Origin of the sequence: Chromobacterium sp. ATCC 53434, assembly GCF_002848345.1 — a bacterium.
Lineage (GTDB): Bacteria > Pseudomonadota > Gammaproteobacteria > Burkholderiales > Chromobacteriaceae > Chromobacterium.
Map to the genome: position 1 here is coordinate 4,009,922 of NZ_CP025429.1, position 230,686 is coordinate 4,240,607.

The window sequence follows — 230,686 nt, forward strand, 5'->3', positions numbered from 1 at the left end:
ACGATGCCCGCCGGGCCCGACAGCACCAGCAGCGGCTGCTGGCCCGCCTGGTCTTTGGCGGTTTTGCCGTCCTTGTCGGTATTCGACCCGGCTTCCCAGGCCTTCAGCGCCTCGACGTGGTGCTGCAGATGGCCGTCGGCCTTGTTGCCGCTCTTGCCGTTGTCCGGGTCTATGCCGTCCGGACCGGTCTCCATCGTGTCGGCCAGCTGGCCCGCCGCCGCCTCGGCCATTGACTGCGCCAGGTTCAGCGCGCTGTCCAGCTGCGACTGGGCGTGCTCTCTGGCCAATTGTTTGCCGGACGCGCCGTTCTGCGCTTCGGTGCTCAACAGCAGGCCGTGGGCGGCGCGGATCGCGCCGTGCTTGTCGGTGCGCAACTCGAAACCGTCGCCGCGCGGCTGCGCCTTGCCGTTGCTGCGCGGGTGGGCGAGGAAGCCCTGGTTCAGCTGGGTCTTGCCTGGCTCGCTGCTGAGCTTGGCCCGCACTTCGCCGGGCGTGTCGTCGAACAGCAGCTCGCTGTAGCCGCCGCCCTGGTGTTCTTTCGATTTGATGCCGGACAGCGTCTTGTTGGCCGGCAGGCTGCCAGCGCCGCTGAACTCCGGCGGCGGGTGGCCACCGTTGTACAGCACGCCGGTGATCACCGGACGGTCGATGTCGCCTTCGATGAAGTCCACCAGCACTTCCTGGCCGAGGCGCGGCAGGAACTGGTGGCCCCAGCCGGCGCCGGCCGACGGCATCGCCACCCGCAGCCAGCACGACGATTTGTCGTCGAGGCCGGCGCCTATCGTCGGGTGCTCGTCCGGCCGCTGCCAGTGGAACTGCACCTTGATCCGGCCCTGTTCGTCGGTGTGCACTTCGGACCCGGCCGGGCCGACCACGGTGGCGGTCTGCACGCCCAGGCTGGTCGGCTTGGCCTGTTCCGTATGGGCGTAGGCCGGCGTCAGCGGAATGCCGCGTCGCTGCGCCTGGATCTGGGTGGTGAACGGGGCGGTCTCGGCGTTGATCCCCCTCTCCCCCTGCCCCTCTCCCGCCAGGGGCGAGGGGAGTATCGAGGCGAGGTCTGTCGGCAAGTTGTTCTGAACCTGGAAGCTCTGGCCGGTGACGACGAATTCGCGCTGTTCGGCGGCGTCGCCTTCGTGCGCCGGGTGATCGTCCAGCCGGAACCACTGGCCGGCGGTCAGGCCGCGGATGCTGCCGGTCCCCTCGAAGGTCTTGGCTGCGGCGTCGTGCGCCTGTTGGCGCAGCCGGGCGTAGTGCGACAGCTGGTCGGCGTCGCCGGCGTAGTACAGGCCCTGTGGATCGTAGTCCTGCAGGCTGGATTGCAGCGACTGACCGGTCTGGCCCTGTTCGATCTGGCTGCTGTCGCCGCTGTGCTGCGTCGATACCGGTTGGTAGTCGAAGCTGGCCAGCGCGACGCTGCCGGGCACGATCTGGCGCGCCGCCTGCCAGTCGGTCAGGCCGTCTTCTTCCTCGGTGGCGTCGCTGCGGTGGAAGCGCACCCGCTCGACTTCGGCCGGCGGCAGGCTGTAGACGTCGTCGAACACCACCAGCTTGACCTGGGGCGAATCTCCGTCGATGTGCTCGAAGCGCCAGGCATAGCCTTCTTCGTGCAGCAGGCGGACGATGAAGTCGTAGTCGCTTTCGCGGTACTGCAGGCAGTAGCTGCGGGGACTGGCCTGGCCGACCTGGATCTCCAGCGTCTGCCCCTGGGCGAAGGCCGGGTTGGCGGCCTGGTGTTCCTGGACGATCTGCTGGACGATGGCCGGCACGCTCAAGTCCTGGAACACGCGCGAGGCGCGGCGGTGGCGCAGCAGCGCGAACGGCGGCTCGATGCTCAGTTCGTAGCGGGAGAAGCCGCCGTCCGAACCGGCGAGTCGGGCCTGGCTGACGACGCCGCAGCGGACGGTTTCGCGGCCCTGGGCGTCGGCGATGCCGAGGCGGGTGCTCTGGCCGAGCAGGGTCTTCAGTTCAAGGTTGGCGTCGGGCGACAGGCAGCTGACGGTGTAGCGGTACGGTCGGGACACGCCCTCCTCGCCGCTCAGGGTCTGCGGCAGCAGTTGCCCGGCGGCGATGTCGCCGTGGCCGAGCGCCAGCGTCAGCAGGCGGTTGTCCTGGGTGAAGGCGGAGGCGAAGCTGGCGAGCAGGGTGCTAAGGTCCATGGCGGTAAAGGTCGTGAGGTCGGGGCGGATCAGCCCTGCACCTTGTAAACGTTGGAGGAGAGTTGCAGGGTGGCGTCGAAGGTCACCGGCGGGCAGTGCGGATGCACCTTCAACACGGCGTCGACGCGGAAGCGCAGGTGGCGCTCCATTTCGCGCGGCGCGTCCAGATGCACGCGCACGCGGGACAGCCGCGGTTCGTGCAGCTCGATCGAGCGGCGCAGCTGCTCGCGCAGCAGTTCGCGGTCGTCCGGGTTCAGCAGGCTGATGCCGGACAGGTCAGGAATGCCATAGCTGAGCAGGCTGTCGCGGGCCTGGGGGAAGGGCTCCAGCGTCTCTTCCATCGGCATCAGCCGGGTATTCAGCAAGGCTTCCAGATCGCGCGCCAGCGCCTGCTTGAACTGCGACAGTTCAAACAGGCTGACCGGCTCGGTGTGGCTCAGATCGGGCGCGTCGTCCAGCAGCCGGTCCAGCACCGACGGCAGGATCTGGGCGTGGCGGTTGCCGCTCATAGCCCGAATACGGATGCCGCCTGGCGCGCCAGCATCCAGCGGAAGGCGACGAAGATGCCGGCGCCGACGACCGCCAGCAGCGCGAAGTACAGCCACAGCGGCAATTCGTGGCGGACGAAGGCCTGGAAGCGCTGCGGCAGCTGCCAGTTCGGCGCGAACTCGGCCTTGCCGCCGCGCACCTGCTGGATTTCCTGGCCCAGCTTGTGCACCAGATAGCCGAGCTTCTCCTGGCCTTCCAGCAGGTATTTGCCCTGGAAGCCCAGCAGCAGGCAGGTGTAGAACACCTCTAGCGCCTCGATGTTTTCTGCCGGATGGTTGCGCAACTGCTCCAGCCGGTTGAAGAAGCCCTCGCCGGCCAGGTGTTCGCCGAACAGCCGCAACTGCAGCGGCATCCGCTCCCACTCGTCGCGCAGCGCGAACTCGGAGGACAGGATGATCTCGTCCATCAGCGCGCAGAAGGCGTACTTGGCGTGGCCGATCGCGTTGCCGTCCTTGCCGAAGTTGCGCGCGTTGCGCTCGAACTGGCCGAGGAATTGATCGACGCGGCGGTTGAACTCCACCGCGCTGCTCGGCGGATTGCCTTCCTTCAGCAGGAACAGCAGGTAGATGCCGTCCTCCAGCATCTCGCGCAGGGAGGGGGCGGCGGGGGCGGAAACGGCTATCGCGCGTTCCGGGGTCTGGGTGCTTGCTTGGTTCATGGCGTTGTCAGCGGAAGACCGCAATCAGTTCTATCGAAATATCGGCCAGGGTTTGCGGCACATAGATGCAGACGCTGCGCGATTGCAGCATGCGGCTGTAGATCTCGCTGTGCGGCTCCAGGGCGAAATAATGGTTGCCAACCCGTACCGGTATCGCGGACGGCGTTTGCGCCGAGTGGGCCAGGCTGACGCCGCGCATCGCCGAGTTCAGGATGCGTTCGACGTCGTCCGGCGCGCCTATCTTCAGCTTCAGCGGCACATTGTCGATGATGTGGCTGGCCGGCTGGTCGCTCTGCACCGACAGGTAGAAGTCCACGTTTTCCAACAAGCGGTCGCTTTCCAGCCGGCCGATGTGGAAGGACGGCCGTGGCGAATGCAGCGGGATCACCTTGTAACGGGCCGACACGACGGTTTCCAGCAATTCGCGGATCTGCAGGTCCAGCGGCGGGAACACTTCGTGCAGGCGGTCGTGGCGGTAGGCCGGAATATCGGACAGCGTGTACAGCGTGGCGAAGGTCTGCAGCTCGCCGCAGAACTCGGCCAGCGCCATGTACAGCTCTTCCGGATGCAAGGGCTGGCACTGCGACAGATGGCGCAGCCGCGCGAAGTTGCGGTTGACGGTGTGCAGCAGCCAGAAGGAACTGATGTCGGCAGAGCCGAACTCCATCACGCTCTTGGCGCGCTCGCGGTGGGCGCCGGCCAGCGCCTGGCTCTTCACCAGCAGGATGTCCAGCAGACGGCGCAGCATCTGCATCAGCTCGGTCGAGCCCTCGATCGCCAGCAGCGGTGGCAGATAGCCGCGGCCGACGGTCCATTGTCCGGTGGCGTCCTTTTCCAGCTGGCACAGCGGAACGGAATCGTAACCGTCGCGGTTCTCCTCCTCCAGCATCAGCTTGACGTCCAGCTGCAGCGTGGTCAGATCGGCGGCCAGCGCCTGGGTGTACAGGTCCGACACTTCGCGGTGGTCGCTGTGGTAGCGGGCCGGCCGGGCGCTGGCTTCGCCGTTGCGGGTGTTGCCGCCGTACGGCTGCAGCTGGGCCAGGCAGGCGTACAGCGTGGTCTTGATGCCGATTTGCGGCACCGCGGCCAGATCGCGGCTCAACGGCAGCGGCGTATGTTCCGGCGCCTGGTACAGAGTACCGTCGCGAAACAGCACGGTCAGGCCGTCGACGCGGACGAGACCGCCCTTCAGCGCGGCCTCGTCCAGCGCCAGGCGCTGTATGCCCCAGGCGTGGCGATGGGTCAGTTGCAGCAGCGTGGCCTGGGTCTGCTCCTGGAACAGCGCCAGCTGCTGGAAATGCTGCGGGCGAAGGAACATGCCTTCGCCCCATAGGATTCTTTGTGCGTGAAGCATTACTGCTTGAACCTCGGCTGGGTGTCTGAGCGGCGCGCCCTTATGGGTTGCGGCCGGCCGGGCAATCGATGTTGCCGTTATTCGGTTGATCGGGCAGCGCTATCGTTTCTGGTTTGATCGCCTGTAAATAGCAGTCGCCGACTTTGAATTTGAGATCCTTGCTACGGACCCTGCCGGCATCATAAAGCAGGCGCCAAAAATGGGAATTTGGCTGGCGGAAGTAAGCAATAACCCCAATGTAATTAGCGTCTTCCTGGATGGTCAGGTCCAACTCCTGCTTACTGCCTGGAACAAATATAAGTTCCTTGCTTGATAATGCCGCGGAGCCAATCACATCTTGAATTGGCTTTCCACTGGCCAAAAGGTCAGGTGTGAGTAATTTGAATGCTTGATCGTTTTTCAGCTGATAGATCTGAACGACGACAGACAACGGTTTTCCATGCCTGTCGCGGTTTATCGTCGGACTGGCTTCGCTGTTAACCATGATATTTTTTGGGCCTGCGCAGCCTGCGAGCAGTGGCAGGATCATCACGGCGATGATCGCGCAAGTTTTTTGCCAGTGCTGAGTTAAATCCATATAATTCACACCCGAAATAAGATGGCGGACAAGCGTGGATTCTAAACAATCCGCTTGCTGCTGCTTGCAAGCGCCGTATCGAATTCGACACGGCCTCTTGACTTCTTTGCAAATCAAATCAAGCATATCGCGTTATTTGCACCTTCATCAATCGTTTGTATAAAAAATCCCGATGATGTTATTGGCGCCACTGATAGTGGCTTGCATCGTATTGCTTTTGTTGTGGCTCGGCTGGCGTTATTTCCTTGGCGGAGCAAGGCTGCAAGTTCAACAGGCGACGATTGGCCCTTCCCCGAATCCGACTGGCGAACCGGTTGAAAACAACCGGCCCGCAGCCGGTTTTTTGCGTCTCGCGAAAGGGGTGTTCGCGCCGTTTTCGCGGCTGAGGCTCCCGTCGCGGCGCGTGATGTTGCCCTTGGTTTCGTTGTTGGTGGTGGGCGCGGTTGTGGCGATTACGCTGCACTTTGCCGGCTATCACCGCGATCCGCAGTTCATGCCCAATGAATATGCGCATGGCATCCAAATCCGGCAGGCCCTGCTGGAGGAAAAGCTGGTTCCGCCGCCGCCGCTGCCGCCCAGCGCCTTTGTCGACGCGGTGGCGGAAAAGCCGCAGCTGGCCCTGGATAAGGCCGACCGCGACTGGAGCAAGATGGATCCGGCCTTCGTGCAGGATGTGCTGCGGGTGATGGGGAGAATGAAGGCGCGCGGTTTCCCGATGGTGCTGTTGGAAGGTTTCCGCAGCGCCGAACGGCAGAACCGCCTGGCCGGCGGCGGCACCAAGGTGACGCAGGCCAAGGGCGGCGAGAGCAAGCATCAATACGGCCTGGCGGCCGATCTGGCGCCGGTGCGCAATGGCAAGGTGGTGATTTCCGAGCGCGACCCCTGGGCGATGCAGGCTTACAACGCGCTGGGCGAGGAGTCCCGCGCGATCGGCCTGACCTGGGGCGGAGTGTGGAGCTTCCGCGATTACGGCCACATCGAGCGAACAGGCTCATTGCGCGCGCTGCTGGCGCGGCGCAATGACAAATGATTGTCTTTTAGCTTCTTAAGGGAAGGTACACGTGTTTAACAAAGGTTGGCTACGCAATGCCAAGGTGGCGTCCGCCATCGGATTCTTGATCCTGATCGCGCTGATCTGGTGGCTGGGCCCATGGCTCGGACTGACGTCGGCGGAGGCGAGGCTGGGCTGGATCGTGGCGGTGATGATCGTATGGGTGCTGGCCCTGCTGATCGGCCAGGCGCTGGCGCGCCGCGCCGGCGGCATGCTGGAGGGGATGCTGCGCCGCCAGGCCGACGACGCGGTGATCAACGCCAGCGCCGACAAGCGGGCGGAAGTGACGCTGCTGCGCCAGCGGCTGCTGGGCGCGATCGACACGCTGAAAAAGTCCAATATCGGCAGCGCCCGCGGCAGCGCCGCGCTGTATGAGTTGCCTTGGTACATGATCATCGGACACCCCGCCGCGGGCAAGAGTTCCGCGATCCTGCAATCCGGCCTGTCCTTCCCGTTCAGCGACAAGAGCGGTATCCAGGGCATAGGCGGCACCCGCAACTGCGACTGGTTCTTCTCCACCGAGGGCGTGTTGCTGGATACCGCCGGCCGCTACGCCACCGAGAGCGAGGACCGCGGCGAGTGGCTGGCCTTCCTGAAGCTGCTGAAGAAGCACCGCGCCAAGGCGCCGGTCAACGGCATCATGGTGGCGATCAGCCTGCCGGAGCTGGCCCAGCACAATAGCGAGGGCTTCGTGCTGTACGCGCGCCAGGTGCGCGAGCGCATCCACGAGGTGTGCAATACCTTCGGCCTGATGGTGCCGATCTACCTGGTCTTCACCAAGCTGGACCTGTTGGGCGGCTTCGCCCAGTTCTTCCAGGATGCCGGCGAAGAGGAGCGTTCCCGGGTGTGGGGCGCGACGCTGTCGGCCGACCAGGGCACCGGTTTCGACGCCGGCGCCGTCGTGTCGCAGCAGTTCGAGCAGCTGTACCGCGGTCTGGTGCAGATGGGCGAAGCGCAATTGGTGAATGCCGGCGGCAACGCCGTCAAATCCGCCCACTTCGCCTTCCCGATCGAATTCCACGGCCTGCAGGAAGCGGTGGTCAAATTCGTGCGGCTGCTGTTCGAGGAGGATCCGTACCACTCGCGTCCGCTGCTGCGCGGCTTCTACTTCACCAGCGCCCTGCAGGAGGGCGTGCCGCGCATCGTCACCGCCGGCCGGGTGCAGGGCCAGTTCGACCTGTCCTCCGCCAGCCTGGACAAACAGCAGGCGCCGGCGTCGTACAGCTACTTCCTGCGCGGCTTGTTCCGCGAAGTGCTGTTCCCCGATCAGCACCTGATCTTCCAGCAGACGCGTCCCAGCGGCAGCCGCTGGCGCCTGGCCGGCATGGTGGCCGGCCTGGTGACGCTGGCGGCCGTGGCCGGCTTGTGGACCTGGTCCTTCATCGGCAACCAGCAGATGATCGCCCAGATCAACGTCGAGCGGGCGCAGGCGCAGAAGCTGGCCGCCTCGGGCCAGCTGTACGACCGCCTGGGCGGCCTGCTGATCCTGCAGCGCAGGCTGGAGGAGTTGCAGAACTACCGCCGTAACGGCGCGCCGTGGCAGGTGGGCCTTGGCCTGTACCAGGGCAAGGAGCTGGAGCGCAATCTGCGCAAGGCCTATTTCGCCGGCCTGAAGGACGTGATGCTGAATCCGGTCCAGCGCAATCTGGAAACCACGTTGGCGGCGTTGAAGCCGGGCGTGGCGCAGCCGGTGGCGGTGACCGAGCCGGCCAAGCCGCCGATGGAGGCCAAGCCCGCGGCTAAGCCGGAAGCCAAACCGCCGGCGGCGCCGGCCAAGCCGCACCGTGCGCGTCCGAAGGGCCACGGCCTGCCCAATATCAATCTGAGCGCGCTGGAATTGCCGCAACGCGCCACCACCGCGAAGCTGGACGCTTCGGCGCCGGCTGCCGATGCGACGGACAAGCCGCAGCAGAAGTCGCCGCAGCTGGACGTGGCCTACAACGCGCTGAAGACCTATCTGATGCTGCATGAGCAGAAGCGGATGGAGGAGGCGCAGCTGGCCGACCAGCTGCCGCGCTACTGGCGTCCGTGGCTGGAAAGCCAGCGCGGCGAATACCCGGTCAACGAGGTGATGGGCCAGGCCGAGAAGCTGGTGGCTTTCTACGTCAGCCAGATCAAGGAAGCCGATCTGCCGCTGATAGACAACGATCCCAAGGTGGTGGCAGACGCCCGCGACGTGCTGCGCGGCTCGTTCAAGCGGCTGTCGGCGCAGGAGCGCGTGTTCAACGAGATCAAGGCGCGAGCCAACACGCGTTTCGCGCCGTTGACCGTGGCGCGCATCCTGGACAACCGCGACATGGACATCATGGCCAGCAGCCAGATGGTGGAGGGCGCCTACACCCGCGAGGCGTGGAACACCTATGTGCGCGGCGCCATCGACGAGGCCAGCCGCGGCGAAATCCGCAGCGATGACTGGGTGCTGGCGTCCAGCAGCCAGGACAATCTCGGCAAGGACGGCGACGCGGAGAAGAATCGCGCCGGGCTGGAGGCGCTGTATCGCGCCCAGTACATCGCCGCCTGGCACAAGTTCCTGGCCGGCGTGGTGGTGCGCGACATCGCCAACCCGGCGCAGTCGGCGTCGGCGATGGCCAGGCTGTCGGACAAGCAGAATTCGCCTATCAAGCTGATCCTGGCGCGCGCGGCGCAGGAAACCGCCTGGGACAATCCGTCCGAATTGAACCGTTCGCTGGAGAGCGCCAAGCGCTCGGTGCTGGATAAGACCACCGCCTTCTTCAAGAGCGGCGACGCGCCGGCCGAGGCCAAGGGCGACAAGCAGTACGGCACGGTCGGCATGCACTTCGCCGGCGTGGCCGCGCTGGTCAAGGGCGACAACGCGCCGATCAACGCCTATCTCGACCAGCTGGGCAAGCTGAAGGCCAAGATGGCGACCATCGCCACCACCGACCAGCCGGGTCCGCAGGCGCGCGCCGCGCTGCAGGCGACGCTGAGCGGCTCCGGCTCCGAATTGGGCGATTCCTTGTCCTATGTCGACAACACGCTGCTGGCCGGCGCCAACGCCGACACCGTGGAAATGGTGCGTCCGATGCTGGTGCGTCCGCTGTCGCAGTCCTATAGCGCGTTGTTGGGACCGGTGGCGCAGGACATCAACCAGGCCTGGATCAACGAGGTGCTGCCGCAGTGGAAGCAGCTGGCCGGCAAGTATCCGTTTAGCGATTCCAGCAACAGCGCCTCGGTCGCCGACATCAACCGCTTCGTCAAGGCCAACGACGGCACGCTGGACAAGTTCGTCAACAAATACCTGTCCGGCCTGGTGCAAAAGAAGGGCGACGAGTTGGTGCCGCGCGCCTGGGGCAACCAGGGCGTGCGTTTCAATCCGGAATTCCTCGTCGGCGCCAGCCGCCTGATGGCGCTGGCCAGCAGCCAGCTGCAGGACGGCGAGAACAGCCGCTTCGAACTGCAGCCGCTGCCGACGCCGGGCCTGTCCGAGATCGTGCTCAGCATAGACGGCCAGGAACTGCGCTACCGCAACGGCCCGCAAGCCTGGCAGCCGTTCAACTGGCCGGGCAGCGGCGGCGGAGACGGCGCGCGCATCCAGGTGGTCAACTACGCCGGCGCCAGCAGCGTGGTCGGCAACCAGCAGGGCCGGATGGGCCTGATGCGTCTGCTGGCCGGGGCCAAGGTCAACCAGGACGGCCCGGACGGTTCCGCTCAGCTGAGCTGGAATCTGCCCAAGGGCAGCGGCGCCGACGGCCAGACGGTGCGCTTCAATTTCCGCATGCTGGGCGGCGTCAACCCGCTGCAGCTGAACCGCCTCTACAAACTGACGTTGCCTGAACGCGTGACGTTGTAAGGAGAAGAACCGGCATGGCGTTCAATTTCAAGCGCACCCAGGAGGTGCCTCCGCAGTTCTGCATTTTCGGCAAGTTGCCGCGGCGCGCCGACTTCGTCCGCGTCAACGCGACCCATCCGGCCGCGATGCAGCTGGACCAGCTGCTGGCGCAGAGCCTGCAGCGGGTCGAGTTCGGACCGGAGGCCACCCGCGATTATCTGGCGATGCCCGCGACCTCCTTCGTGTTGCAAAGCCGCGACCAGAACTGGCTGTCGCTCGGCGTGATCCAGCCCAGCCGCGACGAGGGCGGGCGCAACTACCCGCTGGTGGCGGCCTCGCTGGTGGCGGTCGATCCGTCGCTGCCGTCCACCGCCATTCTGCTCTTGGCCAACGAGCTGTTTTTCTCCGGCCTGAGGGAGCAGCTGGCCAGCGCCATCGAGAACTCGGTGGAAATGCTGGCCTGCAAGCAGTTCCTGGAGGAGCAGCTGCGCTTCGGCGCCTCGTCGGTGGCCGACATCGACCTGGCGCAGCAACTGCTGGAAAAGCACCTGACGGTGACGCCGGTTTCCGAACTGATGCGCAGCCTGAGCGAGACCGGCCGCGGCGATCTGGAATCGGTGCTGCTGGCCTTCATCTTCCATCACCGCCTGCTGAAGAAATTCCGCGACAGCCTGCCGGTGCAAGCCTACTTCCTGCCGCTGCCGGCGGTGGAGGGCGACAATGTGCTGGCCGCCGTTACCTGGCTGGCGCTGTACCACGCCGCCACCGACAACGGCGCGGCGCTGGAGCAGTGCCTGATCCTGCGCCGTCCGGAAGGCCATTTCCTGGCGTTGCTGCCGGCCGGTCTGAACGAGCCCATCGCCGCCCAGTGCTGGGGCGGCCCGCTCGACACCAAGCTGGTGGTGGACATCGAAGACGTCAAGGCGCCGTGGCGCAGCCACCAGGCGTATGCCGAGGCGGCCTATGTGCTGGGGCGCCAATTGAATGATCCGGGCCTGTCTTTAGTACAGCTGCGGACTATTCTATCCAGCCTTGCGCGCAATATCGCGTAGTCATCTTTTCGAACCTTTTGATTCCTTAGAGAAAAACCATGGGTAAAGAGAGCACTCAGAAAAAATTGTCGAGGGTACGCCCGCCGCGCGTGCAGATCACCTATGACGTCGAGATCGGCGACGCGATCGAGACCAAGGAACTGCCTTTCGTGCTGGGCGTGCTGGGCGACTATTCCGGCCACAGCAAGAACCCGCTGCCGAAGATGAAGGAACGCAAGTTCGTCCAGATCGACCGCGACAACTTCGACGAAGTGCTGAAAGGCATGGCGCCGCGGCTGGCGGTGAAGGTCGACAACGCGCTGAAGGACGACGGCACCCAGCTGGGCGTCGAGCTGAACTTCGAAAGCCTGTCCGATTTCGAGCCGCAGAACGTGGTGCGCCAGATCGACCCGCTGAATCAACTGCTGGAGGCGCGCAGCCGCCTGGCCGACCTGCGCAACAAGCTGGCCGGCAACGACAAGCTGGAAGAGTTGCTGGACGAAGTGGTGCGCGACACCGAGAAGCTGCGTCAGATCGGCAGCAAGAAAGAAGGAGGCGAGCAGTGAGCGCGGAATTGCAACAACAGGCGGCGCCGGCCGCGTTCGAGGGTGTCAGCCTGCTCGACAGCATCATCGAGCAGAGCCGCATCGCCACCAATGACAGCGAGAAAAGCCACACCCGCGATCTGATCGGCGAACTGGTCGACCAGGTGCTGCAAGGCAGCGTCACCGTCTCGCGCGACCTGTCCGCCAGCATCGACGCCCGCATCGCCGAGATCGACAAGCTGATCTCCGACCAGCTGAACAATGTGATGCACAACGCCGAGTTCCAGAAGCTCGAAGCGTCCTGGCGCGGCCTGAACTATCTGGTGATGCAGTCCGAGACCAGCACCCAGCTGAAGATCAAGGTGCTGAACGCGTCCAAGAAGGATCTGGTCAAGGATTTCAAGGCGGCGGCCGAGTTCGACCAGAGCGCGCTGTTCAAGAAGATCTACGAGGAAGAGTACGGCACCTTCGGCGGCGCGCCTTACGCCGCCCTGGTCGGCGACTACGAGTTCACCCGCCATCCGGAAGACTTCTACCTGCTGGACGAGCTGTCGCACGTGGCCGCCTCGGCCCACGCGCCGCTGATCTCGTCGGCCGATCCGGGCCTGTTCGGCCTGGAGAGCTTCTCCGACATCGGCAAGCCGCGCGATCTGGCCAAGATTTTCGACACCGTCGAATACGCCAAGTGGAAGTCCTTCCGCGAATCGGAAGACTCGCGCTACGTCGGCCTGGTGCTGCCGCACGTGCTGGGTCGCCTGCCGTACGGCCGTGACAATGTGCCGGTCGAGGCATTCGACTTCGAAGAGAACGTCGACGGCAGCAACCACGACAAGTATCTGTGGACCAACGCCGCCTACGCCTACGCCGCGCGGCTGACCGACGCTTTCGCCCAGTTCGGCTGGTTGGCGGCGATCCGAGGCGTCGAGGGCGGCGGCCTGGTGGAAGGTCTGCCGGCTCACACCTTCAAGACCGACGACGGCGAAGTGGCGCTGAAGTGCCCGACCGAGGTGGCCATCACCGACCGCACCGAAAAACTGCTGTCCGATTTGGGCTTCATCTCGCTGGTGCACTGCAAGAACACCGACTACGCCGCCTTCTTCGGCGGTCAGTCGGCGCAGAAGGCCAAGACCTACAACACCGACTCGGCCAACGCCAACGCGCGCCTGTCGACGCAACTGCCGTACATCTTCGCGGTGTCGCGCGTCGCGCATTACATGAAGTCCATCATGCGCGACAAGATCGGCAGCTTCGCCTCGCGTCAGAACGTGCAGGACTACCTGAACACCTGGTTGGCCCAGTACGTGCTGCTGGACGATTCCGCCAGTCAGGAAGCCAAGGCCAAGTACCCGCTGCGCGAAGCGCGCGTCGATGTGGTGGAAGTGCCGGGCAAGCCCGGCGTCTACCGCGCGGCCGCCTTCCTGCGTCCCCACTTCCAGCTCGACGAGCTGACCATTTCATTGCGTCTGGTAGCAGAGTTGCCGCAACCGGCGGGCTGACGGCTGACGCTTTGATCAAACAGGGGGAGAGCCTTCCCCCGTTTTTCGACCTTTGTAAGGAGACGTAGTAATGGCTTTTGATGCATTCCTGAAAATTGATGGCATTCCTGGTGAAAGCGGCGACGACAAGCACAAAGACTGGATCGAAATCCAATCGTTCAGCCACAAGCTGGAACAACCGGCCCAGGCTTCCGCCAGCACCGCCGGCGGCGCCAGCGCCGAGCGCGTCAACCACGGCGTGTACGAAATCACCCACTTCCTGGACAAGGCCAGCCCGAAGATCTACGAAGCGTGCTGCACCGGCAAGCACATCAAGGAGATCACCATCGAGCTGTGCCGTGCCGGCGGCGACAAGGTGAAGTACATGGAAATCAAGATGGAACAAGTCCTGATCTCCAAGGTTGAGCCGCAAGGTTCCGCCACCGACAGCGGCTTCCCGGGCGAGAAGGTCAGCTTCAGCTACGGCAAGATCAAGTGGACCTACACCCAGCAGAAGCGCGCCGACGGCGCCGGCGGCGGCAATGTCAGCTCCGGCTGGGACCTGACCGCGAACAAAACGATCGCCTGATTCCGGTAGCGGAATGCCGACCCGCCCGGTTCCGGGCGGGTTTTTCAGTCTTTTTCGTCACTGGGGAAGTTTAGCCATGAAACGTTTGTTGATCGCCTCGCTTGTCGCATTGTCCTGCGTCGCCTGCAAGACCATGCCCACTAAAGAAGAGGCCGACAAGGCAGCCGCCGAAGCCGCCGCCAACGATCCCAAAGTTCAGATCGCTAAGCAGGCTGCCGCCAATTACGCCGCCGATTCCACGCTGATTCCGTTTGACAAGATGAGCGCCAAGCTCAGTCCGGTCGGCGAGGCGCAACTCGTGCTGCTGATGCCCGGCCTGAAGACCGCCAAGTCCATCGTCGTGCGCGGCCACTGCTATCGCAACGACATCGGCAATGCCAAGGCCGCCGCCCAGACCCGCGCCGCCAATGTGCGCGAATACCTGGTGGACGCCGGCGTCCCGTCGAGCAAGATCGTTCTGCGCTACGACACCGAGCGCTCGCTGCACGCCGTGCGGCTGGTGGTAGACAACTGATAGCGGGTCAGGCCCGATGCCGCGCTATCGCCCCGTCAGCCCGGCGCGCGATGGCCGCCGCGGCATCCGGGCCATGCCCCAGACAGACACGACATAATCGCCATGGACCTTAGCACCCTGCTCGCCAGCTTCGCCTCCGCCTTCACCCAGGACAACCGCCTGCTGACGCTGGCGCTCGGCCACGGCGACATCGCCGCCGGGCAACTGCTGCCGCAGACCCTGAGCGGCGAGGAGGGCGTGTCCCGACCGTACCGCTACACCGTCAGCTGCCTGTCGCCCGACGCCAACCTTGAACTGAAGACCCTGCTCGGCCAGAGCACCCGCCTCGGCATCGCCGACGCCCAGGGCCGCGAAACCGTCCGCTGCGGCGTCGTCAGCCAGGCCCGACTCGCCGGTTCGGACGGCGGCTTCTCCCGCTACGAACTGAGCATCGAGCCGCCGTTCGCGCTGCTGCGCCACCGCCGCGCCTCGCGCGTGTTCCAGGACTTGAGCGTGCCGGCCATCGTCCAGCAGATCGTCCAGGAACACCAGGCCGCCAACCCGGCCTTCGCCCAGGGGCAGACGCTGGAGATCCAGGTCGGCCAGGCCAGTCCCCGCAGCTACTGCCTGCAGTACCGCGAAAGCGACTACGACTTCATCGTCCGCCTGCTGCACGAAGAAGGCTATGCCTGGCGCTTCGAGCACATCGACGGAGATTCGCCCCAGGTCAAGCTGGTGGTGTTCGACGACGTCTACAGCCTGCCGCCGGCCGAAGTCGAGCGGGTGCGCTTCCACCGCAGCGACGCCACCGAGGAAGAAGACGGCCTGACCGACTGGCAGGCGGCGCGCCAGATCGTGCCCGGCAGCGTCGCGCTGGCCAGCTTCGACTACCAACCGGTATCGACGCAGCACAGCGGCGACAGCAGCCAGATCGAACAGGGCCAGACCGGTCAGTCGCTGCAATCCAGCCTGCAGGACTACGATCCACAGGGCCTGTACTACGCCGGCGACGCCGACCAGCTGTCGCACTACGCCCGGCTGCGCCAACAGGCGCACGACGCCGCAGCCAAGACCTTCGAGGGGACCGGCAGCATCCGCGGCCTGACCGCCGGCCAGTGGTTCCGGCTGGACGATCACCCGGCGCACGAAGGCGACGCCGCCGAACAGCGCGAATTCGTCGTCACCGGCCAGAGCTTCCAGGTTCAGAACAACTTGCCGACAGACCTCGCCTCGATACTCCCCTCGCCCCTGGCGGGAGAGGGGCAGGGGGAGAGGGGGATCAACGCCGAGACCGCCCCGTTCACCACCCAGATCCAGGCGCAGCGACGCGGCATTCCGCTGACGCCGGCCTACGCCCATACGGAACAGGCCAAGCCGACCAGCCTGGGCGTGCAGACCGCCACCGTGGTCGGCCCGGCCGGGTCCGAAGTGCACACCGACGAACAGGGCCGGATCAAGGTGCAGTTCCACTGGCAGCGGCCGGACGAGCACCCGACGATAGGCGCCGGCCTCGACGACAAATCGTCGTGCTGGCTGCGGGTGGCGATGCCGTCGGCCGGCGCCGGCTGGGGCCACCAGTTCCTGCCGCGCCTCGGCCAGGAAGTGCTGGTGGACTTCATCGAAGGCGACATCGACCGTCCGGTGATCACCGGCGTGCTGTACAACGGTGGCCACCCGCCGCCGGAGTTCAGCGGCGCTGGCAGCCTGCCGGCCAACAAGACGCTGTCCGGCATCAAATCGAAAGAACACCAGGGCGGCGGCTACAGCGAGCTGCTGTTCGACGACACGCCCGGCGAAGTGCGGGCCAAGCTCAGCAGCGAGCCAGGCAAGACCCAGCTGAACCAGGGCTTCCTCGCCCACCCGCGCAGCAACGGCAAGGCGCAGCCGCGCGGCGACGGTTTCGAGTTGCGCACCGACAAGCACGGCGCGATCCGCGCCGCCCACGGCCTGCTGTTGAGCACCGAAGCGCAGAACGGCGCGTCCGGCAAACAATTGGCCAGAGAGCACGCCCAGTCGCAGCTGGACAGCGCGCTGAACCTGGCGCAGTCAATGGCCGAGGCGGCGGCGGGCCAGCTGGCCGACACGATGGAGACCGGTCCGGACGGCATAGACCCGGACAACGGCAAGAGCGGCAACAAGGCCGACGGCCATCTGCAGCACCACGTCGAGGCGCTGAAGGCCTGGGAAGCCGGGTCGAATACCGACAAGGACGGCAAAACCGCCAAAGACCAGGCGGGCCAGCAGCCGCTGCTGGTGCTGTCGGGCCCGGCGGGCATCGTCAGCACAAGCGAGCAGAGCCAGACCCTCAGCGCCGGGCAGAACCTAAACCTGGTGGCGCAGCGTGACGCGAACCAGGTGACGGGCCGGCGCTGGATTCACAACGTCGGCCAGCACATCAGCCTGTTCGTGGCGGGAGTGAAGGACAAGGTGGCGCTGAAGCTGATCGCGGCGAAGGGCAAGATTCAGGTGCAGGCGCAGAGCGACGCGATGGAGCTGACGGCCGATCAGGACGTCACCATCACTTCCGTCAAGGACAAGATCATCGTGCACGCCGGCGACGAAATCCTGCTGACCGCCGGCGGCGCCTATATCCGCATCAAGGGCGGCAATATCGAGGTGCACGCGCCGGGCAAGGTGACGGTAAAAGGCGCCAGCCATAGCATGGACGGCCCGGCCAGCATGGACTGGTCGCAACCGCAGTACAAGAAGATCGTCTGCACCGAGCAGATCGACGCCCAGCTGCTGACCGAAGCCCACCCCGAATTCAGCGGCAAGAAATACGTCTACTACTCCGCCGACACCGGCAAGAAGCTCGCGACCGGCGCGCTGGACGGCAGCGGCCTGACCGACCGCATCCACCTGCCCGGCGTCAACAACATCAAGGCCCTGATCGGGTCCGGCGAATGGGAAATCCTGTAATGAATCATCGCTACGCTTTTATCGCCATCGGCGCGCTGGCGCTGTCCGCCGCCCACGCCGGCGCCGCCAACCAGCCCGAAGACGTCTCGGTGGACCTGGGCTGGAACACGCTGCAGCTTCATGCCAGCCAGACGCTGGCCGGCTCGACGCCGGCGCAGTATTCGGCGAAGAACCTGTTCGACGGGAGCCCGGCCAAGGCCTGGGTCTTCCACGGCGAACAAACATCGCGCGACTCCGAGCAGATCGCCAATCCGGCGACGCTGACGCTGACGCTGGCGAAGCCGAGCGCGCTGTTCGCCGTCGCGTTGACGCCGGGCTACGCCAAGTCGGCCGCCACCCAATTCCAGAACGCCTCGCCGAAGAGCGTCGTCATCAGCCTGTACCGGCCGCATGAGGACAAGCCGTTCGAAACGCGCCGCTTCGCCCTCAGCTACCATGCGCGCGAATACTCGCTGCCGCAGTTGCAGCGAGACCTGAAAACGGTGGCCTTCACCAACCAGTCGGACGACAAGATCACCGGCAAATCGGACAATGCGCTGAACTCGGCCGAACGGCTGCTGCTGATCAACGCCGGCGGCGCCGAAATCGCCAAGCTGGAACTGAAGATTTCCGCCATCGAGCCGGGGGCGAAATTCACCGATGTCGCCGTCAGCAAACTCCGCTTGCTGGATCGGCAAGCCGGCCAGAACAGCGCCGAGTTCCGGCTGGCCCGCTTCATCGCGCGCGACCTGGACAAGGCCGCCAGGCAATTGGCCGCCTCCCCGCGCTGTCTGGTCTACACCGAGCAGAACGCCTGGCCGTTGCTGAACGACCGCGCCTGCGCCGGTCCGGCCGCGCAACTGCAACAGGGCCAGGCCGACCAGGGCGTCGACGACGTCATCCTGGCCCGCAAGGACGCGGCCAGCCGGCAGTACCAGATTCCGTTCGCCGTCGCGCTGCGCGACGCGCAAGCCAGCGGCGTCGGCGGCAACCGGCGGCTGCGGCTGTCCGCCGCCGACGTCGCCGGCAATGAGCTGATACTCGGCAAGAACGCCGGCGGCCAGTTGCAGGCGCTGTCCGGCCTGGCGCTGACCCAGGCCTTCCTCGCCAACCGGACCGACGGCTACGGCAAGGCCTATCTGCAGCCGCAGGGCAGTCCCTACTTCTTCTTCGCCTACGCCCGCCCGCAGTTCACGCCGGACAAGGACGGCTACCAGCTGAGCATCTACGGCCCCGCCGGCCGCCAGGAGGCGCAATGGGCAACCAGGTAGAAAAGTACAAGGATTTCGACTTCGGCAAATACACCGAGGAACAGAAGTACGACATCCTGCAGCGGCTGTTCGGGCACCACGCCGCCGCCAACGGCAAGAACAATGTCGACGGCTTCGCCTTCCAAACCGCCAACGGCCGGGTCAATCTGATCGGCGCGCGCGGCTTCGACCACGGCAAGGTCGTCAAGGACAGCAACAAGGTGTTCGACGACACGCTGTTCGTCGTCTACAAAGACGCGTCCGGCCAGAAAAAAGTCGCCGAGTTCGAATTCAACACCGAACCGTACAGCAAGCAGAACGGCCAGCTGGCCGGCCGGGTGCTGATCAACGGCCTGTACCAATACAAGCTGGGCAATCACAAGATATCGTCCTACCACGACCATGCCAGCCTGGCGGACATGCAAAGAACGCACCACTTCGCCCAGCGCCACAACTACCGGGCGCTGAGGATAGTCAAGGGGCTGGCCTTCCGCGCCCAGAACACAGGCAGCGCCAAGACCCCGGAGTACGCGTTCAGCCCGGACCAGCCCAACGCGCCGTCGACAACCTACGAGCACAACATCCACTACGGCGGCGAAGGCCCGAGCAACCGCACCAGCAACTGGAGCGAAGGCTGCCAGACGGTCAAGGGCCTGGACAACTACATCCGCTTGCTGAAAATCCTGGAGCAGGACTACAGCCTCGTCGGCACCATCCACAACGAACTGGTCGCCAAGCCGGCCGTCGACGGCCAGCGCGCCGTGGTCTACGCGCTGCTGGACGGCCACCAGGTCGCCGATGAAACCAAGATCCAGGTCAAGTTCCTCGATCGCATCCTGCAGCCGATGAAAGACGTCTGGTACGAAATCCGCCACGGCGATCTGGTCATCACCGGCAAGACCGATCACGACGGCGACACCGGCGCGCTGTTCGGCCACGATCCCAAGGACAAGATAGACGTCAAGCTGAAGGGGCCGGTCGGCGACGCCAAGAAGCTGCCGCCGCAGCAGGCCGCGGCGGACGTGTTCCACAAATACCTGTGCGTGATCAGCCCCAAGGTGCTGTGCGACGGCCTGTCGCGGCCGGACGCCGACCACAAGGAACCGGAGATCGACAAAACCCAGTCCAAGACCCACAAGCACCACAACAAGGAACGCAAGCCGGTTTCCAAGGTGGAGGTGCCGAAGGATCGCAATCCGCTGGAGACGCCGATTCCGGACGATGAGTTCGAGGACTGCAACGCGCTGAGCCAGGAGCAGATCACCAGCATCCTCAAGGCCAACAACCCGGTGCTGGTCGACACCTACAAGGCCGACGAACTGCTGTACAAGGCGGCGCAGAACTACAAGCTGAACCCCAAGGCGCTGCTGGCGACGATGAAGCAGGAACAGGGCTGGGCCAAGAACGGCCGCTACAACAAGCTGATGGGCGTCGGCCCCGGCGGCCAACCGACCGCGATGGGCGTGGAAACCTCGATCAACAAGTCGGCGCAGATCTATCGCAAGCAGTTCGACGACGGCAAGAAAAAACTCTCGTCGTTCAAGATCAACTATGACCCCAGCGCTCATGAAGTTTCAGCGGTCGGCAGCGGCGGCGCCTCCGTCAGCGAGGACGAGACCAAGGCGATGAAGGAAGGTTATCTGTACACGCCGCGCACCGCCTCCGAATACGCCAAGCTGCACTACACGCCGTGGACCTATTTCCCGCCGCAGCGCAGCCGTCCCTACGATACCTGGGTGAAAACCTTCCGGAGCTTCTGAATGAAAATCCCATTCCTGTTGGGCCTGGGCGCCCTGCTGCTGACGCAGCATGCGCTGGCCGCCTGCGATAAGGACGGCTGGCGACAACTGCTGCGCCATGCCGACGCGCCCGCCGTCGCCACCTATGTCGAAAAGCAGCACTGCGACGTCGACCAATCGCTAGACGACGTCTCCAAGACGCCGCTGGTCTACGCGATAGACGCCCGTAACCGCGCCGCGGTTCAGGCCCTGCTGCAGGCCGGCGCCAATCCCAATGTTGATGGCTACGACGGCAACACGCCGCTGTTCTACGCGGCCAAAAGCAACGATGCCGGCATCGTCTCGGACCTGATCGCCAAGGGCGCCGACGTCAACGCGTCGACCCGCACCAGCGAGATCACCGTGCTGATGAGCGCAGTGCTGGACGCCAGCCCGGCCATCGTCCGCTACCTGGTCGCGCACGGCGCGTCGCTGAGCGACACCGACAAATACAATCAGACCGCCGCCGACTACGTCGGCAAGCTGCCAACTGGCCGCCGGAGCGCGATGCGCGCCGCGCTGAAGAAAAACTGAGTCGCGGGCGCGATCACACAAAAAACGGGGAACCGCGCAAGCGGCTCCCCGTTTCCAATTCCATAGATGCCGACGACCACGCCAGCGATCGGCTGCTACAAGCCAGGCGAACCAAGCACACCGATCAGGTCACGGCCTATCATATTATTGGCATAGTCCGATATATGGTCACCATAGCTGTACAGGAAGCTGCCTTTTCTCTCGATCGGACAAACACCGCGCTTCAGATCGCACAATAGCGGAACCGGGTTATAAATCAGCAGCCCCGGATTGCGCGCATGCAACTCGTCCACCAGCGTCCGATACTCCTGGCTGTCATGCAGGTACTTCTGATAACTCATATTGCAATCAGGATTTCCCTTCTTCTGCTGCAACCAGGCATTGAGCAGCGGCACCTCTGTCCATCGCGGCGCCAGGCACGACTTCGCTTCGGGCAGAGTCGGGTTGTCGACAACAAAAATTACTCGCTTGCCGGCGGACTCCAGCCGCCTCACCGCCTCGGTCAAACCGCTGATCACGGCCTGCCACGAAGACTCTGCCGACGCGTCGGCGACATAGCTGGCATTGAGCAGAATTCGCTGAGCAGTGGCCAATACCACTACCTTGATGTTTGAATTGGACATGATGTCCTGAAACGCCAACTCATTGGACCTGACACACTCTGCCGGATCATAATCCGTCGCGCTGTAAGTGCTGGTCCTGCGCACACCCACCATCGGTGCGCAGCTATACCTCCCCAGCATCAGCCAACCACCGTCCTGCTTGGCTTGCCTCACCAAGCCCCAGTAAAGCGCATCGCCTTTGCTGTCTCCCCAGACCGCGTATCTTTCCCGCACACCCTTGCTCTCATGGCAAAAGCTTACAAATTTCTTTCCATCATCCGAAACACCGCAATTGTCCTCCGCATATCGATCTCGTTCAACGCCAACAACAGCGGTCCGCACATCCAAATTCATCTTGGTAATCGGTCTGAAATCCAGGCCATCGCGTAGGTATGCATTGTAACCGGCATAACCCGCCGCACTCAGCAGTAAACATAAGAATGCCGGTTTCCACCACCCCTTAGCCTCGCTGAAACGTATTGGTCGTTCAATCAAACGATAAGTCAGCCAAGACAGCAACACTGCAATGGCCAGCAACACAACTCTTGTCACCGTACTCGGCATATCGCCTTGCATGATGTACGCAAAAGATAACAGTGGCCAATGCCAAAGATAAAGCGGGTAACTGATCGCCCCAATAAAAAGCATGAAACGGTTGGATAAAATATGCTTATTCACCCAAGCTATCGGGCCAGACAGGATCAACAAGAAAGCCCCCATTACTGGCAACAGGGCCCAAGCGCCGGGGAAAAGACTATCTTTATTGAGTAAGGCAATACTCAGCGCAATCAATGCCAATCCGGCACAAGACAAGACTGTATTCAGTTTTTCAGTCAGGCCATTCAAATCGAATCCAGAGGAAAAACCATGCTGTCGCAAGATAATCGCCATCCCAAACCGAGATGTCTTCTCACGATGAAACATCTGCAAGTAAGCTAGACACCCACCTGAGAGCAACTCCCAAAACCGTCCCTGCGGCAGAAAAAACGCAGCGGTAGGATCCTTTGACAGCAACCAAAGATCCCAGCCGAATGAAGTTGCCAACAGCAGTAGTAGAATAGATAGCAAATTCAAGCCGGATCGCCATGCCAATAGAATCAATAGCGGATACAGCAAATAGAATTGTTCTTCAATCGCCAGCGACCACAAGTGCATCAATGGCTTCAACTCGGATGCGTGGTCAAAATAACCGGCCTCACGCCATAACATCAGGTTCTGTACAAAACCGGCGCCACTGGCAATATGCTTGCCAAGCAGCTTGAACTCGTCAGGCAGCAACACCATCCACGCGAAGCAATAACATGCCATTAAAACGATGATTAGCGCCGGAAAAATTCTCTTTGCCCGATGAACATAGAACTCAACAATGCTGAAATTCTGATTTACCATTCCTTTGAAAATGATGCTGGAAATCAAAAATCCAGAAATGACAAAGAATATGTCAACGCCGGCATAGCCTCCCGGCAAGCGACCAGGAAAAGCATGAAACAGCACAACTGACAAAATGGCGACAGCTCTAAGGCCATCAATATCCGGCCGGTACGACAACGCCCCCGGTTTCTTCCCCGCACTCGGCACAGCTTTCATTCAACCCCTCACTACCCAGCATTCAACCAAAACCCGCTGATTTTACACTGCATTTACAATAAATCTGAACATAGAAAATAAATCAAGTCATTTATGATGAAAATTATGCAAAAATTGAAATATCATGTTTCAAATCTTAAACTTCAACAATATCCCTGCCCTAAAATCAGACACTTCGACAACCCCTGAAGTAAAACACGACGATTATCGACCGGAAAATAGCCCACCCAAACCGCCCAAACATGAAAAACGGGGAGCAGCTTGCGCTGCTCCCCGTTTTCTATCGATGCCGTGATTCGCTTCAGCGATGCATGCCTGCATCCGCCGTCATCACTGCGCGGCCGCGCGGCGGCGTCTGCCCGTCCACCGCCATCATCACGCTCAGCGAGGTGATGGTGATGATGGAGAAGAAGAACACCTGGCGCGCCCAGGCACGATCATCGGTTTCGCGCTTGTAGCCGGACAAGGCCATCTTCAGCCACCACAGGCTGGTGGCTACCGCCACCGCCAGATAGCCGTAGCCGGCGTAACCGCCGAATACCAGCATCACCGTCGCGGCGGCGAAGGCCAGGATGTACAGCACGATCTGCTGCTTGGCGGCGGAAATGCCCTTGACCACCGGCAGCACCGGAATGCCGGCCGCCTCGTAGTCCTTGAAGCGGAAGATGGCGATCGCGTACGAGTGCGGCATCTGCCACAAGCTGAACATCACCAGCAGGATGGCCGCGCCCATGTCGAAGCGGCCAGTGACGGCGCAATAGCCGGCCACCGGCGGCACCGCGCCGGACAGGCTGCCGACCAGGGTGCCGTACACCGAGTTGCGCTTCATGTACAGGCTGTACACGCCGACATAGATCACGAAACCGAACAGCACACAGCCGGTCGCCAGCGGATTGGTGCAGAACCACAGCAGGCCGAAGCCGGCCAGGCCCAGCACCACGCCGTGCGCCAGCGCGGCCTTGGTGCTCATCGCGCCGGTGACCAGCACCCGTTTCTGGGTGCGTGCCATCTTGGCGTCGATGTCCTGATCGATGCAGTTGTTGATGGCGCAGCCGGAGGCCACCACCAGCGACAGGCCGATGACGGTGGCCGCCAGTAGCCACCAGTCCACCGGCCCCTGCGCCGCCAGCAGGAAACCGCCGACGGCCGAGATCAGGTTGCCGAAGATGATGCCCGGCTTGGTGACCTGAAGATAGCGTTTGAGCTTCAAAGCGGTTTCCTCAACACGATCTCAGCGCATCATCAGCGCGTCGGCGGTGTAGATGATCCAGATCGACAGGCCGACCAGCAACACGATCACCATGCCGGTGAACAGGAAGGAGAAGGTGTTCAGCTTGCCTTCCTTGCTGAAGTCCAGATGCAGGAAGTACTTCAGGTGCACGATGATCTGCACCACCGCCAGCGCGAAGATGCCGATCAGCGTCGCCTGCTTGGTGAAGGCGCCGCCCATCACCATCCAGAACGGGATGGCGGTGAGGATCACCGACAGCACGAAGCCGACGATATAGCTTTTCACGCTGCCGTGATTCGCTTGCTCATGCGCGTGACTCATCACATGGCTCCTTTCAGATAGACGACGGTGAACACGCAGATCCACACGATGTCGAGGAAGTGCCAGAACAGCGACAGGCAGTTCAGGCGGGTCATGGCGCGGCCGGTCAGGCCGGTCTTCGCCACTTCCAGCATCATCACGGCCATCCAGATCAGACCGGCGGTCACGTGCAGGCCGTGCAGACCCACCAGGCCGAAGAAGGCCGACAGGAAGGCGCTGGTCTGCGGGCCGTGGCCCTCGGCGATCAGGTGGTGGAACTCATTGATTTCCAGGCCGATAAAGGCGGCGCCGCAGGCGAAGGTCACGGCCAGCCAGCCGAGAACGGCGGACTTGTTGCCCTTGTGGCCGGCAATCATCGCAAAGCCGTAGGTGATGGAGGACAGCAGCAGCGCCGCAGTCTCGACCAGCACATAGGGCAGCTCGAAAATTTCCTTGCCGGACACGCCTTCCGCCACGTTGCGGAACAGAACCGCATAAGCCGCGAACGCCGTCGCGAACAGAATGCAGTCAGTCATCAGGTAGAACCAGAAGCCCAGAACGGTCTGCGAACCGCTGTCGTGGTGCTCGTGGTCCTCATGCGCGCCGTGCGCTTCTTTTACATAAGTCGTCATGTCGGATTCAGCCTGTTACGCGGTCGTGGTCGGACGGGCGGCCTTCTTCGGCTTGGCCTGATCACGCTCGGTGTAGTTGTCGACGTCGATGCCCAGCTTCTCGAAGCGGGCGCGCTCGATCGCTTCCACTTCGTCCACCGGCACGTAGTAGTCCAGGTCGTTGTCGTAGGCGCGAACCAGCATGCAGCCGACGATGCCGACCAGGCCGACGATGGCCAGCCACCAGATGTGCCAGATCAGCGCGAAGCCCAGCGCCGTGGTGAAGCCGCCGATGAAGACGCCCATCGCGGTGTTGCGCGGCATGTGGATAGGCTCGTACGACTTCGGCACCGCGTAGGCCACGCCCTTTTCCTTCATGTCGGTGAAGGCGTCGATGTCATGCACTTGCGGCAACTTGGCGAAGTTGTAGAACGGAGCCGGGGACGACGTGGACCATTCCAGCGTGTGGCCGTTCCACGGGTCGCCGGTTTCGTCGACCAGCTTCTTGCGGTCGCGAATGCTGACGGCGATCTGCAGCAGCTGGCAGGCGATGCCGGCGGCGATCAGCAGCGCGCCGAACAGGGCGATGTACAGCCACGGCTCCCAAGCCGGATTGTCGGTGTGGTTCAGACGACGGGTCATGCCCAGGAAGCCCAGCACGTACAGCGGCATGAAGGCGAACATGAAGCCCAGCTGCCAGAACCAGAACGAAGCCTTGCCCAGCTTTTCGTTCAGCTTGAAGCCGAACACTTTCGGGAACCAGAACGACACGCCGGCCAGATAGCCGAACACGGCGCCGCCGATGATGGTGTTGTGGAAGTGGGCGATCAGGAACAGGCTGTTGTGCAGCACGTAGTCGGCGCCCGGCACGGCCAGCAACACGCCGGTCATGCCACCGATCGAGAAGGTCACCATGAAGCCCAGCGTCCACAGGATCGGGGTTTCAAAGCGCAGGCGGCCCTTGTAGATGGTGAACAGCCAGTTGAACAGCTTCACGCCGGTCGGGATCGAGATGATCATCGTCGCGATGCCGAAGAAGGCGTTCACGTTGGCGCCGGAGCCCATCGTGAAGAAGTGGTGCAGCCATACCATGAAGCCCAGCACGGAGATCGCGCCGCTGGCGTAGATCATCGACTTGTGGCCGAACAGGCGCTTGCCGGAGAAGGTCGATACCACTTCGGAGAAGATGCCGAACGCCGGCAGAACCAGGATGTACACCTCGGGGTGGCCCCAGGCCCAGAACAGGTTCAGATACATCATGGCGTTGCCGCCGGCTTCCGCGGTGAAGAAGTGGAAGCCCAGGTAGCGGTCCAGACTCAGCATCGCCAGCGCGCCGGTCAGGATCGGGAAGGAGGTGGCGATCAGCACGTTGGCCCAGGTGCAGGTCCAGGTGAAGATCGGCATTTCCATCAGCTTCATGCCCGGGGCGCGCATCTTGATCACGGTCACCAGGAAGTTGATCGCGGTCAGCGTCGTCCCTATGCCCGATATCTGCAAGGCCCAGGTGTAATAATCCACCCCGACGTCGGGGCTGAAACCCAGTTCGGCCAGCGGCGGATAGGCCACCCAGCCGGTGCGGGCGAAGTTGCCGACGCCCAGCGACAGGTTGACCAGGATCACGGCCGAAACCAGCAGCCAGAAGCTCAGCGAGTTCAGGAAGGGGAAGGCCACGTCGCGCGCGCCGATCTGCAGCGGCACCACGATGTTCATCAGACCCGTCATGAACGGCATCGCCATGAAGATGATCATGATCACGCCGTGGGCGGTGAAGATCTGGTCATAGTGTTCCGGTGGGAACACGCCATGGGCGCCGCCGGTGGCCATCGCCAGCTGGGTGCGCATCATCAGCGCGTCGGCGAAGCCGCGCAACAGCATGATCATGGCGACGATGATGTACATCACGCCGATTTTCTTGTGATCGACCGAGGTCAGCCACTCGTTCCAGAGATAGCCCCACTTGCCGAACTTGGTGATCAACGCGAACAGCATCAGCCCCATCAGGCCGGCGCCGCCAAGCGCCCCCATGATGATGGGCTCATGGTACGGGATCGCGTCCAGAGTCAGTTTACCTAACCACATCAATCGTTACTCCTTGACAACCGGCGGCGTGATCGCGGCGCACAGTTCTTTGGTCATCTTGGTCAGCTTGATGGCGTCATCGCTATCCGCCAGCGACGGACGACCCGCCATATACTTGTGCACCACGGCCTCGAACAGATACGGCGTGGTCGACGCGTAATAGTTGACCGGGTTGTTCTCGCTGGGCTTCAACAGCTGCAGGTAGGACGGCGCGTCCAACGTCTTGCCGGAGGCCTTCACCTTGGCCACCCAGGCGTCGAACTCGGCCGGAGTCTTGGTGGCGATCGCGTTGAATTTCATGCCGGAGAAACCGGCGCCGCTGTAATTGGACGAGAAACCCTTGTAGGTGCCCGGCTCTTCCGCCATCAGGTGCAACTGAGTCTGCATGCCGGCCATCGCGTAGATCTGACCGCCCAGCTGCGGGATGAAGAAAGCGTTCATCGCCGCGTCGGAGGTGATCTTGAAGCTCACCGGGACATTGCTCGGGAACACCAGCTCATTGACCGAGGCGATCTGCTGCTCCGGATAGATGAACAACCACTTCCAGTTCAGCGCCACCACCTGCACCTGTATCGGCTTGACGGCCGAATCCAGCGGACGATAAGGATCGAGCTTGTGCGTGCTCTTCCAGGTCAGCGTCGCCAGGAAGGCGATGATGATGCAGGGAATCAGCCACACCACGATCTCGATCTTGGTCGAGTGCGACCATTTCGGTTCGTAGGCGGCGTCCGTGTTGCTCGCGCGGTACTTCCAGGCGAAGAACAGCGTCATCACGATCACCGGAATGACCACCAGCAGCATCAGCGCGGTTGCCGTGATGATCAGGGACTTCTGGTCCGCCGCCACCGGGCCCTTGGGGTCAAGGATACCGCCTTGACAACCGGAGAGCAGTGCGACGAGCGGAGAAAGCCCCCACAACAGGCGGGAGGGTCTATGGTTTCTCATCTTACGACTTTACGGGTTAAAAATTCTTCAACGCGCCGATGCGCAACAGGCGTTGCGAGCCATGCTCCAACGCCAGCGAAATGTTCAACAGACGACCCCTCTTCCCGGATTTCGGGAAAAGGCGCCATCAGGCGAAACGACAGACTTTCAGGGCTCGCGGGTTCCGCGAATCGCCGGCGCGCATCCGTTTCCACGGCGGATACGCGCCGGATGGAAGCGACTCCACAATCGCTTCCGGGCGATGACGTGACAGCTGAAGCTCCACTGTCCGAGTGAGGCGCCGGGGCGCGGCGCGGCAAGACAGGAATTCGGCAAACACTAACATCTGCGCCTGCCCCGTACTGCGCTGCGGCAAATCGTCGCAGCACACGTGACAAGCGGGCGTATTAGAAACATTTTTGCCTGATATTTCAAGGGTCTTGACCAGGATCAAAAGCGGTCGGCGGCAAGATATGCGAATTGATTGATGCGCATCAAGATGGGCGTTCGGGAAAATCTATAACCGCAACAACGGTTTAAGACAATGTACTTAACGTGATATCGTCATGCGCGACATTGCAAACTGTTACAAAAAAGTTCGGAACCGAGACAGGGCATCGCCACAAGCGAACAAATCTTGCAGGATAACGCAAGATCTGCCTGCAGGGATTGCTTGGACATCCGCAATCGAGTGGCGATATTTGCGGGTTTGCGCGCAGAAACTGCTGGCCGACTTTGAACAGGCTCCGAGGACCCGGCGCGATGCGCGCAGGATTTGCCCGGCTGAAATGCAAAAAGCCGAATCGTTTCGATTCGGCTTTTCGGGAATACTTGGTTGCGGGGGCAGGATTCGAACCTACGACCTTCGGGTTATGAGCCCGACGAGCTACCAGACTGCTCCACCCCGCGTCAGAGAGGTTGCATATTAAATCGATAGCGCCACCTCGTCAACAACTATTTTCGCCAAGCAATGAAAAAGGGCGGCCAGGCCGCCCCGTCCACTGCTCCGCGCGCTTACTTCTTCTCGGCGCGGGCCTTGGCTATCAGTTCGTTCATCACCTGGATCATCCGCTCCGGCGTGCTGGTCACCACCACGTACTTGCCGTTGACGATCACGGTCGGCGTGCCCTGGATTTGGTAGTCGCGGGTGATCTTGGTCGCGCGCGCCACCTGGGCGTTGATGCCGAAGGAGTTGTAGGTCTGCAGCAGCTTGGCGCTGTCTACGCCCTTCTGTTGCTTGATCCACTTCTGGAACTGGTCGGCGTCGGCCAGGTTCACGCGCTGCTTGATCTGGGCTTCGAAAGCGGCGCGGTGCAGCTTGTCGAAGGTGCCGGTGGCGTTGAACGTGGCGAACATGCGCGCGAAGCCTTCCATCGACTTCTGCCACACGATCTGCTCCTTGCGGAAGCTCACGTCGGCCGGCAGGGTCTTGGACCAGGCGTTGAGGGCCGGATCATCGTCGTAGCAATGGATGCAGTGATAGGAAAAGAACTCGATCACTTCCACCTTCTTGGGATTGGCCACCGGCTGAGGCGTGCTCAGCATCGTGTAGTCCTTGCCCAGTTCGATGGCGGCATTCGCCATGCCGCTCACCGCCAGCAACATCAACAGCAACCATTTCTTCATCTTGTTTTCCCGTATGTTCAAATAAGGACTACTCGGCCTTCACCACATTGGCGTTGATGCCGTCCTGCTTCAATTGCGCGCGCAAGCGGTCCACCTCGTCCTGGCGGCTCAACGGCCCCACCCGCACCCGGTGCACCATCCCCTTGTCCGGCACATTGACCGACTGGATCTTGGCCTCGACGCCCAGCAAGGCCAGCTTGGCCTTCAGGTTGTCGGCGTCGTCCTGGTTCTGGAACGCGCCCAGCTGCAAATAAACCCGTTTGGCAGCGGCCGACGACGAAGGTTCCGACGAACGTCCGCTCTTGGCGTCCGACGTTACCGCGTCGACCTGCCCCGGCAGTATCTTGTAAAAGTCGAAGCGCTGGTCGTTCTTGTCGCTCTTGGCCTGGGCCGCCGGCGCGGCCGGCTTGGGCTTGGACTCGGGCTTGGCCTCGTGCGGCTGGACCGGCGGCGGCAACGGTATGCTGTCGCCGGAATCCAGCGTCGCCTGAGGCTGCGCCTGGGCCGCCGGCTGCGCCGCAGGCGCGGCGGCCGAGGCGGCGTCGGCAATGCGGGTGCCCGGCGCCAGCAACTCGGTCGGCGGCTGCGAGGTCTCGGGCTTGTGAGCGTTCTTGGCCTGGAACGGCGCCGGCGAGCGGTTGAGATACATCGCCAGCCCCACCGCCACCGCGACGCCGACGATCAGGCCGATGATGATGCCGGCCAGCATGCCGCCGCCGCCACGCGACGAGGAAGACGAGTTGCCGCGTCCGCGCGACGGACGAGGGGAGTTTTTCAGATCTCGATTAGCCATTCACCACTACCGCTGTTGTCTGTCCGGGCGGCGACGCGCCGTCCGGGCTGGATTGATCAATTTCTTTGTCAGGCGCCGCCCGGCATCATGCGCCGCAGCTGGATCGCCTGCAGGACATGGCCGCGGCCGATCCGTTCGGCCTGTTCCAAGTCGGCGATGGTGCGCGAAACCCGCAGTATCCGATGATACGCGCGCGCCGACAAGCCAAGCCGCGGCAAGGCCTCGGCCAGCAGGGCCAGCGCCGCTTCATCGCCCTGGCAGTGCCGCTCCAGCTCCGCGCCCTGCAAGGCGGCGTTCAGGCAGCCCTGCCGCTGCTGCTGGCGAAGCCGGGCCTCTTCGACCCGCTGACGGACCACCGCGCTCGACTCCCCGGGCGCAGCCTGCTGCAGTTCGGCGGCGCTCAGCGCCGGCACCTCGATCTGCAAGTCGATGCGATCGAGCAGCGGACCGGAGATTTTACCGCGATATCGCCCCACTTGCTCGGGCGTGCACTGGCAGCGGCCCGACGGATGGCCGTGATAGCCGCAGGGACACGGATTCATCGCCGCCACCAGCTGGAAGCGCGCCGGGAAACTGGCCTGGCGAGCCGCGCGCGAAATGTGGATCACGCCGCTTTCCATCGGCTCGCGCAGCACTTCCAGCACCTTGCGGTCGAATTCCGGCAGCTCGTCGAGAAACAGCACGCCATGATGCGCCAGGCTGATTTCACCGGGCCGGGGATCGCCGCCGCCTGTAATTTCTACAAATAAATGCAAAAATTAGTGAAGTTTCCGACGGAGCATGCAAATGAACCATCTCCAGCGATACACCCCAGTCAGGGACATCGTCTACAACAGCCGTAGTGTAACCGGCATGGTTCCGCTGCTGGGCGACTACGAGTCTACCTTGGAGCGCGATCTCATGGAGATCCTGCGCTTCGACCCCAGTGTCGAATATTTTACCGCACAGCCCGTCACCATCGGGTATTTCGACCAGTTCGGTAAAATGCGTACCTACACACCGGATGGCCTGATCCAGTTCAAGCCGACAGCGTCGTTGACCCCGCAACCCGTATTGTACGAGGTCAAGTATCGTGCCGACTTCCGACAGGACTGGCGAAACCTGCTCCGCAAGTTCCGTGCAGCAAAAGCGTATGCCTTGGACCAAGGGTGGCGCTTCGAAGTTTTCACCGAGCGCGAAATTCGTACCCCCTACCTCGACAACGCCAAATTCCTCTGGCGCTATCTGGAGCAGAGCCCGTCACCGGATACCCGTCGGCAGATTCTCCAGGTGCTCTGGGATCTCGATGAAACGGATCCGGAGATGCTGCTGTTTGCCCTTTGCCGCGATGCCAACAACCGCGCCCGGCTGATCCCCACACTTTGGCATCTGGTGGCGATCGGCGCCATCGGCTGCGACTTGAATGCGCCGCTGACCATGCGTTCCCGCCTCTGGCCAGTGGAGGAGTGCTGATATGAAAACTATCCGCCCAGGCCAAGTGGTCTACTGGCGCGATCAAGCCGCCATCGTGCTGGAGCTGAAAGGCTTCTCCGATGCCATCCTGCGCACCATCGATGGCGCGCAAACCGAAATCGCCGCGGTCAGCGACCTCAGCCTTGCCCCGGCCTCGTCTTCCGATCCTACGGCCCCTCACTTGCTGGCCAAGGACAAGGACTGGAACTTGGCGGTACAGCGCTACGAGTGCATACGCCCCTTGCTGGATCTGCCCGGCCGCAGCACGCAGGACGTGCAGCGAGTGGCCGACGCCACCGGCAAGAGCCTCGTCACCATCTACCGCTGGCTCAACCGCTTCGAAGAAACCGGCCTAGTTTCCTCTCTGCTACGCACACCGCGCTCAGATAAGGGCGGCAGCCGCTTGCCTGAGGAGGTGGAGCAGATCATTTCGCTGCAGATCCAGCATTACTACCTGAAGCAGGAGCGGCCCTCGGTCCTCAAGCTGTACAAGCTGATCAAGCTGGCCTGCCAGGAGGCAGATCTGGATCCGCCCAATCAGAACACGGTTTATGCGCGCGCCTACGCCATCGACCAGCGGGAGATGCTGAGCAAGCGCTACAGCCCCCGGCGGGCACGCGAGAAGTTTGAACCACTCCGCGGCCAGTTTCCCGGCGCCGACTATCCCTACGCAGTGGTGCAAATCGACCACACCAAGGTCGATGTGGTGATCGTGGATGAGGCGCACCGCTTGCCGATCGGCCGACCCTATCTGACCGTGGCCCTGGATGTAGCAACCAAGATGGTCGCCGGTTTCCTGATGACGCTGGATCCGCCGGGCTCGCTGTCGGCCGGCTTGTGCGTGGCCCACGCGGTGATGCGCAAAGAGCATTGGCTGGCGAAACGCGACATCGTCGCGGAGTGGCCGGTCTACGGCAAGATGAGCAAGATCCACGTCGACAATGCCAAAGAGTTCCACGGCAATATGCTCAACCGCGCCTGCGAGCAACACGGGATCATCCTGGAGCACCGCCCGAAGGGACAACCGAACTACGGCCCTCACATCGAGCGTGCCTTCCGCACCTTCATGGGGGAGTGCCAGAGTCTGCCCGGCACGACCTTCTCGAACGTGCAGGCCAAGATGAACTACGACTCGGAAGGCCGCGCCTGCATGACGCTGGCCGAGCTGGAACTGTGGTTCACAGTCTTCGTAGCCTACTGCTACCACCACCGCGCGCACAAGGGCATCAACGAGGTGCCGCCGATCAAGCTGTATCACCAGTTCGTCCACGGCACCGCCGAGCATCCGGGCATCGGTCTGCCGGCACCGATCGAGGATGAGGAGAACTTCCGCCTCGACTTCACCCCCTATGTCGAGCGCACCATCCAGCGCCACGGCGTGGTCATCGATAACATCCACTATTACGCGCCGATCCTGCGTCGCTGGGTCGAGTCCGAAGATCGCGCCACCGGCAAGGGGCGCAAGTTCCTGTTCGCTCGCGACCCGCGCGACATCAGCGTGGTGTATTTCCTGGATCCAGAAACTCGCTGCTATAGCCCGGTGCCCTATCTCAATAACACCCGACCAGCCATCAGCCTGTGGGAGCTGCGCGCGACGCTGCAGCGGCTGAAGCAGGATCCAGTCAGCCACGTCGACGAAGAGATGATCTTCCAGGGCATTCGCCGGATGCGCGAGATCGAGGCCGAGGCTGTCGAAAAAACCCGGCTGGCCAAGCAACAGCGCGCAACGGAAAAGCGCAAACGCCGCATGGCAGAGCGACGTAATGGCTGGACCGGCGTGCATGCGACGGCCATGCCGGCGCCGCAGCCCCCGGTGCTGCCGACTACCAATGACGACGATATCCAACCCTTCAGCGATATCCAGCTCGGTTAGGGAGACCCATCATGAGCGCATACCCTCACCTCCACCCCAGTACGGCCGAGCAGGCCGTACTGGATGTGGCCAGCCGCATCACCTGGCTAAAGCGGCCGCGCTGGATTGGCTATCCGCGGGCTCAGGACATCCTGGCCAAGCTGGAAGACTTGGTGCACCACCCGCGCGAGGCGCGCATGCCCAATATGCTGCTGATCGGCGGCAGCAATAACGGCAAGACTAGGCTGATCCAGCACTTCGCCCAACACCACCCCGCGGAAGAAAACCCCGGCGGCGAATACATGATTGCGCCGGTGATCTACGTCCAGGCACCGCCCACACCCAGTGAGGCCGGCTTCTATTCGGGCATCCTCAATGCGCTATTCGAAAGCGTGCCGACCTCGTCCACCGATGCCAAGCGCGCCCAGGTGATTCGCGTACTACGTGGCATTCAGCTGAAGGTGCTGATCATCGACGAACTGCACAACGTGCTGGCCGGCTCGTCGGTGAAACAACAGCAGTTCCTCAACATGATCAAGTTTTTGGGCAACGAGCTGCAGATTTCGATTGTCGGCTGCGGCACCGGCGACCTGCTGCGCGCGGTCAGCGTCGATCCGCAGATCCAGAACCGCTTCCTGCCGGAGCTGCTGCCGAAGTGGCAGATGGACAAGGCGTTCCGCCAGCTACTGATGTCGTTTGAGCGCGTACTGCCGCTGCAGCAGCCGTCCAACCTGCACGAGGCAATGCTGGCTTCCAAGATCCTCGCCATGTGCGAAGGCACTATCGGCGAGCTGTCGATGCTGCTCAACCAGGCAGCGGTTTATGCTCTGCGCCAGGGTGAGGAGCAACTCACCGCGGAGACGTTGAATGCCTGCGGCTACGTCTCGCCCAGCGACCGTACCCGCCAGGCTGCCCATATCTAAACCATGCTGCCGATACACCCCCAGCCGCGCCCAGGGGAGATACTCTCTTCCTGGATGGTACGGCTGGCATTCACCAACGGCTTCATGCTCCACACCTTTTACGACAAGCTGCTGGGCTACCACACACCAATCTGGAGTCGCGATACAGATCGCGACCCACCGCTCCAGCTTCTGACGCTGTTGGCACGCCATACCGGCCACTCTGTAGCCGAACTGCAGACGTTAACGCTGCTCTCCCACCAAGGCCAGTTATTCGAAAAGCCGGTCACCGGTCATTGGTCCTGGGTGCGCCCGGTCGGGGTCTATCATCGTGAGCGCAAACGTCCTGGCATGCAGTTCTGTCCGCTGTGTCTAGCCCAATCTCCAGTAACTTACTACCACCTCAAATGGCGGCTGGCTCTATACGTCATCTGCGAGCACCATCAATGCATGATGGAGGAATGCTGCCCGTCGTGCCACGCACCCATTGCCTTTCATCGTCATGGGATTGGGCGCCGAAAGATGGTTGACGATGAGTCGCTACGGCTCTGCAGCCATTGCCACTTCGATCTCGCAAGCATGAGTCCGCACCACTACCCTTGGCCAGACAGGCCATCCTGGCAGCGGTTGCGGCACCTAATCGCGGCAATCGAGCACGACTCTTGGGAGTGTGGCCCGCGAACCCCGCCCTGCAGCCTGCCGTTTTTCATCGGTGTACGTGCCTTGATCAGCGTATTGAGCGGCCGAAACGGGTGGCAACTACGCAAGCACCTCGGGGATGCGCTGGGTGTGGAGATCCCGTGGTATCCACCTGGTCAACACGATGAGTTCGAATACCAGCCGCCCACCGCGCGCCTCATCTTGCTGCTCGCCATCGCCTGGTTGCTGGAAGACTGGCCAACTCGCTTCCTCTCCCTCTGTACCCAAGCTCACTTTACCCGCTCCCGGCTGGCTGAACGCGTTGAACAGTTGCCGTTCTGGCTAGCCAGCGTGGCGGACACACACCTGGATCGGCGCCGCTACCTGCCCAATGCTGCAGAGACCCGGAGCGCAGGGCGATACCTGCAGGCGCATGGACTGGAGGTTACGCCACGCGCGCTGGTCAACCTCCTGGGACTCACGCCCGACTGCATGCAGCTGGTATGGAAACACTGGGATAGGCATAACAAAGCCCTGCGTTGACGAAAAAACGCCGATACCCTGCTGAGTATCGGCGCACTCAAAATCTCGACGTAGCAAGCTTACTTCAACGGCAATGCCAGCAGGTTGTCCGTCTTGCGACCATCCGCGACGGTCTGGACGTACTTGATACGCCCGTTGCTGTGGACATGGACCCAGGCACCTCGAAGTTGTGGATTACGGTCCGGACACCACACCGAGGTATTCCCGTTCTTCTCGATGTAGGCGACCATCTGATCCCGAGTAAAGTATCCGCTTTCCAACACTCTCTTGCCGTCTTCTACGCGGTCCCACCAGAGATGACTGATGTGCTCATGACCTGCGCCACCGGCCATACGACGCGCTGTACACTTAAGTGTTATTGCCATGTGAAGCCCCTTTTTGAAATACACTAAAAGCGAAAGTCAGGAGAAGACCCCATGTCACTGCCAGAGCAGATCCCCCCCACCCTCGAATCTACGATTTCTTATGACGAATACGTTCGCCAAGCCGTCCAGGCTGCGCTGGACGATCCGCGCCCTGGCATTCCGGATGAAGAGGCCAAACACTACTTCGCCCTCAAGCGCGCCACGCTACTACAGCGTTCGAAGTCCGACTAAGAGGCGCGGGACTCGCCCTTTAGGCCAGACGCAAGGGTTTGGCGGCCTGCTATCCATCCACCAGCTACAGCCGGCTCTTTCAGTTGAGCAATTCATAGAGCTGAGGCTACCGACGACTTACCAGGCAACTCCGTGCAAAAAGTTGACGAGAGATTGTGACTCCATGCCAGTAAAATGCCTATCGGACAGACCTAATGCAGCTCCTTTCCCATCCACATCATGCTTCTTGATTTCTAATTTTCCCATTTAGCCTTCTCATTAATTACTAAATTATAATGTTCGCTATGCTGGTGATCATTCATTTTTAAACGCCAATGGAGATAGCTTTGATCGCCGGAGATTTTTTCTATATAACTGACTGTGGTTTTCATAGCGCCATGCAAGATTTCGAGCCCATACGGGAAGTTAATTTCATCCGCAAACCGCAATGCATCACTTTCTATTGCCTGGAGACGGAATGCATGAGTAGGATATTGATTTATTTGAGCATCCTCGTTCATCTCCCTGACTAACCCCATACTCCAAAAATATGGCCCTACAACTAAAAGGGAAGTTGCAAAACCACAAACAATAGGGGGCAAGCTATATATATCTTCCGTAGGATCAATTGCCTCCACCCTGCAGATTTTAGTTAATTCACAAAACGCAAAAGTATCTGCGACAATCTCTCTTGCATGCCCTGCAATTCGATTAACGTCACTACGTGATTCCTCACTTTGCAGTACTTCATGAACATTCGGCGCGACATGTTCAATTCCCAAATCATTTGAGCTGGTATTTTTTCGCCGCCAGCCATGCCTGTGATAAGCATGCCCAAGCTCATGAAGAACAATAAATCTAAATAAGTTCTTGAGATAGTAATTAAATATAAGTTTATGGTCGTCATTATGCAGCCACCAATAAGATCCATTTTCCCAATCGAATGGACTTATCTCTAACCAAAAGGTTGAGCTCCCCTTCCACGGAAGAGGAAGACTTTTATTTTCTAAAGATCCAGGCGTGGGTGTAACCGCAGAGAGCATAGAGGAAAGATTAAGCAAATGATCAACCATGCCCCGGTATACTAAAACTACTTCTACATCATGCAAGACTGCTGCTTGCCTTCTTTGGCTATCAATAAAAAGAAAGTCAAACCCAGGTGCATACCGCAGACAAAGACGCACCCCTTCGTCATGCAAATCAGTATAGATATCGTTATCATAAAAATCTGACTCAAGAAACCCTTCCCCTGTTTTATTAAATAGCCTCTCTCTAATGCGAGTCTTTTTTTCATCAATTGTCATTTTTAAATACCACACCATCGACTAGCTAAAATTGGTATTTGCGGCACCAAGCAATTCAGTGCGACAGACCTGAGCTTTTTGCCCTACAAACCAGACATTCATTCTGGCCCCACCTCCTCAACTCCAGCATCCGCCAAAAGTTGGTAAAGATCGGCGACTTTTCGCCTGCCTCCACGGTGCTCACAGAATAGGAAGATTGCGCGCTGCTTTGCACGGGAGAGCGCGACAAAAAAGGTGGCAACTCCATCTGGATTCCCTGGTGTATGGGTCCACCAAGACTGGTCATCCAATCCGATAAAGACCGTCGTATCGTACTCCAGACCTTTACTCTTATGCACTGTCATCAGTGGAATATCATTCGTACCAACGAATCGGTCAATGCACTGTGGCCAAGTAATTACCCCTTCAGCAGAATGCTTAAGATGCCTCAAGAACCCTTCTATCATGATTTCCAGAAGGTCGTTGCGCGCATAGGCAACGTACACTCGCTTTAACGCGGGGATATCCAGGTATTCAAAAATAATTCGCGTGACTTCGTCGACAGACTCTGCTGATGGACCAGACCCGCGCATAACTGTGCCAAGTTGACTGAGAAAGGCCTTTAGATCTTTGTCGGTGCGGTGCCTTAGAACCTCATCGCCCTCGCTGGCCCCTCGAAGCGAGTACACCGCGCTTGACAGTGTGGACCAGGCAGCGGCGTTCCGCGGCCCAGAACCCAGTCGCAAAGCTGCCACGGCGATTGCAATCGCATCATCGGCCAACAGATCTTGAACGGTAGTACGGCCGACAGCACGGCTCTCATTGCGCAAACTCAGGCCAACTGCCTGAAACAACGGTTGAAGTTCCTCCTCGAAATTATTGGGCAGTTGCCGAACCAACAAGACATAGTCACGAGGCTGCTTTCCACGATCGGCCATGTCTTGAACAAGCCATTGAACAAGACGCTGCCCCTCCATCTGGCGCGAGGTGCTCCTCCATACCTGAACGACATCCCTAGCCAAAAGTGCGGGTGCACGCGATTGCATGGGCTGTGCCTGCGGATCCAATGCTCGGGCAACACAATGTTGGACTCGTACCAACTCTGGCGATGAGCGGAAATTGAACAGCAAGTTCTCGGAGTGTGCACAAAAATCCTGATTAAACTGCTGGAAGGCATCATTGCGAGCCCCTGCCCATCCCATGATTCGCTGCTTGTGATCGCCAACTGCGGTCACAATCGTAGAGCTGCCACCAAACACGGACAGCAAGAAGTCATATTGTGCATAAGTCGTATCCTGAAACTCGTCCACAAATACAAATGGATACGTAGTACGAAGAGCTCGCGCGATTTTTGGATTAGCTCTGACAACCAATTCGGCGAGCCGATTTAGACTGACAAAGGTCAACTTTGAATTCGGCTCGGCTGTCAATTGCGCTAACCACCATTGATGTACTGCAAAGCCCCTCGCTGAACGAACATTGGGCTCCCGAGCAGGAAGACGCATGCTACCCACTACTTCTGACTCAAAAGCCCCGGGTAAGAATCGAGCAATGTCGTGCTGCCAGTTAGGTGGGGCCAAGTCGCGGATGCGATTGAGCTCATTTTCGACGGCTTGCCGATTAAGAGTGGCAATATCGTAGGGGCGCGTTGGTCGCCAAGGTGTAGGTATCGTTGCGTGGAAGCGATCCACAAGGCTTTTTGTGAAAGCGTCAAACGTGAGCGAAGTAAACCGTCCAGCTAGTTCAGGCGGACAGCGCTTACGCACACGTGCAGCAAGATTCGCGGCGGCATCTGTTTTAAAGGAGATCGCCAGAATCTGCTGTGGGGCTTGGCAGACTCCGGTCTCTAGCAAATAGACTGCTCGCTGAGCGAGGAACTCCGATTTTCCTGCTCCTGGCCCAGCCACCACGGATGTCGATGTCTCCTGACGGAGTGCGTTCCAAGCATTTGGCTCTAGATCCGGAATACCTATCGGGCGCCAATTTTCCGGTGCAATGGGCCTCCAGGTCATCGCGCTGCCGCCTGTTCGATAATTCGCTGAACCGAAATCAGTAGGCTGTTCAAAGGCTCAGGAATGGTGGCAGCCAACTGATCTGGTTCGATCTTGCTCAGTACTCTAACGTGCGTACTCGGCTTTCCTCGTCCAAGGAACAGATAACGATACCATTTCAGCGGCTCATCGTAGGAAGCGTCATAAAACTCTGGGCACCCGTCAGTACCCAGCACGGAATCTCGGGGCTCGCCACGCGCGGCAGGACCACGCATCCCATCATCCAATTCTTGATACGCTGCACTGTAAGCCTGCAACATTGTGAAATCGAGATCCAACGGGTCGCAGAAGTAAACCTGAAATTGGCTTAGCCATCTGACCCAACTACGGATCCCTTGTATGTCATCTGGGGAATGACCATCAAAGTTTGCGATGTTTTGCTCGGGCCCATTGGGGCTGAGCGTATTTTTAAAGAGCGCTTCCCCTGAGACTCCAGCACTGAGCAGCTGCTCACACGTGGTCTTAATTCGTCCATAACCACCGCCGCTGCGGCCCCAGTCGAGATCGAGCAACGTTGCGTATGGAACCTCTAGGCCCACCAGCAAGCGCCATAGGTGATTGACATGCCGACCTCCCAAGGGGACGACAGCCACGAACGACCGGTCAATAGGGAAGCCTCGTGCCTTTGCCAAGAGAGGCAGAACGACCTCCTCTGTTGCTCCCTCGCCAAGAATCACAAAGCGTGCGAAGTACAATTCCGGGTATGCGCGAACAGCTTCGCGTACAAACTTTGACGCATCCTCATCACCAATCGGGAGAACTATTTGCCGGATCCGTGAGGTACGACTCGCGATATCAAGACGAAAGTGCCTTACCGATGTGGGGGATACTCGGCTCATGATACTCGGAGAATGGCTCGAAATCATGGCTTGGGCATTACTTCTCGCGGCAATTTCCTGGACCTGCTTGATGATGCGTGAAAGGTAAAACGGCGCCAGGTTGTTTTCTGGCTCCTCAACCGCAACAATAGTCAGGACAGGCAACGGCACCCCATTCTCAACGAACCCCCCTGGGGCATCTTCGCTTGCAAGTTGTGCTTCAATGTCGAGAGTTGCTGCGGCCATGGCCAAGTGAAATAACGACCGTTGCCCATCGCTCAAGTCATCAAGCGCCCTATCTTGACCATCCTCTGTGGGGTGAAAGACGACCTCAACTTTTCGTATGAACTCCTGCCACCTGGTATCAACCGGCCGAAAGATCGGTGAAGTATCTGTTCCTGCGGAGTAAAGCTGCTGCCAGCGCTCGGTCACCGCTTGGCCGATGGCAGAGATGGCCACTTCAGTGGAAAAAGCCTCATTAACCTCATTCCCAGCACTTGCTAAAGAGTCCCGAACGGTAGTGGACCAGTTGATTGCTCGCCAGAGTCTCCCACGTACAAATGCTGCGACTTGAGATGCGCCATCCCTAGTTGCGGGAATATAAAACAGTTGGATTCGTGAGCGGTCTGTGCCCCGTAGCTGCTGTATGTCGCCTTCGTCGAAGTCCCCGAAAGTTTGGATTGCGCAATAGGATTCTTCTATGTTGCCATCAAGGGTACCATCGTCTGTCCATGTCGCCTGCAAACGCAACCTACACTTGAGGTTACCCTCGTCGTCGGCGGCCATATGCCGAAAAAACTCGGGGATCGCAGGAGCATCGCCGTCCTCATCGAGCTCGGGAAAGGCAATAATGGCCTCCAGTGTCAGTGTACGAGAGGCGGGACGATCGGCCTCATCGCAGGGGATGTGGAAGTCCTGCTTACGTACGCGACGTTGATCCGCTGTAACGCCGAATAGCCGTTGCAACGCTTGAAACACTGCGGTTTTACCAGTCCCATTGTCTCCTATCAACGCGGTGAGATCCGGGCGCAGGTCAATACTTGTAGTATCTGGTCCAAAACAACGGAAATTAGCTAGCTCTAACCGTTCAATATGCATAACTTCCCTCTTATCTGGCTGCCAAAACTTAAAGCTCGTTAGCCCAACTCTTATCGTTCACTTTCTCTGCAGGGCGAAAGAGACGCAAAGCACTGTGTGGTACTATTAATTCGGCAGTAATAATCCGTACAGATTGTATACTTCCGGCATGGAAAAAATCGATGTGCGCAAGCTTGAACTGGCCGCCCGTGAGCAGCTGAGGCGTACCGCTATCCGGATGTACAAGCGAGGCCGGTCTCAAGCCAGTATTGCCGAAGAACTCGGGCTGCGCCGCCCCACCATTTCCGCCTGGGTGGTGCGTGAGGCAGCACTAGGTGCGCAGGGATTCAAAGAACAGAAGCGCGGTCGCGCCGAAGGCACCGGCCGTCGGCTGACCGAGGCGCAGGAAGCCCGGATCAAGCAGGACATCGTGGATCGCACGCCAGACCAGATGAAGCTGAGGTTTGCCCTGTGGAGTGCTCAGGCGGTCAAGGCTGTAATCAAGCAGATGTTTCTGATCGATCTGCCGATCCGTACTGTCCGTCTGTACTTGGCCCGCTGGGGCTTTACGCCGCAGCGCCCGCTCAAACGCGCTTATGAGCAGCGACCGGCAGCAGTCGAGAAATGGCTCAAGGAGGAATACCCGGCTATCGTCGCGCGTGCCAAAGCGGAAATGGCTGAAATCAGCTGGGGCGACGAATCGGCGGTGTCGAGTGTTGAGCACTTTCCGCGTGGCTACGCCCCAAAAGGCCAAACCCCAGTTCTGGTGTTATCCCAATCGAAAAGAGCGCGCATCAACTTGATTTCGGCCATTACCAACCAAGGCAAGATGCGCTTCATGCTGTACCGGGAGACCTTGACGGCCCGGGTGCTGATCAAGTTTCTGATGCGGCTGATCCGTGATGCTGGCGGCAAGAAGGTGTTCTTGATCCTCGACAACTTGCGCGTGCATCACAGCAAGCTGGTGCAAGCATGGTTGGAGGAGGAAGAGAACAAGAAGGCGATTGAGTTGTTCTTCCTGCCCAGCTACTCACCGGAACTGAACCCGGATGAATACTTGAACGGCGACCTGAAGGCCAGAATGAGCGCAGGTGAGCCGGTTCGATCAGACGGTCAACTTCAAGGGAAAGTGCTGTCCCATTTACGCTCATTGCAGAAGCAGCCGGCCAGAATCCGGTCGTACTTCCGGCATGAAAAAATCCGCTACGCGGCATGAGCTTTCTGTACGGTATTTGACTGCCGGATTAATAACCACGCACCCTCAGGCTCTCTGTCGATCATTGCTAGAGTCCCATGTAATCTTCCAGCTTGGTGATCGTATGAAGCGGCGATGGCACCTTTACCCATATATCACCCCGTGCCTGAGGTACCCCGGCCCGTAGGTGATGCGCGAAAATGCCGAGGAGATCCGGATCATCGTCAGGTTGGCGATGCAAGATCGTAAATTCTGTGCCTTTCGGCGTCTGATGCTGGCCGTACTCCGCCGGAAATTCTGTCGCAGTGCCGTTCTTGGGTAGTAGCCGCGTCCGATAGCAGCTTGCGCCACGTTTGGGATGACCAACTGGTTTGGCGATCGACCAATATGCCGGAACCTCGGCATCCATGACCTGCATCAATCGTTGAACAGAGGTCGGCACGATCAAGAATTCCTGCCCAGGGTTGTCAACCGGGCGCGGATTCAGGTGAACCATAGTTGGGGCGAGATCGCGAACGCGCACAATGCGGAGCGAGCTACAAGCGTCGGAAGCCGTTATGCCGCCTTCGAATTCGATCCTGCCGGACCGGGCGGTACGATCTTTTAGATAGGACCAGTACTTGGCGTGCCGCGTCGAATCGATGAAAACAACGGCATTAGGATCCGATGCCGCAATTTCACCCAACACACTAGCAGTGAAACGCTGGAAGAATCCACGTGCAGCCTTCCCAGTAGCGATTGCGATGCGGGGCCGGTTTGATAGATAACGGAGGCCATCGGAGAATTGCATCCATTCGGAAAACACTTCCTCACTTTCCTGATGGGCAACTCGGAGCAACGCACGACCACTGGATGCCTCTATTCGAACCGCCGCCAGTACTGTACGCGTCTGACCTGGTCCCAACGAGACACTCGCCGAACCAATCGCAGCGACTTCACTAGGCGGTCGGGCCGAGTCGGCGAAACAACGCTTGATCGCCGCCTCAAGACCCATTACATGGCCACCATGGGCAAAAACTAGATCGAGTACAGCCGCCTGTAACCGCATCAGATAGTCTTTGATCTGCCCTTGCTTGGCCGGCAACAAATACTGGACGGTTGCACCCAATTCTGCAGCCAAAGTTCGTCGCGCCGCAGCCTTGTTGATTCGATCATCCTTGCGATACTTACCATCAATCTCGTACCACTCTGGCGCTTGCACCAAAAACATTGGCCGAGAACCAAATGCATATGATCGTGCGAAAGCCTTCCATTCTTCGACACGTGCCAAATATCGCGCTCGCAATTTACCTTCGGCAACGGGCAACTTCTCGATTGGTCCATGCACATCACGCGGCAACTCGATGGCAACAACTCGAATTGTATCTCCAAGCATCAACTCAATGACTGACTTAAGCCAGGCTTTTTCATCGCTCGATTGCATCAACACGTACAGTGTATTTCGATCGTCGTTCCTGACAGGGCCTCCCTCTCGAACAACCATATTCACTACGTCCGCGAGATTCCCGTACCTTGCGTCAAGTGCCGGCCGCTCCTTGCCAAACCAAAAACTCAATGGGCGACGCGTCATCGTCAAGATTCGCTCCTCGACAAGTTCGTCACCTATTTCTTCTTCATCTTCCGAGATTGCATCAGCAAGATGAGCAAGGATAAGAGAAGCTTTCAGCATACTCAGCTTTGGCATACCAGGCGGTTTATGTTTGACTTCCTTGTAGCCCGCGAAGGGCACAAAACCGATTGGAGCTAATAATTCGCAAATCCGGTCAAATGCATCAATTTGATCCGCACCGGGTACACCGGCAAGTAATGCAGATGCATCACCTTCAGTTACCCCTGCCTTTTGCATGACCAATGCGACCTTGTGACCATCCTTGGGGTACATGGTGATCCGCTCATTATCGAAACCCGGCAATAGGTCCAGGTTCGCGACGAGATCATCATAGGCCTGGTCGGTCTCCCAGCGACCATCCCTCGAATAGTTGACATCGAACCGATATGCAATACCTGGGCGAAGCTCCGATGCGATCACGAAGCCACCTATACGTGTGGCGTCATACACTCCATTGCTAAACGAGGTCGCCCAGCGACGCCGGATAAATCTGGTGTAAACCAAAGGCTGCGTTGCACCAGGATACGTTTGCAGCGAAATCTCACAGACCAAACTGAAGAAGCCCCCACCTTCCTCTCGCGGTAGAGTCATTAATTGAGCCTGATTACCGGTAACCGCACCGACCACACGATAAACCGGTCCAAGATCTGGAAAGATTTCGTGCCCCGCAAGGCAAGATGCAATTTCAGATGCAGCAAGCGGAAACGGTTCGTTGAGATCCCCGGCGGATGCTCCCCAAGGATAGAGGCAAATAGACTGCTCTTCAGCCTCAACTAACTTCCCATCGTGGAGCAGCTTGTGTAACCGCTGCATACCAACTTGCGACACGCCAAATTTTTCAGCAAAATGGGCAAATGGCCCCTGCAGCCATCCTGACAATACGTCATGCAGGATTTGTCGATTCAGTTGAGCGCTATGCACGTGGCCAAACGTAACCGCTTTTGCATCCTCGCCGAAGTACGACAAACCGACATCATCGCTTAAAGTTACCCAACCGGCATGGCACACATTGAGTCGCGTGCGCAAGGTAAGGTATGGCAAATTCAGTGACTCCATGTTATAGAGTCGCTTCGCATTCGCGGCACTTTCCCGTCGTATGCCACGCAAAGTTTCGATAGCATCGCGAGACCACCCTACGCGCGCGACCTGAGTAGTAAATGGCGTGACACCACCGTTGAATTGCAATGCCAAGGCAATCGTTCGTGCCTGCGGTTTCATCCTCATCCTCCGTCTAAAACGGCAGTTCCTCGTCCAGCAGCGGGATTTCACCCCAACTGTCTGGTGCTTCGCTGTATTTTTCGGTCGTATTTGCCAGCAGTCCGTCGATCTCCATCAACGGCTCAAGAAATGGAAGATAGAGCTCGCGGTAAAGCAGCGCCTCCCTTGGGTCGGAAGAGTTGACGCCTTTATTGAGCATCTCGCGCAACTGCACCAATATGCTGCTCCTGTTGTCATCTTCTTCCCCACGGCTGGAACGCTCCGCCCAAGAGCGATCGACAAAAAAGCATTGGGCAGGGCAACCATTGCGCATCGCTCGACCAATAGTTTGCAGGAGTGGAACTGCGATGTTCGCGGTAAACGGCTCGAATAATTTCTCATCAAGCGATCGTGCGTAAAGGGGGTGCCGCAACAACCGCCCCACGCGCCCGTAGAGTGCAGAGCGTGCGTCAGAACGCACACGACTGAGGGCCTCGAGCTCAGTGATGTCGTCAAGGTCCCGGGTATTGAAATCCTGTGTTGCTTTGGCTCCAAGGCTTACAAGCAGGCTTAGATCCTCGGGTGATGGATGTGGCCTAGTAAGGAAATAAAGCGTCCCTAAAGTGGCATCCCGACGTCGCGGCCCCTCGCTAAATACAACATTGGTACCGCGTCCGAGCGCACCCATCGGGAAAATCAAAATGTCCCACGACGAGTCATCGCCGAGCGCTTCGACTCGGCCAGGCGTCACATAACCATGGCTACCCGAACTCTCAGGGATCTCCCGCACCACAGCAATGACGCGCCCGCGCCACGCGTCAAACCGATGATCGATGAACTGTTTCAGCCGCTCGCTTTGCTCATAACTATTGACGATGAAAGCGGCTTTTCGAGGTATGCTGTTCCGCAAGTCGAAGTTGCGACAATCATTTGCCACAGTTGATTTAGTTGGACCACCTTCCAATAGGGCGGTAACCATCTTTTGCAAGTTCTGTATGCGCGTCCGCTCTGAACGCTCACCGCTGAACCTCAGCAACTGGCGCTGGGGCGAATCACGATCTTCGATTGGACGGAAAGCATAGAATGACCTTGCGGTTGGCTCCGAGACATCCGGTCGGTGGAGTAAATAGCTGGGGAGTACGTTGATGTGATAGGCGGGGCTAGATGGAAGGTAGCTGGTCGCACTGGTCAAAAGGACCGTTGGTCCATCGCATTTCCCGTTCTCATCCTGACTCCATTCGTGCAGGTGGTACATCAGAGCTCGAGGAGCACCTGAGAAAACAACATACTGTAATTGAATATCCAGGAGCCGGTCCTCACTACCATCACTCTGTTTCGTAGTGAAGAAACGCACTCCCGAGAGGCTACCCAGTAAATTCTCTGGCGTAGCCAGAAGCAAATTGTCCGAGCATCGCTCGTCGACACGGATAGATGGCGCCAATCCCTCCTGAGTCAGCATTTGCAAGCGGAATGCTAATCGGCGATAACACAACACCGTAAATGTCACCGCGATCAGTAACGGCACCAGCATCTGCGTGTCTATGTTGTCACCACCACGCAAGTACGGCACGAGCAGGCGCCCAACCTTTTGCTCGGCATCAAGTCTGGCGCGTATGTTTGTTACGTTCAACCACTCCGACAGGTGTTGCCTTAGCTCCTCCGCATCCTTGACTACATCTGCCAACGGCACTCCGAAAGCGTCTGCGGCACGGCGCCACTCGTCGTTGGCTGCAACTGGAGTTGGTAACGCTGCGCCCCGAGATTGGAAAGCCACAACGGCTGTGCTTTCCCATATATAGCTGAGCGCGTCTTTTGCACGCGCGTTGGTGTCCAGGTACTCAAGCATGCGGTTCAACCCGCTTAACTTGCGGGGCGAGAGCCAATCACCAATGAGACGAAGCGGCGTCAGTAAAAGACCCTCAAAGTCCCGCCGCAATTCATCGCTCAAGCGGTGTATGGCCGTTACTAGAGCAATATTCAGCTTCTCGAACTCGACACACTCGATCATAAATTCGGCGTAATCCAGGTTGCGCAACCGAGCGTTCGAACCAGATGCTAACAACTGCAGGAAATGTTGTTGAATCTGCTGATGGAACGAGGTTTGGTAACCGGATAGCCGCAATTGTGAAATACCACTCATGTCGAGGTCTTGCTGCGCTTTGTCGGCCTCATCAAATATCACGACATCGAACTGACGCGCGATCATTTCGAAATAGCGTTCGTCCGTGGCAGTGGTGTGCGATGGCACCTGAGTGTCTGCAGACCGGATGTGGCCGAGCCACACTGTGGCATCCGGCAGCTCTCGCGCGGCGCGATTGGCTGAACAAACAGACCAAGCCGGGCATAAGTAGTTTCGGTAACGGTCCTCCCCATCACGTCCCTGATATTCCGACTTTTGGAGCACGGACCGGCAGAACCGGCTCTCAATAGTGAAGGCTTGTTCAGGTGCATCGGTAAGTCCGGGCAGCGCGCACGTTCCTTCGAAGAGATTGGCCGCTAACGTCGAACGGCCAAATCCACGCAACTCATCTTCCGTGGCAAGAGCCTCGGCTAGCTTTGTCGCATGCGTGCGCCGAGTGTCGGAGCTTTGACCGACAAGAAGACCAGGCTTAACACCATAGCGATGTAGATCTTCCAAGTATTGGCGGCAGACTTCTATCGAAGGGAAGAACACTGCCGTCTTGATGTTACGACGTGCAAGATGTCGAAGCAGACAAACGAGGAGAGTTGTCTTTCCCGCGCCAGGCAGTCCGATCAGGTGCTTTACACCCTCCAGCGTGATCGTGTCCTGCACATCGAGGGTCCCATTTTCTCGAGGCGAAGTCAGTGTAGTCGCTCTCAGCCGCTGCTCCCAGTTTCCAGGACGTTCAGCGGCATTCGCCGCGTCGACGCGATCCATGTCCTGAGCTTCTTCGATCAACACACTCCAAGGAATCCTGACTTCGCCGACTCGCACGCGCGATTGGCTGTGCCGGGCGGCGGGAGGAAGCGAGAGTGGGATGCCTTTGACCTCATAGCGGCGATATTCGTCGTCATATCGCACACCTATGAACATCGGCTTCTCGGGTGCAACGGGCCGAAGGTCGTGGGAACGCAGTACCGGGGGGCTTTGTAACTCCTCTAGCGCAGTCTTTAAGCGGTCGCTAAGTAAGTCGAACGTAGGCTCGAACGTGAGTGTCCGCTCGTTAATATGGAAGAGAAACGTCGACGAATGTGAGTGTTGAAGTTGTTGATCGTTGTAGCGCCCGGCCGCTGCGCGTATTGCGGCTTGAGTGGCCAATCCCTTGCAACATCGCCGAAGGTTGCGTAAAGCCAAGGTGTGTGCTGCAAGGACAGCGCTTCTTTCAATGCTCCTGAACCCTTGCAATAGCATAGGTGCGTGAGCCAGTGTCCTTTCGCCAAGTGTGTAATAGAGGAACCCGCACAGCAAATCGAGCCGCTCCAGTCCTAGCTGACGTAGGCGATGCGGTGTCATCGTGGTGCCTCCAGTTGATCGAGCAATGAACTGACCAACATGAAACTTACCTGACTCCTGCCGCGATATTCACGTCGCAGCAGGTCTAGATAGCCTGGTACGCGTGCAGCACATTGATCGTTAACCGCAATGATGCGTTCGTCGTAGTACTCTAGGCCGTGAAGGGAGCGTGTAAGTGTCTCAGCCAGCAAGAACGGGCTCGCATTGCTCTTTGCATCAATGCCGGTGCTCCCACCATCCAGCGCGATATCACAGGCATCTCGATCCGGGTAAATAGCTGGATGCAGTCCGCAAGCCTCCGCCTTATGAAAGATTGCTAGCTCATCGATTCCGGGTGCCACCCAATAAGCGAGTATATGAGGCTTGGCGATACGCAAATCGTCATGCACGGGTTTGACCACACCAAAAGGGATTGGGCGGTCAAACTCTCTGCACTGCGGGATTCGGCATGCCACATGCTTTGCAAATCGCGCGCGCGCCATTGGTGTACCACAGCCTGAACAGGTGTGAAGCTGTCCGAACGTGAGATGATGGGGCAAGACTGGTTCGTAGCACGACAGCAGGAAAGAGCGTGCCGGCTGCAAGTCGTTCTCCCGCTCAAAGGCTCGCAGTTCGTCCAATGTCGTGATCGGATGTTCGACCACGTAGCTGCGCAACAGGGAATAGGCCTCAGCCGCACGTGACGCAAACTGGTCGGATGCAGAGCGCAATGCGTCAAAAGCCAACTGCTCACGTAAGTCGAGCTCACTTCGCGTTTGACTGGCTAGTTCAACGCAGTCGAGTGTCGGGAGACGGGCGTCGGGATCGATCAGGCGAAGCGTGTGATATGGGAATTCCGCCGAGCTGAAGGTATCAAGCCCCCAGGCGGAGTCATTTAGCGGCAGAGCGCACCTCGCCAGGAGATCATGAACGGACCCCGCGACGTCCTCTCGACCTTCAAGGAGGTAAAGACTTGCCAAGCCCATCATCGCACGCGCGAGCATTGGATCCAGGGTATTATTCTGGATCACTGGGGCCCCGCGTCTCACGCTTTGGTATTGCCCGACAATTCCAGCAGCGAGCAATCGAACATTTAGACAGGCACGGGAAAGCAGATCGTCGGTCACATACGAGGCAGCGGTCGATGAGGGCACGGCGCGCCCAATCGCCTCCAATAGACTTCGACCATTTTGCCCGTGCATCCAGGCAGCCACTTTGCCACGTTGCCAACCATGCTCCACCAAATGGCGCGCAGCACAAAATTGCACCAAGTGCAGCCACTCGAACGATTTGCCTTTCGCCGGAGAGATTATCTTCTGGCTTCGGTAGCCTATTGCCGTCGATCGAGTCCGCGGTGGCAAATACTTGCCCGTACTCACCGGGAACGACTCGACGAGCAAGTTAGAACGCAGCACGAGATCGTCAAGCGAGCCCGTCCACTCCTGCTCCCCTCCCAATGCATCCCACAGTGTCAGCATGGCCGTGACCCAAATATTCTAACGGAGGCCAGAATATTCTAACGGCACGTTGGAATATTCTGGCCTCCGTTAGAATATTCCTATAGCATTAAAAAGTCTACTCTCCAGTCCCAGGCTGCATCCCTAGCTTCTCTTCAAGCATGGCCCGAACCTGTTTGATACGTTCTTCACAAACACGATGTGCGGCCAAACCCCTTTCAACCAAGGGAACCAGCTGATCAATGTCAGCTTCAGTCATTTCTTGTAGTGCTTCGGCTGTCTGCTCAAGAATGGCGTAGCTTTCAGCAAAGCTTGCCGTATCGGTCATTTTGTTCTCCTTGCGTCAATTACACCGTCCGACATTTCGACTCGAAATGTCTCTTCAACGGCAATCTGTTCTGTCTTTGTGGCAACTGTTCCGTCTAACTTACGGATCAATGCAAATCCGCGTCGCATCGTTGCTGCCGGGCCGATACCTAAAAGAAGTGCCGCGAGTCGCCGTACACTCGCCTCTCCCCGGTTCAGTACCCGAACAGGTAAATGATCATAGTGCAATCGCTGCTGGCTGACTGTGGCCGCTGCCTTATCAAGATGCCGCCATGGCAAGCTACGGATCGCCACGAGATTTCGTGCAATTTGCGACTCAAGCATTGCAAGCTTGCCGCTTGCGAGGCGGCCAAGTCCGACGGTACGTTCACGGAGTTGCCCTGAAATACGTTCGATTGAGTGTTGTGCGTGGTTAGCCACTTGTTCGCGGCGGTACGAAATTGTTGTCACACCCGCATTCAATACCTGGCACGCACGATCTGCCAATTGTTGGCGGTTATTAGCTAACGCGGCTTCCATCAATCTAAGCTCGCTCTCTGCTCGCTGCCTGATTTCGCGCCACTGCCGTTCTGCATAGCGGGCATTGGCAACAATAATCTCCTCAATATGCAGAGCGGCCTTTGAGGGAGTATCGAAGGCGCACTTGGCCACCTCGTCTAGAATCGTACGGTCGCGCTCGTGGCCGATGGCCGTATACACAGGAATAGGCATGTTGCAGATGGCTCGAGCAAGATCGAGATCGTTCAGCCAAGCAAGATCGGCTGCAGACCCACCACCACGGAGAATTACAACTGTATCGACCTGGTGGCCTTTCGCTAGGCCGCCCATCAGACGTTCGAGCAAAGCATGGATTTGATTAGGAGCTTCGGTCCCTTGAAACAATGCGGAGCGCTGATGGAATTTGCACAAACCATAACGCGAAAGTCGCCCTGCGACCTCCATGAAGTCGCCAAGCCCTGCTGCACCATCTGGAGAAATAACACACACGACCGTGTAGTCACTAGGCATGGGTAGTGAACGATTTGCGTCAATTACGCGCTCGCGCGTGAGTGTTTCGCGGATCATCCGAAGCTTCCGCTGCATGTCGCCAAGCGTAAAGTTTGGGTCGACATCCTCTAACACTACTGTAAAGCCGTACTGTTCGTGAAAGACAGGACGCAACAGGCCAAGGATCTTCATGCCCTTGACCAGCTTGCTGCCCGTTGCAGCTTCGAACTTTCCCTCGACAGCCATTCGTTGACCACGCCAAAGTGTCAAGCGACACTTGGCAATCTCGCGGCCGGCCTCATCGTGCTCGACACCCTCCATATAAATATGGCCGCTTGAGGCGTGAACCTGGAGCTGGGCAATCTCAATACGTACCCATTGAGCAGGTACAGCCTTTACAACCTCGCTGACTTGTCGGAGAAAACGGGAAAGGGAAACGCTTGCTTGTTCAATTTCCTCCCCCTCCCCCTCGCGGCGATCGCTCATTATTTGTCTTCGCTCTTCAGTTTTGGACTTCCTGCATACGCCTTCCAATGGATTGCGCCATTGCCTCAATTCCGGCCCCACGTAGGGCTCTGAAGATTAGACAATAACCGCACTTGCCAACTGTCCTAGCCCATCAGAAAAACTCGGTAACAGATCATCGATCCGACTCAGCAGCGATGCGCTCCATATTCTGGGGTGCGACGCGGCCAGGATATCTTCGCTGGATAAGGCCATACCATCAACGCAATCCAGCTTGCGTGGGCGCTTAGCTTTCGAATTGGGATGCTGGACTCGATTGGCTTTGATCTTGCAGAATAAAGCTTGCGCCCTCCGGTAATCGTCGTCCTTCTTCCATTTATTTTCAATATCCGGCCAGCGGCGCCGCAAGACAGTCAGCTGCAGCAACTCATCCAGCACCTCATCATCCATCCACTGGAACCCAGGAGTATGGACCAACAATGTGCACTGCCCCTTGGGCTCGACTGGCCCTAACTCCATTTCCATCAGGTAAAAGAAAGGGCCATCCTGCCCCAACTTGATCTCTGCGCAGATCAATTGCCGCCGGCGCCGTCCAGCATTCGCCTCATCTATCCAATGCCAGCGCGTCCGAGACCCAATCGGATCGGGAAAGAAGGTAATCCAATGCTGACCAGCGCAAATACCCTCATCTCCTCTACGGGTTTCAATCACCCAGCCACGTGCACGGGTTCGGCGTTGCAGGTAGTCCAGCACATCTAGGAATTGTTCGAGATTGCGTCCCACATCCTCCGTATGATTCAGGAAGTCACTGACGCCCAAATTGCCCTTAGCCTCTTCAGTCTGCTGACCTTCGTTCATGGTCAGCGTGCTGACCGGCACATCAATGTTTCCGCCAGGCTCGTTAGCTCTCAACGGAGCCTCCGGTCTGCGGTGATGAAAGGTGAGTTGCTTGAAACCCGCAAACGGACTGCCATGCTGGAGCACAGCCAGTCTTGGGAGGCGGCCATCTGCGGGCACATCGTCCACCAACAGATCCTCTTCCTCATCCTGCAACAACGGGTTGAAATGGGGAGGCCTGACACCCATTGGCGTTCCCCCGGCCATGGCTTCGACCGCCCACGGCTCATCGCTCTCCAGCATCAGGTTGCTCATCTCCAGAGGGTGCTTGCATTCAGCAACGACCATCGCAAACATCGCCCACTCCTTCTGACCATTACGCTGGTACAAGCACATGCGTTTCCCATACACCGTCAAAGTGGTTTCATCTTTAAAGGGAAATCCTGCGCGGATCGCCAATGGGTTTTGCTGCTCCAAGGGACGAAGCTGATTATTGGCATGAACAGACGCTAGGTGCTGATGAACACTAAATAAGGCCTCTCGGGCGGCACTTGACGCGACCGCGCGACCCAAAACAAATGCCTCCGTATGGTTAAGGCGAGTCTTGACCTGCAGCACCGGCCAAGTCTCCTCCATCTTGGAGCGATTCCAGTCCACATACTTGTCTAGGCGACCGGACAGCGTGCCGGTGAGGAAGCGCGAGGAAACCCCAGCATAAAAACGAAGAAGCTCAACCGCTGGCACAACCAACCACTGGACCATCGGATGATCGATAACGGGAACAATCACATATCGGGATGCCGACAAAGCATCGCGATTGTTGATCAAATGGAAATAGCTGTCTGATATTACGGAAGGGGTCGAAACGCCATTCAGATCGACGGTTTCGTTCAAAGCCACATCGTGGGCTTGGCGGACATTGATATGGAAAACTTCAGGCGGATTGATTTGCGGGCGATAAATACATCTGCCTTCATGCCACACCGTACCGACTTTGAATTCTCGAAGTAGCGCGACATGAATCGAGAAGGCTAGTTGGACACCAGGAAGAACGGCGCTCTTTTTATAGGGATCATTCACATGCCCTGGAGCGATACCGGAAAAATGCACCGTCACTCTGGTTCCCAGCTTTGCACTGAGCTTGATCGGTCCAATTCCGTCGACACGCCAAATTCCAGGGTGCTTTTTTGCCAAGCGCTTGAGAGGAAAGATGGCCATGATCCGCAATTCGCATTAACAGATAACGACCAATATTCTCATTGAATATTGCTTATTTGCAAATATTTGTAGAACTTACACCGCCACCGACCAGCGCCACCGCCGACGCGGTATGGTGCGGCGCGCGAAACGGCCGCACCCGCCAGCGCGACGGCTGAAAACCCTGCGAGCCAAGCGACAGCACCGCCGCGCTCTCCAGCGCCTCCGGTTCCGACAATTGCGGCAGCAATCCCGGCAGCCGGGCCGCCAACATGGACTTGCCGGTGCCAGGCGGTCCCATCAGCAACAGACTGTGGCCGCCGGCGGCGGCAATTTCCAGCGCGCCGCGGGCGACGATCTGGCCTTTGACATCGAGAAGGTCCGGGTAGTTCGGCGCCGCAGCCGCTTCCGGCTGCGCCAGCGCCTCCAGCGGCTGCAGGCCGTTCAGGAAGGCGCAGGCCTGCGGCAGCGACCGCACGGCGTAGACTTCCGCCCCCGCCACCACGGCCGCCTCCGCCGCGCTGGCCTCCGGCAGCACGAAAGCGCGGCCGGCCGCATGGCACTGGCAGGCCATCGCCAGCGCGCCTCGCACCGGACGCAAGGCGCCGCTGAGCGCCAGCTCGCCGGCGAACTCGAAACGGGCGATGTCATCGCATTTGACTTGGCCGGAGGCCAGCAGGACGCCGATGGCGATCGGCAGGTCGAAACGGCCGGAATCCTTGGGCAGGTCGGCCGGCGCCAGATTGACGGTGATCTTGCGGGCGGGAAACTCGAAACCCGAGGTGAGAATGGCCGCGCGCACGCGGTCGCGGCTTTCCTTGACCTCGGTCTCGGGCAGGCCGACGATGTTGAACGCCGGCAAGCCGTTGGCCAGGTGGATCTCGACGGCCACCTCCGGGGCGTCAAGCCCGGACAAAGCCCTGCTCGCCACCACCGCCAGCGTCATGGCCGCTCAGGAATGGCCGAGTTCGGACTGCTCTTCCACCCTGGCTGCGGCCTCGTCCGGAAACAGCTGGGCTTCCAGACGGACCAGGCGCGCCTCCAGCGCGGCCAGCTGCTCGCGGGTGCGCGCCAGCACCGCCTGCTGCACATCGAACTCCTCGCGCGTCACCAGATCCATCTTGGTGAAGGTGGAGGCCATCATCGCCCTGACGTTCTTCTCGATATCCTTGGCCGGACTGGCGGCGATGGTTTCGCTGATCTTGGCGCTGATCTCTTCAAACAGTTTCTGGCTCAACATGGTGGCGGCTCCCGTCGGGTGTCTTGACATGTTGCCGAGTGTAGCAAAAAGCGCCGCCGCGCTCCCGTTTTCCTGTACGCATTGACCTGGTCGCGGCCGTCATCGGCAAGGCGGCGGCCGCGCCGACCCGGCCAGCGAATGTTGCAATGCAACCTTGCACCAAAATTGTGCAGCCTAGACAGACACGGTGCACAAGGAAAGTGCCCAAACGGCCAGAGACATCTTTTTTGCACTGCATCACAATTCAGAGAACGTCCTCGGCGGCCTGGCACGATTCCTGCGTAGACCGCCGCAGCAGCAATCGTCAGTCACTCGACCTTCCGAGAAGGAGCCAGCATGAAGCTCGTCACCGCAGTCATCAAGCCGTTCAAGCTTGACGAAGTTCGCGAAGCGCTGTCCGCCATCGGCGTGCAGGGCGTCACCGTTTCCGAGGTCAAGGGCTTTGGCCGCCAGAAAGGCCATACCGAGCTGTACCGCGGCGCCGAATACGTCGTCGACTTCCTGCCGAAGGTGAAACTGGAAATCGCCATCGACGACGCCTTGCTGGATCAGGTGGTGGAGGCGATAGAGAAGTCCGCCCGCACCGGCAAGATCGGCGACGGCAAGATTTTCGTCTACGACCTGGAGCAGGTGATCCGCATCCGCACCGGCGAAACCGGCGCCGACGCCGTCTGATCATCGGGAAACTGGGGAAACATAATGAAAAAGATGCTCGCCGCCATGGCTTCCGGCCTGACCGCCCTCTCTCTGCCGGCGCTGGCCGACGCGCCGGCCGGCCCGGCGGTGGTCGCCGCCAAGGCCATCAACTCTGGCGACACCGCCTGGATGCTGACGTCCACCGCGCTGGTGCTGTTCATGACCATTCCGGGCCTGGCGCTGTTCTACGGCGGCATGGTCCGCAAGAAGAACGTGCTGGCCACGCTGATGCAAAGTTTCGCCATCACCGCGCTGGTCACCGTGCTGTGGACCGTGATCGGCTATAGCCTGGCCTTCACCGTCGGCACGCCCTATATCGGCGATCTGTCGCGCTTCCTGCTCGACGGCATGGTCTACATGAAGGACGCCGGCAAGCTGGCCGTGCATCCGCTGGCCGGCACCATCCCGGAATCGGTGTTCATGACCTTCCAGATGACCTTCGCCATCATCACCCCGGCGCTGATCACCGGCGCCTTCGCCGAGCGGATGAAGTTCTCGGCGATGCTGCTGTTCATGGCCTTGTGGTCGCTGCTGGTCTACGTGCCGGTCGCGCACTGGGTGTGGGCGCCCGGCGGCTGGATGGGCGACAAGGGCGTGCTGGACTTCGCCGGCGGCACCGTGGTGCACATCAACGCCGGCGTGGCCGGCCTGGTGACGGCGCTGGTGCTGGGCAAGCGCGTGGGCTTCGGCAAGGAGGCCATGCCGCCGCACAACCTGATTCTGACGCTGGTCGGCGCCTCGATGCTGTGGGTCGGCTGGTTCGGCTTCAACGCCGGCTCCGCCGGCGCGGCGGACGGCCGCGCCGGCATGGCGATGGTCACCACCCAGGTCGCCACCGCGATGGCCGCGCTGGCCTGGATGTTCGCCGAATGGGCGACCAAACGGAAACCGTCGGTGCTGGGCATCGCCTCCGGCGCCGTGGCCGGCCTGGTGGCCATCACCCCGGCCGCCGGCTTCGTCGACGTCAAGGGCGCGCTGGTCATCGGCCTGGCCGCCGGCGTGGTGTGCTTCTGGGGCGCCACCGGACTGAAGCACATGCTGGGCTATGACGACTCGCTGGACGCCTTCGGCGTGCACGGCGTCGGCGGCATCGTCGGCGCGCTGCTGACCGGCGTGTTCGCGGTCAAGGACATCGGCGGCGCCGAAGGCAGCCTGGCCACCCAGGCGCTGGGCGTCGGCGTCACCATCGTCTACTGCGGCATCGTCACCTTCGCCCTGCTGAAGCTGGTCGACATCGCGCTGGGCCTGCGCGTCGCCGAGGACGAGGAGCGCGAGGGACTGGACGTGGTGCTGCACGGCGAGCGGGTGGAGTAAGCGCCGCAGCCATAACGATTTGTTGTGTAAGGGACTTTCGGGGCGCTCGCGCCCCGTTTTTTTTCGCGTCGCGCGGGCAATAAAAAACCGGCCCGCGGGCCGGTTCGAATCAAAAGGCGAACGTCTACTTGACGATGCGCAGGCTGGGGCGTCCGCTGGGACGGCCGCCCGGTCCCGGATCGTCGCCGTCCGGCTGCTCGTCGCCTTCCGGCGTCGGCCGTTCCGGAACGGCCTCGACCGCCGGCTCCACCTCGAAACCCATGCCCTCGCCGGTTTCGCGCGCGAAAATCGACATCACGTTGCCGACCGGCACCCAGATATCGCGCGAAACGCCGCCGAAACGGGCCGAGAACGAAATCCAGTCGTTTTCGATCTGCAGGTTCTTGGTGGCGCCGTAGGCGATATTGAGCACGATCTCGTTGTTCTTGACGTACTCGAGCGGCACGTCGGCGCGATCGTTGACCCACACCACGATGTACGGGGTATGGCCGTTGTCGCTGCACCACTGGTGCAGCGCGCGGATCATATAGGGCTTGGTGCTGGAGCTCATCGCGTCACCCTTATTTGCGCATCGCCTTTTCGGACGGCGTCAGCGAATCGATGAAGGACTGGCGCTGGAAGATGCGCTCGGCGTACTTCAGGATAGGCGCGGCGCTCTTGCCCAGGTCGATGTTGTAGTGTTCCAGGCGCCACATCAGCGGGGCGATGGCGACGTCTATCATCGAGAAATCATCGCCCAGCATGAATTTCTGCTTGGAGAAGATCGGCGCGATGGTGGTCAGGCCGTCGCGGATCGCTTCGCGCGCCTTGGCCGCTTCCTTGCCGGTGGCACCGGCCTCCAGCGTCTTGACGTGGATGAACAGCTCGTTCTCGAAGCGGTGCAGGAACAGGCGGGCGCGGGCGCGCATCACCGGATCGGCCGGCATCAGCTGCGGATGCGGGAAACGCTCGTCGATGTATTCGTTGATGATGTTGGATTCGTGCAGAATCAGGTCACGCTCCACCAGAACCGGCACTTCGTTGTACGGGTTCATCACAGCCAGGTCTTCCGGCTTGTTATGGATATCCACATCGATGATTTCGAAATCCATTCCCTTTTCGAAGAGCACAATGCGGCAGCGCTGACTGAACGGGCAGGTGATTCCGGAGTAGAGGGTCATCATGGCGGAGTAAATCCTTGACTAACTTAAAAAATGAGTGCAGCGCGCATTCTAGCACCTTCGGCGCACCGAATTCCAGCATTTCAATACAACATCATGATTTTAAAAAGAAAAAAGGCGGAATCCCTTCCGCCTTCCCTTGCCGGCGCGCTCGGCCTCAATGCACGTCGCGCCAGTACTCCTTCTTCAGCAGATAAACCAGCGGGAACAGCAGCAGGCCGAGGAACATCAGCACCACATAGCCGATCTGCTGGCGCTTCACCGCCGCCGGCTCGCCCATGAAGACCAGGAAGTTGGTCAGGTCGGCCATCCGCTTGTCGTACTCGACGGTATTGGCCTTGCCGTTCTCCAGCTTGGTCAGCGTGCCGGCCTTGACCAGCTCCAGCTTGTGCACCTCGTTGCCTTCGGCGTCCTTCGAGGTCTTCAGCGCCTGTTCGCCCTGCCACTCCCAGAAGATGTGCGGCATGCCCACCTTGTCGAACACCAGATTGTTCCAGCCGGTCGGACGCGACGGATCGCTATAGAAGCCGCGCAGATAGCTGTACAGGTAGTCGGCGCCGCGCGAGCGGGCGATCAGCGACAAGTCCGGCGGCGTCGCGCCGAACCAGGCCTTGGCGTCCTTCTTGTCCATCGCGATATTCATCTGGTCGCCGATCTTGGCGCCCTCCGGCAACAGGTTCGCCTTGATCTGCTCGTCGCTCAGGCCGATATCCTCCAGCCGGTTGTAACGCAGCATGCTGGCCGAGTGGCAGGACAGGCAGTAGTTGACGAAGATCTGCGCGCCGCGCTGCAGGCTTTCGGTGTCCTGGATGTCGATCGGCGCCTTGTCGAGCTTGGGACCGCCCTCTTCGGCGAAGGCCGGCGCCGCGAACGGCAGCAGCAGCGCCACGGCGGCGATCAGCTTGCGGATTTTGTTGTTCATTTTCCTTATCTCCCTGCTTACACGTTCATGGCGAACAGCGCGGCCAGGAACACGGTCGCGGCCACCATGATCAGGAACTGGAGCTGTCGGCTGGCATTGGTTTCGGTCACGCGCTCCGGCACCGGAATGCTGCCGTCGGTGTTCTCGACCAGCACCAGGCCGAGCAGGGCCGCCAGATACACCACGGCCAGCACCACGGTCACCGTCGGCACCGCCGCCAGGTTCGCCATCACGACATAGATGCCGGCGGCGCCGAACGCCACCAGCAGCGCCAGCGACATCGCCAGGCCAGGCTTGCGCGGCGCGGTAAAGCCCGGCATGCCGATGAAGAACAGGAAATAGAACAGCGTGAGGAACTGCGACAGCGCGCCGCGCAGCGAGGTCGGCGGCATCGCGCCGAGAATGCCGAGGCCGATGAAGGACGCGATGAACAGCAGCAGCGCCGCCTTGAACTTCAGTCCGCGGTAGCGGATGGATTTGACCGGAGAGCGGTCCAGCCACGGCAGGAAGGCGATCAGCACCACCGCCGCGCCCATCGCCAGCACGCCCCAGACCTGGGTGCCGGCGAACGACGGCACCGCGCGCAGGATCGCGTAGAACGGCGTGAAGTACCATACCGGCGCGATGTGCGGCGGCGTCTTCAGCGGATCGGCCTGATCGAAGTTGGGGTGCTCGAGGAAGTAGCCGCCCATTTCGGGCAGGAAGAACACGATCAGCGAGAACACCACCATGAACACCACCACGCCCAGGATGTCCTTGATCGTGTAGTACGGATGGGAGTAAATGCCGTCCAGGTACAGGCCGGTATTCGGGTCCTTCGGCTGCTTCTTGATCTCGACGCCGTCCGGGTTGTTGGAACCGACTTCATGCAGCGCCATCAAGTGGGCCGCCACCAACGCCAGCAGCACCAGCGGCACGGCGATCACGTGCAGCGCGAAAAAGCGGTTCAGCGTCGCGTCGGACACCACGTAGTCGCCGCGTATCCACACCGACAGGTCGGGGCCGATCACCGGAATGGAGCCGAAAAGGTTGACGATCACCTGGGCGCCCCAGAACGACATCTGCCCCCAGGGCAGCAGATAGCCCATGAAGGCCTCGGCCATCAGGCACAGGAAGATCAGCGTGCCGAACACCCACACCAGCTCGCGCGGCTGCTTGTAGGAGCCGTAGATCAGGCCGCGGAACATGTGCAGATAGACGACGACGAAGAACATCGAGGCGCCGGTGGAGTGCATGTAGCGGATGATCCAGCCGCCGGCGACGTCCCGCATGATGTACTCGACCGAGGCGAAGGCCACCGGCACGCCGGCGGCGTTCAGCGTGCCGTCCGGCTTGTAGTTCATCGTCAGGAAGATGCCGGTGACGATCTGCAGCACCAGCACCAGCATCGCCAGCGAGCCGAAGAAGTACCAGAAGTTGAAATTTTTCGGGGCGACGTATTTGCCCCATTGGCTTTCCCACAAGGCGGTCAGCGGAAAGCGCTCGTCCACCCAGTTCAGCAACTTTTGTGCTTTGCTCATTATTGCGCCCTCTGCTTATTTGTCGTCGCCAATCGTCAGGCGGGTATCGGACAGATACTTGTGCGGGGGGATTTCCAGGTTCTTCGGCGCCGGCACGCCCTTGAATACTCGGGCGGCGAGGTCGAACTTGGAACCGTGGCAGGGGCAATAGAAGCCGCCCAGCCATTCCGGCCCCAGATCGGCGGGCGCCAGATCGGGCCGGAATGTCGGCGAACAGCCCAAATGGGTGCAGATGCCGACCGCCACCAGATACTGGGGCTTGATCGAGCGATGTTCGTTTTTGCAATACGGGGGCTGCTGTTCGACTTCCGAGCTCGGATCGACCAGCTTGGGGTCATTCTTGGGCAGGTTTTTCAATTGCTCCGGCGTCCGGTTCAGAATCCATACCGGCTTGCCGCGCCATTCGACGTTGATCTTCTGCCCCGCTTCAATCTTGCCGATGTCGACTTCAACCGGCGCCCCCGCCGCTTTCGCCCGCTCTGACGGGAAAAAGCTCATGAAAAAGGGCGTGGCCGCGCCAACCACCGCAACACCCCCAACAGCGCTGGAAGCGATCGTCAAAAAACGACGGCGCCCCGTATCGACTTGTTGCTCACTCATACAGTCATCCTCAATCGTGGAAATCGAGCCCTAAACCGCCAGATTTTACCCGATTACTAGTAGGGACTTGAAGCTTCTATGCAAATAAATTGATCAGGACGCCAGCAAGATGCTTATACCGGATTAAAAACGTCAATAAATTCGACACTTATGCCGTTAGATTTAGTTAAATGCTGTCCCAAGGCTCTGATGCCGAAGCGTTCCGTCGCATGATGTCCGGCCGCAATGAATGCGATATCGCTTTCCATCGCCATGTGGTAATTCTGTTCCGATGCCTCGCCGGTGATGAAGGCATCGACGCCGAGAGCGATGGCGTCCGCGAAAAATCCCTGAGCCCCGCCGGTGCACCACGCCACCTTGCGCACCGGTTTGTCTGTCCGTCCCAGCAATTGGGCATCCCTGCCCAGCGCCGCCGACACATGGCCGGTCAAAGCGGCGGCATCTCCGCCTCCGCTCCAGTCGCCATGCCACAACAAGCCCTGCTCCCCCGTCTGCCCCCGGGTCTCCAGACCAAGCGCCTTGCCCAGCTGCGCGTTGTTGCCCAGCTCCGGATGCCCGTCCAGCGGCAGGTGATAGGCCAGCAGGCTGATGTCGTGTTGCAGCAGACTGCGGATGCGCTGCCGCTTCATGCCGCAGATCCGCGCGTCCTCCCCTTTCCAGAAATAACCGTGATGGACCAGGATGGCGTCGGCGCCGCGCGCCGCGGCGGCGTCGATCAACGCCTGAGACGCCGTCACGCCGGTCACGATCTTGCGCACCTCGCCACGTCCTTCTATCTGCAAGCCATTCGGAGCATAGTCCTTGTAACGCCAAGGCTCCAGGCAAACGTCCAGGATATTGAGCAATTCGTTAAGCTGCATTGAGTTCATGTCCTAAATATCGATTACCGGCACCGCTTTGTCATCATGGCGAACGCATTCTGTACCGTCGGCGCCGACGCACAAGTTTTGCCGAATGTTTTCAAAGCCGATAAAATCGGCGGGTCCGTATAGGCATCGCCTATATCGGCGCGGCCCCCGGCCGCGAATCAAACCGCTTGAATCAAGACGCGACGACGCGACACGGAATCAAGGGGTTTGGCAATCACGCTGAATCACACCGGACACGGAATCAGGCGCCGAGCGTCCCGCATCCGGATGCATCTTCCCGCAGGCGGCGCGCGCGTCTACACATTGCGATCAAGACACCGGCTCCGCGGCACGATCCGCCCGGCCCCGAAACCGGCACGAAACGGCGTCGGAACACCAGTCCGCCGGGCATCACCCGAATCATACAGGAAGCTTCAATGACCATTCTCGTCACCGGCGGCGCCGGATTCATCGGCGGCAATTTCGTTCTGGACTGGCTGGCGCGTCACGATGAAAAGCTTGTCAACCTGGATGCGCTGACCTACGCGGGCAATCTGGAAACACTGCAAGCGGTGTCGCGGCACCCGCAACATGTCTTCGTCCGAGGCGATATCGGCGACAAGGACGGCGTCGCCGCGCTGCTGCGCCAGCACCAGCCCAGGGCCATCGTCAATTTCGCGGCGGAAAGCCACGTCGACCGCTCCATCCACGGGCCGGCCGATTTCATCCAGACCAATATCGTCGGCACCTTCAATCTGCTGGAGTGCGTGCGCGAATACTGGAGCGGCCTGGACGACGAGAAGCGCGCGGCCTTCCGCTTCCTGCACGTTTCCACCGACGAGGTCTACGGCACGCTGCAGGCTGGCGACGCGCCGTTCGCCGAGACCCACCGCTACGAGCCGAACAGCCCCTATTCGGCGTCGAAGGCCGCTTCGGACCATCTGGTGCGGGCCTGGCACCACACTTACGGCCTGCCGGTGCTGACCACCAATTGCAGCAATAATTACGGCCCCTACCATTTCCCGGAAAAACTGATTCCGCTGGTCATCCTGAACGCGCTGGCCGGCAAGCCGCTGCCGATCTACGGCGATGGCCAGCAGGTGCGCGACTGGCTGTACGTCAAGGATCACTGCGGCGCGATCCGCCGCGTGCTGGAAGCCGGCGCGCCCGGCGAGACCTACAATGTCGGCGGCTGGAACGAGAAGACCAATCTGGAAGTGGTCGGCGCGATCTGTGCCATCCTGGACCGGACCCGGCCGCGCGCCGACGGACTCAGCTATCGGGAGCAGATTCAGTTCGTCTCCGACCGTCCCGGCCACGACCGCCGCTACGCGATCGACGCCGGCAAGCTGGAACGCGAGCTGGGCTGGCGGCCGGAGGAGACTTTCGACAGCGGCATCGCCAAGACCGTCGAATGGTATCTGGCCAATCCGGAGTGGACAGAACATGTCAGCAGTGGCAGCTACCGCGACTGGCTGAACAAACAATACGGTTGAACACCATGCCCCGCATCCTCATCACCGGCAGCAACGGCCAGGTCGGCCACGAACTGGCGCGCAGCCTGGCCCCGCTGGGCGAACTGATCGTCACCGACCGCCGGCAACTCGATCTCGGCGGCTCGCCGGCCGAAATCGAGCAGGCACTAGAACGGTTCCGGCCCGACATCATCGTCAATCCGGCCGCCTATACCGCGGTGGACCGGGCCGAGAGCGACGAGGCCGCCGCCCAGGCGGTCAATGCCGTCGCGCCCGGCGTCCTGGCCCACTGGGCCGCCAGGCATCGGGCGCTGCTGGTGCACTACTCGACCGATTACGTCTTCGACGGCGGCGGCCAGCGGCCGTGGCGCGAAGACGATGCGACGGCTCCGCAATCGGCCTACGGCCGCAGCAAGCAGGCCGGCGAGGAGGCGGTGCGCCGCGAGACCTCGTCCCACCTGATTCTGCGCACCAGCTGGGTGTTCGGCGCCCATGGCGGCAATTTTCTGAAGACCATGCTGAAGCTGGGGCAGGAAAGGCCTGCGCTGAAAGTCGTAGACGACCAGATAGGCGCGCCGGCCTCGGCCGCCTGGATCGCCGACGTGACCGCCGAGCTGATCCGGCAATACCTGGCCGCGCCGGCCGGATTCGCCTGCGGCACCTACCATCTCGCGCCCGCAGGCGAAACCAGCTGGCGCGGCTATGCCGCCTATCTGCTGAAGCGCGCGGCCGGCCTGGGCCTGCCGCTGGCGCTGGACCCGGAACGCATCGAGGGCATTCCCAGCAGCGAATACCCGCTGCCGGCCAAACGCCCGGCCAATTCCCGGCTGTGCTGCGACAAGCTGAAACAGACGTTCGGCATCGAACAGCCCGCCTGGCAGGCCGGCGTAGACCAGGTCCTGGCCCAGCTGCTGCCGGCCGAAGACAACCACGCTCCGCGCGGATAAAAGGAAAACCATCATGAGACGCAAAGGCATCATTCTGGCGGGCGGCTCCGGAACCCGGCTGTATCCGGCCACCATCGCGGTCAGCAAACAGCTGCTGCCGATCTACGACAAGCCGATGATCTACTACCCGCTGAGCACGCTGATGCTGGCGGGCCTGCAGGACATCCTGATCATCTCCACCCCGCAGGACACGCCCCGCTTCCAGCAGCTGCTCGGCGACGGCAGCCAGTGGGGGATCAATCTGCAATACGCGGTGCAGGCGAGCCCGGACGGCCTGGCCCAGGCCTTCCTGATCGGCGAGTCCTTCCTCGCCGGCAGCCCGTCGGCGCTGGTGCTGGGAGACAATATCTTCTACGGCCATGAATTCTCGACGCTGCTGCAGAGCGCCAACGCCCAGGACGACGGCGCGACGGTGTTCGCCTACCGCGTCAGCGATCCGGAGCGCTACGGCGTGATCGAATTCGACCAGCGGGGCAAGGCGCTGTCGATCGAGGAAAAACCGGCGCAGCCGAAGTCGAACTACGCGGTGACCGGCCTGTACTTCTACGATCCGCAGGTCGTCGAGATCGCCAAGAACATTCAGCCGTCCCCGCGGGGCGAACTGGAGATCACCGACGTCAACAACCACTATCTGCAACAGGAACAGCTGACGGTGCAAACCATGGGACGCGGCTACGCCTGGCTGGACACCGGCACCCACGAGTCGCTGCTGGAGGCGGGCCAGTTCATCGCCACGATAGAAAACCGCCAGGGCCAGAAGGTCGCCTGCCCGGAAGAGATCGCCTTCCGCCAGGGCTGGATAGGCGCGGAGCAGGTCATGCGCCTGGCCCAGCCGCTGCAGAAGACCGGTTATGGCCGCTACCTGCAGGCGATGCTCGCGAACTAAATCCCGGACGGAACACATGAACGTAATCGATACCGACATTCCCGCAGTCAAGATCATCGAGCCCAAGGTATTCGGCGATGAGCGCGGCTTTTTCTTCGAAAGCTTCAATCACCAGCGCTTCGAACAGGCCATCGGCCATGCCGTGACCTTCGTGCAGGACAACCACAGCCGCTCGGGCAATGGCGTGCTGCGCGGCCTGCACTACCAGCTGGACCCGCATCCGCAGGGCAAGCTGGTGCGCGTCGTCGCCGGCGCGGTGTTCGACGTCGCCGTCGACATCCGTCCCGGCTCCGAGACCTTCGGCCGGTGGGCGGGCGTGGAATTGAGCGCCGCCAACAAGCGCCAGTTGTGGATTCCCGCCGGCTTCGCCCACGGCTTCCTGACGCTGAGCGACGACGTGGAATTCCTGTACAAGACGACCGACTACTGGCATCCGGAGCTGGAGCGCAGCATCGCCTGGGACGATCCCGAGCTGGCGATCGCCTGGCCGCTGAGCGGCGCGCCGACGCTGTCGGCCAAGGACCAGGCCGGCGCGCCGTTCGCCTCGCTGAGGGGCTGAGTCGCAGCCCCATAAGCAAACAGCCCCGCAGGCTTGCGCCGCGGGGCTGTTTGTTTTGGCAGGCATGCGAACATGCCCGCCTGCACGGCTCGATTTACATCATGCCGCCCATGCCGCCCATGCCGCCCATGTCCGGCATGCCTGCGGCCGGCTTGTCTTCCGGCAGCTCGGCGATCATGCAGTCGGTGGTCAGCATCAGACCGGCTACGGAAGCCGCGTGTTGCAGCGCGGAGCGGGTCACCTTGGCCGGGTCCAGCACGCCCATTTCCAGCATGTCGCCGTATTCGCCGCTGGCGGCGTTGTAACCGAAGTTGCCCTTGCCTTCCAGCACCTTGTTGACGACAACCGACGGCTCGTCGCCGGCGTTCTTGACGATCTGGCGCAGCGGAGCCTCGATCGCGCGCAGCACGATCTTGACGCCGGCTTCCTGCTCGGCGTTGTCGGTCTTCAAGCTTTCCAGCGTCGCGCGGGCGCGCAGCAGGGCCACGCCGCCGCCAGGCACCACGCCTTCTTCAACGGCTGCGCGGGTCGCGTGCAGCGCGTCTTCGACGCGGGCCTTCTTCTCTTTCATTTCCACTTCGGTGGCGGCGCCAACCTTGATCACGGCAACGCCGCCGGCCAGCTTGGCCACGCGCTCTTGCAGCTTCTCGCGGTCGTAGTCGGAAGTGGCTTCTTCGATCTGCTTGCGGATCTCGCCGACGCGAGCCTGGATGGTGGCGGCTTGACCGGCGCCGTCGATGATGGTGGTGTTTTCCTTGCCCACTTCAACGCGCTTGGCTTGGCCCAGTTGGTCCAGAGTGGCCTTTTCCAGGGTCAGGCCGACTTCTTCGGCGATCACTTCGCCGCCGGTCAGCACGGCGATGTCGTTCAGCATGGCCTTGCGGCGGTCGCCGAAGCCCGGAGCCTTGACGGCGACGACCTTCAGGATGCCGCGGATGGTGTTCACCACCAGCGTGGCCAGCGCCTCGCCTTCGACGTCTTCGGCGATGATCAGCAGCGGACGGCCGGACTTGGCCACCTGCTCCAGCACCGGCAGCAGGTCGCGGATGTTGGAGATCTTCTTGTCGAACAGCAGGATGAACGGATTGTCCAGAGCGGCGATCTGCTTGTCCTGATTGTTGATGAAGTACGGGGACAGGTAGCCGCGGTCGAACTGCATGCCTTCCACCACGTCCAGCTCGTTGTTCAGGCTCTTGCCGTCTTCAACGGTGATCACGCCTTCCTTGCCCACTTTTTCCATCGCATTGGCGATGATTTCGCCGATGTCGGAATCGGAGTTCGCGGAGATGGAACCCACCTGGGCGATTTCCTTGGAGGTCGCGCACGGCTTGGCGATCTTGGCGATTTCGCCGACCAGCGACACCACGGCCTTGTCGATGCCACGCTTCAGGTCCATCGGGTTCATGCCGGCGGCGACGAACTTCATGCCTTCCTGCACGATGGCCTGGGCCAGAACGGTAGCGGTGGTGGTACCGTCGCCGGCCACGTCGGAGGTCTTGGAAGCCACTTCCTTGACCATCTGGGCGCCCATGTTCTCGAACTTGTCCTTCAGTTCGATTTCCTTGGCGACCGACACGCCGTCCTTGGTGATGGTCGGCGCGCCGAAGGAGCGGTCCAGCACCACGTTGCGGCCTTTCGGGCCCAGGGTCACCTTGACCGCGTCGGCCAGGATGTTGACGCCGGCCACCATCTTGGTACGGGCGGATTCACCGAACTTAACGTCTTTAGCTGCCATGCTTAACTCTCCAGAATTCTGTCTTTAAAGTGATCGGATCAGGGTCGGATTACTCGACGATGCCCATGATGTCTTCCTCGCGCATCACGAGGACTTCATTGCCGTCGACCTTGACGGTCTGACCGGAGTACTTGCCAAAAATCACTTTGTCGCCGGTTTTCAATTCCAGCGGACGGCGCTCGCCGTTTTCCAGGATCTTGCCGTTACCAACGGCCAGGACCTCGCCCATGTCCGGCTTCTCGGCCGCGGCGCCCGGCAGAACGATACCGGAAGCGGTCTTTTCTTCAGCCTCGAGGCGCTTGATAACAACACGGTCGTGCAGGGGACGGATTGCCATTGATCTCTCCTAATGCGGTGGCTGTTTGAGAGTTGAAAACCAAAATCTATCTGGGTAGCGGTCAAGCGGATTAGCACTCGACCATCGCGAGTGCTAATAATAGGGACGACGCGGGGGGTTTTCAAGAGGGGCGGCCGCCCCTCCGGAAACAACGGCCTCAGCGGACCGTCGTGGAACGCCGCAACACCAGCCAGCGCGGCGTGCGGAAACGGATGATCATCCGGTAGACGGCCATATAGGCCATCACGAACAGCAGGCAGAAGGCGGCCAGCACCTGGGTGCTCTGCCAGAACAACATCGCCGGCACCACCGAGATGCTGGACAGCGCCCACAGATACGGCGAGGTCAGGCTGTTGCGCAAGGTCAGGTGCATCGCGTCCTTGGAGCCGACCATCCAGCGCACCAGCCGCTTGTACACCAGCATGTGCAGATGCAGGCCGTCGGGCATGCCGGGCGACATGCCGCGCAGAAATTTCTTGCGGTAGATCGAATACAAGGTCTCGAACACCGGGTAGATCACGCACAGCATCGGAAACCACGGCGATACCTGCGGATGGCGCGCCACCAGCAACACCGCCACCTCGGCGATCATGAAGCCCACCAGATAGGCGCCGCCGTCGCCGGCGAAGATCAGTCCGCGCGGGAAGTTCCAGAACAGAAAGCCGGCGATCGCGCCTATCATCGCGAAACAGACGCCCAGCAACAGCGGGTCCTGTACCTTGAACGCGACATAGGCCATCGCCAGGAAGATGAAAATGGCCACCACGCCGGACAGGCCGTTATAGCCGTCGATGATGTTGACCGCGTGCGCGACGCCGCCGACCGCCACCACCGTCAGCAGAAAGGACAGCACGGCGAAATGGCTCAACAGCGAGTCCAGAAACGGAATGTCGAGCCGCGTCAGCCCGGCGCCCAAGGCGAAATAGGCCAATGCCGCCGATACGAAGGTGGCCAACAGCCGCGGCAGCGGACCGATCTTCTTGGTCATGTCCTCGGCCAGGCCGGCGCAGAAAGCCGGCAAAGCCACGGCCAGCAGCAACAGGATGTCCAGATCACGCAACAGCCAGGCCAGCACGCAGCAACCGCCCAGCAAGCCCACCGCCAGCGGCACCCCGCCCACTCTGGGCACCGGCAGCGCATGGAATTTCTGCACCCCGCCCAGGTCGTGATCGGAGGTGAAGCGCTCGTGCAGATGGCTGAAGTGAATCAGGAACATCGCGACGAACAACGATAGAAAAGTCGAAATTATCAGAATTTGTAGCATAAGTTTTCGCCGACAGTTCAGATTGAGAAAGTCCGGGGCCGGCGGCGCGATGGGTCATCCCCCCTGCCACACCAGAACCGCCAATACCTCCACCGGGACCCATACCTGCGTCCAAACAACCGATATGACCATGTCGCAAACAAAAAGCTCCCGCCCAGCCGGCCATGCCGCCAACGCGCAAGCCCATTACCGCAGCAAACCCATGCATACAGACATTCAACCCGATACCGCGCATGCTCAATCTCCCGCATGCGCCGCCGCATTATAAGCTGGCAAACCCGCGCAGCCAAAACAAGCGCGCGCCAATCGCCTCTTGCATCCGATTTCGAAGTCGATTTACCCTATCCTCCTCACGAATGCTGGCGTCTTATCCGAATGAAAGCGGCGCGACAAGCGGGACGGCTCCGGCGCTGACGCGCACCGGTGGCGCATGTCGGGCAAAAACGCCGCGCGACCGCGCGATATTTCGCTGCCGACGCAAGACCGTCGCCCTGGGCGTTTGGTCAGGGGGGGAATGCCACCCGGTTCAGGAAAAATAAGCGACAATCACCGGCTCCGGCTGGAAGCGTGACTCCGCAGGCAAAAATGGCAATCGCATGCGTCGACAATGTCCGGCGCCAACGATTGGCAGGTCAAATCATGCGGAGAGTGCTATAAATCCGATTAGAGTCGGTAAAAACGACCGCGTTCCAAAACGAAGAAAACAATAATCAAGCAGGGAAACAAAAGCGCTGCGTTCATCCCTGAAAAAGCATCTGCCTGACATACGTTTACGCTGCAAATAAAACAAGCTCGTCCCGACAATCCGTCGGAAGACAGCCGAACGATCCAGAACCTGCATTGCCAATTGCACAGGGGGATTTGCAAGCCATGTCGATCAGTCCAGCCGCATTCCACGAGGGCAGCGCTTCCTGCGCCATGCCGCCTCCTCTTCGTCCGAGCGCCGTCTGCCGGCAATCATTTCCCCTGCGACAGACATTCCGTCCGCAGCCACGCGCCAACGACCGCATGCGCGGCCAGTCATAAATTCATACGCGCCTTTACATAGCAACGATACGCAGCCGCCGCATCCTTGAGCGGGCGGGCGCACCCATTTCCGGAATTCCGTCCAGGGAGGAAGTATCGAGATGAAAGCCGTCATTCTTACCGGTGGCCTCGGCACCCGAATCAGCGAGGAAACGATAGCCCGGCCGAAACCGATGGTGGAAATCGGCGGCAAGCCGATACTGTGGCACATCATGAAAATCTACTCCCATTACGGGATCAACGACTTCGTGATCTGCTGCGGCTACAAGGGCTATGTGATCAAGGAATACTTCGCCAACTACTTCCTGCACATGTCCGACGTCACCATCGACATGTCGAACAACCGGATGGAGGTGCATCAGCGCTACGCCGAGCCCTGGCACGTGACGCTGGTCGACACCGGCGAGCACACGATGACCGGCGGCCGCCTGAAACGGGTGCGCAAATATCTGCAGGACGAGGACGCCTTCTGCTTCACCTACGGCGACGGCGTCGCCAACATCCACATCGGCCAGCTGATCGACTTCCACAAGACCCACGGCGCGCGCGCCACGCTGACGGCGGTTTATCCGCCGGCCCGCTTCGGCGTGCTCGACATCCAGGGCCATATGGTCTCCACCTTCCAGGAAAAGCCCAAGGGAGACGGCGGCATGATCAACGGCGGCTTCTTCGTGCTGTCGCCGTCGGTGATAGACCTGATTCCCGACGACAGCTGCGTCTGGGAAAAAGAGCCGCTGGAAACACTGGCGGCACAGGGACAGCTGGCGGCGTTCGGCCATGACGGCTTCTGGCACGCGATGGACACGCTGCGCGACAAGCTGCATCTGGAAGAGTTGTGGAAAACCGGCCGAGCCCCGTGGAAGGTCTGGGAATGAATCCCGACTTCTGGCGCGGCAAGCGGGTTTTCCTGACCGGCCACACCGGCTTCAAGGGCGGCTGGCTGGCCCTATGGCTGCACGCCCTCGGCGCCGAGGTCACCGGCTACGCGCGGGAGGCCCCTCCCGGTCTCAGCCTATACGAGGCCGCCGGCGTCGGCGACGCGATGCAGGCGTCCGTCATCGCCGACATCCGTGATCCCGAGCGGCTGCGCGAGGCCATGGCCCGGGCTCGTCCCGACATCGTGCTCCATCTGGCGGCGCAGGCGCTGGTCCGGCCATCCTACGACAAGCCGGTCGATACCTACGCCGCCAACGTAATGGGCACCGTCTACCTGCTGGAGGCGGTGCGCTCGACGCCGACGGTGCGCGCCGTCGTATGCGTCACCAGCGACAAATGCTATGAAAACCGCGAGTGGCCGTGGGGCTACCGCGAGAACGAGGCCATGGGTGGCTACGACCCGTACAGCAGCAGCAAGGGCTGTGCCGAACTGGTCACCGCGGCCTACCGCAACTCCTTCTTCCATCCGGAACGCTTCGGCGAACACCGGGTCGCCGTCGCCACCGCTCGCGCCGGCAACGTCATCGGCGGCGGCGACTGGGCCCAGGACAGGCTGATCCCCGACTTCATCCGCGCCATCTCGGCCGGCCAGCCGCTGTCCATCCGCAATCCGGCGGCCGTCCGGCCATGGCAGCATGTGCTGGAGCCGCTGGCCGGCTATCTGCTGCTGGCGGAGAAGCTGTACCGGCACGGTCCCGAATTCGCCTCGGCCTGGAACTTCGGCCCCTGCGAAGACGACGCCCGCACCGTGGAATGGATCGCCGCCGAAATGACGCGAATCTGGGGCGAAGGCAGCGGCTACCGGGTTCAACACGACGACGCCGCCGTCCACGAGGCCCATTACCTGAAACTGGACTGTTCCAAGGCGAGACAGCGCCTGGGTTGGCGGCCGCGCTGGGCGCTGCCGGACGCGCTGCGACGGATCTGCGACTGGCACCGCGGCCACCGGGCCGGCGCCGACATGCGCGCGGTCTGTCTCGAACAGATCGCCGATTTCCAGCTCGCGGCCACGGACTGATCCACCACGTTCACGATTTTAAGACGCGCCGGCTTCGGCGCCCGCTTGTACAGATTGGATGCGATATGGAAGAAAAAGCGCAACAGCTGCGCCGACAAATAGCCGAACTGGTGGCAGAGTACGCCGGCATCGCGCTGGCCCCCCGCCCCTTCGTGCCCGGCCAGACGGTGATTCCGCCGTCGGGCAAAGTCATAGACGGCGCCGAGCTGCAACATATGGTGGAGGCGTCGCTGGACGGCTGGCTCACCACCGGCCGCTTCAACACCCGCTTCGAGAAGCAGTTGGCGGAATTCCTCGGCGTCAAGCACCTGCTGACCACCAACTCCGGCTCGTCCGCCAACCTGCTGGCGTTCTCGGCGTTGACCTCGCCGCAACTGGGCGAGCGCGCGATCCGCAAGGGCGACGAGGTGATAGGCGTCGCCGCCGGTTTTCCGACCACCGTCAATCCGATACTCCAGTTCGGCGCGGTGCCGGTGCTGATCGACGTCGACATCCCCACCTACAACATCAAGGCGGAGTTGATCGAATCGGCGATCACGCCGAAGACCAAGGCCATCATGCTGGCCCACACGCTGGGCAATCCGTACAACCTGGCCGCGGTGCGGGACATCTGCGACCGCCATGGCCTGTGGCTGATAGAGGACTGCTGCGACGCGCTCGGCTCCACCTACGACGGCCGGCTGGTCGGCAGCTTCGGCGATATCGGCACGCTGAGTTTCTACCCGGCGCACCACATCACCATGGGCGAAGGCGGCGCGGTGTTCACCAATAGCGAGCAGCTGAGGAAAATCGTCGAATCGTTCCGCGACTGGGGCCGCGACTGCTACTGCGCGCCCGGTTGCGACAATACCTGCGGCAAGCGCTTCGGCTGGCAGCTGGGCAGCCTGCCGCTCGGCTACGACCACAAATACACCTACAGCCACCTCGGCTACAACCTGAAGATCACCGACATGCAGGCCGCCTGTGCGCTGGCGCAGCTGGGCAAGCTGGAACGGTTCATCGACGCGCGACGGGCCAACTTTTCCTATCTGAGCGAGCGCCTGGCCAGCTGCGAGGAGTTCCTGATCCTGCCCCGCGCCACCGAACGCTCGGCGCCGTCGTGGTTCGGCTTCCCGATCACCATCCGCCCGGACAGCGGCATCGAGCGGGTGGAAGTGCTGCGCTATCTGGACGAACACAAGGTGGGCACCCGGTTGCTGTTCGCCGGCAACCTGACCCGTCAACCATATATGCAGGGCCAAAACTACCGCGTCCACGGCGAACTCGCCAACACCGACCTGATCATGAGCCACACCTTCTGGATAGGCGTGCATCCGGGCCTGAGCCGGGACATGCTGGACTACGCGGCGGAAAAGCTCGAAACCATCATAGGCGTGAACTTCTAAGGAGCGGGTAATGGAAAAGACCAGACTCTCTGTCTACAACGCGGCGGTCGCCGCCAACTTTTCTTTCCTGAAACAGGCAGGCGACATCCAGCAGGCCTATCTGCGCGCCGTGCCCATCGATGGCGGCGGCTATCTGCTGCCGGTCTGCCGCATGCATCTGCAGGACGCGGCGCTGATCGCCAGGCTGACCGAGTGGCGCAACCGCAATATGGCGGTCTATCCGACCCAGTTCACCGCCACCGGGGACGGCACGCGGGACTGGATGGAAACGCAGTTGCTGAACGTCGACGACCGCATGCTGTTCCTGGTGGTCACCGCCGCCGGCGAAACGGTCGGCCATATCGGTTTCAATCGCTGCCGCAACTCCGACATGCTGTTCGAAATAGACAATATGGTGCGTGGCGTCGCCGACGTCGAGCCGGGCCTGTTCTCCCGCGCGCTGGCCACGCTGATCAAATGGGCCAGAACCACCATCAACGTCAACGGTTTCTTCCTGCGCGTCATCGACGACAATCCGCACGCGATCGCCTTCTACCGGAAAAACCACTTCACGGCCGAGTCCGACACGCCGCTGGTGGCGGTGCGGGACGGCGACAGCGTCAGCTACCGCGAGGCCCTGCCGTCGGAAACGCCTAGCAAGCACTTCGTGCGCATGGTGTATCAGGCGCCGACGCAGCACGTCGGCGACAGCATGATCCTGACCGCCGGCCCGTCGATCTCGGCGCGCGAAGCCGCCTACTCCTTCGACGCCGCGCTCAACGGCTGGAACGGCAATTGGTCGAAATACCTGAACCGCTTCGAGAAAAGCTTCGCCGAATACATCGGCGTCCGCCATGTGCTGGCCACGTCCAGTTGCACCGGCGCGCTGCAGATCGCGCTGATGGCGCTGGACATCGGCCCCGGCGACGAAGTGATCGTGCCGGACCAGACCTGGGTCGCCACCGCCAACGCCGTCCGCTACACCGGCGCCATCCCGGTATTCGCCGACATCGAGCTCGACACCTGGAACATCGACGCCCGCTCGGTCGAATCGCTGGTCACCAGCAAGACCAAGGCCATCGTCGCCGTCCACATGTACGGCCACCCGGCGCGGATGAACAGGATTCTGGACGTGGCGCGCAAATACAATCTGAAAGTGGTGGAAGACGCCGCGCCGGCGATAGGCGCGGAATGGCAGGGCAAGCGCTGCGGCAGCTTCGGCGACTTCGCCGCCTTCAGCTTCCAGGGCGCCAAGCTGATGGTCACCGGCGAAGGCGGCATGCTGGTCACCGACGACGACGATCTGTACAAAAAGGCGTACAAGATCTGGGACCAGGGGCTCAACCCTTCGCGCACCTTCTGGATCGACGAGGACGGCGTCAAGTTCAAGATGTCCAACATCCAGGCGGCGCTGGGTCTAGGCCAGCTGGAGCGGGTCGACGAATTGATAGAAATGAAGCGCCGCATCTTCGAATGGTATCGCGAGGGCCTGGAAGGCGTGCCGCACATCCGCCTGAACCGCGAAGTGGAAGGCGCGCGCAGCATCTACTGGATGAGCAGCATCCTGCTGGAACCCGAGGCCCGCCTGGGCCGCGATCAACTGATGCAGGAATTGAAGGCCCGCAACGTCGACACGCGTCCGGTCTTCCCGGCGATCAGCCAGTATCCGATCTGGCCGCGCCAGCAACAGCCCCAGCCCAATGCGATGTTCGTCGGCCTGCAGGCGATCAACCTGCCCAGCGGCGTCTGCCTGAGCCGCGACGAAGTGGCCTACGTCTGCCGGCAGATACGCAGTCTGCTGCTGGGATGAGCGCGATGGAGCACGCTATCGCCCTGGCCCGCGAGATACGCGCCACCGCCTTGCGCATGGTCCATGCCGCCCGGGCCTCGCATATCGGCAGCGCGCTGTCGATCGCCGACATTCTGGCGGTGCTGTACGGCGGCCGCCTGCGCTTCGATCCGGCCAAGATCGACGATCCGGCGCGCGACCGCCTGATTCTCAGCAAAGGCCACGCCTGCGTCGCCGTCTATGCGGCGCTGGCCGAAATCGGCGTGCTGAGCCGCGACGAGATCGCCAGCTACGGCCAGGACTTCTCGCCGCTGATGAACCACATCAGCCACAAGGTCCACGGCGTCGAGTTCTCCACCGGCTCGCTGGGCCACGGCCTGCCGTTCGCGGTCGGCAAGGCCATGGCCGCCAGGCTGCGCGGCCAGCATTGGAAATGCTATGTGCTGCTCGGCGACGGCGAGATGGACGAGGGCAGCAACTGGGAGGCGCTGATGTTCGCCGCCCACCATGGACTGGACAATGTCGTCGCCATCATCGACCGCAACAATCTGCAGAGCCTGACCACGGTGGAGGCCACGCTGGCGCTCGAGCCGCTGGACCGGAAGCTGGAGGCCTTCGGCTGCCGCGTGTTCGACGTCGACGGCCACGATCACCGGGCGCTGGACGCGGCCTTCGCCGCGGCCGCCTCGGTGCGCGGCCAGCCGACGGCGCTGATCGCCCGCACCGTCAAGGGCAAGGGCGTCAGTTTCATGGAAAACAGCGTGGACTGGCACTACCGCAGTCCGGACGCGCAGCAATTGCGGCAGGCGCTGGCGGAACTGGGGGTGCAATATGCGTAACGCCTTCATCGACGAGCTGGTCAAGCTGGCCGCCGTTCACGACGACATCGTGCTGATGGTCGGCGATCTCGGCTACGCCGTGGTGGAACCGTTCGCCGAACGTTTTCCCGACCGCTTCATCAATGCCGGCATCGCCGAGCAGAACATGATGGGCATGGCCGCCGGCATGGCCTCGGAGGGCTGCCACGTATTCGTCTACAGCATCGCCAATTTTCCGACCTTCCGCTGCGCGGAACAGATCCGCAACGACGTCGACTACCACAAGCTGCCGGTCACCGTGGTCAGCGTCGGCGGCGGTCTGGCCTACGGCAATCTCGGCTACTCGCACCACGCGGTGCAGGACTACGGCCTGTTGCGGATGATGCCGAACATGCTGATCGCCGCGCCGGGCGACCCGATGGAGGTGCGCGCCTGTCTGCGATATCTGGCGCGCCACCCCGGCCCGTCCTATCTGCGGCTGGGCAAGGCCGGTGAACCCTGCCTGCACCGCGAAGTGCCCGATGTGGCGCCGGGCCGCTGGTTGCCGATTGCCCGGCGCGACGGCACGGCGACCTTGCTGTCCACCGGTGCCGCCGCGTCCAGCGCGCTGGAGTGGCTGGACACGCCTGCCTATGCCGGCCACTCGCTGCACTCGATGCCGCTGTGGAGCATGGGCGCCAAGCCGCAACAGCCGGAACGGCTGTCCGACTGGAGCGAGGTCGTCACCGTCGAAGACCATATATACGACGCCGGCTTCGGCAGCTGGCTGCTGGAAGCCGCGGCCTCGGCCGGCCTGGCCGGCAAGGTGCGCAATCGCGCGCTGTCGACGGACATCTTCGGCCAGGTCGGCAGCCAGAAGACCCTGAACCGGCTGGGCGGACTGTAATGATCCTGGCGCTGAAGAAGACCCTGGGCCTGGACCGCGCCATCGTGTTCGTCCTGCTGAACCGAAGCTGGACGGTGCTGGCTGGCTTCGCCACGCTGTATCTGATCTCGACGCATCTGAACAAGGCCGAGCAGGGCTTTTACTACACGTTTTCCAGCATACTGGCGCTGCAGATCTTCTTCGAGCTCGGCTTCAGCGGCATCATCGCCCAGTTCGCCAGCCACGAGATGGCCCGGTTGCGCTGGCAGGGCGGCGACCTGGCCGGCGACCCGCAAGCGCGCCGGCGCTTGTTGTCGCTGTTTCGGCTGGCGATCAAGTGGTACGGCGTCATCTCGCTGCTGACGGTGCTGCTGCTCAATACCGCCGGCTACGCCTTCTTCTCCAATTCTGCGCCGCAGACCGAGGTATTCTGGCGCGCCCCCTGGGTCCTGCTGACGCTGGGCGCGACGCTGAACCTGTTTCTCAGCCCGCTGCTGGCGCTGCTGGAAGGCAGCGGACTGATCGCCGCCGTCAGCGCGCTGCGCCTGCTGCAATCGATCATCGCCTATGCCGCCGGCTGGATCGTGCTGCTCAACGGCGGCAAGCTCTACGCCGCCGCAGCCATTTCTCTGCTCACCGCCGCGACCGGCTTTCACTGGCTGCTGCGCCACTACGCGCCGCTGCTGCGCTCGCTGCGGGAGGATTTTCGCCACGGACCGCGCGACGACAGCGTTTCCTGGCGCGACGAAATCTGGCCGATGCAATGGCGGATCGCGCTGAGCTGGCTCAGCGGCTATTTCATCTCGCAACTGTTCACGCCGCTGGCCTTCCGCTACCAGGGCTCCGAGGCAGCGGGCCGGCTGGGCATGTCGCTGAGCATCGTCACCACGCTGTCCACTGTCGCCAGCGCCTGGCTGAGCACCAAGCTGCCGCGTTTCGGCATGCTGATCGCCGATGGCCGGCGCGATGAACTGCGAGCGCTGTTCCGCAGCAGTTGCGCGCAGTCGGCCGCAGTCCTGCTGGCGCTGCACTGCCTGTTCTTCGCCCTGCTGTTGGCGATGCGCCAGTTCGACGTCGCCCTCGCCGGCCGGCTGCTCGCGCCGGGCGAACTGCTGCCGCTGCTGTTCGCGGCGCTGGCCAGCCACATCGTCTTCCTGCAGGCCTCGTACATACGCGCCCACAAGATAGAACTGTATCTGAAACACGCCATCATCCTCGCCGTTCTGATCTCCGGCTCCAGCTATTACCTGATCCGTCACGGTTCCATAGGAGAAATGCTAGCCGCCTATGCGCTGATCTGCTGCACCGTGGGCCTGGGGTACTCCAGCTATATTTATATCGGCTTCAACAGAAAAAAAACGATGGAGCGCTGACATGAAACAGGCATTGCTGTCGATCTGCATCCCGACCTTCAACCGGGACAAATATCTGAAACGCCTGCTGGACGCGCTGCTACCCGCCATTGCCCGCCAACAGGGCGCCGTGACGCTATGCGTGATAGACAATGCCTCCAGCGACGGCACCGGACAGCTATGCCGCGACTATCAGCAGGCGGGCCATGCGCTGACTTATATCCGCAATGAAGAAAATATCGGCGCCGACGCCAACGCGATCAAGGCGTTCAAGCAGGTGGACGGCATTTACGGCTGGGTTTTGGGCGACGATGAATACGTCTACGAGCAGACGCTGGATAGCGTGGTCTCCGTTCTGAACAATCGGGAACCGGCCATCGTGTATCTGAAAAGCGAGACCTGCACCGCCGCCGCCATCGCCGACAACCGTCCCAGAAACCAGGCCTTCGACTACCACTCATCCCGGCTCGCCTATGCCCGCAATATCGGCGTCTATTTCACCTTCATTTCGGCGATCATATTCAGGAAAGCCCTGCTGGTCTCGCCTGAAAAGCCGCCGATCAAGATCATATACGGCACGTTCATTCCTCAGTTGGCCTGGGTGTTGCCGCTGCTGGAACAAGGTTCGTTGTTCGCCTGCAGCCAGGAAAATCTGATTGCCGCCGAGCCCAACAACACCGGCGGCTATCGCTTGTTCGAGGTTTTCGGCGCCAATATCAAAACCATGCTGGACAATTTTCTTGCCGATGAGCCCAAACTTAGAAAAGTCATACTGGAATCCGCCATGTGGTTCTTGGCCAGCTTTTTTTATGGCAGTGCCAGCGACTTCAAAAAAGAAAATCCTTTAGTCGCATTTGACTTCGCCTTCAAAGAACTTTTATCTTATCGCCTTATTGTAAGGCCGTTATTGTCATACAAGAATCTGGCATCAAAAATTTTCGTCAAAGCGATTTGTCACATACGAAAAAACACACTGTATCAATCGGGCACCTCGAAAAACCCCGGGGTGCCCTCAGCTGGTAAAATTATACCGTCCAGACTCTTGCCGAGCTTGAGCCCGATGAAACCACGCAACGCCATCAAGAAAGACCTGTTCGCCGCCGACCACCACCGGCAGAAGATCGACCACCTGGGCGACCCTCTGGTCGAGATCGAGAAGCACATCAACTTTGCCGCCTTGGCGGCCGAGGTCGATCGGGTCGCGCCTCGGCCAGTCAGCCAGCAGGGCGGCCGCCCGCCGTTTCCGACCGAAACGATGGTGCGGATTCTGGTCCTCAAGCGGCTGTACAACCTGTCCGATGAACAAATGGAGTATCAACTGCTCGACCGGATGAGTTATCAGCGTTTCTGTGGGCTGGGCCAGGCGGTCAACATCCCTGACCGCACCACGATTTGGACCTTCGAGAATCGGATCGGCGAAACCGGGGCCCGTGCACTGTTCGATGGCGTGTCAGCACAATTGCTCAAGCAAGGCTATATCGCGCGCGGCGGCCAAATCATCGACGCGACGTTGGTGCCAGCGCCGAAGCAGCACAACAGCAGCGACGAGAAGATGCTGCTCGATCAGGGCGCAACGCCGGCCGATTGGAAACCCGCGAAGCGGCGCCAGAAGGACCAGGATGCCAGCTGGACCAAAAAGCACGGCAAATCCTACTTTGGCTACAAACTGTCGGTGAACGTCGACAACAAATACAAGCTGATCCGCAAGTTCAAAACTGATACGGCCAGTACGCATGACAGCCAGCATTTCGACAACGTCTTCGATACCAGCAATACAAGCCGGGATGTTTACGCCGACCGAGGCTATCCGTCCGAGGCCCGTGGAGCGCAGCTTGCCCAAGACAGATTTCGGAATCGGATTCAGCGAAAGGGGCACGCCAACAAGCCGCTGTCCGAGTGCCAGCAGCAGCGCAACCACCGCATCGCCAAGGTTCGTGCCCGTGTCGAACACGTGTTCGCCATGATTGATCAGATGGGAGGCAAGTTGGTCCGCACAATTGGCCAACCGCGCGCGAACTTTGCGCTGACGATGATGGCGACCTGTTACAACCTAAAGCGCTTGGTGTTCCTCCGGAAAGCCGGAATCGTGGCCTTCTGACGCCCGAAATGGGCTGAATCGCTGCGTTGAGCGGTGATCCGTTGCAGAAAACGATCCGAATATGGCCGCAAGCGTCATGCTGTTGTTAGGCTTGCTGAAAAGCTTGGGTTATTCGAGATGCCCAATCATAAGACCGTGATCGGCTCATTACCTGGGGTGTGGTGCTTTCATGAAGATACTCATCATCAAGTTATCTGCGCTAGGAGACGTGCTAGCGAGTAGTCCTATTTTTCATCTAATCAAAGATGAACACCCGGAATACCAATTGCACCATTTGGTAATGAAGCAGTGCTCCGTCGCAACGGAAAATAATCGCTACATCGACAAACAACAAATTATCGAACTGGTCCCTTCCGGGAAAATATTACGAGACTTGATGATTCTTGCCACGCTATGGTGGAAAATGCTGTGGGAACGTTATGATACGGCCATCATACTGCATCGGAACATCCGCTTTCAGCTCTTGTGCAAGGCTGCCGGAGTCAAGCGACTGATTGGTTTCTCCAGACAAGAGTGGAATATTCTGGATTGCTCGATGGAGTTCACCATGGAGGGCAATCGGACCATGCAGGAGGTCGAGCTGCTGCGCAAGGCTGAATTGATACATGGCAACCCTACCTCGCTTGAGTTCTACATAGATACCAAAAAAGTCGATTTGACCAAGTTCGCCGCATTGCCCACCAACTATATCGCAGTCAACCCATGGGGCGGCAATCCGCATGCGCCAGCCGACAACAAAATATGGCCAACAGCCAACTATATCGCTCTGATTAACAGCTTGGACCTCCCGATCATACTTTTGGGAAACGGAGAGCGAGAGAAAGCGATTGCCGACTTGATAGAACAGGCATGTGATACACCAGTCATCAACATGGTCAATAAAATTAATTTTCATGAGGCCGCTCATATTATTCAACGAGCCAAGCTTTACATCGGTAATGATAGCGCCCTACTTTACCTTGCGGCAGCCCTGAAGACCCGCTCCATTGGTCTATATGGCCCAACCGCCGTCAGCTCTTTTTTGCCATTGGGAAATAAGCAGTTTTATATCCATTCCCAAACCTCCTGCTCCCCATGTTATAATTCTCTGGATGGCGTAAAATCCAAAATGTATACCTGCGCCGACAATGTCTGCATGAAGAGCATTTCTCCATCACAGGTCTTGAAAAAAGTTCAGTCGATACTGGAGATAGAGAACCAGGTTTGTAAATGAAACTTAAAACATTGAAATTTTTCGACAAGCTATTAGCAACAATAGTAAATCGACTTCCAACTAAAACCATGCGCCACCATGCGCCCTCCCCATCGCGGATACTAATTATCAAGTTGTCCGCCATGGGTGACGCTTTGTGCATGTTTCCCGCAGCTCGCCGGCTGGCCACCGTTTTCCCAGAAGCCCATATCGATTGGTTGACGACGAAGCGCAGCAATCCGGTCTATTTTTCCGCGCTACCATTTCTCAATAAAACCATCATTCTCTCGACATCGCTACGAGATATTTTCATATCCGGCGTTCGCATTCTTCTGTCGTTGAGAAGATATGATCTCATTATCGATTTTGATCAGTACTACCGTGTATCAGAATTGCTGTCTTATTTCGGTAAAATCAATGCAGGCTTTGATGCCCCGCTGAAGGGCTCGGCCTTCGCAATCAAGATTCCTTACGATCCCGGAATCAATGAAACCGACATGTTTCATCGCCTGATCGACCGTGTGCTGGCCGAGTATTCGGCCCCATCGACAGCGTCCTCCCGCTTCGATCTGCCGGAACTGCTGACCGGCTTCCAGCCATCGGAACGGTTGCGGGCAATCGCCGCCGACATCCGCTCCATCGGCTTGCCGGTGCTGGCCTTCTATCCCGGCTCAAGCCGCAACGCAGCCTTCCGCCGGCTCGATGCGGGAAAATACCTGCAAGTGATTGAAAGCCTGCGCAGCCGTTGCACCGTCGTCATTGCAGGCGGCCCGGACGAGGCCGAGCTGAAACCCGTCTTTCCCGCCTCTTCGGCGCAACTGTTCAACCTGATAGGAGAGTTGAGCTTGCTGGAATGGACTTGGCTATTTCACTCGGCCATCGACGTCTTCGTCGGCAACGACGGCGGGCTGCTGCATGTGGCTGAAAGCCAGTCCGTCCCGGTCGTCGGCATCTTCGGCCCCGCGCTGTACCGGAAATGGGGATCGGCCAATCCGAGGTCGATCGCCGTCGAAACCAGCCTGCCCTGCCGTCCCTGCCTGAAAAACTATCTCGGCATGGTTCCATCCCACTGCCAATTCGAAACCGTCAAATGCCTGGACGCGATAACAACGCAATCCATCGTCGACGCCGTCGACGCCGTTCTCGACAAAACCGCCGTTCCACATCCGTGACCACATCATGCGATTCCTGGCCCAACTGAACGCATTCCTTTTCCGGCGAGCCGGGCCCAGGCTCCGCGGACTGCTGTCCGGGCCGCTCCGTCAGGTCGCCTTTCATCGGCTGGGCCGCCACAACAAGATCTATGGCGGCGAAGCCATCTATGCCGGCCAACGGGTATGCATCGGCGACTTCTGCTGGATCGAGGCGGTCGTCCGCTACGGCGCGCAGTCGTTCCAGCCCGCCATCGTGCTGCGCGACGGCGTGATGATATCGGACATGACCCATATCAGCGCCGTCTCGCGAATCGAGATAGGCCGGAATTGCCTGCTGGGCAGCAAGATCTATATCGGCGATCACTCCCACGGCACGGCGAGGCTGACGGCCGACAGTTGCCGGACGCCTCCCGGCCGGCGGCCGCTGGACGATATCGCCGAGATCGCGATAGGCGATGACTGCTGGATCGGCGACGGGGCCGTCATCCTGGCCGGCAGCCGCATCGCGGCCGGCTCCATCGTCGCCGCCAACGCCGTCGTCAAACTTCAGACCGACAAGCCGGCCCTGATCGCCGGCAACCCGGCCAAGGTTGTTCGTTACTTCGAGTGAGCCGACATGACCACCATTACCGTAGCGGTACCATCGTTTTCCCGCCCGAATGAGTTGCGGGAACTGATCGAGTCGGTGCTGGGCGCCGACGAACTGCCCGACGAGCTGTTGATCTGCGAAGACCGCTCGCCGCTGCGCGACGAGATCGCCGCCGTGGTCGACAGCTACCGCGAGGCCTTCGCCGCCACCGCCTGCCGGCTGAGTTATGTCGAGAACGAGCAGAACCTCGGCTACGACGGCAACATCCGCAATCTGTTTCAGCAGGCGTCCAGCGACTACGTGCTGATCCTGGGCGACGACGACGTCATCTACGCCAACGCCATCGCCGAATCCCGGCGCTTCATCGACGCCCACCCCGGCATCGCCTTCATTTCCCGCACCTACAGCCGCTTTTCCGCATCGCCGCGGGACATCATCAACACGACTTGGCTGCGCGGCGAAGACTGCGTGGTGGACCCGTCGAACTCGACGCCCAATCTGGTGTTCCGGCTGTGCGGCTTCGTCGGCGGGCTGATCGTCAAGCGCGACTGGGCCAATGACAAGGCGACCACGCGCTACGACGGCTCGCTGTACTACCAGTTCTATCTGGCCTGCCTCGCCTACTACGAAACCGGGATAGGCTATATCTTCGCCTCCATCGTCGGCGGCAGGGCCGGCAACCCGCCGCTGTTCGGCTCCGCCGAGCACGAGAAAGACGTCCACATCCCGGGCTCCTACCGTCCCAAGGGGCGCGCCAAGATGTGGGCCGGCCTGCTCCGCATCGCCGCCGACGTCGACGCGCTGGGCCACGCGGGCCTGTACCACAGCATGCGCAATGAAATCGCCGGCCGGCAATCGTTCCATATCTTCGAAATGATGCCGGTCCAGGGCCGCAAGGCGACGCTGGAGCTGTTCTGCGAACTGCGCAGGCTGCGGCTGACCCACAAGCTCCTGCCCTGGCTGCTGACCACCTTCATCTGCGTTTTCGGCAGCTATGCCGGGCTGGGCTTCGCGCTGTTCCGCAAACTTCAGTTTTCGATAGAAGGCGGCATCGGCGTCAAGATGTGACCGCAGGCGACCAGCCAGGCAAACCGACACAAGGCGCGACGGCATGAGAAAACTGACGCTGTTCTACTTTTACTTCATCTGCCTCTACTGGTATCCGGCCACGCTGCTGCAATGGGGGTCCTACGGCAGCGTGGAGGAGGCGATTCCTGCCTGGTTCAAGCTGCTGCGCGCGGTGCTGGTGCTGGTGCTCGCCGCCCAGCTCGCCTCGTCTCCCAACATCAGCCGCAAACTGGTGATGCCGCTGGCCTTCTTCTGCTACTGCGTGCTGCTGTCGCCGCAACTGCCGGCCGTCATCGCGCTGGGCACCTTCGTGCTGTCGATCGCCATCAGCTACAAGATCCGCATCGACAGCATAGACTGGAACCGGCACATCCGGCTGATCAGCTGGATCAGCTATTTCGCCTGCGCGCTGGAGATCGCCGGCGTCGTCGTCTCGCCGCACTCCTACGGCGGCGAACTGCGGGTCGTCGCCACTTTCGGCGGCCCCAACAACGCCGGCATCATCCTGTCCGGCTTCGCGCTGCACCATTACCTTCGCTTCCGCGACGGCAGAAAACTGTCCGACCTGCTGCACTTCATCGCGTGCACGCTGGTGTCCTTGCAGACCGCGTCGCTGAGCGCCACGATGGCGTTCGCGCTATGCCTGGTCGCGCTCAATCCCATCCTCGCCGTGCTGCTGCCGGTCCTGTTGCTGGTCACCGCCTCCGTCAACGACTTTCTGACACTGAAAATCGAACATCTGATGGACACCGTCAACGGCGGCAATTCGATAGGCTCGTTCAACGACCGGATGGACAATATCAACAGCATCATCGGCAACTTCAACGCCTCGCCGCTGAAAGCGCTGTTCGGCAGCCGGCTGGGCTCGGAAAGCGATTATCTGGGCACGCTGGGCCAATACGGTCTGGTCGGCGTGGCGCTGCTGCTGCTGTCGCTGCTGCCGCTGCGCCTGAACGTATTCCTGGCGCTGGGCCTGCTGCAGGGCATTTTCACGCCCTTCCTGTTCTCCTTCCCCAGCTTCGCCATCCTGTTTCTGTTATCGCGGATTCACCTGCAGCAGAAACAAAGCGCGCTCGCCGAATCCGCCCCGGCAGCCCGGCAGCAGGCGGGGACCCCGCCGCCGCTTGCCGAACCATGAAGCCGCATACGATTGCAACACCGCCACAAAGCCATATCGCCAACTGAATCGATGAACCACCACAGGATCATGATCATGAAAAACCAGTTCAAGATAGCCTTGTTCGCCAATCACTATCCCGGCTTGCAGATCGCACGCTACCTGGCGGCCAATCACGCGACGGACACGGTGGCCGCGCTCTACCTCTCCGGCGAGCAGGCCGACAACGACCGCGCGATCGCGGAAGCCATGAACATAGCCAGCGACCGGGTCTTCGTCGGCCGAGGGATCATAAAAGACGCCGAGCACATCCAGTGGTTCCGAGCCCAGGATTTCGACGCCATCATCTGCGTCTACTGGCCCTGGCTGCTGGACAAGGAAGCCTTCACCGCCGCGCCGATCACCGTCAACTTCCATCCGGCGCTACTGCCTATCAACCGCGGCTGGTTCCCGCATGTGCACAGCCTGATCGACGGCAGCAAGACCGGCGTCACGCTGCACAAGATCGAGGACGGCGCCGACACCGGCTCGATCTGGGCACAGAAAGAGGTGCCGATCGCGCCGACCGATACCGCCAAGGACATCTACGACCGGCTGCAGCAGGAAATCATCGCGCTGTTCCAGCAGAAATGGGACGACATCAAGCACGGCCGCATCGCGCCGGCCGTTCAGAACGAGGCCGGGGCGGTCTACCACGGCAAGAAGGAGATCGAGGGACTGGACCGGATCGACCTGGACCGCGACTACAGCGCGCGCGAATTGATCAACCGCATGCGCGCCCGGACCTTCGGCAATCGCGGCTTCGCCTATTACGAGGAGAATGGCGAGAAGATCTACGTGAAGATCTCGCTGTCGCGCAGCAACAAATTCGACTGAGCCGTTCCGCCGTCCAATGCAAAAGCCCCTGTCTGCTGAGCGACAGGGGCTTTTGAACGATGGCGCTCAGATGTCCAGATAGCCGAGAATGCCTTCGGCCGCCTGCCGTCCGTCATACACCGCGCGCACCACCAGGTCGGCGCCGCGCACCATGTCACCGCCGGCGAAGATTTTCGGATGGCTGGTCTGGCATGGATGCTTGCCGCGCGCCGGCGCCAGCGTGCGGCCGTTGGCGGCGGTGGCGATGCCCTGGGCCTCGAACCAGCCGGCCGCCTCGGCCTGGAAGCCGAAGGCGACGATGACATGGTCGCATTCGATGATCTCCTCGCTGCCCGGCACCACCTCGGCGCTGCGACGGCCGTTGGCGTCCGGCTCGCCCAGCCGGGTCTCGGCCAGCTTGACCGCCAGCGTGCCGCCTATCATCGGCTCAATCGCCAGCGGCTGGCGGTTCCACAGGAATTCGACGCCTTCCTCCCTGGCATTGGCCACCTCGCGCTTCGAGCCCGGCATATTGGCCTCGTCGCGGCGGTAGGCGCAGATCACCCTCCTCGCGCCCTGGCGGATCGCCGTGCGGTTGCAGTCCATCGCGGTGTCGCCGCCGCCCAGCACCAGCACGCGCTTGCCGCGCATCGACAGCGCCGCCTCGTCCTTGGGCAGCGTGCCCAGGCTCTGGCGGATATTGTTCACCAGATAGGGCAGCGCCTCCATCACGCCCGGGCTGTCCTCGCCCGGAAAGCCGCCGCGCATGTAGCGATAGGCGCCCATGCCCATGAACACCGCGTCATGCTTCTTCAGCAGCTTGTCGATGGAGATGTCCTTGCCGACCTCGGTCTTCAGCACGAACTCGACGCCCATGCCCTCCAGAACCTCGCGCCGGCGGCGCACCACCGCCTTCTCCAGCTTGAACTCGGGAATGCCGAAGGTCAGCAGGCCGCCGATCTCCTCGTAGCGGTCGTAGACCACCGCCTTGACGCCGTTGCGCGCCAACACGTCGGCGCAGGCGAGGCCGGCCGGGCCGGCGCCGATCACGGCGACGGTCTTGCCGCTGGCGATCACCCGCGACATGTCCGGCCGCCAGCCGGCCTTGAACGCCTCGTCGGCGATATATTTCTCGATGCTGCCGATGGAGACGGCGCCGAAACCGCCCTGGTTCAGCGTACAGGCGCCTTCGCACAGCCTGTCCTGCGGGCAGACGCGGCCGCAGATCTCCGGCAGGCTGTTGGTCTGGTGCGACAACTCCGCCGCCTCGAACAAGCGGCCCTCCTCGACCAGCTTCAGCCAGTTGGGGATGTAGTTGTGCACCGGGCACTCCCACTCGCAATACGGATTGCCGCAGGACAGGCAGCGGCCGGCCTGATCGGCCGCGTCCACCGCGTGCAAGGGCTGGTAGATTTCCTTGAACTCTATCCTGCGCACCGCGGCGTCGACCTTGTCGCCGGGGTTGCGCGACAGCTTCATGAACTGGAATACATCGGACATCGTGTTCTCTCCCGCTGGGGTGGGCGCCGCCTCGGCGACGCCCGATAGGGTTGCAACCGGCGCTCAGTCTTTCAGCAGGCTTTCCAGCTTGGCGGCCTTGGGCTTCACCAGCCAGAAGTAGTCGACGTAATCGTCGAAGTTCTGCAGCATCGCGCGGCCGGTTTCCGAACCGGTCAGCTCCACGTGCTTGGCGATCTTTTCCAGCAGGAAGGCGCGGTACATGCCCATCGCCTCGCCGTTGATCAGATGGATGTCGATCAGCTCGTTGTTGTAGCGGTAGGCGAATTTCTCGTTCGGGTCGTAGACGAAGGCGAAGCCGCCGGTCATCCCGGCGCCGAAGTTGTAGCCGGTCTCGCCCAACACCACGACGGTGCCGCCGGTCATGTATTCGCAGCAGTGGTCGCCGGCGCCCTCTATCACCGCCATGGCGCCGGAGTTGCGCACGCCGAAGCGCTCGCCGGCGATGCCGGCGGCGAACAGCTGGCCGCCGGTGGCGCCGTACAGACAGGTGTTGCCGATGATGATGGACTCGCCGGCCTTGTAGCCGGCATCCTTCGGCGGATAGATGGTGACGCGGCCGCCGGCCATGCCCTTGCCGACGTAATCGTTGGCGTCGCCTTCCAGCTCCAGATGCAGGCCGGGCGCGTTCCACACGCCGAAGCTCTGGCCGGCGCTGCCGGAGAACTTCACCTTCAGGCAGCCGAACGGCAGGCCGGCCGCGCCATGGACGCGGGCGATCTCGCCGGACAGCCGGGCGCCTATCGAGCGGTGGGTGTTTTCTATCGGATATTCCAGCTCCAGCATCTGCCGGTTGTGTATCGCCGGCAGCGCGTCGCGCTGGATCCGCTCGGCCAGCTCGCCCTTGTCGAACGAGGGATTGCTGTCCTCGACGCAGAAGCGCGGCTCGCTGTCCGGCACCGTGCCCAGCGACAGCAGCGGCGCCAGGTCCAGCCGGCCCTGGCGCTCGGTCTCGCCGTCCAGCGCCTCCAGCAGGTCCATGCGGCCGATCAGCTCCTCCATCGAACGCACGCCCAGCTTGGCCATCCACTCGCGGGTCTCGCGGGCGATGAACAGGAAATAGTTGACCACCATCTCCGGCAGGCCGGTGAAGTACTTGGAACGCAGCTTGATCTCCTGCGTCGCGACGCCGGTGGCGCAATTGTTCAAGTGGCAGATGCGCAGATACTTGCAGCCCAGCGCCACCATCGGCCCGGTGCCGAAGCCGAAGCTCTCGGCGCCGAGTATCGCGGCCTTGACCACGTCGAGGCCGGTCTTCAGGCCGCCGTCGGCCTGCACCCGCACCCGGCCGCGCAGGCCGTTTGCGCGCAGCACCTGCTGCGCCTCGGACAGGCCCAGCTCCCACGGCGAGCCGGCGTATTTGACCGAGGTCAGCGGCGAGGCGCCGGTGCCGCCGTCGTAGCCGGAAATGGTGATCAGGTCGGCATAGGCCTTGGCCACGCCGGCGGCGACGGTGCCTACGCCGGGCTCGGCCACCAGCTTGACCGACACCAGCGCGGTCGGATTGACCTGCTTCAGGTCGAAGATCAGCTGCGCCAGGTCCTCGATCGAATAGATGTCGTGGTGCGGCGGCGGCGAGATCAGGCTGACGCCCTCCTTCGCGTGGCGCAGCCGCGCGATCAGACCGGACACCTTGTCGCCGGGCAGCTGGCCGCCCTCGCCCGGCTTGGCGCCCTGCGCCACCTTGATCTGCAGCACCTCGGCGTTGACCAGATAGTGCGGCGTGACGCCGAAACGGCCGGACGCCACCTGCTTGATCTTGGACATCTTCTCGGTGCCGTAGCGCGCCGGGTCCTCGCCCCCCTCGCCGGAGTTGGAGCGGCCGCCCAGGCGGTTCATCGCGATCGCCAGCGCCTCGTGCGCCTCCGGCGACAGGGCGCCCAGCGACATGCCGGCCGAATCGAAGCGCTTGACGATGGCCTCCACCGGCTCCACCTCGTCCAGCGCGACCGGCTCGCCGGCCGGCTTCAGCCGCATCAGGTCGCGCAGCATCGCCACCGGACGGGTATTCACCGTTTCCGCGTATCGCAGGTATACGTCGTAGTCGCCGTTCTGCACCGCCTTCTGCAGCAATTGCACCACGTCCGGGTTGTAGGCGTGGTATTCCTCGCCGTGCACATACTTCAGCAGGCCGCCCTGGTTCAGGCCCCGCATCGGATTGAACGCCAGCTTGGCCAGTTTTTTCTGATCGGCCTCGAAATCGGCGAAATTGGCCCCGGACACGCGCGACACCGTGCCCTTCAGGCACAGTTCGACCACCTCCTCGTGGATGCCGACCGCCTCGAACAGCTGCGCGCCGCGGTAGGAGGCGATGGTCGAGATGCCCATCTTGGACAATACCTTCAGCAGGCCCTTGTTGATGCCCTTGCGATAATGCTGCAGCGCCTCGTTCGGCTTCAGCTTCACCTCGCCGTTGTTCACCAGCTCCAGAATGGCCTGGTAGGCCAGATAGGGATAGACCGCGGTGGCGCCGTAGCCGATCACGCAGGCCATCTGGTGCGCGTCGCGCACGGCGGCCGTCTCGACGACGATATTGGTCTTGCAGCGCAGGCCGGCGTCGATCAGCGCGTGGTGCACGGCGCCGGTGGCGAACAGCGCGTGTATCGGCAGCCGCTCGCCGGTGGCGTGGCGGTCGGACAGCACCACCACCACCGTGCCCTCCTCCACCGCCTCCACCACATGCCGGCTCAAGCCGTCGATCGCCTCGCGCAGCGAGCACTCCTTCGGGTCGTAGCACAGATCGAAATTGGTGGCCTTCAGATAAGGCTCCGGCCGGGTGGTGACGCGGACGAACTTCTCGTGGCTCAGCACCGGGCTGCGCACCTCCAGCCGCTTCGCGTGCTCGGCGCTCTCCTCGAACATATTGCGTTCCGGGCCGAACACGGTGTTCAACGACATCACCACCGCCTCGCGTATCGGGTCGATCGGCGGGTTGGTCACCTGGGCGAACTGCTGGCGCAAGTAGTCGAACGGCGACCTGACCTTCTGACTCAACACCGCCATCGGCGTGTCGTCGCCCATCGATCCGACCGCCTCCTGGCCGTCTTCGGCCAAGACGCGCAGGATCTGGTCGCGCTCCTCGCGACTGAAGTTGAACAGCTTTTGCAGCCGGCTCAGCTCGTCGCCGGACAACGGTTCGACGCCGGCGTCGTCCTCTATCGACAGTTCCAGATACTTGGCGCTGTCCTTGATCCACTGCCGGTACGGCTTGGCGCTCTTCAGCATCGCGTCGATGTATTCCGGCAACAGCAGCTCGCCGCTGGCGAGATCGGCGGCGAACAGCTGGCCCGGCTTGACCCGGCCCTTCTTCACCACGTCCTGGGCGCGGTAGTCCCAGACGCCCACCTCCGACGCTATCGTCAGGATATTGTCGCGGGTCAGCACCCAGCGCGCCGGACGCAGGCCGTTGCGGTCCAGCATGCAGGCGGCGTAGCGGCCGTCGGTCAGCACGATGCCGGCCGGACCGTCCCACGGCTCCATATGCATGGAATTGAATTCGTAGAAAGCGCGCAGGTCCTTGTCGGTGGAGTCGACGTTCTGCCAGGCCGGCGGCACCAGGAGGCGCAGCGCGCGGAACAGCGGAATGCCGCCCATCAGCAGCCCTTCCAGCATATTGTCCAGGCTCATCGAATCGGAGCCGTCGATCTGCACGATGGGGCGGACCGCGTCCATGTCGAGATGCGGCGAGGCCATGATGCGCTCGCGCGCGCGCGCCCAGTTGCGGTTGCCCTGCACCGTGTTGATCTCGCCGTTGTGGGCGAGGAAACGGAACGGTTGCGCCAGCTTCCACTGCGGCCAGGTATTGGTCGAGAAGCGCTGGTGGAACACCGCCAGACTGGATTCGAACCGCGGATCGGCCAGGTCCAGGAAGAAGCGCGGCAGATTGTCCGGCGTCATCAGGCCTTTGTAGGAAATGGTGTGCGGCGACAACGTGGGCAGGTAGAAACAGGAATCGTCGTCGCGGTTGGCCTTCTCCGCCTGGCGGCGGCCCATGTACAGCCGGCGCTGGAAGGCCAGCTCGTCCATGCCGAACGGGCAGTTCACGAAGACCTGGGAAATGGCCGGCAACGACGCCAGCGCGGTCTCGCCGCAGGCCGAGCGGTCGACCGGCACCGTGCGGAAACCGGCCACTTCCAGTTGCTGCGCCTCGAGCTGCTCGCGCAGCCGCGCGAGGCTGCGCTCGCCTGTCGCCCGATCCGGGTGGTGGAACACCAGCCCGGCGGCGTACACTGACTTCAACGCGATGCCGGCCTCCAGCGCCACCTCGCGCAGAAAGCCATCCGGTTTCTTGAACAGCAGCCCGCAACCGTCGCCCGACTTGCCGTCCGCCGCCACCGCGCCTCTATGGGTCAGCTTGGCCAGCGACGAAATGGCGGTGGCCACCAGCCAGTGACTGGGCTTGTCGTCCAGTTGGGTGATCAGGCCGAAGCCGCAGCTGTCTTGTTCGAACTCCGGTTTATACAATGTGCCCTGCAGTCGGCTCTGTCTGTCCATTTCTCTGCCCATTTATACTTTGTAGTGATGGCTTTGATTCTAAGGGCAAGATCGCGACAGCCGCAAGACGCGCCGCTGCGGTGCAACAATTGTTCAAACTCAACCACTTAAAATTCAATTTATTGATTATTAATGTAATTTCCCTACTCGGAATTGACGTATTTATTGATTTTTTGAGACTTTTATTTTCAAAAAAGCGACAGAATCACCCGCACAGAAACTGATACAAAGCAGCATTTTTCTCAATATTTTGTATTTTGTAAGACAAAATCCAAATAACCATGACCCACGAAGACCAGTCATTGCAGACACTGCAGTTCGTCCGCCAGCTGGCGGAACAGGCGCTGTCGCGCTCCGCCGGCGCCCCGCTGATGCCCGGCAACCGGGTAAGCTTGCTGTACGACAGCGCCGACAACTTCCCGGCCTGGGAGGCCGCCATCGCCGGCAGCGACGATTCGGTCTTCATTGAAATGTATATTTTCGCCAATGACCAATTTGGCCTGAAAATTCGCAATCTCTTGATAGAAAAAGCCAAGGCAGGCATCCAAGTTTGTCTGCTATATGACTGGCTGGGCAGCTGGCGCGCGCATCTGGCCGGCTTCTTCAGGCCGCTGATCGAGGCCGGCGGCCAGGTGCGCGCCTACCATCCGCCCAGCCTGGGCGCCGGCCTGAGCCTCTTGGGCCGCAACCACCGCAAGATGATCATCGTCGACCGCCGCCAGTTGTTCGTATCCGGCCTGTGCATCAGCGCCAGCTGGCAAGGCCGGCCGGAACAGAACCTGGCGCCGTGGCGCGACACCGGTCTCGCGCTGGAGGGGCCGTTGCTGGCGCCGGCGCTGGCCGCCTTCGCCGACAGCTGGGCCAGCTGCGGCGAGCCGTTGGACGAGGACTGGCTGCGGCCGATCCGCGTCGAACCCTGCGGCTCCGCCTCGGCGCGGCTGATCGCCACCACGCCGTCCACCGCCCGGATGATGCGGTTGGACCTGCTGGTGGCCAGCTTCGCCCGTCGCACGCTGTGGCTGACCGACGCCTACTTCATGGCCACCAGCCTGTATCTGTCGGCGCTGCAACAGGCGGCGCGCGACGGCGTCGACGTGCGCCTGTTGGTGCCGCGCTCCAGCGACATCCGCTGGATCGCCACCGTGTCGCGCACCCAGTACCGGCCATTGCTGCAGGCCGGGGTCAGGGTGTTCGAATGGAACGGGCCGATGATCCATGCGAAGACCGCGGTGGCCGACGGCCGCTGGGCCCGCATAGGCTCGACCAATCTGAATCTGTCCAGCTGGCTGGTCAACCGCGAGCTGGACGTGGCGCTGGAGGACGAGGCGCTGGCCGGCGAGCTGGCGCAGCGCTTTTTGCAGGACCTCGAACAGTCCACCGAGATCGTGCTGCGCCACGAGCGGCGCCGGCCGGTGCCTCGGCCGGTGCGGCAGGAAAAGCGCCAGCGCGGCACGACCAAGGAGATGGCGATCAGCGGCGCCAGCGCGGCAGCGCGCCAGGCGATGCGCATCGGCGACGCGCTGGGCGCCGTGGTGCGCGGCAGCCGCAGCGTCGAGAGCAGCGAGGCGCCCGCCTTTCTCAGCATAGGCGTCGCGCTGTGCGCGCTGGCGCTGGCGATCGCCTACTTTCCGTGGCTGGCCGCCGCGCCGCTGGTGGCGCTGCTGGCCGGCAGCGGGCTCGCGGTGGCGTTCAAGGCCCTAGGCCTGTACCTGGAGAAACGGAGAAAAAAACAACAGTCGAGACTGGCCGCCGGCGGCGACGACAAGGACAAGACCCCGCCATCCGACTGCCAATGAAAACAGCGCCTTAAGCGGTGCGCCCGCCTGCCGTGTCGACAACAAGGACGATGGCCGGAACCGGGCGACAGTCCGCTCGCGGAATTTTTCGCGGCATCTTCCGCAGCGCACAACAACATGACAGGCAAAAGGTCTACAATGCGCGCTTCTTGGGATGTTCTCCAGGCCGGCTGACGTGATGCAACTGCAGGTTGCTAAGTACGGACCGCGGCGCAAAGCGCCCCGTTTTATTCGCGCCTCAAGGCCAGCCTCCAGGGCGGCGGCGAAGACCCGTTCTTCAGCCCGTGCGTACAGATCTGCGCCCCACGCGCACCGTGCGACATTGCAGCGATGCAGGCCGCCAGGTGACGCCACCCGGCCCCGCCGCAGTGTCCGAGTTACCGCAACTAAGGACTCAGGTATGCGTTTTCACTTCCCCATCGTGATCATCGACGAGGATTTCCGCTCGGAAAACACCAGCGGCTCCGGCATCCGCGAACTGGCCGCCGCCATGGAGGCGGAAGGCATGAGCGTGATCGGCTACACCAGCTACGGCGACCTCACCTCCTTCGCCCAGCAGCAGAGCCGCGCCGCCGGTTTCATCCTGTCGATAGACGACGAGGAGTTCCAGACCGAGGATTCGGCGCAGCAGGCGCTCGGCGGCCTGTACGGCTTCGTCGCCGAGATCCGCCGCCGCAATCCGGACATCCCGGTCTATCTGTACGGCGAGACCCGCACCGCCCGCCACATCCCCAACGACATCCTGCGCGAGCTGCACGGCTTCATCCACATGCACGAGGACACGCCGGAGTTCGTCGCCCGCCACATCATCCGCGAAGCCAAGAGCTATCTGGACAATCTGGCACCGCCGTTCTTCCGCGCGCTGGTCGACTACGCCTACGACGGCTCCTACTCCTGGCACTGCCCCGGCCACTCCGGCGGCGTCGCCTTCCTGAAGAGCCCGGTCGGCCAGATGTTCCACCAGTTCTTCGGCGAGAACATGCTGCGCGCCGACGTCTGCAACGCGGTGGACGAGCTGGGCCAGCTGCTGGATCACACCGGCCCGGTGGCGGCGTCCGAGCGCAACGCCGCCCGCATCTTCAACGCCGACCACCTGTTCTTCGTCACCAACGGCACCTCGACGTCGAACAAGATCGTCTGGCACAGCTGCGTCGCCGCCGGCGACATCGTGCTGGTGGACCGCAACTGCCACAAGTCCAATCTGCACGCCATCATCATGACCGGCGCGATCCCGGTCTTCCTGATGCCGACGCGCAACCACTACGGCATCATCGGTCCGATCCCGAAATCCGAGTTCCATCCGGACAATATCAAGAAGAAGATTCTGGCCAACCCGTTCGCGCGCGAAATGCTGGAGCAACACCCGAACCGCAAGCCGCGCATCCTGACGCTGACCCAGTCCACCTACGACGGCATCCTGTACAACGTCGAGGAGATCAAGGGTCTGCTCGACGGCGAGGTCGACACGCTGCACTTCGACGAAGCCTGGCTGCCGCACGCCAGCTTCCACGACTTCTACCGCGACTTCCACGCCATCGGCGAGGGACGCCCGCGCTGCGAAGACAGCCTGATCTTCTCCACCCAGTCCACCCACAAGCTGCTGGCCGGCATCAGCCAGGCCTCTCAGATCCTGGTGCAGGACCCGCAGAACCGCCAGCTCGACACCGCCTGGTTCAACGAGGCCTATCTGATGCATACCTCGACCAGCCCGCAATACTCGATCATCGCCAGCTGCGACGTCGCCGCCGCGATGATGGAACAGCCGGGCGGCCAGTCCCTGGTGGAGGAATCGCTGGTCGAGGCGATGGAGTTCCGCCGCGCGATGCGCAAGGTGGACGAGGAATACGGCCGCGACTGGTGGTTCAGCGTATGGGGCCCGGACGCGCTGTCCGACGACGGCATCTGCGACCAGCCCGACTGGACGCTGCGCCCGAACGAGCGCTGGCACGGCTTCGCCGGCATCGAGGAAGGCTTCAACATGCTGGACCCGATCAAGGCCACCGTGCTGACGCCGGGTCTGGACGTCGACGGCAGCTTCGAGGAAATGGGCATCCCGGCCGCCATCGTCACCAAGTATCTGACCGAGCACGGCGTGGTCGTCGAAAAGACCGGCCTGTACAGCTTCTTCATCATGTTCACCATCGGCATCACCAAGGGCCGCTGGAACACGCTGATCTCGCTGCTGCAGCAATTCAAGGACGACTTCGACAAGAACCAGCCGCTGTGGCGCGTGATGCCGGAGTTCGTCGCCAAGCACCCGCAATACGAGCGGGTCGGCCTGCAGGACCTGTGCCAGCGCATTCACGGCCTGTACACCAAGCACGACGTGGCGCGGCTGACCACCGACATCTACCTGTCCGACATGGAGCCGGCGATGCGTCCGGCCGACGCCTTCGCCAAGATGGCGCACCGCGAGATCGAGCGCGTGCCGGTGGACCAGCTGGAAGGCCGCGTCACAGCGGTGCTGCTGACCCCGTACCCGCCGGGCATCCCGCTGTTGATCCCGGGCGAGCGCTTCAACAAGACCATCGTCGACTACCTGCGCTTCGCCCAGGCCTTCAACCGCGAACTGCCGGGCTTCGAAACCGACGTCCACGGTCTGGTGGCGGTCGAGGTGCAGGGGCGCAAGGTCTACTGCGTCGATTGCGTCAAGCAGTAAGACCGGCAACGGGAAACGACAAGGCGGGCCTCGGCCCGCCTTTTTCATGTCCGTCCGCCGTATCGCGGCGCTCAGCGCTGGCCAGCAGCCAGCAAGCGCATCGCCAGGCCGCCGAACACCGTCGCCAGCAGGTATTGCGGCCAGCGTCCGCCTCCTCCGCCGGCCAGCATTCGGCCCATGCGGCTGCTGGCGACGATGACCAGCGCATTGACGCAGAAAGCGACCGCGTTCAGCACCGTGGCCAGCAGCATGATCTGCAGCGCCACCGGACCGGCCTTCGGCTCGACGAACTGCGGAAACAGCGCCAGCACGAACAAGGCCATCTTCGGATTGAGCAGATTGGTGGTCAGCCCCTGCAGCGCGATGCGCGCCAGCGGCTGGCCGGGCGCGGCGGGATCGGCCGCGCGCAGCACGCCGTTGCTGCGCAAGGTGGTCCAGGCCAGGTAGAGCAGATAGGCGGCGCCGGCGATGCGCACCGCGTCGTAAGCCATCGGCACCAGCACGAACAGCTGGGCCAGACCCAGCGCCGCCAGCAGCGCATGGCAATAGGTGCCGACCTGGATGCCGAACAGCGTGGCGAAGCCGGCGCGCAATCCCTGGCCGGCGCTGCGGCTGGCGATCAGCAGCATGTCGGGGCCGGGCGTGGCGGCCAGCGCGAGGCAGGCCAGCGAGAACAGCAGCAGGGTGGACAAGGTGGGCATGCGCGGCGCTCCGCAGTCGGTGACGAAGGCATTCATCATACCGATACCGTCCCGACACGAACAAGCGCGCCACGCGGTTTGAAGGCCGCCGGCGTTTACGGTATATCTATTCGTCCTGGCAAGGAGAATGGATGGATTTCCCCACGCTTCACACCGCGCGGCTGACGTTGCGCGAAATCACGCTGGACGACGCGCCGGCGCTGCTGGACATCCTCGGCGACGCCGACGCGATGCGCTGGTACGGCACCGATCCGCTCTCCACGCTGCAACAGGCCCGACAGCTGGTGGACAAGTTCGCCGGCTGGCGCGAGCTGCCGGCGCCCGGCACCCGCTGGGGACTGGCGCTGCGCGAGGGCGGCCCATTGATAGGCAGCATAGGTTTGTTCAAATGGAATCCCGGCTGGCGCAGCTGCGCGCTCGGATATGAGCTGGCGCGCGGCGGCCACGGACAGGGTCTGATGACCGAGGCGCTGCGCGCCGCGCTGGCCTGGGGCTTCGAACAGATGGCGCTGAACCGGATCGAAGCCCAGGTTCATCCCGACAATCTGGCCTCGTTGAAACTGCTGGAGCGGCTGGACTTCAAGATGGAAGGCCGCGCCCGCCAGGCGGGCTACTGGCTGGGCCGCCATCAGGACCTGATCAATCTGTCGCTGCTGCGAGAAGAAAGCCCGCTGGCCGGCGCTGAGCGCTGAGCGCTTACCAGCCGTTCTCCAGCACGATGTGGCCCGGCGCGTTCTGCCGGCTCATCCGGTAACCCATCTTCATCAACTGGCGATGGGTATCCTCCACCATCTTCGGATTGCCGCACAACATGAAGCGGCTGTGCTCAGGCGACATCTCGATGCCTGCCCGCGCCGCCAGCTGGCCGTCGTCCAGCAGGGCCGGCAGGCGTTGGTTCAGCATGCCGGCCGGCGCGTCGCGCGTCACCACCGGCAGGTAGCGCAGCTTATGGCCATGCTCATCCGCCATCGGATGCTCGCGCAAGGCGGCGATCTCGTCCTGGAACGACAACTCGGCCGCCTCCCGCACGCAGTGGACCAAGACGATGCGTTCAAAGCGCTGCCAGACCTCCGGCTGCTTCAGCATCGACAGATACGGCGCGATGCCGGTGCCGGTGGCCAGCATCCACAGATCAGCGCCGTCCGGCAGCCGCTCAGCCTGGAAAAAGCCCATCGCCCGCTTGTCCAGCATCACCTCGCCGCCCGGCTGCAGCCTGGCCAGCCGGGAACTGAACTGGCCGTCCGGCACCACGATGGAGTAGAAATCCAGGAATTCGTCGTATTCGGCCGAACACATCGAATAGGCCCTCCACACCTGGCCGCCGCCTTCCAGCGGCAGGCCCAGCCGGGCGAACTGGCCGGCGGCGAAGCGAAAGCCGGCCGGGCGCGTCAGACGAAAGCCGATCAGCTTGTCGGTCCAGCGCTTGATGTCGGTGATGGTTTCAACGGTGTACTTCTGTTGAATCTCGGCTTCCAGTTCGGCGTTCATCGCGCACCCATTGTTGAGTAATTTACTCAACAATTATGCGCCCGAGCGCGCCGGCTTGCCAAGCCTGCCGGCGCGCCGGCGAACTCAGGGCCGCCCGCGCTGGCGCGCGCCGGCGAAAAGCCTCATGCTGGCGCAATCGGACAGGAAGCCAACAGGAGACCCGCCATGACCATCGCCCTCGCCCTGCACGGCGGCGCCGGCACGCTGCGCCGCAGCGACATGGACCCCGAACTGGAACGCGCCTACCGCGCCGGACTGGAGGCCGCGCTGGAAGCCGGCTACGCGGTGCTGCGCGGCGGCGGCGCGGCGCTGGATGCCGTATGCGCGGCCGTCTGCGCGCTGGAGGACGATCCGCTGTTCAACGCCGGCCGCGGCTCGGTGTTCAATCTGGACGGCAGGCAGGAGATGGAGGCGGCGGTGATGGACGGCGGCCGCCAGGACGCCGGCAGCGTCGCCGGCCTGTCCCGGGTGAAGAATCCGGTGCTGCTGGCGCGGGCGGTGATGGAGCGCAGCCCGCACGTGACGCTGGGCTACGCCGCGGCGGAAGACTTCGCCGCCAGGCTCGGACTGGACACGCGGCCGCCGGAATACTTCCATACCGACAAGCGCTGGCAGGCGCTGCTGGCGGAAAAGGAAAGGCTGGCCAACGGCGGCGCCGACGACGACATTCCCGAGGATCGCAAGCACGGCACTGTCGGCGCGGTGGCGCTGGACGCGCAGGGCCGGCTGGCGGCCGCCACCTCGACCGGCGGCCGCACCGCCAAGTGGCCGGGCCGCATCGGCGACACCCCGGTGATAGGCGCCGGCACCTGGGCCGACGCCTATTGCGCGGTGTCGGCCACCGGCCACGGCGAATACTTCGTCCGCGCCGCCGCCGGCCACGAGATATCGGCCCGCGTCCGCCATCTGGACGAGACGCTGGACCAGGCCTGCCACGCGGTGGTCTACGGCCAACTGCTGCCGATGGGCGGCACCGGCGGCGTCGTCGCCGTCGACCGCCGCGGCCGGGTGGCCTTGCCGTTCAACTGCGAAGGCATGTACCGGGCGGCGGTGGACGGCGACGGACGGCGTCTAATCGCCATCTACGCCGACGATTAACGGTAGGCCGCCTGCCACTCCTCCTGCAATAGCGACACCAGCGCGGCGGCCGGCACTTCGCGCGCGTCCGCCGCGCCCTCTCCCGCCCACAATGACATCAGATCGTCGCGCCCGGCCTGGGCGGCGGCGGCGCGCAACGGACCGCTCAACGCATTCATCACCGGATAGGCCGGCAGCCGATCCTGCCACTGCGCCATCTCCTCGATATAACGATTGTTCAGCCCGCGCGCGTAACGGCCGGAGAAGGCCCGCGTCAGGCAGGTGGCGCCGCTGCCGGCCTTAGCCAGCGCCGACTTCCACGGCGCCGAGATGCCGGACTCCGGACAGCGCAGGAAGGCGGTGCCCAGCTGGCAGGCCTGGGCGCCGTTGCGCATCGCCGCGGCGATGTCCCGGCCATTCATGATGCCGCCGGCGGCGATCACCGGCAGCGGCAGGTTCTGCGCCAACTCGTACACCAGCGACAGCATCGGCCGCAGCGACTGCTGCTGTTCGCCGATGAAGGTGCCGCGATGGCCGCCGGCCTCCCGGCCCTGGGCGCACACCGCGTCGGCGCCCAATTCCGCCCAGGCCAGGCCCTCGGCCAGATTGGTCGCGGTGCCTATCACCGCGATGCCGGCCTCCTTGCACGCCAGCATCTGGTCGGTGGTCAGGATGCCGAAGGTAAAGCTGAGCAGCGCCGGTCGCAGGGCCAGCGCCGTCTGCAACTGTTCGCCGAACGGCTGGCAGAAACCGGCCGGCAGCGCCGGCGGCGCGATGCCCAGCTCCTCGTGCCACGGCCGCAGCAGCCGCAGCGCCAGCTCCAGCCCGGCCTCGTCCGGCGCCGGCATCCCCTGCACGAACAGATTGATGCCGAACGGCCGCTCGGTCAGCGCGCGTATCTTCTCCGTCTGCTCGCGGATTTGCTGCGGCGCCAACATCGCGCCGGCCAGAAATCCAAGGGCGCCGGCGTCGGAAACCGCCGCCACCAGTTGCGGCGTGGTGGCGCCTCCGGCCATCGGCGCCTGAACCAGCGGCAGCTTGAGCCGCCAACGCTGCCAAAATGCTTCCGCCATTTCACTCCTCCCGATAATCGCGAATCGTCACATCTCGGCCGCGGGGCGCCAGGTCAATCGGCCAGCGCCTGCCCCAGATCGGCCAGGATGTCGTCGATGTCCTCGATGCCGATGGACAGCCGCAAGCCGCCCTCGACGATGCCGAGCGCCGCCTTCTGCTCGGCCGGCATGCCGCCGTGCGACATCGTATAGCTATGATTGACCAAAGATTCGACGCCGCCCAGCGATTCCGCCAGCGCGAACAGCTTCAGCCGTTGCGCGACGCGGCTGGCCGCCTCGCGGCTATCGTCGGCAAGCCGTATACTGATGATGCCGCCGAAGCGCCGCATCTGCCGCCGCGCCAGCTCATGCCCCGGATGCTCAGGCAGGCCGGGATAGTAGACCTTGGCCACCTTGGGCTGCCCGGCCAGCCAGGCCGCCACCCGCTCGGCATTGTCGCAGTGTCGCTCCATTCTCAATGCCAGCGTCTTGATGCCGCGCAAGGTCAGAAAGCAATCCTGCGGCCCCGGCACCGCGCCGGCGGCGTTCTGCAGGAAGCGGATGTCGTGGTGCAGCTTGTCGTCGTTGACCGCCACCAGGCCCAGCAACACGTCGGAGTGCCCGCCCAGATACTTGGTCGCGGAGTGGACGACGATGTCGGCGCCCAGCGACAGCGGCCGCTGCAGATAGGGCGTGGCGAAAGTGTTGTCGACCGCCACCACGACGCCGTGCCGGTGGGCGATGGCGGACAAGGCGGCGATATCGACCATGCCCAGCAAGGGATTGGTCGGCGACTCCAGCCACAACAACCGCGTCGCCGGCGTGATCGCCGCCTCCAGCCGCGCCGGATCGGACAGATCGGCAAAGCGCACCTTGACGCCGGCCGGCTCCAGCACCCGGGTCAGCAGGCGGTAGGCGCCGCCGTACAGGTCGGCCACCGCGACCACTTCGTCGCCGGGCTTCAGGCAGGCGCGCAGCACCGCGTCTATCGCCGCCATGCCGCTGGCGAAAGCCATGCCGTGGCGGGCGTCTTCCAGGCTGGCCAGGCAGTCCTGCAAGGCGCTGCGGGTCGGATTGCCGGTGCGGGCGTAGGCATAGCGCAGATCCTCGCCGACATGGTCGAAGGCGAAGGCCGAAGTCTGGTACAACGGCGGCATCACCGAGCGGTTATGATCGGCGCTGTCGTAGCCGACATGGATGGCGCGGGTGGCGAATTTCACAAAAACTCCTCTAAATCATAAGCTTGGGCAAACTGCCCTACAATCAAACCTGAATTCCCGGCAAATGATGCGCTCGCGATGACCTTTTCATCGCGATGCCAAGATTTAAACGCAATTGCGAACAAATACCGGCGATTTGTCCTGATTTTCGCCAAGCGACCGCGGATTTTTACTTTACATCCACCGGCTTTAGGGCTATTTTGCTGCGTTTCGCATTAAAACCATCGTTTGCATGAAGCTAGAACGCGTCTTCGACATCCTGCCCCATCAGCTGGCCCATCATCCGCGCCCGGACTGCCTGGCGGCCAAAACCGGCCAGGGCTGGCGGCAATTGTCGACCGCTGAGGCCATGGACACCGTCCGCGACATCGGCCTGGGCCTGCTCGAACTGGGCATCGGCCGCGGCGACAAGGTGGCCATCGCCGCCGACAACAGCATCGAATGGTTGCTGGTGGACATTGCGCTGCAGCAAATCGGCGCGGTCAGCGTGCCGCTGTATCCGACGATCACGGCCGATGATGCAAGCTATATCCTGATGCATGCCGAGGTCAAGCTGGCCTTCGCCGGCAGTGCTGCGTTGCAGCGAAAGCTGCACGAGGCGCTGGGCAAGCTGTCCTGCCCGATCTACGGCCTCGCCGACATCGACGGCGTGCCGTCCTGGCGCGAGATCGCCGAGCGCGCGCGGCCGGAACGGCTGGCCGAACTCGAGGCGCTACGCGACGCGGTGCGCGCCGACGACATCTACACCATCATCTATACCTCGGGCACCACCGGCCGCTCCAAGGGCGTGATGCTGAGCCACCGCAACGTGCTGAGCACCGTCGTGGCCACCGCCGCCTTCACCGGCCTGCCGCAGGGCCGCTGCCGCGCGCTGAGCTTCCTGCCGCTGTCGCACATCTTCGAGCGCGCCGGCGTGTTCTACTACCTGTACAGCGGCACCGGCATCTATTTCACCAGCGTCGAATGCCTGTCGTCGGCGCTGGCCGACGTCAAGCCGCACACCTTCAGCGCCGTGCCGCGCGTACTGGAGAAAGTGCACGAGAAGCTGGTCGGCAAGGCGCGCGACCTGACCGGCGCCAAGCGCCGCATCTATCGGTGGGCGCTGGCCCGCGCCGAAAGCTTCAACCCCAACCGTCGTCGCTCGCCGCTGGACGCGATCCAGCACGCGCTGGCCGACAAGCTGGTGTACAGCAAGTGGCGCGCGGCGATGGGCGGCGAACTGATATCGATCAATGTCGGCTCCGCCGCGCTGCAGCCGCGGCTGGCGCGGATGTTTTGGGCCGCCGGCATCGCCGTGGCCGAAGGCTACGGCATGACCGAGAGCTCGCCGGTGATCTCCGCCAATCCGTTCACCGCTGGCGGCGTGCGCATCGGCAGCGTCGGCCTGCCGCTGCCCGGCGTCGAAGTCCGCCTGGCCGGCGACGGCGAAATCCTGGTGCGCGGCGACAATGTGATGTCCGGTTACTACAAGGAACCGGAACAGACCGCCGAGGCGCTGCAGGACGGCTGGCTGCACACCGGCGACATCGGCGTGCTGGAAAACGGCTATCTGCGCATCACCGACCGCAAGAAGGAAATGTTCAAGACCAGCAACGGCAAGTACATCGCGCCGCAGGCGCTGGAGAACAAGCTGAAGGAGTCGGCCTTCATCGACCAGATCATGGTGGTCGGCGACGGCCAGAAGTACGCCGCCGCGCTGATCGTGCCGCTGTTCGAGAAGCTGAAGGAGTGGTGCGGCGAACATGGCATCGCCTATACCACCGACGGCGAGATGAGCCGCCACCCCAAGGTGGTGGAGCTGATAGACCGCGAGGTCAAGCGCTTCAACCGCTACTTCGGCAGCTGGGAGCACATCAAGAAGTTCTCGCTGCTGGACAAGCCGTGGTGCGTCGACGCCGGCGAGCTGGCCCCGACGCTGAAGCTGCGCCGCAAGGTGATCAGCGAGCGCTGCCGCGCGCTGATAGACGGCATGTACGGCATGCCGGAGCCGGCATAAAAAAAGCCCCGCGACGCGGGGCTTTTTCTTTCATCGCTGGTGGGCCAGATTGAGCCGGTTCTCCACATGGCGCTGCAAGCGCTCGAACAAGGCGCTCAAAGCCCAGTAGATCGCCGCGGCGGCCAGATACAGCGGCAGCGGCTGGAAGGTCTGGGCGATCACTTCCTTGGTCGCCAGCATCAGCTCGGTGACGGTGATCACCGATACCAGCGAGGTGTCCTTGATCAGCGAGATCAAGCTGTTGGACAGACTGGGCACCGACAGGCGCAGCGCCTGCGGCGCGACGATGTGGCGCATCGTTTGCCACCAGGAAAAACCCAGCGAGAACGCCGCGTCCCACTGCCCCCGGGCCACGCCGGCGATGCCGCCGCGCAGACTCTCGGACAGATAGGCGGCCACGTTCAGCGTCAGCGCCAGCACGCCGGCCGGCACCGGGTCCAGCTCCAGGCCGATGCCGGGCAGGCCATAGTAGATGACGAATATCTGCACCAACAGCGGCGTGCCGCGCATCGCGCTGACGTAGAACGCCGCCAGCTGCGACAAGACCGGCAGCTTCGCCACCCGCACCATCGCCACCGCGAAACCCAGCGCCAGACCCAGCACCATCGCCACCAAGGCGAACAGCAAGGTATGCACCGCGCCGGCCAGCATCACCGGCAGCGCCGCCTCGAACAGCGCCATCCAATCGCTCATGCCCTTCCTTCCCTGAAAAACCGACGCCCCCGCGCTGGCAGGGGCGTACGGCGAAACCATCTTAGCCGAAGTTTACTTCTTGGCGGACGGCGCCTTCGAGACATCGATGCCGAACCACTTGACCGAGATCTTCTTGAAAGTGCCGTCGGCCTTCATGCCGCTCAGCGCCTGGTCTATCGCCGCCTTGAACTGCGGATTGCCCTTGGCGAACGGGATCGCCATCGTCGCCACGTCGCCGACCGGCGCGCCCGCCTTCAACGGCAGCTTGGCCTGCTTGATCGCGAACGGGATCAACAGGCTGTCGTTCAGCGCCGCGTCCAGACGGCCGGTGGCCAGGTCCTGCAGATATTCCGGCGCGCCCGGATAGGTCTTCACCTGCACGCCGGCAGCAGCCTTGGCCATGTCGGCGTAGTTGCTGCCCTGGCCGACGCCGAGCTTCTTGCCTTTCAGATCGGCCAGGCTCTTGAAGTCCCGGCCCTCGTTCTTGCGCACGATCAGCTGAGCGCTGGAATAAGTATACGGCTGGCTGAAATCGAACACCGCCTGGCGTTGGGCGGTCATGCCCACCTGATTGACGACGATGTCGAACTTGCCGCTCTGCAGGCCGGCCAGCAGGCCGCTCCACTCGGCGGTGGTGAACTCCGGCTTCACCTTCATCCGCCGCGCGATCTCGCTGGCGATCTCAACGTCGAAACCGGTCAGCTGCTGCTTGGCGTCCTTGAAGTTGAACGGCGGGTAGGTGCCTTCCAGCGCGATTCGCAGCGCGCCGCGCTGTTTCACCGTATCCAGCAGGTCGGCGGCCAGCGCCTGGCAGCCGGCGCCGGCCAGCAGCAACGCGACAATCCATTTGCGCATATAATTATTCCTAAAAGTTATATATTATTGCATTAATATAAGCAGGAAATAATAACAGCGCCGCACCGGCTTTGCAAAACAAAACCGCCTGCGGAACAGGCGGTTCGGTATCGGTTGCTACGAATGGGCCTGCAACAGCGGCCGCAAACGCAGCCATTGCGTTCTACACGCCGCCAGCCCCGCCGCCAGGCACAGGCCGGCGAAACCGGCCAGCAGCACGATCAGCGCGCGCTTAGGCCCCGACCGGTCCAGCGGCGGCGCGGCCGCCACCACCACCTGGACATCCTGCGACGCCAAGACCTTGGCGATGGTGATTTGCCTTTGCAGCTCGCCGACCAGCGCGCGGTTGAAATACCAGGCGCGCAAGGCCGCCAGTTGGGCCGCCGGCATCCGGTAGAGCTGCGCATTGGCTTTTTCCAACTCGCTGCGCAGCTGCAAAATGGCGGTCTGCAGATTGGACGACGCGGCGACGGCCCTATCGTCCATCAGCGCCATCTGCGCCTCCAGCTCGGCGAAGCTGCCGATGATCTGTTCGGCCTCGCCGTTCAACACGCCGTTCGAGTCCGGCGCCAGTCTGGCCGCCGCGCCCGCCGTCTGCCGCAACTGCTCCTGCGCGACGGCCAGGCGTTGCTGCAAGGCGTAGCCGCGCCGGCTCTGCTCGGTCAAATGGCTGTCCAGCACCTGGCGCCTGGTCCTGTCGACCACGTAGTTGGCCAGGTCCGCCGCCCGCTTCGGGTCGACGTCGGTGACGGCGATCTCCAGCAGGCCGTCCTTGGTCGCCGTGGTCTTCACCATGCTGGATAGCTGCAGCATCGCCGCACGTCGGCTATCCGCCTGGAAGATCCGCTGCAGCTGGAAGCGGTCGACCGCCGGCCCCAACACGCCGCTATCCTGCACAATGCCGGCGCCGCCGCCGGCGCCGACCGGCGCCGGTATCATGATGACGGCTTTCGCCAGGTACTGATTCGGCAGCCAGAAACACACCGCCGCGGCCAAACCCATGCAAACCACCGGGACAATCAACAACTGCCGCCAGTTTTGCCGCACAAACAACACAATATCGATCAAACGCAGCTCATCGGAGTCGGACATCTGTTTCAATTATGCATTCCCCTATGCGGGTAGCCGGATCGCGGATCATTGCTCCGCGGCCAAATTAAGCAATACGCATCATGACACGGCCGCGGCGCGCTTCCAAATCAGACGTTGAACAGGAAGTTCAACACGTCGCCGTCCTGCACCACATAGTCCTTGCCCTCGGCGCGCATCTTGCCCGCCTCCTTGGCCTTGGACTCGCCGCCCAACGTGACGAAGTCCTGGAAGGAGATGGTCTGGGCGCGGATGAAGCCGCGTTCGAAGTCGGTGTGGATCACGCCGGCCGCCTGCGGCGCGGTGTCGCCGACATGGATGGTCCAGGCGCGCACTTCCTTGACGCCCGCGGTGAAGTAGGTTTGCAGGCCCAACAGCTTGTAGCCGGCGCGTATCAGCCTGTCCAGGCCCGGCTCTTCCAGACCCAGCGTCTCCAGGAACTCGGCCTTGTCGGCGTCTTCCAGTTCGGCGATCTCGGACTCGATCGCGGCGCACAGCGCCACCACCGGCGCGCCTTCCTTGGCGGCGTACTCTTCCACCCTGGCCAGCAGCGGATTGTCGCTGAAACCATCCTCGGCCACATTGGCGACGTACATCGCCGGCTTGATGGTCAACAGGCACAGCGGCTTGATCAGCGCCTTCTCCTCGTCGGACAGGCCCAGCGAACGGGCCGGCTGGCCCTCGTTCAGGTGCGGCACCAGTCTTTCCAGGATGGCGATCAGCGCGCGCGCGTCCTTGTCGCCGGCCTTGGCCTTCTTGCCTTCGCGGCTGATGGCCTTCTCGACGGCGGACAGATCGGCCAGCGCCAGCTCGGTCAAGATGGTTTCGATGTCGGCGAGCGGGTCCACCTTGCCGGCGACGTGCACGATGTTCGGATCATCGAAGCAGCGCACCACGTTGACGATGGCGTCGGTCTCGCGGATATTGGCCAGGAACTGGTTGCCCAGGCCCTCGCCCTTGGAGGCGCCGGCCACCAGGCCGGCGATGTCGACGAACTCGACGATGGCCGGCTGGATCTTCTGCGGATTGACGATCTTGGACAGCGCGGCGAGGCGCGGGTCCGGCACCTCGACGATGCCGACATTGGGCTCGATCGTGCAGAACGGGTAATTGGCGGCCTCGATGCCGGCCTTGGTCAGCGCGTTGAACAGGGTGGACTTGCCGACATTGGGCAAGCCGACGATACCGCATTTCAGACTCATGGCTGTCTCTTCCTAACTCTGTATTCAATCCATTATGGCGGCGGTCCGATAGACCGCCAGCCCGCAATCACTTGGCTTCGGTATGCAGCGCCTTCATCGCCTCGGCCATCTTGCCGGCGATGGCGCGCGGCAGCTCGCGCAGCGAGGCCAGAATGGCCTCGTCCAGCGCTTGCTGCTCCTCGGCTCGCGGCTTCTTCAGCACGAAGTTGGCCACTTCCTTCTTGTCGCCTGGGTGGCCGATGCCGAGCCGCAAGCGCCAGAAGGCCGGCGAACCGAGCCGCGCCGCGATGTCCTTCAGGCCGTTGTGCCCGCCATGACCGCCGCCCTGCTTGAAGCGGGCGACGCCGGGCGCCAGATCCAGCTCGTCATGCACCACCAGCATCTCATCCGGCAGTATCTTGTAGAAATGGGCCAGCGCCAGCACGGCCTGGCCGGACAAATTCATATAGGTCATCGGCTTCAGCAGCCAGACGTCCTGTCCATCGATCTGGACCCTGGCGACGTCGCCATGGAATTTGCCTTCCGTGCGCCAGCTGCCCTTGAACTGCCAGCACAGCTCGTCCACCAGCCAGAAGCCGGCGTTGTGACGCGTCTTTTCATATTCGGGGCCCGGGTTGCCCAGGCCGACAATCAGGCGGATGCCGGACATATCGCTCAATTCCAATGGAAAAAGCCCGCTGCCCGCCACCTGGGCGCACAACGGGCTTTTCACCGTCACCGCGAACGGCGACGGCAGCAGGGATTACACACGAGCGAAGTCGATGTGCAGCACTTGCTGTTTGTACGGGTGCATCTGGAACGCGGCAACCTTGACCTGTTCCTTCTGGCCGTCGATCACCAGATCCAGCACCGAAGTGTGGAAGTCGGCGTGCTTGACGGAGTGGTACAGGGTGTTGTGATCCAGTTCCAGGGAAACGGCTTCCTTGCCGGCGCCGTATACCACGGCCGGCACTTTGCCAGCGTGACGCAGGCGGCGGCTCGCACCCGTACCCAGATCAGCACGCTTGGCAGCAATCAGTTCGTAAGACATGTCAAAACTCCAGTTTCAGATTAAAAGCACCCGGCCCACCGCGACCAGCGGGCCAGATGTTCACGGCAGGCAAGCGCCCGTCGCAACCAGTTCCTCATTGAAGAGGTAGGACACCGATTCTTCGTTGTTGATCCTGCGCAGCGTCTCGGCCAGCAGGCCGGCGATCGAGGCCACCCGGATATTCGGGCAGGCCTTGGCCGCGGCGGTCAACGGGATGGTGTCGGTCACCACCACCATATCGATGTCGGAATTCTTGATGCGATCCACCGCCTGACCGGAGAAGATGGCGTGGGTCGCATAGGCCAGCACGCGCTGGGCGCCGCGCTCCTTCAGAGCGCTGGCCGCCTTGCACAGCGTGTTGGCGGTATCGATCATGTCGTCGACGATCAGACAGGTGCGGCCCGACACGTCGCCGATGATGTTCATCACTTCGGCCACATTGGCCTTCGGACGGCGTTTGTCGATGATGGCCAGATCGGTGTTCAACGCCTTGGCCACCGCGCGGGCGCGGACCACGCCGCCGACGTCCGGGCTGACGACGATCAGGTCGTCGAAGCGCTGGGCGCGGATGTCCTTCAGCAGCACCGGCGTCGCGTAAACGTTGTCCACCGGAATGTCGAAGAAACCCTGAATCTGGTCGGCATGCAAATCGACGGTCAGCACCCGGTCGATGCCGGCGCTGGTCAGCATATTGGCGACCAGCTTGGCCGAGATCGGCACGCGGGCCGAACGCGGACGACGGTCCTGGCGGGCATAGCCGAAATACGGAATCGCCGCGGTGATCCGGCCGGCGGAGGCGCGCTTCAGCGCGTCGGCCATGGTCAGGATCTCCATCAGATTGTCGTTGGTCGGGGCACAGGTCGATTGCAGAATGAACACGTCGCGGCCGCGCACGTTTTCCAGCAACTCCACCGCCACCTCGCCGTCGCTGAACTTGCCGACGTCGGCGCGTCCCAACGAGATATCCAAATGCTTGACTACGTTCTGAGCAAGTTCCGGGTTAGCCGTTCCGGTAAACACCATCAAACTGTCGTATGCCGCCATGATTCGCTTTGCCTTAGCTGGATAAAGAAAAAGCGTGTAAGGCATTCTTACACGCTTTTTTCATGCTCTCTCTTATATGGAGAAAGTCCTGGCTGGGGAGGTAGGGATCGAACCTACGAATGCCGGAATCAAAATCCGGTGCCTTACCACTTGGCGACTCCCCAGTAACCTTATTCAGCGCCGTCGAACAGGGGATGGACGTCAAGTCCTTCAGCCACAAACCCCTGATATTTTTCCGACAACACCCGGTAAACTTTATCGGCTTCGTCTTTTGAACCAAATTCCAGAAACACGCAGGCGCCGGAACCGGTCATCAGCGGCGAACCATATTTTTTCAGTTCGCTCAGTACTTCATTCACCGCTGGAAACTTTTCCAAAACAACGTCTTGCAGGTCGTTTCGCCGCTGCTGCGTTGTTTCGAGGATTCGCATTATGCCGGCGCCCCCTACCTCTGTCAACATTGGCCGAGAAAAATTTCGGAATATCGCCGCGGTCGGCACATGGACCTGTGGGTGAATTACCAAATACCAGGCGGGCTTCAATGAAATCGCTTCCAGTATCTCGCCGACCCCGGTAGCCAGCGCGCTGCGGCCGAAGATGAAGACCGGCACGTCGGCGCCCAGTTGCAGACCCAGCGCCTGCAGGCGCTCGCGCGGCCAGGCCAGTCCCCACAGCCGGTTCAGCGCCATCAGCACGGTGGCAGCGTCGGAGCTGCCGCCGCCCAGGCCGCCGCCCATCGGGATGCGCTTCTCCAGCCGGATGTCGGCGCCGAGGCGGCAGCCGCTTTCCCGCTGCAGCAGCCGCGCCGCGCGGACGGTCAGGTCCTGCTCCGGCGGCACGCCGTCGGTCGGCGTCAGCAAGGCGATTTCGCCGTCGTCGCGAACGGCCAGCTGCAGTGTATCGCCGAAGTCGATGAAGCGGAACACGGTTTCCAGCAGATGGTAGCCGTCGGGACGCTTGCCGACCACGTGCAGCAGCAGATTGAGCTTGGCAGGCGCCGGGAAGGAATGATACGGGTGTTGCATGCTTTATCTAATATCGGATGATTGCGGAACGGCGCGGCCGGCTACTGCCAGCTCTGCACCACCACTTTGACGGTCAGGCCCTCGCGCTGCATCTCCACCCGCTTCGGATGGTCGGCCTCGACATCGGCGTCGCGGATGAATCGGATGCGCCAGCCCTGCTGCTCCAGGCTGCCGTCGGCGTCCTGCCGGACCGGCGCGCCGGGCGCCGGCAGGCCGCGTATCCACCACACCAGATTGGACAGCGGCAGCGGCCAGCCCATCACCTGGCGGGTCAGGCTCTCGACGTCGTCGGCCTGCCAGCGCTTGCCGTCGGCCAGCAGGGTGACGCCGTCAGGATCGCGCAGCACCTTGGCCACGGTATTGCCCAGCGGCGAGTTGATCGCCACTTCGTCGCGAGGCGGCTGGTGCCGCCAGTCGAAATTGGCGACATGCCCCTTGCCGTCCAGCGTGGCCGACAGCCGGCCGCTGACGCTGAACGGCGCGTCGGCCGTCGGCTGCGACGATGCGGGACGGAACAGCGCCTCGTTGGCGCAGCCGGCCAGCAGCAACGCCACCGCCAGCAGCGCGACGCGGCGGATCAAGGCTTGGCTCCCAGCCTGCGCATCGTCTCGGTCAGCACCTGATGGTCGGGATGCTGCGCCAACTCCTTGCGCCACAAGGCCTCGGCCTCGTCGCGCCGGCCTTGTTTCCACAACACCTCGCCGAAGTGGGCGGCCACTTCCGGATCGGGCATCGCGCCATAGGCCTTCTCCAGATTGCGGCGCGCGGAATCGAGGCGGCCAAGCTTGTATTGCACCCAGCCCATGCTGTCCAGGATCACCGGATTGTCAGGCTCGGCCTTCAGCGCCTTCTCGATATAGCCGTAGGCCTCCTGATAGCGGCCGGTGCGGTTGGCCAGCGTGTAGCCCAGCGCGTTCAGCGCCTGCACGTCGCCCGGCTTGTCCTTCAGTATCTGCCGCAAGTCGCGCTCGGCGTTGCCGGTATTGCCCAGCATGTCCGACACCAGCGAGCGCTCGTACAGCAGTTCGCCGGATTTCGGCTGGCCGCGCAGGGCCCGCGTCAGCAATTCGTAGGCGCGGTGCGGCTGCTTGGCGTCGCGCGCCAGCTGCGACTGCAGCAGCGCCAGCGACACTTTTTCCTGCTCGGTGCCGCCAAGCTGGCCGAGCCGGCTCAGCGCCTCGTCCAGATGGCCCTCTCCGGCCTCCAGCATCGCCAGTCGCGATTGCGCCGGCAGATATTGCTGGCCGGGACCGACCTGGCGGTACCAGCCCTCGGCGCGCGCCGCGTCATGGTCGTCCTCGGCGATCTGGCCCAGCGTGTAGCGGACGAAATCGCGCTCCGGGTATTGCTGGGCCAGCGCGCGCTGCAGCCTGTCGTCGGCGGTTTGCAGATCGCGCATCTGATAGGCCAGCAGGCCGGTGGCGTACAACAGGTCCGGATGGTCCGGCTGCGCTTTCAGCAAGGCCTCGAACGCGGCGCGCGCCTCGGGGAAGCGCTTGGCGCCGACCAGCAGCCGCGGATAGGCGATCTGCAGATCGATCCCGGCGTCGGGCCGCCGCGCCAGCTCGCGCTGCAGGAACACCGCGGCGGCGTTGACGTCCTTGCGCCGCAGCCGGTCCACCTGCCAGGCCACCGGCAAGTCCCACTTCGGCGCGATCTTCGCCAGCGTGTCCAGCTCGCGGTCGACCACCGCCTGATCGTTGTTGTCGGCGGCGGCGGCCAGTACCGCGAAGCGCGCCTCCGGCAAATCGGGATAACGGCCGGCCAGCTCGGACACCAGCCGGTAGGCCTCGGCCGAGCGGCCGTCCTGGCGCGTGCTCAGCCGAGCCAGTTGGACGAAGATGGCCGGCGCGCGCTTCGGCTCGCGCTGCAACAGGTCCTCGATCAGCGGCTTGCTCTCGGTCAGCTTGCCGCTGCGCATCAGCGCGATGAACAATTGCTCGCGCGCCGGCAGCGAATCCGGATCCAGCGCGATCCACAGCGACAAGGCCTCGGTCGCCTCCTTCAGCTGGCCGGACAACAGGCAGAATTCGGCGGCGCGCTGCGCCATCCGCGGATCGCGGGTCTGGCGCGCCAGATCGAGATAGGTCAGGCCGGCCGAGCCGACCGCGCCACGACGGGCGGCGATCTCGCCGGCCAGCACGCCATAGAAGATTTCCGGGGTCAGCTCTTGCTTGGGCAGCTTGGCGTCGCTGGACGCATCACCGTCATCGGCCGCGTCCTGCGCGGCCGGGACCGGCTGCGCGGCCGCCGGGGGCTTGACGCCGGCGCACGCCGACAACAGCAGCGCCAGCAGCAACGGGAGAGTTCGTTTCAGCGGTTTCATTCGCATGGAGTAAGTTGCCTGCTCAAAGCCTGTTGAACGCGTAGAATAGCATGTCCGGTTTTTCTCTTTATACCATTTACCGAATCGCAGCCCGCCATGCCTGAATTGCCAGAAGTCGAAACCACCCGCCGCGGCGTCGAGCCGCATATCGCCGGCCGCGTCCTGCGCGGCGCCGTGGTGCGCAACCCCAGTCTGCGCTGGCCGGTGCCGCCGGACCTCGCCGAGCGCGTCGCCGGCGAAAAGGTGCTGTCGGTGCGCCGCCGCGCCAAATACCTGCTGCTGGAGTGCGAGAGCGGCACCTTGCTGATCCACCTCGGCATGTCGGGCAGCCTGCGGGTGATGCCGGCCGGCTCGCCGCCGCAGAAGCACGACCATCTGGACCTGCTGCTCGACGATAAGCTGCTGCGCTACCGCGATCCGCGCCGCTTCGGCGCCGTGCTGTGGCACATCGGCCCGATCGAGCATCACCCGCTGTTGCGGGCGCTGGGGCCGGAACCGTTGTCCTTCGCCTTCGACGGCGCCGCGCTGCACGACGCCGTCCGTCGCCGCGGCAGCCCGATCAAGCTGGTCATCATGGACAACCATGTGGTGGTCGGCGTCGGCAACATCTACGCCAACGAATCGCTGTTCCACGCCGGCATCGCGCCGACCCGCTCCGCCTCGGCGCTGTCCCGCGGCGACTGCGACCGGCTGGCCGCCGAAATCAAGGCCGTGCTTGCGCGCGCGATAGACGCCGGCGGCAGCACGCTGCGCGATTTCGTCGACAGCGAGGGCAAGCCCGGCTACTTCCAGCAAAGCTATATGGTGTACAACCGCCAGGAGGAGCCGTGCCGACAATGCGGCACGCCGATCCGGCACATCCGACAGGGTCAGCGCAGCACTTACTATTGCCCGCTGTGCCAGCCATGTTAGAGTGGCGACCTGTAACCCCTCAGACTTGAAACCTTAACCATCTTGAAGTCATCCGCCATCACCCCTGTCTCGACCCGCTGCGGCCGCGTCCTGCGCCTGCTCGGCCACCTCGCCGTCGGCGTGTTCATCGTCGCCACCCGCTACTCGCGCCTGGCCCAGGCCGAGCGCGCGGTCGTGACCCGCCGCTGGGCGCAACAGGCGCTGAAGATACTCGGCGTCAGCATCAAGGTACAGGGCGTCAATCCGGGCTTCTATCCGCCCAATACGCTGCTGGTGGCCAATCACGTGTCCTGGCTGGACATCGCGGCGCTGAACAGCTGTACCGTATCCCGCTTCGTCGCCAAGCGCGAGATTCGCAAATGGCCGCTGATAGGCTGGCTGGCCTATGTGGCCGGCACGCTGTTCATCGACCGCGGCAACCGCCGCGACGCCAGCCGCGTCAACCAGATACTAGCCGACGCGATGAAGAACGGCGGCTGCATGGCGGTGTTCCCGGAAGCCACCACCTCCGACGGCAGCGGCCTGTTACCGTTCAAGGCCTCGCTATTCGAGGCGGCGCTGCTGGCCGGCGGCACGGTGCAGCCGGTGTCGCTGCGCTACCAGCGCCCGGACGGCGCGCTGCTGCTGGAGGCCGCCTATATCGGCGAATTGTCGCTGCTGCAAAGCATAGGGCAGGTGCTGCGGGTACCGCAGATCGAGGTGGAGATCAGCTACGGCCAGCCACTGAAAGCCGGCGAAACCGGGCTGGACAACCGCTTCCTGCTGGCCGACGCGGCGCGGCGCGAAGTGGCGCGCGGCCTCGGCCTGACTTTGGAGGAGGCGCCGCAGCCGGCCATGCCGGCGGCGGAAGAAACGCGGACCTGAACCGGGCGCTCAGCGCGCCAGGCTCTGCATCAAACCGGCGTACAGATCGTCGCCCAGCCGCTGATAGCCCGGCGCGGTGAAGTGGACCATATCGGGACGGCCCAGCTGCTGCCGTTGCCAGGCGCGCATGCTGCACGGCCCGCCCATCGCCTGCTCCCAATCCCAATACAATAGATGATTGTCGCGCGCCAGCTGGCGCTGGACCTGCTGCACCGCGCTCAGCATCGACGGCCGCCTCGGCGCCGGACACTCCTGGCTGACCGCGCCCTGGCGCCGCGCCGAATCCGGCGCGCCGACCAGCAGGATGGCCGCCTGCGGCAGTTGACCGCGCACCAGGCCGATCGCGCCTTGCAGCGTGGCGCGGTACTCGGCCAGGTCCAGCTTGGCGTCGAAAGCCTCGTTGGTGCCATAGGCCAGGATCACCAGATCGGCGTCGCGCGTGCCCAGTTGGCGCCCCCAGTTGCCGCCCCAGCGCCGCCACAGCGCCAGCTCGGCGCCATTGCTGCCTACGCTGTCCAGCAACACGCCGGGCGCCAGCCGCTCCAGCTCGTAACCGCCCAGCTCCGGCGCCGGGAAGGTCGCCGCGCTCAGCGTGAACGGCAGCTTCAGCTTCATCTCCACCCGTTGCCAACCAGCGCCGGCCGCCGCCTGCACGCGGCGGGCGCCGCTGCCGTCGTCCACCGCCAGCGCCTGGCCGTCGCCGCTTTGCCGCAACCAGACCCGCACCCGCCACAGATCGCCGTCGGCGGCGCGCGACTGCACGCGCACCTGCGCGCCGGCGCGCTGGGCGACGCCGATGAAGCCGCCCAACGGATAATCGGCCTCATCGTCTCGGCGACTGTTTCGCAGGCTCCAGCCTTCGCTGCGGACATAGGCCAGCGCGTTGCGCTGTCCCGACACGTTCAGCGGCGGCAGCCAGCCTATTCCGGCATCGCCGAAGCGCGCCTGCAAGCGCGCGCGCAATTCGCCGCTGAAATAGTCGGCGGCGGTGTGCGAATCGCCGAACTGGACGATGCGCACCGGCGGCTGGCCATCGCCCTGCAGGCTGAAGCGCGCCGCCAGACGGGCCAGATTGGGCTCGCCGAAATCCTGCACTGGCGCCGCCTGCGCCGACGCGGCCACGACGGCCGCCATCATCCAGCGCGCTGCGCGCGCCATCCTGTTTACCGTCATTCGAACCTCAATTCCGCCAGTACGCGTCGCGCCAGCAGCAGCTGGCCCTGACGGGTGAAATGCACGCCGTCGGCCGTCCGCACCGCCACCTCGCCCTGGTCGGGCAATGTCATGAACTTGGTGAAGCTGTCGTCCGCGCTGCCCAGCGCCTCGCGGGTCGAGACGAAGCGGCCGCCGGCGGCGCCCACCTCCTCGCGATACAGCCTGTTCAAATAATGGGCGCCGTCGTTCAGCTTGTCCCGCCCCATATTCGGCAGCCCCAGCCACAACACCTGCACCTTGCGCTTGTTCGCGCTCTGCAAGATGCTGCGGATACGCTCGCGGTAGCGCTGCTCCCAGTCCGGCGACGCGAAACGGATGTAATGATTGCCGCCGACCATGTCCCAGGTATCGTTGGCGCCGACGAACATCACCAGCAACTGGACTTTGGGATTGGCTGCTAGCTGGCGCTCTATCGTCGCCGGCCAGTTGAAGAAGTCGGGATAGGTCAGACCGGTGCTCTGCTTGCTGATGTCGAGCGCCTTGACCTGATGCTGGCGGAACAGCGGCGGCAGCAGGTGCAAGGCCACGCCCTGCATCATCGAATCGCCCGCCAGCAGCACCGGCAGGCCCTCCTCCAGCGCCAGACGGGAGTCCACCGCCTTCACGGCGGCGGCAGCCGATGCCTGCGGCTTCGGCGCCGCCGGCCTGGCCGCGGCGATGGCCGGCGCCTGGCTCGTTTTCAGGCAGCAGGCGTTCAGGCTGTCCACCATCAGGCGGTCCCAACTGCCCACCTGCTGCTGCAGCGCCTCGCTATGCCGGCGCAAGCCGCCGCCTAGCGATCCGCCCTCGCGCCACGGCGACAGCTCGTCCAGCTGCTCCAGCAGACTGGGGCTATGGAAAGTCTGCCGCCAATAAGCGTTGACGGCGGCCTGCTCCAGCCAGAACAGCAGCAGCATGCTGCTGAGCAAGATGACGAGTATGCGGCGATGCGGGTAAGCGGCGAACATGGCGTGACGATAGAGATCAGAATTGATAGTAAATGAAAGCCGGGATGCCGGACGGCGCCAGCGAAATCACCGCCAGCGCGATGCCGCTCAGCAACAGCGGCTTGCCCCACCACGGCAGCGCGGCCAAACGGGCGAAACAACGCTCCGGCAACGCCGACAACGTCGGCAACGCCGCCAGCCACAAGGCGAGCAGCAGCAGCAGGCCCGGCGCGTTCAGCGTCAGCTCCTGCCCCGACGGCGCGAACATCGCGCGCAGGAAGTCCATCGCCTCGTCCAGCGACTGCGCGCGGAAAAATACCCAGGCCAGGCACACATAATGGAAGGTGATCAGACGGGCCAGCCATGGCGAGGCGCCGCTGACCGCATCGCGCTTCCACAGCCGGTCGCCGACATTCAAGGCCACCACGCCCAGGCCGTGCATCGCGCCCCATACCAGGTATTTCAGGCTGGCGCCGTGCCATAGCCCGGACAGCAGCATCGCCGCCAACAGATTGATCTGGGCGCGGGCGAAGCCGTTGCGGTTGCCGCCGAGCGGGATATAGATGTAGTCGCGTATCCAGCTGGACAGCGAGATATGCCAGCGCCGCCAGAAATCGCGCAGGTTCAGCGCCATATACGGCGCGTCGAAGTTGCGCGGCAGCTGGATGCCCAGCAGCAGCGCCAGCGCGGTCACCAGATCGGTATAGCCGGAGAAGTCCAGATAGATCTGCAGCGCATAGGCGTAGAACGCCGCCCACACCTCCAGCGTATGAAAGGTGTCCGGCGCGGCGAACACCGGATCGACCCAGGCGCTGGCCAGCCAGCCGGCCAGCCACAGCTTCTTCAGCAGCGCCAGCACGATCAAGCCCAAGGCGCGGTCCAGTTGCGCCACCTGCCGCCGCGCCGGACTGCGCAGCTGCTCCAGCAAACCGGACGCGCGGCAGATCGGCCCGGCCAGCAGCGTCGGAAAGAAGACCAGGAACAGCGCGAACTGCGGCAAGGCCGCCGGCTTGATCTCCCTGCGGTACACCGACACCAGATAACTGACCGACTGGAAGGTATAAAAGGAAATGCCGACCGGCATCAGGATGTCCAACGCCGGCAGCAGCGCCGTGACGCCCAGCGCGTGCAAGCCCGCCTGCGCGCTTTCGCGGAAGAAGTCGAAATACTTGAACAGCGCCAGATTGCCGACGGCCAGCGCCAGCGACGCCCGCAGCCAGCGCGCCGGCCGCACCGACGCTAGCATCCGTCGCGACAGATGGTGCTGGATCAAGGTATAGGCGGCCAGGATGGCGGCGAAGCGCCAATCGAGCTTGATGTAGAACAGATAGCTGGCGACCAGCAACAACAGGTTCTGCAGGCCGGGCACGCGACGGCAGCCCCAGTAGACGGCGAAAAAGCCGACGAAGGCCAGGGCGAATTCAATGGACAGATAGCTCATGCTAAGGTAACAAGCTGGCGGAGGCGGCAATTATGACAACAAGGCCGTCCTCACACCAGCGCCGGTAAAATTTTATTTATTTGCCGGCCGCCAATTCGATGGGCCGGTAGGCATCGCACGGCAGCGAGAACAGCTGTCTGTCGTCCAGCCGCAGGGCCGACAGGCTGCCGCCCCACAGGCAGCCGGAATCGATGGCCAGCACATCCTCGTCCAGATGGACGCCCAGCGCCGACCAGTGGCCGCAGACGATGGGCGTGCCGCCATGGCGGCGGCCCGGCGCCTCGAACCATGGCACCAGACTCGCCGGCGCGCCGTCGATTTCGCCCTTGTAGCTCAGGTCCAGCTCGCCGTCCCGCGTCAGGAAGCGCATTCGCGTCATCGCATTGACGATCAGCCGCAGCCGGTCCGAGCCCTTCAGATCGTCGCTCCAGCGCGTGGGTTTGTTGCCGTACAATCGGCCGAGGAACTCCCGGTGCCGCTGTCCGGACAGGCCGAACTCCACCTCCTCGGCCAGCCTCAGCGCCTTGGATATGGTCCACTCGGGCAACAGGCCGGCGTGGACCATCGCATAGCCCTGCCCCTCCAGCATCAGCGGCTGGCAACGCAACCAGTCCAGCAACACCTTGCCGTCGGCGGCGTTGAGAATGTCGTCTATCGTGTCGTCGCGGTGCAGCTTGCCGAATCCTTCCGACACCGCCAGCAAGTGCAGATCGTGATTGCCCAGCACCATCTCCACCTGGTCCTGGTGCTGGAATACCCAGCGCAGCACCTCCAGCGACTGCGGGCCGCGGTTGACCAGATCGCCGGTCAGCCACAGCGTGTCCTTGCCGGGATTGAAATCGATCAGCCGCAACAGCTGCTGGAACGGGCCGAAACAGCCCTGGATGTCGCCGATTGCATAGATGGCCATATTCTTTTCCTGGGAAGCGGATCGGTGCGAGGGTCAGATTCCATCCGCGATAAGCCATGATACCCCATGCTACAATGCACGGCCTTGATTACCGATTCGCTACGCCCGTCCGGGCCAGACCGCCATGTCCGCTCCCTTGCTCAATCCGCCGCAGCGCGCGGCCATCCACTATCTCGACGGCCCGCTGCTGGTGCTGGCGGGCGCCGGTTCGGGCAAGACCCGGGTGATCACCTACAAGATCGCCCATCTGGTGCGCGAAGGCGGCATTCCGGCGCGCCATATCGCCGCGATCACCTTCACCAACAAGGCGGCGCGCGAGATGCTGGAACGCGTCGGCAAGCTGATGAGCTCGTCCGAGATCCGCGGCATCACCGTGTCCACCTTCCACTCGCTGGGCATGCACATCCTGCGGCAGGAAGCCACCCATCTGGGCTACAAGCCGCAGTTCTCGATCCTGGACTCCTACGACGCCGGCAAGATCATCGCCGACATCCTCAATACCACGTCCAAGGACGAGATTCGCAAGGTGCAGAGCCAGATCTCGCTGTGGAAAAACGACCTGAAGACGCCGGACGACATGCTGCTGTCGGCGCAGGACCAGTGGGAAAGCGTCTGCGCCAGAACCTATATCGCCTATCAGGACACGCTGAGCGCCTACCAGGCGATGGACTTCGACGACCTGATCCGGCTGCCGGTGCAGCTGTTCCGCGAGCATCCCGAGGTGCTGCTGAAATGGCAGGGCAAGCTGCGCTACCTGCTGATAGACGAATACCAGGACACCAACACCTGCCAGTACCAGCTGGTGAAGCTGCTGACCGGCGTGCGCGGCCTGTTCACCGCCGTCGGCGACGACGACCAGTCCATCTACGCCTGGCGCGGCGCCAATATGGAAAACCTGCGCCTGCTGCAGCAGGACTTCCCGGCCTTGAAGGTGATCAAGCTGGAGCAGAACTACCGCTCCACCGCCCGCATCCTGCGCGCCGCCAACAGCGTGATCTCCAATAATCCCAAGCTGTTCGAGAAACAGCTGTGGAGCGAGCTGGGCCTTGGCGAGCCGATACACGTCGTCCAGTGCAAGGACGAAGAGCACGAGGCGGAGACCGTGGTGCAGAAACTGCTGGCTCACAAGTTTGAATGCCGGACCGATTTCAAGGACTACGCCATCCTGTACCGCGGCAACTACCAGGCGCGGATTTTCGAGCAGGCGCTGCGCAACCAGCGCATTCCGTACCAGATGGCCGGCGGTCAGAGCTTCTTCGACAAGCCGGAGATCAAGGACCTGCTGGCCTATATGCGGCTGATCACCAATCCGGACGACGATCCGGCCTTCATTCGCGCGCTGACCACGCCTAAGCGCGGCGTCGGCGCCGGCACGCTGGAAAAGCTCGGCGCCTGGGCCGGCCAGTACGGCAAGAGCCTGTTCGCCGCCGCGCACGACGCCGGCCTGCGCGTCCAGGTTCAGCAGGCGCAATTGGCGCCGCTGGAGCAGTTCTGCGAATTCATCTCCCGGCTGCAATACCGCGCCACCGGCGAGGAAGCCGGCAAGCTCGCGCTGGAACTGCTGCAGACGATAGGCTACGAAGCCTGGCTGTACGACAGCGAGGACAGCCCCAAGATCGCCGAGACCAAGTGGAAGAACCTGCTGGAGATGGTGGCCTGGCTGGCGAAGAAGGGCGAGGCCGACGGCAAGAACTTGATCGAGCTGACCCAGACCATCGCGCTGATCACGATGCTGGAAGGCCGCGACGAGGGCGAGGTCGACGCGGTTAGGATGTCGACGCTGCACGCGTCCAAGGGCCTGGAGTACCCGCACGTGTTCCTGGTCGGCTGCGAGGAAGGCATCCTGCCGCACAGCGAATCGGTGGAGAACGGCATGGTCGAGGAAGAGCGGCGGTTGATGTATGTCGGCATCACCCGCGCCCAGCGCGGCCTGACGCTGAGCTACTGCGTCAAGCGCCGCCGCGCCGGCGAATGGCAGTTCATCGAGCCGTCGCGCTTCATCTCCGAGATAGACGGCGACGATCTGCGCCATTTCGGCAAGCCGGGCGCCGAACCGCTGGTCAGCAAAAGCGAAGGTAAATCGCGTCTGGCCAATCTGACGGCGATGCTGGCAGGCAAGGATAAATCCGGCGAATCGCCGGCTGATTGAAAACGGAAAAAGAAAATGGCGCCTAAAAAGACGCCACAAAGAAGAATGAGGAACATCTCTGGGTGAAGCGAGGCTGGGGAACCTCACCTGACTGATAAGCTTGAACCGCCTACCGGTCAATCAGATGTGCCTATGATGCCGCAAACCTGGCCTCTCGCCACCTGTCCTTTTTAACCGGTCACATTCATTGACATTTCCATGCGGCCCCGCAATGAAAAACACCCCGCTGTCGCGGGGTGTTTTGACTCGATATGCGGCTCACTTGGAATTGTTGACCATATATTCGATCGCGGCGCGGAATTCGGCGTCGCTGCCGGTATAACCGCCCTTCGGCGGCATCGCGTTCAGGCCCTTGGTGGCGATCTTCACCACCTCGTCCATGCCCGGCTTCAGACGCGCTGCCCAGGCCGCCTTGTCGCCGAACTTCGGCGCGCCGGCGACGCCGGCCGCGTGGCAGGCCACGCAGACGCTCTCGTAGATCTTCTTGCCGACCACCGCGGGATCGGCCGCCGCCGCCGCTGCGCCGGCGCCGCCGACCGGCGGCTCGGTGAACTTGCCGCCGCCGGCGTTGCCCATATAAGCGACCGCGCGCTTGAGCTCGTCGTCGCTCAGGTCCGGCGAACCGCCCTTGGCCGGCATCGCGTTGAAGCCGTGCAGCGCATGGTCGACCAGCGTGTCCCAGCCCTTGGCGATGTGCGGCGCCCAGGACGCGGCGTCGCCGAACTTCGGCGAGCCCGCCAGGCCGGTGCCATGACAGGAAATGCAAATCGCCTTGTATACCTGTTCGCCGGTGCGCATGCCCGGCGGCGCGTCGCTGGCCTTGGCCTCGCCGACCGGCTTCAGGCGGGAAGCCACCGCCTCCCTGGTCATCACTTCGGCATCCACATTGAAACCACTGGTGGCGAGCTTGGCCAGCAGCCAAATCGCCACGACAAGAAAGACAACGATGCTGACCAGAACCTTCACGATCTGGCCAGGGGCCATTGCGTTCTCATTACTCATCCCGAGCCTCGCCTGAAAATAATGACAATTAAAACCCGTCGATTATAAGGGATGCATGTTTGCAAGGCAAAAAACCATACCCTGGACTCGGATTAGTTTTTTGCGGTATGATGCGTCCACTTGATTGAAATTTACAGCGCACCCGTAGCTCAGTTGGATAGAGTGTCAGTTTCCGAAGCTGAAGGTCACAGGTTCGATCCCTGTCGGGTGCGCCAACAAAATCAAAGGCTTGATGGCATATTGCCTCAGGCCTTTTGTTTTTTCCGTCACATTTCCCATTGAATTTCCCTTTTCCCGGTAAACCGGAAAACTTCCCGCCAGAACCGCAGGCAAGCGCCACCCCGACGGCCGACGCTCGCCGACAGCGTTTTTTTACGCATCAAATTTGATATAGATCATTCGGGCAGTGCTTTTGGCCTAATTACATGATGCCGTTCTGCCACACCTGGGCCGGCGGCGCCATCGATGTCGCGATGCCGGCGCCCTAATCGGATGATAGGCGATGAACGGCGGCGGCGGAGTCCCTGCCGGCATCCGCGATAAAAAACCCCCGCCGGAGCGGGGGTCGAATGGCTTAGCCCATCAGCGACAGGCCCTCGTTCTCGTCGTCGTCCTCCTCGCCGAGGAAGCCTCCGCTCTGATGCGCCCACAATCTGGCGTACAACCCGCCCTGGGCCAGCAATTGCTGATGGTTGCCCTCTTCCACGATCTGGCCGCGGTCCAGCACGATCAGCCTGTCCATCGCGGCGATCGTCGACAGCCGGTGGGCGATCGCCACCACGGTCTTGCCTTCCATCAGCCGATACAGGCTGCGCTGAATCGCCGCCTCTACCTCGGAGTCCAGCGCGCTGGTGGCTTCGTCCAGCAGCAGTATCGGCGCGTCCTTCAACATCACCCGCGCGATGGCGACGCGCTGGCGCTGGCCGCCCGACAGCTTGACGCCGCGCTCGCCGACATGGGCGTCGTAGCCGGTCCGGCCCTTGGGATCGGTCAGCGTGCCGATGAAGTCGTCGGCCTCGGCTCGACGCGCGGCGGCGACCATGTCCTCGTCGCCGGCATCCGGACGGCCATACAGCAGGTTGTCGCGCACAGAACGGTGCAGCAACGAAGTATCCTGCGTCACCATGCCCACCTTGGCCCGCAGGCTGTCCTGAGTCACGCCGGCGATGTCCTGACCGTCGATCAGGATGCGGCCGCCGTCCAGATCGTAAAAGCGCAACAGCAGGTTGACGATGGTGGACTTGCCGGCGCCGGAACGGCCGACCAGCCCTATCTTCTCGCCCGGACGTATCGTCAGATTCAGGCCGGCGATGACGTTCTTGACGCCGCCATAGGCGAAATCGACGTTGTCGAAGCGGATTTCGCCGCGCGGCACTTCCAGCCTGGCCGCGTCCGGCTTGTCCACCACCGCCACCGTGCGCGACAGCGTGGTGATGCCGTCCTGCACCGTGCCGATGTTCTCGAACAGGCTGGACATCTCCCACATGATCCAGTGCGAGATGCCGTTCAGCCGCAGCGCCATCGCGGTGGACGCCGCCACCGCGCCGATGCCGACCTCGCCGCGGCTCCACAACCACAGCGACGCGCCTGCGGTGACGCCGATCAGCAGCATGCTGCTGAACTGGTTGACGACCTCGAAACCGCTGACCAGCCGCATCTGGCGGTAGGCGGTGGACAGGAACTCCTGCATCGCGCCCTTGGCGAAACGCGCCTCGCGCTGGCCGTGCGAGAACAACTTGACGGTGGCGATATTGGTGTAAGCGTCGGTGATGCGGCCGGTCATCAGGCTGCGCGCGTCGGCCTGTCGCGTGGCGGCCTTGCCCAGCCGCGGCACGAAGAAGCACAGCGTGGCGATGTAGAACGCCAGCCAGCCGAGGAAGGGCAGCAGCAGGAAGCGGTCGAAATGGCCGAGCACCGCGATCATCGTGACGAAATAGATGACGACGAAGACCAGAATGTCGGTGACGATCAGCACGGTGTCGCGCACTGCCAGCGCGGTCTGCATCACCTTGGCGGACACCCGGCCGGCGAACTCGTCCTGATAGAAGCTCAGGCTCTGGCCCAGCAAGTGGCGGTGGAAATTCCAGCGCAGCCGCATCGGAAAGTTGGAGAACAGGCCCTGATACTTGCTCATCGCCTGCAGCGCCACCAGCACGATGCTGCCGAGCAGGATGCCGGCCAGCAACAGCAAGTGACCGCGCTCGCGCTGCCACAGCAGATCGGCCGGGGTCTTGGACAGCCAGTCGACCACCGAACCGAGCATCGAGAACAGCAAGGCCTCGAACGCGCCTATGGTGGCGGTCAGCAGCGTCATGCCGAGTATCAGCCCGCGCATGCCGGCGGTACAGAACCAAATGAAGGAGAAAAAGCCCTGCGGCGGCTGGGCGGCGGGCGCGTCGGGATAGGGGGAAACCCGGCGTTCGAACCAGGAAAACATAAAGATCGCTCCGTTCTCCGAAACCGGGCGGTTTCAGATTAGGGGTTTAGGGGAGCGATGACGGTAGCCTATCCTGCACTTGTTCGCAATGGAAATTTACGCTGTGGTCAGCTTGGTCAGCGAAACGCATGACTGGAGATCGGGTGCCAAACCTCCGCAGGCGGCGCTAGGCCGGTTCGACCCGGATATAGACCTCTTCGAGCTTTTCCGAGGTGCGCGCCTTGACGTCCACCTTGTGCACCTCGGCGCGCAGCCGGCCCTTGTAAACCTGCAGCATCAGCTCCGCCGCCCGCCGCGCCTGCTCCTGCGTCGGATGCAGCGGTCCGCTGTCGTCGATGCCGAAATCCGGAGAAATCAGTTTCAACCGATACATTATTGTTAACTCTAGCTAAAACGGCGTTATTTGGAGTTTTTATACTAAATGCATGTCCTCCATCCGATTCTACATGAGTTTAACTGCGCGCTGCCACCATCATGTTTTTGCAAGCATTCGACTGAATTTTGTCGACAATCGATGAAAAATCCCGGCAATTCAAACAAGGATTGAAAATGTCGGAATCATCTTAAATGCAATAATGAATGAGTAAAAAGCATGCCGACAGCGGCAAAGACAAGAAAAAACCCGCCGGCTTGGGCGGGTTGGCGTCTATGAGGACGGGGGGTTCCGGCGCTCAGGCCGGCTGCGCCGTGTCGGCCGCCAGATCGTGGCGCACCCGCGCCAGCGCGTCGGCCACCTGCCGGTTGCGCGCGCCCCAGTAGCCCAGCCGGCACAGCGCGTCCAGACAGACCAGCGCGGCGTCTATCATGAAGCGCTCGGCCACCAGGAGCCGCTCCACCTCTTCCAGCGGCAGCAACAGGTGCTCGGCCACTTCGCCATCCTGGCAGAGCGGCTGCGCGCCCGGCTCCAGCCATAAATCGTAAACGTACAGCCATTCGCGGTGCAGGCCCCGCGCGACCGGCCGTTGCGCCAACAGCAGCGCGACCGGCCTCAAGTCGTCGACCTGCTCGCGCGAGACGCCGGCCTCTTCCCACGCCTCGCGCTCCAACGCCAGCGCCAGCGTCTCGCCGGCGGCGACGCCGCCGCCGACCAGGTTGTCCATCCGATTGGGATCCACGGCCTTGTGCGGACTGCGCCGGCCCACCCACATCCGGACCTCGCCGTCGGCCATCCGGCACAGGCCGTTGACGTGGACGGCGCGGCTGGTCAAACCCAGCGGCCGGAACGCGGCGCGTTCCAATTCGAAATACCGGGAGCCGTCGTTGCGAAAGGCGGTGAAGTTCTCATTGCGCCAGCCGTTGAGCCAGCCGGCTTGCTGCCAGCGGCGCGCCGCCTGCGCCAACGCATGGCTGATGCTGCGGTAACTGCCGCCCAGCCGGCAGAACAGGCCCTGGAAGTTTTCCTCGAACAGCGCCGCCTCGTGCCGCAGCAGCCGTTCCTTCCACTCCCCATTGACGCACCCCATTCTTTCGCCGCCAATGAACAGCGGCGTGAACGGTCGCGCATCGAAACGGCTGACCTTGTCGAGATAGCCCAGTACTGCGTCCACCAGCATGACCACTCCCCCTGCGTTTTACCGGGAAGGCTGCATATTAGGACGTCTGTCGGCGCTTGACTAATCGTTGCCCGCACAAAGCCGGCAAGTGTTGCATTCTGTCCGCTGCCGGCTCAGCGCAGGCGGTCGGCCAGTCCCGAATCCCGCCGCGGCGCCATTCCCGCCCCGTCCAACCAGACCTCGCCGGCGCCGATGGCGGCGAAGCGCTCGCGCGCCCGTGTGATGGCGGTATACAGCAAGGCCCGGTTCAGCAATCCTCCCGCCTGCGGCGGCAATTGCAACCATACTTCGTCGTACTCCGAACCCTGGCTCTTGTGAACCGTCATCGCGAACACCGTGTCGTGCGCCGGCAGCCGGCCCGGCGCGAATTCGCGCCAGCCCCCGTCCTCGGACGGAAACAGCACCCGCAGTCCGGCCGGCCGCTGCAGGGCGAAACCGATGTCGCCGTTGAACAGTCCCAGGCCGTAATCATTCTCGCCTATCATCACCGGCCGTCCCGGGTACCAGTCCCGCCCCGGCTGCTTGGCGCCCCGCTCTTCCAGCTGGCGCTCGATGCGGCGGTTGCAGTCGGCCACCTGCCGCCGCTCGGCGGCCAGCAGCATGAAGGCGGCGAACGCCCGCTGCACCTCGTCCGGCCCGGCGCCGGCGGCCACCGTCTCCAAATAGTCGGCGCGCATCGCCAGCAGCGCGTCGTCGTCGGCCGCGTCCCGCAGGCCGACGTCGGCCCAGCCCTCGTCCCGCAGCAGCCTCAGCGAAGCCGCGCCATCGCCGCCGTTGACCCGCCTCGCCAGCTCGCCGATGCCGGAGTCGGCGCCGAAACGGTGGCTGCGCGTCAGCAGCGCGACGCAATCGGTCAGCGCGCCGCCGTCGACACCGTCCCGCGGCAGCGCCTCACCCGCCACCCGCGCGAGCCAGTCCAGCGTGTCGTCGCGGTAGCCGATGCGGACGCACAACTCGCCCAGCACCGCGCCGGCCTCCACCGACGACAGCTGGTCGCGGTCGCCCAGCAGCACCAGCCGCGCCTGAGACGGCAGCGCCGCCACTGTGTTCGCCATCATCGCCAGATCTATCATCGACGCCTCGTCCACCACCAGCACGTCCAGCGGCAGCGGATTGCCGTCATGATGGCGCGGCTGCCCGGCGCCGGGTCTCAGGCCGAGCAAGCGGTGCAGCGTTTCGGCCTTCGCCGGCAGCTGGCGCCGCACCGACTCGTCGATGTCCAAGCGCTCGCGCGCCGTCCGCACCGATTCGGACAGACGCGCCGCAGCCTTGCCGGTCGGCGCCGCCATCGCCATCACCAGCGGACGCGGCGACGCGGCCGCCAGCAACGCCAGCAGCCTCACCACGGTGGTGGTCTTGCCGGTGCCGGGACCGCCGGAAATCACCATCAGCCGCTGCCGCGCCGCCAGCGCCGCCGCCAGCTTCTGCCTATCCGGCCCGGCCTCGCCGCCGCCGGGAAAGAGCCGCGCCAGCCAGCCGGCCAGCGCCGCCTCGTCCGGCGGCGGCAGCGGTTCGGCCAGCCGGGCAAGGCCTTTCGCCAGCCTGTCCTCGTCGTGCCAGTGGCGGGCGAAGTACAGGCGGCCGGCCGCGTCCAGGATCAGCGGCGCGTACTCGCCGGGCGCGCCGACCAGGGCGCTGCCGCGCAACGCCCGGCTCTCGGGACGGTGCGCCAGCGGCAGGCAGACGTGGCCGGCCAGATTGGCGCGGCCCAGCTCGCCGACCAGCGCCAGCACCGTGTCGTCGGCATCGGGGGCCAGACGGGCGAACAGCCGGACCAGTTGATCGGGCAATAGCGGGGGAGAGAAACTCATGACGGCATCCGGAAATGGGGAGGGCGGCGCGCTCAATCGCGCCCGGCGAACAGCGGCCTCAGCCGCCCCTGGCCGACCAGCGCCTGGATGGCCTGGTTCAGCCTGGGCAACAGTTCGCGATGCTGAGGATGCAGCCGCAGCATCACCGGCAGGCTGCCGACCGAATCGCCGGGCAGGCAACGGCTGCCCTCGGGGCGCCGGTTCCAGTATTGCGCGCGGCCGCGTTCCAGCACCACCGCCTGCACCTGGCCCCGACGCAGCTTGTCCAACAGTTCTTCCTCGTTGGCCGAGGTGTCGCGCTTCAGCCGCTGCGACTGGAGGGCCGGCGCCAGCAACGGGTATTGCTGGCCGGCCAGCATGCCTATGGTCCAGCCCTTCATGTCGGCCAGCGGCGTCGTCGCGCGGCCACGGCCCGGCGGCAGGCACAGCCGGAACTCGACCTCGCCGACAGGCTGGGTGTAAAAGCCCGCCACCGGCGACAGCGCGCGCCAGCCGGGATTGACGCCGACCTCGACGTCCAGTCGGCCCAGCTGGAACAGCTGCTCCAACCGCTGGGTCGGGTAGTAGTCGAGCTGGAAGCGGATGCCGCTCTGCCGGGCGATCAGCGCCAGCGCGTCGCGATAGGCCTGCAACAGTCCGCCTTCCGCCGCCTGGCGCAACGGTTCGCTGGTATCGTTGGCCACGCCGGCGCGCAGCGTGTCCTGCGCCAGCGCCGGAACGCCCGCCGCCACGCCCAGCAGCAGCAACAGCCCGCACAACAGCCTATTCACCCAGTCTCGCCTCCAGCGCGTCGCAGATCGTGGACAGGACCTTGATGCGCGCAAAATATTTGTTGTTGGCCTCCACCAGCGTCCACGGCACCTTGCTGGTGCTGGTGCGGTCGACCATATCGCTGACCGCCTGGCGGTACAGCTCCCATTTGTCGCGGTTGCGCCAGTCCTCTTCGGTAATCTTGAAGCGTTTGAAGCCGGTTTGCTCGCGCGCCTTGAAGCGCGCCAGCTGCTCATCCTTGCTGATCGCCAGCCAGAACTTCAACACGATGGCGCCGTTCTCGGTCAACTGGTGCTCGAAGTCGTTGATCTCGTAATAGGCGCGCATCCAGTCGGCCTCCGGCGCGAAGCCTTCCACCCGCTCCACCAGCACCCGGCCGTACCAGCTGCGATCGAAGACGGTGGTGCCGCCCTTGCCCGGCACATGGCGCCAGAAACGCCACAGCCAAGGCTTGTCCTTCTCCTCCTCGCTCGGCGCCGCCACCGGCACCACCCGATAGCGGCGGGCATCCAGCGCCTGGGTGATCCGGCGTATGCTGCCGCCCTTGCCGGCGGCGTCGTTGCCCTCGAACACCAGCACCAGCGAGTGGCGGGCAAAGCGCGGATCGCGCGTCAGCGTGTTCAGCCTGCCCTGCAGCTGCTCCAGCTTTTTCCGGTAGTCGTCCTTGTCCAGCTTCTGTTCCAGCTGCAGCGTGTCCAGCACCAGCTTGTTGTCTATCGGCGCCAGCAACGGCGGCGCCTCCACCCTGTCCGTCGGCGGAGCCGGCTGGCCGATGCGGCTGCGTATCGCCTCCAGTATGGTGTTGGCCACCGTCAGGTTGCGGTAGTTGGCGTCCTCGCCGTCTATGACGATCCACGGCGCATGCGAGGTATTGGTCAGCCTCAGCATGTGTTCGCCGTATTTGCGTATCTTGTCGTAGCGCTCGTAGTGCTCCCAGTCGGCCTTGCTGACGCGCCAGCTGGTGGCCGGATCCTGCTCCAGCGTCTTCAACCGCTGCTTCTGCTTGTCGCGGCTCAGGTGGAACCAGAATTTCAGCACCACCGCGCCGTCCAGCGTCAGCATCCGCTCGAAGCGCAGGATGTCGAAAATCTGCCGGTCGAAGGCGTCGCGGTCGCTGCGGTTGAACACCCGGTCGAACAGGGTATCGGAATAATAGGAGCCGAAGAACATGCCGATCCGCCCCTTGGCCGGCAGCTCGCGCCAGTAGCGCCACATCCACGGCCGCGCGCGCGCCTCGTCGTTGGCGTCGGCGAAGGCCACGGTGTGGATCAGCCTCGGGTCCAGCCACTCGTTGATCAGATTCATCGTCTCGCCACGACCGGCGCCGTCGAAACCGTGGATCAGGATCAAGACCGGAAAATCGGCCTTTTCCTTCAAATCGTACTGAACGTCCAGCAATGCCTCGCGCAGCGCCGGCATCATCTTGCGAAAAGTGTCTTTGTCTATGCTGTGCCCGATTTCGGCGGATTCAAACATGTCCACATCCTTATCCACTTGCTTAGCTTAGTTGCAGTCCCCGGTCGCCATCACTGAGTAGAACTACCAGGGCTGCGCTTGGTTCCGCCGCCGTCCAGCAAGGCGTCCAGTGCGTCCAGCAGCGCCGGCGCCGGCTCGTCGGCCCATACGCCGCAGCCGGTCTCGCCGACGCCGCGCAGAAACAGATAGCGCACGCCGCCGAAACGGCCTTGCCAATCGGCGCCGCGCGCGACGAAGTAACGCCGCAGCGCCACCAGATAAATCAGATACTGCAGATAATAATGTTCTCGCGCCACCGCCCGCAGCAGACCTTCCTCGTGATAGTCGCCGTAATCGTCGCCCAGGTGGTTGGACTTGTAGTCGATCAGATAGAAGCGGCCGCCGGCCTCGCAGACCAGGTCGACGAAGCCCTTCAGAAAGCCCCGCACGCTGGCGAAGTCGAGCTCGGCGGCGGCCTGCCGGAACGGCTCGGCCAGGCCGTGCTCCGGCTTTTGCAACACGGCGATCAGCGCCGCCACGTCCAGCTTTTTCACCGGCAGCGTGAATTCCAGCTCGATCAGCCGCTTGCCGTCGGCGACATCGCACAGGCGCGCGCCCGGAGCGATTTCGGCGCGCAATGTCGACACGATCAGCTCGCAGCCGGCGTCCAGCCATTCGGCGCCGAAACCGTGCCGGTCCAGCGCTTCCGCCACCGCCGCGCGGATGGCCTCGTCGCCGGCGCCGAAACTGATCCTCTCGAAAATATCGTGCAGGCAGATGCCGGCCTTGGCCCCGCGCGGGAAGTGGAAACGGTCGCGCAGCGGCTCCGCCTCCGGCTCGGCCTCAACCGTCCTGAGCACGCGATCGTAATCGGGGGCTTCGGCCAGATGGCTGCCGGCGTCGTGGGTCAGCGAGGTGAAGCTGGCGATTTTCCATGGCGTGAACAATTTACGTTCGAACGGCCGCGCGGCGTAGACGCGGCCCGCCTCGCGGCCGCCGGCCAGCGCCTGCCGCCCGTCTCCGTCCAGCCAGCGCGCCGCCGCGCCGCGCGCGTCGAGAAAGGCCCGCAACTGCGCCGCCACCATACCGCCGTCCAGCTCCAGCGCCTCCAACGCCGCCAGGTCGCGCGCGCGCGGCGCGTGCAGCAGCCAGGACAGCGCGGCGGTCTTCAATTCGCGCACCCAGCCCCAGGCGATGTACTGGCGGTATTGGGCGCGGGTCAGCGCCACGTACAGCAGGCGCAGCTTCTCGGCCAGCAGCTCGCTCCTGGCCGCCTGCCGGACGCCGTCGTCCGCGGCCGCCTCCGGCGCCAGCCACGGTTCGTCGCCGTCGTGATAGCTCCAGAAACTGGCGCCGCGCCGCTCCAGCGCGCCGTTCCACAAAAAGGGGCAGAACACCACCGGATACTGCAGGCCCTTGGAAGTGTGGACGGTAACGATCTTGACCAGCGCGGCGTCGCTTTCCAGCCTCAGCACCGCGTTCTCGCCGCGCGGCGGATCGGCGACGCGGGCGGAAAACCACGACAGCAGCGGCGCCATGCCCTGGCGGCCCTCGCTCTCTTGCTGGATCAACTCGGCCAGATGGCCGAGATTGGTCAGCCGCCGCTCGCCGTCCGGCAGCGGCAACAGCCGCTCCGCCGCCCGCTCGCGCGCGAAATAATGCCGCCAGGCGGCCATGAAGCCGCGCTCACGCCAGCGTTGGTGATCGTCGGCGTTCTTCAGCAGCTGCCGCTCCCAGCGCGCCTCGTCCTCCAGCTCCGTCTTGATCTGCGCGGCGTCGAGTCCGGCCAGCTCTGTGGCCAGCGCGCGCCTGAGCCTGCCCTCGTTGGCCGGCTCGGCCCAGGCATGCAGCAGGGCCAGCATGTCGCCGGCCTCGCGGCTGGCGAACACGCTCTCCTGAGTCAGCGCCACGCTGGCCACGCCGCGCGCGCGCAATTCGCTCCTCACGCGGTCGCCCTGGCTGTGGGTGGCCACCAGCACCGCGACGTCGCCGCCGGCCAGCGGCCTCCTCGACTCGCCCCTGACGATGGCGGCGCGGCCCGCGACTGCCAGCGTCAGCAAGCGGGCGATCTCGTCGGCGCAGGCTTCGGCCGCGGCCTGCTCGGCCACCTCCTTGCTCAATTCCTTTTCGCCGGCCGCTATCCACTGCGCATTGAACGGCGCGCGGTCGTCGTCGACCTCCAGCCGGCCGCCGGACGACGGGCTGGCCGCCACCGGCTGGTAGGCGATGCCGTCGAGCAAAAAGGGCAGCTCGCGGCCGAACAGCGCGTTGACGGTGGCGACCAGCGGCTCGTCGGAACGACGGTTGGTGTCCAGCGTGTACTGGCGCTCGGCGTCGTGACGGGCGGCCAGGTAGGCGAAGATGTCGGCGCCGCGAAAACTGTAGATCGCCTGTTTCGGATCGCCGACCAGGAAGACCGGCCGGGCCTCCTCGACGAAGCAGCGGCGGAAGATGCGATATTGCGTCGGATCGGTGTCCTGGAACTCGTCGATCAGCGCCACGGAGAAGCTGCCCGCCACCTGCGCCGCCAGCAGCGGACCGGTTTGCGGATGGTCCAGCGCCGCGCCGAGGTCGGTCAGCAAGTCGTCGAAGCTGCGGCTGCGCTCGACGCCGCGTCGCCGCGCCAACTCCTCGTTGGCCCAGGCGATCAGCTCCAGCTTCAGCCCGGCCAGCGAATTGGCCACCTGGTCCATATAGACGTCCCAGGCCGCGAGCCAGGCCTCCATCCGCTCGAACAACGGATGGACCGGCGCGTCGCCGCCCTTCTTCATGCCCTTGGCCAGCGCCTCCGGCCTCAGCTTGTCCAACAGCTTGCGGCTGTCGCTGTCCAGCTCCGGCAGCGCGTCCGGCAAGGCCAGCCAGCCGCGCAGATTGCCGGCGACGCGTGCCATCGTGTCCGGCCGGTAGATATTGGCCTTGAAACCGGGATGGGCGAGGAACAGCGCCAAGCCCGCCTCGGCCAGCTCGGGATCGCAGGCCAAAGCCTGCCAGCGCTCGAAGACCAGCCGCTGCGCGGTCTCCAGCCGGACGGCGTCAGGCGCCCGCAGCTTCAGATAGGGCTTGGACAGATAGGGGCGGATCTCGGCCAGCCAGGCGTCCGGCGTCTCCCGCCTCTCCACCAGCACCTGGGCCAGCAGCGGCGCGGCGACGATGCGGCGGCGCCAGAAGTCGTCGACGATCTCGGCCAACCTGGCCGCGTCGTCCTCGACCAGCTCGGCCTGGAAGGTCTGGCCGCTCTCGAAGGCGGCGTCGGTCAGCACCCGCTGACAGAAGCCGTGAATGGTGTAGATGGCGGCGGCGTCGAAGCCGTTGACCGCGGCGGTCAGCCGTTGCCGCGCCTGCTCGCGCGCCGCCCCCGGCGGAAAGCGGACGGCCAGCGCCTGCAGGAAGTCGTCGCCGCCGGTCTTGCCTTCCAGCAGGGCCAGCATCTCGCCGAGGCGGCGGCGCAGCCTGTCGCGCAGCTCGGCGGTGGCGGCCTTGGTATAGGTGACCACCAGTATCTGCTCGATGGACGGCGGCGGCGCGCCGTCGCGCGCCTCCAGCAGCAGCCGGGCGAACAGCGCGGCGATGGTCCAGGTCTTGCCGGTGCCGGCCGAAGCCTCGATCAGGTTGACGCCCGACAGCGGGCAGTTCAGCGCGTCCAGCGCCTGCGGCGCGTTCATTCCTCGCCTCCCTGCAGCCGTTCGGCCAACGGCAGCAGCAGTGTCTCCGCCAACTGGCCGAACAGCGGATCGTCCAGCGGCGACTGATGGCGGAAGGCCAGCGCGATCGCCGGCTCGTCCTTCTGCGCGACGCCGTCGCCGAGAATGAAATTGGGCTCCCACTTCTGCCAGGCGGCGGCCAGCGCCTTGTCCTGCTTGTCCGGATTCTTGGCCAGCGCCTCGGCGTAGGCCCAGCTGGTACGGCCGAAGAACGGCAAGGGCTGGGCCTGGCCCTGGCGCCAGCGGACCAGCCACGGCGTCAGCAGGCCGGCGGCGTCGATCTCGTCGTAAAGCAGCGTGCTGCCGGCGTCGTCGTAGCAGGCGCTGTGCGGAACGACGCCGGCCGGCCTCGCCGCGCACAGGATCAGATGGCCCAGCCACAGCGCGACGCGCTGGGCGGCGTTCATCTTGCCGACGATGAAGTCCAGCCGGCCCTCGGGCCGCAGACCGTACAGCTCGCCGACCACGGTGAAGCCGGCGATGTCCAGATGCACCGGCTGCGGCGGCAGCGCCTCCTCGCCTAGCGCGCGCGGCAGCCGGCCGGCCAGCCGGACGCTGGCCCGACCCTCCTCTTGCAGCCAGGCCTGGCCCAGTTCGCCGCAGGGCAGCAGGCCGGCGGCGGCCACCCGCTCCCGCGCCGGCGCCGACGGCCTGCGGTGCAGCATCGCCTCCACCAGCTGGCGGCGCAGCGCCTGGCTGGCGTCGCGCTCCATCGCGAACGGCTCGCGCGCCGGCTGCGCGTCCCCGCCATAGGCGACGCGCAACGCCAGCCGGTCGGCCAGCCAGGCCCGCGCCGGGTTCTGCCAGAAGCGGATGAAATCGTGCAGATTGACCACCGTCGCCGCCGCCTCGTCCGGCAGCGGCGCGACGAACGGCGCCGGCTCGGCCGGCGGCGCGGCCAGCGCGGCGGCGAAGACCGGCTCGAAGCTGGCCAGCCTCGCGTCGCCGCCATCGAAGGCGCTGGGCGAGAACGGCTGCAGCGGATGACGCAGCGTCAATCGCGCCGCCATGTCCTCGCCGCACATCGCCGACAGCGTGTCCAGCAGCTCCGACACCAGCGGCGACGGCGGCAGCGTCTCGCCACTGCGCGCCGACTGGCCGACATAAGACAGATACAGCCACCCACGCGCCGACAGGATGGCCTCCAGGAATAGATAGCGGTCGTCGAAACGGCGCGAACGGTCGCCGCGGCGCGGGTTGCGCGCCACCAGGTCAAAGCTGACCGGCCGCTCGTCGCGCGGATAGGCGCCGTCGTTCATCCCGACCAGGCACAGCGTGCGGAATGGTATCGAGCGCATCGGCACCATCGCGCAGAAGGTCACGCCGCCGGACAGGAAGCCCTGGGCCGACGACAGCGACAGCTTGCGCAGCAGCCAGTCCCGCGCCACGGCCAGGCCAACCGGCCGGTCGAAACCGGCCAGTTCGGCATCCTCGGCCAACTCGGCGAAGGCCTCGCGCAGCAACTCCAGCGCCGCCTCGTCGTCGCCGTCGGCCAGGAACAGCCGCTCGCCGGCCTGATGGAAGCGCCGCGCCCAGTCCTGCGGCGACGCCGGCCGCGCCCACTCGTCGGCCAGCGCGTCCAGCGCGTCGTAGAAAACGGCGAAACGCGCCAGCGTCTCGCCCAGCTGCCCCTGGGCGGCGGTGTGCGGCAGCAGGCCGGCGAACAGGCCGGCGTCGTCCCCGGCCAGGGCCGGCGGCAGCACGGTGCCCAACAGCAGCCGATCCAGCCCCCAGCGCCAGGTGTAGGCGGCCTCGGCCGGCAGGCCCAGCGACGCCTTGTGCGCCGCGCTCCGCCCCCAGCGGATGCCGGCGACGCGCACCCAGTCCTGGACGAAGGCCAGATCGGCGTCCGCCAGATCGAAACGCGCCAGCAGCGCCGGGCAGTCGAGCAGCGCCAGCACCTCGTCGGCGGCGAAGCGGGAATCGGCCAGCTGCAAGACGGCGGCGTAGCTGGCCAGCAGCGGCTGCTCGCGCTCGACGCGCCGGTCGGCGATGCTGTACGGGATATTGGGCGCGTCGTCGCGGCGGCCGAACACCGCGTCGATATACGGCGCGTAGCCGTTGATGTCCGGTGTCAGCACCGCCACGTCGGCCGGACTGAGCTTGGGATCGGCGGCGAACATCGCCAGCAGCCTGTCCTTCAGCGCCTCCAGCTCGCGCATCGGGCCATGGCAGGCGTGCACCTCGACCGAGTCGTCCGCCGGATCGAAGGCGCGCGGCAGCTGCGACGGATCGTTGAGCTGCAGGATGTCCCGCTGCAGTCGGGCGAGCAGGCTGTCGCCGCCAGGCGCCGTGAACAGCGGTCTGGCGTCCAGTTCGGCGTCCTCGGCGATCAGCTCGAAGAAGTCGCGCCCCTGCTTGCCCAACGACGCCAGCAACGGATGGCCCTCGCTGGCGAACAGATCGCCGGCCTGCCTGAGCTTCAACTTGCGGCGCGCGTCGACAATGTCGCCCCAGTACGCCTCGCAGGGGTTCAGCGTGAACAGGCAGACGTCGGTCAGCTCGGCCAGCCGCTTGACCAGCGCCAGATACATCGGCGCCAGCGACGCGATGCCGAATAAGGTCACCCGCGGCGGCAGATGTTCCGGCTTCAGGTCCGCGAAGAACTGATCCAGCATGCGCACGCGGTGGCGGCCCGGATCGCTTTCGGCCAGCCGCCGCCACAATGCCGCCTGCCAGGCCTCGTCGTCGCCCAGGCCCGACAGCTCGCCGGCCTCCCAGGCGCGTATCCAGTCCGGGCGGAACACCAGGTACTGGTCGAAGATGTCGGCGATCTTGCCGGCCAGCTCGAAAGCCGCGGCCTCTCCGCCCTCCAGGTAATGGATCACCGGCTCGAACGGTTCGCCCTCCAGCGTGGGCAGCAGGGCCAGCAGCCGCCAGGCCAGCACCTCGGGCACGAAGGCCGACTTGCGCGGCAGATCCGGCATCACCTTCTGCATCAACCGCCAGGCGAAGGCGGCCGGCAGCGCGAAATCGATGTTGGCGGCCACGCCGGCCTCGCGCGCGACGTCCAGCGTGATCCAGCGCCCCATGCCCCGGCTCTGCACGATCACGGTCTCCGCCGCGAACGGATCGGCCAGCGGCATCGCCCGCGTCATGCCGCAGAACAGCTCGCCCAGTTGCTCGAGACGGTTGGATTGGTAGAGAAACAGCATGGAATGGTGCGCGCGCGCCTGGATGCGGATATGGCCGGATTGTAGCATCGCGCGGCGGCCGGCCGGCGAACCGGCGGCGATTGACGCCCGTCAATGCCGGCTTCGCGCCGATGACATTCAATGCCGCCATGCCATCGACATCACCCATTCCCGCCGCCGGACGCGCGGACGCACTCGCTACAAAACGCCGCCCGCGCCGTGTACCATGGCCGGCATCGGCGCGCCCCGCGCCTCACCGATCGACCCGCCATGTATCCATATTTGATCGTCAAGCACGCCCACATGGGCTTCGCCTATCTGTCCATCCTACTGTTCGCCGCCCGCGGCGCGCTGATGATGGGCGGCCGCGGCCATCTGCTGCAAAACAAGCCGCTGCGCATCCTGCCGCACGTGATAGACACCCTGCTGCTGGCCTGTGCCATCGCGCTGGTGGTGATCGGCGGCTGGCCCGTTCTGCAGAGCCCCTGGCTGCTGGCCAAGATCGCCGGCCTGGTCGCTTACGTGATCCTGGGCACCATCGCGCTGCGCGGTTCCACGCCGCGGCGGCGCGCAACGGCCTTCATCGCCGCCTTGCTCACCGTGATCTACATCGTGCTGGTGGCCAAAACCAAACTGGTCCTGCCTCTGCCCTGATCCGGGGTGCCGGCTTGACTGCGCCGGCCGCGGCTTCTAGGACACAGTAGGGACGCGTGATGCAGCCCCTTATCCCGTTCCCGTCCCCGGAGTCCGCCGCCAGATGATCCGCGCCCTTCCCGCCGTCTTCCGAAACGACGCCGGCTTTTCGCTGCTGGAACTGCTGATCGCGCTGGCCCTGGTCGCCATCGTCGTCGGCATCGCCGTCCCGACCTACCAGGGCTATATGCAACGCGGCCGCCGCAGCGACGCGCTGGACGCGCTGTACCAGCTGCAACAGGCGGAACTGCGCTACCGCGGCTTCCATCCCGGCTACGCCTCGGGCCTGGGCGAATTGAAGACGCCGTTCGCCGGCGGCGCCAGCCGCCAGGGCTATTACCGGCTGGAAACCGGCATCCCCGACGGCGGCCAGCCGGCCTCCAGCTATTTCATCCGCGCCACCGCCATCGCCGGCGGCGCCCAGTCAGGCGACGCCGAGTGCCGGACCATCACGCTGACCCAGCGCCAGCACACTGTGACGCAGGAGCCGCTGCCCTGCTGGGGCAAGCGATGAGGCGCCGCCAGCGCGGACTGACGCTGATCGAGCTGGCCGTGGTGGTCTCGCTGGCGGCCCTGCTGCTGACCCTGGCGCTGCCGGCGCTGGGCAACTGGATCGCGCGCCAGCAGTTGCAGGGGACGCTGGACGACGTCCGCTACGGTCTGGCGCTGGCGCGCAAGGCCGCCACGACTCGCCAAAAACGGATCTGGGTCGAATTCGGCCAGAGCGGCGACGGCTGGCGGATGAAAATATCGGAACAGGAAAACAGCCCGGGCTGCGACCCCGCCCGCGACCTGCGCTGCCTCGGCAGCGATCAGCATGCCGGCATCGCGCTGTCGTCCACCCCGCCGCTGCCGCAAAAGCTGGCCTTCTCGCCGCTTAGAGGCATGCCCCAGGACGCGGCCGGCCGGCCGCTGAAACAGCTGGACCTGCACCTGGCGCGCGCCGGTTGCCGCTCGGCGCAGCTGACGCTGCTGGCCACCGGCCTGTTCGTCACCACCGCGGGCAGCTGCCCATGAGGACGCAGCAAGGCGTCAGCCTGCTGGAACTATTGGTGGGTATGACCATAGGCTTGCTGTTGCTGCTGGCGGTGTCCGGCCTGCTGGTCGGCCTGCTGGAAAGCCAGGCCCGGGAGCGACGGCAGGCGCAACTTGGGGAAATGCTGGACGGCGCGCTGTCGCTGATGGCGATGGAGCTGCGCCGCGCCGGCTACTGGAACGGCGACGGCGATCCGGCCGCCAACCCATACGGCCGCATCCACATCGAACAAGGCGGCCGCTGCCTGCGCTACGGCTACGACACCCCGCCGGACGGCAAGCCCGGCACCCAGCGCCTTTTCGCCTTCCGCCTGCGCCGCGACGGCGCCGGCCGCGGCGAGATCCAGCGGCTGGAAGCGGACCCGGCCGACTGGCGATGCGACGCCGACGACGCGCGCTGGAACAAGCTCAGCCGAGTCGACATCGGCAATGTCGAAACCTTGCGTTTCCGCCGCAACACCGACGGCAGCGCCATCGAGCTTGAAGTGGCCGCGCGGGCGCCGACCAGCGCCGCCGACGAGCGCGTCGACATCCACGCGCTGGTGACGCTGCGCAACCGGCCGGTGGTGGAGGTCTCGCCATGAGCGCGCCGCGCCGGCCGCGCGGCCTGGCCACGCTGTTCGCGGTGCTGACCCTGCTGACCATCGCCAGCCTGGTGCTGCTGGCGGCCTCGCGCCAGCTGGTGCTGGCCCACGCCAACGCGCAGAACCAGCACCGCTACCACCAGGCGCTGAACTATGCCGAAGAGGGCCTGCGGCAAGGCGAGCGGGCGTTGGCCGCCGGCCTGCCGCTGCCGAACGACGCGCGCTTCCGCCTGAAGCAGCAAACCGTGTCGCAGCCTCCCGGCCTGATCGTCCTCCACAGCACCGGCCTGTACGACGGCCACGAAGTGACCGTGCAGCGCGCCTTCCGCCCAGCCGCCGGCGGCGACGCCAGCCCCGAGGCGCTGTCCATCGTCGGCGATCTGGACCTCGGCGGCTCGGTCAATCTCCTCAGCGACAAGCCGGTGGACATGACGGTGGACGGCAAGGTGACGCTCGGCGGCTCGGTCACCGGCATCGCCACGCTGCTGAGCACCAGCGACATCGTCGTCAGCGGTCCGCAGGCCATAGACGTGCTGCACGCCAACGGCAATATCGAGCTGGGCAACGGCAGCTACAAGACGGTGAAGGCGGTCGGCAATCTGACGCTGCGCGGCGACGCCTCCATCGCCACGCTGGCGCGGGTCAACGGCAAGGCGGCCTTCCTCAGCAGCCCCGGCGCCGATCCGGCGGTGGCCCGGGCCGAGGTCAAAGGCGACGTCGAGATCGCGATGGGCGGCGCCCGTTTCGGCGAGCTCTACACCGAGGGCTCGGTGCGCGTCCGCCAGATGGGCGGCATGGCCAAGCTGAACGCCCAGCGCGATGTCGACATCGAAGGCTGGGGCGCGCCGGTCAGCGGCACCGTCGGCGGACGCACCAGCTATAACCGCGGCAATCCCGACATGCGCATCGCCATCGACCCGCAGTTGAAGCTGCGGCTGGAGCCGGTGCCGCTGGTCCAGCTGAAACGGCCGCGCATCGACGCCTACGACTACCGCGGCGAGGCCCATTACCTGTTCCGCCACGACGCCGCCGGCCGGATCGAGGTCGTCGTGCGCAAGATCCACGGCCTGAACGACGGCGTCTACCGGCTGGGGCTGTCCCCGGACGGCCAGCAGGCCAACTATCTGTGCCGCGACACCGACAGCCAGGGTCGCTGCCACCGCGGCGAGCCGGCGCAGCGCATCTGCCACGGCTATTCGCCGCAGAACGATTGCTTCGCCGGCAGCCGGCCCGGCGCGTGGAAGCTGGGCGGCACGACGATGGCGCCCGGCGTGCTGTGGTTCGACGGCGATCTGGAAATCGGCAACGGCAGCTATCACAACAGCTTCATCGCCAGCGGCAATATCGCGACCAGCGGCCAGCACGAGAGCTATGCCGTCAACTACGCCGGCCGCGTCGGCGTCTGCGACAACGCCGGCTTCCCCACGCTCTACCCCGAGGACTACTGCCGGCAGGGTCAATTCAAGCCGCGGCCGATAGGCAACGCCGTGCTGCTGGCAGGCGGCTACGTCGACGGCCGCTTCCAGGGCGGCAACATCACGCTGGGCGCGTTCACCAAGGTCTACGGCAACGTCTGGGCCGGCAATATGCTGTTCTCGGCCGGCAGCACCACGATACATGGCTACGTCAGCGCGGTGTTGCAGGGCGGCGGCGGCCAGCCGCACCGCTGGGGCGGCAGCACCACGATAGACCTGCGCGAGCTGCCGGAATCGTTCCATCCCGACAATGGTTCCGGCGGCGGCGACGGCGGCCAACCGCGCGCGCTCCAGCCGCTGCCTTACAGCTGGATGGACAGCGGAGCCAACTGATGAAACGCCAGACCGGCTTCACCCTGCTGGAAATGATGATCAGCCTGCTGGTGCTGGCGGTGGGCGTGCTCGGCCTGCTGGGGCTGCAGGCCGAACTGCTGCACAGCCAGTTCGCCGCCAACGACTACAATACCGCCACCAATCTGGCGCAATCGGCGCTGGAGCAGCGCCACCACGGCGCCGCCGGCGAATGCGACCACGCCGGCTACGCGCCGGCCGCCGCCAGCGGCACGCTGGCGCGCTTCCAGTGCCGCAGCAACGCCGCCAGCGGCACCGCCAATGTCGACGTGCAATGGGTGGACAGCCAGGGCGAAACCAATGTCCTGAGCCTGAGCGCGCCGGAGCATTGAGCGTCGCGGCTCTCCGCCTGACGCGTTGACCCAGCGCAATGGCCGCCCCGTCGCCCTCTGCTACTGTCTGCGCATTGACATTTCCCCGACCTCCGATGCCAGCCAGACAGCAACTGCCGGAACTGGTGTGCCCGGCGGGCAGCCTGCCCGCGCTCAAGGCCGCCGTCGACAACGGCGCCGACACCGTTTACTTCGGCCTGAAGAACGACACCAACGCCCGCAACTTCGCCGGCCTCAACTTCGACGACCACACCGCCCGCGTCGGCATACGTTACGCCCGCGACCGCGGCCGGCAGGTGCTGTTGGCGATCAACACCTATGCCCAGGGCGGCGACACCGCCCGCTGGCGGCGCGCGGTGGACCAGGCCGCCGATCTCGGCGTCGACGCGGTGATCCTGGCCGATATCGGTCTGCTCGACTACGCCAGCCGCCATCATCCCGGCCTGCGGCTGCATCTGTCGGTGCAAGGTTCGGCCACCAGCCACGAAGCGATCCGGCTGATGCACGAGCAGTTCGGCATCCGCCGCGCGGTGTTGCCGCGGGTGCTGACGCTGGAGCAGGTGCGCCAGGTGATCGCGCGCAGCCCGGTCGAAATCGAGGTATTCGGTTTCGGCAGCCTGTGCGTGATGGCCGAGGGACGCTGCCTGCTGTCCAGCTACGCCACCGGAGAATCGCCGAACGGCCACGGCGTCTGCTCGCCGGCCAAGTTTGTCGAATGGCGCAACAGCGACGACGGTCTCGACGCGCGGCTGGCCGGCATCCTGATCGACCGTTACGAGCACGACCAGCCGGCCGGCTATCCGACATTGTGCAAGGGCCGCTTCGACGTGCAGGGCGACACCTATTACGCGCTGGAGGAGCCGACCAGCCTGAATGTGCTGGCCGTACTGCCGCAGTTGCGGGAAATCGGCGTCTCCGCGATCAAGATCGAAGGACGCCAGCGCAGCCCGGCCTATGTCGCCCAGGTGACGCGCGCGCTGCGCCAGGCGCTGGACGCCGCCGGACGCGACGGCGAACGCTATCGGCCGTCGCCGGAATGGCAACAGGCCTTGTCGAGGGTGGCCGAAGGCTGCCAACAGACGCTGGGCGCCTACGACCGCCCATGGAAATGAATACCGCCGAGGATGCCCGCATGCCCCCGATACCGCTGAAACTATCGCTCGGCCCGCTGCTGTTTTTCTGGCCGCGCGAGCAAGTGCTGCGTTTCTACGCCGACGCCGCGGACTGGCCGCTGGACACCCTCTATCTGGGCGAAACAGTGTGCGGCCGCCGCCAGTTGCTGCGCAGCGGCGACTGGATCGCGCTGGCCGCCGAGCTGGCCGCCGCCGGCCGTGAAACCGTATTGTCCTGCCAGGCGCTGATCGAGAGCGAATCCGATCTCAAACGGGTGCGCAAACTGATCGACAACGGTCAGCTCGCCATCGAGGCCAACGACCTCGGCGCCGTCCGGCTCGCCCGCGACAAACGGCTGCCCTTCGTCGCCGGCCACCATCTGAACCTGTACAACACCGACGCGCTGGCGGTGATGCGCGGATTCGGCGCCCGCCGCTGGCTGCCGCCGCTGGAAATGAGCCGCGACACGCTGGCCGCGCTGCTGGCCGAGGCCCGCCGCCGCGGTCTGGACATCGAGACCGAGGTGTTCGCCTGGGGACGGTTGCCGCTGGCGCTGTCGTCCCGCTGCTTCACCGCGCGCCACTACCGGCTGAGCAAGGACGACTGCCAGTTCCGCTGTCTAGAGCATCCGGACGGCCTGCGCCTCGCCACCCGCGACGGCCAGGGCTTCCTCGCCATCAACGGCATACAGACGCTGTCCGACGGCTGCCAGGCGCTGCTGCCTCATTTGGACGACATCGCCGCCATCGGGGCCGACCGCGTGCGCATCAGCCCTCAATCCGCCGACACCGGCGCCGTGGTGCGGGCCTTCCGACAACGGCTGGACGGCGCGCCGGCGGCGAAACTGTTGTCCGGCCTGCGCCCCGCGGCGCCGGGCGAACTGGTGGACGGCTACTGGCGCGGCCGGGCCGGCATCCACACACTGGAGAACGACGATGCGCGTCCCTGACTTCGCCTTGCCCGCCGCCGCGGCCCGCCTGCTGTCCCGGCTGCCCGCCGCCCCGCCCAGCCGCCTGCTCGCCGCCGCGCTGAACCGCCTGATCGACAGCGGCGCGCTGCCGGCCGACGCCTCGCTGCTGGCCGGCAAGCGCTTCGCGCTGGAGTTGCGCGACGCCGGCCTGACGCTGCGCCTCGCCGCCGACGAGAAAGGCTTTCGCGCCGGAAGCGGCCAGGCCGATCTGCGGCTGTCCGCCAGTTGCGCCGACTTCGCCCGCCTGCTGCTGCGCGAAGAAGACCCAGACACGCTGTTCTTCCAGCGCCGCCTGATCGTTGAGGGCGATACCGAACTGGGCCTGCTGGTCAAGAATCTGCTCGACAGCATAGACTGGAGCCAGACCCCGCTGGCGCGGCTGTTGGCGGCCTAAGAGCCTGTTCACGATCTTTTTGCGGCATCGGCCGTTTTCTGCCGGATGCAGGGCGCGGAAAACGGCTCACCGCAGTGCGCTCACTGCAAGAGACGTTTGACAAAGCCATGCGCCGACAGAAGGCGGCCCCAAAGGGCAGCCCAAACAGGAGGTCATCTGCCGCGTTGTCGGGCTAGGCCTTGGAATCACCAAGGCCTACGCCCTCCGCCTTGCATCTGGCCTCCTGTGTTGGGCTGCGCTGCTCGCAAAAAGATCGTAAACAGGCTCTAGAACCTGTTCGCGATCTTTTTGCGGCATCGGCCGTTTCTGGATGCGGGGCGCGGAAAGCGGCCCCGAAGGGCCGCGCTCGCTTGCCCCGCCTTCCACGATGGACTAGCAATGAAGCTGGACCTGTCGCGGATGGGGAGCATGAGAAACTACTGGCCGTTCAGCACGCGCCGCATCCGGATCGAGTTGGCCCTGATCGCCCTGTTCAACCTGGTCAGCTTTCTGCTGTTCGTGCACTTCGAGTTGTTCGACAAACTGGATGACTGGTTCCACCTCCATCCGGACAGCTCGCTGGACGAGGTGCTGCTGATAGGCTTCACGCTGGCGCTGTCGATGTCGCTGTTCGCCGTCCGTCGGCTGCGCGAGGCGCGCAGCCTGCTGCGGGCATTGCGCCGGCAGGCCGAACGCGACGACGTCACCGGGCTGGCCAACCGCCGCCGCGCCAATCAGGCCTTGCAGCGCGAAACCGAGCGCAGCTGCCGCTTCGGCCGACGCTACTCGGTGCTGCTGATCGATCTCGACCACTTCAAGAGCATCAACGACCGGCATGGACACCAGGTCGGCGACGCCGTGCTGCAGCGCTTCGGCAAGGTGCTGCAGAAACGCGCGCGCCAGCTGGACACCGTGGCGCGCTGGGGCGGCGAGGAATTCATCGTCATCTGCCCCGAAACCGAGCTGGCAGGCGCGCTGACGCTGGCCGAAAACATCCGCCAGCTGCTGCTGGAAACCGACTTCTCCCCGGCGTCCGCCGTCACCGCCAGCATAGGCGTGGCCACGCTCGCCGACGACGACACCCCGGACAGCCTGGTCCACCGCGCCGACATGTGCCTGTACGCCGCCAAGCAGGCCGGCCGCAACCAGGTCGTCGGCCATGTCGACACCGCCGCGCCGCCATGAAAAAAGGCCGGCTGCACAGCCGGCCTCCTTCGCATCCGCGCCAGGCGGAATCAGGCCACGCTTACGCCCTGCTGCAGCGCGTTGCGCTTGGCGCTCAGATCGAGTCCGGGCAGATCAGCCATGATGTCCGGATGGTCGGCCAGCTTCTCCACGACGAAATCGACGAACACGCGGGTGCGCGGCGCGATGTGGTCGCGGTGCGGGAAGCAGATATAGATCGACCGCTCCAGCGACACCATGTCGGTCAGCACCGGCTCCAGCTCGCCGCTGCGGATCATGTGGACCACCTCGTGGCCCGGCAATTGCGCCACGCCCATGCCGAGGCGCGCCAGCTCGGCGACCGCCTCCATGTCGTTCAAGGTGTAGGTCCCGTTGACCTCAAGCGGAATGCGTTCGCCCTTGCGGTCGAACTCCCACTTGAACAAGCGGCCGGACGTCGGAAACTGGAAGTTGATGCAGTCGTAGCCGCCAAGCTCCTCCGGCGACGACGGCCGGCCGTGGCGGTCCCAGTAATCGGGCGAGGCCACCACATAAAGCGGCATCTGGGCCAGATTGCGCGCCACCATCCGGCTGTCCGGCATCATGCCGGTGCGCACGCCGACATCGTAGCCGTCCTCGATCAAATCGCTGAAATGATCGTCCAGGCCGAAGAACACCCGCACCTTGGGGTAGCGTTCGCAGAACTCCCCCATGATGGGCAGGATGAAACGGCGGCCGAAGGAATTGGGCATGCTGACGCGCAAATGGCCGGCCGGCTCGTCGCGGCTGGCCTTCAGCTGGTTGATCGCGGAATCCAGATTGTTGACCGGGCCGCGGCACTGCGCGTAGAAACGGCGGCCGTCCTCGGTCAGCGTCAGCTGACGGGTGGTGCGGTTGAACAGGCGTACTTCCAACTCCTGTTCCAGGCGGGCGATGCTCTGGCTGATCGCGGCCGGCGATACGCCGAGCTTGCGCGCGGCGTCCGAAAAGCTGCCGTTTTCAGCCGTGGTCATGAAGACCATCAGTGCTTTTAAGGTATCCATAAGCGGGGCGATTCCTGAACTGGCATGATTGCGCATCCGGCAAGTCCGTCAGACCAGACCACAAGCACAACCGTTCACAGGATTGAATGTATTTTATTTAAAAAGCTTACATCAATCCTGCACAGTATTGAAGGTTACATTTAAAAAACCGTTATCTCGACTCCGGCTGCGCCATCCACAAATCTCACATCCCCAACTCGTCCGGCCAGGAACGGCATCCTGCCTCCGCCTTCCCTGCCTGCCTTAATCTTTTTTATGCAAGGTAATTATGCGCTTTAAAGCGTTTACTTGCCAGAATTTATTAGCTTTCACTTACAATTTATGTCATTTGACTGGCGCGAGAATGCGACACACCCGCATTGCCAGCAGGAAAAGGGCGATTTCCCGTCGTGACTATAAACCTGAATCCGCATGTAAATTAACAAGCACTAATAAATACAGGAAAATATCGTACCGGAGAATATCAAACCATTTGAATTTTTCAGAATCAAAACTACCGAGAAAAGTCAAACCATTTTGCCAGCTAGCATGTTTCCATTTGTAAAAAGTGAATTTATGACAAATAAAACGATGAATTATCAGTAATTTTCCTAAGATTCTCGACTGTACAAATTTGGTATACTCAAGGACACAAAAAACAACAATGCATATAGCCTTTAACGTACCGGGCCTTACATGCAACAAGCATGTAAGCTACTATTAATTCGGCAGTAATAATCCGTACAGATTGTATACTTCCGGCATGGAAAAAATCGATGTGCGCAAGCTTGAACTGGCCGCCCGTGAGCAGCTGAGGCGTACCGCTATCCGGATGTACAAGCGAGGCCGGTCTCAAGCCAGTATTGCCGAAGAACTCGGGCTGCGCCGCCCCACCATTTCCGCCTGGGTGGTGCGTGAGGCAGCACTAGGTGCGCAGGGATTCAAAGAACAGAAGCGCGGTCGCGCCGAAGGCACCGGCCGTCGGCTGACCGAGGCGCAGGAAGCCCGGATCAAGCAGGACATCGTGGATCGCACGCCAGACCAGATGAAGCTGAGGTTTGCCCTGTGGAGTGCTCAGGCGGTCAAGGCTGTAATCAAGCAGATGTTTCTGATCGATCTGCCGATCCGTACTGTCCGTCTGTACTTGGCCCGCTGGGGCTTTACGCCGCAGCGCCCGCTCAAACGCGCTTATGAGCAGCGACCGGCAGCAGTCGAGAAATGGCTCAAGGAGGAATACCCGGCTATCGTCGCGCGTGCCAAAGCGGAAATGGCTGAAATCAGCTGGGGCGACGAATCGGCGGTGTCGAGTGTTGAGCACTTTCCGCGTGGCTACGCCCCAAAAGGCCAAACCCCAGTTCTGGTGTTATCCCAATCGAAAAGAGCGCGCATCAACTTGATTTCGGCCATTACCAACCAAGGCAAGATGCGCTTCATGCTGTACCGGGAGACCTTGACGGCCCGGGTGCTGATCAAGTTTCTGATGCGGCTGATCCGTGATGCTGGCGGCAAGAAGGTGTTCTTGATCCTCGACAACTTGCGCGTGCATCACAGCAAGCTGGTGCAAGCATGGTTGGAGGAGGAAGAGAACAAGAAGGCGATTGAGTTGTTCTTCCTGCCCAGCTACTCACCGGAACTGAACCCGGATGAATACTTGAACGGCGACCTGAAGGCCAGAATGAGCGCAGGTGAGCCGGTTCGATCAGACGGTCAACTTCAAGGGAAAGTGCTGTCCCATTTACGCTCATTGCAGAAGCAGCCGGCCAGAATCCGGTCGTACTTCCGGCATGAAAAAATCCGCTACGCGGCATGAGCTTTCTGTACGGTATTTGACTGCCGGATTAATATCTGCGTGTGTAACCCCATCAAACCAAGGAAGCCCCGCTCATGGTGATCTCGAAACCCATCAGTGCAAGACCGCTCCCCGCCGGCCTCACCGCGTCGCAGCAATGGACATTGCTGGAGTGGATCCACATGGCCGGGCACATCGAGACCGAAAACGAGCTGAAAGCCTTTCTCGACACGGTCCTGGCGCAAGCGCCGTCCGACCGCATCGTGCTGGCGCTCGGCCGGCTCAATCATCAGAATCAGATTCAGCGTCTGGAGCGGGTTCTCAACGTCAGCTATCCGACGGAATGGCTGGATCAGTACATGAAGGAAAACTACGCGCAGCACGATCCCATCATGCGCATACATGTCGGCCAAGGGCCGGTCATGTGGGAAGAACGCTTCAGCCGGGCGAAGGGCTCCGAGGAAAAGCGCTTCATCGCCGAGGCCGCGATGAACGGCATGGGCAACGGCGTGACCTTCAGCGCCGCCTCCGAACGCAATAATATCGGCAGCATCCTGTCCATCGCCGGACGCGAGCCCGGTCGCAACGCCGCTCTGGTGGCCATGCTGAACTGCCTGACGCCGCATCTGCACCAGGCAGCCATCCGCATCTCCAATCTGCCGCCGGCCTCGCCGAGCAATATGCCGCTATCGCAACGCGAATACGACATTTTCCACTGGATGAGCCGCGGCAAGACCAACTGGGAAATCGCCACCATCCTCGACATCAGCGAGAGGACGGTGAAGTTTCACGTCGCCAACGTGATCCGCAAACTTAATGCGAATAATCGTACTCACGCCATTGTTCTGGGCATGCATCTGGCAATGCAACCCGCGACCGTAGCGAACGAATGACCTCCGGTTTCATTTCGTTCCAGTCGAAATAGCCAGCCATAGACAGCACCCCGCCCTCCAGCGCGCGCGGCACGCCGACCGGCCTGACCGGCAAACCCATCGATGCCAGCCGACGGTACATGCAAGGCTCGACCACGAAATACATCCAGCGGATGCGGTTCCATTCCGCCCACTGCCATAGACTGCAATACAGCAGCCGGGACGCCGAAGCCGTCAATCGCCCCCCCAGGTGCGCCACATCGACGGCAAAGCGCGAGACTTCGGCGCTGGATTCGCCTTTTCGCAAAACCTCGTCCGGGATCAGCAAGCGGGAAAAATCCTTTTCCAGCATGAAGCGCTCGGTTCCCGGCGTGAAGCGAACCGATCCGACCACCTTCCCGCCCCGGCGCATCGCCAGATTTTCCGAGATTCCGTCATACTCATCGCAATCCAGTCCGCTAGGACATGTCGGCAACCAGCCGAGGTTTTCCCTGAATATCCGATGCCGGAACATCAGCAAATCCGTTGGATCATCTCCGCTTCCGATGCGCTCAAGCACCATACCGTCCAAAGACAACGGGTAGAACTTTTTCACTACAGCCTCCTGTTTTGCTTGTGGTTTAGGCAGGAGGAAATGTAAAACTAGTACGAAAGGCCTGAATCTGTCATATCGGACAGTTTTTCATGTTAACAAACAATCTATTATGAAAAATTGCGCGATACGCAGTGCGCCATCCCCCTTCGCCTGGTCATGAACACCGTTCGGCCAGCGCGCCAGGCCCGCCCTCTCGCCGGTGTTTTTTGTTACATTTAGATATTTACGCCGCCTGAAACCATGACTGCCTTTACCAGCTGCAACCCCGCCACCGGAGAAGTCTGTTTCACCCGCCCGGCCTGGAGCGCCGCCGCCCTGGCGCACAGCCTGGCCGCGCTGCGCGCCGCACAACGCCGCTGGGTGGCGCTGACGGCGGAGGCGCGCGCCGACCGGCTGCTGGTCCTGGCCGATCAGCTGGCGCTGCAACGCGAAGCGCTGGCCGGCCTGATCACGCTGGAAGTCGGCAAGCGCACCGGCGAATGCCTGGCCGAAATCGACAAATCGGTCCAACTGATCCGTTACTACGCCGAGCTGGCGCCGGAACTGCTGCAGTCGCTGCAGATCTCCACCCAGGCCAGCCGCAGCGGCGTCGCATTCGAGCCGCTGGGCCTGGTTCTGGCTGTCATGCCGTGGAACTACCCGATCTGGCAGGTGCTGCGCTTCGCCATCCCGGCGCTGATGTCGGGCAACGGCTGCCTGGTCAAGCCGGCGCCGTCGGTGCCGCAATGCAGCCAGTTGCTGCTGGACATCGTACGCCAGGCCGGCCTGGAAGTGCTGGACATGGCGTGGATAGAAACCGAGCTGGTGGAGGAGGCGATACGCAGCTGCGACGCCGTCGCCTTTACCGGCTCGACCCATACCGGCCGGGTCATCGCCTCGCTGGCGGGCCGGCATCTGAAGAAAACCGTGCTGGAGCTGGGCGGCAGCAATCCCTTCATCGTGCTGGCCGACGCCGATATCGAAGCGGCCGCTCGTGACGCCGCCCACTCGCGCTTCCGCGATGCCGGCCAGAGCTGCAATGCCGCCAAGCGGATGATCGTGGTGCCGGAAATCGCCGACGCCTTCGTCGCCGCCTTCTGCGCCGAGGCCGCCGAGCTGCGCGCCGGCGATCCGCGCGACCCGGCCACCACGCTGTCGCCGCTGACCCGGGCCGATCTGCGCGAAGCGCTGCACGCCCAGGTGCTGGACGCCTGCCACCACGGCGCGGAACTGAAGCTGGGCGGCCGGATGCCCAACACGCCCGGCTTCTTCTATCCGGCCACGGTGCTTGACCGCGTCAATCCGGCTTGCAGCCTCTATCACGAAGAGGTGTTCGGCCCGGTCGCCAGCATCCTGCGCGCCGCCGACGAGTCCGATGCGGTCCGGCTGGCCAACGACACGCCGTTCGGCCTCGGCGCCAGCGTCTACAGCGCCGACAACGACCGCGCCTGGGCTTTGGCGCGCCAGATCGAGGCCGGCAGCGTGTTCATCAACCGCCACACCAGTTCCGATCTGCGGCTGCCGTTCGGCGGCGTCAAGGCCTCCGGCTACGGCCGCGAACTGTCCGAGTTCGGCCTGTACGAATTCGTCAACATCAAGACCTATTGGCAGAAATGAACAAGGGGCCGACAGGCCCCTTGTTGTTGAATGCTTAGTGCAAGCGCGCGACGCTCTGCGACAGCGGAATACCGGCCTCCCGCAGGCATTCGGCCAGATCGCGCCAGGACGCGTCGCGGTCTGGCGCCACATCCGGCACCACCAGCCACGGCACCCTCGCCGCGATCTCGTCCCTGCCCTTGATTCGCAGTCCCACTTCATAACCCTGGATTTCCGGCTGGTATTCGGCCACCGCCTCCAGCTTGTCCATGCCGCCCTGACCGGTGGCCAGCAAGGCCACGGAAATGCCGAGCCGCTTGCGGTTCCACGCGCGCATGCCGCTGGACAGCGCCTCCCACCACGGCAGCGGCGCGAACAGCTCGGCCTCGCCATACTCCATCTCGGCGGAAATCGCCTGTTGCACAAGCGGCATCGCCGAATCCAGCGCCCGCCGCGCCAGCCGGCGCGCTTTGTCCGGCGGCAGCGCGCCGCGCTCGACCAGGAACGGAATCCAGCTCATCACCAGTTGCGGCTCGCTGGTCTTGCGCGCCGCCTCGTAAGTGGCGCGCGACGACTCGGGATCGAGCGGCGCGAAATCGCAGCCGGCATCCATCACCGGCGCCAACTGCACCAGATCCTGGCAGGCGCGCTCATTCAGCATGTCTATCGTGAACAGCGTCGGCGAGATCCATAGAATGGACTTCTCCGGCACTTCCAGCGCGTCGGCCAGCGCCACCTCCAGCGACTCCAGCCGCGGGAAATGCCACCACACGCCGCCCTGGCTGCGCGAGAAGGCGAACGGCAACGCCCACAATTCGAACGACATCACCGTGCCGTCCTGGTGAAATACCTCGGGGAAGGCGACCGCGTCGCGGGCGCTGTGCACCAACAGCTCGCGCGCGGCCGGTTCGGCCCCCAGCGCCAGCTGAGACTCGGTGAACACCGCCTGGTCGCCGGCCATCAGCGCCATCTGCACCGCGGCAGCCAGCTGCACCATTTCCATCGGCTTGCCGACCGCCAGGCGAGCCTTGTCGACCAGCTTCTCGATGGCCTGCTGGCGCTCGGCCGGCGGCAACGGCTTGGTCGGGCCGGTGCGCATCTCGCGCGGCTCCGGCCCGGCGGCGTCGCGGTCGACATAGGCCTGATGCAGACGCTGGTAGGCCTGCACCGCCTCGTCGCAAATCTGTTGCAGCTCGCCGACGCTGGGCTCGATCTCGTCGTAGAAATTGAAGTCGAACAGCCTCAGCCGCAGATTGCAGACATAGACCGTGATGTTCTCCGCCTCGTCGTACAGCACCGCGCTGGCCAGGCCGTCGCGCTCGCGGCCGGCGAAGTCGGTGTCGTCATTGCCGATCAGCCGGCAGACGAAGGCCGGGGACTCGGTATGCACCACGTACTCGGCGCCTTCCAGTCCCTGCTCGTCGACGGCGTCGCCGAAGATGAAGCGGTTGGGCAAAAAGGGTTCGCCGCGAATACGGGCATTGCGTGGCAGGGATTTCATCAGGCAGCACTATAACGATTACAGGCATCCATTGTAGCGCCCCCCACCGTCTGCTAGAAGCGTTGCCGCGCAATTTACTCCCGCATTGCGGCAAAGCGCGCCAATGACTGGCGCTGGCGACCGTCGGCATCGAAATTCTTCGGCTCCAGCCAAGCCTCCAGAGCCTGCCGCCGCGCCGGCCACTCCCCGTCCAGAGTCGAGAACCAGGCGGTGTCGCGATTGCGCCCCTTGTTGACTCTGGCCTGGCGAAACAGTCCCTCGAAAGTGAAACCCAGCCGCAAGGCCGCCTTCACCGACGGCGCGTTCTGCGCGTCGCACTTCCATTCATAACGGCGGTAGCCCAGCTCGAAAGCGTTGCGCATCATCAGATACATCGCCTCCGTGGCCAAGCGGCTGCGCTGCAGTCGCGGCGAGAAGTTGAGAAAGCCCACTTCGATGCTGCCGTCGGCCGGCGCGATGCGCAAATAGCTGGCCAGGCCTATCGCCACGCCGTCGACCTGGTCGACGATGGCGTAGAACTGCGGATCGTCGCTCCCGGCGTTGGCCCCCACCCATTCCAGCCAGTCGTCCGGGCCGGCGAACGGACCATGGCTGAGATACGTCCAGTTGGCGCCGCCCGGCAACTGGTGCAAGGCGTCGAACAGCTGCGCGCCGTGGCGCTCCGCGCTCAACGGCTCCAGTCGGCAATAGCGGCCGCTCAACAGCACGCGCGGCGGATGGCTCGCGCCCCTCCAGTCGACCGGCATGCCCACCATCTGGCCATTCGCATTCATCTGAGCCGGCTGAGCCAGCGCATCCCAATCAGCACGCATCGCACACCTCCTTGCCGCAGCCGGCTTCGCGGCTCGTCGCATAACCGTCTCGCTTCCACCAGTCCAGACCGCCCTGCAACTCCTTCACCTGGAACCCCAGCCTCGCCAGTTTCAATGCGCCTTTGGTCGAGCCGTTGCAGCCTATGCCGTCGCAAAACGCCACCAGCGTGACGTCGCGCGGCAGATCGGCGGTGCTCTCGGCCGTCATCAGACGGTGCGGCCGGCTCAGCGCGCCGGGTATCGTCTCATGATCGTAAGCGTCGACGCTGCGGGTATCGATCAACAGCAGCGAGCGATCGCCGTCGGCCAGCGCCTGGGCGACGTCGGCCGCGTCGATCTCATAGGCCAGCTTGGCCTCGTAAAATTCCTGTTGGCTGATCATTGCCGCCCTTCCCTTGTCCGTGTCGGAATACTGGTATGCTAAGCGGAAAGTCATCATCAAAAAAGCTCCACTTTCCCCACTTCGATGGAACCACTTTGAATCACGACTGGATAGTCTCCTACCTGCGGCCCCGGCTGTTGCGAAACGACGGAGAGCACCTGTCGCGGCAACTCTACCGTCAACTGCGCGAACTGATACGCCTGCGCCGACTGGCCGGCGGCAGCGCCTTGCCGGCCAGCCGCGCGCTGGCCCAGACGCTGCAGCTGGGACGCAACACCGTGCTCTCCGCCTATGATCAGCTGGCGGCGGAAGGCTATCTGGAAAGCCGCCACGGCTCCGGCACCTATGTCTGCGACGCCTTTGCCGACGATGCGGTCCATTCGCCGCAGACTGATGCGCCGGCGCGCCAGCTTTCCCTACGGGGCCGCCAATTGGCGGAGGCCAGCCGTCTGCCGGCCAGCAAACTCGGCGCCTTTGTGCCGGGTCAACCGGAATTGGCGCAGTTTCCCCACAAGCAGTGGCAACAATGTCTGAACAGACGGCAACGCAACGCGCCGCTTGCATGGCTGCACTACCAGCATCAGGGCGGCTTGCCGGAACTGCGCGGCGCACTGGCGCAATACCTGCATCTGACCCGATCGGTCCGTTGCGAACCGGAACAGCTGGTCGTCGTCCCCGGCGCCCAGAGCGCGCTGACGCTGCTGGCGCAACTGCTGGCCGAGCCCGGCGACATCGCCTGGATCGAGGAACCGGGTTATACCGGTGCGCAAACCGCGATGCTGGCCGCCGGACTGCGCTGCCAGGGCATGCGCGTCGACGAGCAGGGCCTGCGTCCGAATCCCGACGCGCCGCCGCCGCGCATCATCTACGCCACGCCTGCCCACCAATATCCGACCGGCGCGGTGATGGGCCTGGCGCGCCGACTCGAATTGCTGGCGCTGGCCCGCCGCCACGACAGCTGGATCGTCGAGGACGATTACGATGGCGAATTCTGCTACACCTCGGCGCCGCTGGCCGCGTTGCAAAGCCTGGATCGCGACGGACGCGTGATCTATGTCGGCACCTTCAGCAAGGTGATGTTCCCCGGACTGAAGCTGGCTTATCTGGTGCTGCCTCCGGAGCTGGTCGACCCCTATCGCCGCTGCCAGGCCAGATTGCAGGGAGAAGGCAGTTATCTGCAACAGGCCGCGGTGGCGGATTTCATCGAGCAAGGCCATTTCGCCCGCCATGTCCGCCATATGCGCGAGCTATACCAGCGGCGGCAATTACTGCTGCGCCATGCGGCGGCGCAGTATATCGGCGACGTCATGCCGCTGCAGGGCGGAGACGCCGGCATGCATTTGCTGGCGACATTGCCGGACGGCTTCGACGAGTGGGAGCTGCAGGCCGCGGCGGCCGAACGCGAGCTCTGGTTGCGGCCGCTGGCCCGTCATTTCCTGGACACGCCGTATCGCAGCGGGTTGGTGCTGGGTTACGCCGGCATAGAAGACCATGCGCTGCGTCCCGCCGTGCAACAATTAGCCGACTTGCTGGAGACGAGGTTGAAATGAAGAAATCGACGCTGCTGGTCAGCGCCTGCCTGCTGGGGCAGCCGGTGCGTTACGACGGCCAATCGAAACCGGTGTCGGGACCGGGCTGGGATGCGCTGGGCAGGCGCTTCGAACTGATCCCCGTCTGCCCGGAATGCATCGGCGGCCTGCCGACGCCCAGACCCGCGGCGGAAATCAGCGGCGGAGACGGAGACGATGTGCTGGCTGGCGCGGCCCGGGTGCAAAGCGTCAATGGAGACGATGTGACGTCGGCCTTCGTCGATGGCGCGCGGCGAACGCTGGAAATCGCCGGCGAACATCGCTGCACCCAGGCCCTGCTGAAAGCCAACAGCCCATCGTGCGGCAACCGCCGGATTTACGATGGCGGCTTTTCATCGACGCTGCGCGACGGCCGCGGCGTGACCGCCAGCCTGTTGGAGCGGCACAGCGTGCAGGTCTGGAACGAAGAGGAAATCGGCGCGCTGCTCGATGCCAACGACCACCCGATGCCGGAGTAGCCGCGTCCGGAAACGACAAAGCCCCGCCGGATTGCTCCGGCGGGGCTATTTTTCGGGGTCGCGCGTTTCGGCCGCGCAACGCAAAAACCCCAGTTCATCGAGCTGGGGTTTCGCTTATCGGGCGTCTGGCGGTGTCCTACTTTCACATGGCGAATGCCACACTATCATCGGCGCTAAGGCGTTTCACGATCCTGTTCGGGATGGGAAGGCGTGGGACCACCTCGCTATGGCCACCAGACATAAACTGGTACAAACTCAAGAAGCCTGGGCCGGTTTCAAACCAACCCTTGAATATTCGGTATTTGATGTGTCTTCGCACAACACTCCATCATCGTCACTTAGCTTATCGCTGAGCGAATCACAGATTCGCACGCAGTTAAGTCACTCAAATGATAGGATCAAGCCTCACGAGCAATTAGTATCGGTTAGCTTCACGCCTCACAGCGCTTCCACACCCGACCTATCAACGTCCTGGTCTCGAACGACTCTTCAGGGAGGTCAAGCCTCCAGGGAAGTCTCATCTTCAGGCAAGTTTCCCGCTTAGATGCTTTCAGCGGTTATCTCTTCCGAACTTAGCTACCCGGCGATGCCACTGGCGTGACAACCGGTACACCAGAGGTTCGTCCACTCCGGTCCTCTCGTACTAGGAGCAGCCCCCGTCAAACTTCCAACGCCCACTGCAGATAGGGACCAAACTGTCTCACGACGTTTTGAACCCAGCTCACGTACCACTTTAAATGGCGAACAGCCATACCCTTGGGACCGGCTACAGCCCCAGGATGTGATGAGCCGACATCGAGGTGCCAAACACCGCCGTCGATGTGAACTCTTGGGCGGTATCAGCCTGTTATCCCCGGAGTACCTTTTATCCGTTGAGCGATGGCCCTTCCATACAGAACCACCGGATCACTATGTCCTGCTTTCGCACCTGCTCGACTTGTCGGTCTCGCAGTTAAGCTACCTTTTGCCATTGCACTATCAGCACGATTTCCGACCGTACCTAGGTAACCTTCGAACTCCTCCGTTACACTTTGGGAGGAGACCGCCCCAGTCAAACTGCCTACCATGCACTGTCCCCAATCCGGATCACGGACCAAGGTTAGAACCTCAAACACACCAGGGTGGTATTTCAAGGTCGGCTCCACCAGAACTAGCGTCCTGGCTTCAAAGCCTCCCACCTATCCTACACAAGTCTGTTCAAAGTCCAATGCAAAGCTACAGTAAAGGTTCACGGGGTCTTTCCGTCTAGCAGCGGGGAGATTGCATCTTCACAAACACTTCAACTTCGCTGAGTCTCAGGAGGAGACAGTGTGGCCATCGTTACGCCATTCGTGCGGGTCGGAACTTACCCGACAAGGAATTTCGCTACCTTAGGACCGTTATAGTTACGGCCGCCGTTTACCGGGGCTTCGATCAAGAGCTTGCACCCCATCACTTAACCTTCCGGCACCGGGCAGGCGTCACACCGTATACGTCCACTTTCGTGTTGGCACAGTGCTGTGTTTTTGTTAAACAGTCGCAGCCACCGATTCTCTGCGACCTGTCAGAGCTTCGTGAGTAAATCACTACACCCCAACAGGCATACCTTCTCCCGAAGTTACGGTATCAATTTGCCGAGTTCCTTCTCCTGAGTTCTCTCAAGCGCCTTAGAATTCTCATCCTGCCCACCTGTGTCGGTTTGCGGTACGGTTCTTATGTAGCTGAAGCTTAGTGGCTTTTCCTGGAAGCGTGGTATCAGTCACTTCAGGTCCGTAGACCCTCGTTATCACGTCTCGGCCTTAAGGGGCGGCGGATTTGCCTACCACCCCAGCCTACCGGCTTGAACAGACTATTCCAACAGTCTGCTGACCTAACCTTCTCCGTCCCCACATCGCACTACATAAAAGTACGGGAATTTTAACCCGTTTCCCATCGACTACGCTTTTCAGCCTCGCCTTAGGGGCCGACTCACCCTACGCCGATGAACGTTGCGTAGGAAACCTTGGGCTTTCGGCGAGCGGGCTTTTCACCCGCTTTATCGCTACTCATGTCAGCATTCGCACTTCTGATATCTCCAGCATCCCTTACGAGACACCTTCACAGACCTACAGAACGCTCCCCTACCACGCACAGTAAACTGTGCATCCGCAGCTTCGGTTATCAGTTTGAGCCCCGTTACATCTTCCGCGCAGGACGACTCGACCAGTGAGCTATTACGCTTTCTTTAAATGATGGCTGCTTCTAAGCCAACATCCTGGCTGTCTGGGCCTTCCCACTTCGTTTACCACTTAACTGATCATTTGGGACCTTAGCTGGCGGTCTGGGTTGTTTCCCTCTTGACGATGGACGTTAGCACCCACCGTCTGTCTCCCATGATTGCACTTTCCGGTATTCAGAGTTTGCCATGGTTTGGTAAATCGCAATGACCCCCTAGCCATAACAGTGCTTTACCCCCGGAAGTGATACATGAGGCACTACCTAAATAGTTTTCGGGGAGAACCAGCTATCTCCGAGTTTGTTTAGCCTTTCACCCCTATCCACAGCTCATCCCCTAGTTTTGCAACACTAGTGGGTTCGGACCTCCAGTGCGTGTTACCGCACCTTCATCCTGGCCATGGATAGATCACTCGGTTTCGGGTCTACGCCCAGCAACTAAATCGCCCTATTCGGACTCGGTTTCCCTACGCCTCCCCTATTCGGTTAAGCTTGCTACTGAACGTAAGTCGCTGACCCATTATACAAAAGGTACGCAGTCACGGAACAAGTCCGCTCCCACTGTTTGTATGCATCCGGTTTCAGGTTCTATTTCACTCCCCTCCCGGGGTTCTTTTCGCCTTTCCCTCACGGTACTGGTTCACTATCGGTCGATCACGAGTATTTAGCCTTGGAGGATGGTCCCCCCATCTTCAGACAGGATTTCGCGTGTCCCGCCCTACTTCTCGTACGCCTAGTCCCTGGAATGTGTTTTCGTGTACGGGGCTATCACCCACTACGGCGGTCCTTTCCATGAACCTTCCACTAACACAATCCATAACACGTACAGGCTGTTCCGCGTTCGCTCGCCACTACTTACGGAATCTCGGTTGATTTCTATTCCTCGAGTTACTTAGATGTTTCAGTTCACTCGGTTCGCTTCCACTGACCTATGTATTCAGTCAGGGATACCGCCTAAGCGGTGGGTTTCCCCATTCGGATATCGCGGGATCAAAGCTCTATTGCCAGCTCCCCCGCGCTTTTCGCAGGCTTACACGTCCTTCATCGCCTGTGATCGCCAAGGCATCCACCAGATGCACTTAGTCGCTTGACCCTATCATTTCAGTAACCTAAATCACTAAAACAACAGAGAGTGTTTGTGCGACGACCGCACCGCCCCTTTTGATATGGCGACGCAGCCTTAGATACAATCAAATACCCAAGATGACGATTCATTCAACAGAAGAGTTAACTCCTATCGTTTGTTTCGCCGTCTTATATATTCGGCTTCTTCAGTTTGTTAAAGATCGGGCGTTTCTACAACGCAAACAGAATCAAACTTCTCAATTTGATTTTGTTTGCGGCGTAAGTGGTGGAGGATGACGGGATCGAACCGACGACCCCCTGCTTGCAAAGCAGGTGCTCTCCCAACTGAGCTAATCCCCCTCTTTTTGTCCCATGCCGCGTTGCTCAGTCGCTCATGTGCATTCGCACACTTCGCTTCTTCGCGCCTTGCCTGGAACAAAAATGGTTCTCCGTAGTGCTCATCAGAACACCCAGAGTGTAACTGGTGGGTCTGGTAGGACTCGAACCTACGACCCCTGCGTTATCAACACAGTGCTCTAACCAGCTGAGCTACAAACCCAGTTGACTTATGAGATCGTGGCATCCACAACCTCAATGCCCTTCAAATCAAATAACCGATAGGTTGTAAGTACTTGGCAATCGCCAGTCTCTAGAAAGGAGGTGATCCAGCCGCAGGTTCCCCTACGGCTACCTTGTTACGACTTCACCCCAGTCATGAATCCCACCGTGGTAAGCGGCCTCCTTACGGTTAGCCTACCCACTTCTGGTGAAACTCACTCCCATGGTGTGACGGGCGGTGTGTACAAGACCCGGGAACGTATTCACCGCAGCATGCTGATCTGCGATTACTAGCGATTCCGACTTCACGCACTCGAGTTGCAGAGTGCGATCCGGACTACGATCGGTTTTCTGAGATTAGCTCCACCTCGCGGCTTGGCAACCCTCTGTACCGACCATTGTATGACGTGTGAAGCCCTGCTCATAAGGGCCATGAGGACTTGACGTCATCCCCACCTTCCTCCGGTTTGTCACCGGCAGTCTCATTAGAGTGCCCAACTTAATGATGGCAACTAATGACAAGGGTTGCGCTCGTTGCGGGACTTAACCCAACATCTCACGACACGAGCTGACGACAGCCATGCAGCACCTGTGTTACGGCTCCCTTTCGGGCACCAAGCCATCTCTGGCAAGTTCCGTACATGTCAAGAGCAGGTAAGGTTTTTCGCGTTGCATCGAATTAATCCACATCATCCACCGCTTGTGCGGGTCCCCGTCAATTCCTTTGAGTTTTAACCTTGCGGCCGTACTCCCCAGGCGGTCAATTTCACGCGTTAGCTACGCTACCAAGGATTCAAACCCCCAACAGCTAATTGACATCGTTTAGGGCGTGGACTACCAGGGTATCTAATCCTGTTTGCTCCCCACGCTTTCGTGCATGAGCGTCAGTGTCATCCCAGGGGGCTGCCTTCGCCATCGGTATTCCTCCACATCTCTACGCATTTCACTGCTACACGTGGAATTCTACCCCCCTCTGACGCACTCTAGTCGTGCAGTCTCCAATGCCGTTCCCAGGTTGAGCCCGGGGCTTTCACATCAGACTTACACAACCGCCTGCGCACGCTTTACGCCCAGTAATTCCGATTAACGCTTGCACCCTACGTATTACCGCGGCTGCTGGCACGTAGTTAGCCGGTGCTTATTCTTCAGGTACTGTCATCCCCGCCAGGTATTAACCAGCGGGATTTCCTCCCTGACAAAAGTCCTTTACAACCCGAAGGCCTTCTTCAGACACGCGGCATGGCTGGATCAGGCTTGCGCCCATTGTCCAAAATTCCCCACTGCTGCCTCCCGTAGGAGTCTGGGCCGTGTCTCAGTCCCAGTGTGGCGGATCATCCTCTCAGACCCGCTACTGATCGTCGCCTTGGTGAGCTCTTACCTCCCCAACTAGCTAATCAGACATCGGCTGCTCGTATAACGTGAGGCCTTACGGTCCCCCACTTTCCCCCTCAGGGCGTATGCGGTATTAATCCGGCTTTCGCCGAGCTATCCCCCATTACACGGTACATTCCGATGCATTACTCACCCGTTCGCCACTCGTCAGCGGTGCAAGCACCCTGTTACCGTTCGACTTGCATGTGTAAAGCATGCCGCCAGCGTTCAATCTGAGCCAGGATCAAACTCTTCAGTTCAATCTCATAGCAATTTTCTGGCACGCAAGTTCAAAGAAATAAACAAGTATCTCTTGTCTCTTGCAGTGCAAGTGTCGGCTTTCGCCAAGCACTTACACCTATCGGTTATTCGTTCTGTTAAAGAGCAGTGCTGGCCGCTGCGTCGTCTTCACCGGAAACCGTTTCGTTTCCGCTGTTTCGTTCGCTGCGTCAGCTGAGGAGGCGAACTATACCGGCCACCCCAGGAGGCGTCAACACCTTTCTGCAAAGAAAATGAAAAAATCTGGTCAAATCACTGTAAACCGCTGATAACAATAGAAACAGGCATTGAAGACCCAATGAACGGCTTCCACTAGCCTGTTCGCCGCAGCGAATGGATAATCTGCGGTCTTACCTTTCATGCAGTTTCGAACGTGAACCACAAGACCTGGATCTTCGACCTCGACGACACCCTGCACTACGCCAGCGGCGGCATCTTCGACCATATCAACACGCTGATGACCGAATACATGGTGCGCCACCTCGGCGTGGACGAGGTGGAGGCCTGCGCGCTGCGCTCGCGCTACTGGGCGCAATACGGCGCGACCATGCACGGCCTGTCCACCCATCACGGCATAGACCCGCAGCAATTCCTGATCGAAACCCATCCGGTGGAGATTCTGCAGCAATGGCTGCAATTCGAAGACCGGCTGGCGGAAAGCCTCAGCGCCCTGCCGGGGCGAAAGATCATTCTGTCCAACGGACCGCAGCACTATGTCGAAGGCATTCTGCAGCGGATGAAGATAGAGCGCCATTTCGAATCGGTATACGGCGTAGAGCGCCTGAACTATGTGCCCAAACCACACCTCGACGCCTTCCACACCGTGCTGGCCCACGAGGGTCTGCAAGCCGAGCGCTGCATCATGGTGGAGGATTCGCTGCCCAATCTGCTGACGGCGAAAGAATTGGGCATGACGACGATCTGGGTCAGCAAGGACGCGCGCAAACCCGCCCACGTCGACCACCGCATCGAGAAGATCAGCCAGCTGCTGCGGCTGCGCCTGAATTAGGCCAGAGCATATATATAGAAAAAGGCCGGGAAGCTTCCCGGCCTTTTTGCTGGATCACGAATCCGCTTACTTCAGCTTGATCTCGGACCACACCTTGTTCAGCTCGCGTCTGTCCTTGGCGTTCAGATCATGCAGCTGCTGCAGGCGCGGCAGGTCGGTGGGGGTCGGGAAGATCGCCGGGATCTTGGTCAGCTCGGTCTTGACGAACTTGCCGGCGGCGGCGTTCGGATTGCCGTTGCCCATCTCGTTGGTCAGGCCGGCGGCGTTCTTGCCGTCCATCATGAAGTTGATGAACTTGTAGGCCAGGTCCTTGCGCGGCGCGTCCTTCAGCACCACGAAGTTGTCCAGCGACAAGGTGTTGCCTTCCTTCTGCAGGCTGAAGTTCAGCGCGAAGCTGCGCTTGGCCTTCTTGGCGTCCTGCTGGGCCTGGAACATATCGTTGGAGTAACCGAAGGCGACATAGATATTGCCTACCGTCAGCTCTTTAATGTAGGACTGGTTGTTGAAGGCGGCCCAGTACGGCTTGGCCTTCAGGATCACGTCGCGGGCGGCTTTCCAGTCGGCCGGATTGGTGGAGTTGGCCGGCTTGCCCAGATACATCAGCGCGGCGGCGACCAGTTCGCGCTGCGAATCCAGCACGGTGATCTTGCCCTTGATCTTGGCCAGCAGCGCCGGATCGAAGATCAGCGCCCAGCTGTTCACCTTGTCGCCCAGGCCCAGCTGCTTCAGCTTGGTCTCGTTGTAGCCGATCAGCGTGGTCGTGAAGGCGTACGGAGTGGAGTACTTGTTGCCCTTGTCGAAGAAGCTGTTCAGATAGCCCGGGTTCAGATTCTTGAAATTGGGCAGCTGGGCCTTGTCCAGCGGCTGGGCCTTGCCCTGCTTGATCAGCGCGTCGACGGCGAAGCCGGTCGGCACCACGATGTCGTAGCCCTTGGCGCCGGCGGCCAGCTTGGCCAGCAGTTCCTCGTTGTCGCCGTAGTAGTCCTGCACCAGCTTGCACTTGCAATAGGCCTCGAAATTCTTGGCCGCGCTCTCGGACAGGTAGTTGTTCCAGTTGTAGAGATGCAGCTCGTCGGCGGCGAATGCCTGGGTGGAGGCCGCCAGCGCCAGCAGCGCGAGGATCTTCTTCATTTCGTTTCCTTTGTATTGCACAGCTTGGTGATACTACGAGTTAACCGGGAGACGCCCCCTCAGCATCGCCCGGGTGCGGCGGCGACGGCAAGGCATTATGCTGCAACGCAAAATGCCTCGCCGCCGGATCGGCCTTTCGGCCGGGCGGCCGACGCCGCCCCATTCAACCGTTGGCGCGCAGCGCGCTCGGCGACACCTTGGACGCGATGACGATCAGCGCCAGCGTCAGCAGCATCAACAAGGACGACACCGCGTTCACTTCCGGCGTCACCGCGATCTTGATCATCGAGTAGATCTCCAGCGGCAACATGCTGGCGCCGGCGCCGGCGGTAAAGAAGGTGATCACGAAGTCGTCGATGGACAGCGTGAACGCCATCAGCGCGCCGGCGATGATGCCGGGCTTGATCACCGGCAGCGTGATCAGGCGGAAGGCCTGGAACGGCGTGGCGCCGAGATCGCGCGCGGCCTCGACCAGGCTGTCGTCCATGCCCTGCATCCGTGCCCGCACCACGATGGCGACGAAGCCTATGCAGAAGGCGATGTGCGACAGCAGGATGGTGACGAAGCCCAACTCCAGGATGCCGATCAGCTGGTTGACGATGACGAAGAAGATCACCAGCGACACCCCCATCAACAACTCGGGGATGGCGATCGGCGTCAGCACCAGGAAGGGCAGCAGCCTCAGCTTGTAGCGGTGCAGCGCGATGCCGGCCAAGGTGCCGAAGATGGTGGCGAAGAAGCTGGCGATGATGCCGATCAGCAGCGAGTTGCCGGCCGCGGTCAGCATCTTCTCGTTGTGGAACAGCTTCTGGTACCACTTCAGCGTGAAGCCGACCCACTCGGCGTTCAGCCGCGAGTCGTTGAACGAGTACAGCACCACGATGACCAGCGGCAGGTACAGGAACAGATAGGTGACGATGGCCGAAGCCCACAGCCACTTCGATTGTTTCTTAGCCACGCGCCTTCCCCTTTCTGGCCACCATGGCCCCTAGCGCCGCGATCAGCAGCACGCCGCCGGTCAGCATGATCGACAGCACCGAGCCAAACGGCCAGTCGCGGGTATCGAGGATCTGCTGCTTGATCAGATTGCCTATCATGATGGACTCGGTGCCGCCGAGGATGTCCGGAATCGCGAACATGCCCAGCGCCGGGATGAACACCAGCGCCGAGCCGGCGAACACGCCGGGCAGGCTCAGCGGCCAGGTCACGCGCCAGAAGCGCTGCCAGGCGTTGGCGCCCAAATCCTGCGCGGCGTCGAGCAGGGCCATGTCGTGCTTTTCCAGATTGGCGTACAGCGGCAGCACCATGAAGGGCAGATGCACGTAGACCAGGCCGACGATCACCGCGAACGAGGTGAACAGCAGCCGCACCGGCTCGAAGCCCAGCGAGGTCAGCACCAGGTTCAAGGCCTTGGTGAACGCCGACTGCGGCCCCAGGATGATCATCCACGCGTAGATGCGGATCAGGAAGTTGGACCAGAACGGCAGGATCACCATCAGCAGCATCAGGTCGCGATACTTCTTGCCGGAGCGGGCGATCAACCAGGCCAGCGGATAGGCCATCAGCAGGCAGACCACGGTGGTGATCAGCGCGTAGCCGGCCGACTTGGCGAACAGCTCGAGATACAGCGGCTCCTCCACCAGTCGGTGGAAGTTGTCCAGCGTCAGCTGCCAGACGCGCTGGCCGTCCTCGATGGTGAACATCGGCGCCAGGCCGCCGTAGTCGCCGGGCTGGCGGAACGCGGCCACCAGCATGATCAGCGACGGGATCAGGAAAAACAACAGCAGGTACAGCAGCGGGGGCCAGGACAGCGCCCACTTGCCGAAACGGTCGCGCATCGCCATCGCTTACTCCGTCAGGAAGCTGCCGGCGTCGAAACGCCAGGCGATTTCGACCGCGTCGCCGGCATCGAAGAACTTGGCGACGCCGGGAATGTTGTTGGCCTGCATCGCTTCGACGCGCACGCCGTCGGCCACCTCCACCACATAGAGGGTGACGTCGCCGAGGTACAGGCAGTCATGGACGCGCCCGTTGAAATGGACTTCGTCGGCCGTCGCCGGCAGCGTTTTGTCCAGCTTGACCTTTTCCGGCCGGAAGGCCAGCCAGCCCTGCTGCCCCTCCCTAACGCCCGGCACCGCCTGGCACTTGACGTCGCCGCAGCCCTTCAGCGCGACGGTCATCGTGTCGCCGTTCAAGGCCTTGACCGTGCCTTCCAGCACATTGCACTGGCCGAGGAAGTCGGCAACGAAACGGTTTTTCGGGTAGCTGTACAGCTGTTCCGGCGCGTCCAGCTGCTCGACCTTGCCCTGGCTCATCACCGCGATGCGGTGCGACAGCGCCAGCGCTTCTCCCTGATCGTGGGTGACATAGACGAAGGTGATGCCCACTTCCCTCTGCAGATTGATCAGCTCGATCTGCATCTCCTCGCGCAGCTTGGCGTCAAGCGCGGACAACGGTTCGTCCAGCAGCAGCAGGCGCGGGCGGTCCACCAGCGCGCGGGCGATGGCGACGCGCTGACGCTGGCCGCCGGACATCTCGTGCGGGTAGCGATCGCCGAACTGGGTCAGGCGCACGTCCTCCAGCAACTCGTCCACCTGGGCGGCGATCTTGCGCTTGTCCCACTTGGCCATCTTCAGCGGGAAGGCGATGTTTTCGCGCACCGTCATGTGCGGGAACAGCGCGTAGCTCTGGAACACGGTATGCACCGGGCGCTTCTCCGGCGCCACCTGCGACATGTCCTGGCCGTCCAGCAGGATCTGGCCGGCGTCCGGCTGTTCGAAACCGGCCAGCATGCGCAGCAAGGTGGTCTTGCCGCAGCCCGACGGTCCCAGCAGGGTGAAGAACTCGCCCGCCTCGACCGACAGGCTGACATCGCTGACCGCCGTGTAGTCGCCGAAGCGTTTGACCACGTTTTTGATTTCCAGGAGAGCCATGGATCTTCCCTGCCACGAAAAAGGGCGCCATTTTAACAAAAAAACAACTTTCGGGGCCGCGGAAATCCCTTGTAAATTCAAGACCTCAGCGCACTTTTCCGGCCAGCCCGGCCTATGGATGAAACCGGCGGGATAAGTTGCTCTTTTCACTGAAAAAAACCCGCGCGCCCCTGCTTCTGAAGGACGTGGAAAACTTTGAATGGTTCGCATCGAAATGATGCATTTTGACAACAGACTTGTCTGAAAAGATGCAATCGATGTCGCCAAGCGCTTCTTTTGATGTCGCCGACGCGACAAATGCGCCGCATTTCCGGCAGCGGCTTTGCCCATGCCCCCCCCGGACACAGGCCAGCATTGGCGACTTCCCGCGCAATGTCAATATCATCAATCGTTTACATTTCGCCACAATGCAAAAGGACGCCCGCAGGCGTCCTCGCATGGCCGATGGCGCGGCCGGATCAGAACTTGGTGCCGAAGCCGATGCCGAACACCCACGGGTCGACATGCAGCGTGCCCAGCTTGGCGCCGCCCAGCTTGTCGGCGGTGACGTCGGTCTGGATCCACAGCTTCTTCACGTCGACGTTGAAGAACCAGTTCTTGTTGATCGCGTAGTCGGCGCCGATCTGCAGCGCCGGACCGAAGCTGTTGCTCTTCACGCTGATCGGCGTGCCCAGCGCGTTCAGGCCCACGCTGTAGAAGCGGGTGTAGTTGATCCCGGCGCCGACATACGGGCGGAAGGTCGCTTCCGGCGCGAAATGGTATTGCGCGGTCAGCGTCGGCGGCAGCACGGACACCTTGCCGATGTCGGCGCCGTTGGCGGTGATCTTGTGGCGGGATGTACCCAGGATCAGCTCGGCGCCGATATTGTTGGTGATCATGTAGGTGAAGTCGATTTCCGGCACCGTCGAGCTCTTGGCTTCGACGTCCAGGCCCGGCACCAGGCCGGAATTGCTCCAGCTGCTGGACGGCGCGACGTTGATCACGCGGAAACGTGCCAGAATGTCGCCTTGGGCGGCGAACGCGCCGGCGGACAGCATGCCGATCATGGCGGCGAGTGCGAGCTTCTTCATTTCTATTCTCCAATGGGTAGAGTAATGCCGCCATAAACCATGCCGGCGTTGACAGCCAGGCACGCCGGCAGTAGCGTGCGACGTCCGCAGGCAGATTATCCAAGCCCGTTCTCTCACACTTTGCGTCAGATCATGAAACAGTCATGAAATATGCCGATCTCCGGGAATTCATCGCCCAACTTGAACAAAAACAGCTGCTGAAGCGCATCAATATGCCGGTATCGCCGCAGCTGGAAATGACCGAAATCGGCGACCGCGTGCTGAAGGCCGGCGGTCCGGCGCTGCTGTTCGAACAGCCGGTCGACGACGACCGCCGCTACGACTTTCCGGTGCTGGCCAATCTGTTCGGCACGCCGGAGCGCGTGGCGATGGGCATGGGCGCCGAAGACGTGATGCAGCTCAGGGAGATAGGCAAGACGCTGGCCTATCTGAAGGAGCCGGAACCGCCCAGAGGCCTGAAGGACGCCTGGGACAAGTTGCCGCTGTTGAAGCAGGTGCTGGCCATGGCGCCGAAGGAAGTGAAGAAGGCGCCGTGCCAGGACATCGTCTGGGAAGGCGAGGCGGTGGACCTCGGCAAACTGCCTATCCAGCATTGCTGGCCCGGCGACGCGGCGCCGCTGATCACCTGGGGCCTGACCGTCACCCGCGGCCCGAACAAGAAGCGGCAAAACCTCGGCATCTACCGCCAGCAGGTGATAGGCAGGAACCGCGTCATCATGCGCTGGCTGGCGCATCGCGGCGGCGCGCTCGACTACCGCGAATTCCGCCAGCAGAACCCGGACCAGCCTTATCCGGTGGCGGTGGTGCTGGGCTGCGACCCGGCGACGATACTGGGCGCGGTGACGCCGGTGCCGGACACGCTGTCCGAATACCAGTTCGCCGGCCTGCTGCGCGGTTCCCGCACAGAACTGGTCAAGTGCCTGGGATCGGACCTGCAGGTGCCGGCACGCGCCGAGATCGTGCTGGAAGGCCACATCCATCCGAACGATATGGCGATGGAGGGCCCGTACGGCGACCACACCGGCTACTACAACGAGCAGGACAGCTTCCCGGTGCTGACGATAGACCGGATCACGATGCGCGAGAACCCGATCTACCACAGCACCTACACCGGCAAGCCGCCGGACGAGCCGGCGATACTGGGGGTGGCGCTGAACGAGGTCTTCGTGCCGATACTGCAAAAGCAGTTTCCGGAAATCGTCGATTTCTACCTGCCGCCGGAAGGCTGCAGCTACCGGATGGCCATCGTCAGCATCAAGAAGCAGTATCCCGGCCACGCCAAGCGGGTGATGATGGGCTGCTGGAGCTTCTTGCGCCAGTTCATGTACACCAAGTTCATCGTCGTCGTCGACGACGACATCGACTGCCGCGACTGGAAGGAAGTGATCTGGGCGATCACCACCCGGATGGACCCGGTGCGCGACACCACGCTGATCGACCACACGCCGATAGACTACCTGGACTTCGCCAGCCCGATCTCCGGCCTGGGCGGCAAGATGGGCCTGGACGCCACCAACAAGATGCCGGGCGAGACCAGCCGCGAATGGGGCGTGCCCATCGTGATGGACGAGGCGGTCAAGCAGCGCGTCGACGCGCTGTGGGGCGAACTGGGGCTATAGCGTTCGGCCGCCGATGAAAGCCGGGCTCAGGCCCGGCTTTTTTCATGCCGCCGCGCGGTGGCCAGCCAGGCTATCGCCCCGCCGTCCGCGCGCAAGCTTGCCGTCTCGTTTTCCAACAGCAACAGGCCGCCGTCTGACAAGGCCCGATCGCCGCATGACCAGGCTCCCCGCTGCAGATACAGCAGCGCCAGATCGGCGGCCTCCAGCTTCACGGTGTCGCCATCGGCCGGCGTCAGCCGCTCCATCTCGCCGCGCCCCCAGTCGCGCGCCAGCATCAGATTGCAATCGCGCAGCGCGCCGCCCAGCAGGCGGCACTCGACGCCGATCTCGCCGGTAAAGGCCACCACCTGGCCCGGCGCGTCCAGCGTCAGCCTGCGACCATCGGCCAGGCTCAACTCCATGCCCTCGCCGTCCAACAGGCCCAGCAGCCTATCGACGCCGTCGAAACGGGAGAACGGCCCGCCGGCGGCCACCTCGGCGATCGACATCCTCAACGCGAACGCGCCGTCCCGCTCTGGATGCGGCAAGCGGAACAGCTCGCGCGTGCGGCCGCCGCCATTGGCCCATGGCATGTCGATGAAGCTTCGCTGATCCCATACCCGCATGCCGGCTCCCGAAAAGTACGCCCATCGGGCATGATGCCGGATGGGCGCCTGGCTGAACAGCCGCGCTCAGCGCACGGCTTCCGCCTGTTGCAAGATCACTTCCCGGCCATAGACCGGACTGTCGGCATAGCCGGCCGCCCGGTAACGGATGGGATGGCCCAGCTGGCGGCGCAAGCGCTTCAGCGCCGCCAGATCCAGACCCTTGCCCGCCTCGGCCGGACGTATCGCCAGCACCGCGCCGTCGCCGCGCTCTATCCCCAGCTTGACCAGCGGATAGGCGCCCACCTCCACCAGCACGCCGCGCTCCCACTGCGGCGCGGCCATCGCCAGCAAGGAAGGCAGCAGGGCCAGCAGCCACGGCGCGCGCCGCATCAGGGCTTCACCAGCAGCAGATGGCTGTTGGCCGGCACGGTGATGCGCGCCGCGCCGCGCGACACCGACAGGGCCTGGCGCCAGGTTTCCTGGCTGCTGTCGTTGCGCCAACCCACCTCGGACGCCTGGATGCGCACCGCAGGCAGTTGCAGCGTCTTGCCGGCCGGGAAGTACTGGTTGGCCGGCAGCGTGATGGTCTTGGCCGGGAAGCCGAAGCCCGCCACGTCCTGGCTGTAGGCGCCCAGCGCCAGCGTGGTGGTCAGCCGTTGCAACAGGGCGCTGTAATCGCCGCCGCCCACCGCGCGCAACCCGTCGTTCAAGGCCTTCTCCCCCTTGCTCGGCCCGGTCACCCACGGCTTCATCATGGCGGGGCCGAACTGGTGCAGCATCTGCATGCCCAGCGCCAGCGCCTTCGGATAGCAAGTGTAATCGTCGGCGGCGACGCTCCAGCCCTTCAGATTGCATGCCGGCCTGGCCAGGAACTGCTCGAAATCGCCGCGCGGACGCAGGTCCGGGTGCGAGTTGGCGTCGCGGCCGCGTCCGCCGGTATAAGTGTCGGCCGACACCAGATAGCCCATGGTCTGCGCCGCCAACTCGTTCTCCCACACCGTGGTCGGCGCCGAGCCCGGCTTCTGCCGCAGGATTTTGTTGTACGCGTACAGCACGTGCAGGTACTCGTGCGCCATCGTAGACAGCGCCAGGCTCGGTCCGTTGTCCTTCATCGACCAGTTGCCCGGGCTGTCGGCCTTGGCGAAGGTGTCCAGATCGACGAAGGTCACCAGCGCCTGGTTGCTCTTGCCTATCACGTCGGCGCAGTCGGCGTCGCCCTGGCACATGGTGGCCGCGGCCGAGGCCAGCAGCGCGTTGGTCCAGCGCACATAGCCGAGCAGCCGGCTGCCGCTGGTGCTGGCCGGATCATTGAGCCGGCTCAGCACCAGGTGCACGTCCTTGGTGTCGCCGGGCAGGGCCAGGCTGCGCCAGCTCGGGTGGATGTCCTGACCCCAGGGCTCGCTGACCACGCTGGCCTCCAGCGGGTAGACGCTGCCGGCGAAACGTTCGGCCAAGGCGTCGGCCTGGGCGTTGTCCACTGCCACGTCCAAACCGCTCTGACCCCAGACATAGACCTTGCCGCCGCCATTGGGCAGATCGCGCACCGCCTTCAGCGTCGTGGGACTGTCGCCGTCCATATCGTGCCAGGTTCGCGCGTCGCCCAGCGCGTAGACCTGCTGCTGCAATGCCGCCTGCGCGCCGCTCAGCCTGGCCGACTGCTGCAGTTGCAAGCGTTGCAGCGCGCCGTTGCTGTTGTTCTTCGCCACCGCGCTCAACACCGCCCGGCTCTCGGCTTCCAGCCGGTCCGCCACGGCGCGGTCGGCGCCGCGCAAGCCATTGCCGGATGTCCGGAACTGGGTGGAGGTGTCACCGCCGCTGACGCGCACGAACTCGGCCTGCCATGCCGAGCTCACCGGTCCGGTCAGCTGCAGGGTCTGATCGCGGCCGCTGGTATTGCTGTAGCGGTAGATCGACCCCGACGCCGCGCCGCTGGCGCTGGCCGGCAGCTTGCAACTGGCGCCGGCGCAATTCAGCGCGCCGACCTCGGCGCTGCCGGCTCCGCTTTGCGCCAACGCTTTCGCCGACGGATTGCCCGCGCCGCCGTCGGCGGACTGGCCGCTCCCGCCGCCGCCGCATGCGCTCAACAGCGCGCTCGCGATCACGGAAACCAGAACTGTCTTGTTGATCTCTTTCATCACTTTGTCGTCTTTTTTTGGTTAATTTATGAACAGAATCTTGATATTAGCCACACGACATAAGTGAGTACAATGTCAATTTATTACAATTAAAAGTCAGACAAATACCGTCGCCCAGGCCGGCGAGAACCTCCCCGCCCGGCGCGGCCGTCATCACCCGATCCGCCTCCCGGACAATAGAGATCACCCCACCGTCGCCATAAAAAAAGCCCGCCGTCCGAAGACGCCGGGCTCAGAGCCTGTTCACGATCAAGCGCCGACTAACGCTCCAGCTCCATCTGGCCCAGCACCACCATGGCGCCGTCCACCCTGCTCTGCACGGTGCGCAAGGCGCGGAAACGCACCTTGTCGCCGGCGCGGGCCGCGAACGCGTCCAGCTGGCGCTGATCGAGCGCGCCGGCCTCGCCGCTGGGCGCGATGGTCAGCAGCGCGCCGTCGCTGCGCTGGATCGCCAGCCGATTGAACGGCACGTTGCCGACGCTGACCAAGCGGCCGTGTTCCCACGGCACGCTGGCCATGCCCAGCGACGCCAGCAGTCCGAGGACGGCCAGACCGCCCGCCAGCGGCCGTCTCATCGCTTCACCAGGCTCAGCCGCGAATTGGCCGGCACGGTGATCGTCACCTGGCCGCCAAGCGGCGCCAGGCTCAGGCGATAGGCTTCCTGCGTCGGGTCGGTCGACAGTTGGACTTCGCCCAGACTGACCGGGATTGGCGGCAAGGAAATGGTTTTGCCGCCCGGGAAGTAGCGGCTGGCCGGCAAGCTCAACTGCTTGGCCGGGAAGCCGTAGCCCGCCGGCCACGGGGCGAAGTCCGCCAACGCCAGGCTGGTATACAGCTGCTGCATCAGGCTGCCGTAGTCGCCGCCGCCGACCGCGGCCAAGCCGTCGTCCAGCGCGCGTTCGCCGACATTCGAACCGGTCACCCACGGCTTCATCACGCCTGCGCCGTACTGGTGCAGCATCAGCATGCCGGTCGCCAGCGCCTTCGGATAGCAGGTGGTGCCGACGCTGTCGCCGCTCATCGCCGACCAGCGCTTCAGATTGCAGGCCGGCTGGGCCAGGAACTGGCTGAAGTCGCCGCCGGAACGCAGATCGGGATGCGAGTTCGCGTTATCGCCGCGGCCGCCCTGATAAGTGTCGGCCGCCACCAGATAACCCATGGTCTGCGCCGCCAGCTCGTTTTCCCAGGTCGTCGATCTCGCCGCTCCCGCCATGCGGCGGAACACCTTGTTGTAGCCGTACAGCAGGTGCTGGTACTCATGGCCCAGCGTCGACAGGGTCAGCGCCGGCCCCTTGCCGTTCTGGCTCCAGTTCACGCCGTCGTCGGCCGCCACCAGCGTGTCGACGTTGAGGAAGGTCACCAGCGCCTCGTTGCTGTTAGAGAAGGCGCTGCAGTCGGTCTTACCGCAGGACGGATCGGACGCCCCCGACTTCAGCAGGGCGTTGAGCGGAGAGACATAGCCCAGCAGGCCCTTGAAGGCGCTGGCCGGCTGATTCAGCTGCGCCAGCACCAGGTGCACGTCCTTGGTGCCGGCATCCAGCGTGACGCCCTGCCACGACGGATTGACCGGTCCCCAGGGCTCGCTGATCACCGCGGCCTCGATCGGGTACACGCTGTTGGCGAAGCGCTCGGCCAGGAAGGCCGCCTGCTGGGCAGTCACCGCGGCCGCGTCGTTCTGCGCCCAGACATAGACGGTGCCGCCGCTGGGCAAGGCGTAGCTGGCCTTCATCGTGGTGCTCAGCGTGCGGCTGCCTATGCTGTCGTACCATTGGCGGCTGTCGTTGACGGCATAGTAGCGCGCCGCGGCGACCGCCCGTTTTTCGACGCGCATCCTCGCCTGCGCCCGGCCGGCGATTTGGCCGTAGGCGGCGGCATGATCGTAAAACTGCTGCATCTGCTGTTCCAGCACCGCGTCGGCCGCCGCGTCGGTGCCGCGCGCGCCGCCGCCGACGCGGCCATAACCCAGAATGTCGCTGTCGACCTGGGTCACCACCGCGTTCCAGCTGGCGGTCAGCGGACCGGTGATGGTGAGCGGCATGTCCTGGCTGGTATTGTTCTGCAACTGGTATACCTTGCCGACCGCGTCGGAAACCGCGCTAGCCGGCAGCGCGCAGACGACGGACTGGCAACTCAGATCGCCGGTGATGGCCGGCTTCTGAGGCGCGCTGGGCGGATTTGCTTGCACCGCCTGATTGCTGGCGGCGCTGGAAGAGGAGTCGCCGCCGCCACCGCCGCAGGCGGACAGCAGCGCGACCATCACGGACAGGGCGGCGATATTTTGCTTGTTGTTCAACATTTTATGACTCAACTGTAAATTCGACGGCGAATTTGTAAATGATTAAATAATGTCGACAAGGATAGAGACCGCCGCCCGGTCCCGTCAATTTACCTGCCGTTTTCCGCCCCACCCGTTTTCCAGACACCCGCCTCGGCCCCTGCTATCATCCGTCTGTTCAGTAACAAGGATCTATGATGGCTTTTCTCCACAACCCCAACTCCGCCCAACGCCTGAAACGGCTGAATGCCCGCCAGCGCAAGAAAATGCGCGTAGGCGAATTCCGCGAGCTGGGCTTCCACCTGGTGGCCGTGCTGCGCGACGGCGCCGACGCCGACGCGCTGCTGGATGGCTGGCTGACCCGCTTCGACGAAGCCGGCATCAGCTTCGGCGGCCATTTCGACGGCAAGAGCCAGCTGGAAGGCGTGGCCTTCCCGGTCAGCGGCAACCAGATCACCGAAGCGCTGCGCGGCGAACTGGTCGCCTGGCTGCAGGCTCGCGAAGAAGTGCAATCGCTGGAAGCCAGCGAGCTGATCGACCTGTGGCACGCCGTCTGAGGCCTGCCTTTGGGATGTGAAAAAGCCGGCATTCGCCGGCTTTTTTCTTGTCTGTCGCACTTACCCACAGATAATCGCAAAACGGGATTTTATCCACAAGCCTCAGGACAGCTGGCGGAATACTCGATAGCCGACGTATAGCCAGGTCTCCCTAGCGAGGAAGCGCGACCAGCTGGACAGCGTTCGGAAGCGGCTGGACTGCGTCGGCGCCGGATAGGCGCGCAGGCCCAGGTCGCTGGCCATCAGCACCGCGCGGCGCATGTGCAACGGGTCGCTGACCAGCAGGTAGGAGCGGATGCCGAACGGCCCGCCCAGATCCCGGGCATTGGACAGATTCTGCCAGGTGGTGCGCGACTGGTTTTCCACCAGCATCGCCGTCATCGGCACGCCCTGTCGGGCGGCGAACTCGCGGCCGACGTCGGCCTCGGCCGGATAACCCGGCTCCGGCGTGCCGCCGGTGAACACGATCCAGCGCACCTTGCCGCTCTGGTACAGCTTGACCGCGTGGTTGATGCGCTCGCGGAACACCGGCGAGGGCTTGCTGCCCCAGGCCGCCGCGCCCAGCACCAGCGCGGCGTCGGCGCCGGAATCGGCGTCACCGTCGCCGTAGTCGACGATGGTCCAGGCCACATAGGCGAAGCCGAGCACCACCATCAGCACGGCCAGCAGGAAGCCTTTCATCATCAATCGCAAATAGAGCATCGGCACAGCGGCATCAAGGACTAGGGAAGGTCGATTGTAACCGCAATCGCCGGCGACGGCAGCCCGCCGACGCCGGGATGCGGCGCGGCGCTATTGTTCCAGTTCCCAGATCGCGGCCTGCAGGCTTTCCATGCGCGCCTGCAACGCGGTCTGGGCATCGTGCAGCGCCTTGTTGTAGATGTCGCGCCCTATCTTCTCGGCGACGAAATCGAGCAGGAAGCGGGCGTCGAAACTGCCTATCTCCAGCCCGAGCTGGTCCGCCAGATAGCCTTGCACTTGCGGCGCCAGCTGCTGCAACTGCTGTTCGCTGAGGAGGGATTGATTCGCCATCGTCGCGTCCGGATGTGAAAAGAAGGCGATTATGGCGCAATCGCCGCCCCGCGCGATAGCCGCGCGGGGCGAAAGCCCGCTCAAGGAATGCGGCAACCCGGGTTGCTGGTCGGGCAGCGCCACTGCCAGTCCACCCCGATGCGCTCGGACAGCTTGACCGAGAACGCCATCGCCGGCGACGACAGCGAAATCGTCACCACATCGCTGGAAAAGTCCGATGAACGCGGTTCGCTGGTACCGGGCATCACCCGCAGCGCGATCGGGCTGCCCAGCTGTATGCTCAGCTGGCTGTTGCCCAACAGATAGGCGAAATTATCCTGGATGTACTGGCCCAGCGGGAAGCTGCCGCCGCCCGGCAGCGCCACCACCTTGCCCGGCGGCACCAGCCGGCCCAAACCCTTGAGCATGTTCTGATCGGGCTTGTACAGCAGCGCATCCTTCACCTGGGCCAGGCCGGCCTGCAGACTCTGCTGGATGGTGCCGTCTATCTTGCCCTCGGCCTTGCCTATCAGCATGTCGCCCACCACCGGCAATATCCAGCTCAAATTGGAGTCGCAGTCGGTGGAGGAGTTGGTGGTCGCCGTCATGCCGGTCTTGCCGTCGACCATATTGCCGTTAGCCGTGCCGTACTGGGCGGTGATGACGATATTGCTCAACGTCAGCGTATTGGTGCAGCTATAGCTGATCACGCCCCATTTATGGCCGGAATACTGGCTGCGCACCTGGTAGCCGAGGCCGGACAGGCTGATGTAGGCGACGCCGCTGGCGTCCGGCCGTATCGTCACCTGCGCGTTGCCGCTGACCGTTCCGCCAAGAAAGGTGGCGCCGTTCTGCGCCACCAGCTGCGACACCCGCCCGTTCAAGCCTTGCTGCAAGCTATAGGGCACGCTCAGCAACTCGCCGGCCGCCTGTCTCAGCGGCCCCATCGCCTTGGCGTCCTCGCTATAGCTCAGCGCGCCGCCGCCATAGCCGACCGTCGCCAGATACTGGTCCGAAACCACTCTCGGCGCCCAGTCCGCTTGCGCGCTGCCAGCAGCAAGCAATCCCGCCAGAAAAATCGCTCTGCGCATCATGATTGATGTCCTCTTCGTTGAAAGTGCGGAATATTTTCATAAAAATATTCCATGAGGATATTATACCAATAGCATTTCACATGAAAGAGCATTCCTCCGCTCTACCATCTGCCGAAATGCCCGCGCGTGCCGCGCGGGCGCGCGGCACGCGCAGCCGGCTCAGGGTTCCTGGCACACCAAATCCGGATTGCGCGGATCGCACTGCGAATTCCAGCTCCAGCTCAAGGCCTGCTCCTCGTTGACTTTCAGCCCCAGCGAGAAGGCCGGGGACGTCAGCGACAGATTCAACAGCTCGCTCGTCGCATTGGAATACATGCCCGGGTCCTGATTCACCGGTTGAACCTGCAGATAATTGCCCAGGCGCAGCGTGATCTGGCTGTTGCCTAGCAGATAGCGGAAGTTGTCCTGCACATAGCGGCCGACCGGGAAGGTCCGTCCATCCGGCAAGGTGACCACCTTGTCGGCCGGAACCAGCCTGTTCAGCCCGCTCAGCAGATTCTGGCCGGGCTTGTACAGCAGCGCGTCCTTCACCTGGGCCAGACTGGCCTGCACGCCGTTCTGGATCGCGCTGTCTATCTTGCCCTCGGCCTTGTTTATCAGCACATCGCCGACCACCGGCAGAATCCAGCTCAGGTTGGAATCGCAGTCAGTGGAAGAGGACGTCGTCGCGGTCATGCCGGCCTTGCCCGCGGCCATGCTGCCGTCGGCGGTGCCGTACTGGGCGGTGAGAACGATATTGCTCAGCGTCAGCGTATTGGTGCAGCTGTAGTTGATCACCCCGAGCTTGCGGCCGGAGTAGCGGTTGCGTACCTGGTAATTGAGCCCGGACAGGCTGATGTAGGCCACGCCGCTGGCGTCCGTCCGTATCGTCACCTGCGCGTTGCCGCTGATCGTCCCGCTGAGGAAAGTGGCGCCGTTCTGCGTCACCAGCTGCGACACCCGGCCGTTCAGGCCCTGCTGCAGGGCGGACGGCACCTTCATCAGATCCGACACGACCTGCCAGACCGGCCCGCCTTTGCTGGCGTCTTCCCGGTAGCTGAGCGCGCCGCCGCCATAATTGAGCGTGGTCGCGAATTGGTCGGAAGTGATACGGGGGGTCCAGTCCGCTTGCGCGCCGCTGGCGGCGAGCAGGATGGCGACGGATACGATTGAGCGCATGACATTCCTTTTTTTGGCCAGCCATTTCTGATGTCGCAACGTGTCGCGCAGTGGCTGGAATCTGCCGACTATCCTAACTTGCCCGATCAGATTAATGCATTCATTATGTAATTACAATCGCATAAATTGCGCCAAACTGCTGAAATCCCGCAGGGGAATTCCTAAAGGAACAGATATGAGTCCGGACTGCAGGAGGATGGTGGCAGGCGACGCCGAACGCTGGCGCGCTGCCTGCATGCGCAAAAGCCTGCTACGACAAGCCGGCGGCCCCCATTCGGCCCGGCCCGGGATCATCTCGAGCCAGGCCGTCCGGCCGCGGCGGCTCTAGCATGTCATATGAATCGGGACGCAGCCCCAGGTCAGGCCGATGTTTTCGCTCACCTTGACCGAAAACGACATCGCCGGAGACGACAGCGTAATCGCCACCACATCGGCGGAAGCGCTCGTCACCGACGGTCTGCCGTCGCCCATATAGCGTCCCGGCGCGATCAGATTGCCCAGCTGAATGCTGAGCTGGCTGTTGCCCAGCAGATAGGCAAGATTGTTCTGCAGATACTGCCCCAACGGGAAGGCGCCGCCTCCCGGCAGCGTCACCACCTTGCCCGGCGGCACCAGGCGGCTCAGGCCGTTTAGCATGTTCTGGTCCGGCCGGTACAGCAGCGTGTCCTTCACCTTGGCCAGTTGGGCCTGCACATTGCTCAGCAGCAGGCCGTTGATCTTGTCCTGGGCCTTGCCTATCAGCACGTCGCCGACACCGGGCAGGATCCAGCTCAGATTGGAGTCGCAGTCGGTGGACGAGCTGGTGGTCGCCGTCACGCCGGTCTTGTCGTCCTGCATATTGCCGCCGGCCGTGCCGTACTGGGCGCTGACGACCAGATTGCTCAGCGTCAGCGTATTGGTACAGGTGTAGTGGATCACCCCCCATTTTTTGCCGGAGTACTGGCTGCGCACCTGATAGCCGAGGCCGGACACGACGATATGGGCCACGCCGCTGGCATCCGGACTTATCGTCAGCTGCGCGTTGCCGCTGACCGTCCCGCTCTGGAAGCTGGCGCCGTTCTGCGCCACCAATTGCGCCACCGGCCCGTTCAATGCCTGCTGCAAATCGGCGGACAGGCCCTGCAGCTGAGTGGCCACCTGCCGCAACGGCCCCATGGCCTTGGCGTCCTCGCCATAGCTCAACACGCCGCCGCCATAGCTGACCGTCGCCAGGTACTGGTCCGAAAGCACTCTCGGCACCCAGTCCGCCTGCGCGCCGCCGGCCACCGACAGGCCCGCCAGGAAAATTACCGTACGCATCATGATGAATGTTCCTTTGTATAAATGGTGAATATCTTCACATCGATATCATGTCCATTTTATACCATTGTCATTTCAACAAAAAGAACAACATCATGACGCCATCCGCGGGAACGGAACGGCCTGGACCCTGACCGCGGCTACAACCGCGACCAGTCGCGCCCCAGCCGCACCAGGTTCCGTTGCAGCGCCTGCCGGCTGCCTTGCAGGCAGACCCGCCATCGCTCGCCCGCGCCGGCATGCTGCGGCAGATGCAGACAGATCTGCTCCAGCCAGGCAAAGCGGGCCGAACAGCTGTCATGGCACAGCGCGATGCCATCGGCGCAACCGCGCCTGGCCAGCCGCGCCAGCTTGTCCGGCAACGGCGCCGGCCCCAGGCAGACGCGGGCGCCGTAGAACAGGCTGGAACGCCAGAAGCGCTGCTGACAACGCCAGCCGTCCAGCAGGCAGGACCAGCTGTTGGCGGGAAACTCCGTGCACCACCATAACGTATGCTTCATCGCGCCCTCCATTTTGTGCACTGCACAATAACCGTTATACCCGCTGCCGGACCTTATCGCCAGCCACTTGTGAGCGCGCATAAAAAAACCGGCGCACGCGGCGCCGGCACAGGGCAGTCAGACTCGGGAAAACGATTTACAAGGTCACCCAGCGCGGCCGGGTCAGCATGTCGGCTTGCAGGATGTCGTCCAGTTGCTCGCGGCTCAGCAGGCCATGGGCCAGCACCACCTCGGCGACGCTGCTGCCGTTGGCGTGCGCCTCGGCGGCGACGCGGGTGGCGGCCTCGTAGCCGATCACCGGATTCAGCGCGGTGACCAGGCCGATCGAGTTTTCCACGCTCAGACGCAGCCGCTCGCGGTTGGCGGTGATGCCCTTGACGCAGTGCTCGGTCAGCGTGCCGCAGGCATTGGCCAGATGGGTGGCGCTGCGGAACAAGCTGTAGGCGATCACCGGCTCGAAGGCGTTCAGCTGCAGCTGGCCGGACTCGGCGGCCATGGTGATGGTAACGTCGTTGCCGATCACCTCATAGGCAACCTGGCTGACGACTTCCGGAATCACCGGATTGACCTTGCCCGGCATGATGGACGAGCCGGCCTGGCGCGCCGGCAGATTGATCTCGCCGAAGCCGGCGCGCGGGCCGGACGACAGCAGGCGCAGGTCGTTGCAGGTCTTGGACAGCTTGACCGCCGCGCGCTTGATCACGCCGGACAACTGGACGAAAGCGCCGCAGTCCTGCGTGGCCTCGATCAGATTCGGCGCGGTGATCAGCTGGCTGCCGACCAGCTCCGACAGGTGCTGGCACACAAGCCGGGCGTAATCCGGGTGGGCGGTGATGCCGGTGCCGATCGCCGTGGCGCCGAGGTTGATCTCCAGCATCAGCGCGCTGGCTTCCTTCAAGCGCTGTTCGTCCTCGCCCAGCATCACGGCGTAGGTCTGGAATTCCTGGCCCAGCGTCATCGGCACCGCGTCCTGCAGCTGGGTGCGGCCCATTTTCAGGACATCCTTGAATTCCTCGGCCTTGTCCGCGAAGGCCTGGCGCAGCGTCTCCATCCGCGACACCAGCTTCAGCACGCCCCAGAAGGCGGCCAGGCGCAGCGCGGTCGGGTAGACGTCGTTGGTGCTCTGGCACAGGTTGACATGCTCGTTCGGGTGCAGATGCTGATATTCGCCCTTGACGTGGCCCAGCAGCTCCAACGCGCGGTTGGCGATCACCTCGTTGGCGTTCATATTGGTGGAAGTGCCCGCCCCGCCCTGGATCACGTCGACGACGAACTGGTCGTGCAGCTTGCCGGCGCGAATCTCCTCGCAGGCGTCGACGATGGCCTGCGCCAGCTTGGGATCGAGAATGCCGAGATCGCGGTTGGCCTGCGCCGCCGCCTGCTTGATAGAGGCCAGCGCGCGGATCAGGTCGCCGTAGCCGGCGATGGTCTGGCCGGTGATCGGGAAGTTCTCGATGGCGCGCAGCGTGTGCACGCCCCAGTAGGCGTCGGCCGGCACATCGCGGTTGCCGAGCAGGTCGTGTTCGATACGGGTGGACATCTGGAGGGGCTCCTCAGCAATGGCCGTCATGCGCGGCCTAGAATGCCCCGCACTGTATGCCCGCCCTACAGACTTGACCAATTCCGAATGGAGATGGGGTCATGCGGAAAATGCATAACCTTGCGCCAGCCTTGTCCGGCGCGGCTTGCCTTAGAGCCTGTTCAAAGGCTAGCGAGCTCACGCGAGACAAGGCGAAAACAGCTGAAGAAGCGGAGTGTACATACGGTACATGAGCATTCTGAAGCGGTACTCACCGTGCCACCTCTCGCGACGCGCAGCAGACTTTGAACAGGTTCTTAGACTTCCGGGTAATGCTCGGCCAGATAGTCCCACAGGTCCTCCAGCGCCGCGCGGCCGCGGCGGTGGTCGCAATACAGCCTCACTTCCATCTCCACGCTCCACTCGTCGCCGCCGGCCGCGGCCAGCCGGCCGGCCTCGCACTCGGCCGCCACCGCGCTCTCCGGCAGAAAGGCCAGGCCGTGGCCGGCCAAGGCCATCTGCTTCAGGCCCTCGGCCATATCGGTCTCGTAACGCAGCGACAGATGCGCCGGTTCCGGTCCGCCGACCAGCAGCAAATCGCTCATCAGCCGGAAATAGGCGTTGCTGGCGTAACCGAGGAAGGGCAACGGCGCCTCGGCGCGGCCCGGCAGCGCGTAACGCGCCTCTCCGCCATCGGCCGGCGCATATGGCCTCAGCCGCTCGACGCCCAGCCGCAGGCCGCCGTAGCGCGCCTCGTTCAATTCCACCGGCTGCTTCGGATGGTGGTAGCACATCAGCAGGTCGCTGCCGCCCTCGACGAAGGCCAGCACCGCATCGTGGACGTTGCTGGCCTGCAGTCGGCAGGACAGATGGCCGAAACCGGCCTCGACCTCGGTCAGCCATTTGGGGAAGTAGGAGAACGACAGCGTGTGCGGCACCGCGAACTCCAGCGTGCCCTGCGGCAGCGGCTGCAGGCCGCGCAGCATGGTGCGGGTGGTGTTCAGCTGAGCCAGCAGCGGCACCGCCTGCTCGCGTAGCAGTTTGCCGGCGGCGGTGAGCTTGGTGGGATAGGTGGTGCGGTCTATCAGATCGGCGCCCAGCCAGCTCTCCAGCGCGCGGATGCGGCGCGAGAACGCCGGCTGCGTCAGGTGGCGCAGCTCGGCCGAGCGGGTGAAGCTGCCGGTATCGGCCAATACCAGGAAGTCTTCCAGCCAGCGGGTTTCCATCGCGGTGGTCCAGATTCGGGATGCCCGATGTTACACCGGCGGGACGTGGGCCGTCCTCGCGCGCCGCGCACAAAATGCCAACACTTCCGCCTTTGACGCAGGCTTCGCATCGGTGCACATTGCAAGCATGCGCTCTCTTGCCCTTCCCCCACACCAGCGGCCCTGGACCGGCCGCGCGCTGGCGGTCGGCGCCAGCGGCCTGTTGCATCTGCTGGCGCTGCTGTGGCTGCAAACCGGGCAGAATCCTCCCGCTTCGACCGATCAACCCCCGCTGCGGATCAAGATACTGCCGATCACCCTGGCGGCCGAAACGCCCGCCGCGCCAACCCATGCGCGCGCGGCCGCGGCCCGACGCGCCGCGCCTCGCATCGCCACTCCCTCCCATCCGCGGGCGGGCGGCCAAGTTTCCCGCCCATCCCGGCCCGGCCGCCGCGAAGCCAGCGCGGGAAGCGGCGAGGCGCGCGTCACCATCGAGGGACTGCGCCAGCAGATGCGCCGCCTGACGCCGGAAAACCCGAACGCCAAGCCGCTGCCGGAGAACCCCGAGAAAGCCAGATTGGCGCGCGGCATCGAACGGGCGGAACGCGCCGACTGCAAGCATGCCTACGCCGGGCTGGGCCTGCTGGCCGCGCCTATGCTGTTGAAAGACGCGCTGGATAAAGACAACGGCTGCAAGTGGTAGCTTGCAGCCGTTGATCGCGGAGATGGAAAACCGTCAGCGCTGCAGCGTCACCCAGTCCTGGGTGGCCTCGGCGGCCTGGAACTCGTGCACCGCCTCCCGCATCAGCGCGAACGCCGCCGGCGCGTCCAGCCGCCCGCAAGCGTCGGATAGCCGCGCCAGCAGCGAGGCCATCTCGTCGGCGGACAGATGGTATTCCTGGGCCCGCATGATGCGGGCGTGATCGGTCGGCAACACCTCGTCGCCGATCAGCAGTTCCTCGTACAGCTTCTCGCCCGGCCTGAGCCCGGTGATGCGGATCTCGATGTCGCCGCCCGGCTGGCTGTCGTCCCTCACCTCCAGCCCGGACAGATGCACCATGCGCCGCGCCAGGTCTATGATCTTCACCGGCTCGCCCATGTCCAGCACGAACACGTCGCCGCCGTCGCCCATCGCGCCGGCCTGTATCACCAGTTGCGCCGCCTCCGGTATCGTCATGAAGTAGCGGGTGATGTCGGCGTGGGTCAGCGTAATCGGGCCGCCGGCCTTGATCTGGCGGCGGAACAGCGGCACGACGGAACCGGAGCTGCCCAGCACGTTGCCGAATCGCACCATGACGAAGCGGGTGCCGCTGCCGCGCGCGTGGCGGGTCTGCAGCGTCAGCTCGGCCAGGCGCTTGGTGGCGCCCATCACATTGGTCGGCCGCACCGCCTTGTCGGTGGAGATCAGCACGAAGGTGTCGACGCCGCAGTCCTCGGCGGCGCGTGCCGTCGTGTCGGTGCCGAAGGCGTTGTTGACGATGCCGGCCACCGGATTGTGCTCCACCATCGGCACATGCTTGTAGGCGGCGGCGTGGTAGACCGTCTCGACGCGGAAGGCGCGCATCGCCTGGGCCAGGCGCTCGTAGTCGGTGACCGAGCCCAATAGCGGCGTGCGCGGTATCTGCGGCGCCAGCTGCGCCAGCTCCTGATCTATGCTGTACAGCGCGAATTCCGACAACTCGAACAGCACGATGCGCGCCGGGCGGTTCTTGACGATCTGCCGCGCCAGCTCCGAGCCTATCGAGCCGCCGGCGCCGGTCACCATCACCACCTTGCCCTGGATGTTGCGCGCCAGCAGATCAGCCTTCGGCGGCACCGGATCGCGGCCCAGCAGGTCCTCGATCTCGACCTCCTTCAACTCCTCGACCCGCGCTTCGCCGGATACCAGATCGGCCATGCCGGGCAGGCGCTTGATCGGCACTCTCAGCTTCTCCAGCGCTTCCAATATCTCGCGCTGGCGGCCCCGGCCGACCGACGGCATCGCCAACAGGATGCACTTGGCCCGCGTGTCCTTGACCAGCGCCGGCAACTCCTCCGGCGCGTGCACCGCGACGCCGCGGTAGGTGCGGCGGCGCAGCTCCGGATTGTCGTCGACGAAGGCCATCGGCCGGTATTCGCGGCCGGCCTGTAAGGCCAGCATCAGCTGCACGCCGGCCTGGCCGGCGCCGTAGATGATGACCGGATCGCGCGGCGCCTCGGTGGCGTCTATCCGCCGTACCAGGCCGCGCAGCAGGAAGCGGCTGCCGCCGATATAGGCCATCGCGAACACCCAGAAGATGATCACCGAGGCGCGCGGCATCGCCCAGATGTGGAACATCTGTATCACCGCCTGCAACACCAGCACCGACAGCGTCACCCCCGAAAACACGGTGAGGATGATCTTGTCGTCCAGGTACTTCAGCACCGCGCGGTACAGGCCCAGCCTGACGAAGATCGGGATCGCCCACAGCGGCGGCACGATGAAGATCCACAAATGCGGGTTGAGCTTGGGGTCCCAGTAGCCGCCCAGACGCAGGAACACCGCGCTCGACAGCGCCAGCGGCAGCAATAGCGCATCCATCAGCGCCAGCATCGCCATCTTGTTGTGGCGGGAAAAGGCCAGCAGTTTTTCAAGCATCGTCATTCTTTCGCGTCCGCCAGCCGCTGATACACGGCATCCGGACAGCATTCCTCGTTATCATGGCCATCGCCCAGGCTCAGCAGCGCAAAGCCCCGCGCCTCGTAGAAGCGCCGCGCGCCGGCATTGGCCTGGAACACGTGCAGCCGGCAGGCTTGCGCCGGCCGCGACAGCGCTCGCTCCAGCAAGGCCCCGCCCACACCGGTTCCCCGCTGTCCGGTCGCAATATACAGCTGGTCCAGCCACAGCACGCCGTCTTGCATCGAAGATGCGGCGAATCCTATGGTCTCGCCGTCCCGCTCGGCCAGCCAGACGCCGCCGGCCGGCAGCAGCGCGTCGGCGAACCAGGCCCGCACGGCCTCGTCGGCGTGCGCCAGCGGCGCGTAGGGCATCTCGCGGCGGCAGGCCAGGTAGATGGCCGCCAGCGCCGGCGCGTCGTCGGCTTCCGCCGGGCGGATGGCCATCGTCATCGGCTGACGATCTTCATCAGCGTGGCGACGATGATGCGGATGTCTTCCCCAAGGCTGTGCGTTTCGGCGTAGCGAACGTAGTAGCCGAGCTTTTCCGGCAGCACCTCGTCGATGTAGGCGCGCTCCGGATCGGCGGCGCGGCCCAATATCTCGTTCTCGTCTATCATCTTGATCGACGCCCAGTCTGTGATGCCGGGGCGCACCGACAGCACCACATCCCTCGCCTCGTCCGGATAGTGGGCCACGTACTTCGGCACCTCCGGCCGCGGACCGACCAGGCTCATGTCGCCGAACAACACGTCGATCAATTGCGGCAGCTCGTCCAGCTTGGTCTTGCGCAGCAGCCGGCCGGCACCGGTGACGCGGCTGTCGGCGCCGACGGTCAGCTGGCCGTGGCGCTCGGTGTTCACCTGCATCGTGCGGAACTTGTGGATGCGGAACAGCGCGCCGCCCCGCCCCACCCGCACCTGGCGGAAAAACACCGGCCCCGGCGAGTCCAGCTTGACCCACAGCGCCACCGCCAGCAAGGGCAGCGCCAGCACGGCGAGGCCCGCGCCGGCGGCGGCGATGTCGAACAGCCGCTTCAGCAGCCGCGAGCCATGGCGGCGCGGCCGGCAGCACGGCGGCAACAGCGCGCCGCCGCGATTGTCGCCCGGCTGGCTCATGCGGACAGGATCTCGCGCACCGCGGCGATGACGCGGGTCTGGTCATCGTCGGTCATCCGCGTGTACAGCGGCAGCGTCACTTCCGCCTCGAAGGCGGCGTCGGCCACCGGGAATTGCTCGCGCGTCAGCTGGTAGCCGTCGCGCCACACCGGCTGGCGGTGCAGCGGGATGAAGTGCACCGAGCAGCCTATGCCCTTCTCCGCCATCCGCGCGATGAAGTCGTCGCGGGACACGCCGGCCTCCGGCTTGATGCGCACCGGGTACAGATGCCAGGCGTGATTGCTGCCCTCGTCCTTGGCGCGCGCCGGCAGGATCAGCGGCAGGCCGGCCAGCTCGCGGTCGAAGCGCTGGGCCATCGCCTCGCGCTTGTCGTAGAAACCGCGGATCTTCTTCAGCTGATGGATGCCCATCGCCGCGGCGGTGTCCGGCATATTGTATTTGTAGCCCGGGGCCACCACCTCGTAGAACCAGGCCGGGGTCTTGGACACGTAGCGGTCGAAGGCGTCGCGGCTGATGCCGTGCAGGCGCATCACCTTGCAACGGGCGATGATGTCCTTGTTCTTCGACACCACCATGCCGCCCTCGCCGGTGGTCATGGTCTTGTTGGCGTAGAAGCTGAACACGGTGACGTCGGAGTCCAGCGTGCCGACCAGCTTGCCCTTGTAATAGGTGGGCATCGCGTGGGCGGCGTCCTCGACGATCTTCAGCCCGTGCTCGCGGGCGATGGCGACGATCTCGTCCATGTCGCAGGCCAGGCCGGCGAAGTGCACCGGAATGATGGCCTTCGTCTTGGCGGTGATCGCCGCGCGGATCGCGTCCGGACGGATGTTGAAGGTGGCGGCGTCGACGTCGACGCACACCGGGTGCGCGCCCAGATAGCGCACCACTTCGGCGGTGGCGGTGAAGGTGTAGGACGGCACGATGACCTCGTCGCCTTCCTTGACGCCTATCGCCTCCAGCGCCAGGTGCAGGCCGGCGGTGGCCGAGTTGACGGCGATCGCCTCGACGCCGTCGCCGAGGAAGGCGGCAAAATCGGCCTCGAACTGCTTGGTCTTCGGGCCGGTGGTGACCCAGCCCGATCTCAAGGCATCGACCACTTCGTTGATCTCTTCGTCGCCGATGTCCGGCAAGGCGAACGGCAGGAATTTTGTTTCGCTCATCGTTTTCTCTTTCGTCTTTGCGCGGCCGCTCTCGGCCGCCGTCCATGTCCATCGCCGCGCGCCGCTGATGACCCGCCGCTCGCAAAATCGTCTATCCGCGTGGGCAAATCTCCGATTTGCCCACCCTACAACGACGCGGCCCCTCGCGGGCCTAGATCGTAGGGTGGGCAAGGCCGAAGGTCTTGCCCACGCGCAACTTACTCGCCAAACCCGCCGCGTTCGGCTTTGCCAGCCCAATCCGGCGGCAAACGCCCATCTCGCACCCAAGCATGAAAGCTTGAGTACGGCCAATCCTTTAACTGCGCCACCAGACCATGCTTAAGCGGATTGCCATGGATGTAATCGACATGGCGCCGCATATCGTCATCGTCGCGGATCTGGTGCTCCCAATAACGGCGTTGCCAGATGCCTTTGTCCCGGTGCGCCACCTTGCTGGCGCTGCGCGCCGCCGCCTGGGGCAGGCCCCGCGAAAAACCGCTCTTGATCAGGCTCCATCGAGCGGCATAGTCGCCATCATCGATGGGCAATTGCCAAATCGCGTGCAGATGATCGGGCAATATACAAATCGCCACCGTCTCGAAGGGACGCGCTTGCCACACCCGCCGATAGACGCTACGCAAACGGTCAACTTCCCGCACCAGCAGGCCGGAACCACGCTGGGCCAACACCACGGTGAAAAAATACGCCCCTCCCGCCATCGATGCCCGACGGTAATGCGACATGGCATTCCCCCTGAGTTTTCCGCATGGGTAACGCCCTATTCTACGAGTTTGCAGAATCATTTGTCCGCGTGGGCAAATTCTCCGGTTTGCCCACGCATTCACTCAAAATGCCCGTCCGGTGTCAGACCTTCCTCCCTGCGCCGCCACCAGAAACCGCCGCGCCAGCACCGCGTAATCGTGATTGGCCAGCACATAGGCCTTGCCGGCCGCGCCCATCGCCTCGCGCTCGGCCAGCGGCAGCACCGCCATCCGCTTCACGGCGTCGGCGATGACGGCCGGATCTTCGACGCCGACGCTGATGCCGGCGCCGGCGTCGCGCACCATGTCGTTGCCGGCCTCCACCGAGTGGATCACCGGCTTGCCGGCCATCATGTAGTCGAACAATTTGTTCGGATTGATGCCGAAGCGGTAGATCGGCAGCTTGCGCCAGCCGATGTACAGCGCGTCGCACTCGGCCAGAAAGGCCGGCACGCTGCGCTTGGCGATGGACGGCAGGAACATCGCGTTGTCCAGCTTCAATTCGGCGGCGCGCGCCACCAGCGCCGCCTTGTCCGGGCCGTCGCCGACCAAGACGAAAGTCACCGGCGCGTCGCGCATCAAGGCTGCCGCCTCCAGCAGGAAGTCCAGCGCGTTGGCCAGGCCGTGGCCGCCGGCGTAGCCGACGACGAAGCGCCCGCGGGCCTTCAGCTCGGCCAGCCGCATCCGGTGCTCGGCCGCCAGCGGCTGCGCCTCGTCCCGCCACTCGGCGACGTCGACGCCATTCGGGATCACTGCGTATTTTTCCGGCGCCATGCCGTGCGCCATCATGTAGTCCCTGGCGCAGGGCAGCATCGACACCACGGTGTCGGCGCGCTTGTAGCCGAAGTCCTCGGCCCACTGCAGCAGGCGGATGAACGGGTGTTTCGGCGACATGCCGCCCACTTCCACCGGCGTCAGCGGCCACAGGTCGTGCACCTCGTAGACCAGCCGGGCGCCGGTCTTGCCGGCTATCCACGCCGCCGGCACGGTGTCCAGCGGATAGGTGGACGAGGCGATGACCACGTCCGGCTTCCACTCTTTCAAATAGCGCCGCGACAGGCCCATGACCCGGGCGAGGAAGCTGAAGATGTTCAGCACCCGGCCGACGCCGTTGCCGCTGTACGGCCGCGTCTTGCACCAGGTGTAGCGGATGCCGTCTATGTCCTCGTCGCGATACTTGCCATCCACTTGCGGATGGGTCTGCCTGAGATGGGACACGTCGGCCGCCAGCATATCGACTTCGTGGCCGGCCTGCACCCATTCGCGCGCCAGGTAGTAGGGGCGGAATTCCATGCCATGGCGCGGGCTGCCAGCGTAATGATTGATGTAGAGAATCTTCATGATTTACAGCGTCGCATACAGCTTGACCAGCTTGTCGGCCTCGGCCGCCCAGCTGTATTTATTGAGAACCGCCCGCTTGCCGGATTCGCCGAGCTCGCGCATCCGCGCCTCGTCGCCCAGCAGTTCGTTGATCGCGGAGGCGATGGCGGCGGCGTCCTGCGGGTCGACCAGCACGCCGCAGCCGGCGTCGTCGACGATCTCGCGCCAGACCGGGAAATCGCTGGCGATCACCGGCATGCCGGCGGCCATGTATTCAAACAGCTTGATCGGCAGCGCGTCGACGTAGTTCGGCGTCGGGAACAAGGTCACCAGGCCGATCTTGCTGCGGGCCAGCACCTCGGCCACGCCCTTGCGGTCCAGCATGCCCAGGTCGTTGACGCGGGCCCAGCCTGGTTCGGCCCCCACCTTGGCCCTGAGGTCGCTTTCGCTCCACGGGCCGGCCAGGTTCAACCGGGTCGCGGTGTCCGGCAGCGCGGCGACGATGGGCTCGATGCCGCGTATCCGGCTGATGCCGCCGATGTAGCAGACCTCGTTGCGGCGGCTCTCCCACGGCGTGTCGCGCACCAGCTCTTCCAGGATCGGGAAGTTGCAGACGTCCAGCGCCTTCGCGCCGAGCTTCTCGAAGCGCTTGCGGATGTGCGGGGTCGAGGTCACGACGGCGTCGAAGCGGCGCGCCGCCCAGTCTTCCAGCGTCTCGAAACCGCCGGACACCAGCGGGCGCACCGCGCCCGGTATCCAGTGCTTGGCCAGAATCTGGCGCGGCACGTCCTCGTGCACGTCGTACACCACCTTGATGCCGGCCTGCTTCAAGCGCACGCCGGCCGGAATCAGTTCCGGATCGTGGAAATGGACCACGTCCGGCCTCAGCTTCAGCGCCGCCTGGTACACGCGCTTGACGGTGCCGGTCATCCGCGACAGCCGGCCGCCGGTCTTCGGACCGACGTCGTGGATGCGCACGCCGCCCCGGATTTCCTCGCCCTGGCCGTCGGCGACGATCAGCGTCACCTCATGGCCGGCCGCCGCCAGCGAGCAGCACTCCTTGACGAAGATGCGGATGTCGTGGCGCGGGTGGGCGGAGGTCAGGTGGGCTATCTTCATTTGTTCAAACCTTTTGCGCGGCCAGCTCGCCGATCAGATCGGCGAAACCGGCCATATTGGCCCGGTGCAGCGCCTTGGCCTCCACCAGGCCGCGGTTCATCTCGGCGATGCGCCCCAAGGCCTCGTCGTCTTCGGCCAAGGCCATCGCGCGGCACAGCTCGGGACCCAGCCGGCCGACGTCCTCGGCGATCACGCCGTTCAGGCCGTCTATCGCCCATTCGCCGTTGGCCGGCAGATTGGACAACAGCGGCAGGCAGCCGTGCCCCATCGCCTCCAGCAGACTGATGCTGGTGGCGTCCGAGCGCGGCACGCTGACGAAGACGCGCGACTCCTCGTATAGCCGTCCCAGCGTCGCGCTGTCGACGAAGCCGGCGAATTCGACGCGTTTCAGGCCCAGCGAGGCGGCCTGTCGTTTCAGATTCTCAGTCTCGCCGCCGCTGGCGGCGACGACCAGATTCCAGTCGGCGAAACGGCCGCCATCCTCGACTTCGGCCCAGCCGTTCAGAATGGCGTCGATTCGATACAGCGGTTTATGCAGCCTGCAGGACAGCAGCTGTTTCTTCTTCGCGCCGACCACCGGCGCCGGCGGCAGCGCGTCTATGCCGTAATTCAGCAGCGCGATCCGGCAGTCGCCGGCCAGCTCGCGGATTTTCGCCGCCATATACAGCGAGTCCGAGGTGATCGCGGCGGCGGCCTTCAGATTGCCGCGCACCATCGCCCGCATCAGCGGATTCTGGTCCGGCAGCAGCAGCACGTCCGAGCCCCAGGCGGTCAACAACATCGGTATCGACGAACCGGCCAGCGCGCGCCGGGCGTGCCAGGCCACGCTGTTCGCCTGGTGGACATGGACGACGTCGGGCTTCACTTCGGCGATCCAGCTCTTGAGCCGGCCGGCGGTGGACAGCGCCTTCAAGCTGAAATCCACCGGCAGCTCGCCTTTCAGATTGGCCGGCCGTTTGTCGGCGGGAACCTCGCCGTTGCAGGCCAGGTACAGCTCGTCGACAAAGGGCGCGATGCCGGAGAGGAAGCGCCAGGTGTGGATGGAGGCCGAACCCGCCACCAGCAGGCGGGCGATCTTCTCAGTCATTCGCCCAGGCCTCGTACAGCGGATGCAGGTCCGGGTGCTGCGCCAGCCATTCGGCGTCGCCGTCGCGGGTATCGCCGACCACCCGCGCCGGATTGCCGGCCAGGATGGCGAAATCCGGATAGTCGCCGGCCGGCACGAAGCTGTAGGCCGACACCACGCTGCCCTTGCCCAACGTCACGCCCGGCATCAGCACCGAGTGCGGGCCGACGAAGCTGTAGCAGCCGAGCCGGGTCGGTTTTTTCAGATAGCCGGCGTGGTTGTCCCGCGTCAGGTATTCGCGGCCGTACAGGCGGATCGCCACGTGGCTGGAGTGCGTCAGCAGCGACACGTAGTTGGTGATCTGGCAGCCCTCGCCTATGCACAGCCCGCCGGAGGCGTCGATCAGGTTGAAGTGGCCGATGTAGACATTGTCGTCGACCATCAGCTTGTCTATGTGTTCGATGCGCGTCATGTTGGAGACGCGGGTGCGCTTCAGGAACACGCCGTCGCCGCGATGGAAGCCGTACACCATCCGCGGCCGCACCCATGCCGACAGCCGGAAACGGATACGGCTGAGCAATCCATTCCAATTCATCGTGCCGCCCTATAGAGCCAGGTGAAATAAGCAAGGAAATAGCCGGCCATCACGACCGACACCAGTTGGAACGTGGCCACCGCATCCTGCCAGAGATGGAAGCCCAACCACATCGACCCGAGGAACAGCACGGCCTGCACCAGGGACAGGAAGAAGGCGAAGCGCTGCCGGTTGATCACCGGCGGCACCATGCCCAGCGGCGAGGCGACGAAGTGGAACAGGATGAACAGCGACATCGCCTCGGCGTAGCGGCCGGCCTCGGACCAGCTATGGCCGAACACCAGTGTGAACAGCGGCTCGCCGAATATCTGGATCACCAGGAAGGGGAACAGCGCCATGCCGAACAGCGTCAGCATCATCTTGCGCAGTATCGGCCGCAACGGTTTGCCCAGATTGCGCGCCTCGGCCAGCTCGCGGTAGGCGACCTGCGCCACCGCCTGGCCGATGAAGGCCGCCGGCAGCTTCAGCACCCGCATCATCAGTCCATACATGCCGACGGCGGCGGTGCCGGCCAGCACCGTCAGCGCCACCAACGTCGCCGAATCCAGCAAGGCGGTGCTCAGCGCGTGCGGCGCGTTGATGCGTGGAAACTCGACATAGGCGGCGGCGGCTTCGCGCATGCTGCGGCGGCTCAGGTCGCGGCGCCACGGGAAACGGGCCTTGATGTCGGCCCAGGCCTGGGCCAGCAGCGAGGCCGCCTGTCCGGCCAGCTGGCCGAGGATCAGGCCGCCGGCGCCGGCGCCCAGCCAGCCGGCCAGCACCTGGGTGCCGGCGATGCCGAACGATTGCGTCATCCGGCCGTGGGCGTTGGCCTGGTAGCGGCGGTGGCGATTGTTCCAGTTGGTCCAGGCCTGCATCAGGCCGGCCAGCAACACCGACAGCGGCAGCAAGGCCAGCCACGGTTGCAGTTCCGGCGCGCCCAGATGGGAGGCGATATGGGAGTGGCCGCCCATCAGCACCACCAGCGCGATCAGCAAGGCCAGCGTGCCGGCGCACAGCATCGACAAACCCATCAGATTGCTGGCGCGCTTCTCGTCGGCCGGCAGCACGATGGCCATTTCATAGCGCGCGGTGGCCAGCACCGCCAGCGTCGACATCCAAGACACGTAAACGGTCTGGATGCCCACCTCGTGCGGGTTGTACAAGCGCGTGATCAGCGGCGACGCCAACAGCGGCACCACCTGGGCCACGGCGGCGCCGGTGACCAGGGTGATGACGTGGCGGACGAAGCCGCTCTTGGGCACGCGCAGCGACGACAACGACACCATCCTCTCAGCCCAGCGCCTTCTTCACCGCGGCGACGATCTCGTCTTGCGCGGACTCGGACAGGAAGGGGTGCATCGGCAGGCTCATCACCCGGCGGCCGGCGGCCTCGGACAGCGGGAAGCTGCCCTCGCCCTGGCCCAGATGGGCGAAGGCCGGCTGCAGGTGCAGCGGGATCGGGTAATGGACGGCGGTCGGCACGCCCAGTTCCTTCAAGCGGGCCTGCACCGTCTCGCGCTCGTCGACTTCTATCGTGTACTGCGCGTAGACGTGGGTATTGCCCTCGCCGATCACCGGCACGCGGGCGACATCGTTCAGCAGCGCGCTGTAGCGGGCGCCGATGCGCTCGCGGGCGGCCACCTCGTCAGCAAAGCTGGGCAGCTTGGCCAGCAGCACCGCGGCCTGGATGGTGTCCAGACGGCCGTTCAGGCCGATGACCGGATGATGGTAGCGGCGATCCTGGCCGTGCACGCGGATTTCGCGGATCTTCTTGGCCAGCGCATCGTCGCTGGTGAACACCGCGCCGCCGTCGCCGTAGCAGCCCAGCGGCTTGCTCGGGAAGAAGCTGGTGCAGCCTATCGTCGACAGATTGCCGGACTTTTTGCCGTGCTGGCCGGCGCCGAAGCTCTGCGCGCCATCCTCGATCACCGGAATGCCGTGCTTGTCGGCGATGGCGTTGATCGCGGCGAAATCGGCCGCCTGGCCGTACAGGCTGACCGGCATGATGGCGCGGGTGCGCGGCGTGATCGCTGCTTCCAGCCGGTTCGGGTCCAGGTTGTAGCTGATCGGGTCGATGTCGACGAACACCGGCTTGGCGCCCAATAGCGCGATCATCTCGCCGGTGGCGATGAAGGTGAACGGCGTGGTGATCACCTCGTCGCCGGGGCCGATGCCCAGCGCCATCATCGCGATCAGCAGCGCCTTGGTGCCGTCGCAGACGCCGATGGCGTGCCGGGCGCCGGTATAGGCGGCCAGGCCGTCCTCCAGTTCCTTCACTTCCGGCCCCATGATGTACTGGCCGTGGTCCAGCACCGCGTGGATGCGGGCGTCGATATCGGCTTTCAGATGCTGGTACTGCGCTTTCAGATCAATGAACTGGATGGACATGGGAGGATGGACCTCAAATCAGTATTTTGAAAAATTCACGCGGAAGACGCGCCCCGCGGCGCGTCCATCATGCTTATCCGCCGTTCCCCACCGGCGTGCAGTGATTGCCGCCGACTTCGTAATGGATGCCGCAGGCCGGGCAGGAATGGGTGCCGATGTCGTTGGACAGCCGCTCGCCGCACGAGCACATCCAGCCCAGGCGCCGGGCCGGCGCGCCGACCATCAGCGCGTAGGCCGGCACGTCGCGCGTCACCACGGCGCCGGCGCCGATGAAGGCGTACTCGCCGACGGTATGGCCGCAGACCACGGTGGCGTTGGCGCCGATCGACGCGCCCTTCTTCACCACGGTGCGGCGGTATTCGCTCTTGCGGTTGACGTGGCTGCGCGGATTGTTGACGTTGGTGAACACCATCGAAGGGCCGCAGAACACGTCGTCCTCCAGCGTCACCGCGTCATAGATCGACACATTGTTCTGCACCTTGACGTTGTCGCCGATCAGCACGTCGTTGCCGACGAACACGTTCTGGCCGAAGGAACAGCCCTTGCCGATCTTCGCCCCGCCGCAGATGTGCACCCAGTGCCAGACACGGGTGCCGGCGCCTATCGTGGCGCCGTCGTCGACGATGGCGCTGGGGTGGACGGTGTATTCCATGCTGGGTAGCCTTTGCTTCAGAAAAACAGGAAAAAGCCGTCGGCGAAATACAGGAGGCCGAGGGCGCCGATGGGCAATGCGGCGTACCAGACGCGCCGGCGCTTGAACAGGCCGGCGATCGACGACACCAGAATGGCCACCTGCAGGAAGATCACCGCCATGCCGAACGGTTTGCCCTGCCGCTGCGCCAGATTGCGCTCGTCCTCCAGCGCCCGCGCGGTTTTCTCGATCTGCTTGCGCTCCGCGCCGTAGCGCTCGGCGCGGCCCGCCGCCTGCTCTATCGCCGCCTGGTAGCGCTGGCGCTGCGCCGCCGTCGCGCCGGCCGGCAGATTGTCCAGCTCGAATTGCAGCCGGTCGCGCTCCATCTCGTACAGATTGCCCTTGATCCCCTTGGCCTGATAATAGGCCCATTGATCCGACGCCTGCGACTGGGCGATGACGCTGCGGGTGGAATAGCCGCCGCCCTTGAAGGTCGACAGCGTGGCGCACACCGCCAGGATCACGGTGCAAAGCGCCAGATAGTTGAGCCAGGGTTCTTTCTTTTCTTCTGCCATGTCTGACGTGTATCTGCGTAACGAGGCCGGCCCGAAAGCGGGCCGGCCGAAAAACCATCAATAATCGAGCGGCAGGCTGACGCGACGGCCGTCGCGAGCCGACAGATACATCGCGATCAGCAGCTCCAGCGACTTCAGGCCCTCGCGGCCGTCGGTCTCCGGCGTCGCTTCGCCGCGCATGGTCTTGATCACATTGTCGAAGTACAGCGGATGGCCGAAGCCGTAGACGCTGGTGGTCGCGTAGCTGGCGGCCTTGATGTCCTCGTCCATCGCGTGCGGCTCGGAGAATTCCCAGTGCTGGATCTCGTTGACGGCCATGCCGCCGACGCGGACCGAGCCCTTCTCGCCGAGGATGGTGATGCTGCCTTCCAGGTTCTTCGGATAGGTCAGCATGGTGACGTTCATGCTGCCCAGCGCGCCGGAGCGCCATTTGACGCTGACGGTGCCGGTGTCTTCCACCTCGATATTGCGCGCCAGCGTGGCGGTGTAGGCCTGCACGCTCTCCACCGGGCCGATCAGCCAGTCCAAGAGGTCGACGTAGTGGCTGGCCTGGTTCATGAAGGCGCCGCCGTCGAACTCCCAGGTGCCGCGCCAGCCGGCCGCGTCGTAATACTCCTGCGGGCGGGTCCAGAACACATTGACGTTGACCATGTAGACGCGACCGAAGCGCTTCTCCTCCATCGCGCGCTTCAACAGCTGCAGCGTCGCGTTGCGGCGGTTCTGCTTGACCACGAACAGGTGGCGCTTCGCCTTGTCGGCGGCCTTGACCATTTCCAGACCGTCTTCCCAGCGGGTGGCCATCGGCTTCTCGGTCATCACGTGGAAGCCGGCTTCCGAGCATTCTATGCTCTGGGTCGGATGCAGGCCGGACGGCGTGGTCAGGATGACGATGTCGGCATTGGTCTTCGCCAGCATATCGCTCAGGCTGGCGTGACCGCGGGCGCCGGTGCGTTCGACGGCGGCCTTCAGCGCGGCCGGATCAATGTCGCAGACGTCGACCAGCTCGGCGCGGTCGGCATGCGTTTCCAGCGCGCCGAAGTGGTTGTTGGCGATGCGGCCGCAGCCGACCAGGGCGAAGCGGATCTTGCGATCGGTAATCGGAGGAATCACTATCATCTGAACGTCCAGTAACGTACTGAATACACCAGTATCTTCAAATATTCGGTCAGCGCCGCGCCGGCGTCGTACAAGGCCAGGCTGTGGCGCAGGTCGTTGCCCGGGTACACGATGTGCATGCCCCAGTCCACCTCGGGCCAGGCCTGGCGGAAAGTCTCCAGCGCCCGTCGCGAGTGGAACCACGAGGTCACCAGCGTCACCCGCCGGGGCTGAAGCGGCGCCAGCGCCTGCCGGGTGAACTCGGCGTTCTGCCACGTGCTCCTGGACAGGCATTCATAGCCTATCTTGCCGCGCGGCACCCCGGCCATCACCAGCCGCCGCACGATCAGCAGGCAATCTCCCTCGCCGCTGACGAAGACGAAAGGCGCGCGGCCCTGATGGTACAGTTCCGCCGCGCCTATCACCCGCTCGCCGCTCTCCCCGCCCAGCACCACGATCCAGTCCGCGCGCGGCTGGGGCGCCTCGGCCACCAGCCAGCTCTTGGAATAGCGGATCAGCGGCGCCAGCGCCAGCACGGCCAGCAGCGTCAGCGCGCCGAGCGCCGCCAGCCAGGCTCCCGGTCGGGGCAAGCGTCGCCGCACCTCTTAAGCCTTGACGATGTGCTCGGCCGGCTCCAGGTACTTGCCGCGGCTGTCGACCACCAGCTGGGCCTTGGCCTTGATCAGCTCGTAGTCGAACTTGTCGTGGTCGGTGGCCAAGAGCACGCAGTCGTAGCTGGCGATGGTCTCGGCGCTCAGCGGCACGCTCTTCAGGTCGAACTTGTGCTCGCGCATCTTCGGGAACACCGGCACGTGCGGATCGCTGTACGCCACTTCGGCGCCCAGATCGCGCAGCTTCTCCATCAGGAACACCGACGGGCTTTCGCGCATGTCGTCGACGTTCTTCTTGTAGGCGATGCCCAGCACCAGCACGCGGCTGCCGTTGATGGCTTTCTTGCGCAGGTTCAGCGCGGCGGCCACTTTCGCCACCACCCAATCGGGCATATTGCTGTTCACTTCGCCGGCGAGCTCGATGAAACGGGTGTTGACGCCGTATTCGCGCGCTTTCCAGGTCAGGTAGAACGGATCGATCGGGATGCAGTGGCCGCCCAGGCCCGGACCCGGGTAGTAGGGCACGAAGCCGAACGGCTTGGTGGCCGCGGCGCGGATCACTTCGTGAATGTCGATGCCCATCTTGTCGGCGACGATCTTCATCTCGTTGACCAGGCCGATATTGACCGCGCGGTGGATGTTCTCCAGCAGCTTGGTCATTTCGGCGGCGCGGGTCGACGACACCGGCACCACCTTGTCGATCACCGCGCTATAGAGCGCGACGCCGATTTCCTGGCAGGCCGGCGTGACGCCGCCGCATACCTTGGGAATGGTGCGGGTGGTGAAGTTCGGATTGCCCGGATCTTCGCGCTCCGGCGAGAACACCAGGAAGGCGTCGTCGCCGACCTTCAGGCCGCGCGACTCCATCCGCGGCAGCAGCTCTTCGTCGGTGGTGCCCGGGTAGGTGGTGGACTCCAGCGACACCAGGTGGCCTTCGCGCAGGAAGGGCACCAGGCTGTCTATGGTGTTCAGCACGAAGCTGAGGTCCGGCTCGCGGTACTTGTTCAGCGGCGTCGGCACGCACAGGATCAGCGTGTCGGCCTCGCCGGCGCGCGCGAAATCGGTGGTGGCCTCGAAGCCGCGGGTCAGCGCGGTGGCGATGCTGTCGGCGGAGATGTGCTCGATATAGCTGTTGCCGGCCATCAGCGCGTCGACCTTGCTCTGGTCGATGTCGAAACCCAGCACCTTGTAGCCGACTTCGGCGAAACGCAGCATCAGCGGCAGGCCGACATAGCCCAGACCCACGATGCCGATCACAGCGGATTTGTCCGCGATACGATTGAGCAGTTGCTGCTTGATCACGATGAAAGTCCCAACAGGATGTAAAAGCTTGAGCGGCAGACGCCCGTCTGCCGCTTGTTAAATCAGCGCTTACTTACAAATAACTGGCCATTATACGCCGCGTCGCGCCGGTTTTTGGGTAAGCAAACGTAACCGGCGGCCGGAATCCGCAGCGGATTCGACCTGCCTCAAACCACCAGGTGTCCGGCGGTATGCTGGTTGGTCTGCTTCAGGCGGTTGACGAACTCGACGAACTCCAGCCCGAAACGCCCCTCCAGCTCGTCGGCGTGCTTCTTCAGCGCGTCCCACTGCGTCAGTTTCGGGCTCTGGCGGAAGGCGATCACCGCGACATTGCCGTGGGTGGCCGCAGGCAGTTCGATCACCCGCCCCTCGAAAACGTTCAACAAGCGTTCGATGAAGGCCTGGTAGCGCTTGTCGCCGCTCCACCAGTTGGTGACGAACACCCCCTGCGGGCTCAACGCGCGCTTGCAGTCCTCGAAGAAATCCTCGGAGGTCAGTTCGTCGACGATCTGCAGGCCGTCGAAACCGTCGACCAGAATGGCGTCGGTCGAGCCGCGGAAGATCTTCACATAGTCGGCGCCGTCGGCCTCGACGATCTCGAAGAAATCGCCCTCCTCCGGCAGCTGGAAGAAGGCGCGGGCCACCGCGATCACCTGCGGGTTGATGTCGACCGCCACGCTGACGGCGTCCGGCAGATACTCGTCGATGAAGCGGGCGAAGGAGCCGCCGCCGAGGCCGATCTGCAGAATGTGCTGCGGATTGTCGTTCCACAGCAAAAAACCCATCATCGCGCGGCTGTAGCTGAGCACCAGGTCCGCCGGATCGTCGAGGTCCATCGAACTCTGTATCGTCTCCGAACCCAGGTGCAGCGAACGGATATTGCCCTCTTCCGAGATCTCCACCTCCGGCATCGCCTCCACCGCCGGCCGCACGCGGCGGCGGAACGGATGCAGCGCCCTACGCGCCACAGCCGGTCTCCTTGGCGCGGGAATCGAGAATGCTGATGGTGCGCTTCGGCGCCGCCGCCTCGGCCGCGTCGTCCGCATCCGGGGCCGGATCGCGGAACTCTTCCTTGTCGAAGGCGGTGTCGCCGTCGTCGAACGGCGCGTCGCCGGTCTTCAAGGACGCGAAATCGTACAGCTTGGTATCGGCCAGATGCGACGGAACGACGTTCTGCAGCGCGCGGAACATGCTCTCGACGCGGCCGGGGAAGCGTTTGTCCCAGTCGTTGACCATTTCCTTGACCACCTGGCGCTGCAGATTGGGCTGCGAGCCGCACAGATTGCACGGGATGATCGGAAATTCCTTCAGATCGGCGTAGCGGATGATGTCCTTCTCGCGGCAGTAGGCCAGCGGGCGGATCACCATGTGGCGGCCGTCGTCGGACACCAGCTTGGGCGGCATCGCCTTCATCTTGCCGCCGTAGAACATGTTCAGGAACAGCGTGTGCAGGATGTCGTCGCGGTGGTGGCCCAACGCGATCTTGGTCGCGCCCAGCTCGTCGGCGACGCGGTACAGGATGCCGCGGCGCAGCCGCGAGCACAGGCTACAGGTGGTCTTGCCCTCCGGCACCAGCCGCTTGACGATGGAGTAGGTGTCTTCCTCGACGATGCGGTATTCGACGCCGATGGATTCCAGGTATTGCGGCAACACGTGCTCGGGAAAGCCCGGCTGTTTCTGATCCAGGTTGACGGCGACGATGGAAAAGTCGATCGGCGCCGACTTCTGCAGGCCCAGCAGGATGTCCAGCAGGGTATAGCTGTCCTTGCCGCCGGACAGGCAGACCATCACCCGGTCGCCCTCTTCGATCATGTTGAAATCATTGATGGCGTCACCGACGTGGTGGCGCAGGCGCTTGGCCAGTTTGTTGCCTTCAAACGCGGCCTTCTTGGCCTTGTCGTCGAGCGCGGCGTTCTGTTCGGACATGGGGTACGGCTAAGAAATTGAAAAACAGGCGATTTTACCGTTTCCCGCCGCCAAAATCCACGGCGGCGGCGATTTCGTCCTCGCCGGCTACAACACGATGCTGCGGCCGCCGTCCACCGCCAGGATCTGGCCGGTGACATAGCTGGCGTCCAGCAGCAGAAAAGCCACCGCGCGGGCGATGTCGTCCGGCACGCCGGTGCGCTGCAGCGGTATCGTCGCCTCTATCCTGGCCCGCGCGTCCGGACCGAACTCCTCGGCGTCCTCCGGCCACAGATTGACGCCCGGCGCCACGCCGTTGACGCGCACCGCCGGCGCCAGCTCTATCGCCAGGCTGCGTATCAGCTGGGCGTGGCCGGCCTTGGCCAGGTTGTACACCACGTGGCGCGCCATCGGCCGCTCGGCGTGGATGTCGGCGATGCCGACGATGGCGCCGCCCCGGCGCGTCAGCTCCGGCGCCAGCGCCTGGCTCAGCAGCAGCGGCGCCTTCAAATTGCTGCCCATCAGATCGTGCCAGGCTGCCTCGTCTATTTGTCCGATCTCGGTCGGAAAGAAGCTGGACGCGTTGTTGACCAGGCCGTCCAGCCGGCCGAACGCCGCCAGCGCCGCCTCGGCCAGCGCCGGCAGCGCGGCGGCGTCCAGCAGATCGGCCTGGACCAGCCTGACGCTGTCCGGCCGCGCCGCGTTCAACTCCGCCGCCAGCGCCTCGGCGTCGGCGCGCGAACCGCGGTAATGCAAAACCAGCCGCAGGCCGCGCGCGTGCAGCAGCCGGGCGATGCCGGCGCCCACCCGCCGCGCCGCGCCGGTAATCAGCGCCACGCGCTCGTCTTCTTGTCGCTCTGTTAGCATGGCTTCCTCGAATCGAATGCCGTCGCCTCTTCACGGGCGCGGCGCTTTGCACCACAATCGCGCCACATTGTAGCAGGACGACAGCCATGACCACCCTACCCGCCGCCAGCCCCGAGGCGCTGGCCGTCAGCCAGGCCCTGTGCGGCCGCATCAGCCAGGCCATCGCCGAGGCCGATGGCTGGATACCTTTTTCGCATTATATGGAATTGGCATTATACGCACACGGCATGGGATATTACGCCGCCGGCAGCCGCAAGCTGGGCGAGGGCGGCGATTTCGTCACCGCGCCGGAGCTGACGCCGCTGTTTGGCCGGGCGCTGGCGCGCCAACTGGCCGAGCTGCTGCCGCAGACCGCCGGCGTCGTCTACGAATTCGGCGCCGGCACCGGCAGGCTGGCGATAGACCTGCTGGCCGAACTGGAGACGCTGGGCCGCCTGCCCCGGCGTTACGTGATCCTGGATTTGTCGCCGGACCTGATGGAGCGCCAGCGCGAAAACATCGGCGCCGCGCTGCCGCATCTGGCGGACCGCGTCGAATGGGCCTCCCGGCTGCCGGACGCGATAGACGGCGTCGTCATCGGCAACGAGCTGCTGGACGCGATGCCGTGCGAGATGGTGTTCCGCGATGAAAGCCGCCAATTGCGCCAGCGCGGCGTGACGGTGCGCGACGGCGCCTTGTGCTACGAGGACCGCGATTTCGCCAGCGCCGAGCTGGCCGGACTGGCCGCGCAACTGGTGCCCGACATCCCGCGCTACGCAACCGAGATCAGCCTCGCCAACCGCGGCTTCATCGCCAGCGTGGCCGGCGCGCTGACCCGCGGCGCCATCTTGATGATCGACTACGGCCACGCCGCGTCCGAGTACTACCACCCGGAGCGCAGCATGGGCACGCTGCTGGGCCATTACCGCCACCACACGGTGCAGGACCCGTTCTACCTGCCCGGTCTGATGGACCTGACCTGCCACGTCGACTTCAGCGCCGTCGCCCAGAGCGGAATCGACGCCGGCCTGGACCTGATAGGCTACGCCAACCAGGCGCAATTCCTGCTGAACTGCGGCCTCGTCGATCTGCTGCAGACGCTGGCCCCCGACGACGTCAAGACCTACCTGCCGGTGGCCAAGGCCGCGCAACGGCTGCTGTCGCCGCAGGAAATGGGCGAAACCTTCAAGGCGATAGGCTTCGGCAAGGGCGTGGACATCGACTGGCTGGGCTTCTCCCACGGCGACCGCTGCTACACCTTGTGAACGCGTCCGCAAAATGGAGTTGACAGCCCAAGCCCGGCTGCGTATAGTTCGCGACTCGGTGCACTGCATCGAAAACGTGGCGAATTAGCTCAGTCGGTTAGAGCGACGGAATCATAATCCGCAGGTCCGGGGTTCGAGTCCCTGATTCGCCACCACAGTTTGACGAGAATGCGCGCAAGCGGGTTCTCACGGCGAATTAGCTCAGTCGGTTAGAGCGACGGAATCATAATCCGCAGGTCCGGGGTTCGAGTCCCTGATTCGCCACCAATACCAGAAAGGCCAACCCCCGTGGTTGGCCTTTTTGCTTTTCCCGCCCCGGACATATAATCGGTTCACTCACCACTCCGATCCACGTCCGATATGCCGCATCCCCGCATCGCCTGGCCGGGCAGCTTCCGGCTCCGGCTGGCCGTCCTGTTCGGCGGGCTGTTTCTGTTCTCGGCCCTGCTGGGCGCGCTGGGCCTGAACCGGATGCTGTCCGACCGCATGCTGCAGGATCAGGGCGAGACGCTGCACAGTCTGGCCAGCAACATCGCCAAGGCGATAGGCGACAATCTGCACGAGCGCCACCGCGAAGTGATCCTGCTGGCGCAGACGCCGACCTATGTGCGCGCGCCGCTGGACGGCCCCGACCTGAGACAGAGCCTGGAGCGCACCAAGCGCGCCTACCGCTACTACGCCTGGATAGGCGTCACCGACACCAGCGGCAAGATACTCTCCGCCACCGGCGGCATGCTGGAAGGCCAAAGCGCCGCCAAGCGCCCCTGGTTCATCCATGGCCAGCATGCGCCGTTCATCGGCGACATCCACCAGGCGGTCCTGCTGTCCAAGCTGATGAAGTCGCCGTCGGCCGGCGGCGAGCCGCTGCGCTTCGTCGACTTCGCCTCGCCGATCTACGACCAGGCCGGCAAGCTGCGCGGCGTGCTGGCCACCCACGCGCTGTGGGACTGGGTCGTCGAGACGATACGCGGACGGCTGCCGGACAACGCGGGCCAGGCCGGCCTGCAGGCCTTCATCGTCGATGCCGGCAACAATATGCTGTCTCCGTTCGAGGCGGTGGGCCGGGTGAAGCCGCCGACGCCACTGGCCCTCGGCCAATCGTTCCGGCTGGGCCCCTGGCCCGACGGCGGCGACTATCTGTACAGCGAGGCGCAGATCCGGGAGCAGGGTCTGAGCTGGCGCGTGATCATCCGCCAGCCGCGGCAGCAGGCGCTGGCGACGCTGAACCAGCTGCGCGCCGCGCTGATGTTGCTGGGACTGGCCGCCTCGCTGCTGCTGATGGCCGCGGTCTACCGGCTGGCCGCCGCCTTCAGCCGTCCGCTGGAACAACTGGCCGGCATCGCCGAACGGATAGGCGGCGGCGACGAGAACACCGGCTGGACGGTGCGCACCGGCACGCAGGAATTGCGCCAGCTGTCCGAGGCGATGCGAAACATGACCGCCACGCTGCTGACCCGCAAGCGGGAGCTGACCGACATCAACGCCAGCCTGGAACGGATGGTGGAGGAGCGCACCGAGGAATTGCGCGAGGCCAATGTCTCGCTGGCGCACAAGGCCATCCGGCTGGAACAGCTGGCGCGCAGCGACGCGCTGACCGGTCTGTACAACCGGATGGCGGCCACCGAACAGCTGGAACGGGAGCAGCAGCGCTTCCAGCGCAGCGGCGCCGACTACTCGGTGCTGATGCTGGACGTCGACCACTTCAAGCGCGTCAACGACGGCCACGGCCACGAAGCCGGCGACCAGGTCTTGCGGCATATCGCCGCGCTGCTGCGGGAGTCGGCGCGCGCCAACGATTTCGTCGCCCGCTACGGCGGAGAGGAGTTTCTGCTGCTATTGCCCGGAACCGGCCTGGACGGCGCGGCCATGGTCGCCGAGAAGATACGCGCCGCCGTCGAGTCGTCGACGGCGCCGGCCGTCGGCCGGGTGACGATCAGCGCCGGCGTGGCCACCGTCGCCGACAGCGACGCCGCGTCCGACGATGTGGTCCGGCGCGCCGACCAGGCGCTGTACCGGGCCAAGGCCGGCGGCCGCAACCGGGTCGAGGCATAGCGTCAGAACGGCAGCGCCCTCCGCAGCAAATCGTCCAGCCGCAGTCCCGTCGCGTCCAGCGCGCCGACGACGCCGCCCCAGCGCGCGTCGGCCAGCCGGCTGGCGATGAAACCGTCGGCCACCGGCGCCGGCGCCCTCGCCCTGAGCAGGCAGCCCTGGGCCGTCAGCGCCAGCAGCTGGGCGAGACGGCGCCCCTGGATTTCCAATTGCGCCGGCGGCAACGATGCCAGCGCCGCCAATTCGGCCAGCGCGGCGCGCAGATTTTCGTCGTCGCCGGCCAGGCCGGCCAGTTCGTCCAGCAGGCTTTGCCAGGCATCGGGCTCGCGCCGCAAGGCCCGCAGCACGTCCAGGCACATCACATTGCCCGAACCCTCCCAGATCGAGTTGACCGGCGCCTCGCGGAACAGCCGCGCCATCGGTCCGGCGTCGACATAGCCGTTGCCGCCGAAGACCTCCATCGCCTCGCCGGCCAGTTCCACCGCGCGCTTGCACACCCAGAACTTGGCGGCCGGCGCGACGATGCGCTTCCAGGCCGGCTCGTCGTTCTCGAAACCCTCGGCCAGCCGCACCGCCAGCCACAGCGCCGCCTCGCTCTCCAGCGCCAGATCGGCCAGCACCGCCCGCATCAGCGGCTGTTCGGCCAGCCGCTTGCCGAAGGCCACGCGCTGGCGGGCGTAGGCGACGGCCTGGACCAGGCCCTGGCGGATCAGCGCCGCGCTGCCGATCACGCAATTGAGCCGGGTATGGGCCGCCATCTCGATGATGGTGGGAATGCCGCGGCCGGCCTCGCCGATCAACACGCCCCAGGCGTCCTGGAACTCGACTTCGCCGCTGGCGTTGCTGCGGTTGCCGACCTTGTCCTTCAGCCGCTGTATCGCCACCGCGTTGCGGCTGCCGTCCGGCCGCCAGCGCGGCACGTAGAAGCAGGACGGGCCGCCGTCCGGCGTCTGCGCGACGACCAGATGGGCATCGCTGGTCGGCGCCGAGAAAAACCACTTATGCCCGCGCAGCAGGTATTCGCCGCCGCCTATCGGCGTCGCCGCCGTGGTGTTGGCGCGCACGTCGGAACCGCCCTGCTTCTCGGTCATGCCCATGCCCAGCCAGACGGACGACTTGCGCTCGACCGGCAGGTCGCGCCGATCGTGCTCGCGGCTGAACAGCTTGCCGCCCAGCTGCGCCCACAGCGCCGGCTCCCGCCGCAGCAGCGGAATCGCCGCCTGCGTCATCGTCGCCGGACACAAGGTGCCGGCCTCCAGCTGACCATGCAGATAGAAGCCGGCCAGAAAGGCGGTCCAGCGGCCGGGCCGCTCGCTGTCGAACGGCAGCGACACCAGGCCCTGCTCCCGATACAGCGCCAGCAGCTCATGCCAGGACGGATGGAAGTCGACGCCGTCGCGCCGGCGGCCTCGCCGGTCGAAGGCCGCCAGTTGCGGCGCGAAGCGGTTGGCCTGCTCGGCCAGCTCAAAGGTTTCGGCCCGCCCCAGCCGCTCGCCGTAGGCGGTCAGCCACGGTTCGGCCCAATCGGCGCCGGCCCCCGCCAGCGCCTCTCGCAGCGCCGCGTCGCTCAAAAACAGATTGTAATCCTGCCACTCGTCGTACTGATTGCTCACCTCGTGGGTCTGCCAGATCATGCGCGCCGCTCCCGAATGACGGCGCCGCCGGTCGGCGGCGCCCGCATGGCTCCAGCTTAACGGCTGCGGCCCGGCCGCGCAGCCGGTCCAAAGCGCATCAGGCCAAGGGCAGATGGACATCCGTCAGCAGCAGGTGCTCCGGCGTGTCGCTGACCAGGTTCAGATAGTGGAAATAGACCGGAAAGTCGCGCAGCGCCTCGCCGCTGGCCGGCAGCCACTCCCGATACAGATACCAGACCGCGTCGCCTATCTTGTGGTGCGATCCCTGATGGCGCACCACCGCGCAGCGGCCTCCCGGGATCTCCTTGTTCACCACGCCCTGCCGATTGGCCGGCACCGCGCCGGCGACGCTGCCGCAGATGTCGAAGCGAAAGCGCTCGGGCTCGGTGGTTTCCGGATTGTCGTAGGCGATGCCGTAGGTCCGGCTGCTGCCTACCGGCGACAAGCCCGTCTCCTTGCGCCATTCGATGAAGCGCAGCACGCTGTCGTTGACCCGCTCCGGCGGCCCCAGATGCTCCAGCGCCGCAACCACGACCGGTTCGACTGTGACGATTTTGACTTCCATGTTTTCCATCCTCTCGCTGACGGGAGGCGTCATCCGCGCATGCCAGCCCGGCCAATCCGGCTGGCGCCGGAACTGGCTGGGCGATTGGCCCAGCGCTTGCCGGAAAGCGCGCGAAAACGACTCGGGATTGTCGAAACCGCAGTCCAGCGCGATCTCGGTGATCTGGCGCCCAGGCTGGAAAGCCAGCCAGTAGGACGCCCGGCGCAGCCGCTGCATCAGAATGTAGCGGGCCACGCCCACACCGAGATAGGCCGAGAACTGACGGTGGAAATGGAAGCGCGAGAAATGGGCCACCTGGCTGAGCCGCTCGACGTCAAGAGGCTGATCCAGATGGCTGGCGATGTAATCCAGTACTTTTTCGAAACGCCGCGCATAGCGGTCCGCCTTGTCCATGCTCGTCCTCCATGGCGGCCACTATGCCGGAACCGGCGGCCCGGTTCTTGACGCGGCTTGCTCTGATTCGCACCGGCGGCGGGCGCGGCCGCCGGGCGCACCAGTATAGCCGCAGCCTAGTCGGCCTCGCCCGCCCACGGCGCGATCAGCCGCTCCGGCGTGCAGCAGGCCGGGCGCTTCAGCACGAAATCGCGGCAGCGCTCGGCGAAGCCGTGGCGGTTTTCCACCATGTCCAGCCGCATCTCGGCCAGCTCGACCTTGCGGCATTGCTCCAGCTGACGCGGGTCGAGATTCTGCTTGGCCTGCCAGCGTTCCGGCCAGGCCGCGCGCGCCTGGCGCGCCGTCAGCAACAGCCAGCTGCCGAACTGGCCGGCGTCGCGCGGACCGATGTCCTGCACCATGCCCAGCCGCCAGGCCTGGCGCGCGCCTATCGGCAGGCAGTCGCCGACCAGCCGCGCGGCCGCCTCTCCGCCGGCCGCGCGCGGCAGCGTATAGGTCCAGTATTCCGAACCGTACAGGCCCATGGTCTGGTAATGCGGATTGAACACCACGCCCTGGCGCGCCAACACCACGTCGGCGGCCAAGGCCAGCATCACCCCGCCGGCGCCGGCGTTGCCGGCGACGCCGGCCACCGTCAGCTGCGGCGCGGTCAGGATTTCCAGGCAAACATCGTCTATCGCCTGAATATTGCGCCAGGCCTCGGCGCCAGGATCGGCCGCCGCCTGGATCACATTCAGGTGGACGCCGTTGCAGAAGCTGCCGCGGCCGCTGCGCAACAGCAAGGTGTCGGTGTCCTGCCGCTTGGCCCAGCGCAAGGCCCGCTGCAGCCGGCGGCATTGCTCGGTGCTGAACGCGCCGTTGTAGAGCTCGAAGGTCAGCTCGCCGACCCGACCCACCTGACGGTAGCGGATGGGCTGATACAGCTCCTCGCAATGCGGATCGGTGTCCACCGCCCACTCCAGCGCCGGCGTCTGCTCCAATAGGCCGGCCAGCACATGGCGCGCCGGCTGCTTGAACGTCTGCTCGCCGGCCTCCGGCCGCCGCCTCAGCGATCCTATCCACAGGCTGGCGTCGCCGGCGCCGACCAGCACCGCGTCGTCGTGCACCGCCAGAATCCGCCCCGGTTCTCCGATGCGGTAGTCCAGATGGGCGTCATACAGGTAGTAGCGCCCTCCGGCCAGTTCCGCCAGCACGCCGGGCTGGCCGTCGGCGGCGTCGATGCGGCGCTTGATCGCGGCGGCCGGCGCCTTCCAGTCGAAAGCGCGGTCCGCCTGGACCATATTCGGCTGCAGGCGCCCGCGCACCGCCGGATCGGCATAGTCGACCGCCTGCGGCCGGTAGCCGCCGATGAATTTCTCCACCACGTCGCGGATGCAGTACATCGCCGCGTCGCTGACCGGGCCGTTGTACAGCTCGGACTTGCGAATGTCGGCCGGCATGTCGAACTCGCGACTGGACCATACCGGGCCGGCGTCCATCTCCTCCACCGCCTGCAATGCGGTGACGCCCCAGACCTTGCTCTCCCGGCTGATCGCCCAATCCAACGCCGACGCGCCGCGGTCGCCGACGATGCCGGGATGGACGATCACCACCGGGAACGGGCTGTCGCGCCACAACTCCGTCGGCACCCTGTCCTTCAGGAAAGGGCAGATCACCAGATGCGGCCGCGCCGCGCGCACCCGCCGGATGACGTCATCGGCGCCGCTGAACAACACCACGCTGGGCTCATGGCCCGATTCGCGCAATTCCAGCCAAGCGCGCTGGCTCAAGCCGTTGAAGGCGGTGGACAACAAAACGATTCTCAAGGATTGCACTGCACTTTCTCCATAAAATTAACGACTTAAATGGCGAAAATGCTACGCATCCAAATAATAAACACATTTGACTCAAACCAATGTTCAAGCCAACGGCATGACCGACATGTCCAAAAGGACAGGTACGCCTCGGACAAAAAAAATACCCGCCGACAACAGGTCGGCGGGCCAGGAGGGTAGAGAATGATGGAATGCGGACAGCCGGTCCCTTAGAGCCTGTTTACGATCTTTTGACGAGCATCGCAGCCCAGCCAGCAGGTCAGATGCAAGGCGGAGGGCGTAGGCCTTGGTCATTCCAAGGTCCAGCCCGACAACGCCGCAGATGGCCTGCTGGCTGGGCTACCCTCCGGGGCCGTTTTCTGTCGGCGCATGGCTTTGTCAAACGTCCCTTGCAGTGAACGACACTGCGGCGGGCCGCTTTCCGCGCCCTGCATCCGGCAGAAAACCACCGATGTCGCAAAAAGACCGTAAACAGGCTCTTACATCCCCATCGCCGGCTGCCGGCTGCGCGCCGGCTGCTGCGCCTGCGGCTTGGCCGGCTCCTGGCCGGCCTCCGGCGCGGCCGCCAGCTGGGCGATGGAATGGTGGGCCGCCTGCACGATGGCGTCCTTCAACTCCACCGCCGCGTGCTGCACCTTGTTGGCCGCGTTCTTGCACAACATGCTGATCTTGCCCGGATCGGCGGCGTTGACCACCGCCGCCTCGGCCTTGGCCATGCCCTTTTTCCAGCCTTCCACCGCCAGCGCGGCGCCGAGGTTGTCGATATGCTGGGCGCCCAGGTCCTTCAGCCGGCCGTCGCGCTGCTGCAGCTCCTTCACCCGGTCCACCGCCTGGTCGAGCAGGCTCTGCTTGCCGGCCGACAGGCCTGCCTGCTGTTGATTGGCCGCCTGCAGCGCCTCCGGCTTGAAGAATTCCTCCTTGGGCCGCAACGCGCCCAGCAAGGGCTGCTTGGACCAGTACGGGTTGGTGCTCAGATTGACTTCGGCCGGCCCGGTCGAGGTCTGCGAGCCGAAGAAGATCTGCTCGCCCTTCTCGTTGCGGCCCTTGTAGACGGCCACATGCTGGCCGCTCTGGCCCTTGAACATCAGGACATCGCCCGGCTTCAGATCGTCCTTGCTCTGGATCAGATCGAAGTGCTTCTTCGCGTAGTCGGTCAGATTGGCGTCCGGATGCTTGCCGCCATGGCCACCGTTGAACAGCGTATGGGTGCTGAAGCCCTCGGCGGTCGGAAACTTGTCGGTCACCCGGGTGCCGCCCAGTTGCAGGCTGCGCCACACCAGCGACGAGCAATCGACGCCCTTCTTCCCGTCCCTGTCCAGATCCTGCTCGTAGCGGCTGCCGTCGATGCGGTTGCCGCTCTTCTTGCTGGCCAGCTGGCCGGCCATGTCTTCACGGCCGTATTCGAAGCTGCCGTCGCCGAAATGCGCCAGCGTCGCGTTGACCATGCGCGTGCCGGCGTCGGCTGCGGCGGCCGGCTTGGCGCCGGTTTCGGCCTGGCGCGACGCTTGCGCCTGGGCAGGTTGCGCCGGGACGTGCTGCGCCGCCGGCGCGGCGGCCTGCGCCTCGGCGCCGGCTTCCGGATGCGCCTTGCGGGCCGCGGCCAGCGCGCGGCGCATCGTCGGGCCATGGAACAGCTCGATCATGCTGCCGGCGTAGTTCTCGGCGGTGGCGTAGCCGCCTTTTTGCAAGGCATGGGCTTCCTTGGCCAGATCGCCCTTGACGCCCTCGCTCAACAGCCCCGCCTTCGCATAGCGTTCGCTGTTCTGCAGCAGGCGCATCCGGTCTTCCAGCGAAGCCGCCACCGACGGATAGACGCGGAAGGCGTCGTCGACCCAGACCTTCTTGCCGTGCTGCTTTTCCCAGACGTGATAAACCTTGGAATCGCCCTGCCACGACCCGCCGGCCTTGATATTGAAGACGTTGTTGCTGCCGGGCAGGACCTTCTCGCCCCAGCCGGTCTCCTGGGCGGCCTGGGCCAGAATCAGCTCCCAGGACATGCCGGTCTTGCGCGACGCCTCCCGCGCCGCCGGGTACAGGGAAACAACGAAATTGATCTTGTCCTGCGTGGTGTAGTTCTTCTTTTCAGCCATCACGGTTTCCTTAACTGGTTGATCCGAATCAATCGCCGATCGCTCACTTGAGCACGGTCAGGTCCGGCGTCAACCGGACGACGAAAGGCTTGCCCTGGCTGCCGCCCAGGGCATCCGGGTACACCTTGCCGCTGACCAGCAGACGGCCGGCCGCGTCGAGCGCGAATCCCGCCTTGCCCCTTTCCACCCTCGCCACGCCGGAGTTTTGTCCGGCATAACGCACCGGCAGCATCACTCGCTTGACCAGGCGTCCGCGCTCGATGCGGTCGACGAACAGCAGCACCTGCTTGTCGCTGACGAAGGAGCTGGTATCCAACTCCTCCACCGCATACCAGGCCGAACCAAGCTGCAGGCATCCGACGGCGCTGGCGCCGCTGTAATCCGGATCCGGCAACGGCAGCTTGATGCGCTGTCGGACCGCCGCGCCCTTCTTCACCAGCAGCACCGCGCGGCTGTCGACGCCGTCAATCGCTTCGCCGCCGGCCACGCAAACGCCGCCATCGGCCAACGGCGTCTGCCGGCTGGCGGTGAACACGGCCTCCGCCTCATCGTCCTGTTCCGCTACGGCATGCTGCGCGCCCAAGCTGCCGGCTATGGCCAAGCCGACCAGCAACCATGTTCTGGACCACGCCAGCCGCCCCTTCATCGCCCCCATATTCTCTCCAAAATGTTTTACTACAATGAATACTATATCAAATATTATTTAACGCAAGCGACCACGCGAAATACACAGCCATACTCAAGTATCGCCAAATGCCAAGCATGGCATTTGTCAGCGCCGCCGCCGCAAACGATAATCGCCGGCGACAAACGGAAGGAAGTCCAATGGATGATACGAACGTGCGCCTGTCCAAGCGCATGGTGGAGCTGGGGCTGTGCTCGCGGCGCGAGGCCGATGCCTGCATCGAGCAGGGCCTGGTGAAGGTGGACGGCAAAGTGGTCAACACGCTGGGCGCGCGGGTCCGCCCTGAGCAGCAAATCACCCTGGCCGGCCAAGCTCAGGCCTTGGCGACGCTGCCGGTGACCATGCTGCTGAACCGCGCGGAAGGCGAAGACACCCCGCCGGCGCAGCTGCTGGGGCCGGACAGCCGCTCGCCGCAGGACGGCGCGGAACAGCTATGGCTGGCGCGCCACCGCCAGCATCTGATCGCCGCCGGCGCCGTCGATGAGCGCTGCCACGGCCTGCTGGTGCTGACCCAGGATAAAAAACTGCCGCGCCATCTGGCCGAGTGCGAAATGGAATTCCTGCTGCAAGTGGATCGCGCGCCGGCAGCCGACGAGCTGAAAGCCCGCGTCGCCGCGATCCGCCTCGACGGCAAGCCGCTGCGCCAGTGCAAGATCAGCCGCCAGAGCGACCATCAGTTGCGCTGCGCGGTGTACGCGCCGCGCAGCGGTTTCTTCGCCGAAATCAGCCGCCAGCTCGGCATCAAGCTGCAAAGCGCCCGCTGCATCCGCATCGGCCGCCTGGCCTTGGCCGGGCTGCAGCCGGGGCAATGGCGCTATCTGCAACCGTTCGAGCGCTTCAGATTCCTCCCCGCGCCCGCTCCGCGCGGGCTGCCCGCCTTTGCTTTTCCATTCGATGGCGATGCGCATTGTCCCGCCGCCGCGGGCGCCAGATACCGAACAGATCAAGGCGCGCGGAATCGCCTCATGCCAGAATGAAGGCTGAATAGAAATAACGAATTTATCGGAACTCGGTTCCCGATATTCCGTCTTTATACCATTCAGCCATTCGACCGGAATTCTGCCCATGCCCCACGATACCCCCCTGATCACCACCATCGTCGGCGGCCTGGTGTTCGCCTTCGCGCTCGGCGCGCTGGCGCTGCGCCTCAGGCTGCCACCGCTGGTGGGCTATCTGTGCGCCGGCATCCTGGTCGGCCCGTTCACGCCGGGCTTCCAGGCCGATACCGGGCTGGCGCCACAACTGGCGGAATTGGGGGTGATCCTGCTGATGTTCGGCGTCGGCCAGCATTTCTCGATCAAGGACCTGATGGCGGTCAAGGCCATCGCCGTGCCCGGCGCGCTGGCGCAGATCGCGGTGGCGACGCTGCTGGGCCTGGGGCTGTCGCGCTTTCTGGGCTGGCCCCTGGGCGAGGGCGTGGTCTTTGGACTGGCGCTGTCGGTGGCCAGCACCGTGGTGCTGCTGCGCGCGCTGGAGGAGCATGGCTGGCTGGACAGCGAGGATGGCAAGGTGGCGGTCGGCTGGCTGGTGGTGGAAGACCTGGTGATGGTGCTGACGCTGGTGCTGCTGCCGGCCTTCGCCGGCGCGCTGGGCGGCGCCCAGGCGATGCCGTCGCTGTCCGAGCTGGGCTGGACGCTGGCGCTGACCGTGGCCAAGGTGGCGGCCTTCGTCGCCCTGATGCTGATCGTCGGCCGCCGCTTCATTCCGTGGATGCTGGAGCGCATCGTCCATACCGGCAGCCGCGAGCTGTTCCGTCTAGGCGTGCTGGCCACCGCGCTCGGCGTCGCCTACGGCGCGACCCAGCTGTTCCAGATTTCGTTCGCGCTGGGCGCCTTCTTCGCCGGCATGGTGATGGCGGAATCGCCGTTCAGCCACCGCGCCGCCGAGGAATCGCTGCCGCTGCGCGAAGCGTTCGCCGTGCTGTTCTTCGTGTCGGTGGGCATGCTGCTCAACCCGGAAGTGCTGCTGAAGGACACCATGGTGGTGCTGGCCACCGTGCTGATCGTCGTCGTCGGCAAGTCGGCGGCGGCCTATGGCATCGTTCGGCTGTTCCGCCGCGGCCACCACACCAGCCTGCGCATCGCTGCCAGTCTGGCGCAGATCGGCGAATTCTCCTTCATCCTGGCCGGACTGGGCATGTCGCTGGGCCTGCTCAGCGCGCGCGGCCAGGCGCTGATCCTGGCCGGCGCCATCGTTTCCATCCTGCTGAACCCGATGATGTTCGCGCTGGCCGAGCGCTACGGCCGGCGCGAGGCCCCGGCCATGCCGTAAACATTTGGCCGGCCGCCATGCCGGCTATGATAGAATCGCGCGCAACGCATTCAATTTGCTATGAAAAAATCCATCGCCACGCTATGTCTGCTCTGTCTGGCCCTGCCCGCCGCGGCAGGCCGTCTGCTGCCCGACGGTCTGGTGATGGGCAAGCTGGCCGACGTCGACGACGCCGGCATCGAATTCGTCCGCGCCGATCGCACGCTGCTGCAGCGGCTGTCGGCGCTGATCGCCATCGAGCCGCAGCATTTCGCGCTGTCCGCCGGCCTGCGCGTCTTCGACGAGCACAACCGTTTTCTGCTGAGCGGGCAATTGAACGCCCTGAAAGGCCGCACCATAGGCGTGACCTTCGATCAGCAAGGCAATATCAACCGCATCTGGATACTGGGCGGCGACGAAATCGAGACGCGACGCCAGCGTCAGGCCCAAATCCAACCCTGAAACCGAATACCAGCTGGAAAACCGAGTAGCAATGAAGAAGGTATACATCAAGACCTTCGGCTGCCAGATGAACGAGTACGATTCCGACAAGATGGCGGACGTGCTGGGCAGCGCCGAAGGCATGGTCAAGACGGACAATCCGGAAGAAGCCGACGTCATCCTGTTCAACACCTGTAGCGTGCGGGAAAAGGCCCAGGAAAAAGTGTTTTCCGACCTAGGCCGCATCCGCCCGCTGAAGGAAGCCAATCCCGATCTGATCATCGGCGTCGGCGGCTGCGTGGCCAGCCAGGAGGGCGAGGCCATCGTCAAGCGCGCGCCCTACGTCGACGTGGTGTTCGGCCCGCAGACGCTGCACCGGCTGCCGGATCTGATCCAGAGCCGCCAGGCCAGCGGCCGCTCGCAGGTGGACATCTCCTTCCCCGAGATCGAGAAATTCGACCACATCCCGCCGGCCAAGGTCGACGGCGGCGCGGCCTTCGTCTCCATCATGGAAGGCTGTTCCAAATACTGCTCGTTCTGCGTGGTGCCGTACACCCGCGGCGAGGAAGTGTCGCGCCCATTCGAGGACGTGCTGACCGAGATCGCCGGCCTCGTCGCCCAGGGCGTCAAGGAAATCACGCTCTTGGGCCAGAACGTCAACGCCTACCGCGGCCTGATGAGCGACGGCGAGATCGCCGACTTCGCGCTGCTGTTGGAATACGTGCACGAGATTCCCGGCGTCGAGCGCATCCGCTTCACCACCAGCCACCCGCGCGAGTTCAGCCAGCGCATCATCGACTGCTACGCCAAGCTGCCCAAGCTGGTCTCCCACCTGCACCTGCCGGTGCAGTCGGGCTCCGACCGCATGCTGATGGCGATGAAGCGCGGCTATACCGGCCTGGAATACAAGTCCATCATTCGCAAGCTGCGCGCGATCCGGCCGGACCTGTGCCTGTCGTCCGACTTCATCGTCGGCTTCCCCGGCGAGACCGAGGCCGACTTCGAGCAGACGCTGAAGCTGGTCCGAGACTGCGAGTTCGACTTCAGCTTCGTCTTCATCTACAGCCCGCGCCCGGGCACGCCGGCGGCCAATCTGCCGGACGACACGCCGCACGCCGAAAAAGTGCGCCGGCTGGAGGCGCTGAACGAGGTGATCGAGGCCAAGGGCTACGCGATCAACCAGGCCATGATCGGCAGCGTGCAGAGCGTGCTGGTGGAGAACGTGTCGAAGCGGGACGCCGCGATGCTGGCGGCGCGCACCGCCAACAACCGCGTCGTCAACTTCGCCGGCCACCCGCGCCTGCTGGGCCGGACGATAGACGTCAGGATCACCGCCGCCTTCCCGCACTCGCTGGCCGGCGAGGTGATCACCAGCGAGAGCGCCTGACCGTGCGCCCGGCCGGCTCGCTATGCAATGCGAATTGCGCGGCGTATGCTGGCCCGGTTCCCACACGAAGGATTGAAAAATGTTCGTAGTGTCGCTGACGTATATCGCCCCGCTGTCCGATGTCGACGCCTTGCTGGACGCCCATGTCGTCTGGCTGAAGCAGGCCTACGCCGACGGCGCCTTCCTGGCCTCCGGCCGCAAGGTGCCGCGCGAAGGCGGCGTCATCCTGGCGCGCGGCGAACGCGCCGCGCTGGAGGCCCGCCTGCGCGACGACCCGTTCGCCAGCGGCGGCGTCGCCCGCTACGACATCATCGAGTTCGTGCCCGGCATGACCGCCGCCGGGCTGGAAAGCCTGAAGGACGCATGAGCGCGAGCGGCATCAAGGCCCTGTTGCTGGACCTGGACGACACCTTGTTCGACGACGACCATGCCACCCGGCAGGCGTTCTCCGCCTTTATCGGACCGCATGCCGCCCGCTTCGCCGAATCCGAAACCGCGCTGTTCGCGCGCTGGCGGACCTGCGTCGACCGTCACTGGCGGCGCTTCGAGACCGGCGAGCTGACGATGGCGCAACAGCGCCACGCGCGGCTGCGCGACTTTCTCGGCCAGCCGGACATCGCCGAGGACGAGGCCGCGCGGCTGTTCCAGCCCTATATGGACGCCTACCGCAGCCACCGCCGGCTGACCCCCGGCGCGGCGGCCTTCCTCGACGCCACCGGCCACCTGATCCGCATCGTCGTCAGCAACGGCGGCGCCGAACAGCAGCGGGCCAAGCTGGCCCACCTGGGCATCGCCCACCATTTCCGCCACGTCGTCACCGTAGACGACGCCGGCGCGGCCAAGCCGGACCCGCGCATCTTCCGCCACGCGCTGGCGCTGGAAAACCTCGCGCCCGAGCACTGTCTGATGGTGGGCGACGACCTGGAACGCGACATCGCGCCGGCGCGCCGGCTGGGCATGGCCGTCCGCCATGTTTCGCCTGGCAGCCACGCCGCCGTTTTTCAACAGTTAAGCGAACAATTGCAAAACGCATGAGCACAAGCGAACCCCTCAGCTTCAACCCGGTCGACAACGACAGGCTGGCCCGCCTGTGCGGTCCGCTGGACGAAAACCTGAAACAGATCGAAACCGGGCTGGACGTCGTCGTCCAGCGCCGCGGCGAGACCTTCCGCGTCCAGGGCGCGACCGCCAAGGCCGCGGTGGAGGCGCTGACCCGGCTGTATCTCTTGGCCGACAAGCAGGACATCTCCATCGACGACGTGCAACTGGCGCTGGTCGAGCTGCGTCAGCAGCAATCGACCGCCGAGCAGGAAGAGTCGCCGGTGCTGGCGACGCGCCGCGGCGACCTCAGGGGCCGCACGCCGAACCAGGCGCGCTACATCAAGGCGATACAGCAGCACGACGTCACCTTCGGCATCGGCCCTGCCGGCACCGGCAAGACCTATCTGGCCGTGGCCTGCGCGGTGGACGCGATGGAGCGCGACGCCGTCAAGCGCATCGTGCTGGTTCGCCCGGCGGTGGAGGCCGGCGAGAAACTGGGCTTCCTGCCCGGCGACCTGGCGCAGAAGGTCGACCCATATCTGCGGCCGCTGTACGACGCGCTGTACGACCTGATGGGCTTCGACCGGGTGACCCGGCTGTTCGAGAAGAATCTGATCGAGATCGCGCCGCTGGCCTATATGCGCGGCCGCACGCTGAACCACGCCTTCATCATCCTGGACGAGGCGCAGAACACCACGCCGGAGCAGATGAAGATGTTCCTGACCCGGATAGGCTTCGGCTCGCGCGCGGTGATCACCGGCGACGTCACCCAGATCGACCTGGCGCGCCACCAGAAGAGCGGCCTGGTCGAGGTCGAGCGCATCCTCGACCAGGTGCGCGGCATCCATTTCCACCATTTCAACAGCAACGACGTGGTGCGCCATCCGCTGGTGCAGAAAATCGTCGACGCCTACGACCAATATCAAAGCAAGCAAGATGAAAAAAGCCAAGCGTAACCCGCTGCTGGCCCGCCTGGCGGCGCGGCTGGAACTGAGCCTGGACGTGCGCAGCGACGCCGCCGCGCTGCCGGAGCCGGCGCTGATCCGCCGCGCCTGCCAGGCCGCGCTGCGCCGCGACGTCAAACAGGCCCAAGTCAGCATCATCATCGTCGACGCCGCTGAAGGCCGTCAGCTGAACAACGATTACCGCGGCAAGGATTATGCGACCAACGTCCTCAGCTTCGCGCTGAACGAGGGCGAGCCGGTCGCCGGCCTGCCGCTGTTCGGCGATCTGGTGCTGTGCGCGCCGGTGGTGGAACAGGAAGCCGCCGAGCAGGGCAAGGACCTGATGGCGCACTACGCCCACCTGCTGGTGCACGGCATGCTGCACCTGCAGGGCTTCGATCACGAAGAGGACGACGAGGCCGAAGCGATGGAAGCGCTTGAAACTGTCATCGTTCAGCAGCTAGGATATCCCGATCCCTACCACGAGGAGCACATCTAAGAAATGGAAGACCCCAGTAAACCACGGCCCAGCTGGCTTGAACGCCTGTCCACCATGCTGTTGCGCGAGCCGGAAGACCGCGAGGAGTTGATCGAACTGCTGCACAACGCCTTCGAGCGCAATCTGCTCGATGCCGAGGCCCTCGGCATGATAGAAGGCGTGCTGGAAGTGAGCGAACTGACCGTCCGCGACGTGATGATCCCGCGCAGCCAGATGCACGTGCTGAACATCGACGACCCGATAGACCGCTTCCTGCCGACGGTGATCGACTCCGGCCACTCGCGCTTTCCGGTGATAGGCGAAAGCAAGGATGACGTTCAAGGCATTCTGCTGGCCAAGGAATTGCTGCGCTACTTCCATGCGCCCGCCACCTTCAATCTGAAGACCGTCTTGCGCCCGGCCGTGTTCGTGCCGGAGTCCAAGCCGCTGAACGTGTTGCTGCGCGACTTCCGCGCCACCCACAATCACATGGCGGTGGTGGTCGACGAATACGGCGGCGTCTGCGGCCTGGTCACCATCGAGGACGTCATCGAGCAGATCGTCGGCGACATCGAGGACGAGTACGATATCGACGACGACGAGGACGACATCGTCCCGGTCCGCGGCCACGAGCGCTACCGCGTCAAGGCGCTGACCGAGATCGAGGACTTCAACCACTATTTCGGCACCGACTACGCCGACGACGACGTCGACACCGTCGGCGGCCTGGTGATCTCGCTGACCGGCCACCTGCCGAAACGCGGCGAGAAGATAGAAGCCTCCGGCTTGCGCTTCACCGTGCTGCGCGCCGACAGCCGCCGTCTCGACACGCTGCTGGTCGAACGCATCCAGCTCGCCGCCGACGCCGCCGAATAGTTCCCGCTCCAGTCAGAGATGAAAGCGCGAGGACAAGCGAGCAGGGCCGCAGACCGTGCATCCGGCACGGCAGGGCCCCGCAAAGCGAAGCCGACGAAGCCATCACTCTAAATGGAGTTGGAATAAGGCCTATGCTGAAATACGGCCGGCTCCCGGGCCGGCCGTCTGGCCCACATCCATACAAGCTGCACCATGCGAATCCTGATCCTGCTCCTGGCCGCCGCGCTGACCGGCGCCCTCACCCTGTTTGCCTTCGCCCCGTACCGGCTGTGGTGGCTGATGCCGCTCTGCCTGGCGGCGCTGATCGAATTGACCCAGCGCGCGCCCAAGCGCGCGTTCTGGCTAGGCTATGCCTGGGGCCTGGGCGCCTATGTCAGCAACTTCCGCTGGATCTATTCCAGCCTGCACGACATCGCCGGCCTGCCGGCCTGGATAGCCGCGCCGCTGGTGCTGCTGCTGCCGGCCTATCTGGCGCTGTATCCGGGCCTGGCCACCTGGATCGCCTGCCGCATCGACCCGCGCCCCGGCCTGCGCTGGCTGGTGGCCTTCCCCGCGGCCTGGGAACTGGGAGAATGGCTGCGCGGCTGGGTGATGACCGGCTTCCCCTGGGCCGCCGCCGGTTATTCGCAGATCACCGAAAGCCCGCTGGCCGGCTATACCCCGATCGGCGGCATCCACCTGGTCAGTTATCTGGTGGCGCTGTCGGCCGGCGCGCTGGCCATGCTGGCGCGCGCCGGCATGCGGCAGCGGCTGGCCATCGCGCTGGCCGCGGCGCTGCTCTGGGGCAGCGGCTTCTGGCTGCGCGACATCGAGTGGACCGCCCCGCGTGGCAAGCCGATCAGCGTGGCGCTGGGCCAGGGCAATATCGCCCAGGAAATGAAGTGGACGCCGGAAAATCTGGAAAACTCGCTGCTGACCTATTACCGCCAGGTGGCGATGAGCCGCGCCGATCTGATGATCCTGCCGGAAACCGCGCTGCCGCTATTCCTCGACGACCTGCCGTCCGGCTATCTGTCGATGATCCGCGGCGAAGCGTCCCGCTCCGGCATGGCGCTGGCCACCGGCATTCCGCGCCGCACCAATGACGGCCGCGGCTATCTGAACGCCGTGGTGGCGCTGTCCGACCCGAAAATGCCGTACTACGCCAAGGACCATCTGGTGCCCTTCGGCGAATTCGTGCCGCTGCCGGGCCTGATAGGCTGGATCTACCAGCATATGGACATGCCGCTGTCCGGCTTCAGCCGCGGCGGCGCGGAGCAGCCGCCGCTGACGCTCGGCGCCCACAAGGTGGCGTTCAACGTCTGCTACGAGGACAGCTTCGGCGAGGAGTTGATCGGTCCGGCGGCGCAGGCCGACATGCTGGCCAATGTCAGCAACCTGGCCTGGTTCGGCAAGAGCGAGGCGATGAGCCAGCACCTGCAGCTGTCGCAGGCGCGGGCGCTGGAAACCGGTCGCTACGTGCTGCGCGCCACCAATACCGGCATGACCGCCATCATCCGCCCCGACGGCGAAATCTCGGCGGTCGCCGCGCCGTTCACCGCCCAGGTGCTGACCGGCTTCGCCCAGGGCCGCCAGGGAATGACGCCGTATATGCGCGTCGGCAACCTGCCGGTGGTGGTCGGCTGCGCGGTCCTGCTCTTGCTGTCGCTGCTGCTCGGCTGGCGCCGGCGCGGCCGCCACTAGCCGCCTCCGATAACAAAGGGCCCGACGCGCGTCGGGCCCTTGGCTTTTCCACCGCGGCCGATGGCCGCGTACGCTACCCCCTCACCGAGAAGCGCGACACCAGTTGCCGCAGATTGACGGCCAGCTGGTTCATATTGTCGATCGCCCGCGAGGCCGACTGCGACGCCGCGGCGTTGCTGCTGGCGCTGTGGGCGATCTGCTCGACATGCTGGGCAATGGTCTGGCTGGCCACGCTCTGCTCCCGCAGCGCGTGGGAAATATCGCCGATCACGGCGACCACGCCGCTGGCGCTGTCCTGGATGCGGGCGATCTCGGAGCCGGCCTGCTCGGCCAGATCCAGCCCGGCCTTCACCCGTCCCACGGCCTCCTCCATGCTGTGGCGGGAATGCTCGGCGCCCTGCTGCACATCCTGGATCATCGTGGCGATTTCCTGCGTCGCCTGCGCGGTGCGCTCGGACAGCTTGCGCACCTCGTCCGCCACCACGGCGAAGCCGCGGCCCATCTCCCCGGCGCGCGCCGCCTCGATCGCCGCGTTCAAGGCCAGCAGATTGGTTTGGTCGGCGATGTCGCGGATCACCTGCATGATGCTGGAAATCGTCTGCGTCTTGTCGGCCAGGCTGGTGATGATGCCCGAGGTCTGGTCGACCGCCTCGTTGATCCGGCGCATCTCCCCCACCGCCTCCGCGATCACCGCGCCGCCGTTCTTGGACAAGGTGCCGGACTCGTTGGCCAGCTGGCGCGCGTCCTGCGAACGGTCCGAAATGTGATTGACGCTGACCGTCAGTTGCTCGATGGACGCCGCCATCGCGGTGGCCGCCGCGCTCTGCTGCTCCGAGCCCCGCCCCACCGCCTCGGCCTCCCCGGTCACCTCGCCGCTGACCTTGGACAGCTGCTTGGCGCCGTCGACGATGTCGCGCACCAGCCGTTCCAATTCGAGCTGCATCGCGCCGACGGCCGCCATCAGGCTGTCCGTGTCGCCGGGCCGAACCTTCACCGCCTCGCCCAGCTGGCCGGCGGCGATGCGCTTGACCACCGCCACCGTATCCTGCGGGTCGGCGCCCAGTTGCCCCAGCACATTGCGCAATATCATGCCGCCCATGCCCAACAGCGCCAGCAGCGCCACCGCCATCACCCCGCCCAGCAGCATCAGTTCGCGGCGGAAGGCCACCGCGACATCGTCCAGATAGATGCCGGTGCCGACGATCCAGTGCCAGCGCGGCGTGGTGGTGACATAGGAAATCTTCGGCTGAGGCTGGTCGAAGCCCGGCTTGCTCCACACGTATTCGCCGTAGCCGCCGCCGCTGGGCGACGAGATCGCGTCCTGGAACAGCGTCTTCAATTCGACGCCGTTCGGATCCTTGACGCCGGCCAGATTCTTGCCGATCAGCTCCGGCTTGGCGCCGTGGGCCACGTAGTTCCAGTCGGCGTCATAGGCGAAGAAATAATCGGCCTTCTCGTAATGCATGGAGCTGATCGCCTTGGACAGCGTGCGCTTGGCGTCCGCCTCGCTGATCTTGCCGTCCGCCACCAGCTTCTCGTAGCTGGAGACCAGGCCCACCACGCTCTGCACCAGATTGCGCACCTTGTCCTGCCTGTCCTGCAACATCACCTGCCGCTGGTTGTACACCGATACCACGCCGAGGCCGCACACGACCACCGCCACCAGCGCCATCAGGCCGATCAACCGGGCCTTCAGGCTCAAGCCTGCCTTCGTCATTTCCCGCTCCTTCCCCAACCCGCACGTATTCGTACTTATTCTGATAGTCACACCACATTCTAGAAACCGGCGTTTCCTGCCGCCACACCGTTTTGTCGCGCCGGCCAAAACCCTCGCGGCGGGCATGAAAAAGCCCGGACGCGCCGGGCTTTCGGAACCGCCGCGATCAGACGCGGAAGCTGGAGAACAGCTGTCGCATGCTGCTGGCCGATTGCGACAGGTCCGACAGCGTGTCGCGCACCGTCTGCAGCGCGCCGTCGCTGTCGACGATGCGGCCGTTGATCTGCTCGGTGCTCTGCGCGATCAAGGTCGTCGCCTTGTGCTGCTCGCTGGTCGACAGCGTGATCTCGTTCATCTTGGACATCACCTCCTGCATCGCCTGCTGGATCTGCTCGATGCGCTCCACCGCGCTCTGAGTCAGCTCCACGCCGCCGTCGACCGAGCTGACGGTGCGTTGCATATTGTTGACCGCCTGGCTGGTTTCCTCGCGTATCGTGCTGACCATGCCGGAAATCTCCACCGTCGCCTGGCCGGTGCGCTCGGCCAGCTTCCTGACCTCGTCGGCCACCACCGCGAAGCCGCGGCCCATCTCGCCGGCGCGCGCCGCCTCGATCGCCGCGTTCAGCGCCAACAGATTGGTCTGGTCGGCGATATCCTTGATCACATTGGTGATGCCGCTGATCTGCTGCGAACGCTGATCCAGCGAGGACAGCATCGTCGACAAGCCCTTCACCGCCTCCACCGTGCTGTTCATCTCGTTGGAAATCCGCAGCATGCCGCTGGCGCTGTCGCTGGACACGTCGCCGGTATGGGTGACCAGCGTGTCCGCCTCGCGGGCCGCGTCGGCGATGTGCGAGATGCTGACGGTGATCTCCTCCAGCGTCGCCGCGTTGGAGCTGGACACGTCGGCGATCTGCCGCGAATCGTGGGCCACCTTGTCCACCGTATGCGTCACGCTCTCGACGCCGCCGGTGACGCGCTCGGCCTCCTCCTTCACCGCGATGAACATCTTCTGCAACTGGCCGATGAAGCGGTTGAAGGCGGTGGCGGTCTCGGCGATCTCGTCCTGGCCGGTCACCTGGATGCGGCGGGTCAGATCGCCCTCGCCCTGCGAGATTTCCAGCATCGCGTTGCGCAGGCGGCCCAGGCCGGCCAGCATCTTGCTCAGCATCACGCTGGCGACCGGAATCAGGATCAGCACGCACAGCGCGCCAATGCCGATCACGGTCAGCAACAGGGTGTTCAGCGGGCCGGTCACCACCGATTCGTCGGTCACCACGCCCAGCAGCCAGTTCGTCCCCTCCACCGGCTGCACTTCGATCAGCTTGCTCTCGCCGCCGATGCTGATCTCCTGCATCGTGGTATCCGTCGCCAGCTTGGTCAGGCGATCGCCGGTCAACTCCGGCACTTTCTCCGACAGCGGCTTCAGCGTCAGGCTGGCGTCCGGGTGGGCGATCACCTTGCCGCTCTTGTCGACCAGGAAGGCGAAGCCGTTGCCGCGCAGCTTGACCGACAACACCGTCTTGACCAGATCATCGATGAAGATGTCGCCGCCGACCACCGCCTTCAGCCCGGTGCCGTCCTTGACCGGCGATACGAAGGTCACCACCAGCTTCTTGGTGTCGAAATCGACATAAGGGTCGGACACGCCCGGATTGCCGCTGGATGCCGCCTGCTGGTACCACGGCCGCGCGACCGGGTCGTAGCCCTGCGGCTGCGGCTTCATGTCGGAACGGATCATCACGTGGTCGGCGGTGCCGATATACATCATGTCGAAACCGCCGGCCTGGCTCATCCGGGCCAGCGTCTGCCTCGGATCCGGTGTGCCGACCAGCGGATTGCCGGCGATCGCCACGCCGACCTTGCTCTTGTACCAACTGCTCACCAGGGCCGAATAGCCCTTGGAGGTCCCGCCCAGCTCATTATCGACGCCCCGGACGATTTCATTCCGCATCTGGCCGTAGACCAGCACGGTAATCACCATACCCAGCAATACCAACAGCAGGGCAATAAAAGCAATCAGCTTGACACGCAAAGAGCGCATTCTCGTTCTCCTCATCCCCAATCACATGCGACGCCGTCACAGCCAAAGGCATGCTGTGTCAGGCACTGTTATCATGTATGCCACTACTCCGGTTTAGTCCGTATCGCCACAAAGCTCAACGGACAATTCCGTGTCGCCGCAACTATCTCGCAGGCATAAGCGATCAGGATTTGATCGCCGTCATGCCATCCCCGCTCGAACATCCGAACAATCGGACAATATGCTGCCGACACAGCAATTTAAATTGCCCCCCGAATATATGCAATGGCGCACTTACAAATTCCGGCAGAGTCTAAGCGCAATTTTGGTTAACGATGGTGTCACGCACCCTTATCCCGCGCTGTTCCCACCGTCGGGCCGGTGTTAGCATTCGGCAGACCGATTCCCCACGGAGTGTGCAATGCAGTTGACCGCGATGTTCGTCCACCCGCTGAAATCCACTCGCGGCATAGCCTTCGACCGCGCCTACGCCGGCCCGCTCGGGCTGTTGCACGACCGCGAATGGCTGCTGGCGACGCCGGACGGCAATCAGATCACCGCGCGCAGCCATCCGCAGCTGCTCAGAGTCGCCGTCGAGCTGCTGCCGGGCGGCCTGCTGCTGCGCTATCCGGGCAAGCCGTCGATCTGCGCGCTGGCCACCGCGTTCCAGCGCCCCCACCCGGCCCAGGTCTGGAAAGACAGCTTCGAAGCCTGGCACGGCGACGAGAGGCTGGATGCCTGGTTCGCCGACATCGTCGGCTGCGACTGCCGGCTGCTATGGCTTGGCGCCCGCTCCAACCGCGCCTTCAAGCACGGCGCCGACGGCATGAGCTTCGCCGACGGCTATCCGTTCCTCTTGGTCAACCAGGCCTCGCTGGACGATTTGAACCGCCAGTTGGAGCAGCCGGTCGCGCTGCGCAATTTCCGTCCCAATCTGGTGGTCTCCGGCGACTACCCGTGGATGGAGGACGAATGGAAGGCGATCCGCATCGGCGACATCGAATTCGAGGTGATGAAGCCCTGTACCCGCTGCGTGTTGACCACCGTCGATCCGGAACTTGGCGAGAAACGCGCCGACGGCGAGCCGCTGCGCACCCTGGTGCGCACCCGCCGGCTCGACGAGGGCGTCTGCTTCGGCGTCAATCTGCGCGCCCGCAACGCCGGCATGCTGACCTTGGGCGCGCCGTTGGAGATCGTGGAGGAGCGCTACAGCTTCTAGACTGGGCCATTGCCCGTGCTTACAATCGCTGAATGAATCTGCAAGCGCTCATTGAAGATATCCGGCAGCAGGTGCTGCCGTTCTACGGCCAGGGCCGGGTCGCCGACTACATTCCGGCGCTGGCGGCAGTGCCGCCTCGCCAGTTCGGCTTCGCCATCGCGGCGCTAGACGGCCACGAATACGCCAGCGGCGACGCCGAGACGCCGTTCTCGATCCAGAGCATCAGCAAGGCCTTCATGCTGGCGCTGACGCTGCAGGCCGACGGCGAGGAGTTGTGGCGCCACGTCGGCAAGGAACCGTCCGGCAATCCGTTCAACTCGCTGGTGCAGCTGGAGTACGAGCACGGCATCCCGCGCAATCCCTTCATCAACGCCGGCGCCCTGGCCGTCACCGACCGCGCGATCGGCCATTTCGGCGACGCCCACGCCCGGCTGCTAGCCTGGCTGCGCGACGAAACCGGCAATGCCGCCTTGTCCGCCGACGCGGCCATCGCCGCGTCCGAGCGCGAACACGGCGACCGCAACGCCGCGCTGGCCCATTTCATGAAGAGCTACGGCAATCTGGGTCAACCGGTGGCCGCGGTGCTCGGCCAGTACTTCGACAACTGCAGCATCGCGATGAGCTGCCGCGAGCTGGCGCGCGCCGGCCTGTTTCTCGCCAACCACGGCCTGTCGCCGCAAACCTCGAGACAGTACCTGACCCGCAGCCAGGCGAAACAGGTGAACGCCGTCATGTTGACCTGCGGCACCTACGACGCCGCCGGCGAATTCGCCTATCGCGTCGGCCTGCCGGTGAAGAGCGGCGTCGGCGGCGGCCTGCTGGCGGTGATCCCCGGCAAGATGAGCATCGCCGTCTGGAGCCCTCAGCTGGATGCCCGGGGCAACTCGGTGCTGGGCCTGGAGGCTTTGGACCGCTTCACCACCCAAACCGGCCTCTCCATCTTCTAGACGCGGCGAAACCGGGCGCGACTACGCGGACCCGGTTTTCGAGGGCATGAAAAAAGCCAGCTCCTGGGAGCTGGCTTTTTCTTTCAACTTCGTCGATTACTCGGCGGAGTCGTCTTCAACTGCAACGGCATCTTCCGGACGGTCCACCAGCTCTACCAGAGCCATCGGGGCGTTGTCGCCCTTGCGGAAACCGTACTTCAGAATGCGAACGTAACCACCATTGCGGGTAGCGTAGCGCGCGCCGAGCACGTCAAAGAGTTTAACCACGATATCGCGGTCACGAGTGCGGTCGAACGCCAAACGACGGTTGGCGAGAGACGGCTTTTTGCCGAGCGTGATGAGCGGCTCGGCCACACGACGCAGTTCCTTGGCCTTCGGCAGCGTGGTCACGATAACTTCGTGCTTCAGCAGCGAGTTGGCCATGTTACGCAGCATCGCCAGACGATGGCTGGTCGTGCGGTTCAGTTTACGATTACTGTAACGATGACGCATTGTTAATGTCCTTTAGTCTCAAACTTACGGCTTTTCCAGACCAGCCGGAGGCCAGTTCTCGAGCTTCATGCCGAGAGTCAGGCCCTTGGAAGCGAGAACTTCCTTGATCTCGTTCAGCGACTTGCGGCCGAGGTTCGGAGTCTTCAGAAGCTCGGTTTCGGTACGCTGGATCAGATCGCCGATGTAATAAATGTTCTCTGCTTTCAGGCAGTTGGCCGAACGGACCGTCAGTTCAAGATCGTCTACCGGACGCAGCAGGATCGGATCGATCGGCGGCGCCTTTTCAACGACTTCTTCAACCGCTGTGCCCTGGAGGTCGGCAAAGATCGACAGCTGATCCATCAGGATGCGGGCCGCGTTGCGCACGGCCTGCTCCGGCTCGATCACGCCATTGGTCTCGATATCGAGCACCAGGCGGTCGAGGTCGGTACGCTGTTCCACACGGGCGCTTTCCACAGCGAAGCTCACGCGGCGAACCGGCGAGAAGGAAGCGTCCAGTTGGATGGTACCGATGGAACGGTTGTCGTCATGGCTCAGACGAGTGGACACCGGCTGATAGCCGCGGCCCTTCTCGATCTTGACCTCCATGTCGATCTTGCCGCCGGAGGAGAGGTGACAAATCACGTGTTCCGGATTGATCACTTCCACATCATGCGGCAGCTCGATATCGCTAGCCAAGACAGCGCCCTCGCCATCCTTTTTCAAGGTCAGCACGACACTGTCGCGACCATGCAGCTTAAGCACTACGCCCTTGAGGTTGAGGAGGATGTCGACGACATCCTCCCGCACGCCATCAAGTGCGGAATACTCATGCAAAACGCCAGCGATAGTCACTTCGGTCGGAGCGTAGCCCGGCATAGACGACAGCAGGATGCGACGCAGCGAATTGCCCAGAGTATGGGCATAGCCGCGCTCGAACGGCTCCATCGACACGCGAGCGTGAGTGGCGGAAACCGGCTGTACGTCGATCAGACGAGGTTTCAGAAATTCCGAAGCGCTGTTTTGCATAGTCATTCCCTAAGAGCTAGCGATTACTTGGAGTAGAATTCCACAACGAGTTGTTCGTTGATATCGCTAGACAGTTCGGAACGTTCCGGAGCGGATTTGAAAGTGCCTTCCATCTTCTTGGAGTCAACCAGGACCCAAGACGGGAAGCCGCCTTGCTCGGCCAGAGCCAGGCCTTCAACGATACGAGCCTGCTTCTTAGCCTTCTCGCGGACGGACACTACGTCACCGGCTTTAACCTGGAAGGACGGAATGTTCACAACCTGGCCGTTCACAACGATAGCCTTGTGGCTCACCAGCTGGCGCGCTTCGGCGCGAGTGGAGCCAAAGCCCATGCGATATACAACGTTGTCCAGGCGGGACTCAAGCAGCTTCAGCAGGTTTTCACCCGTGGAGCCCTTGCGACGCACAGCTTCCGCAAAGTAGTTGCGGAACTGACGCTCGAGTACGCCGTAGATGCGGCGGATTTTCTGCTTTTCACGCAGCTGGACGCCGTAGTCAGACAGGCGGCCGCGACGGGCGCCATGCTGGCCTGGGGCAGCATCCAGTTTGCATTTGGAATCCAGTGCACGACGCGCGCTCTTCAGGAAAAGGTCGGTGCCTTCACGACGAGCGAGCTTGCACTTCGGGCCAATATAACGTGCCATGTTCTCACACTCT

192 protein-coding genes, 7 tRNA genes, 3 rRNA genes and 4 pseudogenes (1 of these 206 only partly in view) are annotated in these 230,686 nt (G+C 63.5%); 82 read left to right on the forward strand and 124 right to left on the reverse strand.

Translation table 11 applies throughout. From position 1 onward, the window contains the following. The 5 genes in view from CXB49_RS17700 to tssJ are tightly spaced (at most 40 nt apart) and all read right to left on the reverse strand, a layout consistent with a single transcriptional unit that may run on beyond the window. A protein-coding gene (locus CXB49_RS17700) for a type VI secretion system Vgr family protein (RefSeq protein ID WP_101709603.1) crosses the window boundary here: on the reverse strand, nt 1-2,156 show its 5' portion. Its footprint begins 631 nt before the window's first position; only the first 2,156 of its 2,787 coding nucleotides appear in the window; the start codon lies at nt 2,154-2,156; its stop codon lies off the left edge, out of view. Nucleotides 2,157-2,185: 29 nt separating this feature from the next. Continuing rightward, nucleotides 2,186-2,665, reverse strand: a complete 480-nt coding sequence (tssE, locus tag CXB49_RS17705) for a type VI secretion system baseplate subunit TssE (protein ID WP_101709604.1) — start codon at nt 2,663-2,665, stop codon at nt 2,186-2,188. Next, on the reverse strand, nt 2,662-3,363 hold the full coding sequence (icmH, locus tag CXB49_RS17710; protein ID WP_101709605.1) for a type IVB secretion system protein IcmH/DotU: 702 nt from the start codon (nt 3,361-3,363) through the stop codon (nt 2,662-2,664). The genes tssE and icmH overlap by 4 nt, the downstream gene beginning before the upstream one ends. A 7-nt stretch (nt 3,364-3,370) precedes the next feature. After that, nucleotides 3,371-4,717, reverse strand: coding sequence for a type VI secretion system baseplate subunit TssK (gene tssK / locus CXB49_RS17715; protein ID WP_101709606.1), 1,347 nt, complete (start codon nt 4,715-4,717; stop codon nt 3,371-3,373). A 40-nt stretch (nt 4,718-4,757) separates the two neighbouring features. Beyond that, entirely contained in the window at nt 4,758-5,420 is a 663-nt protein-coding gene (gene tssJ, locus CXB49_RS17720) for a type VI secretion system lipoprotein TssJ (RefSeq protein WP_101709607.1), read from the reverse strand. Between the two features lie 46 nt (nt 5,421-5,466). Here tssJ and CXB49_RS17725 point away from each other — a divergent pair, with 46 nt between their 5' ends. The 11 genes from CXB49_RS17725 (at nt 5,467) to CXB49_RS17775 (ending at nt 20,728) form a co-directional block, all read left to right on the forward strand. Continuing rightward, the gene (locus CXB49_RS17725; protein ID WP_233492850.1) at nt 5,467-6,324 is read left to right on the forward strand and encodes a M15 family metallopeptidase; all 858 of its coding nucleotides are present in this window, start codon (nt 5,467-5,469) and stop codon (nt 6,322-6,324) included. 31 nt (nt 6,325-6,355) lie between these two features. Beyond that, nucleotides 6,356-10,156 carry a type VI secretion system membrane subunit TssM gene (tssM, locus tag CXB49_RS17730; protein ID WP_101709609.1) on the forward strand — a complete coding sequence of 1,267 codons (3,801 nt, stop codon included), beginning with the start codon at nt 6,356-6,358 and terminating at the stop codon, nt 10,154-10,156. A 14-nt stretch (nt 10,157-10,170) separates the two neighbouring features. Continuing rightward, the gene (tagF, locus tag CXB49_RS17735) at nt 10,171-11,187 is read left to right on the forward strand and encodes a type VI secretion system-associated protein TagF (protein ID WP_101709610.1); all 1,017 of its coding nucleotides are present in this window, start codon (nt 10,171-10,173) and stop codon (nt 11,185-11,187) included. 89 nt (nt 11,188-11,276) lie between these two features. Further along, complete coding sequence (gene tssB, locus CXB49_RS17740; protein WP_233492851.1) at nt 11,277-11,732, forward strand: type VI secretion system contractile sheath small subunit; 456 nt, start codon at nt 11,277-11,279, stop codon at nt 11,730-11,732. Further along, nucleotides 11,729-13,207 carry a type VI secretion system contractile sheath large subunit gene (gene tssC / locus CXB49_RS17745; protein ID WP_101709612.1) on the forward strand — a complete coding sequence of 493 codons (1,479 nt, stop codon included), beginning with the start codon at nt 11,729-11,731 and terminating at the stop codon, nt 13,205-13,207. Before tssB ends, tssC begins: the two co-directional genes overlap by 4 nt. A gap of 70 nt (nt 13,208-13,277) precedes the next feature. Then, nucleotides 13,278-13,775 (forward strand): type VI secretion system tube protein Hcp, encoded by a 498-nt coding sequence (locus tag CXB49_RS17750; protein ID WP_101709613.1) that lies wholly within the window; start codon nt 13,278-13,280, stop codon nt 13,773-13,775. 76 nt (nt 13,776-13,851) lie between these two features. Continuing rightward, entirely contained in the window at nt 13,852-14,289 is a 438-nt protein-coding gene (locus CXB49_RS17755; RefSeq protein ID WP_233492852.1) for an OmpA family protein, read from the forward strand. 102 nt (nt 14,290-14,391) lie between these two features. Then, nucleotides 14,392-17,187, forward strand: coding sequence for a type VI secretion system Vgr family protein (locus tag CXB49_RS17760; RefSeq protein WP_101709614.1), 2,796 nt, complete (start codon nt 14,392-14,394; stop codon nt 17,185-17,187). Next, complete coding sequence (locus CXB49_RS17765) at nt 17,187-18,437, forward strand: hypothetical protein (protein WP_101709615.1); 1,251 nt, start codon at nt 17,187-17,189, stop codon at nt 18,435-18,437. Before CXB49_RS17760 ends, CXB49_RS17765 begins: the two co-directional genes overlap by 1 nt. Then, nucleotides 18,422-20,176 carry a hypothetical protein gene (locus tag CXB49_RS17770; protein WP_101709616.1) on the forward strand — a complete coding sequence of 585 codons (1,755 nt, stop codon included), beginning with the start codon at nt 18,422-18,424 and terminating at the stop codon, nt 20,174-20,176. Before CXB49_RS17765 ends, CXB49_RS17770 begins: the two co-directional genes overlap by 16 nt. Beyond that, nucleotides 20,177-20,728: an ankyrin repeat domain-containing protein gene (locus CXB49_RS17775; protein ID WP_101709617.1), complete on the forward strand. Its 552-nt coding sequence runs from the start codon at nt 20,177-20,179 to the stop codon at nt 20,726-20,728. It abuts the gene before it with no gap. A gap of 95 nt (nt 20,729-20,823) precedes the next feature. Here CXB49_RS17775 and CXB49_RS17780 read toward each other — a convergent pair whose 3' ends face one another. From CXB49_RS17780 to CXB49_RS17825, 10 genes and pseudogenes are all read right to left on the reverse strand, one after another. After that, entirely contained in the window at nt 20,824-22,917 is a 2,094-nt protein-coding gene (locus CXB49_RS17780) for an acyltransferase family protein (RefSeq protein WP_101709618.1), read from the reverse strand. A 301-nt stretch (nt 22,918-23,218) separates the two neighbouring features. After that, on the reverse strand, nt 23,219-24,127 hold the full coding sequence (gene cyoE / locus CXB49_RS17785) for a heme o synthase (protein WP_101709619.1): 909 nt from the start codon (nt 24,125-24,127) through the stop codon (nt 23,219-23,221). Nucleotides 24,128-24,148: 21 nt separating this feature from the next. Further along, a complete protein-coding gene (gene cyoD, locus CXB49_RS17790; RefSeq protein ID WP_101709620.1) occupies nt 24,149-24,469 on the reverse strand; it encodes a cytochrome o ubiquinol oxidase subunit IV in 321 nt (106 codons plus the stop codon). Then, entirely contained in the window at nt 24,469-25,080 is a 612-nt protein-coding gene (cyoC, locus tag CXB49_RS17795; protein WP_101709621.1) for a cytochrome o ubiquinol oxidase subunit III, read from the reverse strand. The genes cyoD and cyoC overlap by 1 nt, the downstream gene beginning before the upstream one ends. Nucleotides 25,081-25,095: 15 nt before the next feature. Then, nucleotides 25,096-27,138 carry a cytochrome o ubiquinol oxidase subunit I gene (gene cyoB / locus CXB49_RS17800; protein ID WP_101709622.1) on the reverse strand — a complete coding sequence of 681 codons (2,043 nt, stop codon included), beginning with the start codon at nt 27,136-27,138 and terminating at the stop codon, nt 25,096-25,098. A gap of 6 nt (nt 27,139-27,144) precedes the next feature. Further along, complete coding sequence (gene cyoA / locus CXB49_RS17805; RefSeq protein WP_101709623.1) at nt 27,145-28,083, reverse strand: ubiquinol oxidase subunit II; 939 nt, start codon at nt 28,081-28,083, stop codon at nt 27,145-27,147. A gap of 811 nt (nt 28,084-28,894) precedes the next feature. Further along, nucleotides 28,895-28,971, reverse strand: a tRNA-Met gene (locus CXB49_RS17810). A gap of 105 nt (nt 28,972-29,076) precedes the next feature. Further along, nucleotides 29,077-29,688, reverse strand: coding sequence for a thiol:disulfide interchange protein DsbA/DsbL (locus tag CXB49_RS17815; protein ID WP_101709624.1), 612 nt, complete (start codon nt 29,686-29,688; stop codon nt 29,077-29,079). 28 nt (nt 29,689-29,716) lie between these two features. Continuing rightward, a complete protein-coding gene (locus tag CXB49_RS17820) occupies nt 29,717-30,481 on the reverse strand; it encodes an SPOR domain-containing protein (RefSeq protein ID WP_101709625.1) in 765 nt (254 codons plus the stop codon). A 68-nt stretch (nt 30,482-30,549) separates the two neighbouring features. Next, nucleotides 30,550-31,218, reverse strand: a pseudogene (locus tag CXB49_RS17825) (ATP-binding protein); the annotation flags it as partial. 49 nt (nt 31,219-31,267) lie between these two features. On the opposite strand from CXB49_RS17825, the gene CXB49_RS17830 reads away from it, so the two are divergent. The 4 genes from CXB49_RS17830 to CXB49_RS17845 are packed head-to-tail and all read left to right on the forward strand — an operon-like array spanning nt 31,268 to nt 35,869. Continuing rightward, nucleotides 31,268-31,933: a TnsA endonuclease N-terminal domain-containing protein gene (locus CXB49_RS17830; protein WP_101710762.1), complete on the forward strand. Its 666-nt coding sequence runs from the start codon at nt 31,268-31,270 to the stop codon at nt 31,931-31,933. 1 nt (nt 31,934) lies between these two features. Beyond that, complete coding sequence (locus CXB49_RS17835; protein WP_101709627.1) at nt 31,935-33,806, forward strand: Mu transposase C-terminal domain-containing protein; 1,872 nt, start codon at nt 31,935-31,937, stop codon at nt 33,804-33,806. Between the two features lie 11 nt (nt 33,807-33,817). Then, the gene (locus CXB49_RS17840; RefSeq protein ID WP_101709628.1) at nt 33,818-34,708 is read left to right on the forward strand and encodes a TniB family NTP-binding protein; all 891 of its coding nucleotides are present in this window, start codon (nt 33,818-33,820) and stop codon (nt 34,706-34,708) included. 3 nt (nt 34,709-34,711) lie between these two features. Further along, nucleotides 34,712-35,869: a TniQ family protein gene (locus CXB49_RS17845; RefSeq protein WP_101709629.1), complete on the forward strand. Its 1,158-nt coding sequence runs from the start codon at nt 34,712-34,714 to the stop codon at nt 35,867-35,869. A gap of 59 nt (nt 35,870-35,928) precedes the next feature. On the opposite strand, the gene CXB49_RS17850 is transcribed toward CXB49_RS17845, so the two are convergent. Beyond that, nucleotides 35,929-36,234: a DUF3892 domain-containing protein gene (locus CXB49_RS17850; RefSeq protein ID WP_101709630.1), complete on the reverse strand. Its 306-nt coding sequence runs from the start codon at nt 36,232-36,234 to the stop codon at nt 35,929-35,931. Between the two features lie 51 nt (nt 36,235-36,285). Between CXB49_RS17850 and CXB49_RS17855 the strand changes: the two genes are divergently transcribed. Beyond that, nucleotides 36,286-36,465, forward strand: coding sequence for a hypothetical protein (locus tag CXB49_RS17855; protein WP_101709631.1), 180 nt, complete (start codon nt 36,286-36,288; stop codon nt 36,463-36,465). A gap of 233 nt (nt 36,466-36,698) precedes the next feature. Here the strand turns inward: CXB49_RS17855 and CXB49_RS23730 are convergent, their stop codons facing one another. The 3 genes from CXB49_RS23730 to CXB49_RS17880 form a co-directional block, all read right to left on the reverse strand. Beyond that, on the reverse strand, nt 36,699-37,748 hold the full coding sequence (locus tag CXB49_RS23730; protein WP_158300939.1) for a hypothetical protein: 1,050 nt from the start codon (nt 37,746-37,748) through the stop codon (nt 36,699-36,701). A 98-nt stretch (nt 37,749-37,846) separates the two neighbouring features. Further along, nucleotides 37,847-39,739 carry a UvrD-helicase domain-containing protein gene (locus CXB49_RS17875; RefSeq protein WP_101709635.1) on the reverse strand — a complete coding sequence of 631 codons (1,893 nt, stop codon included), beginning with the start codon at nt 39,737-39,739 and terminating at the stop codon, nt 37,847-37,849. Next, entirely contained in the window at nt 39,736-41,694 is a 1,959-nt protein-coding gene (locus CXB49_RS17880; protein WP_101709636.1) for an ATP-dependent endonuclease, read from the reverse strand. Before CXB49_RS17880 ends, CXB49_RS17875 begins: the two co-directional genes overlap by 4 nt. Before the next feature lie 148 nt (nt 41,695-41,842). Between CXB49_RS17880 and CXB49_RS17885 the strand changes: the two genes are divergently transcribed. Beyond that, nucleotides 41,843-42,889, forward strand: coding sequence for an IS630 family transposase (locus CXB49_RS17885; protein ID WP_101706528.1), 1,047 nt, complete (start codon nt 41,843-41,845; stop codon nt 42,887-42,889). Nucleotides 42,890-42,956: 67 nt separating this feature from the next. On the opposite strand, the gene CXB49_RS17890 is transcribed toward CXB49_RS17885, so the two are convergent. The 9 genes and pseudogenes from CXB49_RS17890 to CXB49_RS17930 all read right to left on the reverse strand — a co-directional run bounded on the left by CXB49_RS17890 (nt 42,957) and on the right by CXB49_RS17930 (nt 55,638). After that, complete coding sequence (locus CXB49_RS17890) at nt 42,957-45,695, reverse strand: RNaseH domain-containing protein (RefSeq protein ID WP_158300940.1); 2,739 nt, start codon at nt 45,693-45,695, stop codon at nt 42,957-42,959. Between the two features lie 13 nt (nt 45,696-45,708). Continuing rightward, nucleotides 45,709-48,729, reverse strand: coding sequence for a hypothetical protein (locus CXB49_RS17895; protein WP_233492853.1), 3,021 nt, complete (start codon nt 48,727-48,729; stop codon nt 45,709-45,711). An 18-nt stretch (nt 48,730-48,747) separates the two neighbouring features. Continuing rightward, a pseudogene (locus CXB49_RS24490) lies at nt 48,748-49,149 on the reverse strand (hypothetical protein); the annotation flags it as partial. Next, nucleotides 49,146-50,606 carry a hypothetical protein gene (locus CXB49_RS17905; RefSeq protein WP_158300942.1) on the reverse strand — a complete coding sequence of 487 codons (1,461 nt, stop codon included), beginning with the start codon at nt 50,604-50,606 and terminating at the stop codon, nt 49,146-49,148. The gene CXB49_RS17905 and the pseudogene CXB49_RS24490, both read right to left, overlap by 4 nt. Nucleotides 50,607-50,703: 97 nt before the next feature. Continuing rightward, nucleotides 50,704-50,913: an exodeoxyribonuclease VII small subunit gene (xseB, locus tag CXB49_RS17910; protein ID WP_101709641.1), complete on the reverse strand. Its 210-nt coding sequence runs from the start codon at nt 50,911-50,913 to the stop codon at nt 50,704-50,706. Further along, entirely contained in the window at nt 50,910-52,385 is a 1,476-nt protein-coding gene (xseA, locus tag CXB49_RS17915; RefSeq protein WP_101709642.1) for an exodeoxyribonuclease VII large subunit, read from the reverse strand. Before xseA ends, xseB begins: the two co-directional genes overlap by 4 nt. A gap of 96 nt (nt 52,386-52,481) precedes the next feature. Beyond that, nucleotides 52,482-54,419, reverse strand: coding sequence for a hypothetical protein (locus tag CXB49_RS23735; protein ID WP_158300943.1), 1,938 nt, complete (start codon nt 54,417-54,419; stop codon nt 52,482-52,484). Nucleotides 54,420-54,498: 79 nt separating this feature from the next. Next, nucleotides 54,499-55,344: pseudogene (locus CXB49_RS17925) on the reverse strand (YifB family Mg chelatase-like AAA ATPase); the annotation flags it as partial. A 6-nt stretch (nt 55,345-55,350) separates the two neighbouring features. After that, nucleotides 55,351-55,638: an accessory factor UbiK family protein gene (locus tag CXB49_RS17930; RefSeq protein WP_101709645.1), complete on the reverse strand. Its 288-nt coding sequence runs from the start codon at nt 55,636-55,638 to the stop codon at nt 55,351-55,353. A 336-nt stretch (nt 55,639-55,974) separates the two neighbouring features. Between CXB49_RS17930 and glnK the strand changes: the two genes are divergently transcribed. Together glnK and CXB49_RS17940 are read left to right on the forward strand one after the other, a co-directional pair. Then, the gene (gene glnK / locus CXB49_RS17935) at nt 55,975-56,313 is read left to right on the forward strand and encodes a P-II family nitrogen regulator (protein WP_021478498.1); all 339 of its coding nucleotides are present in this window, start codon (nt 55,975-55,977) and stop codon (nt 56,311-56,313) included. A 24-nt stretch (nt 56,314-56,337) separates the two neighbouring features. Further along, nucleotides 56,338-57,648: an ammonium transporter gene (locus CXB49_RS17940; protein ID WP_101709646.1), complete on the forward strand. Its 1,311-nt coding sequence runs from the start codon at nt 56,338-56,340 to the stop codon at nt 57,646-57,648. Between the two features lie 124 nt (nt 57,649-57,772). Here the strand turns inward: CXB49_RS17940 and CXB49_RS17945 are convergent, their stop codons facing one another. The 6 genes from CXB49_RS17945 to CXB49_RS17970 form a co-directional block, all read right to left on the reverse strand. Further along, nucleotides 57,773-58,198 (reverse strand): ClpXP protease specificity-enhancing factor, encoded by a 426-nt coding sequence (locus CXB49_RS17945; protein ID WP_101709647.1) that lies wholly within the window; start codon nt 58,196-58,198, stop codon nt 57,773-57,775. A 10-nt stretch (nt 58,199-58,208) separates the two neighbouring features. Then, on the reverse strand, nt 58,209-58,811 hold the full coding sequence (locus CXB49_RS17950) for a glutathione S-transferase N-terminal domain-containing protein (RefSeq protein WP_071108968.1): 603 nt from the start codon (nt 58,809-58,811) through the stop codon (nt 58,209-58,211). A gap of 154 nt (nt 58,812-58,965) precedes the next feature. Next, entirely contained in the window at nt 58,966-59,730 is a 765-nt protein-coding gene (locus CXB49_RS17955; protein ID WP_101709648.1) for a cytochrome c1, read from the reverse strand. A gap of 17 nt (nt 59,731-59,747) precedes the next feature. Further along, nucleotides 59,748-61,250: a cytochrome bc complex cytochrome b subunit gene (locus CXB49_RS17960; RefSeq protein ID WP_101709649.1), complete on the reverse strand. Its 1,503-nt coding sequence runs from the start codon at nt 61,248-61,250 to the stop codon at nt 59,748-59,750. Nucleotides 61,251-61,265: 15 nt separating this feature from the next. Next, on the reverse strand, nt 61,266-61,850 hold the full coding sequence (gene petA / locus CXB49_RS17965) for a ubiquinol-cytochrome c reductase iron-sulfur subunit (RefSeq protein ID WP_101709650.1): 585 nt from the start codon (nt 61,848-61,850) through the stop codon (nt 61,266-61,268). A 113-nt stretch (nt 61,851-61,963) separates the two neighbouring features. Next, entirely contained in the window at nt 61,964-62,710 is a 747-nt protein-coding gene (locus CXB49_RS17970) for a Nif3-like dinuclear metal center hexameric protein (RefSeq protein ID WP_101709651.1), read from the reverse strand. Between the two features lie 425 nt (nt 62,711-63,135). Here CXB49_RS17970 and rfbB point away from each other — a divergent pair, with 425 nt between their 5' ends. The 4 genes from rfbB to rfbC are packed head-to-tail and all read left to right on the forward strand — an operon-like array spanning nt 63,136 to nt 66,565. Beyond that, complete coding sequence (gene rfbB / locus CXB49_RS17975; protein ID WP_101709652.1) at nt 63,136-64,194, forward strand: dTDP-glucose 4,6-dehydratase; 1,059 nt, start codon at nt 63,136-63,138, stop codon at nt 64,192-64,194. A gap of 5 nt (nt 64,195-64,199) precedes the next feature. Continuing rightward, entirely contained in the window at nt 64,200-65,120 is a 921-nt protein-coding gene (gene rfbD, locus CXB49_RS17980; RefSeq protein WP_101709653.1) for a dTDP-4-dehydrorhamnose reductase, read from the forward strand. 13 nt (nt 65,121-65,133) lie between these two features. Then, nucleotides 65,134-66,006 carry a glucose-1-phosphate thymidylyltransferase RfbA gene (rfbA, locus tag CXB49_RS17985; RefSeq protein ID WP_101709654.1) on the forward strand — a complete coding sequence of 291 codons (873 nt, stop codon included), beginning with the start codon at nt 65,134-65,136 and terminating at the stop codon, nt 66,004-66,006. Nucleotides 66,007-66,022: 16 nt separating this feature from the next. Beyond that, on the forward strand, nt 66,023-66,565 hold the full coding sequence (rfbC, locus tag CXB49_RS17990; protein WP_101709655.1) for a dTDP-4-dehydrorhamnose 3,5-epimerase: 543 nt from the start codon (nt 66,023-66,025) through the stop codon (nt 66,563-66,565). A 94-nt stretch (nt 66,566-66,659) separates the two neighbouring features. Here rfbC and groL read toward each other — a convergent pair whose 3' ends face one another. From groL to CXB49_RS18005, 3 genes are all read right to left on the reverse strand, one after another. Next, nucleotides 66,660-68,300, reverse strand: a complete 1,641-nt coding sequence (gene groL, locus CXB49_RS17995; protein WP_101709656.1) for a chaperonin GroEL — start codon at nt 68,298-68,300, stop codon at nt 66,660-66,662. A gap of 49 nt (nt 68,301-68,349) precedes the next feature. Next, nucleotides 68,350-68,637 carry a co-chaperone GroES gene (groES, locus tag CXB49_RS18000; RefSeq protein ID WP_101709657.1) on the reverse strand — a complete coding sequence of 96 codons (288 nt, stop codon included), beginning with the start codon at nt 68,635-68,637 and terminating at the stop codon, nt 68,350-68,352. A gap of 157 nt (nt 68,638-68,794) precedes the next feature. Then, a complete protein-coding gene (locus tag CXB49_RS18005) occupies nt 68,795-69,901 on the reverse strand; it encodes a glycosyltransferase (RefSeq protein ID WP_101709658.1) in 1,107 nt (368 codons plus the stop codon). A 1,127-nt stretch (nt 69,902-71,028) separates the two neighbouring features. On the opposite strand from CXB49_RS18005, the gene rfbF reads away from it, so the two are divergent. From rfbF to CXB49_RS18075, 15 genes and pseudogenes are all read left to right on the forward strand, one after another. Beyond that, complete coding sequence (rfbF, locus tag CXB49_RS18010) at nt 71,029-71,802, forward strand: glucose-1-phosphate cytidylyltransferase (RefSeq protein ID WP_101709659.1); 774 nt, start codon at nt 71,029-71,031, stop codon at nt 71,800-71,802. Continuing rightward, nucleotides 71,799-72,881 carry a CDP-glucose 4,6-dehydratase gene (gene rfbG, locus CXB49_RS18015; protein ID WP_101709660.1) on the forward strand — a complete coding sequence of 361 codons (1,083 nt, stop codon included), beginning with the start codon at nt 71,799-71,801 and terminating at the stop codon, nt 72,879-72,881. Before rfbF ends, rfbG begins: the two co-directional genes overlap by 4 nt. Nucleotides 72,882-72,946: 65 nt before the next feature. Further along, nucleotides 72,947-74,266, forward strand: coding sequence for a lipopolysaccharide biosynthesis protein RfbH (gene rfbH, locus CXB49_RS18020; RefSeq protein WP_101709661.1), 1,320 nt, complete (start codon nt 72,947-72,949; stop codon nt 74,264-74,266). A gap of 10 nt (nt 74,267-74,276) precedes the next feature. Next, the gene (locus CXB49_RS18025; protein ID WP_101709662.1) at nt 74,277-76,055 is read left to right on the forward strand and encodes a bifunctional GNAT family N-acetyltransferase/PLP-dependent aspartate aminotransferase family protein; all 1,779 of its coding nucleotides are present in this window, start codon (nt 74,277-74,279) and stop codon (nt 76,053-76,055) included. Between the two features lie 5 nt (nt 76,056-76,060). Beyond that, complete coding sequence (locus CXB49_RS18030) at nt 76,061-76,873, forward strand: transketolase (RefSeq protein WP_101709663.1); 813 nt, start codon at nt 76,061-76,063, stop codon at nt 76,871-76,873. Next, the gene (locus tag CXB49_RS18035; protein WP_101709664.1) at nt 76,866-77,738 is read left to right on the forward strand and encodes a transketolase family protein; all 873 of its coding nucleotides are present in this window, start codon (nt 76,866-76,868) and stop codon (nt 77,736-77,738) included. The genes CXB49_RS18030 and CXB49_RS18035 overlap by 8 nt, the downstream gene beginning before the upstream one ends. Continuing rightward, nucleotides 77,738-79,090 carry a hypothetical protein gene (locus CXB49_RS18040; protein ID WP_101709665.1) on the forward strand — a complete coding sequence of 451 codons (1,353 nt, stop codon included), beginning with the start codon at nt 77,738-77,740 and terminating at the stop codon, nt 79,088-79,090. The genes CXB49_RS18035 and CXB49_RS18040 overlap by 1 nt, the downstream gene beginning before the upstream one ends. A gap of 1 nt (nt 79,091) precedes the next feature. After that, nucleotides 79,092-79,592, forward strand: a pseudogene (locus tag CXB49_RS24160) (glycosyltransferase family 2 protein); the annotation flags it as partial. A gap of 537 nt (nt 79,593-80,129) precedes the next feature. Then, a complete protein-coding gene (locus CXB49_RS24165; RefSeq protein ID WP_101706533.1) occupies nt 80,130-81,167 on the forward strand; it encodes an IS5 family transposase in 1,038 nt (345 codons plus the stop codon). Between the two features lie 169 nt (nt 81,168-81,336). Beyond that, nucleotides 81,337-82,380 (forward strand): glycosyltransferase family 9 protein, encoded by a 1,044-nt coding sequence (locus CXB49_RS18050; protein WP_101709667.1) that lies wholly within the window; start codon nt 81,337-81,339, stop codon nt 82,378-82,380. Continuing rightward, nucleotides 82,377-83,531 (forward strand): glycosyltransferase family 9 protein, encoded by a 1,155-nt coding sequence (locus CXB49_RS18055; protein WP_101709668.1) that lies wholly within the window; start codon nt 82,377-82,379, stop codon nt 83,529-83,531. Before CXB49_RS18050 ends, CXB49_RS18055 begins: the two co-directional genes overlap by 4 nt. Before the next feature lie 7 nt (nt 83,532-83,538). After that, a complete protein-coding gene (locus tag CXB49_RS18060) occupies nt 83,539-84,123 on the forward strand; it encodes an acetyltransferase (RefSeq protein ID WP_101709669.1) in 585 nt (194 codons plus the stop codon). Nucleotides 84,124-84,129: 6 nt separating this feature from the next. Beyond that, on the forward strand, nt 84,130-85,170 hold the full coding sequence (locus tag CXB49_RS18065) for a glycosyltransferase family 2 protein (RefSeq protein ID WP_101709670.1): 1,041 nt from the start codon (nt 84,130-84,132) through the stop codon (nt 85,168-85,170). A gap of 43 nt (nt 85,171-85,213) precedes the next feature. After that, nucleotides 85,214-86,308 carry a hypothetical protein gene (locus CXB49_RS18070; protein ID WP_101709671.1) on the forward strand — a complete coding sequence of 365 codons (1,095 nt, stop codon included), beginning with the start codon at nt 85,214-85,216 and terminating at the stop codon, nt 86,306-86,308. Nucleotides 86,309-86,383: 75 nt separating this feature from the next. Next, the gene (locus CXB49_RS18075) at nt 86,384-87,163 is read left to right on the forward strand and encodes a formyltransferase family protein (RefSeq protein WP_158300944.1); all 780 of its coding nucleotides are present in this window, start codon (nt 86,384-86,386) and stop codon (nt 87,161-87,163) included. Between the two features lie 66 nt (nt 87,164-87,229). Here CXB49_RS18075 and CXB49_RS18080 read toward each other — a convergent pair whose 3' ends face one another. Together CXB49_RS18080 and gltB are read right to left on the reverse strand one after the other, a co-directional pair. Further along, nucleotides 87,230-88,642, reverse strand: coding sequence for an FAD-dependent oxidoreductase (locus CXB49_RS18080; protein ID WP_101709673.1), 1,413 nt, complete (start codon nt 88,640-88,642; stop codon nt 87,230-87,232). Nucleotides 88,643-88,705: 63 nt separating this feature from the next. Next, nucleotides 88,706-93,154, reverse strand: a complete 4,449-nt coding sequence (gene gltB, locus CXB49_RS18085) for a glutamate synthase large subunit (protein ID WP_101709674.1) — start codon at nt 93,152-93,154, stop codon at nt 88,706-88,708. A gap of 281 nt (nt 93,155-93,435) precedes the next feature. Between gltB and CXB49_RS18090 the strand changes: the two genes are divergently transcribed. Further along, nucleotides 93,436-94,950, forward strand: a complete 1,515-nt coding sequence (locus CXB49_RS18090) for a phosphatidylserine/phosphatidylglycerophosphate/cardiolipin synthase family protein (RefSeq protein ID WP_101709675.1) — start codon at nt 93,436-93,438, stop codon at nt 94,948-94,950. Between the two features lie 400 nt (nt 94,951-95,350). Next, entirely contained in the window at nt 95,351-97,609 is a 2,259-nt protein-coding gene (locus tag CXB49_RS18095; protein WP_101709676.1) for an arginine/lysine/ornithine decarboxylase, read from the forward strand. A gap of 71 nt (nt 97,610-97,680) precedes the next feature. On the opposite strand, the gene CXB49_RS18100 is transcribed toward CXB49_RS18095, so the two are convergent. Continuing rightward, complete coding sequence (locus CXB49_RS18100; protein ID WP_101710763.1) at nt 97,681-98,310, reverse strand: LysE family translocator; 630 nt, start codon at nt 98,308-98,310, stop codon at nt 97,681-97,683. A 131-nt stretch (nt 98,311-98,441) separates the two neighbouring features. Between CXB49_RS18100 and CXB49_RS18105 the strand changes: the two genes are divergently transcribed. Next, the gene (locus tag CXB49_RS18105) at nt 98,442-99,002 is read left to right on the forward strand and encodes a GNAT family N-acetyltransferase (protein WP_101709677.1); all 561 of its coding nucleotides are present in this window, start codon (nt 98,442-98,444) and stop codon (nt 99,000-99,002) included. A 4-nt stretch (nt 99,003-99,006) separates the two neighbouring features. Here the strand turns inward: CXB49_RS18105 and CXB49_RS18110 are convergent, their stop codons facing one another. Next, entirely contained in the window at nt 99,007-99,798 is a 792-nt protein-coding gene (locus tag CXB49_RS18110) for a ferredoxin--NADP reductase (protein WP_101709678.1), read from the reverse strand. 165 nt (nt 99,799-99,963) lie between these two features. Between CXB49_RS18110 and CXB49_RS18115 the strand changes: the two genes are divergently transcribed. Beyond that, complete coding sequence (locus CXB49_RS18115) at nt 99,964-100,896, forward strand: isoaspartyl peptidase/L-asparaginase family protein (RefSeq protein WP_101709679.1); 933 nt, start codon at nt 99,964-99,966, stop codon at nt 100,894-100,896. On the opposite strand, the gene CXB49_RS18120 is transcribed toward CXB49_RS18115, so the two are convergent. Both CXB49_RS18120 and CXB49_RS18125 read right to left on the reverse strand, forming a co-directional pair. Next, complete coding sequence (locus tag CXB49_RS18120; RefSeq protein ID WP_101709680.1) at nt 100,893-101,948, reverse strand: nitronate monooxygenase family protein; 1,056 nt, start codon at nt 101,946-101,948, stop codon at nt 100,893-100,895. The genes CXB49_RS18115 and CXB49_RS18120 overlap by 4 nt on opposite strands. A 53-nt stretch (nt 101,949-102,001) precedes the next feature. Then, nucleotides 102,002-103,147: a cystathionine gamma-synthase gene (locus tag CXB49_RS18125; RefSeq protein ID WP_101709681.1), complete on the reverse strand. Its 1,146-nt coding sequence runs from the start codon at nt 103,145-103,147 to the stop codon at nt 102,002-102,004. 232 nt (nt 103,148-103,379) lie between these two features. Here CXB49_RS18125 and CXB49_RS18130 point away from each other — a divergent pair, with 232 nt between their 5' ends. Further along, on the forward strand, nt 103,380-105,143 hold the full coding sequence (locus CXB49_RS18130) for a long-chain fatty acid--CoA ligase (RefSeq protein WP_101709682.1): 1,764 nt from the start codon (nt 103,380-103,382) through the stop codon (nt 105,141-105,143). A 30-nt stretch (nt 105,144-105,173) separates the two neighbouring features. On the opposite strand, the gene CXB49_RS18135 is transcribed toward CXB49_RS18130, so the two are convergent. From CXB49_RS18135 to CXB49_RS18185, 11 genes are all read right to left on the reverse strand, one after another. Further along, nucleotides 105,174-105,836, reverse strand: coding sequence for an amino acid ABC transporter permease (locus CXB49_RS18135; protein WP_101709683.1), 663 nt, complete (start codon nt 105,834-105,836; stop codon nt 105,174-105,176). A gap of 72 nt (nt 105,837-105,908) precedes the next feature. Then, nucleotides 105,909-106,691 (reverse strand): transporter substrate-binding domain-containing protein, encoded by a 783-nt coding sequence (locus CXB49_RS18140; RefSeq protein WP_101709684.1) that lies wholly within the window; start codon nt 106,689-106,691, stop codon nt 105,909-105,911. A 117-nt stretch (nt 106,692-106,808) separates the two neighbouring features. Beyond that, a complete protein-coding gene (locus tag CXB49_RS18145) occupies nt 106,809-107,783 on the reverse strand; it encodes a Wzz/FepE/Etk N-terminal domain-containing protein (protein ID WP_101709685.1) in 975 nt (324 codons plus the stop codon). Between the two features lie 107 nt (nt 107,784-107,890). After that, nucleotides 107,891-108,982, reverse strand: a complete 1,092-nt coding sequence (ychF, locus tag CXB49_RS18150; protein WP_101709686.1) for a redox-regulated ATPase YchF — start codon at nt 108,980-108,982, stop codon at nt 107,891-107,893. Between the two features lie 67 nt (nt 108,983-109,049). Beyond that, nucleotides 109,050-109,631, reverse strand: a complete 582-nt coding sequence (gene pth, locus CXB49_RS18155; protein WP_101709687.1) for an aminoacyl-tRNA hydrolase — start codon at nt 109,629-109,631, stop codon at nt 109,050-109,052. A 93-nt stretch (nt 109,632-109,724) separates the two neighbouring features. Beyond that, complete coding sequence (gene rplY / locus CXB49_RS18160; protein WP_101709688.1) at nt 109,725-110,012, reverse strand: 50S ribosomal protein L25; 288 nt, start codon at nt 110,010-110,012, stop codon at nt 109,725-109,727. A 60-nt stretch (nt 110,013-110,072) separates the two neighbouring features. Then, entirely contained in the window at nt 110,073-111,056 is a 984-nt protein-coding gene (locus tag CXB49_RS18165) for a ribose-phosphate pyrophosphokinase (RefSeq protein ID WP_101709689.1), read from the reverse strand. A gap of 89 nt (nt 111,057-111,145) precedes the next feature. Beyond that, nucleotides 111,146-111,220 (reverse strand) — tRNA-Gln (locus CXB49_RS18170). A 6-nt stretch (nt 111,221-111,226) separates the two neighbouring features. Next, nucleotides 111,227-112,081 carry a 4-(cytidine 5'-diphospho)-2-C-methyl-D-erythritol kinase gene (gene ispE, locus CXB49_RS18175; RefSeq protein WP_101709690.1) on the reverse strand — a complete coding sequence of 285 codons (855 nt, stop codon included), beginning with the start codon at nt 112,079-112,081 and terminating at the stop codon, nt 111,227-111,229. Between the two features lie 41 nt (nt 112,082-112,122). Beyond that, nucleotides 112,123-112,662: a lipoprotein insertase outer membrane protein LolB gene (lolB, locus tag CXB49_RS18180; RefSeq protein ID WP_101709691.1), complete on the reverse strand. Its 540-nt coding sequence runs from the start codon at nt 112,660-112,662 to the stop codon at nt 112,123-112,125. Further along, the gene (locus CXB49_RS18185) at nt 112,659-114,413 is read right to left on the reverse strand and encodes a tetratricopeptide repeat protein (protein ID WP_101709692.1); all 1,755 of its coding nucleotides are present in this window, start codon (nt 114,411-114,413) and stop codon (nt 112,659-112,661) included. The genes lolB and CXB49_RS18185 overlap by 4 nt, the downstream gene beginning before the upstream one ends. Before the next feature lie 90 nt (nt 114,414-114,503). On the opposite strand from CXB49_RS18185, the gene mutM reads away from it, so the two are divergent. Both mutM and CXB49_RS18195 read left to right on the forward strand, forming a co-directional pair. Further along, nucleotides 114,504-115,319: a bifunctional DNA-formamidopyrimidine glycosylase/DNA-(apurinic or apyrimidinic site) lyase gene (gene mutM / locus CXB49_RS18190; protein WP_101709693.1), complete on the forward strand. Its 816-nt coding sequence runs from the start codon at nt 114,504-114,506 to the stop codon at nt 115,317-115,319. A 42-nt stretch (nt 115,320-115,361) separates the two neighbouring features. Further along, nucleotides 115,362-116,183 (forward strand): 1-acyl-sn-glycerol-3-phosphate acyltransferase, encoded by an 822-nt coding sequence (locus CXB49_RS18195; RefSeq protein ID WP_101709694.1) that lies wholly within the window; start codon nt 115,362-115,364, stop codon nt 116,181-116,183. 9 nt (nt 116,184-116,192) lie between these two features. Here the strand turns inward: CXB49_RS18195 and CXB49_RS18200 are convergent, their stop codons facing one another. The 4 genes from CXB49_RS18200 to CXB49_RS18215 all read right to left on the reverse strand — a co-directional run bounded on the left by CXB49_RS18200 (nt 116,193) and on the right by CXB49_RS18215 (nt 120,675). Further along, nucleotides 116,193-117,356, reverse strand: a complete 1,164-nt coding sequence (locus CXB49_RS18200; RefSeq protein ID WP_101709695.1) for an SGNH/GDSL hydrolase family protein — start codon at nt 117,354-117,356, stop codon at nt 116,193-116,195. Then, nucleotides 117,353-118,345, reverse strand: a complete 993-nt coding sequence (locus tag CXB49_RS18205; RefSeq protein WP_101709696.1) for an SGNH family hydrolase — start codon at nt 118,343-118,345, stop codon at nt 117,353-117,355. Before CXB49_RS18205 ends, CXB49_RS18200 begins: the two co-directional genes overlap by 4 nt. A gap of 16 nt (nt 118,346-118,361) precedes the next feature. Next, nucleotides 118,362-119,765, reverse strand: a complete 1,404-nt coding sequence (locus tag CXB49_RS18210) for an MBOAT family protein (protein ID WP_101709697.1) — start codon at nt 119,763-119,765, stop codon at nt 118,362-118,364. A 76-nt stretch (nt 119,766-119,841) separates the two neighbouring features. Beyond that, a complete protein-coding gene (locus tag CXB49_RS18215; protein WP_101709698.1) occupies nt 119,842-120,675 on the reverse strand; it encodes a symmetrical bis(5'-nucleosyl)-tetraphosphatase in 834 nt (277 codons plus the stop codon). Between the two features lie 124 nt (nt 120,676-120,799). On the opposite strand from CXB49_RS18215, the gene CXB49_RS18220 reads away from it, so the two are divergent. Next, entirely contained in the window at nt 120,800-122,824 is a 2,025-nt protein-coding gene (locus tag CXB49_RS18220; RefSeq protein WP_101709699.1) for a UvrD-helicase domain-containing protein, read from the forward strand. 258 nt (nt 122,825-123,082) lie between these two features. On the opposite strand, the gene CXB49_RS18225 is transcribed toward CXB49_RS18220, so the two are convergent. Next, nucleotides 123,083-123,565 carry a cytochrome c5 family protein gene (locus CXB49_RS18225; protein ID WP_369826585.1) on the reverse strand — a complete coding sequence of 161 codons (483 nt, stop codon included), beginning with the start codon at nt 123,563-123,565 and terminating at the stop codon, nt 123,083-123,085. Between the two features lie 399 nt (nt 123,566-123,964). On the opposite strand from CXB49_RS18225, the gene CXB49_RS18230 reads away from it, so the two are divergent. After that, nucleotides 123,965-124,041 (forward strand) — tRNA-Arg (locus CXB49_RS18230). 359 nt (nt 124,042-124,400) lie between these two features. Here CXB49_RS18230 and CXB49_RS18235 read toward each other — a convergent pair. The 8 genes from CXB49_RS18235 to recC all read right to left on the reverse strand — a co-directional run bounded on the left by CXB49_RS18235 (nt 124,401) and on the right by recC (nt 138,757). Further along, complete coding sequence (locus CXB49_RS18235) at nt 124,401-126,263, reverse strand: ABC transporter ATP-binding protein (protein WP_101709701.1); 1,863 nt, start codon at nt 126,261-126,263, stop codon at nt 124,401-124,403. Nucleotides 126,264-126,429: 166 nt separating this feature from the next. Continuing rightward, nucleotides 126,430-126,636 carry a hypothetical protein gene (locus tag CXB49_RS18240; RefSeq protein WP_101709702.1) on the reverse strand — a complete coding sequence of 69 codons (207 nt, stop codon included), beginning with the start codon at nt 126,634-126,636 and terminating at the stop codon, nt 126,430-126,432. 298 nt (nt 126,637-126,934) lie between these two features. Continuing rightward, nucleotides 126,935-127,816 carry a DUF4743 domain-containing protein gene (locus CXB49_RS18245; RefSeq protein WP_101709703.1) on the reverse strand — a complete coding sequence of 294 codons (882 nt, stop codon included), beginning with the start codon at nt 127,814-127,816 and terminating at the stop codon, nt 126,935-126,937. A gap of 113 nt (nt 127,817-127,929) precedes the next feature. Next, nucleotides 127,930-129,627, reverse strand: coding sequence for an exodeoxyribonuclease V subunit alpha (gene recD / locus CXB49_RS18250; RefSeq protein WP_101709704.1), 1,698 nt, complete (start codon nt 129,625-129,627; stop codon nt 127,930-127,932). A 32-nt stretch (nt 129,628-129,659) separates the two neighbouring features. Beyond that, complete coding sequence (locus CXB49_RS18255; RefSeq protein WP_158300945.1) at nt 129,660-130,397, reverse strand: ABC transporter substrate-binding protein; 738 nt, start codon at nt 130,395-130,397, stop codon at nt 129,660-129,662. After that, nucleotides 130,390-131,874 carry a polyphosphate:AMP phosphotransferase gene (gene pap, locus CXB49_RS18260; protein ID WP_101709706.1) on the reverse strand — a complete coding sequence of 495 codons (1,485 nt, stop codon included), beginning with the start codon at nt 131,872-131,874 and terminating at the stop codon, nt 130,390-130,392. The genes CXB49_RS18255 and pap overlap by 8 nt, the downstream gene beginning before the upstream one ends. A 50-nt stretch (nt 131,875-131,924) precedes the next feature. Beyond that, on the reverse strand, nt 131,925-135,515 hold the full coding sequence (gene recB / locus CXB49_RS18265) for an exodeoxyribonuclease V subunit beta (protein WP_101709707.1): 3,591 nt from the start codon (nt 135,513-135,515) through the stop codon (nt 131,925-131,927). Further along, nucleotides 135,512-138,757, reverse strand: coding sequence for an exodeoxyribonuclease V subunit gamma (gene recC, locus CXB49_RS18270; RefSeq protein ID WP_233492855.1), 3,246 nt, complete (start codon nt 138,755-138,757; stop codon nt 135,512-135,514). Before recC ends, recB begins: the two co-directional genes overlap by 4 nt. 201 nt (nt 138,758-138,958) lie before the next feature. On the opposite strand from recC, the gene CXB49_RS18275 reads away from it, so the two are divergent. The 10 genes from CXB49_RS18275 to CXB49_RS18320 all read left to right on the forward strand — a co-directional run bounded on the left by CXB49_RS18275 (nt 138,959) and on the right by CXB49_RS18320 (nt 146,799). Then, on the forward strand, nt 138,959-139,342 hold the full coding sequence (locus tag CXB49_RS18275) for a SirB2 family protein (RefSeq protein ID WP_101709708.1): 384 nt from the start codon (nt 138,959-138,961) through the stop codon (nt 139,340-139,342). A gap of 103 nt (nt 139,343-139,445) precedes the next feature. Next, nucleotides 139,446-139,895, forward strand: coding sequence for a type IV pilin protein (locus CXB49_RS18280; RefSeq protein WP_101710765.1), 450 nt, complete (start codon nt 139,446-139,448; stop codon nt 139,893-139,895). Further along, complete coding sequence (locus tag CXB49_RS18285) at nt 139,892-140,398, forward strand: GspH/FimT family pseudopilin (protein WP_101709709.1); 507 nt, start codon at nt 139,892-139,894, stop codon at nt 140,396-140,398. Before CXB49_RS18280 ends, CXB49_RS18285 begins: the two co-directional genes overlap by 4 nt. Then, nucleotides 140,395-141,000 (forward strand): prepilin-type N-terminal cleavage/methylation domain-containing protein, encoded by a 606-nt coding sequence (locus CXB49_RS18290; protein WP_101709710.1) that lies wholly within the window; start codon nt 140,395-140,397, stop codon nt 140,998-141,000. Before CXB49_RS18285 ends, CXB49_RS18290 begins: the two co-directional genes overlap by 4 nt. After that, nucleotides 140,997-142,808 (forward strand): hypothetical protein, encoded by a 1,812-nt coding sequence (locus CXB49_RS18295; RefSeq protein WP_101709711.1) that lies wholly within the window; start codon nt 140,997-140,999, stop codon nt 142,806-142,808. The genes CXB49_RS18290 and CXB49_RS18295 overlap by 4 nt, the downstream gene beginning before the upstream one ends. Beyond that, entirely contained in the window at nt 142,808-143,158 is a 351-nt protein-coding gene (locus CXB49_RS18300; protein ID WP_101709712.1) for a prepilin-type N-terminal cleavage/methylation domain-containing protein, read from the forward strand. Before CXB49_RS18295 ends, CXB49_RS18300 begins: the two co-directional genes overlap by 1 nt. A gap of 95 nt (nt 143,159-143,253) precedes the next feature. Further along, nucleotides 143,254-144,270, forward strand: a complete 1,017-nt coding sequence (locus CXB49_RS18305) for a peptidase U32 family protein (RefSeq protein ID WP_101709713.1) — start codon at nt 143,254-143,256, stop codon at nt 144,268-144,270. 20 nt (nt 144,271-144,290) lie between these two features. Continuing rightward, on the forward strand, nt 144,291-145,220 hold the full coding sequence (locus CXB49_RS18310) for a U32 family peptidase (RefSeq protein WP_101710766.1): 930 nt from the start codon (nt 144,291-144,293) through the stop codon (nt 145,218-145,220). After that, entirely contained in the window at nt 145,207-145,635 is a 429-nt protein-coding gene (locus CXB49_RS18315; RefSeq protein ID WP_101709714.1) for an SCP2 domain-containing protein, read from the forward strand. The genes CXB49_RS18310 and CXB49_RS18315 overlap by 14 nt, the downstream gene beginning before the upstream one ends. A 408-nt stretch (nt 145,636-146,043) precedes the next feature. Further along, on the forward strand, nt 146,044-146,799 hold the full coding sequence (locus tag CXB49_RS18320; protein ID WP_158300946.1) for a GGDEF domain-containing protein: 756 nt from the start codon (nt 146,044-146,046) through the stop codon (nt 146,797-146,799). Nucleotides 146,800-146,849: 50 nt separating this feature from the next. Here the strand turns inward: CXB49_RS18320 and CXB49_RS18325 are convergent, their stop codons facing one another. Continuing rightward, entirely contained in the window at nt 146,850-147,821 is a 972-nt protein-coding gene (locus tag CXB49_RS18325) for a LysR family transcriptional regulator (protein WP_101709716.1), read from the reverse strand. Between the two features lie 742 nt (nt 147,822-148,563). Between CXB49_RS18325 and CXB49_RS18330 the strand changes: the two genes are divergently transcribed. Beyond that, nucleotides 148,564-149,610 carry an IS630 family transposase gene (locus CXB49_RS18330; RefSeq protein ID WP_101706528.1) on the forward strand — a complete coding sequence of 349 codons (1,047 nt, stop codon included), beginning with the start codon at nt 148,564-148,566 and terminating at the stop codon, nt 149,608-149,610. Between the two features lie 74 nt (nt 149,611-149,684). Next, on the forward strand, nt 149,685-150,482 hold the full coding sequence (locus CXB49_RS18335; RefSeq protein WP_101709717.1) for a LuxR family transcriptional regulator: 798 nt from the start codon (nt 149,685-149,687) through the stop codon (nt 150,480-150,482). Here the strand turns inward: CXB49_RS18335 and CXB49_RS18340 are convergent. Beyond that, nucleotides 150,403-151,056, reverse strand: a complete 654-nt coding sequence (locus CXB49_RS18340) for an acyl-homoserine-lactone synthase (protein WP_101709718.1) — start codon at nt 151,054-151,056, stop codon at nt 150,403-150,405. The genes CXB49_RS18335 and CXB49_RS18340 overlap by 80 nt on opposite strands. Before the next feature lie 240 nt (nt 151,057-151,296). Here CXB49_RS18340 and CXB49_RS18345 point away from each other — a divergent pair, with 240 nt between their 5' ends. Continuing rightward, nucleotides 151,297-152,652 (forward strand): aldehyde dehydrogenase family protein, encoded by a 1,356-nt coding sequence (locus tag CXB49_RS18345; RefSeq protein ID WP_101709719.1) that lies wholly within the window; start codon nt 151,297-151,299, stop codon nt 152,650-152,652. Nucleotides 152,653-152,686: 34 nt separating this feature from the next. Here the strand turns inward: CXB49_RS18345 and CXB49_RS18350 are convergent, their stop codons facing one another. The 3 genes from CXB49_RS18350 to CXB49_RS18360 all read right to left on the reverse strand — a co-directional run bounded on the left by CXB49_RS18350 (nt 152,687) and on the right by CXB49_RS18360 (nt 155,326). Then, entirely contained in the window at nt 152,687-154,087 is a 1,401-nt protein-coding gene (locus tag CXB49_RS18350) for a hypothetical protein (RefSeq protein ID WP_233492856.1), read from the reverse strand. A 119-nt stretch (nt 154,088-154,206) separates the two neighbouring features. Then, nucleotides 154,207-154,944 (reverse strand): GNAT family N-acetyltransferase, encoded by a 738-nt coding sequence (locus CXB49_RS18355; RefSeq protein WP_233492857.1) that lies wholly within the window; start codon nt 154,942-154,944, stop codon nt 154,207-154,209. Continuing rightward, nucleotides 154,934-155,326: a rhodanese-like domain-containing protein gene (locus tag CXB49_RS18360; RefSeq protein WP_101709722.1), complete on the reverse strand. Its 393-nt coding sequence runs from the start codon at nt 155,324-155,326 to the stop codon at nt 154,934-154,936. The genes CXB49_RS18355 and CXB49_RS18360 overlap by 11 nt, the downstream gene beginning before the upstream one ends. Nucleotides 155,327-155,421: 95 nt before the next feature. Between CXB49_RS18360 and CXB49_RS18365 the strand changes: the two genes are divergently transcribed. Then, nucleotides 155,422-156,876: a PLP-dependent aminotransferase family protein gene (locus CXB49_RS18365; RefSeq protein WP_101709723.1), complete on the forward strand. Its 1,455-nt coding sequence runs from the start codon at nt 155,422-155,424 to the stop codon at nt 156,874-156,876. After that, the gene (locus tag CXB49_RS18370; RefSeq protein ID WP_101709724.1) at nt 156,873-157,373 is read left to right on the forward strand and encodes a DUF523 domain-containing protein; all 501 of its coding nucleotides are present in this window, start codon (nt 156,873-156,875) and stop codon (nt 157,371-157,373) included. The genes CXB49_RS18365 and CXB49_RS18370 overlap by 4 nt, the downstream gene beginning before the upstream one ends. Before the next feature lie 123 nt (nt 157,374-157,496). Here the strand turns inward: CXB49_RS18370 and rrf are convergent. The 5 genes from rrf to CXB49_RS18395 all read right to left on the reverse strand — a co-directional run bounded on the left by rrf (nt 157,497) and on the right by CXB49_RS18395 (nt 162,820). Then, nucleotides 157,497-157,611: ribosomal RNA gene (gene rrf / locus CXB49_RS18375) — 5S ribosomal RNA — on the reverse strand. Nucleotides 157,612-157,767: 156 nt separating this feature from the next. Further along, nucleotides 157,768-160,659, reverse strand: a 23S ribosomal RNA gene (locus CXB49_RS18380). A gap of 256 nt (nt 160,660-160,915) precedes the next feature. Continuing rightward, a tRNA-Ala gene (locus CXB49_RS18385) sits at nt 160,916-160,991 on the reverse strand. A 122-nt stretch (nt 160,992-161,113) separates the two neighbouring features. Further along, nucleotides 161,114-161,190: transfer RNA gene (locus CXB49_RS18390), tRNA-Ile, on the reverse strand. A 94-nt stretch (nt 161,191-161,284) separates the two neighbouring features. Next, nucleotides 161,285-162,820, reverse strand: a 16S ribosomal RNA gene (locus CXB49_RS18395). The 16S, 23S and 5S rRNA genes sit together here with 2 tRNA genes alongside, the layout of an rRNA operon. A 392-nt stretch (nt 162,821-163,212) precedes the next feature. On the opposite strand from CXB49_RS18395, the gene CXB49_RS18400 reads away from it, so the two are divergent. Then, a complete protein-coding gene (locus tag CXB49_RS18400; RefSeq protein ID WP_101709725.1) occupies nt 163,213-163,848 on the forward strand; it encodes a pyrimidine 5'-nucleotidase in 636 nt (211 codons plus the stop codon). Between the two features lie 66 nt (nt 163,849-163,914). Here CXB49_RS18400 and CXB49_RS18405 read toward each other — a convergent pair whose 3' ends face one another. The 5 genes from CXB49_RS18405 to CXB49_RS18425 all read right to left on the reverse strand — a co-directional run bounded on the left by CXB49_RS18405 (nt 163,915) and on the right by CXB49_RS18425 (nt 168,982). After that, a complete protein-coding gene (locus CXB49_RS18405; protein ID WP_101709726.1) occupies nt 163,915-164,979 on the reverse strand; it encodes a PotD/PotF family extracellular solute-binding protein in 1,065 nt (354 codons plus the stop codon). Between the two features lie 163 nt (nt 164,980-165,142). Beyond that, on the reverse strand, nt 165,143-165,937 hold the full coding sequence (locus CXB49_RS18410; RefSeq protein WP_233492858.1) for an ABC transporter permease: 795 nt from the start codon (nt 165,935-165,937) through the stop codon (nt 165,143-165,145). Next, nucleotides 165,930-166,823, reverse strand: coding sequence for an ABC transporter permease (locus tag CXB49_RS18415; RefSeq protein ID WP_233492859.1), 894 nt, complete (start codon nt 166,821-166,823; stop codon nt 165,930-165,932). The genes CXB49_RS18410 and CXB49_RS18415 overlap by 8 nt, the downstream gene beginning before the upstream one ends. A gap of 3 nt (nt 166,824-166,826) precedes the next feature. After that, nucleotides 166,827-167,912, reverse strand: a complete 1,086-nt coding sequence (locus CXB49_RS18420) for an ABC transporter ATP-binding protein (RefSeq protein WP_101709727.1) — start codon at nt 167,910-167,912, stop codon at nt 166,827-166,829. A 458-nt stretch (nt 167,913-168,370) separates the two neighbouring features. Further along, nucleotides 168,371-168,982 carry an OmpW family protein gene (locus CXB49_RS18425; RefSeq protein WP_101709728.1) on the reverse strand — a complete coding sequence of 204 codons (612 nt, stop codon included), beginning with the start codon at nt 168,980-168,982 and terminating at the stop codon, nt 168,371-168,373. A 143-nt stretch (nt 168,983-169,125) separates the two neighbouring features. Between CXB49_RS18425 and ubiD the strand changes: the two genes are divergently transcribed. Beyond that, the gene (ubiD, locus tag CXB49_RS18430) at nt 169,126-170,601 is read left to right on the forward strand and encodes a 4-hydroxy-3-polyprenylbenzoate decarboxylase (protein ID WP_101709729.1); all 1,476 of its coding nucleotides are present in this window, start codon (nt 169,126-169,128) and stop codon (nt 170,599-170,601) included. A 26-nt stretch (nt 170,602-170,627) separates the two neighbouring features. Here ubiD and CXB49_RS18435 read toward each other — a convergent pair whose 3' ends face one another. The 5 genes from CXB49_RS18435 to CXB49_RS18455 all read right to left on the reverse strand — a co-directional run bounded on the left by CXB49_RS18435 (nt 170,628) and on the right by CXB49_RS18455 (nt 175,619). Beyond that, on the reverse strand, nt 170,628-171,206 hold the full coding sequence (locus CXB49_RS18435; protein ID WP_101709730.1) for a HutD family protein: 579 nt from the start codon (nt 171,204-171,206) through the stop codon (nt 170,628-170,630). Nucleotides 171,207-171,272: 66 nt separating this feature from the next. Beyond that, complete coding sequence (locus CXB49_RS18440) at nt 171,273-171,578, reverse strand: hypothetical protein (protein ID WP_101709731.1); 306 nt, start codon at nt 171,576-171,578, stop codon at nt 171,273-171,275. Continuing rightward, entirely contained in the window at nt 171,578-173,323 is a 1,746-nt protein-coding gene (locus tag CXB49_RS18445; RefSeq protein WP_101709732.1) for a hypothetical protein, read from the reverse strand. The genes CXB49_RS18440 and CXB49_RS18445 overlap by 1 nt, the downstream gene beginning before the upstream one ends. Nucleotides 173,324-173,583: 260 nt before the next feature. Further along, a complete protein-coding gene (locus tag CXB49_RS18450; RefSeq protein ID WP_101709733.1) occupies nt 173,584-173,898 on the reverse strand; it encodes a hypothetical protein in 315 nt (104 codons plus the stop codon). Beyond that, a complete protein-coding gene (locus CXB49_RS18455; RefSeq protein ID WP_101709734.1) occupies nt 173,895-175,619 on the reverse strand; it encodes a hypothetical protein in 1,725 nt (574 codons plus the stop codon). Before CXB49_RS18455 ends, CXB49_RS18450 begins: the two co-directional genes overlap by 4 nt. A 176-nt stretch (nt 175,620-175,795) precedes the next feature. On the opposite strand from CXB49_RS18455, the gene CXB49_RS18460 reads away from it, so the two are divergent. Further along, nucleotides 175,796-176,155, forward strand: coding sequence for a 50S ribosome-binding protein YggL (locus CXB49_RS18460; RefSeq protein WP_101709735.1), 360 nt, complete (start codon nt 175,796-175,798; stop codon nt 176,153-176,155). A gap of 102 nt (nt 176,156-176,257) precedes the next feature. Here CXB49_RS18460 and CXB49_RS18465 read toward each other — a convergent pair whose 3' ends face one another. The 8 genes from CXB49_RS18465 to CXB49_RS18500 all read right to left on the reverse strand — a co-directional run bounded on the left by CXB49_RS18465 (nt 176,258) and on the right by CXB49_RS18500 (nt 183,962). Beyond that, on the reverse strand, nt 176,258-176,836 hold the full coding sequence (locus CXB49_RS18465; protein ID WP_233492860.1) for a YdcF family protein: 579 nt from the start codon (nt 176,834-176,836) through the stop codon (nt 176,258-176,260). A 111-nt stretch (nt 176,837-176,947) separates the two neighbouring features. Further along, nucleotides 176,948-177,187 (reverse strand): DUF2164 domain-containing protein, encoded by a 240-nt coding sequence (locus CXB49_RS18470; RefSeq protein ID WP_101709737.1) that lies wholly within the window; start codon nt 177,185-177,187, stop codon nt 176,948-176,950. Nucleotides 177,188-177,267: 80 nt separating this feature from the next. Then, a complete protein-coding gene (locus CXB49_RS18475) occupies nt 177,268-178,260 on the reverse strand; it encodes a hypothetical protein (RefSeq protein WP_199406715.1) in 993 nt (330 codons plus the stop codon). 159 nt (nt 178,261-178,419) lie between these two features. After that, nucleotides 178,420-179,418, reverse strand: a complete 999-nt coding sequence (locus CXB49_RS18480; RefSeq protein ID WP_101709738.1) for a hypothetical protein — start codon at nt 179,416-179,418, stop codon at nt 178,420-178,422. Nucleotides 179,419-179,742: 324 nt separating this feature from the next. Continuing rightward, nucleotides 179,743-180,720, reverse strand: a complete 978-nt coding sequence (locus CXB49_RS18485) for a hypothetical protein (RefSeq protein WP_199406716.1) — start codon at nt 180,718-180,720, stop codon at nt 179,743-179,745. 137 nt (nt 180,721-180,857) lie between these two features. Further along, a complete protein-coding gene (locus CXB49_RS18490; RefSeq protein WP_158300947.1) occupies nt 180,858-181,217 on the reverse strand; it encodes a hypothetical protein in 360 nt (119 codons plus the stop codon). 136 nt (nt 181,218-181,353) lie between these two features. After that, nucleotides 181,354-182,757 carry an aspartate ammonia-lyase gene (gene aspA / locus CXB49_RS18495; RefSeq protein WP_101709740.1) on the reverse strand — a complete coding sequence of 468 codons (1,404 nt, stop codon included), beginning with the start codon at nt 182,755-182,757 and terminating at the stop codon, nt 181,354-181,356. A gap of 296 nt (nt 182,758-183,053) precedes the next feature. After that, a complete protein-coding gene (locus tag CXB49_RS18500) occupies nt 183,054-183,962 on the reverse strand; it encodes a LysR substrate-binding domain-containing protein (protein ID WP_101709741.1) in 909 nt (302 codons plus the stop codon). Nucleotides 183,963-184,089: 127 nt separating this feature from the next. Here CXB49_RS18500 and CXB49_RS18505 point away from each other — a divergent pair, with 127 nt between their 5' ends. Beyond that, nucleotides 184,090-184,644 carry a hypothetical protein gene (locus CXB49_RS18505; RefSeq protein WP_101709742.1) on the forward strand — a complete coding sequence of 185 codons (555 nt, stop codon included), beginning with the start codon at nt 184,090-184,092 and terminating at the stop codon, nt 184,642-184,644. Nucleotides 184,645-184,677: 33 nt separating this feature from the next. Here the strand turns inward: CXB49_RS18505 and CXB49_RS18510 are convergent, their stop codons facing one another. From CXB49_RS18510 to CXB49_RS18600, 19 genes are all read right to left on the reverse strand, one after another. Next, entirely contained in the window at nt 184,678-186,558 is a 1,881-nt protein-coding gene (locus CXB49_RS18510; protein ID WP_101709743.1) for a nucleoside-diphosphate sugar epimerase/dehydratase, read from the reverse strand. A 2-nt stretch (nt 186,559-186,560) separates the two neighbouring features. Further along, the gene (locus CXB49_RS18515; protein ID WP_101709744.1) at nt 186,561-187,028 is read right to left on the reverse strand and encodes a GNAT family N-acetyltransferase; all 468 of its coding nucleotides are present in this window, start codon (nt 187,026-187,028) and stop codon (nt 186,561-186,563) included. Further along, nucleotides 187,025-187,693: a sugar transferase gene (locus tag CXB49_RS18520; protein WP_101709745.1), complete on the reverse strand. Its 669-nt coding sequence runs from the start codon at nt 187,691-187,693 to the stop codon at nt 187,025-187,027. The genes CXB49_RS18515 and CXB49_RS18520 overlap by 4 nt, the downstream gene beginning before the upstream one ends. Beyond that, nucleotides 187,690-188,853 carry a DegT/DnrJ/EryC1/StrS aminotransferase family protein gene (locus tag CXB49_RS18525; RefSeq protein ID WP_101709746.1) on the reverse strand — a complete coding sequence of 388 codons (1,164 nt, stop codon included), beginning with the start codon at nt 188,851-188,853 and terminating at the stop codon, nt 187,690-187,692. The genes CXB49_RS18520 and CXB49_RS18525 overlap by 4 nt, the downstream gene beginning before the upstream one ends. A 197-nt stretch (nt 188,854-189,050) precedes the next feature. Continuing rightward, nucleotides 189,051-189,575 (reverse strand): transposase, encoded by a 525-nt coding sequence (locus CXB49_RS18530; protein WP_101709747.1) that lies wholly within the window; start codon nt 189,573-189,575, stop codon nt 189,051-189,053. A 102-nt stretch (nt 189,576-189,677) separates the two neighbouring features. After that, nucleotides 189,678-190,934 carry a glycosyltransferase family 4 protein gene (locus tag CXB49_RS18535; protein ID WP_101709748.1) on the reverse strand — a complete coding sequence of 419 codons (1,257 nt, stop codon included), beginning with the start codon at nt 190,932-190,934 and terminating at the stop codon, nt 189,678-189,680. Nucleotides 190,935-190,937: 3 nt separating this feature from the next. After that, nucleotides 190,938-192,032, reverse strand: a complete 1,095-nt coding sequence (locus CXB49_RS18540; RefSeq protein ID WP_101709749.1) for a glycosyltransferase family 4 protein — start codon at nt 192,030-192,032, stop codon at nt 190,938-190,940. Between the two features lie 4 nt (nt 192,033-192,036). Continuing rightward, the gene (locus tag CXB49_RS18545; protein ID WP_101709750.1) at nt 192,037-193,119 is read right to left on the reverse strand and encodes a glycosyltransferase; all 1,083 of its coding nucleotides are present in this window, start codon (nt 193,117-193,119) and stop codon (nt 192,037-192,039) included. Then, nucleotides 193,112-193,693, reverse strand: a complete 582-nt coding sequence (locus CXB49_RS18550; RefSeq protein ID WP_233492861.1) for an acyltransferase — start codon at nt 193,691-193,693, stop codon at nt 193,112-193,114. Before CXB49_RS18550 ends, CXB49_RS18545 begins: the two co-directional genes overlap by 8 nt. Beyond that, complete coding sequence (locus CXB49_RS18555) at nt 193,690-194,952, reverse strand: lipopolysaccharide biosynthesis protein (protein WP_158300948.1); 1,263 nt, start codon at nt 194,950-194,952, stop codon at nt 193,690-193,692. The genes CXB49_RS18550 and CXB49_RS18555 overlap by 4 nt, the downstream gene beginning before the upstream one ends. A gap of 13 nt (nt 194,953-194,965) precedes the next feature. Further along, nucleotides 194,966-196,063, reverse strand: coding sequence for a DegT/DnrJ/EryC1/StrS aminotransferase family protein (locus tag CXB49_RS18560; RefSeq protein WP_101709753.1), 1,098 nt, complete (start codon nt 196,061-196,063; stop codon nt 194,966-194,968). Nucleotides 196,064-196,136: 73 nt separating this feature from the next. Further along, entirely contained in the window at nt 196,137-196,715 is a 579-nt protein-coding gene (locus CXB49_RS18565) for an acyltransferase (protein WP_101709754.1), read from the reverse strand. Nucleotides 196,716-196,732: 17 nt separating this feature from the next. Further along, the gene (locus CXB49_RS18570) at nt 196,733-197,269 is read right to left on the reverse strand and encodes a DUF4337 domain-containing protein (RefSeq protein WP_101709755.1); all 537 of its coding nucleotides are present in this window, start codon (nt 197,267-197,269) and stop codon (nt 196,733-196,735) included. Nucleotides 197,270-197,326: 57 nt separating this feature from the next. Next, entirely contained in the window at nt 197,327-198,385 is a 1,059-nt protein-coding gene (locus CXB49_RS18575; RefSeq protein ID WP_101709756.1) for a Gfo/Idh/MocA family protein, read from the reverse strand. Continuing rightward, the gene (locus tag CXB49_RS18580) at nt 198,382-198,954 is read right to left on the reverse strand and encodes a YdcF family protein (RefSeq protein ID WP_101709757.1); all 573 of its coding nucleotides are present in this window, start codon (nt 198,952-198,954) and stop codon (nt 198,382-198,384) included. The genes CXB49_RS18575 and CXB49_RS18580 overlap by 4 nt, the downstream gene beginning before the upstream one ends. A 15-nt stretch (nt 198,955-198,969) precedes the next feature. Beyond that, the gene (locus CXB49_RS18585) at nt 198,970-200,274 is read right to left on the reverse strand and encodes a nucleotide sugar dehydrogenase (RefSeq protein WP_101710771.1); all 1,305 of its coding nucleotides are present in this window, start codon (nt 200,272-200,274) and stop codon (nt 198,970-198,972) included. Between the two features lie 170 nt (nt 200,275-200,444). Then, nucleotides 200,445-201,245, reverse strand: a complete 801-nt coding sequence (locus CXB49_RS18590; RefSeq protein ID WP_101709758.1) for a polyamine aminopropyltransferase — start codon at nt 201,243-201,245, stop codon at nt 200,445-200,447. Further along, nucleotides 201,235-202,203, reverse strand: coding sequence for a tRNA 2-thiocytidine(32) synthetase TtcA (gene ttcA, locus CXB49_RS18595; protein WP_101709759.1), 969 nt, complete (start codon nt 202,201-202,203; stop codon nt 201,235-201,237). Before ttcA ends, CXB49_RS18590 begins: the two co-directional genes overlap by 11 nt. 87 nt (nt 202,204-202,290) lie before the next feature. Continuing rightward, the gene (locus tag CXB49_RS18600; RefSeq protein ID WP_101709760.1) at nt 202,291-203,049 is read right to left on the reverse strand and encodes a pteridine reductase; all 759 of its coding nucleotides are present in this window, start codon (nt 203,047-203,049) and stop codon (nt 202,291-202,293) included. Between the two features lie 86 nt (nt 203,050-203,135). Between CXB49_RS18600 and CXB49_RS18605 the strand changes: the two genes are divergently transcribed. The 4 genes from CXB49_RS18605 to CXB49_RS18620 all read left to right on the forward strand — a co-directional run bounded on the left by CXB49_RS18605 (nt 203,136) and on the right by CXB49_RS18620 (nt 206,345). After that, nucleotides 203,136-204,293: a class I SAM-dependent methyltransferase gene (locus CXB49_RS18605; protein WP_101709761.1), complete on the forward strand. Its 1,158-nt coding sequence runs from the start codon at nt 203,136-203,138 to the stop codon at nt 204,291-204,293. Nucleotides 204,294-204,371: 78 nt separating this feature from the next. Further along, nucleotides 204,372-204,448: transfer RNA gene (locus CXB49_RS18610), tRNA-Met, on the forward strand. A gap of 35 nt (nt 204,449-204,483) precedes the next feature. Continuing rightward, nucleotides 204,484-204,560: transfer RNA gene (locus tag CXB49_RS18615), tRNA-Met, on the forward strand. Between the two features lie 93 nt (nt 204,561-204,653). After that, a complete protein-coding gene (locus CXB49_RS18620) occupies nt 204,654-206,345 on the forward strand; it encodes a diguanylate cyclase (protein ID WP_101709762.1) in 1,692 nt (563 codons plus the stop codon). 2 nt (nt 206,346-206,347) lie between these two features. Here the strand turns inward: CXB49_RS18620 and CXB49_RS18625 are convergent, their stop codons facing one another. The 5 genes from CXB49_RS18625 to CXB49_RS18645 all read right to left on the reverse strand — a co-directional run bounded on the left by CXB49_RS18625 (nt 206,348) and on the right by CXB49_RS18645 (nt 213,493). Next, a complete protein-coding gene (locus tag CXB49_RS18625; protein ID WP_101709763.1) occupies nt 206,348-207,976 on the reverse strand; it encodes an acyl-CoA dehydrogenase family protein in 1,629 nt (542 codons plus the stop codon). A gap of 97 nt (nt 207,977-208,073) precedes the next feature. Further along, a complete protein-coding gene (locus CXB49_RS18630) occupies nt 208,074-208,934 on the reverse strand; it encodes a GyrI-like domain-containing protein (RefSeq protein ID WP_101709764.1) in 861 nt (286 codons plus the stop codon). Nucleotides 208,935-209,050: 116 nt separating this feature from the next. Next, on the reverse strand, nt 209,051-210,748 hold the full coding sequence (locus CXB49_RS18635; protein WP_101709765.1) for a hydrogenase maturation protein: 1,698 nt from the start codon (nt 210,746-210,748) through the stop codon (nt 209,051-209,053). A gap of 479 nt (nt 210,749-211,227) precedes the next feature. Next, nucleotides 211,228-212,838 carry a glucosaminidase domain-containing protein gene (locus CXB49_RS18640; RefSeq protein ID WP_101709766.1) on the reverse strand — a complete coding sequence of 537 codons (1,611 nt, stop codon included), beginning with the start codon at nt 212,836-212,838 and terminating at the stop codon, nt 211,228-211,230. Between the two features lie 43 nt (nt 212,839-212,881). Next, the gene (locus CXB49_RS18645; RefSeq protein ID WP_158300949.1) at nt 212,882-213,493 is read right to left on the reverse strand and encodes a hypothetical protein; all 612 of its coding nucleotides are present in this window, start codon (nt 213,491-213,493) and stop codon (nt 212,882-212,884) included. A 170-nt stretch (nt 213,494-213,663) separates the two neighbouring features. On the opposite strand from CXB49_RS18645, the gene CXB49_RS18650 reads away from it, so the two are divergent. The 10 genes from CXB49_RS18650 to lnt all read left to right on the forward strand — a co-directional run bounded on the left by CXB49_RS18650 (nt 213,664) and on the right by lnt (nt 222,623). Then, entirely contained in the window at nt 213,664-214,500 is an 837-nt protein-coding gene (locus CXB49_RS18650) for a S4 domain-containing protein (protein ID WP_101709768.1), read from the forward strand. Nucleotides 214,501-214,588: 88 nt separating this feature from the next. Continuing rightward, a complete protein-coding gene (locus tag CXB49_RS18655; protein ID WP_101709769.1) occupies nt 214,589-215,794 on the forward strand; it encodes a cation:proton antiporter in 1,206 nt (401 codons plus the stop codon). Between the two features lie 60 nt (nt 215,795-215,854). Then, the gene (locus tag CXB49_RS18660) at nt 215,855-216,235 is read left to right on the forward strand and encodes a hypothetical protein (protein WP_101709770.1); all 381 of its coding nucleotides are present in this window, start codon (nt 215,855-215,857) and stop codon (nt 216,233-216,235) included. Between the two features lie 31 nt (nt 216,236-216,266). Continuing rightward, on the forward strand, nt 216,267-217,601 hold the full coding sequence (gene miaB, locus CXB49_RS18665; RefSeq protein ID WP_101709771.1) for a tRNA (N6-isopentenyl adenosine(37)-C2)-methylthiotransferase MiaB: 1,335 nt from the start codon (nt 216,267-216,269) through the stop codon (nt 217,599-217,601). 79 nt (nt 217,602-217,680) lie between these two features. Continuing rightward, nucleotides 217,681-217,968, forward strand: coding sequence for a YciI family protein (locus CXB49_RS18670; RefSeq protein WP_101709772.1), 288 nt, complete (start codon nt 217,681-217,683; stop codon nt 217,966-217,968). Further along, nucleotides 217,965-218,636, forward strand: coding sequence for an HAD family hydrolase (locus tag CXB49_RS18675; protein ID WP_101709773.1), 672 nt, complete (start codon nt 217,965-217,967; stop codon nt 218,634-218,636). The genes CXB49_RS18670 and CXB49_RS18675 overlap by 4 nt, the downstream gene beginning before the upstream one ends. Continuing rightward, nucleotides 218,633-219,598, forward strand: coding sequence for a PhoH family protein (locus CXB49_RS18680; RefSeq protein ID WP_101709774.1), 966 nt, complete (start codon nt 218,633-218,635; stop codon nt 219,596-219,598). The genes CXB49_RS18675 and CXB49_RS18680 overlap by 4 nt, the downstream gene beginning before the upstream one ends. After that, the gene (ybeY, locus tag CXB49_RS18685; protein ID WP_101709775.1) at nt 219,579-220,085 is read left to right on the forward strand and encodes an rRNA maturation RNase YbeY; all 507 of its coding nucleotides are present in this window, start codon (nt 219,579-219,581) and stop codon (nt 220,083-220,085) included. Before CXB49_RS18680 ends, ybeY begins: the two co-directional genes overlap by 20 nt. A 3-nt stretch (nt 220,086-220,088) precedes the next feature. Beyond that, the gene (locus CXB49_RS18690) at nt 220,089-220,940 is read left to right on the forward strand and encodes an HlyC/CorC family transporter (RefSeq protein WP_101709776.1); all 852 of its coding nucleotides are present in this window, start codon (nt 220,089-220,091) and stop codon (nt 220,938-220,940) included. A gap of 192 nt (nt 220,941-221,132) precedes the next feature. Next, nucleotides 221,133-222,623, forward strand: coding sequence for an apolipoprotein N-acyltransferase (gene lnt / locus CXB49_RS18695; RefSeq protein WP_101709777.1), 1,491 nt, complete (start codon nt 221,133-221,135; stop codon nt 222,621-222,623). Nucleotides 222,624-222,696: 73 nt separating this feature from the next. On the opposite strand, the gene CXB49_RS18700 is transcribed toward lnt, so the two are convergent. Both CXB49_RS18700 and CXB49_RS18705 read right to left on the reverse strand, forming a co-directional pair. Further along, nucleotides 222,697-224,340, reverse strand: a complete 1,644-nt coding sequence (locus CXB49_RS18700) for a methyl-accepting chemotaxis protein (RefSeq protein WP_101709778.1) — start codon at nt 224,338-224,340, stop codon at nt 222,697-222,699. A 166-nt stretch (nt 224,341-224,506) separates the two neighbouring features. Further along, nucleotides 224,507-226,384 carry a methyl-accepting chemotaxis protein gene (locus CXB49_RS18705; protein WP_101709779.1) on the reverse strand — a complete coding sequence of 626 codons (1,878 nt, stop codon included), beginning with the start codon at nt 226,382-226,384 and terminating at the stop codon, nt 224,507-224,509. Between the two features lie 400 nt (nt 226,385-226,784). Here CXB49_RS18705 and CXB49_RS18710 point away from each other — a divergent pair, with 400 nt between their 5' ends. After that, nucleotides 226,785-227,582 (forward strand): MOSC domain-containing protein, encoded by a 798-nt coding sequence (locus CXB49_RS18710; RefSeq protein WP_101709780.1) that lies wholly within the window; start codon nt 226,785-226,787, stop codon nt 227,580-227,582. A 32-nt stretch (nt 227,583-227,614) separates the two neighbouring features. Then, nucleotides 227,615-228,529 carry a glutaminase gene (locus tag CXB49_RS18715; protein ID WP_101709781.1) on the forward strand — a complete coding sequence of 305 codons (915 nt, stop codon included), beginning with the start codon at nt 227,615-227,617 and terminating at the stop codon, nt 228,527-228,529. A gap of 96 nt (nt 228,530-228,625) precedes the next feature. Here the strand turns inward: CXB49_RS18715 and rplQ are convergent, their stop codons facing one another. The 3 genes from rplQ to rpsD are packed head-to-tail and all read right to left on the reverse strand — an operon-like array spanning nt 228,626 to nt 230,673. After that, the gene (rplQ, locus tag CXB49_RS18720; protein ID WP_101709782.1) at nt 228,626-229,021 is read right to left on the reverse strand and encodes a 50S ribosomal protein L17; all 396 of its coding nucleotides are present in this window, start codon (nt 229,019-229,021) and stop codon (nt 228,626-228,628) included. Between the two features lie 24 nt (nt 229,022-229,045). Further along, nucleotides 229,046-230,029, reverse strand: coding sequence for a DNA-directed RNA polymerase subunit alpha (rpoA, locus tag CXB49_RS18725; protein ID WP_101710772.1), 984 nt, complete (start codon nt 230,027-230,029; stop codon nt 229,046-229,048). Nucleotides 230,030-230,052: 23 nt separating this feature from the next. After that, the gene (gene rpsD / locus CXB49_RS18730; RefSeq protein ID WP_101709783.1) at nt 230,053-230,673 is read right to left on the reverse strand and encodes a 30S ribosomal protein S4; all 621 of its coding nucleotides are present in this window, start codon (nt 230,671-230,673) and stop codon (nt 230,053-230,055) included. Nucleotides 230,674-230,686 lie beyond the last annotated feature (13 nt).

What these genes read in the sequence shown, in the direction of transcription:
- CXB49_RS17850 (WP_101709630.1), bottom strand. Translation starts at nt 36,234, where the DNA reads ATGGCAATAACACTTAAGTGTACAGCGCGTCGTATGGCCGGTGGCGCA.
- aspA (WP_101709740.1), bottom strand. Translation starts at nt 182,757, where the DNA reads ATGTCCACCCGTATCGAACACGACCTGCTCGGCAACCGCGATGTGCCG.
- CXB49_RS18165 (WP_101709689.1), bottom strand. Translation starts at nt 111,056, where the DNA reads ATGGCGGCATACGACAGTTTGATGGTGTTTACCGGAACGGCTAACCCG.
- CXB49_RS18550 (WP_233492861.1), bottom strand. Translation starts at nt 193,693, where the DNA reads ATGAATTGGAATGGATTGCTCAGCCGTATCCGTTTCCGGCTGTCGGCA.
- tssK (WP_101709606.1), bottom strand. Translation starts at nt 4,717, where the DNA reads ATGCTTCACGCACAAAGAATCCTATGGGGCGAAGGCATGTTCCTTCGC.
- CXB49_RS18025 (WP_101709662.1), top strand. Translation starts at nt 74,277, where the DNA reads ATGGAAAAGACCAGACTCTCTGTCTACAACGCGGCGGTCGCCGCCAAC.
- ispE (WP_101709690.1), bottom strand. Translation starts at nt 112,081, where the DNA reads ATGCAACACCCGTATCATTCCTTCCCGGCGCCTGCCAAGCTCAATCTG.
- CXB49_RS18625 (WP_101709763.1), bottom strand. Translation starts at nt 207,976, where the DNA reads ATGATCTGGCAGACCCACGAGGTGAGCAATCAGTACGACGAGTGGCAG.
- CXB49_RS23730 (WP_158300939.1), bottom strand. Translation starts at nt 37,748, where the DNA reads ATGACAATTGATGAAAAAAAGACTCGCATTAGAGAGAGGCTATTTAAT.
- CXB49_RS18675 (WP_101709773.1), top strand. Translation starts at nt 217,965, where the DNA reads ATGAGCGCGAGCGGCATCAAGGCCCTGTTGCTGGACCTGGACGACACC.
- CXB49_RS18710 (WP_101709780.1), top strand. Translation starts at nt 226,785, where the DNA reads ATGCAGTTGACCGCGATGTTCGTCCACCCGCTGAAATCCACTCGCGGC.
- CXB49_RS18660 (WP_101709770.1), top strand. Translation starts at nt 215,855, where the DNA reads ATGAAAAAATCCATCGCCACGCTATGTCTGCTCTGTCTGGCCCTGCCC.
- CXB49_RS18510 (WP_101709743.1), bottom strand. Translation starts at nt 186,558, where the DNA reads ATGCTTGAAAAACTGCTGGCCTTTTCCCGCCACAACAAGATGGCGATG.
- CXB49_RS18500 (WP_101709741.1), bottom strand. Translation starts at nt 183,962, where the DNA reads ATGGAAACCCGCTGGCTGGAAGACTTCCTGGTATTGGCCGATACCGGC.
- CXB49_RS18440 (WP_101709731.1), bottom strand. Translation starts at nt 171,578, where the DNA reads ATGCGGCGCGCGCCGTGGCTGCTGGCCCTGCTGCCTTCCTTGCTGGCG.
- CXB49_RS17815 (WP_101709624.1), bottom strand. Translation starts at nt 29,688, where the DNA reads ATGAAGAAATGGTTGCTGTTGATGTTGCTGGCGGTGAGCGGCATGGCG.
- CXB49_RS18310 (WP_101710766.1), top strand. Translation starts at nt 144,291, where the DNA reads ATGCCCCCGATACCGCTGAAACTATCGCTCGGCCCGCTGCTGTTTTTC.
- CXB49_RS18105 (WP_101709677.1), top strand. Translation starts at nt 98,442, where the DNA reads ATGGATTTCCCCACGCTTCACACCGCGCGGCTGACGTTGCGCGAAATC.
- CXB49_RS17770 (WP_101709616.1), top strand. Translation starts at nt 18,422, where the DNA reads ATGGGCAACCAGGTAGAAAAGTACAAGGATTTCGACTTCGGCAAATAC.
- CXB49_RS18295 (WP_101709711.1), top strand. Translation starts at nt 140,997, where the DNA reads ATGAGCGCGCCGCGCCGGCCGCGCGGCCTGGCCACGCTGTTCGCGGTG.
- cyoD (WP_101709620.1), bottom strand. Translation starts at nt 24,469, where the DNA reads ATGAGTCACGCGCATGAGCAAGCGAATCACGGCAGCGTGAAAAGCTAT.
- CXB49_RS18145 (WP_101709685.1), bottom strand. Translation starts at nt 107,783, where the DNA reads ATGTCCGACTCCGATGAGCTGCGTTTGATCGATATTGTGTTGTTTGTG.
- rfbH (WP_101709661.1), top strand. Translation starts at nt 72,947, where the DNA reads ATGGAAGAAAAAGCGCAACAGCTGCGCCGACAAATAGCCGAACTGGTG.
- CXB49_RS18540 (WP_101709749.1), bottom strand. Translation starts at nt 192,032, where the DNA reads ATGAAGATAGCCCACCTGACCTCCGCCCACCCGCGCCACGACATCCGC.
- cyoA (WP_101709623.1), bottom strand. Translation starts at nt 28,083, where the DNA reads ATGAGAAACCATAGACCCTCCCGCCTGTTGTGGGGGCTTTCTCCGCTC.
- CXB49_RS18055 (WP_101709668.1), top strand. Translation starts at nt 82,377, where the DNA reads ATGAAACTTAAAACATTGAAATTTTTCGACAAGCTATTAGCAACAATA.
- CXB49_RS17955 (WP_101709648.1), bottom strand. Translation starts at nt 59,730, where the DNA reads ATGAACAACAAAATCCGCAAGCTGATCGCCGCCGTGGCGCTGCTGCTG.
- CXB49_RS18640 (WP_101709766.1), bottom strand. Translation starts at nt 212,838, where the DNA reads ATGGCTGAAAAGAAGAACTACACCACGCAGGACAAGATCAATTTCGTT.
- rfbC (WP_101709655.1), top strand. Translation starts at nt 66,023, where the DNA reads ATGAACGTAATCGATACCGACATTCCCGCAGTCAAGATCATCGAGCCC.
- CXB49_RS18280 (WP_101710765.1), top strand. Translation starts at nt 139,446, where the DNA reads ATGATCCGCGCCCTTCCCGCCGTCTTCCGAAACGACGCCGGCTTTTCG.
- rpsD (WP_101709783.1), bottom strand. Translation starts at nt 230,673, where the DNA reads ATGGCACGTTATATTGGCCCGAAGTGCAAGCTCGCTCGTCGTGAAGGC.
- CXB49_RS18090 (WP_101709675.1), top strand. Translation starts at nt 93,436, where the DNA reads ATGACCCACGAAGACCAGTCATTGCAGACACTGCAGTTCGTCCGCCAG.
- CXB49_RS18360 (WP_101709722.1), bottom strand. Translation starts at nt 155,326, where the DNA reads ATGATCAGCCAACAGGAATTTTACGAGGCCAAGCTGGCCTATGAGATC.
- CXB49_RS18205 (WP_101709696.1), bottom strand. Translation starts at nt 118,345, where the DNA reads ATGTTCGCCGCTTACCCGCATCGCCGCATACTCGTCATCTTGCTCAGC.
- CXB49_RS17755 (WP_233492852.1), top strand. Translation starts at nt 13,852, where the DNA reads ATGAAACGTTTGTTGATCGCCTCGCTTGTCGCATTGTCCTGCGTCGCC.
- CXB49_RS18210 (WP_101709697.1), bottom strand. Translation starts at nt 119,765, where the DNA reads ATGAGCTATCTGTCCATTGAATTCGCCCTGGCCTTCGTCGGCTTTTTC.
- CXB49_RS18370 (WP_101709724.1), top strand. Translation starts at nt 156,873, where the DNA reads ATGAAGAAATCGACGCTGCTGGTCAGCGCCTGCCTGCTGGGGCAGCCG.
- glnK (WP_021478498.1), top strand. Translation starts at nt 55,975, where the DNA reads ATGAAGCTCGTCACCGCAGTCATCAAGCCGTTCAAGCTTGACGAAGTT.
- tssE (WP_101709604.1), bottom strand. Translation starts at nt 2,665, where the DNA reads ATGAGCGGCAACCGCCACGCCCAGATCCTGCCGTCGGTGCTGGACCGG.
- CXB49_RS18480 (WP_101709738.1), bottom strand. Translation starts at nt 179,418, where the DNA reads ATGCGCTCAATCGTATCCGTCGCCATCCTGCTCGCCGCCAGCGGCGCG.
- CXB49_RS18130 (WP_101709682.1), top strand. Translation starts at nt 103,380, where the DNA reads ATGAAGCTAGAACGCGTCTTCGACATCCTGCCCCATCAGCTGGCCCAT.
- CXB49_RS18680 (WP_101709774.1), top strand. Translation starts at nt 218,633, where the DNA reads ATGAGCACAAGCGAACCCCTCAGCTTCAACCCGGTCGACAACGACAGG.
- CXB49_RS17820 (WP_101709625.1), bottom strand. Translation starts at nt 30,481, where the DNA reads ATGGCTAATCGAGATCTGAAAAACTCCCCTCGTCCGTCGCGCGGACGC.
- CXB49_RS18065 (WP_101709670.1), top strand. Translation starts at nt 84,130, where the DNA reads ATGACCACCATTACCGTAGCGGTACCATCGTTTTCCCGCCCGAATGAG.
- CXB49_RS18670 (WP_101709772.1), top strand. Translation starts at nt 217,681, where the DNA reads ATGTTCGTAGTGTCGCTGACGTATATCGCCCCGCTGTCCGATGTCGAC.
- xseB (WP_101709641.1), bottom strand. Translation starts at nt 50,913, where the DNA reads ATGACCGATACGGCAAGCTTTGCTGAAAGCTACGCCATTCTTGAGCAG.
- CXB49_RS18525 (WP_101709746.1), bottom strand. Translation starts at nt 188,853, where the DNA reads ATGAGCGAAACAAAATTCCTGCCGTTCGCCTTGCCGGACATCGGCGAC.
- CXB49_RS18465 (WP_233492860.1), bottom strand. Translation starts at nt 176,836, where the DNA reads ATGAAAGGCTTCCTGCTGGCCGTGCTGATGGTGGTGCTCGGCTTCGCC.
- CXB49_RS18535 (WP_101709748.1), bottom strand. Translation starts at nt 190,934, where the DNA reads ATGAAGATTCTCTACATCAATCATTACGCTGGCAGCCCGCGCCATGGC.
- CXB49_RS18220 (WP_101709699.1), top strand. Translation starts at nt 120,800, where the DNA reads ATGTCCGCTCCCTTGCTCAATCCGCCGCAGCGCGCGGCCATCCACTAT.
- cyoC (WP_101709621.1), bottom strand. Translation starts at nt 25,080, where the DNA reads ATGACGACTTATGTAAAAGAAGCGCACGGCGCGCATGAGGACCACGAG.
- CXB49_RS18240 (WP_101709702.1), bottom strand. Translation starts at nt 126,636, where the DNA reads ATGTATCGGTTGAAACTGATTTCTCCGGATTTCGGCATCGACGACAGC.
- lnt (WP_101709777.1), top strand. Translation starts at nt 221,133, where the DNA reads ATGCGAATCCTGATCCTGCTCCTGGCCGCCGCGCTGACCGGCGCCCTC.
- CXB49_RS18300 (WP_101709712.1), top strand. Translation starts at nt 142,808, where the DNA reads ATGAAACGCCAGACCGGCTTCACCCTGCTGGAAATGATGATCAGCCTG.
- CXB49_RS18405 (WP_101709726.1), bottom strand. Translation starts at nt 164,979, where the DNA reads ATGAAGAAGATCCTCGCGCTGCTGGCGCTGGCGGCCTCCACCCAGGCA.
- pap (WP_101709706.1), bottom strand. Translation starts at nt 131,874, where the DNA reads ATGTTTGAATCCGCCGAAATCGGGCACAGCATAGACAAAGACACTTTT.
- CXB49_RS18575 (WP_101709756.1), bottom strand. Translation starts at nt 198,385, where the DNA reads ATGATAGTGATTCCTCCGATTACCGATCGCAAGATCCGCTTCGCCCTG.
- xseA (WP_101709642.1), bottom strand. Translation starts at nt 52,385, where the DNA reads ATGAGCGATCGCCGCGAGGGGGAGGGGGAGGAAATTGAACAAGCAAGC.
- CXB49_RS18060 (WP_101709669.1), top strand. Translation starts at nt 83,539, where the DNA reads ATGCGATTCCTGGCCCAACTGAACGCATTCCTTTTCCGGCGAGCCGGG.
- CXB49_RS24165 (WP_101706533.1), top strand. Translation starts at nt 80,130, where the DNA reads ATGAAACCACGCAACGCCATCAAGAAAGACCTGTTCGCCGCCGACCAC.
- CXB49_RS17845 (WP_101709629.1), top strand. Translation starts at nt 34,712, where the DNA reads ATGCTGCCGATACACCCCCAGCCGCGCCCAGGGGAGATACTCTCTTCC.
- CXB49_RS18325 (WP_101709716.1), bottom strand. Translation starts at nt 147,821, where the DNA reads ATGGATACCTTAAAAGCACTGATGGTCTTCATGACCACGGCTGAAAAC.
- CXB49_RS17885 (WP_101706528.1), top strand. Translation starts at nt 41,843, where the DNA reads ATGGAAAAAATCGATGTGCGCAAGCTTGAACTGGCCGCCCGTGAGCAG.
- CXB49_RS18515 (WP_101709744.1), bottom strand. Translation starts at nt 187,028, where the DNA reads ATGACGATGGCCATCCGCCCGGCGGAAGCCGACGACGCGCCGGCGCTG.
- recC (WP_233492855.1), bottom strand. Translation starts at nt 138,757, where the DNA reads ATGCTACAATCCGGCCATATCCGCATCCAGGCGCGCGCGCACCATTCC.
- CXB49_RS18560 (WP_101709753.1), bottom strand. Translation starts at nt 196,063, where the DNA reads ATGTCCATCCAGTTCATTGATCTGAAAGCGCAGTACCAGCATCTGAAA.
- CXB49_RS18290 (WP_101709710.1), top strand. Translation starts at nt 140,395, where the DNA reads ATGAGGACGCAGCAAGGCGTCAGCCTGCTGGAACTATTGGTGGGTATG.
- CXB49_RS17725 (WP_233492850.1), top strand. Translation starts at nt 5,467, where the DNA reads ATGATGTTATTGGCGCCACTGATAGTGGCTTGCATCGTATTGCTTTTG.
- CXB49_RS18605 (WP_101709761.1), top strand. Translation starts at nt 203,136, where the DNA reads ATGACCACCCTACCCGCCGCCAGCCCCGAGGCGCTGGCCGTCAGCCAG.
- cyoB (WP_101709622.1), bottom strand. Translation starts at nt 27,138, where the DNA reads ATGTGGTTAGGTAAACTGACTCTGGACGCGATCCCGTACCATGAGCCC.
- CXB49_RS18650 (WP_101709768.1), top strand. Translation starts at nt 213,664, where the DNA reads ATGGATGATACGAACGTGCGCCTGTCCAAGCGCATGGTGGAGCTGGGG.
- CXB49_RS17905 (WP_158300942.1), bottom strand. Translation starts at nt 50,606, where the DNA reads ATGCTGACACTGTGGGATGCATTGGGAGGGGAGCAGGAGTGGACGGGC.
- CXB49_RS18435 (WP_101709730.1), bottom strand. Translation starts at nt 171,206, where the DNA reads ATGCGGGTATGGGATCAGCGAAGCTTCATCGACATGCCATGGGCCAAT.
- CXB49_RS18100 (WP_101710763.1), bottom strand. Translation starts at nt 98,310, where the DNA reads ATGCCCACCTTGTCCACCCTGCTGCTGTTCTCGCTGGCCTGCCTCGCG.
- CXB49_RS18110 (WP_101709678.1), bottom strand. Translation starts at nt 99,798, where the DNA reads ATGAACGCCGAACTGGAAGCCGAGATTCAACAGAAGTACACCGTTGAA.
- rfbB (WP_101709652.1), top strand. Translation starts at nt 63,136, where the DNA reads ATGACCATTCTCGTCACCGGCGGCGCCGGATTCATCGGCGGCAATTTC.
- recD (WP_101709704.1), bottom strand. Translation starts at nt 129,627, where the DNA reads ATGAGTTTCTCTCCCCCGCTATTGCCCGATCAACTGGTCCGGCTGTTC.
- rfbD (WP_101709653.1), top strand. Translation starts at nt 64,200, where the DNA reads ATGCCCCGCATCCTCATCACCGGCAGCAACGGCCAGGTCGGCCACGAA.
- rfbF (WP_101709659.1), top strand. Translation starts at nt 71,029, where the DNA reads ATGAAAGCCGTCATTCTTACCGGTGGCCTCGGCACCCGAATCAGCGAG.
- CXB49_RS18450 (WP_101709733.1), bottom strand. Translation starts at nt 173,898, where the DNA reads ATGAGACGGCCGCTGGCGGGCGGTCTGGCCGTCCTCGGACTGCTGGCG.
- CXB49_RS18185 (WP_101709692.1), bottom strand. Translation starts at nt 114,413, where the DNA reads ATGCGAATGAAACCGCTGAAACGAACTCTCCCGTTGCTGCTGGCGCTG.
- CXB49_RS18455 (WP_101709734.1), bottom strand. Translation starts at nt 175,619, where the DNA reads ATGTTGAACAACAAGCAAAATATCGCCGCCCTGTCCGTGATGGTCGCG.
- CXB49_RS18335 (WP_101709717.1), top strand. Translation starts at nt 149,685, where the DNA reads ATGGTGATCTCGAAACCCATCAGTGCAAGACCGCTCCCCGCCGGCCTC.
- CXB49_RS18005 (WP_101709658.1), bottom strand. Translation starts at nt 69,901, where the DNA reads ATGCTACAAATTCTGATAATTTCGACTTTTCTATCGTTGTTCGTCGCG.
- CXB49_RS18505 (WP_101709742.1), top strand. Translation starts at nt 184,090, where the DNA reads ATGCGCTCTCTTGCCCTTCCCCCACACCAGCGGCCCTGGACCGGCCGC.
- CXB49_RS18570 (WP_101709755.1), bottom strand. Translation starts at nt 197,269, where the DNA reads ATGGCAGAAGAAAAGAAAGAACCCTGGCTCAACTATCTGGCGCTTTGC.
- CXB49_RS18315 (WP_101709714.1), top strand. Translation starts at nt 145,207, where the DNA reads ATGCGCGTCCCTGACTTCGCCTTGCCCGCCGCCGCGGCCCGCCTGCTG.
- ybeY (WP_101709775.1), top strand. Translation starts at nt 219,579, where the DNA reads ATGAAAAAAGCCAAGCGTAACCCGCTGCTGGCCCGCCTGGCGGCGCGG.
- CXB49_RS17780 (WP_101709618.1), bottom strand. Translation starts at nt 22,917, where the DNA reads ATGAAAGCTGTGCCGAGTGCGGGGAAGAAACCGGGGGCGTTGTCGTAC.
- CXB49_RS18460 (WP_101709735.1), top strand. Translation starts at nt 175,796, where the DNA reads ATGGCTTTTCTCCACAACCCCAACTCCGCCCAACGCCTGAAACGGCTG.
- rplQ (WP_101709782.1), bottom strand. Translation starts at nt 229,021, where the DNA reads ATGCGTCATCGTTACAGTAATCGTAAACTGAACCGCACGACCAGCCAT.
- groES (WP_101709657.1), bottom strand. Translation starts at nt 68,637, where the DNA reads ATGGCAATCCGTCCCCTGCACGACCGTGTTGTTATCAAGCGCCTCGAG.
- CXB49_RS18715 (WP_101709781.1), top strand. Translation starts at nt 227,615, where the DNA reads ATGAATCTGCAAGCGCTCATTGAAGATATCCGGCAGCAGGTGCTGCCG.
- CXB49_RS18285 (WP_101709709.1), top strand. Translation starts at nt 139,892, where the DNA reads ATGAGGCGCCGCCAGCGCGGACTGACGCTGATCGAGCTGGCCGTGGTG.
- CXB49_RS18070 (WP_101709671.1), top strand. Translation starts at nt 85,214, where the DNA reads ATGAGAAAACTGACGCTGTTCTACTTTTACTTCATCTGCCTCTACTGG.
- groL (WP_101709656.1), bottom strand. Translation starts at nt 68,300, where the DNA reads ATGGCAGCTAAAGACGTTAAGTTCGGTGAATCCGCCCGTACCAAGATG.
- CXB49_RS18490 (WP_158300947.1), bottom strand. Translation starts at nt 181,217, where the DNA reads ATGAAGCATACGTTATGGTGGTGCACGGAGTTTCCCGCCAACAGCTGG.
- CXB49_RS18040 (WP_101709665.1), top strand. Translation starts at nt 77,738, where the DNA reads ATGATCCTGGCGCTGAAGAAGACCCTGGGCCTGGACCGCGCCATCGTG.
- CXB49_RS17890 (WP_158300940.1), bottom strand. Translation starts at nt 45,695, where the DNA reads ATGAAACCGCAGGCACGAACGATTGCCTTGGCATTGCAATTCAACGGT.
- CXB49_RS18035 (WP_101709664.1), top strand. Translation starts at nt 76,866, where the DNA reads ATGCGTAACGCCTTCATCGACGAGCTGGTCAAGCTGGCCGCCGTTCAC.
- mutM (WP_101709693.1), top strand. Translation starts at nt 114,504, where the DNA reads ATGCCTGAATTGCCAGAAGTCGAAACCACCCGCCGCGGCGTCGAGCCG.
- CXB49_RS18600 (WP_101709760.1), bottom strand. Translation starts at nt 203,049, where the DNA reads ATGCTAACAGAGCGACAAGAAGACGAGCGCGTGGCGCTGATTACCGGC.
- CXB49_RS18425 (WP_101709728.1), bottom strand. Translation starts at nt 168,982, where the DNA reads ATGAAGAAGCTCGCACTCGCCGCCATGATCGGCATGCTGTCCGCCGGC.
- CXB49_RS18330 (WP_101706528.1), top strand. Translation starts at nt 148,564, where the DNA reads ATGGAAAAAATCGATGTGCGCAAGCTTGAACTGGCCGCCCGTGAGCAG.
- tssJ (WP_101709607.1), bottom strand. Translation starts at nt 5,420, where the DNA reads ATGCTTGATTTGATTTGCAAAGAAGTCAAGAGGCCGTGTCGAATTCGA.
- CXB49_RS17840 (WP_101709628.1), top strand. Translation starts at nt 33,818, where the DNA reads ATGAGCGCATACCCTCACCTCCACCCCAGTACGGCCGAGCAGGCCGTA.
- CXB49_RS17830 (WP_101710762.1), top strand. Translation starts at nt 31,268, where the DNA reads ATGAACCATCTCCAGCGATACACCCCAGTCAGGGACATCGTCTACAAC.
- CXB49_RS18075 (WP_158300944.1), top strand. Translation starts at nt 86,384, where the DNA reads ATGAAAAACCAGTTCAAGATAGCCTTGTTCGCCAATCACTATCCCGGC.
- CXB49_RS18420 (WP_101709727.1), bottom strand. Translation starts at nt 167,912, where the DNA reads ATGGCTCTCCTGGAAATCAAAAACGTGGTCAAACGCTTCGGCGACTAC.
- CXB49_RS18690 (WP_101709776.1), top strand. Translation starts at nt 220,089, where the DNA reads ATGGAAGACCCCAGTAAACCACGGCCCAGCTGGCTTGAACGCCTGTCC.
- CXB49_RS18415 (WP_233492859.1), bottom strand. Translation starts at nt 166,823, where the DNA reads ATGGCGATGCGCGACCGTTTCGGCAAGTGGGCGCTGTCCTGGCCCCCG.
- CXB49_RS18275 (WP_101709708.1), top strand. Translation starts at nt 138,959, where the DNA reads ATGTATCCATATTTGATCGTCAAGCACGCCCACATGGGCTTCGCCTAT.
- CXB49_RS17960 (WP_101709649.1), bottom strand. Translation starts at nt 61,250, where the DNA reads ATGAGCAAAGCACAAAAGTTGCTGAACTGGGTGGACGAGCGCTTTCCG.
- ubiD (WP_101709729.1), top strand. Translation starts at nt 169,126, where the DNA reads ATGAAATATGCCGATCTCCGGGAATTCATCGCCCAACTTGAACAAAAA.
- ychF (WP_101709686.1), bottom strand. Translation starts at nt 108,982, where the DNA reads ATGAGTCTGAAATGCGGTATCGTCGGCTTGCCCAATGTCGGCAAGTCC.
- CXB49_RS18140 (WP_101709684.1), bottom strand. Translation starts at nt 106,691, where the DNA reads ATGCGCAAATGGATTGTCGCGTTGCTGCTGGCCGGCGCCGGCTGCCAG.
- CXB49_RS17940 (WP_101709646.1), top strand. Translation starts at nt 56,338, where the DNA reads ATGAAAAAGATGCTCGCCGCCATGGCTTCCGGCCTGACCGCCCTCTCT.
- CXB49_RS18120 (WP_101709680.1), bottom strand. Translation starts at nt 101,948, where the DNA reads ATGGCGGAAGCATTTTGGCAGCGTTGGCGGCTCAAGCTGCCGCTGGTT.
- CXB49_RS18655 (WP_101709769.1), top strand. Translation starts at nt 214,589, where the DNA reads ATGCCCCACGATACCCCCCTGATCACCACCATCGTCGGCGGCCTGGTG.
- tagF (WP_101709610.1), top strand. Translation starts at nt 10,171, where the DNA reads ATGGCGTTCAATTTCAAGCGCACCCAGGAGGTGCCTCCGCAGTTCTGC.
- rplY (WP_101709688.1), bottom strand. Translation starts at nt 110,012, where the DNA reads ATGTCTTACGAACTGATTGCTGCCAAGCGTGCTGATCTGGGTACGGGT.
- CXB49_RS17775 (WP_101709617.1), top strand. Translation starts at nt 20,177, where the DNA reads ATGAAAATCCCATTCCTGTTGGGCCTGGGCGCCCTGCTGCTGACGCAG.
- icmH (WP_101709605.1), bottom strand. Translation starts at nt 3,363, where the DNA reads ATGAACCAAGCAAGCACCCAGACCCCGGAACGCGCGATAGCCGTTTCC.
- CXB49_RS18545 (WP_101709750.1), bottom strand. Translation starts at nt 193,119, where the DNA reads ATGACTGAGAAGATCGCCCGCCTGCTGGTGGCGGGTTCGGCCTCCATC.
- CXB49_RS18235 (WP_101709701.1), bottom strand. Translation starts at nt 126,263, where the DNA reads ATGTTTTCCTGGTTCGAACGCCGGGTTTCCCCCTATCCCGACGCGCCC.
- CXB49_RS17930 (WP_101709645.1), bottom strand. Translation starts at nt 55,638, where the DNA reads ATGTTGAGCCAGAAACTGTTTGAAGAGATCAGCGCCAAGATCAGCGAA.
- CXB49_RS18530 (WP_101709747.1), bottom strand. Translation starts at nt 189,575, where the DNA reads ATGTCGCATTACCGTCGGGCATCGATGGCGGGAGGGGCGTATTTTTTC.
- CXB49_RS18700 (WP_101709778.1), bottom strand. Translation starts at nt 224,340, where the DNA reads ATGACGAAGGCAGGCTTGAGCCTGAAGGCCCGGTTGATCGGCCTGATG.
- CXB49_RS18620 (WP_101709762.1), top strand. Translation starts at nt 204,654, where the DNA reads ATGCCGCATCCCCGCATCGCCTGGCCGGGCAGCTTCCGGCTCCGGCTG.
- CXB49_RS18470 (WP_101709737.1), bottom strand. Translation starts at nt 177,187, where the DNA reads ATGGCGAATCAATCCCTCCTCAGCGAACAGCAGTTGCAGCAGCTGGCG.
- CXB49_RS17760 (WP_101709614.1), top strand. Translation starts at nt 14,392, where the DNA reads ATGGACCTTAGCACCCTGCTCGCCAGCTTCGCCTCCGCCTTCACCCAG.
- CXB49_RS23735 (WP_158300943.1), bottom strand. Translation starts at nt 54,419, where the DNA reads ATGGCCATCTTTCCTCTCAAGCGCTTGGCAAAAAAGCACCCTGGAATT.
- CXB49_RS17765 (WP_101709615.1), top strand. Translation starts at nt 17,187, where the DNA reads ATGAATCATCGCTACGCTTTTATCGCCATCGGCGCGCTGGCGCTGTCC.
- rfbG (WP_101709660.1), top strand. Translation starts at nt 71,799, where the DNA reads ATGAATCCCGACTTCTGGCGCGGCAAGCGGGTTTTCCTGACCGGCCAC.
- CXB49_RS18355 (WP_233492857.1), bottom strand. Translation starts at nt 154,944, where the DNA reads ATGCGTGCTGATTGGGATGCGCTGGCTCAGCCGGCTCAGATGAATGCG.
- CXB49_RS18630 (WP_101709764.1), bottom strand. Translation starts at nt 208,934, where the DNA reads ATGGACAAGGCGGACCGCTATGCGCGGCGTTTCGAAAAAGTACTGGAT.
- CXB49_RS18095 (WP_101709676.1), top strand. Translation starts at nt 95,351, where the DNA reads ATGCGTTTTCACTTCCCCATCGTGATCATCGACGAGGATTTCCGCTCG.
- CXB49_RS18475 (WP_199406715.1), bottom strand. Translation starts at nt 178,260, where the DNA reads ATGATGCGCAGAGCGATTTTTCTGGCGGGATTGCTTGCTGCTGGCAGC.
- CXB49_RS18245 (WP_101709703.1), bottom strand. Translation starts at nt 127,816, where the DNA reads ATGCTGGTGGACGCAGTACTGGGCTATCTCGACAAGGTCAGCCGTTTC.
- CXB49_RS18050 (WP_101709667.1), top strand. Translation starts at nt 81,337, where the DNA reads ATGAAGATACTCATCATCAAGTTATCTGCGCTAGGAGACGTGCTAGCG.
- CXB49_RS17750 (WP_101709613.1), top strand. Translation starts at nt 13,278, where the DNA reads ATGGCTTTTGATGCATTCCTGAAAATTGATGGCATTCCTGGTGAAAGC.
- CXB49_RS18135 (WP_101709683.1), bottom strand. Translation starts at nt 105,836, where the DNA reads ATGAGCGATTGGATGGCGCTGTTCGAGGCGGCGCTGCCGGTGATGCTG.
- CXB49_RS17855 (WP_101709631.1), top strand. Translation starts at nt 36,286, where the DNA reads ATGTCACTGCCAGAGCAGATCCCCCCCACCCTCGAATCTACGATTTCT.
- CXB49_RS18215 (WP_101709698.1), bottom strand. Translation starts at nt 120,675, where the DNA reads ATGGCCATCTATGCAATCGGCGACATCCAGGGCTGTTTCGGCCCGTTC.
- CXB49_RS18080 (WP_101709673.1), bottom strand. Translation starts at nt 88,642, where the DNA reads ATGTCCGATGTATTCCAGTTCATGAAGCTGTCGCGCAACCCCGGCGAC.
- CXB49_RS18705 (WP_101709779.1), bottom strand. Translation starts at nt 226,384, where the DNA reads ATGCGCTCTTTGCGTGTCAAGCTGATTGCTTTTATTGCCCTGCTGTTG.
- CXB49_RS18200 (WP_101709695.1), bottom strand. Translation starts at nt 117,356, where the DNA reads ATGACGGTAAACAGGATGGCGCGCGCAGCGCGCTGGATGATGGCGGCC.
- CXB49_RS18520 (WP_101709745.1), bottom strand. Translation starts at nt 187,693, where the DNA reads ATGAGCCAGCCGGGCGACAATCGCGGCGGCGCGCTGTTGCCGCCGTGC.
- ttcA (WP_101709759.1), bottom strand. Translation starts at nt 202,203, where the DNA reads ATGTCCGAACAGAACGCCGCGCTCGACGACAAGGCCAAGAAGGCCGCG.
- CXB49_RS18115 (WP_101709679.1), top strand. Translation starts at nt 99,964, where the DNA reads ATGACCATCGCCCTCGCCCTGCACGGCGGCGCCGGCACGCTGCGCCGC.
- CXB49_RS17835 (WP_101709627.1), top strand. Translation starts at nt 31,935, where the DNA reads ATGAAAACTATCCGCCCAGGCCAAGTGGTCTACTGGCGCGATCAAGCC.
- CXB49_RS18305 (WP_101709713.1), top strand. Translation starts at nt 143,254, where the DNA reads ATGCCAGCCAGACAGCAACTGCCGGAACTGGTGTGCCCGGCGGGCAGC.
- recB (WP_101709707.1), bottom strand. Translation starts at nt 135,515, where the DNA reads ATGAACGCGCCGCAGGCGCTGGACGCGCTGAACTGCCCGCTGTCGGGC.
- CXB49_RS18645 (WP_158300949.1), bottom strand. Translation starts at nt 213,493, where the DNA reads ATGGGGGCGATGAAGGGGCGGCTGGCGTGGTCCAGAACATGGTTGCTG.
- CXB49_RS18320 (WP_158300946.1), top strand. Translation starts at nt 146,044, where the DNA reads ATGAGAAACTACTGGCCGTTCAGCACGCGCCGCATCCGGATCGAGTTG.
- CXB49_RS17895 (WP_233492853.1), bottom strand. Translation starts at nt 48,729, where the DNA reads ATGTTCATAGGTGTGCGATATGACGACGAATATCGCCGCTATGAGGTC.
- gltB (WP_101709674.1), bottom strand. Translation starts at nt 93,154, where the DNA reads ATGGACAGACAGAGCCGACTGCAGGGCACATTGTATAAACCGGAGTTC.
- CXB49_RS17950 (WP_071108968.1), bottom strand. Translation starts at nt 58,811, where the DNA reads ATGATGACCCTCTACTCCGGAATCACCTGCCCGTTCAGTCAGCGCTGC.
- CXB49_RS18565 (WP_101709754.1), bottom strand. Translation starts at nt 196,715, where the DNA reads ATGGAATACACCGTCCACCCCAGCGCCATCGTCGACGACGGCGCCACG.
- miaB (WP_101709771.1), top strand. Translation starts at nt 216,267, where the DNA reads ATGAAGAAGGTATACATCAAGACCTTCGGCTGCCAGATGAACGAGTAC.
- CXB49_RS18345 (WP_101709719.1), top strand. Translation starts at nt 151,297, where the DNA reads ATGACTGCCTTTACCAGCTGCAACCCCGCCACCGGAGAAGTCTGTTTC.
- rfbA (WP_101709654.1), top strand. Translation starts at nt 65,134, where the DNA reads ATGAGACGCAAAGGCATCATTCTGGCGGGCGGCTCCGGAACCCGGCTG.
- CXB49_RS17945 (WP_101709647.1), bottom strand. Translation starts at nt 58,198, where the DNA reads ATGAGCTCCAGCACCAAGCCCTATATGATCCGCGCGCTGCACCAGTGG.
- CXB49_RS18445 (WP_101709732.1), bottom strand. Translation starts at nt 173,323, where the DNA reads ATGAAAGAGATCAACAAGACAGTTCTGGTTTCCGTGATCGCGAGCGCG.
- petA (WP_101709650.1), bottom strand. Translation starts at nt 61,850, where the DNA reads ATGAGTGAGCAACAAGTCGATACGGGGCGCCGTCGTTTTTTGACGATC.
- CXB49_RS17880 (WP_101709636.1), bottom strand. Translation starts at nt 41,694, where the DNA reads ATGCATATTGAACGGTTAGAGCTAGCTAATTTCCGTTGTTTTGGACCA.
- CXB49_RS17875 (WP_101709635.1), bottom strand. Translation starts at nt 39,739, where the DNA reads ATGACCTGGAGGCCCATTGCACCGGAAAATTGGCGCCCGATAGGTATT.
- CXB49_RS18030 (WP_101709663.1), top strand. Translation starts at nt 76,061, where the DNA reads ATGGAGCACGCTATCGCCCTGGCCCGCGAGATACGCGCCACCGCCTTG.
- rpoA (WP_101710772.1), bottom strand. Translation starts at nt 230,029, where the DNA reads ATGCAAAACAGCGCTTCGGAATTTCTGAAACCTCGTCTGATCGACGTA.
- CXB49_RS18485 (WP_199406716.1), bottom strand. Translation starts at nt 180,720, where the DNA reads ATGATGCGTACGGTAATTTTCCTGGCGGGCCTGTCGGTGGCCGGCGGC.
- pth (WP_101709687.1), bottom strand. Translation starts at nt 109,631, where the DNA reads ATGTCCGGCATCCGCCTGATTGTCGGCCTGGGCAACCCGGGCCCCGAA.
- CXB49_RS17970 (WP_101709651.1), bottom strand. Translation starts at nt 62,710, where the DNA reads ATGCAGCTTAACGAATTGCTCAATATCCTGGACGTTTGCCTGGAGCCT.